Genomic DNA, 230,686 nt, shown 5'->3' on the forward strand with positions numbered 1-230,686 from the left:
TTCGTGTGGCCGATGCGGCCCCAATTTCGACAAACTTGCCTTCAGCAGAGGTCTGGCGGCAATATTTTGCCGGCGGGGAATGCTAGAATCCGCCGGAGTCAAAGCTTAAATGATCAGAGTTGGAGTAATTTAGATGGCCTGGAATGAACCGGGTGGTAACAACGGCAAAGACCCTTGGGGTGGCGGCGGTGGTAACCGCAATAACGATGGCCCACCGGATCTCGACGAGCTGTTCCGCAAAGTCCAGCAGAAACTCGGCGGATTGTTTGGCGGTAGCCCAAGCACCGGAACGGGTAAGTTCCCATGGATGCTGGTGATTGTTATCGCGGTATTAATTTATGCGGGACTCGGTATTTATCAGGTCAACGCCAACGAACAGGCGGTGGTATTGCGCCTTGGTAAATACCACTCGACCGAATCGGCCGGCCTGCACTGGAACCCACCGCTGATAGATAGTGTAACCAAGGTCAATATGACTGAGGTGCGTACCGAGCGCACCACCGGACAGATGCTGACCGAAGATGCCAATATCGTTGAAGTGGTATTGACCGTGCAATGGCAGGTAAGTGATGCGGAGTCTTTTGTACTGCGTGTACGCGAGCCGGTGAAGAGTCTACAGGAGGCCACTGACAGTGCCTTGCGCCACGTAGTGGGCTCTCTCACTCTGAACGGTGTGATTTCGCAAAACCGGACCCAGGTATCCACCGACACCCAACAGCGTCTGCAGGAGTACCTGGATTTGTACCAAACGGGTATCCGTATCGATGTGGTGAACCTGACTGATGCCAAGGCGCCCCGCGAAGTGCAGGATGCCTTTGACGATGTAACCAAGGCTCGCGAGGACGAGGTGCGTCTGCAAAATGAAGCCCAGGCCTACGCCAACCAAGTGATTCCGGTTGCTCGCGGTCAGGCACAGCGAATTATCGAAGAGGCCGAGGGCTACAAGGCCCGTGTAGTCGAGAGTGCCCGCGGTGAGGCGGTGCGCTTCGAGAAACTGCTGTCCGAATACGAGCGCGCGCCGGAAGTGACCCGCGAACGCCTATACCTGGATGCGGTGCAGGATGTGATGTCTAACACCTCCAAGGTGATGGTTGATGTCGAGGGTGGCAACAACATGATGTACCTACCGCTGGATAAGCTGACTCAGGAGAGCACATCCCAGGCTGTCCAACGTAAAGACACCTCCCCGATCGTAATCGAAGAGGTCTACCAGCGTATCGTCGAGCGCCTGCGCCAGGATGCCGCCAGCAGCCGCCGCAGCCAGACTGTTCGCTAGGAGGTGATGGAATGAACAACAAATCTTTGGGAATTATTGTCGCACTGCTGCTCGTCGTCCTGTTGGTTTCCTCCAGCGCCTTCGTGGTGAAGGAAACGGAAAAGGCTGTGTTGCTGCGCTTTGGTGAGCTGGTGCGCACCTACACCGAGCCGGGTCTCTACTTCAAGATTCCGTTTGCGGAGAAGCTGCGCAAGTTTGACGCTCGTATCCAAACTGTGGATTCAAGCCCGGTGCGTATGCTCAATAGCGAAAACAAGTTCATGATGGTGGATTCGTACGCTAAATATCGTATCTCAGATGTGAGTAAGTTCTACATCGCTACCCGTGGCGATGAGCGCAATGCGGTGCGTCTACTGTCTGAGCGGATCAACGATCAGCTGCGTAACCAGTTCGGTGTGCGTGACCTGCATGAGGTAGTCAGTGGTGAGCGCGATGAGCTGATGGCGGAGATTACCAAAAACCTGAATAAGGTTGCTCAGGGCGACTTGGGTGTGGAGGTGATCGATGTACGCGTCAAGCGCATCGACCTGCCACCAGAAGTCTCCGAGTCCGTGTTCCAGCGTATGCGTGCAGGCCGTGAGCTGGAGGCAAGGGATCACCGAGCCAAAGGGCAGGAGGCCAGTGAGCGGATCAAAGCCAATGCCGATCGCCAAAAGGTGGTGATTGAGTCCGAGGCCTACCGCCAGGCCGAAGAACTGCGTGGTGCTGGGGATGCGGAGGCGGCATCGATTTATGCCGCAGCCTATACCAAGAACCCCGAGTTCTACCGCTTCACGCGCAGCCTGCAGGCTTATCGGGAATCTTTCCGCAGCAAATCCGATATGTTGCTGGTGGATCCAGATAGTGAGTTTTTCCGCTATCTGAAGGACCCTAAAGGGCAATAAACCAACTTGCGGGGCAAATGGCAGCGGATTATCCCTACCCCCCAGCTGTTTGCCCGAGGTCGTGGCTGTCCTTGCGACAGCCCTACCTTCCTGCCGGCAGTTGGTGCTAAAATCACGCAAACCGGGCCTCGCCCGGTTTTTTTGTGGAAGCCGACGCGCCTCATTAACTCTGAAAAGTCCGTTTCACCATGACTCAAGCCGATCGTTGGATGCTGCCGGATGGCATCGCGGAGATTTTGCCCGCGGGAGCTGTTCAAGTTGAAACCCTGCGCCGCCGACTGTTGGACCTCTACCATTGCTGGGGGTACGAGTTGGTGATACCGCCAATGTTGGAATTCACCGAGTCCCTGCTGGTTGGTATGGGGCGTGATCTCGACCTGAGCACCTTCAAGGTCACAGACCAGATTTCCGGCCGCACACTCGGTATTCGCGCTGATATTACCCCGCAGACAGCGCGTATCGATGCGCATAGTTTTCCTCGTGCGGGGGCTAACCGCCTGTGCTACGCGGGCCAGGTCCTGCACACCCGGCCACGTACCGCGATGGGCTCGCGTGCGCCGATCCAGATAGGTGCGGAATTGTTTGGCGTGGACAGCCTCAGTGGAGATATCGAAGTGATCTTCCTGATGCTGGAGAGCCTGCAGGTTGCCGGGATAGAAGATATTTATTTGGACCTCGGCCACGTAGCGATTTACCGAAGTCTCGCCGAGGCAGCCGGGCTCGGTGACAGTGAGCGTGAAGAACTTTCCGCGCTGCTGCAGAACAAGGCCAGTGCCGATGTTTACAGCTGGGTGTCTGAGAATATTAGTGATTCACAGGTATCGGGCTGGCTGCAAGCTCTCCCCAGTCTTGCCGGCGGGCTCGACTGCCTGGAACGAGCCGCCACTCAGTTGGCGGGAGCGCCGCAGGCTCTGTTGGATGCTTTGTCTGATCTGCAGCAGGTCGCCGAGGCTCTGGGGCAGCGCTACCCGGCGGTGACCCTGTTCTTCGATTTGAGTGAAGAGCGTGGATACGACTATGAAACCGGCTTGGTATTCGCCGCTTACACACCGGGCCACGGGCAGGCACTCGCCAATGGTGGCCGCTACAACGGTATTGGTGCAGTATTTGGCCGGGACCGCCCGGCAACGGGCTTTAGTAGTGATTTAGTGGCTCTCAACACGCTGGGTACCAGCGCGACACCCGCTGAGGGCGCCATACTCGCGCCGGAGGTAAGTGGTCCCCAGGGCGCCGGGCTGTGGCGCGCAATTGATGAGCTGCGCGAGCGGGGAGAGGTGGTCATTGCCACTCTTTCCGATAGCGCAGAGAGCGATCTTCATTCGCGCTGTGATCGCGAGCTGGTATTCGAGGGCGACTCCTGGGTGGTAAAGCCCCGGGATTGAACAAAGGCGGGCGCAGAGGATGTGCCAATAATGTGCCTATATTGGTGCGGTGAACCCCGCAAGATTCATTGATGTAGGGGCCTCTCGGCCTCCTGCAGAACGAAACCTGAGTTAGAGATTGATACAGATGGGCAAGAATGTAGTAGTGCTGGGTACCCAGTGGGGCGATGAAGGCAAGGGTAAAATTGTCGATTTGCTGACAGAACAGGTCTCCCTGGTGGTGCGCTTTCAGGGCGGACACAACGCCGGCCATACCCTGGTGATCGACGGTGAGAAAACCGTACTGCACCTGATCCCCTCCGGTATCTTGCGCCCCAGCGTGACCTGCCTGATCGGCAACGGTGTGGTGCTGTCACCGGAAGCATTACTCAAGGAAATGTCTGAGTTGGAAGAGCGCGGTGTCCCAGTGCGCAAGCGCCTGCGCCTGTCCCCAGCCTGTCCCCTGATTCTGCCGGTGCATGTGGCACTGGATCAGGCCCGTGAAAAGGCGCGCGGTGCGAAAGCAATCGGTACCACCGGTCGCGGTATCGGTCCCGCCTATGAAGACAAAGTTGCCCGCCGCGGTCTGCGCCTCGGTGACTTGTGTAACTGGGAGAACTTCTGCAATCAGCTCAAGGAGCTGATCGACTACCACAACTTTGCCCTGACCGAATATTACAAAGTCGATCCGGTCAGCTACGAGGACACTCTCGAGCAGGCCAAGATCTGGCGTGAGCAACTGGTGCCGATGATCATCGATGTGGCCGACCAGCTGCATAAGGCCCGCGAACAGGGTGAGCACATCCTATTCGAGGGGGCTCAGGGTTCCCTGCTGGATATTGACCACGGTACCTATCCGTTTGTGACCTCCTCCAACACCACTGCTGGCGGCACCGCCACTGGTTCTGGTTTTGGCCCCCTCTACCTGGATTACGTACTGGGTATCACCAAGGCTTACACCACCCGCGTTGGTAGTGGCCCTTTCCCCACCGAACTCGACTGTGAAGTAGGGCGTCATCTGGGTGAGAAGGGACATGAATTTGGTGCCACCACCGGGCGCCAGCGTCGCACCGGCTGGTTCGATGCCGTTGCCGTACGTCATGCTATTCGTATTAACAGTATCTCCGGCTTGTGTCTGACCAAGCTGGATGTACTCGATGGTCTTGAGGAAGTGAAGATCTGTGTCGGTTACCGCAACAGTGCCGGAGAAGAAGTACCGGTACCTTTCGACGCCGCCGGTTGGGAGGGTGTAGAGCCTGTATACGAAAGTATGCCTGGCTGGACAGAGAATACTTTCGGGGTGCGTCGTGAGGCGGACCTGCCGGCCAATGCCAAGGCTTATATCGCCCGTATCGAAGAGCTGGTGGGTGCGCCGGTAGATATTGTTTCTACAGGTCCCGATCGCAACGAGACGATCGTTCGCGCCTCTTCCGCTCTATGTGAAATGGGAATCCATAACGCGAGCGTATAAGCCTCTAAAGCCTGCTTGTGAATCTACGGTCAAACCCTGGCCTTGCTATTTTTAGTGAGGCCTTTGATCATTAGACCTGATTCAAGTTATCGGTCGAGTGGTTTTGAAGCCACTCGCTACCAGAATTCAATCGGGCCAATTTATGACCTCTTCCGTTTCCGTTGCCAGCCGCTATAGCTTTGCTGAAGAGATTGCCAATAGCGTAACCCACGGTATCGGAGCCGTTCTGGCTATTGCTGGTTTGGGTGTTCTCACTGGTTTCGCCGCACTGCGTGGGGATGCCTGGCATATCGTCAGCTCCAGTGTCTATGCCTCCACCCTGATTCTTTGTTTCCTCGCCTCGACTCTTTATCACGCCGTCAGCCATATAGGCGCCAAGGCGATATTGCGAACTCTGGATCACTCCTCAATTTTTCTGCTGATTGCCGGCACCTATACGCCCTTTACCCTAGTGACCCTACGCGGGCCCTGGGGTTGGTGGTTGTTTGGCATTATCTGGGGCTTGGCACTGTTGGGCCTGATTATCCAGTTCACTCCCTTGAAAAAGATCCGTGCACTGTCGATCACCCTCAGCGCCCTGATGGGCTGGGTGGTTATCGCTGCAATCAAGCCCCTGGCGAATAGTCTTGAGACCGGTGGTCTATGGCTGTTGGTGCTGGGGGGCCTCTGTTATACCGGCGGTATTGCCTTTTATTTGTGGCGTAGCCTGCGTTTTCACCACGCTATCTGGCACCTATTTGTGCTGGCTGGCGGTATTTTGCATTTCTTCGCCGTACTCTTTTACGTCATTCCCTGATTTTGTGGCCCTGGTCACAGGGCCTCGCCATCACCAGAACTTCCTTTCGACTCCACTGTCCCCATTAATGACGGATCAAGCGGATGACACCATTGGAGAAATCCGCCTTCCGGAAGAGAGAGGCTCGTTCTAACCTTGTGCGAGCGAAATGTCGTGTCAAAGGTACTCCCATGCCCAAATTGCAACGCTTCCCCGCACTGCTCTATGTTCTTACCCTCTGTTTGACGTTATTCACTCTACAGGCTCAGGCAGCCGATAAGCCGGACCCGGCTTTTGAAAAGTGGGTAAAGGAGTTCCGCCAAACGGCTGTTAAGAATGGGATTTCCCCTCAGGTTTACGACCAGGCCTTTAAAGGCATTACCTCTCCTGACCAGTGGGTGCTGGATAGAGCCAGTTACCAGCCGGAATTCAAGGCGCCGGTGTGGCAGTACTTCGACAACCGTGTGCAAAAGCGCGCTATCGAGCGGGGCAAGCGGGAAAAAGAGAAGATGCAGCCCTGGCTCGATAAAATCGAGAAGCGCTTTGGTGTGGACCCCAATATCCTACTGGCAATCTGGTCGGTGGAATCGAGCTTCGGAGGCATTCTTGGCAATGAGACGGTAATGCGCAGTGTAATCCGCTCTCTCGCGACCCTGGCCTATGCAGATCCCCAGCGCAAGAAGTTTGGTCGACAGCAGTTGTTGGCGGCACTGAAAATCCTGCAGGCCGGTGATGTTGAAGGTCAACACCTGCTTGGATCTTGGGCAGGAGCTATGGGTCATACGCAGTTTATCCCCACCAGTTACCAGGCTTATGCTGTAGACATCGACGGTGACGGCAAGCGTGATATTTGGAATTCGGTGCCGGATGCACTGGCTACCGCTGCCAATTTGCTTTCTAGTAATGGCTGGCAGAAAGGTAAGCCCTGGGGCTATGAGGTAACCATTCCCGCCAAGAAAATGCCGGGCGGCAAATTGACAGTTGCGGAGTGGGAAAAGCTCGGGGTCAAGCGCGCTAATGGTGAGCCCTTTCCAAGTAAGAAAGCGGTGGCGGAGCTGAAGCTGCCTGATGGGCGCAATGGTCCGGCATTTCTAGTCTTTAAGAATTTTTTTGTACTCAAGCGTTATAACAACTCCGATCGTTATGCTATAGCCATTGGTTTACTTTCGGATCGTATTGGCGGCGGCGCGCCGCTGGTGAAAGACTGGAGCCGCCCTTTTACTCCCCTCGACGGCAGTCAAGTTGAACAGTTGCAAAAACTGCTGAAGCAGAAGGGTTTCTACAGTGGTGAGATCGATGGTAAAGCTGGTCCGGGAACCCGAAAAGCGATTAAGGCTTTTGAGAAGAGCGCCGGTGTGGAGGAGAAGGGCTTTCCCAGCAAAGAGGTATTGGAGTTACTTCAGAAACAGTAGGGCGCCTCTAAAAGTTCTCATCCGGTAGTAGGCTGTCCTGCAATAACTCGAGGTTTTCAACTACCTCCTGGGGTTCATGGAAATAGGCGATGTGATACATCGCCTCGCCCTCCTGCACCAGTGGGATGTTCTGCTTGCCGATTATGATTCCCTCGCCATTACTGCGTACCTGGTCTAGTTCATTGCCATAGGGGTCGGCAACAGTGGCGAGGAGGTCACCTTCGTACACTTGATCACCAAGCGCTTTAAGGTGGGTGGCTATGCCGCTGTCGCCGGCTCTTAGCCAGCCACTGCTACGAGCGATAAAGGGCTCTATTAAGCTGCGTTTGCGCCTTACCGGGAGCATACCCAGATGCCTGAGAACGTTAGTCACTCCTTTCAGCCCAGCGCGAATGCACAACTCATCAAAGCGCAGGGCTTCTCCTGCCTCATAAAGGAGGATTCTCACTCCCCGATCTGCGGCCGCCTGGCGTAGGGAGCCATCGCGAATCGATGCATTTAGCAATACCGGTACACCGAAAGCCTTGGCCATGGCACGGGTCACATCGTCGTCGAGATTGGCGCGTACCTGGGGAAGGTTACTGCGGTGGGCGGCTCCGGTATGTAGATCGATGCCGTAATCGCATTTGGCCACTATCTCACGCAGAAACACATGGGCCATACGCGCAGCCAGGGAGCCTTTGGCAGAACCGGGAAAGCTGCGATTGAGGTCGCGGCGATCGGGTAGGTAGCGGGTGTGCTGGAGCACACCATAGACATTGACCATAGGTACGGCAATCAGGTTACCGCGAAGGGATTTTAGACTGCGGCTCTGAATCAAACGGCTGATGATTTCGATGCCGTTCAGCTCATCGCCGTGCACGGCCGCACAGACAAAAATCGTGGGACCCTCCCGTTTACCGCGCTGTACATAAACGGGTATGGCCATTTCTGTATTGGTGTAGAGGCTGACTACAGGCAGGTCTATATGGCGGGATTCCCCCTTGGCCACTGCGATACCGCCAATTTCAAAGTTCGGGGATTGTTGCATGGTTACGTTCGCAATTGAGAGCTCTAAGTTTAGGGAATAGAGCAGGCCAGGGTGGGCCCCGATGAGGGGCGCCAGTAGGATTTTAGAGCCTGATTAGCGGCATATTGGACGTAGTGTGAGAGAAAATCCTTGAGCCGTTCAGCCACATTTGCAGGGCGGGATTCCAATATCCGGAAGTGGTGTACCACAGGCCAGTCTCAATATCGGCGATCAAGCCGATACCGCGCCAGGGGCCAGGAGTTTGTCCAAAAGCTCGGCCATTTCTGTCCTCGACATCTTTTCCCTGAGACCATTGCACCGTGCCCTGTGCGTCGAAAATAGCCAGCGGTTTTCCCTGTGAGTCAGTGTGATAGTACTCACAACGGCCGGAGCTCCAGTGGCAGAGTACGGATCCGTTTAAGGGGTGTGTTATCCAATGGCCAATGCCGCGGGATTTACCATCGATCTGGTGTGCTTCAGCCCAGATACCCAGGCCACTCCAACTGCTAGTGACCCGGCGCTGGCGTGACGATTTGCGATGGGTGCAGGTTTTACTCAGACGGCGCCCGAACGGGTCATAGCGGAAATGAGTTTTAAAATCGCCGCATTCTGCGGTGCTCATCAGCCCCCAACCGTCGTACTGGTATTGATAATCTCTGCGCCCGGGAATTTGCCGCTCGGCGACCACGTTGCCGCGCTTATCCCTGTCAATTTGTGCCTGGGGAAACCCGGTCTGGCGTATTGGAGTAGTGAGCTGTAGCGGGGGGCACTTATCGAATTGCCAAGCGAGGGCGAGTCCACTTTCCAGACTAAAAGGGCTTCCAAACCGATGTTTGACTGTACTGCGCACTTCTCCCTGAATATGAATAGTGTTTTGCTCTTTGAACTCACTGCGTAGCACCGGCTCGCCATTGGCATCCACACCGTAAAGCGCGCCACAGGGTGTGAGCGTGTAGGCCAAGTCGAGGTTGTCGGAGCTGGCGCTTCTCAACCAGCCGCGTGAATCGTACTGATACCTCAGGCTGAAATCGCGCACGTCACTGCTGTCGTGGTTCTCGGCGATAACCCGGTTGCGTCGGTCGTATTTAAAACGGACAGATGAATGTAAATTGTTAGCTTGAATCAGGCGTTTTTCAGTATCGTAATGGAACTCATTAATTTGGCCATTATTATTGCGTATGCTGGCGAGGGTGCCTCTGTCGTAATAGTGGAAGTACCAACGGCAGTCGTTATCACAGTATTCACTCAGGCTGCCATCAACGCTGTAGTTCCAAGTGAGTTGGCGCTCGTCCGGGGTGCGGTGGCTGATCAGTTGGCCGAGTCCATCATATTGCCAGCAGTAATCTCCGGAGGGGGTTTGCAGCTGGGTCAACTGGCCCTGGGTATTGTGGTGTAAAGCCCATTGGTTGCCATCGGCGAAATGTATCTGGCAAATACGGCCGCAGCTATCGTAGTCCCACTGCAAGCTTTGGCTGTTACTGGCATGGATGGCGTGGGGTTGGCCACGCTCGCAGTAATCGATTCCATATTGGTAGCTGCCTATGTGGGACTCGCGTAATTCGCCGGTGGGGCCATAGCGCCACTCACGCCAAGTTTCCCCATTGACGACCAGCGTGGTCATGCGCTGCCAGTGATCGTATTCGAAACCCCACTGCTTTTCCCCTCGGCGAACCGTTTGTAACTGCCCCTGGCCATCCCAGGTAAACTCAATGCAGCCGCCCTCGGGATCTGTAATTTGCGAGAGCAAACCGCGATCGCTATAGAGCAATTTCCACTCTTGCTGTTCCGGGTCGATAATTGCCTGTGGCCGTCCCTTGTCGCTGTAAGTGAACAGCCATGATTGTTGTTCACTTAACTGTACTGCCTGTGGGTAGCCGTCTTCACTGTATAAATAACGCTTGCTGTTGCTCCCTTCGGTGATGCGCCGCAAGCGGCCAAATTCATCGTAGCGGAAGAAGGTATGCTGTCCATCGGCATTAATCTGCTGGCATAGATTCCCGTAGCAGTCGTAGAGCCAGCTTTTTTGCCGCTGCCCTTGACGCTCTTTGGTGAGCTGGCCGAACTGGTTGAAGTGCAGCTGTTGTGGAGTTCGATCAGTATTTTCTACCTGGCAATTCCCACGGTTGTGTTGCCAGGTTAATAATGTTTCCGATTCCTCTTGTATCAGCCTGTGGCAGTGCCCTTGCAGGTCGTATTCAAATTGACGCTTGCCATTCACACCGCTGTGCGCTTGCACAAGCAATAAATCGTGATAGTGATAGCTCTCCAGATCGTGGTTACTGTGGACTTCGGTTAGTAGACCGCCCTGGAATTCATAGCTGCACAGATTGCGCTGATCGTCGGGAGCGTGGTTATTCATCAGTTTGGTAAGGCGCCCGCCGCGGCTTTCGAAGTCGAGTACCCGCCCCCAGGAGCTGACAATTTTTCTGGGTAACCCTTCGCTGTAATCAATGGTTAGGGAATTGCCGAACTGATCTCGAATCTCGGTAAGCGGGAGTGCACTGTTGACTCCATCTGCGCGAAAAATTTTATCGGGCTCATTAAAGGTGGAGAGTCGATAGCTGTGCAGACTCTGCCGGAATAGCAGCAGTCGTTCGAAGCGGTTATAACAGCCGTGCCCAATCGCGGGTAACTGGAATTGAATCTTGCGGCCTTCGGCATTAAACAGTTCTACTTGGTTATCCTGCACCAGTAACTGTTCGCTCAGCGAATGACGCCAGCCAGCTCCAATTCCACTGTCTTCATCGATACTAGAGCGGTAGTATCGTTTCCAAGAAAATGGCAGTGGCCCCGGTATTGTGAGGTCCACACATTCGAAATTCAGTTCGCCGGTTGCAATGATTACCTGTTCGTGTACCCGACGGCACCGGCTAAGAGCGGGGACATGAGTCCCCAGTGGGTTGGCACCGGGAGTATTAATAAATTGAACTGGGCCCTCATTGACTCCGGGTAACAGCTCGACTTCAGGTGCAGCTGAAATTGTATAGGTGTTGACCTCGACAGTAGGTGGTTCTGGCCACAGAGGTCGGTGGTGGCCGTCAGTAATTTGGGCCTCGGGAAGTTCTTCAATAGCCTCCACCCAGCGATAGGCTGACGCAGGATTTCCCTGGGGGAAGGTGGCTGTGGAGGGGCTTAAGACTTTGAGCAGGTTGGGGACCAGCTGGGTGAGACGTTCCGGTGTCATTCTTCAGCTTCCGGCAAACAGTTTTATCGTTGCGCTTTTCTGATAGTTACATCTGGTGATTTTGGTCTTTGGGTTGCGCTCTGCTCTTGTGCGAGTATCTGCGCTGCGGGTTGGGAGGAGTATTCAAGAATACCCGCACTAATATTGTCGCGCCCTCCCATTCTGTTGGCATCATCAATAAAGCGATAAACACACTCCAGAGCAGGGCGGTGAGTGGCAAGCACTCGCTCAATCGCATGATCGTCCAGATATTCAGTTAAGCCATCAGTGCAGAGTAATAGCAAAGCGTTCTCTGTTAATTTCCAGCTATTAATTTCTGCTTCTACAGAATTGGAAACGCCCAAAGCGCGGGTTATGTGATTTCGTACACTGGACTGCTGTGCCTGCTCCTCGCTTATTTGACCACTGTCTATCATTTCCTGAACAACACTGTGATCGCGTGTAAGGCGCTGTAAGCCGAAGTTATTCCATAGATAAGCGCGAGAATCACCAATATGCGCGACGATCAGGAAATCGTGCCACATAACAGCGACAACAATTGTTGTTCCCATTTTTGCAAAATGCGGGTTGGTATTTTTTGTGTTTAGGAGGGCGTTGTTGGCACTGTTGATAGCGTCGATCAAAGTCGCGCGTAAAATCAATTGTTGTTGCTCGGGTGTGCAGGAGAGAAAGGTATGTTTTAAAAGATCTTCTAAATGGAATTGAACGGTTTCTGCCGCTATTTTGCTAGCTGTGGCACCGCCTGTGTATCCCCCCATACCATCCGCTATCACGATATAGGCGAAAGGTTGGTCGGCGCTGGCATACCAGCGAATACTATCCTCGTTTTCCTCGCGAACTTGACCAATGTCAGTGCGTCCGTTGACCGCCAGACTTATCTGATCCATGTCTGGTGCAACTCCCCTTTATTTAAATAGCAACAAAATGCAGCGTAACATGATTACAACCACTAACCAGAGTTCATGTTAACTTGGCAGTAGACTAAGTTTGAAATTTTTTTCCCTGATTTGCGATAATAAAACCTTTATTCATCACTAGAAAGGCATTGCGCCTTATAAAAAAGGATTTGCTGGCAAAATGCCTCGTTTGCCCAGGCTCAATCTAATAGATATCCCTCAGCATATTGTGCAAGTTGGTCACAATAATTTGCCGTGCTTCTTTGATGAGGAGGATTATCAATATTATTTGATTAGTTTGCGCAATGCTGCTGATCAGTACCATGTGGATGTGCATGCATACGTCCTGCTGCCCAATATGATTCAGATTATTGCCACCCCGAGGGTTCCGGATGGCATACCTTCAATGATGCAATCTCTAGGGCGTCGTTACGTACAGTTTGTCAATCACCGTTACAAGCGTTCCGGCACCATTTGGCGAGGGCGTTATAAATCCAGCTTGATTGACTCCGATGCCTACCTGCTGACCTGCTACCGCTATGTGGAACTGCGCCCTCTTTATTTGGGACTTGCTGACTCACTGGGAAATTATCAGTGGTCAAGTTTCAATCATCATGTAAACACTAAGCATGATAATTTGATTAAAGATCATCGTTTATATACCGACTTGGGTGAAAATGCCGGGCAACGTGCACAGGCTTATCGCCAGCTTTTTCGCTATAGCTTTGATAGCCGGCTACTGGATTACATTGCTGAAACCATTAAGTTGGGGCATGTTCTGGGTGGAGATGCTTTTAAAGATAAGATTGAACAAATCGCCAATCAGAGGGTTCGTCCGCTGAAAAGGGGACGACCAAGAAAGTCGAATAAAATCGAAAAACAAGTAGTGGAAACCAAATAGATAAAAACGCATGATGAGTACAAGAGGTTTCGTTGTGCTGCGTATTTTTTTTACCTGTGGATAATTAACTGTGAGCAAAGCCACTATAGCTGCCGGATTTCAAATCCACGGCGATAAAAATAAAAAGGAAGAAACCATGGACCATGGCAGTGATATTCTAAAAGTCGCAATCTTGGGCGATTTTAGTGGTCGCTCCAGCCGTCGTCAGTGCGAGCCTGAGACTATTGCTCAGCGCAGGGTATATGTGCTGAACCGGGATACTTTTGAAGGAGTATTCAGTGATCTTAGGGTGAGCCTGCAGTTGCCGGTGATGGATGAGCCGCTGCAATTACCTTGTTTCGATGATTTACACCCGGATTACCTCTACAGCCGTCTACCGCTTTTCAAACATTTTATAGCGCTCGGTCAACGCCTGCGTGATCCTGGCCAATTCCAGCAAGCCGCAGAGGAGATTCGTCAGTGGAAACCGGAGCTGACTGAAACCGGGCAAGAGGCTGCGGATTATTCATCTGAGCAGTCAATCCTCGATGAGATTCTCGCGGCGGGTCGCGAGCGCCTGGCTAGGGAAAATGGCAGTGCTTTCCAGGTGGATCAACTGATTAGGGACATTGTTGCCCCCTATGTACAAAAAAGCGTGGATCCCATGCAAGGGGAGTATTTAAACGCCTTGGCCGAGGCGACCTCTGACACTATGCGCAAGGTGATGCATCATAGTGATTTCCGCCAGTTGGAGGCGAGCTGGCTCAGTCTGCATTTCTTAATGAGGCGACTAGACGAACATCCAAATTTGCAGCTGCACCTGATTGATGTCAGCAAGGAAGAGCTGCTTGCCGATTTTGCCAGTGCTGAGAGCGATCTGGAAAAGTCTCAGGTTTTTAAATTACTGGTTGAGCGTGAAACAGTCGCCGGTGACCGTCCCTACAACCTCGTGTTGGGTGACTTCTTTATTACGGACGAGGAGAGGGATCTGCATCTGTTGATCGATCTCTCCACTATTGCGGAAGCGGCTGGAAGTACTCTGCTTCTCGGAGGGGACACCAAACTGGCCGGCTGTCCCAGCTTGGCAGGATCAGTTGATCCAGATGATTGGTATTATCCCTTGAGTGAGCGCTTTGCCGAAAGCTGGCAGGCGGTACGGGATTACTCCGCCAGTGAGTATGTTGCACTGGCCGCCCCACGCTTTATGTTACGGCTGCCATTTGGCCGTGAGACCTCCACCACTGAGCATTTTGATTTTGAAGAACTAACCCCCGATCAGGGCCATCAATACTACCAGTGGGGTAATAGTGCCTATCTGCTCGCCTTGGCTATCTGCCAGGGTTTTTCCACAACCGGCAGATTCCAGACTCCCACCTCTGCAACCTATGAAAGCCTGCCTTTGCATCTGCGTAAACTGCCCCAGGGACAGTGGATCACCCCCTGTGCTGAAGCGTTGCTTACCGATCGTGCAGCAGCAGAGTTTAGTCAGGCGGGGCTGAGTACTATGCGCTCGGTACAGGGCCGCGATCAGATTGTCCTCCCCAGTTTAAGATCTCTCGCCGGTGGAGAATTAAAAGGGCCCTGGAGTTAAAAAGTATTTCCCGGTCACGGCATTCTCTGTAGGCCGGGTTTGAATTTCTTGTGTGGAAGGCCCTTGTGCCCGAATCATTTTCGCTCTCCTTGGTAGTTTGTGTCCCAGCGGATGAGCGAAGTACAACAACTGTGTGAGTCAGGAAGACATGGATCTAATTCTCTCAGTATTGGCCGACCCCGCAGGGGCCAATATGCTCAAGCACACCAAGCTGTTCACTAAAGATGGGGGTAGTCTGGGGCGCTCTGCTGATAATTACTGGGTGCTACCCGATCCCGAACGTGTTGTCTCATCTCAGCACGCGCAAATTTCTTTCAGTGATGGGCAATTTTTCCTGACAGATACCAGCACTAACGGTACCTATCATAACGATGGCGATAACCCGCTGGGTAAAGGCAATAAACTCCCTCTGAGCGAGGGGGATATCATCAATGTGGGTGAATATCGCCTCAAGGTGACGTTGCGACAGCCTCAGGCCGATAGTGACCTGCCAAAGGGATTGGGCAGTGCCGATTTTCTCGATACTTCCGATCGCACCACCTTCAATGCCAGTGCTATGGCCAAGATGCAGAGCCAAGCGGAGGCAAAGCAGCTGGATAACTGGTTGGAACCCGGTGGCAGCAACGATATTTCCCAGTCTGGCGAATGGGGTTACGTCCCACAGAGTAGTCAGAGTGCTCCCGCGCAGGATGATTTACTGGCTGCAGATCCGGGTCCACTGGACCCTATGTCGGCTTTTGAGCAGCCACAGTCTTTCGGCGCGTCAGATGTGCAGGGACTCGGTTCATTTGGTAGCGAACCCCAAGGGCATGCGGCGCCAGGACAGTGGTCCGATGATGAGTGGTGGAAAGATGGCAGTGCCCAGGACCATGTGCCGGCAGATCAACATTCTGTGCAAATTGCTCCACAAACTCCGGTCCCATCATTTGAGGCTCCTCCCTCCACACAGCCTCAAGTACCTCAGCCGCAATCTTTCCAGGCGCCAGCTTCGCAACCCCAGGTAGCTCCTCAGCCTCCGCTTGCGCCCCCATCACAGCCAGTTGCCCAACAGCAGCCCCAGTTCGCCCCAGCGCCAGTGTCACCACCCCCGGTACAAATGCAGCCACAAGCCCCGCAGGCTCCACAGGATAATCCCTTTGCGGATTCTTTTGCGGCAATACAGGGACAACAGGTAGCGGGCGCACCGGGCTTTGATACTGCACAGGCGCCTCCTGCAAGCCCTATGGGTTTTGCCTCTCAGGGGCAGAGCTTTTCCCAATTGCAACAACCGGCTCCTGTTCAGCAGAGCCCGGCGCCTGAAGTACCGGTAGCACCGGTGCAGCCAGCCCCGGTTCCTCCGGTATCCAGTGTGCTGGCGGCAACGCTGGGCCTGAATATGAATCCTGGGCAACAACAAATAGCCGATCAACAGGCCGCGGAGATCGTCCGCGAAACGGTTTCCCGCCTGATCGACCTCCTACGTGCGCGCAGCAGTATCAAGAATGAGCTGCGTGTACAGCGCACTATGATCCAGACAGAGGCGAATAACCCACTGAAATTCAGTGCCACGGAAAGAGATGCGTTGGAGGCGATGTTCGCCGGTAATGGTGCTTTTTTACAGCCCAAGGAGGCGGTGCAGGATAGTTTCGATGATCTCTCCGATCACCAGGTCGCGGTGCTGGCGGGGATGCGCGCTGGTTACAGTGCGATGCTGCAGTATTTCAGCCCGGACAATATTGAACGTCGCCTGGGGAATACCTCTGGTGTATTCGGCAATAAGAATGCAAAGAAATGGGAGGGCTTCAGCGCGATATATCGGGAATTAGTGGGCGATCCGGATGCTTGTTACCGCAAGCTTTTCGGTGATGAGTTTGCTGTGACTTATGAAAACCAGTTGTCTGAGCTGAAGAATGCCAGACAGCTGAAAAATTAATAGATCGGAAGAGGGAATTGGTCGTGTCCATAACAAAGTTACTGAAATTCACCCTACTCGGAATACTGGTAGTTAGCCTGGCAGCGTGCCAAACAACTAGGCGCACCCTTAATCTGGATACTAGTGTCGAGCTCTCGGTCAACATCCGCAGTGACGTCAATCCGGATGATGATGGTCGTGCATCGCCGGTGGTAGTGCGCGTGTTTATGCTGGCAGATGACCGCCAGTTTGCCCGAGAGGATTTCCTCAATCTTTATGAAAATGCGGAATCCCGTCTCGGCAAGGATCTCCTTGATACCGTTATCCTGAAGGAGTTCGCACCTGGTGAGCAGCGTGTGGAAGAGCTGCCTTTGACTCCAGAAGTGAAGTACATCGGTTTATTGGCAGAATTTGTGCAGTATCAAAAAGCCGATGCACTCATGGTGCTGCCGATAACCGACCACAAAAAGAATAGTTATCAGATTGCCCTGGCCGACACGCGTATCGGCACACCCGATAATATCGCCAAGCGACGCCGAGGCATTGTTTCACCGCTATCTCGCAACGATACCAGTGGGAAGAAGGGCGACACGGTGACAATTTCCAGTGAGGACTATGACTTGATGAAGAAGCGTCTTCAGGAAGCGGAAAAATCCAAGTAGAGCTTCGCTCGGCACAGGTTTAATTAAGCCCACTTCAAGTGGAATTGGGTTTTACAAGGAAGACATATGTCGGTTAACAACAAGGTGATCTGGAGTGAGGGCATGTTTTTACGCCCTCAACATTTCCAGCAGCAGGACCGCTATCTCGAACAGTTAGTTGAGGCTCGCACAGCTTCGCTGGGGCCCTATACCTGGGGTGTGCTGGAGCTGGCGATCGATAGTGAACCGCTCTCTATGGGAAAGATATCGCTATCCCGTGTACGTGCGATATTTCCCGATGGTACGCCAATTCTTGCACCGGAAAATGAAATCCTACCGGATGTCCTGGATGTGCCGGTTAACACCCGCGATGAGATCGTCTATCTATGTGTACCGATGAAGCGTCCCGGCAGCCAGGAATCCATCCGTGACCAGGAAGATTTTCCCCAAGCGCGCTACCAGACAGCAAACTTCGATGCGCGCAATAGTGCCGCAGCCTCCGGGGAGTCTGCCCGTATCCAGGTGGGCAAACTGCGAGTGTGTCTCAAGCTTGAGAGCGATGATCTCAGCGGATACGCGTCTATTGGTATCGCTAGAATACGCGAACGCCAGCCGGAGAAACCGGTCGAGTTGGATTCAGGCTATATTCCGCCGCTATTGAATGCAGAGACTTCAGCGGTAATCAAAGCCTATATCGAAGAGGTTAAAGGCCTGTTGGATCACCGCGGCTCCGCGCTGGGACACCGCTTGAGTGATAGTGGCCGCAGTGGCTCAGCAGAGATTGCCGATTACCTGTTACTGCAGGTTATTAATCGTTTTGAACCTCTATTAAAACAGATTACTGCTCAGCCACGCCTGCACCCGCACAGTTTGTTTGTGGAGTTGCTGCAATTGGCTGGTGAGCTGTCGACATTTACTTCATCGACCAAGCGCCCACCGGAAATCCCCAGTTACTCGCACGAAAACCTACAACTCAGCTTTGCTGGGTTGTTTTCAGCCCTGCGCCAGTCGCTCTCTACAGTTCTGGAGCAGACAGCTATTGCCATGGAGTTGGTGCAGAGAAAGTTTGGTATTTATGTGGCCCCGGTTTCCGATCCCTCGCTACTGAAAACGGCCAGCTTCGTGATGGCTGCTAAAGCCGATATGCCCGGCGACCTGTTGCGCAGTCGTTTCCCCACGCAGGCCAAAGTGGCGCCAGTGGAAGCTATCCGTGAGTTGATTTCCGCCCAGCTGCCGGGATTGTCATTGCGCCCCTTGCCTGTGGCGCCGAGACAAATTCCCTATCACGCGGGTTTTACCTATTTCGAAATGGAGCGCAGCGGTGAGCTGTGGCAGGCCATGCAGAGATCTGGAGGCTTTGCGGTGCATCTCGGCGCGGAATTCCCGGGGCTGACCATGGAGCTCTGGGCCATAAGGAATAATTGATATGAGCAACGACAGCTTCAGCACTCCACCGTCGCCCAATGCAGGTGACAGGACCGTAATGATTCCCACTCCAGGTGCCGCAGCTCCGGTGCAGCCCGGTTCATCTGCACAGCCGCAGTTCTTTGCCAATCCCGGCAGTTCAGCGGATATGCAGATTCGCAATAGTTTGAATCCCCTGGTCTCCGCAGCCTCCAAGCTGCTGGGGGTGATTATCAAGCTGCGCACTACCATGAATCACTCCAATGTGCCGGATCTGCACAAGCGGCTGACCAAGGAAATTCAGGCATTTGAGCGGGAATCCAAACAGCTGGGTCTGGCCCCTGAGGCAGTGCTTACCGCGCGCTATCTGCTGTGTACCGTTGTGGATGAAGTGGTGCTGACTACGCCCTGGGGTACGGCGAGTGGTTGGAGTCAGCACTCGTTGCTCAGCCTGTTCCACAAGGAGACTTTTGGTGGTGAGAAATGTTTTTCCATTCTGCAGCGTATGCTGGAAACCCCTGCGTCTCACCTGGAGTTGTTAGAGCTCTTTTATCTTTGCCTCAGTCTCGGTTTTCAAGGCAAGTATCGCTTGGTGCAGCGGGGCCACGAGCAGATTGAGCAGATTCGCGATGAGCTTTATCGGACCATAGAGCAGCACAAATCGGCAATGGACCGCGATCTCTCTCCCCACTGGCAGGGCTGTGTCGAGCGCAAGTCAGGCCTGATTCACTACATGCCTTTGTGGGTGATTATGAGCGTCGCACTGGGGTTGTTGGTTGCCACCTACAGCGGCTATCGCTGGTGGCTTTACGAAACGACTACCCCTGTGGCTGACCGAGTAGTGGAATTAACAGGCAGTGACAGTGAGCCCCCGCAAGGGGAAGGGTGACACTCGGACCGAATTGATCCGGTGCCGATTGAGCCCGGGAGATGGAGCTATTCATGAAACGCTTGCGCGACTTTTTTACCAATAAATGGGTGCTTGGCATTATCGGCCTCGCAGCCCTGTCTGTTCTGATTTGGTTTGGGGCGGACTACATCAAGTTTGGCAGTGATAACGCCACACTGTCCCATACAGTTCGCATTACCATCATTGTTTTTATTTTCGCAATTTGGTTGGTGTGGAACCTGAGCCAGTGGCTGGTTGAACGGCGCCAAAACCAGGCTCTGATTAAGGGCATTGAAGAGTCTCAGGAGGGTACCCAGGATCCGGATGAAGAGCATTCCCTCGAAGAGCTTGAGGCTCTATCGGGGCGTTTCCGCGAGGCCATGGATGTATTGCGCAACGCCCGCTTTAAGTCAGAGAAGGGCAAGGTGTCCCTGTACCAGCTGCCCTGGTACGTCATTATTGGTCCACCTGGCTGCGGCAAAACTACTGCGCTGGTAAATTCAGGGTTGGAATTTCCCCTGGCGCAAAGCCACGGTAAAGAAGCCCTGGGAGGAGTTGGTGGCACGAGAAATTGCGATTGGTGGTTTACCAACGATGCAGTTTTGATCGATACCGCCGGCCGTTATACCACTCAGGACAGCCACCGGGTTTACGACAACAGTGCCTGGCGCGCATTCCTCGGGCTATTGAAACGCTATCGTCGTCGCAGGCCGATTAATGGTGCCCTGGTTGCCATCAGTTTGCAGGACCTGATGGTACAGACCGATGAACAGCGCCAACATCAGGCCAAGACGATTCGTTCGCGAGTGAACGAACTCCAGCAGGAGCTGGGTATACGTTTCCCTATTTACCTCACCTTTACCAAGTGTGACTTGGTAGCGGGCTTTAGTGAATTTTTTGACAACCTTTCACAGGCGGAGCGCGAGCAGGTCTGGGGTATGAGCTTTCCCCGTGAAGCGAATGCCACTGTCGGCGCGCCGTTGGATAACTTCAGGGCCGAGTTTAACCAGCTGATTGAACGCTTAAATCAGAGAGTGCTGTGGCGTGTGCACCAGGAGCGCAATGTTGAGAAGCGCGCGCTGCTGCAGGGATTTCCCGCCCGCATGGAGAGTTTGTCAGATATTTTAGCGGACTTTATCAAGCAGACTTTCGAGCCAAATCGCTATGAAACTGTGCCTATGGTTCGCGGTATATATTTTACCAGTGGTACTCAGGAGGGCAGCCCGGTAGACCGTATGATGGCTTCGGTAACAGCGGATTTTGGCCTGGAGCGCAGTGTTGGGCCCAAATTCCAGGGGGTTGGAAAAAGTTTCTTCCTGAATCGCCTTCTCAAGGATGTGGTATTCCCCGAAGCTGAATTGGTGGGAGTCAATCGCAAGGTAGAGAGCGCTAACCTGTGGTTGCGCAGAGGGGTATATGTCACTTTAGCTGCGGCATTTGTGGGTTCTATCTTTCTCTGGAGTGGCAGTCTCGCATCCAACAAATTGTCCATGGGGGAAGTCAATGACCACCTGGCGGCCTATGAGCAAGCCGAGGAAAAGCTAAATGGTAAGAGGCCTACGCCGGCGAATGTTTTGCAGATGCTTGAACCCTTGCGGCAGGCGACTTCGGTGTATGACCGCGAGGAACACCCCTGGATCTCCAATCTGGGATTGTATGACACCCGTATAGATCAGACGCTGGATAACCTCTACCGGCAAAAGCTTGAAGAGATCTTTTTACCGGCGCTATTGCGGGATATTGAAAGTAACCTCAGCCGCTTGGGGAGTGATGATCCTGCACTGGTCAGTACCCTCAAAACCTATCTGATGTTCTTCAACCCGGACAAATTGGACATCACGACCGTTGAGGGCTACTACAGCGCCCGCTGGGAACGCCAATTACCCGGCGAAGCTCAGGAGCAAGATAATTTACGCTACCACCTCGATCAATTGTTGGCGCGCCCAATACCTGAAAGTGTTCAACAAAATGAGCGTGTAGTGGCTCGCGCCCGCCAACAGCTGCGACGCATCCCAGTGCCGCAAAGGCTGTTTGCGCAATTACAAAATAGCGATCTTGGGCAGACCTCTGTCGACTTGTATCAGGAAATCGGCGGTGATACCCAGCAGGTGTTTGGTGTGAGAGCTGGCGATTCACGCTTTAGTATCCCCTTCCTATATACCAAGGCGGGTTATAAGGACGTGGACTTTGGTGCAGATTCCCAGTTGATGACCACTATGGCGGATGAGCGCTGGATCTACGGTGGGGAACTTAGTGGTGAGGACTTTACCGAAGCTGACCGGACGAAACTTGGCGAGGATGTAAAGCGTATTTATCTGGGGGAGTATCTTCAGCACTGGCAATCCTTCCTTGGCGGTTTCAGCATTCGCAGATTCAACAGCACTTCCCAGGCGCTTGAGGTTCTCTCAACCCTGTCAGACCCCATTTATTCCCCATTACTGGCAATCACGGAAATTACTTCGGATAACACACGCCTGACATTGCGACCGGAGCTGTCGGTGGATGCCAAGGGGGTGCCATTACCGGTATCCAGTACAACTCGCCGACTCGGTGGTGCGGCACTGGATAGCGCGGCAGGGGCGTTGAAGGACCGCTACAAGCCTAATATTGTCGATGTGCGCTTTGAGGAAATACAGCGCATTACACAAAGCGAGAAAGGCAGACCCGCACGGGTTCAGGAGTATCTCCAGACGATCAATAAGATTCAGGAATATCTGACTGAAATTGACAGTGCTCCAGACTCCAATGAAGCGGCGTTCGCTAGTGCCAAAGCCCGTTTTGCTGGGGGCGGCGATGCGATTAAGCAGCTAAGAGTCAAAGCGGCCAATGCGCCGGCGCCTTTTGATAAATGGCTGACCGAAATTGCTGACAGCACTTGGGCTCTGGTTATGTCGAAAGCCAAGGGGCATCTAAACCGGGTATGGCGTGAGCAAGTTTATCAAAGCTACGCCAGCAGCCTGGCAAATCGCTATCCGCTGCGCAGTGACCGGGACCAGGAAGTACCAGTTATTGAATTTAATCAATACTTCAAGCCTGGGGGGATTGAGCAAAAGTTTGTTACTGAATACTTAAAGCCTTTCGTCGATACAAGAAATTGGAAAGTGAAGTATGTGGAAGGGCAGGGTATGAGCCTTTCAACTGAAACGCTGTCCCAGCTGCGTAGAGCGGAGAAGATTCGTAAGACCTTCTTTAAATCGGGAGAAAGCGCAGCTTATTCTTTCCGTATAGAGCCAACCAAGCTGGATTCCAGTGTGCGCCTGTTTGAGCTTGAGCTGGGAGATCAGCGTGTTCCCTATTCGCATGGCCCCAAGACCAGTAAAAAACTCACCTGGCGCGGTGGCGAGAGTAATCGGGTGCGGATTATCTTTGAAGATCTCAATGAAACCGTACACCGTAAACATTTCGAAGGAGATTGGGCTTGGTATCGACTTCTTGCAAGCTCAGATCTTGAGACAGGGCGAAGCAATGCGGAGCGTTTGGTGACCTTCTCTGAAGAAGGGCGAAAAGCACAATTCAAACTAGTGGCTTCGAATATAAATAATCCTTTCGATCGCAGTTTACTGCGTGGTTATCGGTGCCCGGAGACTCTGTAGTAGGGAGTGAGTGACTTGCAAAGCAGCATAGGTATTTTTGGCAAGCTTCCTGGGCATGGGGATTTTATCCAGCGTCAGCTTCCAGCGAGTTTCGTCAGGGTGTGGGATGAATGGCTGCAGCGTGCAGTGCATGGCTCCCGAGAAATAATGGGTGAAAACTGGCTGGACTATTATTTGACCAGTCCGGTCTGGCGCTTTGCTCACAGTAAAGGAATCATTGATGAGACCCCCTGGGTAGGGGTTCTAGTGCCTAGTGTGGATAGTGTGGGGCGCTATTTTCCTTTGACTATCGCCGCACCGTTACCCTCTTCTATGGACATAATTAACTTTATGTCAGATGCAGATAGGTGGTATCGGGAACTTACAGAATTGGCTGTCAGCGCACTGCAAAATATGCTCCATGCAGATCAGTTGTTCGAGGCCTTTAGTGAGGTGCCTGTAGAACTGGGGCAGCTGGCAACAGCTGCAGCACAGAGTGAGTTCTTTGTCGCGAGTAATGATGGCTCGGGTAACGAAAAGCGCTACGCGGGGTTGCTCGGACAGGTATGTCGTAAGCAGTTCGCCAGTTACAGTCTGTGGTCTTGCGAAGGATCACAGCATCTAGCCCCAACCAGCGTGCTTTGCCCCTCTTTACCCAGCCCTGAATTTTACTGCTCTATGTTGGGTGCCAGTCAGCAAAGACAGTGAATAAATAGGTAAAGGATATCTAGTGTGAAGCAAATAATAGTGGCTTTAAATAGTAATAAGCATCGGCGGCATAGTGTGTTAGCCGGTGATATTTCACACAGTGAAACTCGACATATCTGTCAAGTGTACCTACCCGAGTTCACGGCTCTGGCTGGAGAATGTCCGATCATATTTTTAAAGTCTCAAGAAGAGAATGCCCTGGAAAGTTGTGCTTTATTAGGTATAAAACCGGGGCAGAATCTTTTTATTCAGCAGGATAAATGGTTGGGTGGTTATATCCCGGCAACATTGAGAGCTTATCCATTTTACTTGCACTACAAAGATCAACTGGAAACAAATCCAATAATTTGTGTGGATTCATCCTCTCTCTCACTTGGTAGCTTAGATGGAAATAGAAGTAGGCTATTCGATGATGAGGGGCAAGCGACAAATGCATTATTGCAGGCCAGAAACTTACTGAATGGAATTCATCAGCAGAAATCAAATAATAAAGAGTTTATTCGTTGCCTCACTGAGATGGAACTCTTTCAGGAGCAGGTAGTGGTAGTCGATTTACCTGGTAATACCAAACATCGATTAACCGGTGTATTTTGTGTTACTTCAGAGCGTATGAATGCATTGGATGATAATGACTTCTTACGCTTAAAAGAGCGTGGCTATTTAGCTCCAATATACGCTCATATGCTGTCTTTGCATCAGTCAACAAATTTAAGCCGGCTATTCAAAAAGTATCAAGCGAGGCTGCTTCACTAGAGGGTTAATGCTAAACAATAAAAACCCTATTGTTTTTAAATCATTTGAGCTTGGTGAAGCAATGGCAACTTACTCCAGATGCATTAAAGCTCATGGCATAAGTGAAATTAATTGAGTAGCCTGTTTAGGAAAAAGGTACCAGTGTACAGGGCTCTTTGGTTGTCCAAATATCCGCCAACCTATCTATAACTGCAGGAAGCAAGGGTTAAGGTATGTCATATATCGTGGTATTTACTGGGGAGATTAGAGCACTCTTTGAGCGGCGAAAGGCAATATCAGCCCTGGGTAGCGAGTTTGGATTTAGTTTTACACAAATTAAAGCGCTTATGGCTAGCAGCCGCTCACAGCTTAGAAAGACTGCAGATCGTGCAGAAGCCTGTCGTTTTGTTCAGAAATTATGGATGGCCGGTTGGCACTCCAAATTATTTTTGGACTCTGACTTGTTGCACTCTACTAAAGAATCCGTTGAGCGTGGTGCTTCTCATTTACCTGTGGTTATGGGAAAACTCCACTGTGAAGGCTCGCAGCTGCAACTGTGCGCACCGCGTAATTGGGTGGTTTGTAATAATTTGAATCCAAACGCTGAAATTCAGGCTGGTGATACCGAATTAAACCGGTACCTGATTGTATTGGAGCAAAAGCGAACTGAACTTCCCGAAGAGCTAAGCCTCACGGACTATGCCGAGGCTCAGATGCAGCAGTGTTTGAGCAAAGTATCTAATGGCAACCTTCTAAGTGGCCCACAAGTGCTAGAGCGCGATTGGCAAATGGGTTTGTTGTACGAGATGGGTGCTAATGTCGGCAAAGATTCGGTTCAATATATGGTTGTTTTTTTTCGCGGCAAAGAGAGTTTCTATACCCTTTTTCTATGGACCTCTTTGCAAAGCTTTGCACAAGCAAAAACAGAATTTATTCAGATAGTGGCAAGTTTTCAATGCTCTCCGGAAAGTGAGACTACCGCAGAAAGTAAGGCCTCAGCTGTAATTGCTGTGTAATGGGCTTGTCAGCGGTTGTAAAATCTAAAAAAATAACAAAAATTATTTGTTTAATGTTGTGAGCTGTGCACTTTTTTTAAGGTATTGCGATTACATTGTGTCATTTGCCTTGATTAGATCTTTACAACGTGTACTCTTCTCGGAAATCTTCTTGAAGGAATTGATTGGGTAGAAGGGACTTTTTTCATGGCATTCCCAAATACAATAAATATCGAAGAACTCACGGCTCCTGTTTCTTCAGAGAGTCCTGTCGGTGAGGATATTCGGGAGGATCGATCACCGACCTCTGATTACTACTCCATCAAAGATGCACGAAATAGTGCTAGGGCCGCAGAGCGCTCGGCCATGTTTGATGACACAGATTCTGATCTACTGGCCCCTTGGCGTGATGTGGCAAAGGCCGCAGAAAAGATTCTGACAAAGAAAAGTAAAGATCTGGAAGTGGCTAGCTGGTATACAGAGGCCCTAATTCGTCTCCATGGTTTTAGTGGTCTCAGAGATGGCTTTCTATTAATTGAGCAGCTGGTTACCAATTTTTGGGATGGCCTATACCCAGTTCCTGATGAGGATGGTATTGAAACTACGGTTGCACCACTGACGGGCCTTAATGGTGATGGCGGTGACGGTACGCTAATGATGCCGATCCGTAGTGCACCAGTAACCCCGGAGGGGGATTACGGAGATTTCTCTTTTTTCCAGCATCAGCAAGCCCGGGATGCAGATCGTATCGCAGATGAAGATGCTAAAGCGGCCCGCATTGAGACTCTGGGATATAGCCTGGAAGATGTAGATCAATGTGTGAACAGCGCGACTAATGAATGGGCTAAGAATCTGATAGAAACTATAGAAGCTACTATTAGCAGCTATAAAAATATCAATGATACTTTGCGCTCTAGTTGCGGTCACGATGCACCGCCATCAACTAATATTTCCTCTCTACTGGATGAAGTATTACGTACAGCGAGATTCATTTATAAGAGTCAGCTTGATGCGCTAGCACAGAGTGAGGCACCGGAAGTAGCTGAAGACACACAGAGTGAGTCCCCCATAGAGGAAGCTGTTCCCAATGTGGTATCAACAATAGTTGCGAATGCTATTGCTGCACCCACCGGACCGGTTAGCTCCCGAGAGGATGCTCTTAAATTACTAGAACAGGCCGCGAAATATTTCCGTACCTACGAGCCACATACTCCTTTGGCTCCAGGGTTGGAGCGATTAATAGGCTGGGGTCGTATGACAGTCTCTGAATTGATGACTGAGTTACTACCAGATGAGCAGTCCCGAGCCCTATATTCCCAGTTGACAGGTGTTCGCCTCGATGGAACGGATACCCAACGTTATGTAGCTCCGCCGGTAACGAGTAATACCCCATCACCAATTCCAGCTGCATCTGAGCCAGCATCAACAGCCACTGAAGCTGCATCTGCAGCTGAGGATAGCTGGGGTGGGCAAGCACAAGAAGAAGCCAGCTCGGGTTGGTAATTAATTAAGAACAGCAGTCCCTAAATCTAGGAAGGAGACCTGAGATGTCTGAGAGTATCCACAATAAACTTAAGCGTGTGCGCAAACCACGTGTACATATAACTTATGATGTTGAAACCAATGGTGCGGAAGTTAAAAAGGAACTTCCCTTTGTTGCTGGTGTAATGGGCGACTACTCAGGGGATAACACCGAAAATCGCAAAGCATTGAAAGATCGTAAGTTTGTTCAAATTGATCGCGATAATTTTAACGATGTAATGACCAAGGTTAATCCAAAACTGAATCTTCAGGTGGAAAATACCTTATCTGGTGATGGCAGCAAAATTGGTATTGATCTCGATTTCAATCATATGGATGACTTTTCTCCAGAGAAAATCGTCGATCAGGTTGAGCCGCTGAAACAACTCTTGGAAGCACGCAGTAAATTACGTGACCTTCTCAGTAAGGCAGACCGCTCTGAAGAACTAGAAAAAGTTTTAGAAGACATCCTGAAAAGTACGGAAAATGTCGGTGCTATTTCCGAGCAGTTGGGGTTGAACAAGGATAAAGGAGAGGACTCAGAATGAGCACAGAAGTAGAAAATGTTGCGGAAGGTGAAGCTGAGGAACAATCGGTCAACCTATTGGAGCAGGCTATTGCCGCGACCAAACAAACAGAACCGCAAGAAGCTCAGGATCTGATCGCAAACCTGACAGAGCAGGTTTTAAAAGGAACCGTAACCTGGGATCGTAACCTTACCCAGACTATCAAAAAAGCAGTCAGTGCAATTGACCAGGCTATGTCTAAGCAAATGGCCGCTATTCTGCACGATGAAAAATTCCAGAAGCTTGAAGGTTCTTGGCGCGGACTGAATCATCTGGTGATGAATTCTGAAACCGGTGCAACCATGAAGATTCGCATGCTCAATTTGAGCAAACGCGAATTGTTCCGAGACCTGGATAAAGCCGTTGAATTTGATCAGAGCCAGACCTTCAAAAAGATTTATGAAGAAGAATTTGGTATTGCAGGTGGTGAGCCATACGGATGCATGATAGGTGACTTCGAATTCACAAGTCACCCTGAAGATATCGAGCTTCTGAGTAAAATGTCCAATGTTGCGGCAGCGGGTTTCTGTCCGTTTATCGCTGCAGCCGGTTCCGGTATGTTTGGATTTGATAACTTTACCGAACTGTCGAAACCCCGTGACCTCGGTGGAATTTTTGAGTCAGCTGAATATATTAAGTGGCGTAGTTTCCGAGATAGTGAAGACTCTCGTTTCGTTACTCTGGTTATGCCACGGACCCTGGCCAGAACTCCCTATGGCGCAAATACCAAGCCAATCGAAGCTTTTGACTTTGAAGAGTTTGAAGTTGATGAATCTGGAGTATCACGCCCTGCGGACCACGATCAGTACTGCTGGATGAATGCCTCTTATGTAATGGGCACCACCATGACCAAGGCCTTTGCTGAGAATTCCTGGTGTACAGCCATTCGTGGTGCCGAGGGTGGTGGTAAAGTGGAAGGTCTGCCCTCACATATATTCAAGAGTGATGACGGGGATATGGACCAGAAATGTCCAACAGAGATCGGTATTACTGATCGCCGTGAAGCCGAATTGAGCGCTCAAGGATTCTTGCCGTTATGTCACTACAAGAATACCGATTACTCTGTATTTTTTGGTGCTCAAAGTGCGCAAAAACCAAAAGCCTATGACGACCCGGATGCTACCGCGAATGCGGCGATTTCTGCACGTCTTCCCTATCTGATGGCTACTTCTAGAATTGCCCATTACCTGAAAGTAATGGCGCGTGACAAAGTAGGCTCCTTTATGGAGGCTAGTGATTGTGAACGTTGGTTGAATAAGTGGATTACTCAATACACCAACTCAAATCCGGACGCAAGCCCAGAGATGAAGGCAAAGTATCCGCTTTCAGAAGCTCGAGTTGAAGTGAAGGAAATTCCAGGTCAACCTGGGTGCTACAGTGCTGTTGCCTACCTGAAGCCCTGGTTACAAATGGAGGAGTTGACCACCTCCATGCGTATGGTTGCCAATATCCCTTCTGCCGGATAAAAACCTGTGCCCGCCTCGGAATAAGGGGCGGGCAATTTTTTGAAAAGCCTTCATCAAAGCTTTAAATTACTTGAAACTGTAAGAAATGCTAATGGGAGTTTTCCGGTGCCCTGCGCAACAAAAAAAGAATTTACAGAAGATTATTTAGATATTTTGCCGGAAAATTTAGCGAGTGGAGATCAGGGTGAATTAAAGCATTTTTTACGCGAACCAGACGAACTATTCTCTTTTGAATACTGGTTGACAGAAATATGTCCTTGTCCAAAAAAGGAGAATTTTTCTGTTCGCCAATATTTGAGTCGCATTATTGTTGAGCTTGATGAGCTTATATGCGATCAAGTTAATCGGATTCTTCATAACTCTCGTTTTCAGCGTCTAGAGGCAAGTTGGCGTGGTCTATCAATGCTGGTATTTGATACACCACATTCAGACAATATTAAGATAAAACTGCTAGATGCCAGCTGGAAAGACTTGAGCAAAGATATGGAGAGGGCTCCAGATTTCGATCAGTCTGGACTTTTTCATTTAGTTTATAACGAAGAATTTGGTACTCCAGGTGGAGAGCCCTTTGGTTTGTTAATGGGAGATTATTATATCTCGCATCGGCCGATGGCAGATCACCCTTACGATGATATTTTTACTCTGCAGGGCATAGCCCATACGGCCGCCGCCGCTTTCGCGCCATTTATCTGTGCTGCGACACCTCAACTTTTTGGCGTTGATCATTTTGATGATTTGGCCAAGCCAATTCGCTTTTCTGAGGTTTTTCGTCAAAAAGAATATATACGCTGGAATAGCTTGAGAGATTTAGAAGATAGTCGCTTTATAGCCATTACTTTACCTCAAGTGCTTATGCGCGAGCCCTATAGCCTAGAATTTTCAGAATATCGTGGATTGAGATTTGAGGAGCAGGTTAGCGGATCTCACAATCGGCGATATCTTTGGGGGAATTCCTGCTTTGCTATGGGGGCAGTACTGTTACGCGAATTCAGTGAAGTTGGTTGGTTTTCCCATATTCGCGGTGTTGCACGGGATCATCTTGGCGGTGGATTGGTGACTCAGTTGCCCACCCTGGCCTATAAGCCGGACAGCCGCCCTGGTATGGTTAAGATGACCACTTCGATTCTGGTTACAGATTTTGTAGAAAGGGACCTATCAGAACTGGGTTTTGCATGCTTGAGCCACTGTTATGACACGCCATATAGTGCTTTTAATAGTGTGCCCTCTCTTCAGAAAGCTAAGCAGTATACATCGAAAGCGGCTACGGCGAATGCGCGTATTAGTTCCATGCTGCAACAAATTCTTTGCGCCTCACGCTTTGCTCACTATATCAAGGTGATGATTAGGGATAAGGTGGGTGCCTATATGAATGCTGCTGATTGTGAGCGCCAGCTTCAGCATTGGTTGGACCAGTATACTACTGGGCGAGATGATTTATCTTGGGAAATGTTGGCACGTTACCCCCTGCGTGAAGCTCGAGTTCGTGTGGCGGATGAGCCTGGCAAAGTAGGTAGTTATCAAAGCGTAATTCATCTTAAAAGCCACTATACAGTCGATCATTTGGTCTCCGAGCTCAAGCTCACTACGGCTCTGGCAACGATAGGTGTTGGGGCATCATAGAATTATGGCAAGAGAAAAAAGACTGTTAGCCCCAGTGCTAGATCGACTACTTGAATCATCTAGTAAAGTAAATGTTCACCAATCCCATCAGATTTTACGCCAGCTACGTGAGGGGGTTAGGCGTGACCTGGAATATTTATTTAATACACGTTATCGCTGTATTTCACCACCATCTGAACTGCGGCACTTGGACGAGTCAAATATAAATTATGGTCTGCCAGATCTGTCTACTGTCAATTTATCCTCATTAGACAGTCGAAAACAATTCTGCCGGGATATTGAGAAGACAATTTTACATTTTGAACCAAGAATTCGCTCTGTAAAAGTTACCACTCAAGATAAGGTAGATGTGGAAGATCCCAGCATACGTTTTCGTGTAGAAGCAGTATTGCATGTTAATCCTGCATCTGAGGTTATCGTATTTGACTCTGCCTTAAACCCGGTAACACAAATGGTAGACGTGTCTGAGATTATGTAATGAGTGAAAAATTAATAGATCTCTATGAGCGAGAGCTCGCATTTATTCAGCAAACATCCGCTGAGTTTGCACGTATGCACCCTGCAGCTGCATCACGACTGCAGTTAGATGCAGATACAGTAGATGATCCGCTTGTGGGGCGTTTGTTGTCTGGTTTTGCATATATGAATGCCAGGGTTCAACAAAAACTTAGTGATGATTTCCCTGAACTTACAGATGCAATGCTGGAAACATTGTATCCACATTATTTACGACCCATTCCATCATGTGCGATCGTTCAATTTGAACCGGATTCAGACCTTGATGCAATAACGCAGGTTGATGCAAAAACGTTATTGGAAAGTGACAGCTTTCAGGGACAAACTTGCAGGTTTACAACTTGTTATCCGGTGGAAATTAATCCGTTTCAACCGGTCAGTGCAAGCTTAATGCCACGCCCGTTTATTGCTCCTGGTTGTAATGAGATTCAGGGAGCAAACGCCGTTCTTAAGCTCTCCCTTAAAGCTTTGAGTCCTGACCTGAGCTTTGCGGAGATGAATCCCGAAAAAATAAGATTCTTCTTGCGTGGTCAAGCGACACATGTGTATAGCCTCTATGATCTGCTTTTAACCAAATGTGTAAAGCTGGTTGTGGCAAATGGAGAGAGTGATCCAAAACCGACTTTTCTATCCCCAGAGGATATTTGCCAGGTCGGGATGAATGTAGAAGAAGGTTTACTACCATATCCAGATACAGCATTCATCGGTTACAGGTTGCTTACCGAATATTTTGCTTTTCCAGAAAAATTTCTCTTCTTGGATATTGAAAATTTACAGGGGGCTTTGAATGATAGTTATGCAGATACATTGAACCTGTATTTTTATCTTTCAGAGACGCATGAGGAACTGGAAAAACAATTGGTTCCAAGTATGTTTGCACTCGGCTGTACGCCTGTTATTAATTTATTTAAGCAGAGTGCAGATCCTATACCGCTCACCCATACCCAGTATGAATATCATGTTATAGCAGATGCTCGTCGTAGCGATGGACTGGAAATATATTCTATTGATGAAGTGGCTGCCACAGATGGTGATGGTGAAACCACTAAATATAGACCTTTCTACGGGATTAAGCATAGCCAACACCACGCGGAACAGTCAGCATTTTGGTTCAGTCGGCGTCGTGAAGTTATAGAAGGGGAGCATCGCAATGAGCAGGCTTCCGAAGTTGATTTGAGTCTCGTCGATTTAGATTTCAATCCGCACAGGATTAATGATCAAACACTCGATATTAAATTAACTTGTTGTAATCGGAATCTGCCTAAGAAGTTACCCAGTGGCAACTCTCAACCTTATCTTGAAGTAGTTGATGGTGATGTCCCAGCGAAACGAATTAGCTGTGTTGTGGCACCAACAGCGACATTGAGGCCTCCGAGAAGAGAGCGAGGCTACTGGAAGCTGATATCACACCTGAACTTGAATCATCTATCCTTATCTGGAAGTCAGGGATGTGATGCCCTCAAAGAAATTTTCAGACTGTATGATTTTAGGGATTCAGCCAGTACCCGTAATTTGATTGAATCTTTATTAAAGCTGAATACGAAACCCATTACTGCTCCTATCCAGATTGATCAAAGCGTCGTTCTTTGTCGGGGAACTGAGGTAGAAATTGAACTTGACTCGATGATGCTCACTGGCACTAGCCCTTTATTATTTGCCAGCATCATTGAACGTTTTCTTGGCTTATATTGTTCTATTAATTCATTTACTAAATTGATTGCTACCATGAGTGGCAGAGATGGAGAACTTAAAAGATGGCCACCTCGCGCCGGCGAAAAAGCTTTACTGTAATAGAGCGGCTGCGTCGAGAGCCCTATCATTTCGAATTCTATCAGGCGGTGCGTATCCTGGAGCGTGCTGTGTCTTTGGCGGATGGCGGATTTTGCGATGAACCTATTGCCAGTGCGGCTCCACCGGCGAAGGAAATGGTTCGCTTCAGCGCCCAGACCGGTTTATCTTTTATTGGCTCAGACGTTTTACGTCTGGAAAAAAAGACCAGTAATAATGTAGAAATACAAGATAAAGAAGTTAGTCAATGGCATATGGAGGTTGGCTTTACTGGTCTTATAGGGAGTCAGGGTGTAATGCCCTACTACCTGACGGAAATAGTTCAAAAAGAGCTCAGAGAAAATAATACCGCTCTGCGGGATTTTCTCGATATGTTTAATCACCGTCATACTTCTCTACTTTATAAAGCATGGCATAAATACCAATTGCCTGTGAACTATGAACGCCAGCGTTTACGCAATGAAAGGGTTCCAGATATTTTTACACAGGCGATTGCCTCTTTGGCGGGCCTGGGTACTAGCGAGATGCGCTATCGATTGCCAATTCCCGATGAAGCTCTTTTGGGCATGGCAGGCCATTTGGGGCAAGGACGTTGCTCTGCAGCTGCGCTGACCAGCATGATTAAGCATTTCTTTGGTTTGGATGTCGCTATAGAGCAATTTCAGGGGCAGTGGGATGAATTACCGAAAGACATTCTCTGTCGCCTGCCTTGTGATGAAGCTCCCAGTGGAGTAAATAACTGTCTAGGGGTAAACACAATTCTGGGTACGCACTGTTTCCAAGCTCAAAATAAATTTCGAATAGTCATCGAACCAATGGCTTATGAACAATTTATGACTATTGCCCCGGGAACTCAGAAACTGGAATCCCTTAAAGCCTTTATCAAACTAAGTGCTGGGATTGAGTTGGACTTCGAGCTATCAGTATCTTTACCTGCGCAACAAGTTTCGCCTGTTCAGTTAAACAAAAAATCTGATCATGAACCTCTTTTAGGGTGGAATACACATATGGCCAGTGAACAGGAATCAGCAGAACTCATACAGATTACCTTAAGTGCTGAAAATATGTCGCCTGATGAAGCCTTGCCAGCAGCATAATTGTTCATTAACAATAATTTTTAAAAGGATCTTTTTACTGTGATAAATATCGATTTGAAGCGGCTTGTTGATACTATGACACCGCATATGCGTGATTCTCTTGAAGGCGCAGCCGGCCTTTGTTTATCTCAAAATCAATACAATGTTGAACTTGAGCACTGGCTGCTTAAATTATTAGATCAATCAGATACAGACCTTTATCACCTACTGGAAAAACATGACTGTAATCCGGCAAATTTTGCTAAACAGCTTGCCTCCTCTATAGCTGGATTCCGCTCGGGAAGTAGCCGACCTCCTGCACTATCTCCGACAATTGTCGAAGCGGCAAAGAATGCCTGGATGCTGGCGTCTATCGACTATGGGCACCGTGCAATCAGTTCTGGACACTTCCTCGCAGCTCTGCTGTTGGAAGAGACTTCACGTCGACAAATTCAAGAATCTTGTCCAGAGCTTAAAAATATAGCGCCTGAGTCTATTCGTGAAACTGCCCGGGCGATGTTTGGGCAAAGTGGTGAGTCGAGTCATATTGGTACTGTCAGCGCAACTGATGATGGCGCTGCTGCCGTAGCGGCCGCCGCTAGTAAAGCGCCAGCTCTCGATAAGTATACCGTCAACCTGACTGAAAGAGCGAAGAAGGGGGAGATTGACCCAGTTCTAGGCAGAGATGAAGAGATTCGGCAGTGTATTGATATCCTCACTCGTCGTCGACAAAACAACCCGATTCTCACTGGTGAGGCAGGTGTTGGTAAAACAGCCGTAGTTGAAGGCTTTGCTTTACGAATTGCCAGTGGAGATGTACCTGAGCCTCTACGTGGTGTAGCAGTTCGGACGCTGGACCTGGGCTTACTTCAGGCCGGTGCTAGCGTAAAGGGCGAGTTTGAGAATCGTCTTAAATCTGTGATTCAAGAGGTCAAATCCTCCCCAACGCCTATTATTTTGTTTATTGATGAAGCTCACACCATGATTGGTGCAGGAGGTAAGGAAGGGCAGGGGGATGCGGCCAACCTGCTTAAACCCGCTTTAGCGCGAGGTGAGCTGAGAACATTGGCAGCCACGACCTGGGCTGAATATAAGAAATACTTTGAGCGGGACCCTGCTCTGACTCGGCGTTTTCAGGTTGTAAAAGTTGAAGAGCCCAGTGAAGCAAATGCCATTGATATGATGCGTGGAATTGCCACTACTCTTGAAGCACACCATAAAGTACGCATACTTGACGAGGCAGTTATTGCTTCGGTTAAGTTATCCCACCGCTATATTCCTGGGCGTCAACTACCTGATAAATCTGTAAGCTTGCTGGACACCGCCTGTGCCCGCGTGGCCCTGAGCCAATCAGCTACTCCTGGCGCTATTGAAGATGCTCAAATTAATATTGAGCGGACTAACACAACGCTTGCTAAGTTGGAACGTGAAAATGCAGCGATGGGTGAGCACGAAGAACAGCTGACAGAACTGAAAGAATTCAAGCTGACTGAAGAGCAGAGATTATCCTCATTAAAACAACAGCTTGTTCAAGAAAATGAGCTGATTGAACAGATACAAAAAATTCGAGATCAAATTGACTCCGAATTTATGAAAGGAAAGAGTGAAAATCTGGAGCCCAATTCAGCGCTTTTAGCTGACTATCAGCAACAATTGAAAAGCCTGTCTGCAGAGCTTGAGGTAATACAAGGTGATACACCTTTGATGCAGCCATCTGTTGATGAGCAGGCTATCGCTGCGGTGGTTGCCAACTGGACAGGTATTCCTGTTGGGAAAATGGTCAGTGATGAAATCGTAGCTGTGAAAACTCTGGCTGGGCGCCTGAACAAGCGTGTGATTGGTCAACCCCATGCAATCGAGGCTGTTGCTCAGGCAATTCGTACTTCACGGGCAGGATTGACTGATCCACGCAAGCCAGTTGGTGTATTTATGTTTTGCGGCACTAGTGGCGTAGGTAAAACTGAGACTGCATTGGCTTTAGCCGATGAGTTGTTTGGTGGTGAGCAAAACATCACTACGATAAACATGGCCGAATTTAAAGAGGAACACAAAGTATCTATGCTGCTAGGGTCTCCTCCCGGATATGTAGGGTATGGGGAAGGAGGAGTTCTAACCGAAGCTGCTAGGCGTAAACCTTACTCCGTAATCCTACTGGATGAGATGGAGAAGGCCCATCCCGGCGTACAGGATATTTTCTACAACCTGTTCGATAAAGGTACCATCAAAGATGGTGAAGGGCGTGATATCGACTTTAAGAATACCGTTATCATTATGACCTCTAATGCTGGTGAGGATGCCATTAGAGCTATATTCAGCCAGGTAGAGGAAAAGCCAGAACCAGATGTACTACTAGATAATATACGCCCCCAATTACTACAGAAGTTCAAACCAGCATTTCTTGGCCGTGCTAATGTGGTTGCCTACTATCCGTTGGATGATGAGAATCTGGTTGAAATTTGTAAAATCAATATGCGTAAGATTGAGAAGCGTGTTCGTGAACACTATGGCGCTTCTTTCTCATATGATGAGGATGTACTTATCAATATTGTGGCGCGTTGCCATGAAGCAGATACTGGAGCCCGCAACATTGAGGTAATTCTAAATAAAACTTTATTACCAGAATTGGCCAGTGAATGTTTGGATAAAATGGCGAAAGGTGAAGAGGTTAAGGCAATTAAAGTGTCTGCGACTGAAGAGGGTGATTTCGCCTATAAAGTAGAATAATCTGGAAATTAGCCCAGTAGTGCTAAACTCCTGGGCTATTCATGATGTATCCAATACCTTAATTAAAAAACGCTACGTGAATTCATTTAATTTATATTAATTTTTATCTGTTTTGGCGTTGTGTTTGGATATAATTCCTGAAAAATATACAAGTGAAGCTTCATAAACTATATGGATTATTCAAATAATTTTCTTGCTGGAGAATTTGGTAAATTTTTCTATGTTTAAAGGGGTGCCTAAGGTTTTTTACTTTGTGCAATAGCTTAATTCACCTGTCCAATGCTGCCATATTTTCTTCGTCTAGCTATACCATGTTCAACACGAATAGTATTTTCTGAAATTGTCAGTGGGTCATTAGGTAGAACATTGTTGTCATCGCTTAGGCCCCCTACATTAGCTAGCTCTTCAAGTAGAATTCTTTCAGTTGTTACCCAAATCCAGCCTTGGGTTCTCGTAGTAATAACATTATTTGGGTTGTTGACGGTTCTATTGAGATCTGGAATTCTAATGCTTGCCCCGCCAGTATTTACGCGAGCCCTAAAGAATCGTGATGGTTGGGTTACTTGAACATTATGTAGCATGTTTTGACGCTCATCTACTAAGCAAGTAATTTCAGTTGCGCCACTTAAATAAACTCCACGATTTATTCGATCAGCGTGGCCGAGCTCATGTGCCAACGTGATAAAAATAGGGCAAGCACCGCCATCAGTCACAGTGCCATTTTGATTGAGGTTTGTGGTAGTCTGAACTGTGTTATTCCAGTGGACACATGCACTGGCTCCTGTGCTCATTACTTTTCCCATGAAACCTTGATCGTGTTTAACCAGTGGGACGTAATACTTAAAGTTACTCCATACCCTATCTTTTAACCACTTATCTGGAACTGCCGCTAATCCCGCACTTTCAGTTATTCTTGTATCATGTGGGCTGGCAATAATCCGAGAAACAAGGGTTGCACTTTGAGGTAGCTGTAAGAGTGCATTGGTCATACCAACACCCCGTGTAATTCGAGTAACCGTACGAGCACCGAAGTGATATTTTTCTGCAGAATATGCTAGGGCATTGGCTTGCCCAAGAAGAACAGTTAAAGCGTTTCTAACTTGATTAATAAATGCAACATTGGTTGAATCAATACAGAGTCCCATAAAATCCTCCTTTTATGGTTGTTGATTGTCATAAAGCTATGGCTCTTATTTACTTCAATAGGAAAGTTTGTTGGCAGCCAGTAGATTTTCACTTTTGGGTATGAATGTATGTATTTGTAGTTGACTAAGCAGTTCTTCTCGAAGTAAAAGATTATAAATACGAAAAACTAATCGAGATATTTTTGGAGCAACTTAGACATAAAAGACCTTATACTTAATTGAGTTGTATTATATTTTTGGCTTTTATGGTCTTTTCTAATTTTTTTAATTTATACTGCTAATTTGCACGTCATGACAAACAGAGTTTGTCTTATAAGTGTTATTAAATAAATTTATTGTCCCTTAAATTATTTTTTTGCTCTTATTTAAGTTAAGCAAAGGCCACTGTGAGTGGTTAACCACCAATTAATACTGTTGGACACCCAATAACAATCTTCCCTCCATGTCCAGTTGTATCCCCCATACGGGCAGCTGGTTTTTTTTGTAGCATTACGGTAGTGCTACCCATAGCAACAGTATCTGGTGGTCCCACACAAGTACAAGTGCTGCCAACAGTTGCGGATGGCATGCCGCCGATGATTACTGTTGGAGCACCTGGGCTGAGAATAGGGCCGCCTACATGAGGTACGGTACCAGTAACCATGGGGCACACATGCATATCGGTGATACGTGAAGCTGGCTTGCCCATAATTTAATCCTTCACTCTTCCATTGCCGCCACGGGCCAGATCCAGACCCTGTTTCATATAGCGATCAAAGCGTTTGGCGGGGTCTACTGGGTCAGATAAGACTGCTGCTAATGTAATACTGCCAGCCACTGCGTGCGCATAGAGGTGTTCTGGCGGTTCAACCACAGGCTCGCCTTCGGCTGCGAGGCTGCCGTGACACCAGCTGGCAGCGGTTGCTGCCCAGCTTGCGGGCGTCTTGTGTTTGGTTTTATCACCCAGTGTTTTACACTTTAATCGCGACTCCTCATTGGGTTTTTTAGCCCAGGTTTCTGCTGCGATCAGTGCACTAACGTTGTCTTCGTCAGTCTCAGGACTTTGTATATCGCGTGCCGCAAGGCAGGCCCACCATACCGCTTCTCGTTTTGGCAGTCCGTGGGCTAGTAGTTTTATTGCATCCGGATAGAGGCCAGCTTCTATCAGTTGGTTAATGCTAACTTCAGGTGCGGTATCTGGCACCAGATGCTCTTCCGCCTCCTCACTAACCTCAAAGTTCTCAAGGAGCTCAGCTGCAGTTAACGCTTGTACTTTGATCAGGTCAGTCATCTGCTGTTTAATCCCATCAATTGATCATGGTAACGCCACCTTTTAAGGTAAGCATACCACCGCCTTTAACTTCAGCCGTCGCGTCTCCTTTGCAGGAGAGCATTGTTCCTTTGATGGTAATACCTGCCGGCGTTAGCTTGATACTGCTGCCGCCAACCTTTAACTCAATTGAAGCCTTGGAGGATATCTTGATAGCACCCATGGCATCGGTTGTTTGGGTGCCTTTACTCACTTTAAGGGTATGGTTGCCTGAACCGATAGTGACAACCTGGTTGCCCTTATTGACATTGAGTTTTTGGTCACCTTTGGCAATGGTGACAACTTCGCTACCATCCGTGACGGTAATACTACGATCCTGTTTGATTTCTAGTGTTTGCTGGTTTTCAATTTTTCCGGTTTGATCGTTATGGATCACAAAGTTATGATCCTTGCCAGCTTCCATATAAATTTCTTCATTGCCACCCTTGTCATCAAACCTAAGCTCATTGAAAGTGCTGCCCTCGTACTCGGTTTTCCAACCACTTTGAGTCGCTGTGTAGTTGGGCCCAGGGTTATCACCGTTATAAACCGCCCCGGTAATCAATGGCCGATCCGGATCGCCATTGATATAGGTAACAACGACTTCTTGGTTAACTCTTGGAACAAAATTCGCGCCCCAGTTCTTACCGGCAAAGGACTGCATTACCCTTACCCAACAGCTGTTCTGTTGAGAGTTCCAGGGGAATTTAACTTTGAGCTGTGTATAGGGATCCTGTGAGCTGTCTGAAGCTGTAGCCTTGACCTCTAAAACTCGTGCTACCTGTGGTGAATGGATTTTTTTCGCACATACATTGGGCTGCGGGCGTGGCATTACCGTAGAAGGTATACAGCTAAAGGTGTTGTGGAAGTGGGTATCAATACCATTTCCATCTGCTGCAGAAGTATGCACTGAGGTAATAAGATATTTGCCCTTTTCAGAAGATAATGAGTGATCGAAATTGAAACGACCGCCTGCAGTAAAGGAGGGGCAATCACTGCGACCGTGGCTTACATCAAAAAGTGCTTCTTGCGCTTCCATTGCCCGTTCGGCAAGTGCTTTGTGATAGCTGTCTGTAAATTTGTGCTTGTGCTCACCATCAACCTGGAAATGGTTTAAGCCATAGAGGCCGCGCATATAATTTGCAACATCATTAAGCTGGCTGGTCGTTTTTACCTGCTGCTTGTTGTCTTTAGTTGCTGTGTACTCGCTATAATCTTTAAGCTCAAACCCACCACCGTGATAGTTGAAGTTTCTTCTCCAGCTACTTACGGTATTTTTGGTTGGATGGCCGCCTCCACCGTCATACTCAATGTCAGCGCTTTCACAATCATAAAAGTCTTGAGAATCATCGCAAAGAACGAGTTCGTGCTGTCCTGTGGAATGCTTGAAATAGTAGGATATGCCTTCTTCAGCCATCAGGCGATTGATAAAATCAAAGTCGCTCTCGTCAAACTGAACACAATATTCACGGGTAATGTACTCAGCATTTAACTTTAACGTGAGTTTTATTACTCGGCTATATTCTCCCAGAACCTCTTCTAGAATCTGCTTGGCAGATTTGTTTTCAAAGACTCGGTTGCTGCCGGCCAAACTGGTAAACCACAGACCCGGTTGCAAAATGGCGCTATAACTGCGTACACCCTCAGCATTAACATCATGTAGAGAGAACTGGGTAACGTAACCATTGATATGGCGAGGTGTTTCAGAGTGGTGAATGGAAACTGTTACCGGTTTGCCAACAATATCCTTTTGTTCAATAGCATGGTCATCAGAAAGCAATTGCACTTCATAGCGGAAAAGCTTAGATATATGCTCTTCGCCTTGCAGGGTCGTAGCAATTAGCGCATCTGTGCCAACCGGGCTATCGACCGTAATCATTCTTTTATCTTGATTGAGTGTAGCCATGGGCAGCCCCAACTATCCCTACGGTGCCTGAAAGAAATGAGAAACTAGCAGATTTGCAGATCTTTAGCTGAAAACTCAATGAGCATTCAGCTAAAGACCTGTAGACAGCCCGCAGAGATTCTGCAGGCCATCTTATCCCAAAAGGGTATAGACCTATTACAGCGGAGTAGCAGTAGTGAGGTCGTATCCAACACGCATGTTTTTGGGGTTCTTGTTGGATTTGTCTGCGTGATTGAGGTCAGCCTCAATCTTGGCAAAGCTCAGGGAGATGGATTCCTGAGGTGCGCCGCCAGCAGAAGCGCCGATGCTGTAAGAGGAGATCAGTACGTTTTCCAGCTTATACACAGCGTACTTTTCTACAGAGTTAGCGCCAGTTTGTACAACGTGGATCTCAACAGGTACGCCTTCGTCACCAGTTACGGAAGCCTTAAACAGGCCACCAGATGCAGCGTCAATACGCTTGGTGAAGGTAACTTCGCTCAGGCTCGGACGAGAAGCTTCACGGTTGGAGGTAGCGCCGGCTTCCATAGTGATACCGCGACCAACACCAAAGTTGAAGCTGTCAACTTCGATCCAGTCTTCGTAGCCCTTGGCAGTAACGTTACCCTTAGTGGCGAGGCTGTTGAAGTTCATGTAAATAGCCATGGGAAATCCCTCTTTGTTGGCTTGAGATATTGGTGGTTAGTTCCTTGCTACCGAATTAGTGCGGTAACTCAGATGGTGTCGCAATGACAACTGAGGTAATTTAAACAGAGTGAAATACAAAAAAAAACCGAAATTTCAGCTTATAAAATCGACTCTGGCACTAATTATCCAGGGGAGTATATTGATTGCTGGAGGTATGCCGTCTGCGCTTATTCGACTCTGACACTAATTAATTTTCTATTGAACAGAAAAGCTTGATGTCAAAAAAAATGAGTATTTGAGGAAAAAATATTAAGAATTGTTAACGGAATCACGTTAACAAAATATTTTAAGTTATGGATTTTCTTTTGTCAGGTGAGCTTGTAAGAAGGTGTAATTATTTGTCTTCAGTATCAGTTTCTCTTCTGAGTCTGTAATTGTCGAGTAGTTTTTTCAAAACGGTATATAGTCAAATATATTTGCTTACCTGTTCATTGTTGCCTAAAAGGCTGTTCGATATACTTTGCCCCTTATTTAGCTTGACAACCTGCCCGTAGCAATATTTTGTTACGGTCTTTGGATGTGTCGAAAAGCTTTCCCATGGAGGCGGAATTGAACGATAAGACACGTGTTGTTCGGCCGAACGGCAATCTGCCCGGACCGGATCAATCTAAAAAGGGACTGACAGATGATGGCGACGTAACCGTCGTTGTTAATCAGGACTCCACTGGGAAAAATGATCACCCTCCGGTGCGGGGTGCGCAGGCAATACTGCCCTCTGCTGCATCTGGGTTTAATCCAGATGCAACAGTTTTTAGCCCTGCACCTCGAAAGAATACCGGCCAAAAGAAAGAGCTGGGCCAACTTTCTGGTGGAATTTCTGCAAACCCTATTGATACTTCTGACTCTTTTGAGCCATTGCCATCTGGCGCTGTAACCAAAACAGTGATCAAGGGGCGATTTGAGCTAGATAAGCTCCTTGGGGTTGGCGGTATGGGAGCTGTTTATAAGGCACTTGATCGCCGTAAGCTGGAAGCGAATGACAGCGAGCCTTATGTAGCAATCAAGCTGTTAAATGATGATTTCCAGAAACATCCTGATGCCTTTATTTCCTTACAGCGCGAAGCGCGTAAGTCACAAACGCTGGCCCACCCCAACATCGTAACGGTTTACGATTTTGACCGCGATGGTGATCGGGTCTTTATGACCATGGAGTTTCTCGAGGGTGCACCGCTTGACAAACTCCTGCGAGAGCATGCGGATGTTGGGCTGGAACCCGAAAAGGCGCGCTCTGTTTTTTCTGATATTTCCCTGGCCCTCATTTACGCCCATTCCCATAAGATCGTCCATTCCGACTTTAAGCCTGGCAATATCTTTGTTACCAGTAAGAAAGGTGCGAAGGTTTTTGACTTCGGTATTGCTCGAGCCGTATCTGAAGGGGGGATCGCCAATAAAACTGGCGAGACTACGGTTTTTGATGCCGGCAGTCTGGGAGCTTTGACGCCCGCCTATGCCAGTTACGAGATGCTGAAAGGGGGGGAGCCCGCTCCATCTGATGATGTCTATGCCCTGGGCTGTGTGGCCTACGAGCTATTTTGTGGCCGGCATCCTTATGACAAGGTTCCCGCCGACAAGGCCTTAGAAAAGAAGCTACGCCCGAAACGTATCAGGGGGTTAAATCGACGGGAGTGGCGTGCTCTTGAGGCCGCTCTGCAGCTAAAACGAGAAGATCGTACTGACACAGTAGAAAAATTTGTCCAGGCGTTTTTTGTCAGCAATACCTGGAAGTGGGTATTAGGTGGGGCTTTCACCATGGTGCTTGTAGGTGCTGGGGTGGGCTATAGCCACTTGGAACAGCAGAATACAGCTGAGCAAGAAAGAGTAAAGATTGAGCTTGAAAAGAAGCTCCAGGAGGAGCTACTACAGCGGCGAATCAGTGATAAAAAAGAAGCGATTAATCGTTTGGTGTCACTGAGTATCCTTACTCCAGCCTGGGAAAAGGACCTTCGCTTGGAGCTTCATGAGTATTCTGAGCTTAACCCCAGCGATGAAGAATTTCTCGATAATAAACGCCGTGAAATTTCGGAGCTGTTTCTCGCCGCGGCTACCGGTCAGTTAAACCTGGGTAATCTGGATCAAGCGGATTCCATGCTGGAAAGCGCTGCCAGCTGGTATGGCGTATCCAGCCAGGCTGTTGCGATCAAATCCCAGCTGGCTACGGATAGAGAGAACCTGCGAGCTCGCTTGGAGGCTGAGCGCCTAGAGGCAGAGCGTGAGGCTGAGCGCATTCGTCTTGCGGAAGAACGCGCTGAACGCCGACGCTTGGCCTCTATTAAAAACAGGCAAATCGACACTGTTCTGGCCAATATGGAATCCACACTTACCTGTGGCTTTGATATGAATGTCGCCGCTGTGGGAGCGCAGTTATCTCAGCTGGCAGGGCTAGATAGTGTTAAAGCCAGACAGATTCGTCCGGTTGTTGGTGAAGAGCTTAATAACTGTGCCACCAAATTGGGTGCTGAAGACCCACTAAGGACAGAGGCTCTAGTCGATGAGTTCAGGGCGCTCCTGCCTGGTTATCAGCCCCTCAAAGAATTCAAGCTGGATTTTTGTGGACACCTAATCCCAGGTAGCGGTGGCAGGGGAGATCGCTACAGCTGTCGCGATCGTCTTGCAGATGGTACCAAGGGGCCAGCAATGGTAGTGGTTCGAGGTGTGAGTGGTCGGCCCTTGGCAGTTGGAAAGTATGAAGTAAGTAACCGAGACCTCGAGCACTATTGTAGTGCAACCAAGCAATGTGCAGCCATCGATATCGCCGCGGGCGATCTGCCAGCCAATAACTTAACTCTTCAAGATGCAGAAGCGTATATCAGCTGGTTATCCGATGAGACGGGGTACCGTTATCGCCTCCCATCAGAGCAAGAGTGGTTTGCGGCTGCCAGTGCTAATGGCGAGGAAGAGGTTGCAGATCGCAACTGCCATTTAAAGTATGGCGGTATTGAGAAAGGGGTCGAGTTGGTACCAGCCCAGGACGGATCGACAAACAGATTTGGCCTAGTGAATGCTGTGGGCAATGTTCAAGAGTGGGCGAAAGGTACTGACGGGGAGTTACTTGCGCTTGGCGGTAATCGACAAGACCCCATGAGCCGTTGTCTCGCTACATCCAAAAGGTTGCATGCAGGACTCGCAGATGAATTAACAGGCTTTCGCATCGTTAGAGATGTGAATTAATAAAAAATACGCCTTTTCTAGCCATGTGAAGGCTGGATTCGGCCAAATAAATATGAGTAATTTGGGGGATTTATGCTTGGGCCTGGAAAAAGTAAGCTGGCGCTATTTGTGGGCGCAGGCTTCCTGCTATCAAATTTGCCTGTTTATGCTCAAGACGAGGGTTCCAGTTTTCGCAGTCGTGTAAAGCAGGCTTTTGACCAGGATACGCCAACAGTTAATGAGGCGGACGTAACCAAGGACTTCCTGCAGCGCACCTATGAAGCGGAAGATCCAAATTTGAATACTGAGATTCCAGATATCTCTCAACGTAATCAAGGCCCAAGAATTACTGTAAAAGAGTTTAAGTTTCATAGGTTAGAAGAATACCCAGATTTTGGTATTGAACGTGAAATTGTCGAAGAGATGGCAGAAAAACTTCGCGTCAAATTTATGAAAGAGGATAAAATCCTCGCTAGCGGTTATACGGTTGATAACCTAGAGGAGTTAGCAGTTTTATTGGGTAATATGCAAGCCCAATTTAATCCAGGTGGTTTGGGGCCTGCTGAACTCAAAAAACTCGTCAGTGTCATTGAGAAGCAGAATAAAGAGCGTGGTTTGAGTTACGCTGATCTGGAAGAAATTGCTGCGGAACTGACTAATTTTTATCGTCGCCAAGGACTTTTTCTCGCTCAGGTACAAATTCCTGCCCAAGATGTTGAGGATGGCGTTGTAACTCTGACGGTTCAAGAGGGATTGTTGGGGCAGGTCGCTGCTGAGGATAATAAAGAATATGCTCTGGAACAGCTGGCTAAGCCCTTTGAGAAACAAAAAGGTAAGCTAGTTAATCACGATAATATAGAAGAGGGTCTTTACCTTCTAAATGATCTGCCAGGCTTAAATGTTACCGGCTATTTTAGTGCAGGTGAAAATCCTGGTGAAACTAAGCTCAACTTGAAAGTACGCGATGCGTCTAGCTGGAAAACTTCATTTAGGGTGGATAACCACGGATCAGCTTATACTGGTGACCAGAGATTTTATACAACCGTAGACTGGTTGAATCCTCTGGGTATTGGAGATGCACTTACCATTGGCTATTTGAAATCGACTAATGTTTCCGATTTTGATTCGGACTTCGGTTCTGATCTTGGCCAGCTAAGATACAGCCTTCCACTATTTGGACCGCGCACTAGGCTTGAGTTAACAGCAGATTACAATGACTTTGTATTGCGTGATGTTGAGGATCCAGATAACCCTGTAAATGTGCTCGATATTCATGGTGACAATACCAGTTACGCGCTTACAGTGGATCATAAATTTCGTCGTTCACGGGGCTTCAACTTGACGGGCTCTTTTGGACTCACTGATAAAAAGTCCAATCTACGTGCAATTACCAAATTTGATGAGCCTGGTGATCATGTATACGGTGGTGAGCTAGGTTTTTACATGGACCACCTCTCCAGTGGTGCTATTTCCATGCTTAATATATTGAGTACCAATATTCAATATGGTGAGCATCAAAGGGAACTTGAAGGTAAGTTGCAAGCAGCGCGCGGTGACCATTTTACCAAAGTGTCGTTAAATAGTAGCTCACTACTATTTTTGCCGATGCCGTTCACTAATGATCAGTCTCGCCTAATAATTAAAAGCCGTATACAGCAAAGCGATAATCCCCTGCCTGCGTTTGAGCAGATTTCCTTGGGGGGGGCTAATGGAGTTAGAGCCTTTGATGTACGAGACTTTTCTGCTGATAGGGCCGGACTTTTATCTGCCGAATGGTATCCCAGTTTCCCCGAAGTGGTGAACCCTATCTTATTTGGTCAGCGCCTAAACGATATGATGCAAATTGCATTATTTGCCGATGTGGGTTACGGCATTGTGAATAACTATAAATCAGGGAAAGAGGATGACTGGGCCAGGCTTGCCGGAGGTGGTCTGCTGTTCAAGTTTACCTGGAACGAATTTTTCTCCAGCAAAGTATCAGTCGGTTGGCCTATTGAAAAAGCCTCTTCCATCGAAGGTACTGGTGAAGATATAGATCAGCCTATGGTCTATGCCGATTTTTCCATTTTTTATAACTAATAATTCAGAATATCATCGATAGCTGAAGCTGACCTGACCGCTCTATGCAAGGTACCGGTATGAAAGCCAAAAAAAATACTCTTGAACTGAAAAAACTGACTTCTGCAATCAAGGTATCTCGCTTAGCGTATGCTGGCATGTTTGCAGGCTTACTAAGCCCTCTGGCACATGCAGGCCCGGAAGGCGGTGTGGTAAACGGTGGTAGTGGCACAATCGATGTGAATGGTACGACCACCACAATCGATCAAAATACTGATCTGCTCTCGATAGATTGGGATTCTTTTAATCTAAGTGCTGAAGAGTTGGTTAAGTTTCTTCAGCCAAATACCTCCTCAGTCGTACTCAACCGAATTTTGGATCAAAGTGCTAGTACGATTCATGGCTCCATTGAAGCCAATGGCCACGTTATTCTAGTAAATCCGCGCGGAGTGCTCTTTACCGAAAGTGCCACTATTAATGTTGGTGCCATTACCGCCTCTGGGCTCGATATGAGCCCAGAGGATTTTATGAATGGCGACTTTACCTTTAAGGGGGAGGACGGCTCCGCGGGCTTTGTTGTAAATAAAGGTGTTATCAATGCAGCCAGTGCTGTATTGGTAGGTAAACAAGTCACCAACGCCTCGTCAGGTCTGATTAGCGCAGAGCTGGTCAGTTTGGCCGCCGCAGATGAAGCAATACTTACCTTCGATGCCGATGGCATGATCGGTGTACAAGTCACTAAAGAGGTGATGGAAAATGAACTGGGCGTCGATAGCGCCGTTTTAAATGAAGGTAATATCGATGGAGCTCAGGTTCTATTAGAGGCGAGCGTATCCGGTGACTTATTTACTGCTGCAGTAAATAACGAAGGCACAATTAAAGCCCAGGGAATCGACACCAGCGGTGGAAAAATCCGTTTATTTGGTTCCGGCTCCAGTGTAATCAATAGTGGCGAGTTACAAGCCGCTGGTTCCACGGGCGGTCAGGTGGTGCTCGAGGGTGATACTGCAGAGCACAGAGGTGCGATTGATATGCGTGGTAGCGCTGGCCGGGGCGGTCAGGCCATGGTTCTCGGTGATGAAGTTCTGGTCAGCGGCACCATAGATGCCCGTGGCACGGCTGGTGGTGGTGAAGTATTAATCGGTGGAGATTATCAAGGAAAGAATTCCCGGATTCGTAATGCCAAAAAAACAACAGTCACTGAAGATGCTCATATTGACACGAGTGGTTTAGGCGAAAGCGATGGTGGTGAGGTTATTGTTTGGGCCGACCATACTACGAATTTTGCCGGGACTATTTTAGCCGAGTCAGGTAAGCAAGGTGGTGATGGTGGTTTTGTAGAAACTTCAGGTAAGGTTTATCTTAACCTTGGTGAAGATGGCATGTATGTTTCTACCTTAAGCCATGGCAAAGGAATTACAGGAGAGTGGCTATTAGATCCAGGTTGGTTCGATATTCTAGATGATAGTTCAGAGGATGTTCCTGATTGCACAACTAACTGCATGAGTGTGGGTACATTACAGAACGCTTTAACTAATAATAGCGTAACTGTAAAAACAACTTCCAATAATGCTGCAAATGCTACTTGGAATAGTGGTAATGAAAGTTATTCTGGTGATTTCACTTACGGAATACGTATTCGAAATAATTTGAGTTGGAGCAGTAATACTACATTAACTCTAGATTCCCATGCTGGAGTAATGATACACCAAGATGCAACTGTAGATGCTGGTGGAGCTGGTAGCCTCTCTATTCTTGCCAAAACAGATGTAATTAATAACGGAACTATTCAAGGTCTAGTAAACTTTTCTGTGGCAACAGATGGTAGTTTCATTAATGCCGCATCGGCCGTATTGAATGATAGTTATTTTGGTTCCATAACTGCTGAGAATATTCAGATTATAGCTCAAGGGGATATCGAAAATAATCTGGATGGAGATAAGGCAGCAGAAATAGTTGCTAATAAGATCAATTTATCTGCTGGTGGCTCTTTTAATAATTACGGCAAGATAAATTTTTTAGGTATTTTAGATGATCAGGGTGCTTTTGAAGGGGATAGCTTCGAATTAAAGGTTGGTCAAAAAGGTGAGGGCTCAACTAATTATCTTGGTAAGATTTATTTTGATGGTGCATCGCAAGCTACTTTCAACGTTTTAGGTGGCAGTGGTTCTGATATATTTGTTCTTAGTGATTGGCAAGATGAAGTATTTATCACTGGGAATAATGCATTTGATCTGGTATCAACCTCAACAAATCCTGATGAGACCAGTGTAAATCATCTAAAATTGTCCTTTTCTAGCATCGAAACTCTTAATGCCGGTGCGGGTACAGATAGTATTATCGACGGTACTGGGCAAACCGGCAGCCAGTGGATTTTGGGGGCCGGGAATAAAGAGATCACAGGCTACAATATTGCCTTCAGTGATGTAGAAACTATCCAGGCAAATGTTGGCGAGTTGGTTGGCAGGAATGACCAAGATGAAATATTTACGCTTTCTGCTTACACAGATAATGGACAGCAAAAGACCCAGATTGATACTAAAGGCATGGCCTTTACCGGTATTGATATTTTAAGCGCTGGGGACTCAAGCTCTTTTACAGACACGATTAACAGTAGTGTTAACAATAGAAACTGGGCGCTCACAACAAGTGATAACCAGGTAGAGCATGCCGATGTCATCATCAATGATGCTGATATATTCAGTGGCGGTAATGGAATACTGCAGGGTGCGTCCAATAGCAATGATAGCTACCAAATTGTAAAAAATGCTGATAGCACAACGGCGATCCAAGTTGATGGAATGCACTTCAATGGGCTTACCCGAGTGGAAGCCGGAGCACATGCTGGTGTTAACACAACAGATATTTTGATCGGTACCGACGAGGCCGATACGTTTGGTTTCCTTAGTGGCGAATTACATACTTACGGTATCAGCTTCACCGGTATTGAAGAAGTTAATGCTGGAGGCACAAGTAATGATGGCATTTCTGATCAACTGAATACAGAAACTGATGTAAATCTCACCGGAAATCAAGAAGAGCTGCGCAATGCCAATATCCTGTTCAAAGATATTGAACAGGTCGCCTTTATTAACAACTCAAACGGCAAGATTGTCGGATCGGCTATAGACGACAGCTTTATCATTGCCAGTACCGCTGACAAAATCACAGCCAATAGTATTGACTTTACTGGCTTCAATAAAACGATTGATACCGGCGAGGGCACTGACACCGTTAGTACGCTTGTAGCCAACAGTACATGGAGTCTCTCGAATACAGATAAAGAAGCCACAAGCAGCGGAATTACCTTTACCAATATAGAAAAAGTCACCGCTTCAGATAATCAGGGCACACTGGAAAGTAAGAACGATGATAATGAATTTGCCCTGACTAGTGATGGACGTATTGATGCTGATGCTATTCGCTTTACTGGATTTACCACAATTGAGGGTAACGGTACTGCGTCACTAGATGCCAGTGCTATTAATGGCAATCTTCTTTTGCTAGATGACAACAATGTAAAAGCAGATTTTACCGATGGCAATATTATCGATATTACGATATCCGGTATTAATGAAGCGGTAGCGAGTAATCTGCTGGGTGCGGATATCGCTTATACAGTAAAAGATACCAACAAAGTTTTCGCTAAAGCGATCACCTTCTCCGGTGTTGATCGTATTGTTGATGCTGGCTCTAGTGGAGCTGTTACCTCTGAGACCAGCGACCAGTGGGAACTCGTTTCTGCGGATAATGAAGTTAAGCACTCAGGCATTACTTTTGCAGGAATGCGTAGTCTGACGGGTGGTAATAACACCCTCGTTGGTGCCGCTGATAACGGAGATAGCTATCAGCTTTCCCTGACAGGCGATATCACCGTTGACTCCATGATCTTTAAAGGTATTCGCAATGTGAATGCGAATACGGATGATACTAATTATACGGACACGGTAGATGCAACCGGTGCAGTTACTCTTCAAGGTAATAATGCCTTTGGTGTAACCATCGATCCTAATGGTAGCAGCTATGACATCAACTTCAGTGGCATTGATGCGGTTACTAATACAGGAATTTTAACCGGCACCACGGGTGCAGACACCTTCACCGTAGAGGGCGATAAAAAGCTGAGCAGCAAAGGCATCCAGTTCTCGGATGTGAGCTCTGTATTAGCCGGCAACGATACTAATATTGCCGACACCGTGAATGCAAAGGCTGGAGAAACGGTTGCGCTCACCGGAATCGCAAAAGAACTGATTACCAGCAATATCTTATTTAAACAGATTGAGGTAGCGGGTACTGGTGGTGAAAACCTTGTCGGTTCAGACTTAGCCGATACGATCGAGATTACTGGGGACAAGGCCTTCAAGGCCAATGAGATAGCCTTTACCGGTATCTCAAGTCTAAATACCGGTGCGGGTACAGACAGTATTATTGACGGTACTGGGCAAACCGGCAGTCAGTGGGTTTTGGGGGCCGGGAATAAAGAGATCACAGGCTACAATATTGCCTTCAGTGATGTAGAAACTATCCAGGCAAATGTTGGCGAGTTGGTTGGCAGGAATGACCAAGATGAAATATTTACGCTTTCTGCTTACACAGATAATGGACAGCAAAAGACCCAGATTGATACTAAAGGCATGGCCTTTACCGGTATTGATATTTTAAGCGCTGTGGACTCAAGCTCTTTTACAGACACGATTAACAGTAGTGTTAACAATAGAAACTGGGCGCTCACAACAAGTGATAACCAGATAGAGCATGCCGATGTCATCATCAATGATGCTGATATATTCAGTGGCGGTAATGGAATACTGCAGGGTGCGTCCAATAGCAATGATAGCTACCAAATTGTAAAAAATGCTGATAGCACAACGGCGATCCAAGTTGATGGAATGCACTTCAATGGGCTTACCCGAGTGGAAGCCGGAGCACATGCTGGTGTTAACACAACAGATATTTTGATCGGTACCGACGAGGCCGATACGTTTGGTTTCCTTAGTGGCGAATTACATACTTACGGTATCAGCTTCACCGGTATTGAAGAAGTTAATGCTGGAGGCACAAGTAATGATGGCATTTCTGATCAACTGAATACAGAAACTGATGTAAATCTCACCGGAAATCAAGAAGAGCTGCGCAATGCCAATATCCTGTTCAAAGATATTGAACAGGTCGCCTTTATTAACAACTCAAACGGCAAGATTGTCGGATCGGCTATAGACGACAGCTTTATCATTGCCAGTACCGCTGACAAAATCACAGCCAATAGTATTGACTTTACTGGCTTCAATAAAACGATTGATACCGGCGAGGGCACTGACACCGTTAGTACGCTTGTAGCCAACAGTACATGGAGTCTCTCGAATACAGATAAAGAAGCCACAAGCAGCGGAATTACCTTTACCAATATAGAAAAAGTCACCGCTTCAGATAATCAGGGCACACTGGAAAGTAAGAACGATGATAATGAATTTGCCCTGACTAGTGATGGACGTATTGATGCTGATGCTATTCGCTTTACTGGATTTACCACAATTGAGGGTAACGGTACTGCGTCACTAGATGCCAGTGCTATTAATGGCAATCTTCTTTTGCTAGATGACAACAATGTAAAAGCAGATTTTACCGATGGCAATATTATCGATATTACGATATCCGGTATTAATGAAGCGGTAGCGAGTAATCTGCTGGGTGCGGATATCGCTTATACAGTAAAAGATACCAACAAAGTTTTCGCTAAAGCGATCACCTTCTCCGGTGTTGATCGTATTGTTGATGCTGGCTCTAGTGGAGCTGTTACCTCTGAGACCAGCGACCAGTGGGAACTCGTTTCTGCGGATAATGAAGTTAAGCACTCAGGCATTACTTTTGCAGGAATGCGTAGTCTGACGGGTGGTAATAACACCCTCGTTGGTGCCGCTGATAACGGAGATAGCTATCAGCTTTCCCTGACAGGCGATATCACCGTTGACTCCATGATCTTTAAAGGTATTCGCAATGTGAATGCGAATACGGATGATACTAATTATACGGACACGGTAGATGCAACCGGTGCAGTTACTCTTCAAGGTAATAATGCCTTTGGTGTAACCATCGATCCTAATGGTAGCAGCTATGACATCAACTTCAGTGGCATTGATGCGGTTACTAATACAGGAATTTTAACCGGCACCACGGGTGCAGACACCTTCACCGTAGAGGGCGATAAAAAGCTGAGCAGCAAAGGCATCCAGTTCTCGGATGTGAGCTCTGTATTAGCCGGCAACGATACTAATATTGCCGACACCGTGAATGCAAAGGCTGGAGAAACGGTTGCGCTCACCGGAATCGCAAAAGAACTGATTACCAGCAATATCTTATTTAAACAGATTGAGGTAGCGGGTACTGGTGGTGAAAACCTTGTCGGTTCAGACTTAGCCGATACGATCGAGATTACTGGGGACAAGGCCTTCAAGGCCAATGAGATAGCCTTTACCGGTATCTCAAGTCTAAATACCGGTGCGGGTACAGACAGTATTATTGACGGTACTGGGCAAACCGGCAGTCAGTGGGTTTTGGGGGCCGGGAATAAAGAGATCACAGGCTACAATATTGCCTTCAGTGATGTAGAAACTATCCAGGCAAATGTTGGCGAGTTGGTTGGCAGGAATGACCAAGATGAAATATTTACGCTTTCTGCTTACACAGATAATGGACAGCAAAAGACCCAGATTGATACTAAAGGCATGGCCTTTACCGGTATTGATATTTTAAGCGCTGGGGACTCAAGCTCTTTTACAGACACGATTAACAGTAGTGTTAACAATAGAAACTGGGCGCTCACAACAAGTGATAACCAGATAGAGCATGCCGATGTCATCATCAATGATGCTGATATATTCAGTGGCGGTAATGGAATACTGCAGGGTGCGTCCAATAGCAATGATAGCTACCAAATTGTAAAAAATGCTGATAGCACAACGGCGATCCAAGTTGATGGAATGCACTTCAATGGGCTTACCCGAGTGGAAGCCGGAGCACATGCTGGTGTTAACACAACAGATATTTTGATCGGTACCGACGAGGCCGATACGTTTGGTTTCCTTAGTGGCGAATTACATACTTACGGTATCAGCTTCACCGGTATTGAAGAAGTTAATGCTGGAGGCACAAGTAATGATGGCATTTCTGATCAACTGAATACAGAAACTGATGTAAATCTCACCGGAAATCAAGAAGAGCTGCGCAATGCCAATATCCTGTTCAAAGATATTGAACAGGTCGCCTTTATTAACAACTCAAACGGCAAGATTGTCGGATCGGCTATAGACGACAGCTTTATCATTGCCAGTACCGCTGACAAAATCACAGCCAATAGTATTGACTTTACTGGCTTCAATAAAACGATTGATACCGGCGAGGGCACTGACACCGTTAGTACGCTTGTAGCCAACAGTACATGGAGTCTCTCGAATACAGATAAAGAAGCCACAAGCAGCGGAATTACCTTTACCAATATAGAAAAAGTCACCGCTTCAGATAATCAGGGCACACTGGAAAGTAAGAACGATGATAATGAATTTGCCCTGACTAGTGATGGACGTATTGATGCTGATGCTATTCGCTTTACTGGATTTACCACAATTGAGGGTAACGGTACTGCGTCACTAGATGCCAGTGCTATTAATGGCAATCTTCTTTTGCTAGATGACAACAATGTAAAAGCAGATTTTACCGATGGCAATATTATCGATATTACGATATCCGGTATTAATGAAGCGGTAGCGAGTAATCTGCTGGGTGCGGATATCGCTTATACAGTAAAAGATACCAACAAAGTTTTCGCTAAAGCGATCACCTTCTCCGGTGTTGATCGTATTGTTGATACTGGCTCTAGTGGAGCTGTTACCTCTGAGACCAGCGACCAGTGGGAACTCGTTTCTGCGGATAATGAAGTTAAGCACTCAGGCATTACTTTTGCAGGAATGCGTAGTCTGACGGGTGGTAATAACACCCTCGTTGGTGCCGCTGATAACGGAGATAGCTATCAGCTTTCCCTGACAGGCGATATCACCGTTGACTCCATGATCTTTAAAGGTATTCGCAATGTGAATGCGAATGATACTAATTATACGGACACGGTAGATGCAACCGGTGCAGTTACTCTTCAAGGTAATAATGCCTTTGGTGTAACCATCGATCCTAATGGTAGCAGCTATGACATCAACTTCAGTGGCATTGATGCGGTTACTAATACAGGAATTTTAACCGGCACCGCGGGTGCAGACACCTTCACCGTAGAGGGCGATAAAAAGCTGAGCAGCAAAGGCATCCAGTTCTCGGATGTGAGCTCTGTATTAGCCGGCAACGATACTAATATTGCCGACACCGTGAATGCAAAGGCTGGAGAAACGGTTGCGCTCACCGGAATCGCAAAAGAACTGATTACCAGCAATATCTTATTTAAACAGATTGAGGTAGCGGGTACTGGTGGTGAAAACCTTGTCGGTTCAGACTTAGCCGATACGATCGAGATTACTGGGGACAAGGCCTTCAAGGCCAATGAGATAGCCTTTACCGGTATCTCAAGTCTAAATACCGGTGCGGGTACAGACAGTATTATTGACGGTACTGGGCAAACCGGCAGTCAGTGGGTTTTGGGGGCCGGGAATAAAGAAATAACAGGCTACAATATTGCCTTCAGTGATGTAGAAACTATCCAGGCAAATGTTGGCGAGTTGGTTGGCAGGAATGACCAAGATGAAATATTTACGCTTTCTGCTTACACAGATAATGGACAGCAAAAGACCCAGATTGATACTAAAGGCATGGCCTTTACCGGTATTGATATTTTAAGCGCTGTGGACTCAAGCTCTTTTACAGACACGATTAACAGTAGTGTTAACAATAGAAACTGGGCGCTCACAACAAGTGATAACCAGATAGAGCATGCCGATGTCATCATCAATGATGCTGATATATTCAGTGGCGGTAATGGAATACTGCAGGGTGCGTCCAATAGCAATGATAGCTACCAAATTGTAAAAAATGCTGATAGCACAACGGCGATCCAAGTTGATGGAATGCACTTCAATGGGCTTACCCGAGTGGAAGCCGGAGCACATGCTGGTGTTAACACAACAGATATTTTGATCGGTACCGACGAGGCCGATACGTTTGGTTTCCTTAGTGGCGAATTACATACTTACGGTATCAGCTTCACCGGTATTGAAGAAGTTAATGCTGGAGGCACAAGTAATGATGGCATTTCTGATCAACTGAATACAGAAACTGATGTAAATCTCACCGGAAATCAAGAAGAGCTGCGCAATGCCAATATCCTGTTCAAAGATATTGAACAGGTCGCCTTTATTAACAACTCAAACGGCAAGATTGTCGGATCGGCTATAGACGACAGCTTTATCATTGCCAGTACCGCTGACAAAATCACAGCCAATAGTATTGACTTTACTGGCTTCAATAAAACGATTGATACCGGCGAGGGCACTGACACCGTTAGTACGCTTGTAGCCAACAGTACATGGAGTCTCTCGAATACAGATAAAGAAGCCACAAGCAGCGGAATTACCTTTACCAATATAGAAAAAGTCACCGCTTCAGATAATCAGGGCACACTGGAAAGTAAGAACGATGATAATGAATTTGCCCTGACTAGTGATGGACGTATTGATGCTGATGCTATTCGCTTTACTGGATTTACCACAATTGAGGGTAACGGTACTGCGTCACTAGATGCCAGTGCTATTAATGGCAATCTTCTTTTGCTAGATGACAACAATGTAAAAGCAGATTTTACCGATGGCAATATTATCGATATTACGATATCCGGTATTAATGAAGCGGTAGCGAGTAATCTGCTGGGTGCGGATATCGCTTATACAGTAAAAGATACCAACAAAGTTTTCGCTAAAGCGATCACCTTCTCCGGTGTTGATCGTATTGTTGATGCTGGCTCTAGTGGAGCTGTTACCTCTGAGACCAGCGACCAGTGGGAACTCGTTTCTGCGGATAATGAAGTTAAGCACTCAGGCATTACTTTTGCAGGAATGCGTAGTCTGACGGGTGGTAATAACACCCTCGTTGGTGCCGCTGATAACGGAGATAGCTATCAGCTTTCCCTGACAGGCGATATCACCGTTGACTCCATGATCTTTAAAGGTATTCGCAATGTGAATGCGAATACGGATGATACTAATTATACGGACACGGTAGATGCAACCGGTGCAGTTACTCTTCAAGGTAATAATGCCTTTGGTGTAACCATCGATCCTAATGGTAGCAGCTATGACATCAACTTCAGTGGCATTGATGCGGTTACTAATACAGGAATTTTAACCGGCACCACGGGTGCAGACACCTTCACCGTAGAGGGCGATAAAAAGCTGAGCAGCAAAGGCATCCAGTTCTCGGATGTGAGCTCTGTATTAGCCGGCAACGATACTAATATTGCCGACACCGTGAATGCAAAGGCTGGAGAAACGGTTGCGCTCACCGGAATCGCAAAAGAACTGATTACCAGCAATATCTTATTTAAACAGATTGAGGTAGCGGGTACTGGTGGTGAAAACCTTGTCGGTTCAGACTTAGCCGATACGATCGAGATTACTGGGGACAAGGCCTTCAAGGCCAATGAGATAGCCTTTACCGGTATCTCAAGTCTAAATACTGGTGCGGGTACAGACAGTATTATTGACGGTACTGGGCAAACCGGCAGTCAGTGGATTTTGGGGGCCGGGAATAAAGAGATCACAGGCTACAATATTGCCTTCAGTGATGTAGAAACTATCCAGGCAAATGTTGGCGAGTTGGTTGGCAGGAATGACCAAGATGAAATATTTACGCTTTCTGCTTACACAGATAATGGACAGCAAAAGACCCAGATTGATACTAAAGGCATGGCCTTTACCGGTATTGATATTTTAAGCGCTGGGGACTCAAGCTCTTTTACAGACACGATTAACAGTAGTGTTAACAATAGAAACTGGGCGCTCACAACAAGTGATAACCAGGTAGAGCATGCCGATGTCATCATCAATGATGCTGATATATTCAGTGGCGGTAATGGAATACTGCAGGGTGCGTCCAATAGCAATGATAGCTACCAAATTGTAAAAAATGCTGATAGCACAACGGCGATCCAAGTTGATGGGATGAGCTTCAATGGGCTTACCCGAGTGGAAGCCGGAGCACATGCTGGTGTTAATACATCGGATATTTTACTAGGCACCAATGATAAAGAAATATTTACTTTTAATGACAGTGCTGAGCTACAGGTTAATGGCTTAACGTTTACTGGTCTTGAGTCTGTCAATGCTTTGGGCGGCGATGATTATGTAGATGCCGAAAATTACTCTAATGGTCTGGAGCTAACAGGTATTGCTGGAGAGTTACGTCTTTACTCTCAGGGGTTACTTTTCCAGGATATTGAAGACGCTTACACGACAACTCTCTATGGCACCGATAATGTTGATGCTTTCAGCATAATTGAAAACGGAAATGACAACCTTGTTGTTGCCTCAGCGATTGATTTTACTGGGGTGACAATTGTCGATGCATTGGGAGGCCAGGACACCTTATCCGTCGATGAGGCAAATCTAGAAAATGGAAAAATCAACGGGATCCAATTCGTTAATCTCAGTGACATTATCTCCAGTAGCATTGTTATTGGGGCGTCCCAAGAAGGAGATTTTTATGTATTAGGGGATGGGTTGGTTTCATCTGATACTGATTCGCAAAATCCTGGATATGAATTTAATTTCACTGGTGTAACAAGTGTTAAAACAAATGGCTATGCAAGAACTGTAACTGGTTTACTTGGCCACAACTGGATAATTAATAACGCTAACACTGCGACGAATAATGGCATTACATTTTTTGATGTCTCTTACTTAATTGCAAAGAATGCAGGTTTAGAAGGGTACTCAAATTTAGGCTGGGCTTTGACTGCTAATGATAATGAAGTAAGTCATGCAGGAATTATTATAAAAAATGCGAATTTAATTAGTGGAGGCGGTAGCACGCTGACGGGCAAAGAAGGCTTCGCTGACACCTACACCTTCCTAGACGGCGGCAGCCAAGGGCAGTTAGTGAAGGTGGACGATATGCAGTTCGCCGGTCTCAGTACAGTCGCCGCCGGTGATGGAGGTGACACCGTGATTGGCCAGGCGGGCCAAGGTTGGGCCCTGACCGGCAATGCGAATGAAGTAGAGCACGGCGCGATCACCATCCAGAACGCCGAGTTTATCAGCGGCGGCATCAGCACCCTGATGGGGGGAGACTTCGCTGACACCTACACCTTCCTCGACGGCGGCAGCCAGGGTCAGTTGGTGAAGGTGGACAATATGCAGTTCGCCGGCCTCAGCACGGTCGCCGCCGCCGGTGGTGATGACACCGTGATCGGTCAAGCGGGCCAAGGTTGGGCCCTGACCGACAATGAGAATGAAGTAGAGCACGGCGCGATCACCATCCAGAACGCCGAGTTTATCAGCGGCGGTATCAGCACCCTGATGGGGGGAGACTTCGCTGACACCTACACCTTCCTCGACGGCGGCAGCCAGGGTCAGTTGGTGAAGGTGGACAATATGCAGTTCGCCGGCCTCAGCACGGTCGCCGCCGCCGGTGGGGATGACACCGTGATCGGTCAAGCGGGCCAAGGTTGGGCCCTGACCGACAATGAGAATGAAGTAGAGCACGGCGCGATCACCATCCAGAACGCCGAGTTTATCAGCGGCGGCATCAGCACCCTGATGGGGGGAGACTTCGCTGACACCTACACCTTCCTAGACGGCGGCAGCCAAGGGCAGTTAGTGAAGGTGGACGATATGCAGTTCGCCGGTCTCAGTACAGTCGCCGCCGGTGATGGAGGTGACACCGTGATTGGCCAGGCGGGCCAAGGTTGGGCCCTGACCGGCAATGCGAATGAAGTAGAGCACGGCGCGATCACCATCCAGAACGCCGAGTTTATCAGCGGCGGCATCAGCACCCTGATGGGGGGAGACTTCGCTGACACCTACACCTTCCTCGACGGCGGCAGCCAGGGTCAGTTGGTGAAGGTGGACAATATGCAGTTCGCCGGCCTCAGCACGGTCGCCGCCGCCGGTGGTGATGACACCGTGATCGGCCAGGCGGGCCAAGGTTGGGCCCTGACCGACAATGAGAATGAAGTAGAGCACGGCACGATCACCATCCAGAACGCCGAGTTTATCAGCGGCGGCATCAGCACCCTGATGGGGGGAGACTTCGCTGACACCTACACCTTCCTCGACGGCGGCAGCCAGGGTCAGTTGGTGAAGGTGGACAATATGCAGTTCGCCGGCCTCAGCACGGTCGCCGCCGCCGGTGGTGATGACACCGTGATCGGCCAGGCGGGCCAAGGTTGGGCCCTGACCGACAATGAGAATGAAGTAGAGCACGGCGCGATCACCATCCAGAACGCCGAGTTTATCAGCGGCGGCATCAGCACCCTGATGGGGGGAGACTTCGCTGACACCTACACCTTCCTCGACGGCGGCAGCCAGGGTCAGTTGGTGAAGGTGGACAATATGCAGTTCGCCGGCCTCAGCACGGTCGCCGCCGCCGGTGGTGATGACACCGTGATCGGCCAGGCGGGCCAAGGTTGGGCCCTGACCGACAATGAGAATGAAGTAGAGCACGGCGCGATCACCATCCAGAACGCCGAGTTTATCAGCGGCGGCATCAGCACCCTGATGGGGGGAGACTTCGCTGACACCTACACCTTCCTCGACGGCGGCAGCCAGGGTCAGTTGGTGAAGGTGGACAATATGCAGTTTGCCGGCCTCAGCACGGTCGCCGCCGCCGGTGGTGATGACACCGTGATCGGTCAGGCGGGCCAAGGTTGGGCCCTGACCGACAATGAGAATGAAGTAGAGCACGGCACGATCACCATCCAGAACGCCGAGTTTATCAGCGGCGGCATCAGCACCCTGATGGGGGGAGACTTCGCTGACACCTACACCTTCCTCGACGGCGGCAGCCAGGGTCAGTTGGTGAAGGTGGACAATATGCAGTTCGCCGGCCTCAGCACGGTCGCCGCCGCCGGTGGTGATGACACCGTGATTGGCCAGGCGGGCCAAGGTTGGGCCCTGACCGACAATGAGAATGAAGTAGAGCACGGCGCGATCACCATCCAGAACGCCGAGTTTATCAGCGGCGGCATCAGCACCCTGATGGGGGGAGACTTCGCTGACACCTACACCTTCCTCGACGGCGACAGCCAGGGTCAGTTGGTGAAGGTGGACAATATGCAGTTTGCCGGCCTCAGCACGGTCGCCGCCGCCGGTGGTGATGACACCGTGATCGGTCAGGCGGGCCAAGGTTGGGCCCTGACCGACAATGAGAATGAAGTAGAGCACGGCGCGATCACCATCCAGAACGCCGAGTTTATCAGCGGCGGCATCAGCACCCTGATGGGGGGAGACTTCGCTGACACCTACACCTTCCTCGACGGCGGCAGCCAGGGTCAGTTGGTGAAGGTGGACAATATGCAGTTCGCCGGCCTCAGCACGGTCGCCGCCGCCGGTGGTGATGACACCGTGATCGGTCAGGCGGGCCAAGGTTGGGCCCTGACCGACAATGAGAATGAAGTAGAGCACGGCACAATCACCATCCAGAACGCCGAGTTTATCAGCGGCGGCATCAGCACCCTGATGGGGGGAGACTTCGCTGACACCTACACCTTCCTCGACGGCGGCAGCCAGGGTCAGTTGGTGAAGGTGGACAATATGCAGTTCGCCGGCCTCAGCACGGTCGCCGCCGCCGGTGGTGATGACACCGTGATCGGTCAAGCGGGCCAAGGTTGGGCCCTGACCGACAATGAGAATGAAGTAGAGCACGGCGCGATCACCATCCAGAACGCCGAGTTTATCAGCGGCGGCATCAGCACCCTGATGGGGGGAGACTTCGCTGACACCTACACCTTCCTCGATGGCGGCAGCCAAGGGCAGTTAGTGAAGGTGGACGATATGCAGTTCGCCGGCCTCAGCACAGTCGCCGCCGCCGGAGGGGATGACACCGTGATCGGTCAAGCGGGCCAGGGCTGGGCCCTGACCGGCAATGAGAATGAAGTAGAGCACGGCGCGATCACCATCCAGAACGCCGAGTTTATCAGCGGCGGCACCAGCACGCTGGCGGGTGGAGACTTCGCAGACACCTACACCTTCCTCGACGGCGGCAGCCAGGGTCAGTTGGTGAAGGTGGACAATATGCAGTTTGCCGGCCTCAGCACGGTCGCCGCCGCCGGTGGTGATGACACCGTGATCGGTCAGGCGGGCCAAGGTTGGGCCCTGACCGACAATGAGAATGAAGTAGAGCACGGCACGATCACCATCCAGAACGCCGAGTTTATCAGCGGCGGCATCAGCACCCTGATGGGGGGAGACTTCGCTGACACCTACACCTTCCTCGACGGCGGCAGCCAGGGTCAGTTGGTGAAGGTGGACAATATGCAGTTCGCCGGCCTCAGCACGGTCGCCGCCGCCGGTGGTGATGACACCGTGATCGGTCAGGCGGGCCAAGGTTGGGCCCTGACCGACAATGAGAATGAAGTAGAGCACGGCGCGATCACCATCCAGAACGCCGAGTTTATCAGCGGCGGCATCAGCACCCTGATGGGGGGGACTTCGCTGACACCTACACCTTCCTCGACGGCGGCAGCCAGGGTCAGTTGGTGAAGGTGGACAATATGCAGTTTGCCGGCCTCAGCACGGTCGCCGCCGCCGGTGGTGATGACACCGTGATCGGTCAGGCGGGCCAAGGTTGGGCCCTGACCGACAATGAGAATGAAGTAGAGCACGGCGCGATCACCATCCAGAACGCCGAGTTTATCAGCGGCGGCATCAGCACCCTGATGGGGGGAGACTTCGCTGACACCTACACCTTCCTCGACGGCGGCAGCCAGGGTCAGTTGGTGAAGGTGGACACTATGCAGTTCGCCGGCCTCAGCACGGTCGCCGCCGCCGGTGGTGATGACACCGTGATCGGTCAGGCGGGCCAAGGTTGGGCCCTGACCGACAATGAGAATGAAGTAGAGCACGGCGCGATCACCATCCAGAACGCCGAGTTTATCAGCGGCGGCATCAGCACCCTGATGGGGGGAGACTTCGCTGACACCTACACCTTCCTCGACGGCGGCAGCCAGGGTCAGTTGGTGAAGGTGGACAATATGCAGTTCGCCGGCCTCAGCACGGTCGCCGCCGCCGGTGGTGATGACACCGTGATCGGTCAGGCGGGCCAAGGTTGGGCCCTGACCGACAATGAGAATGAAGTAGAGCACGGCGCGATCACCATCCAGAACGCCGAGTTTATCAGCGGCGGCATCAGCACCCTGATGGGGGGAGACTTCGCTGACACCTACACCTTCCTCGACGGCGGCAGCCAGGGTCAGTTGGTGAAGGTGGACAATATGCAGTTCGCCGGCCTCAGCACGGTCGCCGCCGCCGGTGGTGATGACACCGTGATCGGCCAGGCGGGCCAAGGTTGGGCCCTGACCGACAATGAGAATGAAGTAGAGCACGGCACGATCACCATCCAGAACGCCGAGTTTATCAGCGGCGGCATCAGCACCCTGATGGGGGGAGACTTCGCTGACACCTACACCTTCCTCGACGGCGGCAGCCAGGGTCAGTTGGTGAAGGTGGACAATATGCAGTTCGCCGGCCTCAGCACGGTCGCCGCCGCCGGTGGTGATGACACCGTGATCGGCCAGGCGGGCCAAGGTTGGGCCCTGACCGACAATGAGAATGAAGTAGAGCACGGCGCGATCACCATCCAGAACGCCGAGTTTATCAGCGGCGGCATCAGCACCCTGATGGGGGGAGACTTCGCTGACACCTACACCTTCCTCGACGGCGGCAGCCAGGGTCAGTTGGTGAAGGTGGACAATATGCAGTTCGCCGGCCTCAGCACGGTCGCCGCCGCCGGTGGTGATGACACCGTGATCGGCCAGGCGGGCCAAGGTTGGGCCCTGACCGACAATGAGAATGAAGTAGAGCACGGCGCGATCACCATCCAGAACGCCGAGTTTATCAGCGGCGGCATCAGCACCCTGATGGGGGGAGACTTCGCTGACACCTACACCTTCCTCGACGGCGGCAGCCAGGGTCAGTTGGTGAAGGTGGACAATATGCAGTTCGCCGGCCTCAGCACGGTCGCCGCCGCCGGTGGTGATGACACCGTGATCGGCCAGGCGGGCCAAGGTTGGGCCCTGACCGACAATGAGAATGAAGTAGAGCACGGCGCGATCACCATCCAGAACGCCGAGTTTATCAGCGGCGGCATCAGCACCCTGATGGGGGGAGACTTCGCTGACACCTACACCTTCCTCGACGGCGGCAGCCAGGGTCAGTTGGTGAAGGTGGACAATATGCAGTTCGCCGGCCTCAGCACGGTCGCCGCCGCCGGTGGTGATGACACCGTGATCGGTCAAGCGGGCCAAGGTTGGGCCCTGACCGACAATGAGAATGAAGTAGAGCACGGCGCGATCACCATCCAGAACGCCGAGTTTATCAGCGGCGGCATCAGCACGCTGGTGGGTGGAGAACATACGGACACTTTCTCCTTAAGTAAGTCCGGAGCGGATGCCATAGTGCGAGTCGACAACATGACATTTATGGAACTTGATTCTGTGGATGCAGGCGAAGGCTCAGACACTATTGTGGCTACAAGTGATATAGCTGGAGAAACCTGGGTATTGGGATTAGGCCGCGGTGCTCTTGCTGTTGCAGGTGTGAGCTTTGAGGGCATTGAGCAGGTTGATGCAGACAACGTGTCGCTGGACGCATCAACAAATAATCAGGCAGACACTTTCGAACTTGCCAAAACTGGGAAATCGCTCAAAGCGCGGGGTATTGAGTTCTCGTCTGTTGCCAGCGTTTCTGCGGGAAGTGGTAACGATGATAGCGATACGATTCAGAGCGATGCGGGAAGTTGGCAGTTAGCTGGTACTGCAAATGCCCTTGAGGTGAATGGTGTTCAATTTAGCGGTATTGATCATGTAGAAACTAATAATGCACAGTTATACGGTACTGACGCTGATGATATCTTAGCCCTAACTGAGTCTGGAATCGCCACGGCCGGAATAGCATTTACAGGCATTACTAAAGTCAGCAGTGAGGGAGGTACTGACCATCTTATAGGTACCTCTGGCAAGGATACCTTTGTCCTGGCTTCCAATGGTGATATTACTGCTGCGGGCATTCTCTTTACCGGGCTTGAAAGTGTGGATACTGGTGAGGGTGAGGACACTGTTAATGCAGCCGGTAGTGGCGCTAGCTGGACATCTTCCAGTAATGGCAGCTCCCTAGAAAACGGAACGGCTCAAGCCAGGGTGAATGGCCTGACTGTTCTGTTTGATAATCTTGAGATGGTCCAGGGCGTGGGTACATATATTGGCCAGGACATCGGCAGTAACTATGTCTTCGATAGCCTCAACAGCATGACAGTTGCCGGGGTCACTTTTGCGGATCTGGAGAGCCTGAGTGCGGGTAGTGGAAACGATACTATCCAGGGGGCCAATATCGATGCGGTTTGGGATATTAACGATGCGCAGAGTACCGTAAGCGGCAATAACAAAAAGCTTGTGTTTAGCGGTATTGAAGCGATAAATGCGGGTAGTGGCCAGGATACTTTTAATTTAAATGGCGGTGAGCTTGCTTCAATAGATACCGGTGCAGGTAATGACACGGTCATACTCTCTGCAACCACCATCGATAGTATTTCCCTGGGAGAGGGGGATGACTACGTGGAAGTCAATGAGAATAGCTCTGACACAGTAGCACTCTCTGGTGGCAGCGGAAGTGATTCCTTCCAGTACAACCTTGCTGGTGATACCTGGCAGGTGAAATCCTCTGGCAACAAAGTAGGCAACTTTAGCTTCTCTGATTTTGAGTTCCTTGATAACACTTCCAGTAATCTCACTTTGGAAACAGACTTTGCTTTTGATTTTGAAAATGGCGGTGTTAATTCCGGCAGCTTTAACAAAAGCGGCGTAGGTTTGCGATTTGCTGGCAGTGGTATGCGTCTCGGTTACGATGGATCAGGGGATATTAATGTACTTAGCAGTGCCACGGGTACTATTGGCGGTAGCCTCAAAGCTAAGCGTGCAGATTTGGTGGTCAGCGGAGATGTCAACATTGAGTCCGATGTCGATGTCCTTGCTATCTCTACTTCCGGGCCGGATGTCGATATTACGGTGCTGGCGAAAGACAACCTACTGATTGATGAAATCAATGCCGGTCGCGGTAACGTTCAGTTGGCGAGTGAGGGCTTTGGTATGCTCACCGCTGAAACCTACGGCGATACCCATATCACAGCGGGCAATATCACTCTGGGTACCGATACTCAGCTCTGGAGTATTATCGGTAGCGAGTTGGTGCCGCTGCGTATGGATGCGCTTACCAATGTGGCCATTGTTTCTGTCTCCTATTACGAGCCTGAATTTATTGGGCAGGTGCCTAACTTCACTAGTAAGGGTGACGAGCTGCAGTCTATCGCTGGTGCTCAGGCATCCCAGGGATTGCGCTCCGCAATCCAAAATGGTGTTGAGGACTTCACCCAGGTTGACCCGGCGATTTTCAGTGCGGTGAAACCTTACAGTAGTGGAGTGGATGCGGTGAATTCCCCGGAAATGCGTTTGAGATCCGGTGAGTTGTTACCTGCAGCAGGACTTTCCGGAACCGATGAGGAAGATCCGGAATTCGACGCCAGGCTGGAAGAGAGCCAGGATGTTACTGTCGACTACCGTGAGCAGGAGACCTTGGCCTCCATTAATTCAGGGGGCTGATGACCCCTAGAAGACTTTAAAATACCGAACCGGCCCCAGTGGCCGGTTTTTTTATGGGCGTTTGTATTGGAAATATCTGGGGACTTTTCGTGGGTAAGATTTACATAAGCCGCAACGAAAAAAGGCCGACTCTTTCGAGTCAGCCTTTTTGGAATTGGTGCCCAGGAGAGGACTTGAACCTCCACGACCGTTAGGTCACTAGCACCTGAAGCTAGCGCGTCTACCAATTCCGCCACCTGGGCAAATCAACGTGTGCTCCGTTGAGGACGCGAACTATAGAGATCTGCAGGGGGAGTGTCAACGGTTTCTTAGCGCTTATTTCAACATTTTACCCAAAGGTCTGGAAATGTGCTGAAATCGCTTATAATGCGTTCAACAGCGGCGAAACATTGAACAAAAACTCTCTACCTCCGCCGCCTGCCTTTGACCGGATAACCTCCGGAAGCCGCCTCAATGGGCGGTTATCTCAACAACGGATGCTGTTTTGACACACAAAAATACTTCAGGCCCCCTCAACGCTGACCCTCATGCCCAGCGAGAGGCGGAAAAATATGAAAAGCCTATCCCCAGCCGAGAATATTTGCTGCAACTTTTGGAGCAGCAGGCGGAACCGGTGCCCTGGGAATTTGTTGCCGACCTTCTTGAATTAGAAGATGAGGACCGGCGTGAAGGGGTGCGCCGGCGTCTAATCGCCATGTCCCGAGATGGCCAGATTGCCAGCAATCGCTCCGGTGATTTTGGTGTGCTGGACAAAATGAGCCTGGTTCGTGGCCGCGTTATTGGCCACCGCGACGGTTTTGGTTTCGTTGTGCCCACGGATGGTGACGGCGATTTATTTTTGTCCCATCGACAAATGCGCAAAGTCTTTGACGGCGATGAGGTGCTGGTGCGGGAGACTCCCGGCGGCTTTCGCGGCAAGCGTGAAGGTGCCGTGGTTCGGGTAATCAAGCACAATACCGAACAGCTGGCTGGGCGCCTTTACCGGGAAAATGGTATCTGTTTTGTGCGGCCCGATAACCCCCGCGTGAACCTCGATGTGATGGTAGCGGCAGAAGATGCCGCCGGTGCCGAACACGGCCAATATGTCGTGGTAAAAATTGTCACACAACCTGGGCGTGACCGCGTACCCCAGGGGGAAGTGCTGGAAGTGCTCGGCGACCATTTGGCACCGGGCATGGAGATCGATGTCGCGATCCGCAACTATGGCATCCCCCATATCTGGCCCGCGGCCTTACAGGCGGAAGTGGATGCCATTGCCGATGAAGTGCTGGAAGAGGATAAAAAAGCGCGGGTTGACTTGCGCCAATTACCCCTGGTCACTATTGATGGTGAGGATGCCCGCGATTTTGATGATGCAGTTTACTGTGAGCTTTTGCCTGACAACAGTTGGAAGCTGCTGGTAGCCATTGCCGATGTGTCTCACTACGTGCGCCCCGGCTCGGTGCTCGATGAGGAGGCCCATAGCCGCGGCAACTCGGTTTATTTTCCCGACTTTGTCGTGCCTATGCTGCCGGAGAAATTGTCTAATGGGCTCTGCTCATTAAATCCGGAGGTAGATCGCTTGTGTATGGTGTGCGAGATGCACATTGATCGCAGCGGTGAAATTACCGATTACCGTTTCTTTGAAGGTTTGATGCGCAGTCATGCGCGACTGACTTATACCCAGGTAGGGCAGGTATTAGAAGAACGGGACAATCGCGATAGTGGTCTGCGTAAGCAGTTTGCCGCACTGGTTCCACATCTGGATAATTTGCACGATTTGTACTTGGCGTTGCGCAGTGCCCGCGATCGGCGTGGGGCGATAGATTTTGAAACCACCGAAACCCGTATTCTGTTTGACAGCGAACGCAAGATTGAGCGCATAGTGCCGGTTACCCGCAACGATGCGCACAAACTGATCGAAGAGTGCATGTTGGCGGCCAATGTCTGTGCGGCGGATTTAATGGAGCTGTCGGAATTACCGGCTCTCTATCGTGTGCACGATGCCCCGAAAGAAGAAAAACTCAGCAACTTGCGCGAGTACCTCGGTGAGCTGGGATTGCGACTGCCCGGTGGCTCCGAGCCACAGCCCGCGGATTTTCAGGCGTTACTGGAGCAGGTCGAGGGCCGTGCGGATGCCCATATAATTCAAGTGATGTTACTGCGTTCCATGAATCAGGCGGTCTATCAACCGGAAAATCGCGGCCACTTTGGTTTGGATTATCGCGCCTATGCCCATTTCACCTCACCCATTCGCCGCTATCCCGATTTGCTGTTGCACCGTGCCCTGCGCTGGCTAATTCGCAATGGTAGTGCCAATGAAGCGGCAGTGGTGCAGAAGGTATACAGCGTGCCGGGTGCCAGGCCCATCGATCGACAGCAGATACTGCCCTACGATATGCCGGCGATGTTACAGCTCGGCGAGCAGTGTTCCATGACTGAACGCCGTGCAGACGATGCTACCCGCGATGTGGTTAGCTGGCTCAAGTGCGAATATTTGCAGGATCATGTGGGTGAAGTTTATTCCGGCGTAATTAGTGCGGTAACGGGGTTCGGCTTATTTGTCGAGCTCAATGATCTTTTTGTTGAGGGGTTGATCCACGTGACCGCGCTGCCAAAAGATTATTACCGCTTTGAGCAGGCGCACCAGCGTTTAATCGGCGAACGCAGTGGCAAACGCTACCATCTAGGTGACTCAGTTAGCGTTCAGGTGGCGCGGGTCGATCTTGAAGAGCGCAAAGTAGACTTTATTCTCGAGGAATTGGTGCCGCGTCAAAAGGCCTCCCGTGCTAAGAAAGAAACGACTAAGGTCAGTGCCCGCGCGATGGAAATGGCTGTAGAGCATCAATTGGAGCGGGAGCGGCGCAGCAAGCAGAAAAAAGACAGCAGCCGTAAATCACATGCCAGCCCCTGGGGAAAGCGCGCAGAAACCTCAGCGGAAGTAGCGCCTATTCGCAAACGTAAGGTCGGCTCCAAAGAAGCGGTACCTGTGGGAGAGCTGACGGAGGATAAGCCCAGTACGAGCAAGAAAAAATCAAGCGAGGATGCCGACAAGCAAAAAACTGAGGCGCCGGCAAAGCGTCGCGGAAGCAAGCGCACTCCCACGCGCAAAGGCGGTAAACGCCCAGCGGTAGCTGCGCGCAAGGCTGCACAAAAAGCGGAAAAGGCCAAAACGCGTAGCGGCAAAGTTAAAAAGAAGAAGAAAGCTTCTTCTACCAGTAAAAAGAAAAAGTGATCGAGGCATAAGTTGAGCCAAGAATTGGTATATGGCCTGCACGCGGTGCAGGCTTTGTTAAAGGGTTCCCCACAAAATGTGCAGGAGTTGATGCTATTGCGTGGGCGCAAAGACCAGCGCTTGCAAAAAATTATTCAGCAGGCGGAAAAAAATGATATCGCACTGCGTTTTGTCGACCGTCGCACTCTGGATGATAAGGTGGAAGAGGGCGCTAATCACCAGGGGGTAATCGCTCTTTGTGCGAGTAAAACCCAGGTTCTGGATGAGAAATTTCTGTTTGGCATGCTCGAAAAGCTGGACCAGAAAGGTGAGGCGCCATTTCTCTTGGTCCTGGATGGCGTGACCGATCCCCATAATTTGGGTGCCTGCTTGCGCTCAGCGGAGGCTGCCGGTGTACATGCTGTGATTGCGCCCAAGGATAAATCCGCAGGTTTGACCCCGACAGCCCGCAAGGTGGCCTGTGGTGCGGCTGAGGTTTTACCCTTTGTTACGGTGACCAACCTCGCGCGTACCCTACAGCAGTTACAGCAGGCTGGAGTGTGGATTTTTGGTGCGGCAGGAGAGGCTACTCAGGATGTCTACCAGTCTCAGTTGACGGGTCCTATGGCTTTAGTGATGGGTGCCGAAGGCAGTGGCCTGCGCCGATTAACCCGGGAGCACTGTGATCATTTAATTAAAATTCCGATGGCCGGTGAAGTCAGCAGCCTGAATGTGTCTGTTGCCACTGGCGTTTGTCTATTTGAAGCGGTGCGCCAGCGCAGCGCCTGATTTATTCTTTTTTTTCTGATCTGTAAGTCCTGCTGATTACTCATACCGGGACTTACAGCATCTCGGCGTAGCGCTTCACACGCAAACCTCTTTTTCCCCTCTATTTCCACTATTCACTGCTAGATTTTTTCCACTGTCACACAGCAATTTTACTGTGCAGCTTTCTATTTCATGCCGCGGGTGAAAAATTTGCGGGTAACTTTCCTTTGCTATCCGGGAGTAGTGGTTTGTACGCCTGGCCCCAAAAATTACTGCGACGACGATCGCGTAATGCTCGTTTTGCTGAGTTGATACATCCACATATTCGCCAACTTTATCATATGGCCTTTCGCTGGACAGGGAATCGCGAGGAGGCTGAGGACCTGGTACAGGATGTTTTGGCAAGCCTGCTGACGCGATCTGTAGCACTGGAAAAAATTCAGCGCTTAGGTCCCTGGTTAATCAAGGTGCTCTATCACCGCTATGTGGATCTTTACCGCCGACGCCGAAGCTCCCCCATTGATGAAGAGGTTGATTGGGAGACGGTGGCAAGCGGCACGCCAGAGAGGGGACTTTCTTCTCAGGTGGAAATGCAGCGCATTTTACTGCAGGCGCTATCGAAACTAGAGGTCGACTGGCGCGATACGGTATTGCTGCACGATGTAGAGGGGTACTCCCTACTAGAGGTGGCAGATATTTTAGGCATAAGTGTGGGCACGGTGAAATCACGCCTACATCGCGCCCATAAAAAATTAAAAAAATTACTCAGTGAGGGAACTATTAGCGAGGGTCATCCGTGTTAGTAATTAGAGGAAAAGCCAATGCTGAAATATGACGCTGAAGATTTTTCCAGTGAGATGTTGTTACGTCACCAGCTCCGCGCCCTGCCGGTTGAGAACCCTGGCGATGACTTGGAAGAGCGTATCTTAAAGTCTGTCTTCACTGGGCAGGAAAGCAGTCAATCGTCGTCTTTATCAAAATTATTTTTTGACGAATATCGGCGAGTGGGACAGTTGGCTGTAGCTGCGGGTTTCTTCGTGGTCGTGACATTGGGAGTGATACTGACATTCTTAAAAGATACCCCGATGGATGTTGGGGCTGGTTATACGCAGCAAGATGTCGAAGGCACTATCAAGCGGCCAGTGCACCTTTTACTGCACAGCAGTCGCCGGATGCAGGGGGCACTAATCAGGGTCGTCTTACCGGAAAATATGCAACTTGATGGTTATGCGAGCAGTCAGGTGTTGCAATGGCAAACGGATATTGCTGCAGGAAGTAATCGCTTGTCGTTGCCGGTGAAAATCCTCGGTGAAAATAGCACGGGGGAGATATTGATCGAAGTGGAATACGGTGGGGTGAGCAAGCGACTGCGTCAACGATTAACGCACTTGTGAAGCCGGCCGCAATGTAGGGTTCGATAGCAATTTTTGTCACAACCTAGAGGTAACCAAGCGATGTGGAAACAGGGATTATTGGCGGCGGGTGTCGCTGCAGCAGTTATGTATAGCGGCCCTTTATTGGCGCAGGAGGCAGCAGAAGACCTGGATGTCACTCTCACTGTGGTTGAGGAGGGGCAGGATGCGCAAGATGTGGTGAACAACATAGAGCTTCCGCCGGATATGCAGGAGGTGGCTGAGGAAACCATCGCGGCGGTAATGGAAGCAGTAGCGGCTACTGGGCAGGGCGCTGAACATAGTGAGGAAATTGAAGCAAGGATGCGTGAGGCCCTCACACGCCACCAGGAGTTGATTGCCAATGCGCGTCTCTCAGCAGAAGCGGCCAGGGAGGAAGCTCTGCGCACCGCTGAAGTAGCCAGGGAAAGTATTGAAGAGGCCGTTAAGAGTGCGATGAACGGTGCAGATATACAAGGCGTTATCGAGCAAGTGATGCAGGATATTCTTTCTAGTCTACCTGCGGATATTCGCGACCAGATTTCTATGGAGCTTGATGGAATGTTTGAGCAGGCTCAGGACAATTTACCCGACGGGCCAGATGCCTAATTAATTGGCATTGCAAAATTTATGACAGGGAATGTTTAGAGGTAATCCACAGTGCGAAATGGGCGAATCGGAATAGTGCTAATTACGCTGTTGGTGTTGATATCACCAGTATCAATAGCTGCAGAGTTCTTCAGTGAGGCTACGGAGGCTTTCAAGCAGGGAAAATACCGTAGGGCGCTTAAGTACTTTGAAATTGAGCGTGAGTCTGGCAATAACTCTGCAAAGCTCAGGTATAACATTGGCGTTACCTTGATGAAACTAGAGCGTTATTCGGAGGCCACGATATATTTTCACGGCCTCCTGAATCATACCCGCTGGAAGGACTTGGCCCGTTATAACTTGGCCATTGCCGCAGAGCGAAGTGATCGAGAATTGGTCGCACTTAAACATTACCGTATTGTGCGAGCAGGGGCGGCTACAGAAAAGCTGCGAGACATGGCTGCGCGCCGTCTGCGCTTGTTGGCAGAGGATCATCGCGGCGAGCGTGAGAAACCCTGGCTGGCCACTGTCAGCCTGACGGTGGGCAATGATGACAACGCCTATGCGTTGCAAAATGAACTACTGGAAGAGGCCTCGATTGGGGATGACAATTACGCCGAGTTGTTTGCCTGGGGTCAATACCGCCTCAAGGGAACTGCTGGGAGTGGCTGGCGGGTGCAAGGTTACGGATTTGGGCGCAAATACAAGGAATATGACAATCTCGATCTAGCCAGCGCCAGGGCGGGATTATTCCATGATCGCCGCCTATTTGGTTGGACTGCAGAGATGGGATTTGCCGTCGAAATGGTGACCTTGGGGGGGGAGCCTGTCACACAGCAAGCACGGCTGTTGGGTAAAGTTTCAGGAAATTGGGGGCGCTCCAGAATTGTTTTTTCCTATAGCCCGGGTTACTACTTTGGTGGCGATGATTATGCTTATTTGGATGGCTGGCGTCAGTACTTTGACTTGAGTTGGCAGCGTTCATTATTTTCGACCGAGGCGAAGTTGTTTTATCGATTCGATTACAACGATCGTGAAGGGCAGGAGAAAGCAGAGGGGGATTATTACAGCTACTCACCGGCTCGTCATACTCTTGGAGGCACCCTGGTTTGGATACCTTCACCAAGATGGAATATATCCACAGGGGTGGAGTATCGCAGTAGCCTCTATAACGAAAGCAATCGTATTACCGATAGCCAAGGCGATGTGGACCTCTATTTTAGGGAGTCCGATCGAATGAGATCCTGGTTAGGGGCAAAGCTTCGTATTACCCCTAATCTCCATGTCAATGGGAAGTACCAATATATTGAAAATGAGGAGAATCGGGAATTCTATACTTACGACAAAAGTGAATATAGTTTAGGAGTCGGTTATAGTTTTTGATAGCTGAATTATTAAATCGCTTGGGGGCAAGGATGGCTCCCCCAAGCGCATCTGTAAATTTATAGTGAGTATTGAGAAGTTTAAGTTATTCCTTTTCGAGATTATTGATCTTTTTTGTTGGATGTTGGCACCCAGGTTATTTAGATAGTTATAGTCCAGACTGTGTTCAAAGATTTGTTTTGGATATTTTCCTTGGAATAACTTATTGGCCATGTTGCTATAAAGCGCATAACTCGATTGAAATAAAGCAGGTCCCCAGCTTAGCCTACGAATTCCGGCTCTCCAGAAATGGGCGGGCTCTTCCATACCGGCTAGCAGCATTAAATTGAGTGGCATACTGATTTCTTGTGTTAGCTTTTGTGCGTCCGCCAGGGAGGTTAAACCAGGAATAAATCCTCCGCTGGCACCGGCATCCTGATAATCGGACAACCTTTGCATCACCTGTTTCAGTGAATCCTGGCTGTTCTCCGTACTGTTTAGGTAAATATCGGTTCGCGCATTAATAAAAAAGGGTTGCGCCTTTAACGTGGAGCGAATAGCCAGGATTTTTTCACACAGTAGTTGTGGGCTTTCCCTGCCATCTTCGATATTGATACCGACTATGCCGAGATCACATAAATTTTTAACTAGCTCGGCGACCTGCCTGGGATCAGAGCTGTAGCCATCCTCAATATCAATGGATATCGGGACGCGGGAAACCCGCAAAATGCGCTTAACTGCGCTCAGGTGTTCCGATATTGGCATGCTGCTGCCATCGGCATAACCCAGTGACCAAGCCACAGCGGCGCTACTGGTAGCTAAGGCGAGAGCGCCGGCTGCTTGGCAGAGCTGTGCGCTAGCGGCATCCCAGATATTCGGAAGGACTAAGAGTTGGCTGCCTTCATGCAAAGCGTTGAATTGTTCGAAGTAATTAATGGCCATTAAATTTCTCCATGCGACGATTTATTGATCGAGTAATTGGGGTAGAAAATTACTTCGAGCCTTTTCTAACTTCTGGCCAAAAACGGAAGTGAACAGAGTAGGCGTTACTGTGTATGAGGGTATTACTGCGGCAGAAATTAAAAGGATTAGTAGAAAACTAGTGGTTGAGCACTTGAAGATTTCTGCTGCCTTGGCGCCATACTTTGGATGGCGCCAAGACCTGTATCCACTTAGTAAGAGCTGGCCGGGTGTTGAGTCAGCCAGTTGTCCACCTCGGCGATAATCGGACGTGGATTTTTGATCCAGCTTAGGTGGGGGTTGCCTTTCGGATAGGTGGCGGCCATCTCACGGGTCTCGCCATCTACGATAGCAGCCAGTTTGCGCGCAGCCCTTACTGGTGCAAAGGGATCGCCGGCCAGGGCGATATGTAGGGTGGGTTGGCTGTTGGGCTTGTGTTTTCCAAAGCGTTTTTCTGGAGCGAAGCGCCCACTGAAAATAGAACGGGCCCAGTCTTTCATCAGTTTGCGCGCTTCATGCCAGCCAAAACCCATGCGTGCGCCAGGGAAATAGCCGAGCAGACTCGAGGTGACACTCACTATTGAGGCAAAAAGTAAAATGGCGTACCTGTGCAGTCCGCTCCAGCTGCGGTGGTCTACATGGCCGGAGGCGATGGTGACAACCCTGGCATTGCCGGTCAGGCCGGCACGGGCCGCGAGAGTGCTAGTTTGGCCGCCGATACTGTGGCCGAGAATCAGGGCCGGGCCTGCGGGGAAGGACTCTTCCAGCAGTGCCAGTAGTTGCGGGATAAAGGCAAATACCAGGTCATCGTAGCCATAGTCGGCATTACGGTTGGGTCTCGGCAGGCTTTCGCCGGTTCCCGGCAGTTCGGTGATGGCGGTGCTATAGCCGAGTCGCTGTAATTCCTGCAACAAAAGATGGTAGCGATTGGCGGGAACGCCCATGGCGGGAATCACCAGGACTAGTGGGCCTTCGCCGTTGCGAACGGTGGTGACGGGCACCTGGAAGGCGCCAAAGCTAAGGTTGTGCGTTTCTTGGGGCATGGTACTTCTCCCTACAGAGGGAGGCACTATATGCCAGCTCGCCGCCACAAACCCATGACCAGAACGCGCAGTTCAGTGGCTGAATCTACACAAAGGCAGGGTTTCGCTGGGCTAAGGCCCAGGGTGGAACGGGTGGCCTCTGAGGGAGCAGTTGGAATAATTAGTTCACTTGTCCCCGAGCTGGAGAAGACACTGCCCTCAAATAATTGATCAACTTGCAACCAATCCCACAACTGCCTAGAATACGCCGCCCGCAATGGGCTCGGTCTATCCGCGCCCGTTGTACTCCTTGCCTTACCGGACTGTCCGGAAGGCTGATTAACCCGTAAGGAGCTAAAATGCGTCATTACGAAATTGTATTCCTGGTTCACCCGGACCAGAGCGAGCAGGTACCCGGCATGGTGGAGCGTTATACCGCTGCCATCAAGGACACTGGCGGTGAAGTACACCGTCTGGAAGACTGGGGCCGTCGCCGTCTGGCTTACCCGATCAACAAGATCCACAAAGCCCACTACATTCTGATGAATGTTGAGTGCACCGAAGAAGCTCTGGAAGAGCTGACCACCAACTTCCGTTACAACGATGCGGTTATCCGTAATCTGGTAATCCGTGAAGACGAGGCGATCACCGACGAGAGCCCGATCATGAAAGCGGAAAAAGAAAGCCGTGAGCGCAAAGCTGCCCGTGCAGAGCGCACCGAGCGTCGCGAGCGCGCTGAAGAAGAGCAGTCCTCTTCTGACGCCGCAGAAGCTTCTTCCGATAACGCTGAAAGCGAAGAGTAAGGGGATTATCAGATGGCACGTTTTTTCCGTCGTCGCAAGTTCTGCCGTTTCACCGCCGAAGGTGTTAAGCGTATCGACTACAAAGATCTCGATACCCTGAAAGCCTACATCTCTGAGACTGGCAAGATTGTTCCAAGCCGTATCACCGGTACCAAAGCCAAGTATCAGCGTCAGCTGGCCTCTGCGGTCAAGCGCGCGCGTTACCTGGCCCTGCTGCCGTACACGGACAGCCACGAAGCCTAAGCCGCAGTTTGCTTAGACTCATTAATAGAGAAGCTATCTAACTATGCGCGCCGTAGCTGAGTTTATTATGCGCGGGCGCGTGCGGGCGGTGATCCTCACCATGGTGGGGATACCGCTGATAAGCCCGGCAATCCTCGCTCTAGTGAGTTTGCGCCGCGGCAGCAGTGAAGGCCTGATGGTTTTGGCCTGGGCGCTGTTGCCAATCGTTGTTATGGGCATGAGCGGTCATGTACCACCACTGGTGACCGGTATTTCCGCTGGCCACTTTGCCGCAGTATTCTGCGGCGCCGTGGCACTGCGCAGTAGCCGTTCATGGGTCGCCGCATTGTTCACTGTAACAGCGGCCTCGGCGGTGGGTATTTTGCTCACCTCTGCCTTCAGCGGCGGTTTGCTCCAGGGCTTTATGCAAGCGCTCGAAAGAGCGGCAGAGCAGCCCAATACGGTTCCGATGGAAGAACTGAAGCAGGTGTTCTCAGGCGAATTGCAGATCACTGGATATCTGAGCCTGATATCGGCGATGAGCGCCACACTGGCTTTGGTTCTGGGGCGCTACTGGCAGGCGCTGCTGTACAACCCCGGCGGTTTCCGCCAGGAGTTTCACCAGTTGCGTATGCCGGTATGGCTGGCGGCACTGAGTATGCTGCTGTGGGTGGTGAGCCTGGTGACCCCGGGTTACGCCTTTTGGGGCGCAGTGATCGCCTTCCCCATGGTGGTTGCAGGTATCGCCCTTATTCACTGGCTGGTCGCCAGTCGCGGTTGGGGGATTGGTCCCCTGGTGGCGATGTACGTGATGCTGGTGATTGGTGGCTTGCCCCTGGCTGGATTCCTGTGTGGTTTGGCTCTGGTAGATAGCTGGATAGATATTCGCGGGCGCTCCGCAAAGTAGGCGCGCTCTGCACAATACAGAAATTGAGGAAACCGAGATGGAAGTTATTCTGCTCGATAAAGTAGGCAAACTGGGCAACGTGGGTGATCGCGTTGAGGTTAAAGCCGGTTTCGGCCGCAACTTCCTGCTGCCTACTGGTAAGGCAATTCCGGCTACCGCAGCCAATGTTGCTGAGTTCGAAGCCAAGCGCGCTGAACTGGAAGCCGCTGCAGCTGCCAAAATGGCAGAAGCTGAGAGCCGCGCTACCAAGCTGGCCGACCTGGTTGTAACCATCGCTGCCAACGCTGGCGACGAAGGCAAACTGTTCGGCTCTATCGGCACTCGCGATATCGCAGACGCAATTACTGCAGGCGGTGTTGAAGTAGCCAAGGCTGAAGTGAAGCTGCCGGAAGGCGCTCTGCGCGAAGTGGGCGAGTACGAAGTAGACGTACAGCTGCACTCCGACGTGACTGCTGTAGTTAAAGTCGTTATCGAAGCCGAGTAAGGTTTTGCCGACAAGCAGTTGGTGCCACAGGCGCCAGCCGCGCTACAATCGGGCGCTGCACCCTACCGGGTCAGCGCCTGTTTTGTTTCTGGTATCCAGTAAAGCCCCATGATCGACGAATACGCTACCCCCGAAGAAGAAATCCACAGTGAAGAGAGTTCACCGCTGCCGCATTCGGTAGAGGCGGAACAATCGGTGCTGGGGGGCCTGATGCTGGATCCGGGCCGCATCGATGCGGTTGCCGAGCAGCTGAGTGAAGAGGACTTCTTTACCGCCAGCCACCGCAAGATCTTCGCGGTAATGGGCGAGCTGAGCAATGGTGAGCAGCCGCTGGATATCGTTACTCTCGCCGAAGGCCTCGCCAGTCGCGACCTCCTCGGCGAGGTGGGCGGTCCGGCCTATCTGGCGGAACTGGCCGAGAACACTCCCTCCGCCGCGAATATCGTCGCCTATGCCAAGATAGTGCGCGAGCGCTCCATGTTGCGCCAGCTGATTGCCGCCGCCGGTGAAATCAGCCGTACCAGTTTCAATCCCGGTGGCCTGGCCTCCGCCGATCTGCTGCAGATGGCTGAGCGCCGTGTGGCGGAAATTGCCGAGGGACGCGCCAAAGAGGGCGGTTTCGTCGGTGTGGATAGCCTGCTAAAGAAAACCGTCGAGCGCATCGATGAGCTGTTTAAAACTGAAGGCGATATCACCGGCCTCAGTACCGGCCTGACCGAATTGGATCAGCGCACCTCCGGCTGGCAGCCTGGGGAACTGGTGATCCTTGCAGCACGTCCTTCTATGGGCAAGACCGCGCTGGCACTGAATTTTATCGAGAGTGCCATGCTCAGCCAGGAGCGCCCGACCCTGGTCTTCAGTATGGAAATGCCGTCTGACAGCCTGGTAATGCGGATGTTGTCTTCAATCGGTCGTATCGACCAGGGTCGTATCCGAAATGGCAAGCTGCAGGAAGAGGATTGGCCCAAACTTTCCAGCGCCGTACAAAAAATGAAGGGCAAAGCCCTGTATATCGACGATACGCCTGCGCTCAGCCCCAGTGAGGTGCGCGCGCGCACCAAGCGCACCGTGCGCGATCACACCAATAAGTTGATGCGCGAAAATCCGCGTATGAGTCGCGAGGATGCCGAGGCCAAGAGCCTGCCGGCGATGATTATGGTGGACTACCTGCAGCTGATGCAGGTGAAGGGCTCTACTGAGGGCCGCACCCAGGAAATTTCCGAAATCTCGCGCTCTCTCAAGGCATTGGCGAAAGAATACGACTGCCCGGTAGTCGCCCTGTCGCAGCTCAACCGCGGTGTGGAGCAGCGCCCCAATAAGCGGCCGATGAACTCGGACCTGCGGGAATCCGGGGCGATCGAGCAGGATGCCGACGTGATTTTGTTTATCTATCGCGATGAGTACTACAACGAGGACAGCCCGGATAAGGGGCTGGCAGAGCTGATTATCGGTAAACAGCGTAACGGTGAGATAGGCACCTGTCGCGCGGCATTTATCGGTAAATATACGCGCTTCGATAACCTGGCACCGGAATATTATCAGGGCGAGTAGATCGCTAGGTGCCAGTCTCTGAAACCTGACTGGTAACTGCTGCTCAGCAAATACAAGGAGGGTGATACCATGTTGTCAGAGCAACAGGTCCGCGCACTGGTGCTGGAGCGTCAGTTTATCCACAGCCCCTGGAACGAGGGGCTCCCCGCCTTAGTAGCGCATCTCGGCGCGCTGCAACTGGATGCCATTCAGCGCATTACCCGTGCACACCACCACCAGCTGTACAACCGTTTGCCCCGTTACCGTGAGCCAGACTTAGCCGAAGCGGAACAGCGCCGCGAAATTTTCGAATACTGGTCCCACGCCGCCGCCTATATGTCGATGGAGCACTACCCCTATGCTCGGGTGCGTATGGATCGTATCCGCTCTGGGCAGCGCCACTGGTATGAGAAGAATGCCAAACTGTGCCGCTATGTGCTGGATCGGGTAGGCGCTGAGGGACCATTGCGGGCCAGTGATTTTGTACGCACCAAAAGTGGTTGGTGGGAGTGGTCCGATGAAAAGAAAGCGCTGGAGCAGTTGTTTCACGAGGGTGAGCTGATGGTCAGCCACCGAGTGGGTTTTCAAAAGGTCTTTGATCTCCCAGGGCGGGTATTGCCGGCAAATACGCCGATCAGCGCCGCTACCGAACTGGAATACGGCTGCCACTTGGTACGCACTTTTCTTGGCTGCCAGGGCATTGGCCGCCCTGAGGAAGTCGCCTATCTACGTCGCGAAGACAAGCCCCTGATTCAGCGGGCCATCGAAAATATGCTTGCCACTGGTGAGCTGACTTCTCATGGCAAAGAGTTGATGCTGACAGAGCAGCTGGAGCAGAGTCCGGCGCGGCCAGCGCGCAAGGTGCGACTGTTATCGCCTTTCGATCCACTGATACTACAGCGCAAGCGCCTGAGCCGGCTATTTGAATTTGATTACCAGTTGGAGTGCTATGTCCCTGCAGCCAAGCGCCGCTATGGCTACTTCTGTCTGCCGATTTTATACGGCGATCGTTTTGTAGGATTGGTGGACTTGAAGGCCGATCGGGATGCGGGAGCACTGCGTATCGAGACTCTGCATTGGTTGGAAAAGCCCGGTGTCTCGCTGGAGGCGAGCTTTCACCGGGCCTTGGGTCAGTTCGCCCGCTTTCACGGGCTGGAAAGTGCGGCGGCGCTTACAGCTTGACCACCACATAGACTTCCTGGCCATCGCGCTGGGTCGGCATAAAGTAGTTGCCGCCATAGCGGTAGTACTGAATGCCATTGATCACTTCAGCCGCGTAGCCTTTGGGCAGCGTCTCCACCACCTGACCAGGCTGGAAGCCTTCTGGGCCTGGGTCCGGTGTTGCGGGGACTGTTGCCGGTGCCACAGTTGGAGCTTGTGCAGGCGCCGGAGTTGCAGCGACTGGTGCTGGAACCGTAACCACTGGTACCGGAGCTGGAACAACCGCCACCGGTGCGGGAGGCGCCACAACCACATAAGTACGGGAAGCTGGCATCCACTGGTAATAGGCATCGGCGTATTGGTAGTAGGTTACGCCGCCCACTTGCACCGGCACGGCTCTGCTTGGCAGTGTTACCACTGAAGCGCCCAGCGGTGCACTAACGACGACATAGCCCCTTGGGCCATGGCGATAGAAGTGTCCGCCTTGGTAATAATAGGGGCGCCCGCCTACGGCAACACGAACATGGCCTCTGGGCAATACGGGTGCGATAAACCCAACAGAAACACGGGGGCCGCGATAGTAGCCACCACCTCGGTGATGGTGGTGGTCGCCCCAGCGATCGTAGCCACGGGCGTCTGCAGATGGACTAAAGGCAAAAGCCGCCAGTGCAAAGAAGGCACTGGCGCCAAGAAATAGATTCAGCTTATTCACGGTCTCTCCAGCGAAGTGATTACTCACATCGACATACTAACCCTTAATCTGACAGCAATGACAGGTTAATTGGTTAAGAATTGTCAAAGTGCTGGAAAGCGAGGCTGCCTCAGCGGTTGCGCTGAATAATCCCCATCAGTTTGTACATCAGCTGGGCAGCGGCGAAATCATAGGCGTGGAAGCCGTCAATTGGCGCGAATTCCAGTACGTCAAAACCGATAATCTGGCGTTGGCGCGCCACGGATTCGAACAGGTTGAGGGTCTGGTACCAGCCCAGACCGCCGGGTACTGGAGTGCCGGTAGAGGGAAACACCGAAGGGTCCATGCCATCTACATCCAGAGTAAAGAAGACTTTCTTGGGGAAGTTTTCTGGCAGCTGGAATTCCTGCACGTTGTTGGGCACTAGCTGATGGGCGTCCAGATAGCCGACGTTGTAATCCTTGCGCGCCTGCATCTCTTCTTCGCAGTAGGCGCGAATCCCCAACTGGAACAAGGGCACGCCGGCCTCTACCACCAGGCGCATCACGCTGGCGTGGCTGTGCTTGTGGCCCTCATAGCGGTCGCGCAGATCGGCGTGGGCGTCGATCTGTACCACGCCGAAGTCGGTTTCACCGGCATCCAGCAGGCCTTTGATAATGCCCCAGGTCACCGAGTGTTCGCCGCCGATGCCCACTGGCATCTTGCCCAACGCTAATACCTCCTGAGTCGCTGCGGCGATATTGTGCATGACCTGCTCTGCATCACTGCGCACTTCGACTGGCGGGCGGGTGTAGATACCCAGCTCACAGGGTGAGGAGAAATTGTCGAAAGTTTCCAACTGCCAGGAGGCCTCAAGGATAGAGGCCGGGCCCTTGCCGGTGCCGCCACCGTAGGAAACAGTCTCCTCATAGGGGATGGGGATGATATGAAAGAAGGCGTCCTCGGGCTTGGGTTGCTCGATTTCGGAGCCCAGGAAAATTGGGTAATCGTTTTCTGGCTGCATCTGCATGTCCTCTGGCGGCGGGGTTTGTACTGCCCGCCGCATCACTATCTTGTTGGGGCTATCAGGAGAGGCGCTCTTTGAAGTCCTCGTAACCGAAGCTTTTGATTATCTTCAGGTCATCGGTCTCCGAGTTCCACAGGGCGATGGACGGCAGAGGGATACCATTGAAAGTATTGGTCTTCACCATGGTGTAGTAGGCCATTTCCTCGAATACCAAGCGCTCCCCCACCCTGAGGGGGTTGTGGAAGCTGTACTCGCCGATACTGTCCCCGGCCAGACAGCTCTGCCCGCCCAGGCGGTAGGTGTGGGGCAGCTCGCCGGGGCGCGCGGCACCGGTGATTTCCGGCCGGTAGGGCATCTCCAGAACATCCGGCATATGGCAGGTGGCGGAGGCGTCGAGAATGGCCTGGTTCTGGCCATTCCAGGCGGTATCCACCACTTCTGTCACCAGGATGCCGGAGAACAGGGAAATGGCCTCGCCTGGCTCCAGGTAGACCTGCACGTCATATTTTTCAGAGAAGCTGCGCACAGCGCTAACCAGCTCGTCGACCTGGTAATCACGGCGGGTGATATGGTGGCCACCGCCGAAATTGATCCACTCCATCTGCGGGATCAGGTCGCCAAATTTCTCTTCCACGGCAGCGATGGTGCGCTCCAGCGGTTTAAAGTCCTGCTCGCACAAGGTGTGGAAGTGCAGGCCACTAATGCCCTCCAGCGACTCACCCTCAAACAGTGAACGCACGATACCGAGCCGTGAGCAGGGTGCGCAGGGGTCGTAGAGATCGGTGTGGCCTTCGGAATGTTCGGGGTTGATACGCAGACCAAAGCGCAGCTCCGGGCGCTGCCTTTGCATATCCAGGCACAGTTCCCGGTAACGCTTCCATTGGGAAAAGGAGTTGAAGATCACGTGGTGGGCGAACTGCAGAATTTCGCGCAGTTCATCTTCCTTATAGCCGGCGCTGAATACATGGACTTCCTTGCCCTGGTCGCGCCCGCCGTACTCTTCAAAGCCGAGTTTCGCCTCAAACAGGCCACTGGCACAGGTGCCCGACAGATATTCAGCAACAATTGGACCGGTGCTGAACATGGAGAACGCTTTCAATGCGGCCAATACTTTGGCGCCACTGCGTTTCTGCACATCGGCCAGTAGTGCCAGGTTGTCGCGCAAGGCGATTTCATCGACCACGAAACAAGGAGAGGGTACGCGGTAGGGGTCAAAGTGTCCGAAGTAGTCTAGGCGGGGAGTGAGATCCATAGGGAGCTTCTTTATCCTGCTGCGCGGGATGGGCGCCAGGGCCCATCCCGAGGGGTATGGAAAAGTGCGGAATTACTGGAAGGGCTTATCCAGCCAGGTTTCCTGCCAGGGCAGGCCGTACTTGTTCAGGTCGTCCATAAAGGGGTCCGGGTCCATCTGCTCCATGTTCCACACGCCGGGCTTCATCCACTTGCCTTCCAGCATCATCTTGGCGCCGATCATTGCCGGTACTCCAGTGGTGTAGGAGATGGCCTGGGACTGTACCTCTTTGTAGCAATCCTGGTGATCGCAGGTGTTGTAGACGTAGTAGATCTTCTCTTCGCCGTCTTTGCTGCCGCGGATAATGTTGCCGATGCAGGTCTTGCCTTTGGTCAGCGGGCCCAGGCTGGCGGGGTCTGGCAGCATCGCCTTGAGGAACTGAATGGGCACAATTTCCTGGCCTTGGAACTGCACCGGTTCGATGCCGGTCATACCGACGTTTTGCAGTACTTCGAGATGCTTCAGGTAGCTTTCACCAAAAGTCATCCAGAAGCGCGCGCGCTCGATTTCAGGGAAGTGCTTGGACAGGGACTCCAGCTCTTCGTGGTACAGCAGGTAGATGTCTTTGTCGCCGATGCCTTCGGGGAAGTTGAAGACACGCTTCTCTTCCATCGGCTTGGTGGTTACCCACTGGCCATTTTCCCAATAGCGGCCGTTGGCGGTAATCTCGCGGATATTGATTTCCGGGTTGAAGTTGGTGGCGAAAGGCAGGCCGTGGTCGCCGGCGTTGCAGTCGAGAATATCCAGGGTGTGGATACGATCGAAGTGGTGCTTCTTGGCGTAGGCGGTAAATACGCTGGTCACACCGGGGTCAAAACCGCTGCCGAGCAGGGCCATCAGGCCGGCTTTCTCGAACTTCTCCTGGTAGGCCCACTGCCACTTGTACTCGAACTTGGCCTCTTCCGGCGGCTCGTAGTTGGCGGTGTCCAGGTAGTGCACGCCGGTTTCCAGGCAGGCATCCATGATGTGCAGGTCCTGGTAGGGCAGGGCCACATTGATGATCATGTCCGGCTTCACTTTTTCGATCAGCTTGACCAGTTCGGGTACGTTATCCGCATCGACTTCGGCGGTATCAATTTTCCGCGGCAACATCTTCGCGATCTTGTCGCACTTGCTCTTGGTGCGGCTGGCGAGAGTGATGTTTTCAAATACTTCAGGAACTTGTGCGCACTTGTGCGCAACTACCTGGCCGACGCCGCCGGCGCCGATGATCAGTACGTTGGCCATAAAGATCTCCTTAGTCTGCGGCGTTGGCCGCCGCTATCTTCTTAAAGGCTTGCCGCCTTATTTTTTAAACTTACTTTTCGAAGTAGGTGTAACCGCTCATGCTGGCGGTATAGGTATGCAGAATCTGCTTGCGCTGGGCAGCGGTGATCAACCCCTGTTTCACAGCGCGCTCCGCCAGGCGGCGGAAACGCTCGAAAAGTTCTTTGGGTTGATATTCTACGTAACTCAGCACGTCGGAAATACTGTCGCCGTGAATCTCATGGCTGAAGTCGATACTGCCGTCCTCCTGGATACGTACACTCACCACGTTGGTATCGCCAAACAGGTTGTGCAAATCGCCCAGAGTTTCCTGGTAGGCCCCCACCAGGAAGGTTCCGAGGATATAGTCCTCGCCGTCTTTCAGTTCGTGCAGGGGCAGGGTTTTCTGCTCCTTCTCGCGACCGATAAAGCGGTCGATCTTCCCGTCGCAGTCGCAAGTGATGTCGGCGATGATACCCGAGCGGGTCGGCGCCTCGTCCAGGCGATGGATCGGCAGTAGCGGGAATACCTGGTCGATGGCCCACATATCCGGGATCGACTGGAAGACGCTCACATTGGCGTAGTAGATATCCGACAGCACCTCTGGCAGGGCCTGCAGGTCAGCGGGTATTACTTCGGCTTCGTCGAGGAGTGCGCGAATTTCCTGGGCACCCTGCAGGAACAGGTTCTCCGCATTGGCGCGCTCGCGCAGGCTCACCTGGCCGTGCAGGTACAAAGAACGCACTTCGTCGCGATAATAAAGGGCGTCGTTGTAGCTCTCCTGAAGGTTTTTGGGGGTGATGCTACTCACCGCATCCTGCAGATTGAGCAACATCTGGTGATCGCCGTCGCTGATCTTGGTGTGCTCCAGTTCCACCGGTTCGAAGCGGGTGGTGTCGAGCACATCGAACAAAAGCACTGAGGAGTAGGCCACGGTAGCGCGGCCGGACTCGGTGATAATCACCGGGTGGGCAACCCCTTCACTGTCGAGAGTCCCCATAATGGCCTCCACGACATCCACGCAATACTCGTCGAGGGAATAGTTCTTGGAGTGGGTGTAGTTGGTCTTGGTGCCGTCGTAGTCCACCGCCAAGCCACCGCCCAAGTCCAGATAGCCCATGGGAGCGCCTTCTTCCACCAGATCGGCGTAGTAGCGGCAAGCTTCCAACACTCCAGTGCGAATATCGCGAATATTCGGTACCTGCGAGCCCAGGTGGTAGTGCAGCAGCTTGAGGCAGTCGAGCATATTGTGGCTGCGCAGCTGGTCGACCATGGCAATCAGGTCGTTACTGCCCAGGCCGAAAATGCTGCGGTCGCCACTGGTGGCGTTCCAGTAGCCGCCCACCTTGGAGGCGAGTTTCACCCGCGCGCCGATATTGGGGCGCACCTGCTCGCGCTCTGCGCAGCGGATGATGGTTTCCACTTCCGAGGGCGTTTCTACCACGAAGAAAATCTGTACACCCAGGCGCTGCGCCTGCAGGCCGAGGTTGATAAATTCCTCGTCCTTGTAGCCGTTACAGATGATCAGAGATTCGGTGTTGTCCAGAATGGACAGTGCAGCGATCAGCTCCGCCTTGCTGCCAGCCTCCAGGCCGTGGTTAAAACGGCGGCCGGCGCTGGCGATCTCCTCGATCACCTGGCATTGCTGGTTGACTTTGATCGGGAAGACCCCGCGAAAAACATTACCGTAGCCGCAATCTTCGATGGCGCGGGCAAAGGATTCATTAATGCGGGCGATCTGTGCATCGAGCAGATTTTCAATGCGCAGTAGTAAGGGCATGCCCAGGCCGCGCTCGGTGGCGCCGCGGGCGATCTCCATCAGAGAGACACTTTGGGATTCCCCTTTGGGACCCTCGACCAGGACCGAAACTTCACCGTCTTGATTTAAATCGAAATAGCCGGCGCCCCAGTTGCGGATGCCGTAAAGTTCGGCAGAATCGTCGCAGGTCCAGTTTTTTACTTGTTGCTGTTTCATGGCGCCTTTCCGTTGATCTGTGGCGGGCGCGAATCTTGGGCCCAGCAGTGCTGGAAAGCAATAACTATAGATAAAAAAACGTTGATTTTTTTCCCTGTAAAAAACTAAATATTTATTCGGTTTTTTTCTGGCTTCAGCGCGCTTTACGATGAGGAATTCTTGTGGAAATTTAGCCGCGAAATAAAAAAGCGGTCCGAAGACCGCTGAAGCTTGGGAGGATGGAATAGGGTGGTTAAAACAGTCCGGGATTGGGCACAACGCGGTAGCCGCGTCGCCGGTCATCCCAGCGGTAATAGGTGTCGTAGGCTACGTAGTAGTTGTAGCCACCGACAACCACTGTCAGGGCCGAGGCCGGTAAGCTATGCACGATGGCGCCGTGGGGCGGACGGGTTACCACATAGCCGTGAGAAGCCGGGCGGTAGAAAATACCTTCGCTATAGTAGAAGCCGGTGGCGCCGATGCTGACACTGACAAAATTTTGCGGTAGGTGGCGCCAGCTGTAGCCGTAGCCGTAATGTGCCGGGCGCCAGCGAGGACGATGCCCATGGTGTCCACGGCGATAATGGGGTCTGTGCACCGCGCGGTGCTCGTGCCGGTGGCCTGTGCGGTGGCCGCGGCTATAGCCATCGGAGTAACCATCTTTGTAAGCGTGGCGGACTTCTCGGCGATGTCTGCGCTCCTCTCTACGCTCTCTGCGTGCTTCCTTGCGCTGTCTGCGCTCTTCTCTACGATGTTCTCTCTCGTGCTTGCGATTATGATGTCTGTCGCGTTCCATGTGACGCTGCTCGCGATGGGCTCTTCCCTGTCCGTGGTGATCGTGGTCCATTGCCCGCTGGTGTCCCCTATGTACTTCGGATATGGCAGGGGTTGCCAGGAGCAATAGGCCCGCGGCGGCGATGGCAGTAGTGAGGTGTCTCATGGCAGCGCTCCCGAGCACGGATGGCTCTTTGATGTCGTTTAAAGTCGTTTGTGGATCTTGGCGGGCAGTTTGCCCTGGCGGGTATGAACACTTCCTGAACTCTGTGCGATAACCTGAGGTGGGGGAGAGGTGTGGTGGGATAATTTGTAAGTGACTTGGAATCCGGCTGATATGACCTAGACGTGGTCTGTGAGCTATCAGAGATGTCGTGGAAAAAACCTGGGGATAGCGGCACTTTTGCTAAGTTGAGACGCCTCGTCTCAGCGAGTATGATGCCGCGCTGATACATAGTGAGCGGTAGAGAGATGCAAGTCTTCCACCACGTAGCCAGCCTGCGCGAGGCGCTGGCCAAAGCCCGAGCAGACGGCAAGACCGTGGGCTTCGTGCCCACCATGGGCAATCTGCACGACGCCCATATCGAGCTGGTCAAGTTGGCCCAGCAGCACTGCGACCTAGTAGTGGTATCGATCTTCGTCAACCGCCTGCAGTTTGGCCTGAATGAGGATTGGGACAAATATCCGCGCACTATGGAGCGGGATATGGCCCGGTTGCGCGAAGCCGAGTGCGATTTCCTGTTCCACCCGGATGAGAACGAGATTTATCCCAACGGTATGGACCAGCAGACCCGCGTAGTTTGCCCGGCCATGACCGATGTGCTTTGTGGCGCGAGTCGCCCCGGTCACTTCGAAGGGGTGACGACGGTAGTCTCCAAGCTGTTTAATATTGTGCAGCCGGACAAGGCCGTATTTGGCATCAAGGACTTCCAGCAATTGGCGGTGATTCGCCGTATGGTCGAGGACCTGTGTATTCCGGTGGAAATCATTGCTGCGCCGGTACACCGCGAGAGCGACGGTCTGGCTCTGAGCTCGCGCAATGGCTATATCACTGCCGATGAGCGTCCCAAGGTGGCGGTGCTCAACCAGTCACTGAATTGGGTTAAAGATGAAATCGTGGGTGGGCGCCGGGATTTTGCCGACCTGGAAAAAGAGGCGCGCCAGCGTATCGAAGACACTGGCTTCCGCGTCGACTATTTCTCCATCTGCTACAGCAAGGACTTACAGCCGGCGGCTGATGACGATAAACAAATTACGATTCTGGGGGCGATGTACACCAGTGCCGCGCGCCTGATCGACAACGTATCCCTGGAACTCTGAGGGGCATCCAACCATGCAAATTGAAATGTTGAAGTGCAAACTGCATATGGCCGCGGTGACCCAGGCCGAACTCTGGTATGACGGCTCCTGCGCAATTGATGAAGATCTGGTAGAGCTGGCCGGTCTGCGCGAATTCGAAAAAATCGATATTTACAACGTGAGCAACGGTGAGCGCTTTCACACCTATGTGATTCTGGCCGAGCGCGGCTCCGGTATTATCTCCATGAATGGTGCCGCTGCCCGCCGTGTACAAGTTGGCGATCGTATTATTATCGCTTCCTATGCCCAGATGACAGAGGCAGAGGCCGATAGCCACAAGCCCAAGCTGGTCTACCTGGATGAAAGCAACAAGGTAGAGCGCAGCACTAATACCATTCCGGTTCAGCTCGCTGAAGCCTGATTCTCTCCGTTACAGGGCTTTGTGCCCTGTAGTATCCCTGACATTTAGTGATCAGACATCAATAACACTTCCTGATTGAACCTCTTTTCCAGGTAGGACTCATCCAGGGTGTAATGCCAGAGATTTTTCTTTTGCCCTTTAGCAAGGGCGATTTCGCCGATTCTGCCAGGATTGTATTTAATCGGTTGGTCGAGTTGGTATTTGGCGATGGGATCTTGATAGGCCTCCTGCAAAGAAATTATTTCCCAGCCTTCCCGCTGCAGGCGACGAGCTAAATCGCCAATAAACAACGCCGTAATGTCCATTTCATGTAACAGTAGGACGTGCTTGGGTGAGCGCCCGAGATATTTGCTCGCCATATCGTCGTAGTAATTAATACTCGCCATAAGAACGTCGACATAAAACTTTGAGAGTCTCTCCATATCAACCGGTTTCCCGACTTTCACCGCCGCTTGGAAAAGCTCTTCGATATACCAGTCGTAATTATTTAAGGTGATATAGGCATTTTGGTAATTATTTTTCTGTAATAGATTTCGCATGCCATCCCGTTTTTCGATAGTTTCTCCCTCGCGCAGATAGGGAAAGCGGAAATAGGGTTTAAAATTGTCAAATTGTTGTAGTAGATGATGGGCTTGTAAAAAATCCGACTGATAGACGGATAGCTCTGTCTCAAGAAAGTTGGGATGGCTATGGGTGTGATTGCCAATAATATGCCCGGCCTTGTTGTATGTGCCTATTCTCTCTAGGCCTTCCTGATTCAGTGATTGCGTGGTGGCAAAGAAGGTTACTTGTCCAATTTTGTGCTTTTCCAGGTTCTCAATTAGTGTTTTTGCTCGAGTTGGTCCGTCAAAGTAGCCATCGGCTTTGCGGGGGGCATCGTCAAGCGTAATCGCCAATTGTTTGGCATTAGCTACAGGGATTGTTAACAGGCTGATAATCAAAATCAGTATAGAGCGCAGCATGATTTATTTCTCTAATGGATTTGTTTAGGGGGCCTTCGCTTAACCTGGATTTATTTGTCTTACTTTTCCGGCTTTCTATCTTAATTTACTTGCTGGGCAACCTTTATGCTCATGTAATCTAAGTGATCTTTAAGCATTATTTTCTATTGTGTACATTTTGACCGCAGGTGTATATGAACAAAATACTAGTGAGTGCTTGTCTCCTGGGGTGTGCCGTGCGTTATAACGGTAGTGATGTTGAGGTCCATAACAACGATTTTGATTGGTTTATAGAAACCCAGGATATCGTTCCTCTGTGTCCGGAAGTTGCAGCCGGATTGCCTATACCCAGAGATCCGGCAGAGATTTTCGGCGGTAGTGGTGCTGAGGTTTTAGCGGGCACGGCCAGAGTTATAGGAATTGATCATAAGGATCTGACAGATTAATTTATATGGGGCGCGGACGTAGCCCTGAGCTTGTGTCGAGATCAGGATATCAAGTTTGCGGTGCTTACAGAAAACAGCCCATCCTGTGGTTCGAACTTTATTTACGATGGCAGTTTTTCAGGAGTGAAGAAAAAAGGAATTGGAATAGTGGCTGCCCGTCTAAGTGAATCGGGGATGTTGGTTTTTAGTCAGCATACTGTTGGAAGCCTCAGAGACTTAGTTGAGATCTCACGTTTGATATAGTTTTAATTAATAAGTGCTTTCTTGCTTAGGAGGAAAGGATTAGAAATGCGCTATAAAGTCATTAATTTTAGAGAAAAGCTAGCAAAGTTCTCGGACCATTGGTCTCCTAAGGTCATCGCGGAGATGAATGATTACCAGTTCAAGCTGGTAAAGATACAAGGAGAGTTTACCTGGCATGATCATCCCGATACGGATGAGGTTTTTATCGTTGTCTCAGGACAAATGGAAATTGAGTTTCGCGATAATACTATCTGTTTGGGTCCTGGGGAGATGGCTGTGGTGCCCAAAGGCGTGGAGCACAAGCCAAGGGCTGAACAGGAGTGCGAGATTTTACTGGTTGAGCCCAGAGGTGTTGTGAATACTGGTGATGCCGGAGGTGAACTGACCGCGGATAATAATATCTGGATTTAATATCCGGTAAATTGCCCAGGGCTTAATCGATAATTTTCTGTTGTTAGTCAACCTTCTGGCCCCTTGTTGTTTTAGCCGTCCCCAGTGGGTGAGGAATGGACGAATTATCTTGTACCGTGTGAATGTTTCCTACTTTTCAGCTCTGCCAGCGGTGGGGGGATTGTTTCACCCAGGCAATGCTATAAAGTGAGTCGAATAAGACCCCATAAATTCAGAATTCTCTAGGCCAAGGTGCCACGCTAATAATAAGGGAGAAGATGATGTCAGATGTGCATACCCGCCCCATACCTGCCAAGTTTGCTGCCAATGCTCTGATTGGCGCTGAAGACTACGAAAAAATGTATCGACAATCGGTGCAAGATCCAGAGGCATTCTGGGCTCAGCAGGCCAAGGATTTTCTGCAGTGGGAAAAATCTTTTACCCAGGTGCTGGAGGAGGATATGCACCGAGGGCATACGGCTTGGTTTGCCGATGGTCAACTCAATGTCACGGTGAATTGCATCGACAGACACTTAGCTAGCCGCAGTGAGCAAACCGTCATTTTGTGGGAGGGAGACGACCCTGCGGATAGTGTGGCGATTACCTATCGCACTCTGTATGACAATGTGTGCCGCTTGGCGAACCTGTTGAAGTCTCGTGGAGTGAAGAAAGGGGATCGGGTTTGCATTTATATGCCCATGATTCCCGAGGCGGCCTATGCCATGCTCGCCTGTGCCCGTATTGGTGCGGTGCACTCGGTTGTGTTTGGCGGTTTCTCGCCGGTTTCGCTAAGGGATCGCATACTCGACTCTGATTGTCGCTTGGTGATTACCGCCGATGAAGCGATTCGAGGGGGTAAGCATATTCCCCTCAAGGCTAATGTAGATCAGGCCCTGTCTGAGTGCCCCAGCGTTCATACGGCCATTGTGGTAAAGCATATCGGCGCCCCAGTGGACTGGGATAGTAAACGGGATATCTGGTATGCGGATGCCATCGCAGAAATGGATGGCGACTGTGCACCAGAAGTCGTCAGCGCTGAAGATCCGCTGTTCATCCTCTATACCTCCGGTTCCACCGGCAAACCAAAAGGGGTGCTACATACCACCGCTGGTTATTTGCTGATGGCCACTATGACTTTCAAATATGTATTTGATTACCGGGAGGGTGAGGTTTTCTGGTGCACCGCGGATGTCGGTTGGATTACCGGACACAGCTATATCGTTTACGGTCCCCTGGCTGCAGGAGCCACCACGTTAATGTTTGAAGGCGTGCCCACCTATCCGGATGCCTCACGTTTTTGGCAGGTTGTGGATAAACATCAGGTCAACAGCTTTTACACTGCGCCCACGGCGATCCGTGCATTAATGGGAGCGGGGGATGCGTTTGTCACCAGTACAGAACGCAGCTCCCTGCGACTATTGGGGACCGTGGGTGAGCCAATTAATCCAGAGGCCTGGGAGTGGTATTACAAGGTAGTCGGTGATGAGCGCTGCCCTATTGTGGATACCTGGTGGCAGACGGAAACCGGCGCTCATATGATCACACCGCTACCCGGTGCTATGGCGCTTAAACCGGGTTCCGCCACAAAGCCTTTCTTTGGTGTGCAGCCGGTGTTGTTGGATGGGGACGGCAAAGAAATCGAAGGTGCGGGAGAAGGTGCTCTGGCGATTAAAAAAAGCTGGCCCTCGATGATTCGCGGAGTATATGGCGATCGCCAACGTATGATTGATACCTACTTTTCTACTTATCCCGGTTATTACTTTACTGGCGATGGTGCGCGCAGGGATGCGGATGGTTACTACTGGATCACCGGGCGTATCGACGATGTGTTGAATGTTTCTGGCCACCGCCTAGGCACCGCTGAGATCGAGAGTGCCCTGGTGTTGCACCCGGACACCGCAGAGGCCGCAGTGGTGGGTTATCCGCATGATATTAAGGGTCAGGGTATTTATGCGTTTGTTACCCTGAAATCAGGGCGGGAACCCAGTGAAGCCTTGCGGCAGGCGTTAATTGAACTCTGCTCCAAAGAGATAGGGCCTATTGCCAAGCCGGATGTCATTCAATGGGCGCCGGGCCTGCCTAAAACCCGCTCGGGAAAAATTATGCGGCGTATTCTGCGCAAGATAGCCTGTAATGAGTTGGATAACCTTGGAGATACCTCCACCCTGGCGGACCCTGCAGTAGTTGACGATCTACTGGCACATCGCGAAAATCGCTGACCTGAATTTAGCGCAAGTACTATTCCCTGACGGCGTGGCTGTTGGGGACTGTAGAAAAGCCGGGCATCGCCCGGCTTTTTTGCTCTTATCGGTGCCATCGCGCGGTGGTTCAAGGCCAGTAAATTGACTCAAGGAGAAAGAGTTTGGAGCAGGTAAAGTACCTTTGTGAGCACTATCGCTTTGCAGCTGACCAGCGCCTCAAGGTTTTTAATTTTTTTGTTGTACTGACCATGTTTGTGGAGGGTGGGATTTTTACTGCGGTGGAGAAAAATTTTCACCCGCTTATATTGGCCCTGCTCGGTGGTTTTGTGATGATCCTGGTAACGGTATTTTGGTTGATGGATGTACGCAGCCGCGAGCTACTTAGGTTAGCGGTACCCGCCCTGCAAAATCTCGAGCAGCAGTATCCCGAAGAGGCTAGAATTTTTTCCAATGACGCTATCCGCCGTGGGGAAATTGCGCGTTACACCTTTGCCTATCGGGTACTTTTGGTCGGCCAGCTTATCTTTGGATTTGGTGTGGCAGCATATGGGTTGTATCACTGGTATATCACTCCTTAACCCGACCCCTCAAATTTTGGCATGGCAACTTGGCGACAGAATTTGCTGGGTTGTCATCAGCCTCGACGCTGTAATGGTTCTTTTCACGCAGTAAAGCCCGTCACGATTCCATTCCAAGCAAGGTCTAACTCCCTTCCCTGGACTATCTTGCAGATTGGCGGTGAAGCCAGCCTATGAAAGGGAAAGTAAATCCATGTTGGATCACATCAGAATACCGGTTGAAGATTTTACCCGTTCCCGTGAGTTTTATCGCCAAGCCCTGGCGTGTTTGGGGTATGAACTGGTGATGGAGTTTGATAATTCAGCTGGTTTTGGCTGGGCGGATAAGCCGGAATTTTGGATTCGCAGCGAGGAAGTCAGCAGCTCTCAGCTACATATTGCCTTTCGGGCCGAGGAACGTGAGGTAGTGCGTGATTTCTATCGAGCTGCATTGGCAGCGGGTGGTACCGATAATGGTGTGCCGGATATCTATGAAGAGTATCACCCGGATTACTACGCAGCCTATGTATTAGACCCGGATGGCAACAATCTCGAGGTGGTTTGTCATTTGCCCGGCGATTTGCAGGAATAATTCAGGTAGTTGCTTAGCTAATAAAATAGAGACTTTGTTATGGATGATGCTGTCCGCGCCAAGTACCTACCTATTGCACTGGTAGTCGTAGGCCTGATCTTTATATTTGCTATTTATCCGATGATGATGTGGGTTTGGCCATCTGGGTGGGGGTGGACCCCACGACAGCCGGAATATGAGCAGATGATTATGGGGATCTATGCAACTTTGGGTGTTTTTCTTATTCGCGCGGCAAAAGATCCCGCAGCCAATGCCAGCTTAATTTGGTTTACCGTTTGGTCCAGCTTGGTGCATGCCACCATTATGCTGTTTCAAGCATTGTACGATCGCACTGAGCGAGCGAATTTGTTGGGAGATATTCCTGCGCTTTTTTTGGTGGCAATTGTGCTTTGGTATCTGATGCCAAAGCGTCACTTTAAAAAAAGTGATAAAACTTGAGGGGGAATTTTATAGTCAGTGCAGCTTATTAATCCCAACTATAAGAACGATAATAAGGTCTAATTTCCCACTAAATATACTCGCTTATAAGCTCTGTCCCTGTAATAGAAACAATTTTAGGGACGGACTTGCCGATGAAATATCTTCCTTTATTTGCATTAACTATCGGCCTGATAGGCGGTGCCAATGCTGAGACATTAACTCGCGATAATGGCGCACCGATAGGTGACAATCAGAACTCACAAACTGCGGGAGAAAATGGTGGAAATTTACTGCAGGATGTGAACCTGATCCAGAAATTACAACGCTTTGCCCGCGAGCGTATTCCAGAGCGGGTTGTACATGCGCGCGGCACAGGAGTACACGGTGAATTTGTCGCTACAAAGGATATTGGTGACCTGACCCGAGCGGTGGTATTTGAGCCCGGTAGTAAGACACCAGTCTTCGTGCGCTTCTCAACCGTAATTCATTCCAAAGGCTCGCCGGAGACTCTGCGCGATCCCCGTGGCTTCGCCACCAAGTTTTATACCGATGAGGGCAACTGGGATCTCGTAGGCAATAATCTGCCGGTATTTTTTATTCGCGATGCGATTAAATTTCCGGATATGGTGCATTCCCTGAAACCCTCTCCGGTAACTAATCAGCAGGATCCAAATCGCTTTTTCGATTTCTTTAGCCATGTACCAGAAGCCACCCATATGCTCAGCTGGGTTTATTCTGACTACGGCACCCCGGCAAACTTGCGTCAAATGGATGGTTGGGGTGTGCACGCCTATAAACTTATCAATGATAAGGGCGAAGTACATTATGTGAAATTCCACTGGAAAACCCGCCAGGGTATTAAAAACCTAAGTGCGGAGGAAGCGGCGGAAATCCAGTCGAAAGATTTCAGTCATGCGACGCGAGATATGTACGCGGCCATTGAGAAAGGAGACTACCCCCAGTGGGATTTGTATATCAAGGTACTGAAACCTTCTCAGCTTGATGGCTTTAATTACAACCCACTCGACGCGACTAAAATGTGGCTGGATGTGGAGGAAACCAAAGTCGGCACCATGACGCTCAACCGTGTGCCCACTAATTTTTTCCAGGAAACTGAGCAAGCCGCATTTGCGCCAGCCAATATTGTGCCCGGCATTGAACCGTCTGAAGACCGTCTGCTGCAGGGCCGTGTTTTCTCCTACTCCGATACTCAAATGTATCGCTTGGGAGCGAATCATCAGCAGCTGCCGATCAATCGTCCCCGCGCAGTAGTGAATAACTGGAACCAAGATGGAGCCGCAAATTACGGGCAGCAGACTTCCGATGTGAACTATCAGCCGAGCCGTATTGATGCCCGCAGCGAAGATCCCAAAGGCCTGTACAGCAATAAGCTGCTCACTGGCAGTACCCAGCAAAAGGCGATTGAGAAGAAACTGCCATTTGCCCAGGCCGGTGTTTTCTATCGCAGCTTGAGTTTGAAAGAGCGTCAGAACCTGATCGAAAACCTAGCTGGTGATCTGGGTAAGGTGCGCGATGACAACACCAAACACATTATGCTGGGCTATTTCTACCACGCCGATAAAGACTATGGCCAGCGCCTGACCAAAGCGGTTGGTGGCAACCTGAGCCGAGTGAAAAAACTGGCCCAGTAATATTGACCCATTGGTAGGCGGCAGTTGCCGCCCACCAAAATGTTTAGGTGAACTCATGAGATCAACTCTATTTGCAATCGTCTTTCTCGCCCAGGGGCTAACTCTAATGGCTCAGGCAGTGGAGCCGGAAAAAAATGACTCTGACTTTACCGAACTCTCCCAGTATTTTTTTGCCGCTGCCAGGATTGGTGATACCGAGGTGCTGCGTGAATTCTCGCAAGCCGGATTTCCCCTAAATACCCGCAATTCAAAAGGCTATACGGCACTGATGATTGCCACCTATAACGGCCGCAGGGAAGCTGTGGATTATTTGTTGCAAAGGGGTGCGGACGCCTGTGCACAGGATCGTCGCGGCAATACCGCGTTGATGGCGGCAATTTTTCGTGGTGAGTTTGCCTTGGCAAGAACCTTGTTAAAGCAGGACTGTGATTCGCAACAGGTCAATAGGGCCGGCCATTCGGCAGAGGATTTTGCCGAGGTCTTTGGTCGTGACCAAATGGTTCAGCTATTGCAGCAACAGCGGTCAAGTGGCGGTTAGTAACTGCAATTCAGAGAGTGGTTCTGGTTAGTGCTATTGCACGCCACTTCCCCTTCTGCAGCCTCTTTGGGTGTCGCTAAAGCTGCGGGGCTATTCTGTGTTTGTCCCCGCCCCCGCGAGCGCGTTAGCATAGCCAACCGATATTCAGTTGGTACCCGCTATGACCCAGAGCCACCATCCCTATGAAGCCCTTACGCCGGACGTGGTGATTGACTGTGTCGAGAGCACCGGGCTGATTTCCGATGCGCGCATTTTTCCCTTAAACAGTTATGAAAACCGGGTCTACCAAGTGGGCATTGAGGGCGCGGAGCCATTGATCGCCAAATTTTACCGCCCCGGCCGCTGGAGTGATGAGCAGATTCAGGAAGAGCATCGTTTCACCCTGGAATTGGCCGAAGCGGAGATTCCGGTGGTGGCGCCGATGCAGTTTGATGGGCATACCCTGCTGGAGTCGGCAGGCTTTCGCTTTGCCTTGTTTCCCCGCCGCGGGGGGCGCCAGCTGGAGCTGGATAATTTCGATCATCTGGAGCAGGTGGGCACTATGCTCGGGCGTATCCACGCAGTGGGTGGCGCTAAGCCCTTTATTCATCGCCCGACTCTGACTCTAAAGCACTTTGCCATTGATAGCCGAGAATTTATCCTGGATGGTGATTTTTTACCGCGGGAAAACCGTGAGGCCTACGCCTCGGTAACCGGGCATATTATTGAACAGGTCGCCCCGTTGTTTGAGCGTGACTGGGACTTACTGCGTCTGCACGGTGACTGTCACAGTGGTAACTTCCTGTGGCGCGATGAGACGCCCTGGTTTGTGGATCTGGATGACTGCCTGATGGGCCCGGCCATCCAGGATATCTGGATGCTGATCTCTGGCAATCGCGCCGAGCAAACCGCCTACCTTGATGCGGTACTCGAAGGTTATGAAACCTTCTATAGTTTTGATCCCCAGCAGTTGCAGCTGGTGGAACCATTGCGCTGTTTGCGCCAGATGCACCACGCTGCCTGGCTGGCGCGCCGCTGGCAGGATCCGGCTTTTCCCCAGGCATTTCCCTGGTTTAACACGCCTCGTTATTGGGCGGAACATATACTGGCACTGCGCGAGCAGCAATCGGCACTACTGGAGCCACCTCTGACACTGGGAGCGGTTTGATATGGAAGAGTCCACTGTGAATGCCTCATGCACCGAGACAAACTCGGATTTACTATGGGAGCGAATTCGCATCGAAGTGGCACAGCAGGTCGAACGCGAACCGATCCTGGCCAGTTTTCTGCACGCCACTATTCTCAATCACAGCTCCTTGGAGGCGGCCCTCAGCTTTCACCTGGCTAACAAGTTGGACAATGCCGTGGCGCCGGCACTGCTGATCCGCGAGGTGATCGATGAAGCCCTGGCGGCCGACCCGGAAATAGGTCGTGCGGCGCGCGCGGATCTGAATGCCACTTACCTACGGGACTCCGCATGCAATTCCATGCACGAGCCCTTCCTCTACTTCAAAGGGTTTCACGCCCTGCAGGTGCACCGGGTGGCGCACTGGTTGTGGAGGCAGCAGCGGCGTTCGCTGGCCATGTTTTTACAACACCGGGTCTCGGTGGTGTTCAGTGTGGATATTCACCCTGCGGCAAAAGTGGGGGAGGGTATCCTGTTGGACCACGCTACCGGTATTGTGATTGGTGAGACTGCGATAGTGGAGGACAATGTTTCTATCATGCAGTCAGTAACCCTGGGGGGGACCGGCAAGGAGAGTGGCGACCGCCATCCCAAGATTCGCTGTGGGGTTCTGATTGGCGCCGGCAGCAAGGTACTGGGCAATATCGAAGTGGGCGAATGCGCCCAGGTGGCCTCTGGCAGTGTGGTCTTAAAGCCGGTACCGGCAAAAACCCTGGTGGCCGGTGTGCCGGCCAAAGTGGTGGGGCCGGCGACTTGTGCCCAGCCGGCAATGTCTATGGATCAGTGCGCGCTTTCGCAAGTGGAAAAGTAGTGATCGCGACCCCACCTTGTGTGGGGTTTTTCGTTCTTTAGGGAGTTGGATAAACGGAACTATCCTTGTACCCATGAAATACAGTCTCAGCGCCAAAAACCTTGTCTGCCGCAATCTAGAGGCTCACGCCAGTTATTGTGCGGCTCTGCTCAATCCCAATCACACCAAAGAGATCACCGGTATTGTGCGCAGTGATACTGGTCTTTTATCGGGCCGTCTTAACCAGGCGGTTTCCAATACAGTGATGCAGCCACGCATACTGCAGCGCTTCGCGCTGGACTATTTTGCCGAGCGCCACAGCGCATTTACCTTGTGGCACAGCGCCTCCAAGCCGCTCGATGACGAGGCTCTGGCGCAGCTGGGATTACAGCGCAAGCAATCGCAGGTGGCGATGGCCGCAGAGATTGAACGCCTGGCAGTGCAGGGGGCCGCACAGAAAGTGGATGGGTTGGTGTTGTCCCCGGTAAAAAAAGAGGCTCTGCCCGAATATGCAGAAGTACAGGCGGCGGGGTGCGGCAGTGCCCTGGAAGCCGCGGAGCTAAAAAAATTTTACACGGCACTGGCGGAGATTCCCGAACAGCGCCGAGCGCGGCTCAGGTTCTTTTTGGCACGGTTGCAGGATACTCCGGTGGCGGCGGGCTGCCTGTTTGCCTCCGCCGATGCTCTGGGACTCTACGATCTGGTGACTCTGCAAGACTACCGAGGGCAGGGGATTGGTCGGGCTCTGTTTCACTATCTGCTGGAGCAGGCTCAGAGCAGTCATCACCGCAGTCTAGTGGCGCTGGTACCTGCGGAACGCCAGCAGTTGCCATTGGATTGCGGCTTTTTTGCTGTGGGCGAGGTGGCGCGCTATGTTTACACACCTTGAGGGGGCTGATCAGTTTGTTGTTCTGTAGAGTCTAACGAGGGTCAAGCGCGTTCAATAGGAAAGGCGATCACCTCTTCGATGGTTTTGTAACCACCGGCCAACATCAATAAACGATCCACACCAAGTGCCACACCGGCACACTCCGGCATCCCCGCCCGCAATGCCTCCACTAATCGCTCCTCATAGGGATAGAGATTGAGGCCGTGCTTTTGGCGATAGGCATGGTCCGCTTGGAAACGGCGCAGCTGTTCCGCACTATCGGTCAATTCCCAATAACCGTTGGCTAGCTCCAATCCGCCCACATAGGCTTCGAAGCGCCTTGCCACTGGGGTGCCACTTTCGTCGGGAAGCACCTTGGCAAGCGCCGCTTGGTCTGCGGGGAAGTCGTACAGCAGCGTAATACCCTCACCCATGGTGGGCTCCAGGCGATGGCTCATCAGCAAGTCCAGACATTCGCTGCGATCAGCGGGGCTGAAGGCCAGGTCCATCTCCTGCTCGACACAGCGGTGTAAGTCACTATCGCTGGCGTTATGGGGGTCCAGCTGTAATTCGCGCTGGAATAACTCCCGATAGCTGAGTAACTGCACTTGTTGGATTTCTAGTACTTCGCTCAGTAGATCGGCCACTTCGTCCATCAGGCGTCGATCATCCCAGCCGCAGCGATACCATTCCAACATGGTGAATTCCGGGTTGTGGCGGCTGCCTGCTTCACCTTGGCGAAACGCCTTGCCCAGGTAGTAGCAGTCGCCGAAACCAGCGGCCAGCAAGCGCTTCAGCCCAAACTCTGGACTGCTGGCCAGGTAGGCGTTGTCACCACCGCATTGGGTGGGAATGGAATCGATATGCGGGTCGCTGGTAGCGCGGCGTGAAAGCACTGGCACTTCGGTTTCCAGCACCTTGCGCACAGTAAAAAATTGACGAATTTCAGCCAGTAACGCGGCGCGATGGCGCAGAGCTTCAATGGTGGCGCTAGGACGCCAGAGGTTAGAGGTCATGGGATTGGCTCAGGTGGCGGACGGCCGGTGGCCGCCCGCGAGAGGTGGGAAATTAATCTTCTTTGGCGCGGCCCAGGTATTCACCGGTGCGGGTATCTACTTTGATGGTCTCGCCGATTTCCAGGAACAACGGCACTTTAACCACAGCGCCGGTAGCCAGGGTAGCCGGCTTGGTGCCGCCCTGGGCGGTATCGCCGCGCAGGCCGGGATCGGTGTCAGTGATTTCCAGAATGACGTGGTTGGGCGGAGTGACTGCCAGCGGAGAACCGTTGTAGAGGGTTACAGTGCAGATATCCTGCTCTTTCAGCCATTTGGATGCGTCGCCCACTGCGTCAGTGCTGGCCTGATGCTGTTCGAAGGTTTCGGGCTCCATAAAGTGGAAGAACTCTCCATCGTTGTAGAGGTATTCCATCTCGCGGTCCATAACATCTGCGCCTTCCAAGCTTTCGCCGGAGCGGAAGGTGCGCTCCCAAACTCGGCCGGTTTTCAGGTTGCGCAGTTTAACGCGGTTGAATGCCTGGCCCTTGCCAGGTTTGACGAACTCGTTTTCTACAATCGAGCAGGGATCGCCGTCGAGCATTACCTTGAGGCCGCCCTTGAATTCGTTGGTAGAGTAATTAGCCATAGCAATTAGAGCCCTTATAAGTCATGTATCTCTATGATTTTTAACGAGTTTTTCCCTCGCAAAAGCCCGGCCGCGGCCCGCTCCAGCCCTGGGAATCCCGTGCGCTCCCGCCATAAATGGTAGCTGCAGGCGACTCGTTAGGCCGCGGCGCAGAGACTTTACCTGCGGCCCTAAAATGTTGGGGCGAGATTATACAGGAGGGCGGCGGCTTGAACGACTCCGTGCGGCGATTTGAAGAGTTGTTATGGCCGCTTGTACAGATCTTGGCTGGAGCTGCTTGCGAGCCCGCAGGTTTGGGCCCGCGGACTGAAAAAAGTAGCGGTGGCTGTGTATTAGCCAAGCGGATTATCGTTGCTTTTGTCGATATCCCGCAGCAGGCGTCTGGCATAGTAAGCGAAGGTAGCCTGACTGCGTTTTTCCTGCAGGATCCAGTCGTGGGCTTCGCGGCCGAGTTCCGGTTTTATATCCTGAATGGTGCCAGAGGACTCCGCCAGCATTTGCAACTGGGCGGCGCGCTCGCACTGGAGGGCCATGGAGCAGGCTTCCTCGACGGAGCGGCAGGCAATGATCAGGCCGTGGTGAGCGAGCAGAATAGCGCGTTTGTCACCGATCGCTTCAGCAATCAACTCGCCCTCGCTGTTGCCCACCGGCACGCCTGGCCACTCCTTGAGGAAGGCGATGTCGTCGTACAGCATGCAGGCGTCCATGTGGGAAATTTTCAGTGGGCGCTCCAGCATGGACAGTGCAGAGATATGAATTGGATGGCTGTGCACTATGCACTTAACATCCGGGCGTGCACGGTAAATCCAAGTATGGAAGCGGTTGGCAGGGTTGGCCATGCCGTCGCCGGAAAGGACTTCGAGATCTTCGTCCACTTCCAGCAAATTGGACGCGGTAATTTCATCAAAACCCAGGCCCAGGCGCTGGGTGTAATAATTTCCTGTTGTTTCTGCTCGGGCGGTGATCTGTCCGGCCAGACCGGAGTCGTGTCCGTGGGCAAAAAGAATACGGCAGGTGAGCGCAAGTTTCTCACGCAGAGTCCAATCGGGCACGCCCAGATGCTGCTTCATGGATTCGCTGGCGCGTTCAATCAGCTCGCTTTTATTCATTGATAGTGTTTCAGCCATTTTTAACTCCAATATTTACGGCACAGAATGTTCACCGGTTGCCGTGCGCGGTGGAACTCTGGGAAAGTGCCGTTCAATCTTTTTAATTTTTTGCAGCAAGCACAGTGATTTCACTGTGGTAAATACATCCCTGTATTGTGCCCAGCCACAATAAATGGCCGGGCAAACACGGCTTAGGCGGGGATCGCTTGGGGCTGACTCTGTTTCGAGGTGCGGTAGGCAGTTTCGATAGAATCGAAGAACTGTTGGCGGGCCTGCACCAGACGGCGTCCCGCATCGAGCATGACATCAAGCTGGGAGGCATCTTTACTGCCGATATCGACCATAATATCGCGGATGGTCTCAGCATGGCCGTCGTCGCATTCGATATGCAGCAGAAAGAAAGTTAACTGTTCGTCTGCCACGCCGCGGGCGCGGAAGCCGGCTACGATATCGCTATAAAGGTCCGGTACCAGTGCCTCTGCGCCCAGGCATAGTGCGCCCAGTCCCGAGCTGGCACGCAGGTCGCGGCAGTGTTGGAACATAGTGTCGATCAGGTGCTGGGTGCCCGGCAGAATTTCTGCATTTTCCAAGCTCAGACCAAAATGCTCGAGAGTCTCGCGGTAAATCTCAGCGTGGGGCTTGGGGCTGTCGGGTTCCAAACCCAGTTCTTCCATCAGGTTTTCAGCCAGCTCATGTACTTCTTGATTACTGGGGAGGTTGGCCATCATCGCACACAGGTAACGCACGAAGTAGCTGCTGTAAATTCCCTGTTGGACCAGGAAAATTTTCAGCTCTTCCATGGTTATAGAGCCATCGCGGCAGCGCTTGAGGAATGGGTGAGCACGAGTTTGCTCAATCAGTAAATCTTTATTTGCCTCAAGTAATTCAAGCTGCATTTCCATCGAATTATTCCTTTATGTAATTCCATTTTTATTGGACGAGGAAGATGTCCGGTTTATTTTTTTATTGAAATTCGAGTGCACTGAATTCAAGAAAGACAAGGTTGTTATCGCTTTGTCTTTGGTTAAATTAACACCGTATTAACCCTGTTGTGAATGGGGGAATTGTGAAGATTTTCCTAAGGAAATTTGTATGAGTAGTAATATTTTTATACTGGTAGTTATTTTTTTGTTAGTAACAACTTTTATTGATTCGGAGTGATTTTTTACTTTGGTGGTAGTGAAGTCGTTACTTCGCTTGCAGCGCAGGCTGTGCGCCTATGTTGAAAGGGCGATATTGAGATTTTCTAATCTCAAGGTCAGTGTGGCGTTTATTTTTTTGTCGATTTTTTTTCGTTGTTTATGTGACAAAGTTGAATAATTGTGAGAAAAAAAATATTTGGCACAGGCTTGGTTTACACTCCTTGTTACTGAAAGTCAGGGTGTGGGCCTGACTGAACCCGATATTAATTGGCTTTAAAACCATTGTGACTGTGTGGTTTTATTGGTTTTGGCTCGGTAACTTTGATCGACAGTTTTCCGCCTTTTGGGTACCGCTATCAGGCTTGGTAGGCCGAATACCTGGAGCGTCTGTGCTGGGGGCAGCTTCTGGTACAATGGCTTCTTTAGTGTTGCTCCCTTCCGTGCGTATTCCTATGGTGAAATCCCCAGCCGTCGACAGCGAAATGATCGACATCTCCGAAGCCCGCCGCTGGCAGGATGAACTTTCAGACCTGATCACTGATCCCGAAGAGTTGATCCGGTTGCTGCAGCTTGACCCGGCGCAGATGCCTTGGGCGCAACGGGCCAATGACAAGTTTGCTTTACGGGTACCGCGCCCGTTTCTCCGCCGTATACGCCCTGCCGACCCAAATGATCCGCTGTTGTTGCAGGTTTTGCCTGGCGCTGCAGAGTTGGAAGTAGTAGCGGGTTATAGTGCAGACCCGCTAAAAGAAGCTGAGGCGAATCCACTGCCGGGGGTGGTACATAAATATCACGGTCGCCTGCTGTTTATTACAGCGGGACAGTGCGCGGTAAATTGTCGTTACTGCTTTCGCCGGGAATTTCCCTATGGCGATAATCATTTGAATCGCAAACAGTGGTCTGCAGCGCTTGATTATGTGCGCGCACACACAGAGTTGCGCGAGGTGATTTTGAGCGGTGGTGATCCACTGGTATTGAATGATCGCCAACTCGGTTGGCTCGCCGGTGAGCTGGTACAGATCCCCCATCTAAATAAATTGCGCGTGCACAGTCGTGTACCCATTGTGGCGCCTAGCCGCATTACTGATGAAATGCTGTCCTGGTTCAGCCAGTCGCGCCTGAAGCCAGTGCTGGTTTTGCACTGTAATCACGCTAACGAAATTGATGCTGAGGTGCGTGGGGCCCTGCTCAGGTTACGCGAAGCGGGAGTGACTCTGCTAAATCAAGCGGTGTTGCTGCGCGGCGTCAATGATAGCTGCGAAGCCCTGGAGGCCCTCAGTGAAACCCTGTTTGATGCGGGTGTGTTGCCCTATTACCTGCATCAGTTGGACAGGGTCAACGGTGCGGCCCACTTCGAAGTGAGTGATAGCGTGGCAGTGGAAATCGTTGAGCAATTGCGCCGGCGCCTACCGGGTTATTTGGTGCCGAAGCTGGTGCGAGAAGTGCCGGGTGTCGCTTCCAAGTCGCCAATAGAGGCTTGCGTCAAACCTTCTAAAGTCGATTAATAAAAATCCTGAGGGGCAGAGGATAGAAAAATGGCGTCAAATTGATCTGTGCTAAATACACGGCAGGGCCTATCTATATAGTGGCTGCCGATTAATTGCGCCGCACAGCCCGCGGGCCAGAAAAGCAGCTGCCGGCCTGCTCAGTGATTACTTATTCGCAAAAAAAATACTCTCGGGCGTGTTTTTGGCAGGAAGAATAGTGTGACTTGAATCACGCGTGCCACCCATATGTGCTCTTGTATGCCACCACAGGGGCCCCCTAAACTACCGCATGGGGTTGCGGTGCGCTGCCCTGAATAAATAGAGCAAATAATGAATAGCAACGACACTATCCGACTCCTTCTGATTCACGATATGCCTTCAGAGGCACAGCGCCTGGTGAGCATGTTGCACAATGCAGGCAGGCCCAATCGTGCCCAGCATGTCGCTAATGAAGCGGTTTTTACCCGCTTGCTGCAAGATAAAACCTGGGACCTAGTGATCGCCTCAGAAGGTAGCACTCAGATTCCTCCAGCAGTAACTCTACGCACTATCAGTAAACTGCAAAAAGATATTCCGGTGATTCTGCTTAGTGAGCGCAGTGGCTCTCAGCCGGTGGTTGAAGGGCTGAAACTGGGCGCGAGGGACGTGGTGACGGTGGATGAAGATCAACACCTATTGTTGGTGATCCAGCGCGAGATGTCGGCTCTCGAAAACCGCCGCCAGGCGCGGCTACACGACCGTCGATATCACGCCACACTCAAGCGGGCTAAAGAATTACTCGACAGCTCCAAAGATGCCATAGCCTATGTCTCCGACGGCCTACTGGTATATGCTAACGATTCCTTTGCCGAGCGTTTCGGCTATGAAACTGGTGAGGATATCGAATACCAACCGCTGATCGATATGTTGGCGGAAAATGAGCAGGAGGGCGCACGGGAATTTCTCAAGCGCTGCGCTATCGACAACAATGAAGTTGAAGCCAAGGAGTGGCAGTTTACTGCCAGAACTGTTAGCGGCGATCCACTGCCCACCCGTGCAGAGGTACTCAGTACGACTTACGAGGATGAGCGCTGTTTGCAAGTGCGCATTGCCAGTCGTCGCGGCGATACTGAACAGCTGGAAGCTCAGCTCAGCGATATTAAAAATCGAGACCCTCTCACTGGCCTATATAACCGCCAGCATTTTTTGCAGCTACTGGACTCCACCATCAAGGCTTCGGCGGATTCACATCGCACCGGTGGCTTAATGTTTATTCAGGTGGATCGCTTTGCTGAGGAGGTGCAAAAAGTTGTGGGTGTGGCTGGTGCCGACGCACTGCAGAAAGCCATGGCCGAATTATTACAGGGCTGCCAGCGCAGCGGTGACACCCTGGCACGTTACAGTGATGACAGTTTCTGCCTGCTGAGCTCCGATACCACGCCGGATAGTATCGAGCTGCGTGCTAAAGACATACTCAAGCGAATTGCTGACACCATTTTCGATGCCGCCGGCAAGACCCAGCAGGTGACCGCCTCGATTGGGATTTCATTACTGAGCGAGGCTTCCAGTGGCTCCCAGCAGGTGCTGGAGCAGGCACAAACGGCTCATAAACAGGCCCTCGGCGAAGACGCTCAGGGCGGTGCTTTTGCCCTTTATGAGCCGGATACCGAAAACAGCGCCGATGCCGGTACCTATCACCGCGCCCGTGTGGTGCAGGCGCTGGAAGCGGGCAACCTCAAGCTACTATACCAGCCGATCCTGAGTCTGCAGGGCACCGGCGAGCAGATGTACGAGGTTTTAGTACGTATGCTTGATGAAAAAGAGGAACTGGCGCCGCTGGCTTTTCTGCAGGAGCTGGGTGATGCGGGGCTGTCGGCAAAGATGGATCGCTGGGTGATCCTTACCGCGATCAAGGCCGCAGCCGCCGCTAGGGCCGAGGGCAAGGAGGTGTCGCTGTTGTTGCACCTCACTACCGCTTCACTACTCGATAACAGCCTGCCGGCCTGGCTGGGGGTGGCCTTCAAGGCCGCCAAGTTGATACCCGCTTCGGTGGTTTTTCAGTTGCGCCAGGAGGATATCACCAGCAATTTACACGCTGCGCGGGACTTCACTACCCAGGTACAGCAGATCGGCTGTCGTGTTTCAGTCTGTCACTTCGGTACCGGCCTGAACCCGTTTAAGGCGCTGGAGCATGTGAAGGTGGATATCGCCAAGATCGACCCGTCATTTGTGCGCGAAGTGCAGGACGAGGGCGAGAGTAGCGACACCCTTGCAGGGTTGGTACAGCGCCTGGGTGAGGCGAATACCAAGGTGATCGTGCCCCATATCGAGCAGGCCAGCATGTTGCCCACTCTTTGGCAAACCGGCACTGACTATATCCAGGGTTACTATGTGCAGGCTCCGGCAGATGAGATGAATTTCGACTTTAGCCTGGATTGATCCGGCTCTTAATTGGCGAGAGAAAACCGCGCGACTCGGTGGGCCGCGCGTTTTTTTTATGCCGCTTAAACCTGATAGCGGCTGCGCAGGGCGGCAATGGCGTTGCGCGCCAGAGTGGCATAGCCTGGAGCCGGTGCAGGCACTTCAGCGGGAGCACTACTCTCACTCCAGGCTCTTTGTATGTGGTTGACGCCGGCCTTTTGCTTATAGATTCGCGCCAGGTTGGTGTTGTAACTCTTACTGGTGACAGTATCCACATGGTACCAGTGGGCTTTGGTGCGAGAGTGGGATACATCCATCAGCAGGTAGCCGCGCTGGGTTACGTCAACCCACTTCAGATGAGGAATCAGTCCATCCATGGCGATGGCGGCTACATCAGTTAAATGGGACTTGTCCAGGAAGCTGGAGGTTACTCCCGGGGTGACAAACTCGCCGCCCAGGGCACCGCGGCCGGTTAGGCGGCCGTACTCGAGAATATTGAATGGATTGCTGGCCAGGTCCCAGGCCCAGGAGCTGTGGATATCTCCGGTGAGCACGACAAAATTGTCGATATTGTGGTTGCTGATGTGATCGAAGAGGCGCTCGCGGGAGGCGGTGTAACCATCCCATTGGTCCATATTGATCGACAGATCTTTGGCCAGAGTCAGTTGCGCCATCATCACTTGCTGCCCCAGTACCCGCCAGCGCACACCGTCCGCTTGGGATTGCGTCAGGCCGCTGTGCAGCCATTGCTCCTGTTGTGCGCCGAGGATACTGCGATCGGGATTATCGGCGGTCTTCTGGTCGAACCAATTGGCCTGCTCGTCACGCGCGGCAATTCGCGTATCCAGCATCATCAAATCCATCAGGTTGCCAAAGCGGAAGCTGCGGTAAATGGCCTTGTCACCAAATAAATCGAGGATGCCGTTATCGCGGATTGGCATCCATTCAAAGTAGGCCTGGTTTGCCACAGAGCGGCGCACCGCCCATTCGCCTTCGCCGTCTTGGGGGTTGTGGTTCTCCGCACCACCGGCCCAGGCATTGTTGGTGGTTTCGTGGTCGTCCCATACGCAAATAAACGGGTGCTGGCGGTGGACTTCCTGTAGATCGGGGTCTGAGCGATATTGTGCGTAGCGCTGGCGATAGTCCTGAATATCCACCATTTCCTTGGCGGGAATTGGCTCGCGTCCGAGGCCACTACCGGTGCCAAAACCACCGGGACCATATTCATAGATGTAGTCTCCCAGGTGCAGTACTACATCCAGATCGGCGCGCAGGGCGATCTCGCGATACACATTGAAGTAGCCCATCGGGTAATTGGAGCAGCTGGTAACGGCGAAGCGCAGGCGCTCCACATGGCCGGTGGGCAGGGTGCGGGTGCGGCCGATCGGTGAATCGATATCGTTGGAGTAGAAACGGTAGTAGTAACTAGTGCCTGCCTGTAGTCCTGATGCGTCCACCTTGATGGTGTAATCCACTTCTGGGCCGGTGAGACCACTGCCGCTGTTAACCACCATGGCCATTTCCGGGTCCAGTGCGATCTGCCAGCTATAGGGCACCATGGACTGGAAGGCGGGATCATCGGAGGGGGTGATCCTGGTCCAGAGAATAACGCGATCCGCTAGGGGATCTCCGCTGGCTACGCCGTGTTGGAATGGCTGCAGGCCAGCACCATAGGCTTTCAGTAGTGGCAGCGATGCCAGGCCGGCGCCGGAAAATTGTAAAAACCGCCTCCGGGATAGTGACATGGGACTCTCCTTTATGTGCTTGTTTTAGAGGGCCCGCAGTCTGAATAGGGAAAGTGAAGGCTTTGTTAATTGATGGGGGGATTTTTGTGTTGTAGGTGCGGATTAGTCGGCAAATTCGTCCGCCAACCGATAAGTTGAGACATATGTCTATTTTTATTGCTCCTGAGAGCACGATCGCCGCTGGCGAGACTCTGTACACCTTCATTGTGACCGGTATCCAGCAATGGTCTTTCCCGCTGTCGTTCCGCAAGCGCTTACTCTCGGGTATCCTGTGGCGCAAATTGAAAAGCTGAACCCAGGGAGTAGACCCATGTTGCCCCGTTTACTATGCACCAGCCTGATCGTCGGCGGCCTCGCCGTAGCCTCAGGTTGTTCCAAGAATGAACCGACCAAGGTCGAAGCTGACAGCGCCGATACGTCGGTAAAAGTGGCTGCGGTGATCGAGAAGAAAAGCGTTGCAGAAAAGGCGCCGCAATCCGGTGTGGATTATCACTCCTTCGCCAATAGCAATGACTACCAGGTGCAGCACCTGGATCTGGACCTGACTGTCGACTTCTCTCGGAAGGTACTTGAGGGCGAAGCCAAGCTGGACTTCAAACGCCTCAACGATAAGAACCTGCCGATGGTGCTCGATACCCGCGAGCTGGAAGTGGTTTCTGTATCGGCTAATGGCGCGCCGGTGAAGTTCTCCATGGGTGAGAAAGACAGCCACCTGGGCACTCCGCTGAATATCGAGCTGCCGGAAGATGCCGACAGCATTACTATCCGCTACCGCACAGTGCCGGGCGCCTCTGGCGTTCAGTGGCTGGAACCGCAGCAGACCGCGGGTAAAAAGCATCCGTTCCTGTTTACCCAGGCCCAGGCGATTCACGCGCGCAGCTTTATCCCGCTGCAGGATTCCCCGAAAGTTCGTCTCACCTACAACGCTACCGTTCGCACCCCGAAAGAACTGCGTGCGGTAATGAGTGCGAACAACGATCCGCAGGCGGCCAAAGATGGCGTTTACGATTTTGAAATGCCCCAGCGCATTCCCTCTTACCTGATTGCCCTGGCAGTAGGCGACCTGCAGTTTAAGCCCTTGGGTGAGCGCACCGGTGTTTACGCCGAGCCTTCCATGCTGGAATCTGCAGCGGCGGAGTTTGCCGATACCGAATCCATGCTGGAAGTGACCGAAAAGGCGTATGGCCCCTACCACTGGGACCGCTACGATCTGCTGATTCTGCCGCCCAGCTTCCCCTTCGGCGGTATGGAAAACCCGCGCCTGAGCTTTATCACTCCGACGGTGATTGCCGGCGATAAGAGCCTGGTAGCCCTGATTGCCCACGAATTGGCCCACTCCTGGTCCGGCAACCTGGTGACCAATGCCAGCTGGCGCGACCTGTGGCTGAATGAAGGCTTCACCACCTACCTGACCAACCGCATCATGCAGTTCGTCTACGGCGATGAGCGCTATCAGATGGAAATGGCCCTGGGTTATGACGACCTGCAGGCGGATCTGGCCGATAAAGAGCCCCGCGATGAGATTATGGCGATCGACCTGCGCGGCCGTGATCCCGATGAAGTCTTCTCCAATATCCCCTATGAAAAAGGCTCTCTGTTCCTGTACGAATTGGAACAGAACGTGGGCCGCGAAGCTTTCGACCGCTTCCTGATGGAGTACTTCAACCACTTCTCCTTCCAGAGCATTACCACCGAGGATTTCGTTAAGTACCTCGACAAGACCTTGTTGGTTGAGCACGCCGATAAGTTGGATCGCGAGCGCATTCACCAGTGGATTTTCGAGCCGGGTATTCCTGAAGGTGCGCCGCACCCGCAGTCCGATGCCTTCAGCAAGTTGGACCCAGTGCGTCAGCAGTGGTTGGACGGCAAATTGGTAGCGAAGGATATCGACACCAAGGGCTGGACCTTCCACCAGTGGAAGTACTTCCTCGACGGTATGCCGGAAAAGTTGACTGAAACGCAATTGAAGGAACTGGACAGCGCCTTTGGCCTGACCCAATCCCGCAATAACGAAGTGGCCTTTAGCTGGCTGATGATTGCCGTGCGCAACGACTACGAGCCGGCATTCAATCGCCTGGAAAACTTCCTCACCAGCATCGGCCGCAACAAGTTCCTGCGCCCGCTATACCGCAATATGGTTGAAACCGGCAAACAGGATGTGGCAGCGCGTATTTTTGAACGCGCCAAGGAGGGGTATCACCCGCTGACGGTAAAAGTGAACAGCCTGGTAATCTACGGTAAAAAAGAAGGTTAGCTCTGTCTTCAACACTTGTGCGATTTTGGTGCTGTGCACCAGAATCGCCACTCTCCATACTGGTTGTTGCCAGCGCAACACTGGCCACCTACGAGCTTTCCCTAGCTTTATCTGCCCGTTTTTCCTCTTGCCAAGATTAACTCAATGAATCTGCTAAAGCTGGTTTCGGGTTGGATTTGGCTGGCGCGCAATGCTAAAAAAGGCCTGTGTAATCGGTTGTGTAGCAAAGCTGAACAAACTGGTACAAAAGAAAGAATTTTACGTCAATTTTCTGGCATAAAAATCATTAAACTGCTGTTCAAAACGGAACCCATTGCGTACCCTGCTGCTCGAATAAAAATCCATTTAGGCAAAGGGAGGTACCTATGTACAGGCGGATTTTAATATTGGCTTTTCTCAGCCTTTTGGCAGCAGGCTGCGAGTATGAACCCAGTGCCTGCTCGGATAACACTAAGCCGCGCTCATTCCCCTTCCCACACGCGGTGATATAAACCTTTTTGGGACACCTTTAAGAAGGCTGTCCCAATTCGGCAATTTGCTGGTCGTTGAGACCGAACAGGTAAAGCGCCGCATCTAGTCCAAATAGAGTGATAGCTTGCGGTGCCTCCCTGCGGACTTTGGGTTTCGGATGTATGGCGATACCCAGGGCACCCAGGTTCAACATGGGGATATCGTTTGCCCCATCCCCAACGGCAACCACTTTTTCCAGCGGCACTCCCATCTCCTTTGCAGTTTCCCCCAGCAATAACCGCTTGCGCATTCCGTCCACGATAGGCTCTATCACTTCACCGGTGAGCGCGCCCTCGGCGAACTCGAGTTCATTGGCGTATATCAGGTCAACAGCCAGGCGTTCCCTTTGTAGGAAATTGGCGAAGTAGGTAAAACCGCCGGACAAAATGACAGTTTTGCAGCCGAGTTTGCGCAGGCAGTGCAACAGGTTTTGCGCCCCATCTTTTAGTGGCAGTTGCTTGGCAATTTCTGCCAGGCGCTGTTCGGAAAAACCTTTTAGCAACGCCATACGTTTTTTGAAACTATCGCGAAAATCCAATTCGCCGCGCATGGCGGCCGCAGTGATGGCCGCCACCTGGTCGCCGATTCCGGTAATCTTGGCTAGCTCGTCGATCACCTCTGCATCGATCAGAGTGGAATCCATATCGAAGCCAGCCAGTGCCGGTACTCTCTGACTGGTGCCCTCCTGCAAGACCAGATCGGCTCCAATTACTTCGGCCAGTTGTAGGCAGGCAAAACGTGCCGGGGAAAACTCCAGTTCAGCGCTGAACTGAAAGCGGATGACCGTGCACTCGTGCCGGTGGGCTAGGGTGTCGATGACATCGATATGCCAGTGTTGTTCAGCACAAAAATTCAGCAGGCGCTGCAGTTGTGACAGGGTGGCTGCTGGGCTTAGGAAGGTCAGGCACCAGGGCGATTGCACGTCTGATGGTATCACGCTGGGTAAATTCAATTGGCAACTGACGGCGTCCAAAAAGGGGGCTGTATTGTCGTATTCCAACCCCAGCAGTGCATGGCCGCCGCTATAGGTGAGGTAGCGCACAGAACAGTCGAAGCGTGACTGGGTAATTTGCGCCAGGGGCAGATGAAATTCTTGTGCTTTAGTCTCGACGCCCATAGCGAAGGTCCCCAATTTATTCAATAAGCGACGCATTATAGCTCTAGCGGGAATCTTCGTTAAAATCAGCGCCGCAGGTTGGGCCCGCTTATTTATTACAAATTAAAAAATCCCGTGTGGAACTATTTTGTTGCGGGATCGACCAACGGCACAGGAAATTACACTGCGTATTATTCGCGCTTTGTGAGGATAAAATTGCGCCAGGGCCCTTGGCTGTGGAGAGTTCCAAAAACGCAAGGTAATAAAAAACAAGGCAAGGTATTAAAGCCGTATTTATGTCTGTATCGATGATTTCCCTTCTGCGCAGGTTGCCAGAGCAGTTTGCGCGTTTATCTAAACGTACCCGCCAGCGTCTGCTGGCTGCGATGATCTGGCTGATACTGGCGCTGTTCTGCAGTGTGGCTCTCGGTCATTACTATGCGCAGCGCCATGCTGATGCGGTGGAGAGAGACCGGGTCTCTGCGCAGGTTGCGGCCAGTTTTCTCGCCGGGCAGAGCCTGGAGCGTATTGTTGCCGATGATCGTATCAGTATGCAGCTGTTGGCCAGGCAGCTGCTGGAATTGCCCGCTATCAGCGGTGTTGCTGTTGAGGATGTGGAATCCAATAGCCTGGCGGAAGTTGGTGATCTGAAGAGTGGCGAGACCATCAGTGTGCCGGTAGTGCTGCATGACAGTATCGCCGGCAATGTTACCGTAGCCCTGATTCCTGGTGCGGACGTCAGCTTTCCCTGGGCCAGCTTATTGCTGACGCTGGTATTTGCCCTGCCATTTAGTGCAGTGGCGGCACTGATGACAGGGGGTTTTTCCGCGCAGCGCAGTTTGCCAGCGGAAGAGCCTCTTTCCTCTGCGGATCTTCCCGAGCAAAAGCAAGACTCTATAGGCCTGTACCTGCGGCCATTGAATTGGGCTCAATTGACCAACCAATTGAGTCGCAGTGCGCTCGAAGGAATTCAGCGGGAATTGGATGGACGTATGCAGTTGCTGCGTCGGATCTACGGTGCCCATCCATTGAGTTGTGCAGGGCCGCAAGTTGGTTTGGGGTTTTCCGGCGCCGATTCGGCGTTTCGTGCGGTCTGCTGTGGCCTGTTGCTGCGGGAGATGCAGAGTGTCAGCCGCGCTACCGGTTTGAAGTTGGCCCTGGCGGTGGCGCCTTGTGAGCCAAGCACGCCAGATTTTTCTGCTGAACAGCTACTAAACCAATCGCGTGGTTTGTTTTTACATCCTGAGTTGCTGGAGGATAGCTCTCTGGCTGGGCGTATTGAGCACCACGGTGCTGGCTGGGCTCTGGAAATCACAGGCCTTACACCCTCCTATCAAAAGTTGCTCGACAATCAGTTGCAACAGCTGTTGGGCGTCTGATCTCTCCCTTCCGATTACTGCGATGGGTTAATGACTGAATAGCCCCTCGCAGTTATTTTTGGCGTTTGCTTTACGTTTACGTCAACGTAAACTCTTGTTAGGCTCTGTTGCGTCTCGAGGAAGTACTTATGAAAGCCAAAGCCAGCATCGTAGAGCCCCAGAGTTACAGCATTTCGGAGCTGGCGCGGGAGTTTGAGATAACCACCCGCGCCATCCGTTTCTATGAGGACAAGGGCCTGCTCAAACCGGAGCGGCATGGTCAGACCCGTGTCTACAGCCCTGAAGAACGTATACGGCTGAAGCTGATTTTGCGGGGCAAGCGCCTGGGTTTTTCCCTCGATGAGAGCCGCGAGATTATCGATATGTACGACCCCGCTCATGGCAATGTAGAGCAGTTACAGCGCCTGCTGGAGCGTATAGCGCAGAAGCGGGCACAGTTGCAGCAGCAGCTGCGGGATATTGAGAGCCTGATGGGGGAACTCGGTGAAGCCGAAGCCCGTGCACAAGCGGCTTTGGTAAAGAGCCGCAACGAGGAAAGCCCCTAGTTCACCGGTTAAAAATTTCGACAGGCGCCTGCGAAAGCCTGTGACCCGCAGAGGTTTAGCGTGTCACCCGATGTATCGAGTGGTTGCAGGTGCCGCCAGTTTAAAAGACTTTTCTAATAATTATTGGAGCCATTATGAATACCTCCTATCCAACCCTGAATTTCGGCCTCGGTGAAGACATCGATATGCTCCGCGACATGGTCTACAAGTTCTGCCAGGCGGAGCTGGCCCCGCGCGCGGCGCAGATCGATGAAGACAACCTGTTCCCCGCCGATATGTGGAAAAAATTCGGTGAGCTGGGCCTTCTGGGTATGACCGTGGAAGAGGAGTTCGGCGGTTCCAATATGGGTTACCTGGCACACGCTGTGGCCATGGAAGAAATTTCTCGCGCCTCCGCTTCTGTGGGCTTGTCCTACGGTGCCCACTCGAATCTGTGTGTAAACCAGATTCGCAAAAATGGTACCCGCGAGCAGAAGCTCAAGTACCTGCCCAAGCTGTGTTCCGGTGAACATGTAGGCGCTTTGGCTATGAGCGAACCGAATTCTGGTTCCGACGTAGTGAGTCTGCAATTGCGCGCGGAAAAGCGCGGCGATCGCTTTGTTTTGAACGGCAATAAAATGTGGATCACTAATGGACCCGATGCCGACACCTATGTGATTTACGCGCGCACCGAGCCGGGTATCAGCTCCGGCGGTATTACCGCATTTATCGTTGAGCGCAGTTTTGCCGGCTTCTCACAGGCGCAGAAACTCGACAAGCTGGGTATGCGCGGTTCCAACACCTGTGAGCTGGTGTTCGAAGACTGTGAAGTGCCGGAAGAAAATATTCTCGGTGAATTGAACGGCGGCGTACGCGTTTTGATGAGCGGTCTCGACTACGAGCGCACCATTCTCTCCGGTGGCCCTGTCGGTATTATGCAGGCCTGCCTGGATGTGGTGGTTCCCTATATCCACGAGCGCAAGCAGTTCGGCAAGGCCATCGGCGAATTCCAGCTGATGCAGGGCAAGATCGCCGATATGTATGCCGACCTGAATGCCAGCCGTGCTTACCTCTACGCCGTGGCGCGTGCCTGTGATCGCGGTGAGGACTCGCGCAAGGATGCCGCCGCAGTAATCCTGTTTACTGCAGAGCGCGCAACCCAGATGGCCCTGCAGGCTATCCAGACTCTGGGCGGCAATGGCTACATCAACGAGTACGCCACCGGTCGCCTGCTGCGCGATGCCAAGCTCTACGAAATCGGCGCGGGCACTTCTGAAGTGCGTCGTATGCTGATTGGTCGCGAGCTGTTTAACGAGACCCGCTAAGGCTGGGCATTTCTTCTCGCTGCCGGCGCCTGTCGGCGGCAGCTGTCTCCACGGACATTGCGGCGATAAGCCGCGCTCCGTGGAGGTCTTTTCTCCGGGAAAGTGAATCGGACTTTATGAATCAGTTGCAGAGCAAAATAAATACGCGCGATGTCGCCTTTGGCGAAAACCGCGAGCAGATGCAGGCGCTGGTGGCAGACCTGCGTGAGAAAGTGGAAGCCATCGCCCAGGGCGGCGGCGAACGCGCAAGGGAAAAACACCTGGCGCGAGGAAAATTATTGCCACGGGACCGTATCGATGCGCTGCTCGATCCGGGTAGCCCTTTTATGGAATTTTCCCAGCTGGCCGCTTACGAGGTTTATGGTGAAGATGTCCCGGCCGCGGGCATTATTACCGGCATCGGCACCGTCTCCGGTCAGCCTTGTGTCATCGTCGCCAACGATGCCACGGTAAAAGGCGGTACCTATTACCCGCTCACGGTAAAGAAACATCTGCGCGCGCAGACCATTGCCGAACAGAACAATCTGCCGTGCATTTACCTGGTGGATTCCGGTGGTGCCAATCTGCCGCGCCAGGACGACGTTTTCCCAGACCGCGAGCATTTCGGTCGCATCTTCTTTAACCAAGCCAATCTCTCTGCACAGAATATTCCGCAGATCGCGGTGGTGATGGGGAGCTGCACCGCCGGTGGAGCCTATGTGCCGGCCATGGCAGACGAATCCATTATGGTGAAAGAGCAGGCCACCATCTTCCTGGCAGGCCCGCCCCTGGTGAAAGCGGCCACCGGTGAAGAAGTTTCCGCGGAGGAACTCGGCGGTGCCGAGGTGCACTGTCGCACTTCCGGGGTTTCCGATCACTACGCCAATAACGACGTACATGCTTTGCAGTTAGCGCGTCGCTCTGTAGCGCGCCTGAACCGTATCAAAAGCCCCGGCCTGGATATCCAAAAGCCGGTGGAGCCGATTTATCCACCGGAAGATATTTACGGTGTGGTGCCTAAAGATTCGCGCCAGCCGTTTGACGTGCGCGAGATTATCGCGCGAGTTGTGGACGGCTCCGAGTTCGATGAATTTAAAGCGTTGTACGGCACCACTCTGGTAACCGGTTTTGCCCGTATCCAGGGCTACCCGGTGGGAATTGTTGCCAATAACGGCATCCTGTTTGCGGAGAGTGCGCAGAAGGGCGCGCACTTTATAGAGCTGTGTGCGCAGCGCAAGATTCCATTGGTTTTCCTGCAAAATATCACCGGCTTTATGGTGGGCAAACAGTACGAGGCGGGCGGCATCGCCAAACACGGCGCCAAGATGGTGACCGCTGTCGCTACCGCCAAGGTGCCCAAAATTACCATCCTCATCGGCGGCTCTTTCGGCGCCGGTAACTATGGGATGTGTGGCCGCGCCTACGATCCCAACTTCCTGTTTATGTGGCCCAATGCGCGCATCTCGGTTATGGGGGGAGAACAAGCCGCTGGCGTATTGGCCCAGGTGAAGCGCGACCAGATGGCGGCGCGAGGTGAATCCTGGAGCGAAGAGGAAGAGCAGCAGTTTAAGCAGCCGATTGTGGATAACTACGAACATCAGGGGCACCCCTACTACGCTTCTGCACGTTTGTGGGATGACGGCGTTATCGACCCGGCGGATACCCGCCGCGTGCTAGGCCTGTGCCTGGCGGCGGCCAGCCACAAAGAGCCGGAAGAGACCAAGTTCGGCGTGTTCCGTATGTAAGGAACTGTGGTTGCGGTGCCGCGGGCTACCCCGGTGCCGCTAGAGAGAAACGCCCCAATCGAGGAATTACAATGAGCGATAAATTGCTGTGCGAAGTGGATAGCGAGGGCGTGGCCACGGTCACCCTGAATCGGCCGGAAATCCACAACGCTTTTGACGATGAACTGATTCACGAGCTGGCCACCACCTTTGACACTCTGGCGCAAAATCCTGCTGTTCGTGTGTTGGTACTGGCTTCCAATGGCAAGAGCTTTTCTGCCGGAGCTGACCTCAACTGGATGAAGCGCATGGCGACTTATTCAGAAGAGGAAAACCGCCGCGACGCGGCCGCGCTTGCTGCCATGCTGTACAAGCTCGACACTTTCCCAGCTCCCACCATTGCGCGAGTACAGGGCGCCGCTTTTGGCGGGGCCGTGGGTCTGGTGAGCTGCTGTGATATGGCCGTGGCCTCTGAGCGCGCCAGCTTCTGTTTGTCGGAAGTCAAAATCGGGTTACTGCCCGCTACCATCAGCCCCTATGTCATCAATGCGATCGGCACTCGCCGCGCGCGCCGTTACTTTGTCACTGCGGAGCGCTTCTCCGCCGAGCGCGCAGAACAGATGGGCTTGATATCTGAAGTCTGCGCCGAGGGCGAGCTGGACCTGCATGTGCAGAAATTAGTGAATGCCATTGCCGATAATGGCCCCAAGGCGGTCGCCATGGCCAAGCAACTGGCCATGTCCATGTCCAACCGGGTTATCAACGATGAATTGCAGGGCCAGACCAGCGCGTTGATCGCTGCCGTGCGTGTATCGCCGGAAGGGCAGGAAGGGCTAAGTGCGTTTTTAGAGAAGCGCGCACCCAAATGGATGAATGGCGGCGAAGGATAATTTTATGATTCGCAAACTGTTAATAGCTAATCGCGGCGAAATTGCCTGCCGTATTATCAAGACCGCCCGCCGCCTGGGGGTGGCCACTGTCGCCGTCTATTCCGATGCGGATGCCGACGCCCTGCATGTGCAGATGGCGGACGAAGCGGTACACCTGGGCCCGGCCCCGGCCAGGGATTCCTACCTGGATATCGACAAGGTATTGGGTGCTGCTAAGCAGACTGGTGCTGATGCCATACATCCAGGTTACGGCTTCCTGTCGGAAAATGCCGAGTTTTGCCGCGCTTGCGATAGCGCCGGCATTATTTTTGTTGGCCCGCCCACCGGCGCGATTGAGGCGATGGGCTCCAAGTCCGCCGCCAAACGTATTATGGAAGAGGCCAATGTGCCCCTGGTGCCTGGTTACCACGGCACAAACCAAAATGAAGAGCTGCTGGAAGGCCATGCCAATCGCATCGGTTACCCGGTATTGCTGAAAGCCGCTGCCGGTGGTGGTGGTAAGGGCATGCGCCGTGTCGACAGCGCCGATGAATTCCACGAAGCATTAGCTGCAGCCAAGCGTGAGGCCATGAATGCCTTTGGCGACGACATCATGCTGCTGGAGCGCTATGTGGTGAGTCCCCGCCATGTGGAAATCCAGGTGTTCTGCGATCAGCAGGGCAACGGTGTCTACCTGTTTGAACGGGATTGCTCGGTGCAGCGCCGCCATCAAAAAGTAGTGGAAGAAGCTCCCGCACCGGGCATGACTCCGGAGCTGCGCGCCCGCATGGGTGAAGCGGCCCTGCGCGCGGCCCACGCGATTGGTTACGTGGGTGCCGGCACGGTGGAGTTCCTGCTGGATGCCAGCGGTGCCTTCTACTTTATGGAAATGAATACCCGTTTGCAGGTAGAGCACCCGGTGACGGAAATGATCACCGACCAGGACCTGGTGGCCTGGCAGCTGTCAGTTGCCGCTGGCGATACCCTGCCCATGAGCCAGGATGAGCTGCAGATCAACGGCCACGCCATGGAAGTGCGTATCTACGCCGAGGACCCGGACAATGATTTCCTGCCGGCAACCGGCGTATTGGTGCGTCACCAGCCCCCGGCGGAAGGCGAGGGCGTGCGGGTGGACACCGGTGTGCAGACCGGCGATGAAATCAGTGTGCATTACGACCCGATGATTGCCAAATTGATCTGCCACGGCCGCACCCGCAAAGAAGCCTTGGCCAAACTGGATCGCGCACTGCGTGATTACCAGATTGCCGGTGTGCGCCACAATATCGAATTCCTGCGCCGAGTGATCAATCACCAGGCATTTGCCAGCGGTTGTATTTCGACGCACTTTATCGAGGACTACGAGGCGGAAGTGCTGCATCAGGAGCAGACACTGACGCCGCTGAAGTGCGCCGCTATTGCCGGTTATTTGCAGCAGTGTGAAGAGCGCGATCTGCGCAACAGCGCACCGCAGCGAGATCCTTTCTCCCCTTGGCATAATGGTGATAACTGGCGCAATGCTCTGGCTGGCAGTCGCACCCAGACGGTGGACTACCGCGGCCAGCACGCTCAAATTCGCTTTGTTGCGGAGGGCGATAGCCTGCGCTGGACTTGCGATGCCTTGCCTGAGGAACAAAAAGGCGGTGAGATTCGCCTGCTGCCGGGACGCGACTTAATGTTGGTGGACGGCCGTCGCATGAGTTTCTCCGCCGTGGATACCCGCGATGGCGGTGCTGTATTTATTGATGGTACCCAGGTGGAATTCAAGTTGCTGCCACCGGATATCGGCGAGAGTAATGACCAGGCCCACGGCCTTGATGCCCCCATGAACGGCACCATAATTTCGCTGCTGGTTGAGCCCGGCTCTACGGTGGAAAAAGACCAGCCACTACTGGTAATGGAAGCCATGAAAATGGAACACACCCTGCGGGCTCCAGCATCCGGCACCGTGCAGCAGTTCTTCTGCGCCGAAGGTGAGCTGGTGGATGGCGGCAGCCTGCTGGTGGATTTTGCCGGGGAGGAGCAATAATGACTTTGCCCAAGCAAGTCAAAATCGTCGAAGTGGGGCCCCGCGATGGTCTGCAAAATGAAAAGCAGCCTATCTCTGTGGAGACCCGTATCGCTTTGGTAGACAAACTCAGTGCTAGCGGGTTGTCGGTTATTGAAGCCGGCAGTTTTGTCAGCCCCAAGTGGGTACCGCAGATGGCCGCCAGTGAGGAAGTGTTGGCGGGTATCCAGCGCAATGAGGGTGTTATCTACAGCGCGCTCACGCCAAACTTAAAAGGCTATGAGCGCGCCGTGGAAGCCAAAGCGGATGAGGTCGCCGTTTTCGGTGCGGCCTCAGAAGCCTTCACCCAGAAAAACATTAATTGCAGTATTGCTGAGAGCCTGGAACGCTTCCGTCCACTGGTGGAAAAAGCCAAGCAAGACGGTATACCTGTGCGCGGATACGTATCCTGCGTACTTGGTTGTCCCTATGAAGGCGATATTGATCCGGCCAAAGTGGCAGAAGTTAGTGCCGCTCTATTGGAAATGGGTTGCTACGAAATTTCCCTCGGCGACACCATCGGTGTCGGCACCCCGGAATCCGCCAAGCGTATGCTGGAGCAGGTGATGGCCCGTGTACCTGTGGAAAAACTTGCGGTACATTTCCACGATACCTACGGCCAGGCACTGGCCAATATCTACGCGGCCTTACAAATGGGTGTCGCAGTAGTAGATTCCGCCGTAGCCGGCCTGGGCGGCTGCCCCTATGCCCGCGGCGCTTCCGGTAATGTTGCCAGTGAGGATGTGCTTTATATGCTCAATGGCATGGGTATTGAAACCGGCGTGGATATACAGTTGCTGGCAGAGGCTGGGAACTTTATTTCTGAACAGCTGGGGCGGGAAACCAACTCCCGTGTGGCTAAGGCTTTGGCGCCCTGCTGAATGAGTAGTGGGTTCTCTCCAGAGAGTGTTTTTTCTGGAGAGGACCTTTTAGAGAATTTTAGAATCATTTTTGTCAGTGCTAAATCTACATAGGATTGCCCATCGTGAGATTTGTTACATCAAATCCACCTCTGTTGCCTTTCACTGATACCATAAATATTACATCTCCCTTGGTAAACTTACAGAGGATTTGATATTTATATATATGAGTAACTCCTTTTTCAGAAAAAGAAACATGCTTTCTTATATCTAGCGTCTTAATCTCTTCAATTTTTATAAGCGCACCCTGCTTTTCACCCCAAGATATAATTTCTTCTCTGATGTGTTGGTCTCTAGGTACTGGGTAATTAGATTTAGACCAATAGGCTTCAAAATTATCTCGGTCTAATTTTTGGAATGAAAGGATTAATCCTTCAGCTTTCTTCTTAGCCATTTTAGGAAGGTCAAAAATTATCATATACATCGAAAAGCTGATAAAAAATAAAGTCGAGAGGATAAAAGCTCCTCGAGTTATCATTTTTTTAAACTTCACTTCCAAAATTTACCCTATAAATTAAGTGCGCCCAGCAATTTTCCATATTATGGGTGGCCAATGTCATCTATAGATAATTTAGGGGCGCAGTTTAAACGTATTTTAGATACTATATCCTATTTCGTCATGGTAGGCGAAGTTGATATGTCAAGCAGTTGATAAATAAAAAAGTATGATTTTTTCTTGCTTGCGATATATTCTCGATAATTAATTGTTGGCTATAAGCTACTTTGGTGAGTTCTACTAATTTACTATTTATATAAGTTTATATTTGCTTCAAGGCTCAATAATTTTAGAGGGCTGACAGCCCTTGTTCTTTATGATGTCCTATTTATAGTTAGGTTTTCGACTAGTCTTTTGAAGTTAATTTTTTTGAGTTTAAAAATTAAAGCTAATTAGATTGGCGCTTATTTACTAAGCTGGGAGCCAACACCCTAAATGGTCTCATCATATCGTAATCCTCATGGGAGAGCAGATGACAGTGCCATACATAGAGTCCCTCGCGGTCGAAGCGGGCTATTACCCGTGTTACTTGGCCGGGAAGGGCGATGACCGTATCTTTGGGGCCGCTTTCTTCTGGTTGTGGTGGAAGGGGTTTCCCCTGTAGAGATTCTATTTCCAGTCGTGCACCCTGAAATATCTTATCTGTATGCATAAATTTCTGCGGCTTGGCAATAAGTTTTCCTTTAAAAGGCTGGCGATCCAGTATCTGGAATTCCACTAGATGAATATGGATTGGGTGGGCTGATACTGTAGGGTTGTATATCTCCCAGATCTCAACGGCGTTGTGTTGGATTATTTCTGTAGTAGGGTCTTCAAAAAATAGGGAGCCCTCCTTTACTGGACCTAACATGAGTAGATTGCGGCCGTAGGGATCGTCCAACCGGTAGGTGGCAAGTTGTCGTGTGCGACTGGCATGGTTAAGCCTATTAAGAGGGGTGCGCAAGGGAGTATTTAGGCTGAGTTTTAAATCTCCAATGGTACTTTTGATCTTTGATTTCTGTTTATTAGAAGTGGCGTCTGTAGATTTCGGAGCAATATGGAATTGCAGGATCTGGCCTGTAGTATTTGGATCGGTAGCTGGTGTGATGCCGCCGCGCCCATCACTTAATACGCGTTTACCATCCGGGTTATAGACAAGTGGAATTGAACTCTTTGGATCATTGGCCTCTACAAAGCCTTTAAAAGGGACATCCGGTCCAAAGTTTCGCAGTGTCAGCTTACGCCCTTCATAACCACTGAAATCTACTAAAACATCTGCTCGCTCTGCGGGTGCCAATATCAGCTCAGCCAATTTTACAGGATGATCGAGAAATCCGCCGTCACCGCCGACTTGTACAAAGGGGGTATTTTCGTCGATCCTGAGTATCAGTGTGCGGGTATCGGATGCGTTGAGTAACCGCAATCGATAGACGTGTGGAGTGACACTGACTTTGGGCCAGCTCATGCCGTTGACCAGTATAAAATTGCCAAAAAACTCGTCGAGATGAGAGGGATTGGGCCAATTGACTTTAACTGCTTCATGGGAAACTGGTGATGGAGGCTGGTCCCTCCAGCCAGGAAAATACAGCTGTCCATCGGAGCTAAACAAGCTGTCTGTAATAGCGGCTACAAAAGTGCGCTCTTCTGCGGGGAGCAGCTTCTCCTGTATCAGGCGGTCTTCATTGTCATCGCCGACCAGGTAAAAACCGAATAGACCTGCGTAAACATTAAGGCGCGTCATGCCCAGGGTGTGGTCGTGATACCAGATAGTGGCGGCATCTTGAGTGTTGTCGTATTCGTAAATCCTTTTCTCAAATAATGGTCCCGTCTCACGATAATTGCGGGTGTACCAAGCGAGGGGGTTGCCGTCACTTTTCCACTCTGTATGCCCGCCGTGAAGGTGGATAACCATAGGTACAGCTTTTGGATCTTTTACGTCGGCGAGGTGAATGGATCGATCCACAGGAAATAGATGCGGACCCGGTAGCTCATTCGCCCAGTGTACAAATACCGGTTGGCCTTCTCGGGCGCGAATAGTAGGGCCAGGAGAGTGGATGCGACCTGCATATTCAAAACCCCAGGCCTTAGTCATTATGCGTTTGCCATCCTTATCCCGTAGCCCCATCCAAACTTCAGTGGGGCGGGCGGGTAGTTTAATCGGGGCTGATCCCTGAGGGCGGATTTCTACGGGTATTGGCAGTTCATTGACGAAGTTATCCACAGTTGCTGGATCCAGCAGCCGCAGGGGAGTTGCTTTAGCCACATTTTCAGCAGCAGTCAGGGCAAGGGGGATTAACAACAGCAGGGAAAAGATTACCCGAAACATTGGCTGTTTTTAGCAGTAAGTATTTAACAGCCAAGTATAGGTAAACAAGCGGTTTCGGTGGTGTTAACTTGGGGGGCAGGTAAGGGCGCACAGGGCCCTTACCTGATGCGACCCTTCATTAGATAAAGCGATTGATCGCTGTTTTGGCATTGTCCTGATAGGTAGGATTGTCCAGGTCCGGGAAAAGCTTCCACTGTTCACCAAGAGGTCCAGTCAATCCGCGTTCACTGCCGTAAAAAATACCTGTGCGGAAGGATGTTGTATCCAGTAGGGCGTCGATATAGCGCTTGGCGCCTATTTCTACTTTGTGGACTTTGCCAAGTAGCAGCATAATCCGCATCATGCCCTTCATCATATATTGCTTGAATAACGACAGTGTATTGAAGCCCTCTGTGCCTACAGTAGCCCCTGGACTCATGGTTACGAAGCGGATATGGGGGACTTCTCGCGCCATGGAAGACATCCATAGGGCGCCCATATACTTTATCGGACCATAGGGTACCGTAGCGTCTTTGGTACTGGCATAGAGCTTTCCTTCACAGATCTGCATAAATTCCTCCACAGAGGCGCTTTTCAGCTCTGGTCGCTTCATACCCATCTCTTTTACACCGCGAGCAGCCTCGGAGCCTGCGTAGATAGCAGTCTGGGTTAATTTATTGGCTTTCAGCAACTCGTTAGTCAGTAGTGCATGCCCGAGCAGGTTGACGGCGAAAATTTGTGTGACTCCCTCAGGGGTCTTGTTGTAAAACTCTTTCCCCCCGGTACCGCCAGCATTCATAACCAGAGCATCAACTGGGGAGTCCAGGTTCTTAACTGCCTCTTTAACAGCTTGTTGATCCGCGACATCAATCAGCAATACTTCGAAGATATTCCTGCCTGTTTCCGACACCAGCTTGGCCTGGGTTTCTTTGGCTTTGTGCAGATTGCGGCAGCCGAGATAGATCTTGTTAATCTGCTGGTACTCCGCCAGTTGCTTGGCGCACTCCCTACCTAAGCCTGCATTCGCTCCGGTAATCAAAACACTCTTAATCATCTTTCTGTCTCTGTGGATATTGGGAACTGGTGCCCGGATATCGATATACCCGGCTGTTGGAGGGAAAGATAAGCGGTTAAGCGCCTCGGCTTTTGACATTTCTTGCTGTCTTAGTGGGATACTAAGACCGCAAGAAATATCAAAAATAGGGCCTTACCGGCCAATATGATTAGGTCACCTCTTCAAATACGGCAAACTAAGGTGACACTATGAATCAGGCGAGTTCTATAGAAAGAAAAATTTTCCAATTGTTAGTGGTAGCGCTGGCGGTGATCTGTTTTGTGCCTGGGGGTATCAGCGCATTTGGAGGTCTGAATGGCAGTGCTGCCCTGAGTGGTGGTGCTATGATTTTTGGCCCGGATAGCCCCTTAAGAGGATTTTGGGATAATCAATATCGATTTGCCTTTGGTGTTTTCTTTGCCCAGGGGTTGGTTCTGCTGTATTTCCTGAGCAATATCGAAAAACATAAAGCATTGTTGTACTTCGTGGCTTTATCCCTCTTCATTGGCGGTCTGGGCCGCTTAAGCAATATTCTGGAATTTGGATTGGTGGATGATCAGGTCTTACCGCCTACGATTATTGAGCTTGCGATAGTTCCACTTCTGGTTTTTTGGCATAGGCGAGTGGCGTCTCAACGTTAGTCATTAGAAGCTCTTAGTTAAGCAACTAAAAATCATTTATGCTTAAGAGGTTATTACTTTGTTACCAGTATTTTTACATATAGAGTCTTCACCAAACCTACAGGAATCGCAGGCTCTTCAGCAGTATATAGGTCTGACACCGCAATTAATGCAACAGTATGGGGGGGTGCCTATTGCCTCTTATGATGTGGAAGAGGCCCTGGACGGGGGTCGGTCACCAAGGGCATTTGTTGTGGTATCTTTTCCGGATCGGGAGGCGATCTATGCATTCTTTAATGATCCAGCCTACCAGACGATTATTCCTTTGAGGGACAAGGCATTTGCCCATTTACGCTTTTTTATCACTAGTGAACGAATCTGATTTAAAGGCAAGCTAATTCAGGACGGTGTTGCTCGAAAATCTCACCGTCCCAGCGTAAACAGGTAGGAAAGGAGCCTCATATGCAGCGATTTTTTAAAAGTATCAACTTCGTAGAGCAGCATCTATATGACAAAATTTCTGTTCACGAAATTGCTGCTGCCTCTCATTACTCCACCTACCACTTCAGCCGTATTTTTAAGGCATTAGTGGGGGACTCACCGAAAGAGTATTTGCGTAAGCGCCGATTGACCGTCGCCGCAAAGAGGTTGTTGAGTGAAGATATTGGTATTCTTGAGCTTGCCATGGAGTGCCAATTTGATTCCCAAGAAGCCTTTACTCGCGCGTTTAAAGCTTTATTTAATGTAACCCCGGCGCAGTATCGAAAGCAGCAGGATCCTTTCCGGTTGCTATATAAAGATCAATTTAGCCCTCATATGCTGCACTTCTTGCAAAATGAGTTGTCCATGGAGCCACAAGTTATTTCGCGGCCAGCGATGCAATTGGTGGGGGTAGCGCAGGAATACGACCATGAAAATCTCAGCTTGCCAAAGCTCTGGTCTGCATTTCGGCCCTACAGGGATAAAATCCCCAATCGTATCAGCGATGAATCTTTTGGTATCTATGAATGTTATGAGGAAGCGGGTAATGAAATTCAGTTTAAGTATGTCTGCTGTGCGCCGGTTGCCGACCTGACTCAGGTACCCGAGGGTATGGTGGCGCGGGAACTACCGGAGCAGTTATATGCAAAATTTGTTCACCGCGGATCTATTACCACCCTGGAACAGACATTGAAGTATATTTGGGGAAGCTGGTTGCCAAAGTCCAATTACGACTATATTGAGAGGCCAGACTTTGAGCTGTACCCACCAAGATATCAGGTTACCAGCCCGACAGCGGAAATGTTTCTCCATATCCCGGTCAAAGAAAGGCCGTAATCGCTTGGCAATAGCGTAGTTTTTTCGCTACTCAATCTTTTCGGTTGCCTGGCCGGCGTTGTATCGGTAATGCCCGGTAATTTTAAAGGAAAACAACATATCTTCCAGCACGGGTCCAGCCCCGATATTGTGTGCGACCAAGTACCGGTTGGTTTTTTGAGAGCGTTTCGCAGTCACAATACCGATATGCGGTAAATTACCGGGCAGCATCCAGGTAACGATGTCCCCCGGTAGATAATTCTCTGCCTTGTCACTTATTGAGAGTGATAGCCCTTTGCGAGTAAAAAAAGCCTGTAGATTGGGTACTCGCCGGTGATCAATATTTTTATCTGGCCTGGAAAGTCCCCATATGCGTTTAGACGGGTAGGCTTGAAAATGACCCGATATATCCTCGTGAACTTCTTTTTGCAAATCGATCCCCAGCTTCCTATATGATCGAATCACTACGTCGGTACAAACACCGGTATCAGCCGGCACATCTCCATTTGGATAGGGAATAGACACATAAGCAGGATCGTAGCGTACCTTATGATAGGTTCGCTCCAGAGCAGCTTCGGCCAAAGTCATATTTTGTGCATAGCTACTGGATGAAATAATACCAATAAATAAGATCAACCTTTTCACCTTATTATCCTTCTATTTTTTGCTTGTTTTGTGGATTCACTTTGCTAAAAAGAATATAGATAAAAATCTCTTCCATACTATCTATTGTGCATTGGTCAGAGGATGTGCATTCAATGATGTATAGGTTGAGTTCTTTATTGGTCTAAATCGACCAGTTCGTTTAGTTGCTCCCAGATATACCAATAAGTTGGTACTTTACTTCCATCGGGAGCATGCCAAATACTTTCCTGTACTTGTCTCCCGCCCAGTTTTTGGTAGAAGGATTGCGCTTTAATATTATCCTGATTGACTAAAAGGCACATGCCTCTATGTGGAGCCTGTTGATAAGCCCTGCGCGCGCCCTCTATAAAGAGCGCTTTGCCAACTCCCATTGAGTGGTAGCCTTTGCGTACATGTAAGTTGTCCAGGTGTGTACCCCAGTCAGGGTGATTATCCATGTATAGACAGATAAAGCCGGCGATATTGCCCTCTACTTCAGCTAAAAACACCTGCTGATTGGATTTAGGGTGCTCAAAGCGATCTTTCCAGAGTCGCATCCTTTCCATTGGAACCCTATCTTCAAGGTACTGTTTGCTAAGCACGCTACGATAATTTTCCTGCCAGCTGACACTATGTATGTTAGCGATGGTGGGTACATCATGCTTTGAGGCTTTACGTATTTTCATAGTGTTTATCTACTTCCTGATAAGTAAGGATAGTAATGGCGATTAATTGATGATATTTTTCAGTTAGTTTGGAATGGTTTTCTCATGGGTTTTTAAGTAATAAATTCCACGTTTGTATCAAATTCTTTCTGCAGATGTGCACGAAAAGAGGTGAATTTGCTGGAGGGAAAGATAAACTCTGGAATTTCTCCCGGAGATATCTGATTGTAAGGGAGAGAAAAGTAGCCGCGATCCTTAACCGAGTCGATAGCAACTTTCCTTATCTCTGATCTCTTGATTGAGTGATCACCAATGAAGATAAACTCTCCATCAAACCTTACATGGGAAACTGGATCTTCTATTATTGGTTGCTGAAACTTTTTGCGGTTTGTGGCTAGATAGATCAGAGCTGTGGTGATAAGAATGGTTTTCCAGAAAGGTTCTGATTCAGGAAGGTATAAAGTGACCACGTAGGTTAAAAGTAGGATGATCCAGAAAACCAACGTCTTTAAAGAAGGTTGCCTAGTACTCATTCCCTGTGCTCTATATTTTTCTTTATTTACTCATTTCTTGGCTATGATGCCAAAAGAACTTATCTCAAGCTAACGCTGTATTTATCCCAGTACCATTTAAAGAATGGTAATTCAATTAGTAAAAAGCTGATTAGAGAAAATCCAAACCAGTTAGCAGTAAATAGCAGCATATTGAACTTGTGTCCAGAATCCCAAAAGAGAGCGCCGGCGATCAGTAGTGCGATACCGGTTGCTAAGAGGTCATTAATTATGATCTTGTTAAGGTCAGCGCCTGCATGCCTTGGGTAGATATAGAGATAGGCGGCGCAGATGATTATAGCGTTAACGGTTAGTAACGTTACCTCGGGTTTCAAAATTAGATCTCTCTGATTGGTACAACTTTGAATACCATTATACGGCAGGACTGCGCCAAAGTACTCTAGATATTGGGGTTATAGAGGATTATTTGGCTACTGGAATCTGTGGGAATTATTGCACTTATAAAAGGGGAGAATATTTTTAGCTTTTAATTTTTTATAGCGAACACTCGTGCCGTATTATCATTAATCCTAAGATTCAGTAACCCTAAGATTTAGGGGGTATTTTATATCAAGCCTGGCAATTCGTTATGTCTGGTTGTTTAGCGTGGCCCCTGCTAAAGGGAATCGCCCATAGGGGCTATGGAATAGGCAAAGAGGTTCAGCCCTGTTACTGCTGTCGCACTAATAACTCCATAATCTGCTACCATCAGCGCAAATCCTGCTGTTAGATCGACTCTTATGAAACTCTTGCGTTGGCTTCTGTTAATCCTACTGGCTCTACTGGTAATTTCAGCCCTGGCGGCGCCAGGTTTCATTGGTCCCAAGGTGGAGGAGGTCTGGAAGCAGCAGCTGAGCAGGATGCAGGGGGGAAGCACTACCGGCTATCAACGCGGTTGGTTTGGAGCTGAAACCAATACTGAGGTGGCGCTACAGAATGGCACCACTGAGCTGCACACTGAAATTCATCATGGCCCATTGCTGTTAACTTCTGGTGGGCCCCGTCTGGGGGTTATCTATAGCGAGACCCGCCTAGATCTAGAGCAATTAAACCCGCAGCTACGCGCTCAGCTTGAGGGAATCTATGGCCGCTTGCAGAACAGCCCCCTGGTTTTGGAAACCCTGGTTTTAGCGGATAACCGGGTACTCAATACCCTGCGCCTGGAACCCTTTAAAAGTTCAGGTGATTTTGGCCAGCTGGCATTTACAGGTGGTGAGATTGCAGTGTCGACAGATTACAGCGGCGCGGTGTTGGATGGGGTAATCGATCTGGGTAGCCTGACCCAGATGCGCGATGGCGTGGAAGTATTATTTACCGAACCGCTTAAAGGAGAGTTTCAGTTAGAGCCCCGCCGTGGCGGTAAGGCACAGCTATATCTGTCACTGTTGCGCACCGAGCGTGATTCGGGGCCGGCGGAACTGCGGGATATTAGCCTGGAACTGGATATAGAAATGCTCGCTGCGCAGACCCTCAAAGTGGTGAGTGATCTGCAGCTACCCAGTGTGCAGTCTGCCACTCCTATTACTTCTGTGCGCCAACAGATGACCCTGCCTAAGATCAAGGCTGCCGATCTGGGCCACTATTTACGTGTACTACTGCCGGTGGCGGAGCGCAATTGGGCGAGTGATATGCGTCCACCCCTGCGCCTGCAACAACAGCTGGTAGTGGAATCTCGCAATGGTCCGGTTCTGGTGGATGCGGATATTGACTGGAAAGGAATGAAGCGCCCTCCGCGCCATCGCAACGGCAGCGCTTTAAATCAATGGCTGAATCCTCTGGTGGGCAGCATGACCCTGAGCGCGGCTGAATCGGCGTTGCTGCAGTCGCCGCTGGTAGGCCAGGCAATGATGTTGCGACAATACGGTTTGCTGATTGAGCAAAACGATGAACTGCAGATGCACCTGGAGGTGAATCGCGGGCGCCTGGAAGTGAATGGCCAGCAGTTGCCACCAGATTTGTTCCTAATGGCACTGACCGGACAATTTTAAAATCTGATTGGCTTAACGGTTAGATTGGAGAAAGGAGTAATGTGATCGTTCCTTTCTCTTTCCGGTAAATCCATTTTTTAACAAGTCGGTATCTTGGGTACTCATTGCGTCCTAATTTATATCGACCGGACAATGCAAGAATCCTCTTGCTGTTAGATTAAAGGGGCACTGAGCCAGCTAATATCATAGTGAGGTGGCAGTACATCGTCCGGCAGGTTTTTTCTTTCCTGTGGGGGCAACCTTAGAAACTCTCCTTGTATTCCTAAAGCTTCACACCCCACCTCCCAGTTAGCGCACCAGATACCAGTAGCCACTGCGGCATAGTATCTAGAAGATGTTGTCGCATAAAAATCAAGGCGCACTTGAGAGCCTTTCTTGTGGGCAATACAGCGTGTGGTTTGACCGTTATAGGAAGACGGTGCCCACCGGCAACTTTCAAAACATCGATTAAACGCCTCCCAGGGCGATTTATCTATTTTTAATGCTTCTTTCATGGCGTTATCTACGAAAAACAGGTCGGACAGCGGCAGACGCTTATGCAACTGAGTGTTAAAAAAACGGATAAACAATGGTGCGTACCAGCTTTCGTAACCCACAGCGCAGAGACAAATAATAGAATCCTTTTTCTTATCAAAGCGCTCGCGGAGGTGGGTTTTGACACTGCGGTGATCTGCTCCGGGACCAATCCAGCAAGTCCCTAAACCCATTCGCGTAGCGTCTAAAACAATCTTTTGCAGGGTTCTGCCGATATCAAGAATGGCCGTTCGATTGTATTCCGCTGGGGCTATTGCAACGAGGAAATATCTGGCATTGACCACCGGCCAAACAGTGATGGGTGCTTTGACCCACTCCAGACGTATCGGTGCATTGCCGAGACGTGGTTGCTGTAGGTGAATTGCAATACGAGCTTTTAGTGCTTGCTCATGGATGGGGATTAAGGGACGGGTTTGATAGGCACGGCACGATCTACGGTCACGGATCAGCTCGAAAATATCTTCTCGGCTGCGGGTTTTGGGTAGCGGTTCCGGCAAACGGATACAAAAGCGGCAAGTCACAATATCAAAAAGAATAATGGCCGCTAGTATCACGGGTAGCCAGATCAACACATTGGCCAGCCCAGTTAAACCTACTAGATATATGAGTCCCACCAACAGGAAGAGGCCCAGAGTGATTGGGACAGGCATTAGGTACTGCAGCCAACCAGTAAATTGAAGTTGCAACTTTATACCCAAAAGACGAATAAACAGGCGGCGAAGCCAAAGGGGATGCACTTTGTCGACCATGGCCCGCTCGTTGGGTCCAAAGCTGGCGTAAATGACTTTTGACTTGCGGGTTCTAGCCGTGGTTTCAGGGTCGCTCATTGGCATCTCCTGTAATGCAAATGACCACTTGCATTATGCGCCAGTTTATATCTAAAAGGAGATTCTATGCGGTGCACCATTGATGAAGCCAAGCTGCTTAAAGTAGTTATCAGCGAATGGATGGCTCATGATTATGGGTGCTGTACGACTAGGGACATGGCCAGTATCGCAGGTGTTAATAAGGCGATGCTGTTCCGGCGACTTTGGCGGTAAAATTGGTTTATTCACACGGACGATAGATCATCAGCTGGCTGATACCCCGTTGGAGTTATTCTGTATTTCGGGAGATCTGAATACCGATCTAAGGGTTCTAGCAGAAGAGTAAATGGACACTTATCGATTGTATGGGGGCGTGATGTTTCGTGCTGTGCAGGAGTTGCCCCGGTATCCGTTGATTTGATTGGCCATATATCAGGCTTTTTATAGGGGCGAGGGTGTAGGCGAGCAGAGTGGGGGACTCTGCCCGCAAACGGTTATCCGGTATTGCGCATGCCTGCGGCGATACCGGCGATCGTTACCATTAGGGCACTCTCCAACACAGCGTCATTCTCCCGCTCGCGCAGACGCGCCATTAATTCGGCCTGAAGCAAATGCAGTGGATCGGTATAGGGATCGCGCACGCGGATGGACCAACGCATCACTGGGTTATTGTCCAACAGGCTTTCGCGACCGGTGAGTTGCTGCAAAGCACTCACTGTATGAGCCAGGCGTTCGCGCAGGCTTTCCCCCAGCTCTATCAGCTCCTCGTTGTCGGTGAGGCGTTCCTCATACCAGGAAGCGACACGGGTATCGGATTTCGCCAAAACCATCTCCAGCATATCCACCACGCCCTGGAAGAAGGGCCACTCACGACTCATTTCTCCCAGGGTGTCGGCTTCGTCTGCCTGTTTTAGGGCTTGTTCGAGTGCGGTGCCGGTGCCGAGCCAAGCGGGTAGCATCAGGCGCATCTGGGTCCAGGCGAACACCCAGGGAATGGCGCGTAGTGTTTCTACGCCGCCACCGGGCTTGCGCTTCGCGGGTCGACTACCGAGAGCCAGACGGCGGAGTTCCGTCTCCGGGGTGACGGTGCGGAGGTAGGCCACCAGAGCCGGGTCGTCACGCACCACTTCGCGGTAACTTTGCACCGAGACTTCCGTGAGGCGTTCCATCTGATTGCGCCACTCGGGACGAGGCTGGGCCGGTGGCATCAGGGTAGCCTCCAGTGTGGCGGCCACATACTGCTCCAGATTGTAGGCGGCAACGGAGGGGCGGCCGTATTTGAAGCGGATCATCTCTCCCTGCTCGGTAACGCGGATACGCCCAGCCACCGAGCCCGGTGGTTGAGATAACAGTGCCATGCGCGTTGGAGAGCCGCCGCGGGAAATAGAGCCGCCACGGCCGTGGAACAGGGTTAGGGGAATGCCGTGATTGCGGAAGATTTGGGTGAGCGCCTCCTGAGTACTGAACTGTGCCCAGGCCGCGCCGAGGAAGCCGGCATCCTTGGCCGAGTCTGAGTAGCCGATCATTACTTCCTGGCCCTCCAGCACGCGCTGTTTGTACTGGGGAATATTGAGCAGGGTACTCATGGTGTCGGCAGCATTATTAAGGTCGTCCAAGGTTTCAAACAATGGCACCACGCGCATAGGTTGGGTTACCCCGGCAATTTTCTGCAGCAACATGACCGCCAACACATCGGAGGGCTTTTTCGCCATGGAAATCACATAGGCACCAAACCCCTCGTGGCCCTGCTCAGCAACCACCTTGCAGGTTTCTAATACCTCGCGCACATCCCCATCGCAGAAATCCGTATGGTAGAAATCCTCATCGATTAATGGCCGGCGGTTATCCAGCTCCGCCAGGAGGAAGTCCAGTTTGCTCTGCTCATCCCAGGTGGCGTAATTCCCCAGCCCCAGATAGCGTGTGATAGCGTCGATGGCATCCATATGGCGGGTGGATTCCTGACGAATATCCAGGCGCAACAGGGTGATACCGAAGCAATTGAGCCGGCGCAGGGTGTCTTTGAGCTGGCCATCGGCGATGGCCGAGAGCCCCACCGCGCGCAGAGAGCGGTCGATCAGGTTCAGCTCAGTGAGCAGTTGTTGACCGCTGTGAAATACTGCACCCGCTGGTTCCTGCTGCTCGTTAATGCGGGCCTCCAGTTGCGCGCGAGTATTGCGCAAGCGGTAACGCACCCGGCGGAGTATGAGCCGGTAGGGCTCATGGCTTGGGCCTGTTTGTGCCAGTAATTCCTCGCTGGCCTTGTGCATGGATAGATCGGCCAGGAGGTTTTCCACATCGCGCAAGAGAAGGTCGGCGGCCATCCAGCGTGCCAGCAGTAATACCTTGCGGGTTACCGCTGCGGTAACATTGGGGTTGCCGTCGCGGTCGCCACCCATCCAGGAGGCGAAGCGTATGGGTACCCAGTTATCCGGCAGTGGCGGTAATCCCGCTAGGGCTAGTTCCTCCTCAATGGCGCGCATAGTCTGGGGTACTGCCTGCCATAGGGACTGTTCAATGGTGGCGAAGCCCCACTTGGCTTCGTCTACCGGCGTGGGCCTCTCACGGCGAATTTCATCGGTGCTCCAGGCAGAGAGTATTTGCTCGTGCAGATGACGTCGCAGCTCGCGGCTCTCTTCCTGGGTAAGGTCTGGTCGGTCCAATGCGGCGAGGAGATCGGCGACGTGGTCGTACTTGCGGATCAGGGTGCGACGTGTGACCTCGGTGGGATGGGCGGTAAGGACCAGCTCCACGGAGAGATCCCTGAGTGCGGTGTGTATATCGTCGGTTGAGCGATTGGTATTCTTTAGTTCCGCCAATACCTGGCGCAGGCCGCGGTCTGTATCAGGGTCGCCAGAAAAACGCTGGTGCTGCCGGTGCAGGCGTTCGCGATGGCGCTGCTCGGCAATATTGGCGAGATTCAAAAACTGGCTAAAGGCGCGCGCCACTTCCAACAATGTATCGTTGTCGAGAGGGTCCAGCAGCTGGTGTAAGCGATCCACCTGCATCTCTCCGCTACTGCGGCTCTCCACTGCGGCCTGGCGGATGGTTTCCACAGTATTAAATAGCGAATCACCGGCTTGCTCGCGCAAAACCGAACCGAGCTCCTCGCCGAGTAGGCGGACGTCCTCCCGCAACGGGGTGTTTTGATCCTGACTCACAAGCCTTTATCTCCCTAACGATATCCGGTGAAAGTACCGGGCTTTATCTTCGCATAATTTTTCGTAAGGAGGCTGTGCTGCCAAAATAAAAGATTTTTTCAGTAATAAATTTACTTAAATAATGATAAATAAAGGAAAGGTCTTACGATAAAGGTTGGTTTTTAGAAAATTTATAATCCAGTAGGTATAAATATCATGCCAGGTATTTTATCGGCTATTAGAGAGAGCTCTCGACCAGATTTTTTTAGGCGGGAGGTCATCAGGAGGGGAATTAAATTGGAAAAAGCGAAGAGTAAATTGGTAAGGAAGGCGTGAAATTTATAGGGGATTTTTAAATATCCCCTTTTTGCGTAGGGCAGAAGCGCCCGCGCGAGATATTCACGCGGGCTGGGTTTTTAGTAATAGTCATAGGCGGGGCGGCGATCGACTAGGCGCAGCCAGCCGCGAATAACCCGGTAGATAACCCAGATCCAGTTTACGGCGAGAATCACATAGCCGAGACCGAAAACCCAAAAGGTCAAAGAACCAACCACAGTCCACAGCAGCCAGAACCAGAAAGTGCGGATCTGCCAGCGGAAATGGGACTCCGCCAGGGTGCCGCGTACATCGCTGCGCTTGAAATAGTTAATCAGTACGCCAACAAAAAACGGAACCGCGGTAAATAGGCTGATGGCCTGGATCAGGTAGACCATGATGGCCAGATCTCGACCACTCTGTTCGCGGGCCTCCTGGGAGCGTGTGGGGTACTGCTCTGACATAACTTTATTCTCTTGTGGACTCTGAAAAATATAGTGTGGTCCCCAATGCGCAATTCAACTTGACTGCGTTGGAATGGTATTTTTACACGACAGTCGGTGAAGAGCCCAGGGTGTCGTGACGTCCCATGTTATTTTAGTGCCCACTCGGTGTGCACATTGCGCTCGCGCCATGCCTTCAGCTGTCGCACCGATTCCCGCATCAGTTGCAGTAATTCTGTACGCTGCTGACGGCAGTGTTCGCGTTCGCTGTCGATGGAGAGGTTGGCGGCGAGACTGCGCAGACGACTGGCTACGCTATCGAGCCCCACCTCTGCCGCTGCCCGGGCGACATCCTGCGCCTGTTTTTCTGCATCCAACCAGTGGCGGCCGGTGAGGGCGCTGGTGAGCGCAGTGATTCGTTTGGGTAGGGTGGCGCTGCGGTCACTGAGTAGCTCGGCGAAGGTCAGGTGATCGAGAGTATCCTGCTGGCGTAAAAGAGCACTGGTGTTGAGCAGCTGGGTGGGGCGGTTTTTTTGTTGTGGTGACGTCCCCTGCGTGCGCCGTGAAGCCCATTGCATCAGTTGCATTAGCTGGCGATCGGCAATTGGGTGGGTAAGTACGCCGGTAAAACCTCGGGCCTGATAGCGCTCTTTATCGCCGGTTTTGGCAGATTGCAGCAGGGCGAAAATGGGTAAATCGTTGCCCCGCTCGCGGCGAATTTCTCGTACTGCCTCCACGCCATCCATCAGTGGTAGATGGGTGTCGGTCAGGATTAAGTCAAAGTTTTTTTGGAGGGCGGCGCTGCTGCCGTCGATACCGTTACACTCCCTTTGTACATGGTGGCCCATGGCTTCCAGCGGCGCTTGCAGGGATTCGTGTTTATTATTTTCCACCAACAGGGTGGCGAGGCCGCTGCCGGTATTGCCGAGCACTTCCTTGGGAAGTTTCAGCTCCACGGTTTCCACCTTGCCGATCTGACGTAAATCGTCCAGAGATTTGAGAGCGGCGTTTAACTGGCGCTTGCCGATTTCAACCAGCGCTTTGATATTGTTGTCCTCGCTACGTCCAATCAGGTTGAGGGTGCCCATCAATGTATCCAGGGGGTGGTGCAACTGGTGACGTACTATTGTGAGCAGATCGGATTTTTCCAGGCGCAGTAATTCGAGGCTTTCACGAGTTTCTTCGAGTTGCTTCTCTAGGGCGAGAAATTCACTGTTGCGGCTATGCACCTGCTGAAACAAATTACTGTTTTCAGCGCTGATATTATCGACACGCTCTGCACTCTCTTTACGTAATTTGCGCAGGCTCAATTGTCTATTGAGTGTAAAAGCACAAATTAGCACAGTTAAAATCAGCGCCGCGATCAACCAGTAAATAGGAATTTGTTGCTGCAGAGCATTTAATTCAATGGCTTGTGCGGTGGTGGAGATTAATACTGAGCCGCACAGTAGTGCTCCGGCTAGCAGAGCGTGAAAAAAAACACGACGAGAGGGCAATCCCCCAGAAGAAATGGCTTTTATCATCCTTATAACCACTTGTGTTAGGGCGGACTAAATCCTGCAGTCCGCAGTGTGATTTTCGCGGTAGGTTTTGATCGATACTCCCGAAAAGATCAGAGCGTTTGATACTGCAATATGGCACGGCGTACAAGAGATATTTTTATAGGACTGGCAGGCTAACGGGTGGATAATCCGGTCAGAGGCATGAACGCTATCGCCATTAGCCAAGAGTTATTGCGCCAAAAACAGAGTATGGTTTTTTTTGGGGGGGCTTGATGCTGAAGAATTGCACGCTATTACATAGGCTTATATAGCGAGAGGTTTTGCACGAGGTTGGCGTATTTTACCGAGATCGGTGGCACAGCGTTCCTCGATAAAATACGCAAAAAAATAAAAATATCAGGGTTGATTCAAGCGGCCTGAGGTAGGCGTTCCTGCAATAACTGCAACATGCGCTCAGAAGGTAGAAACAGGCGAATTCCATCACAATGGGCGAGCAATTCCTGATAAAAATAATCGAAATGTGTGCAGCCCAGAATCAGTATCTGTACGCCGCTTTTCACCAGAGCCGCGACCAGATCATCCAAAGCGTGCTGACGCACGATCATCTCGGCGGCGAGGCCATCCTCAATATCTTCGACGATCTGCAGATTGCCGATACCGATCACCTTGGCGGTTGTGTTGCGCTCGAGAATTTCACGCTCAATATTGGCGCAACTTTGGCAGTTGGCGGCGAGCAGGCCAAAGTTGCGGTAGCGCTGGGTGAGTTCGGCGTATACCTCAAGGGGAGAAACCACCTCAATTGGCGAGGTGGATTTGACCGCTTCCATATCCACCGCACCGGAAAGGGAATTGCAGTAGATCATGGCGGCTTCGGCGCCGGCCTGATGCAGCTGTTCAATCGCTTCGATCAGCTGCTGGGTGAGAGCGCCGCGTTCTAGCGCTTGCAGTTGCGTCTGTGCCTGGGGCGATGTTGACAGAGACATACCGACGCCACGCAGCTGACGCGCGGCGAGGAAATCCAGGCCAAAGCGGGTGTCTGTGGGGGTGCCGGCGACCACGCCAATGGTCATAGAACTTTTTTCAATGGCGTTATCGGTCAACACAGTCATGCTCCTCTCTCGTAATGCTCAATCGAGTATTGGTGCCCCTTAGATGGCGCGTCTGCCCAGCAGGGGAACCAGCGTATTAATCCACACTCGGCGCACCCAGTCGAGATAAATTCCATAAGGCCGCCCCAAGGCGCCTGCGATCAGCATAAAAGTGATACTGGCTGTGGCAATTTCGTCCCAGCTGGCACCGCCTAGGCGCATATTGGCCATATATAGGGGAAACTGGAAGCTGAGGAAGACAAAGGTGTCTACCAGGTAAGCATTTACAAAACCGCCGCCACCAAAGCGGTTCACAATCCAGCTGCGGTACATGCTGAAAGGGCGAGCGATCAGTGTATTGAAGACCAGCGCCATCAAACGCACTTTCAGGTGCTCACTCCAGCTCATACCTGCCAACACCAGCTCGATGGGGATCGCCACGGCCCAGGAAAAACTGTTCATGGCGAAGATATCGAGCAGGAAATCCCAGCGTCGCGAGTTGGGTGCGGCTGGTTCGGCGTCGGGGCCGGATGGTGTTAATGCGGGCGCGGACATGGAGCAGACAACCTCTTGAACCTCGAGCCGCCATATCAAGATGGCGGCAGGCCGGCGATTATATCTCCAAATTGCGTAAATGCTAGCCTTGCATCTCGACTGGTGAGGTCTGCCGAGATAAACGTCCTACTAATTATTAGAAAATTAATCTAATTATCTTATTGGCTTAACGCGCCTCCTGGTCACGATGGCGTCGCAGAGGTTAATATGCAACTCTTTGCATAAGACGAATCGGAGCCGCCATGTCCCTGCGCTATGCCGTACTCACCCTGCTGGATATAGAGCCCGGCAGTGGCTACGACCTAAAGCGCCGCTTCGAGCGCAGTGTTTCCCATTTCTGGAGCGCCAGCCACCAGCAGATGTATCGGGAGCTGCACAAGTTGCACGACGAAGGATTGCTGGATTGCGAGGAGCAACCGCAGGAGGGCAAACCGGACAAAAAGGTCTACAGCCTCACCGACAAGGGGCGTGCGGAGCTGCGCGATTGGGTAATTCAGCCAGCGGCACCACAGAAGATTCGCGAACCCTTTTTAGTGCGTATGTTTGCCGGCCACCATTTGAGCCAAGAGGAGTTGCGTTCGGCTCTCAATGATCAGCTGCACAGGCACCGGGGGCTGTTGGAGATTTATCAGGAACAAAATGAGCGGGTGCTTAAGAGTGACCCCGCCCTGCAGGAGCGCTATTGGCTGGCCCACCAGACACTGCTGTTAGGCATAGAGGCGGAGAAGACCTGGGTCAATTGGGCGGAAAATATGCTGCAGCAACTGGAACAAAAATGTGAAGAGAGCAGTTAAAAAAACCGGGCGATGCCCGGTTTTTTGTGTCTATGGTGCGGAAATGAGTCGAGCGTTAGTTTATAAAGCGACTTTCTCCACTACCAGGCTGCCGATAGAGTAGCCTGCGCCAAAGGAACAGATAATTCCGCGCTCACCTACTTGCAGGTCATCGCTGTGCAGATTGAAGGCGATGACAGAACCGGCGCTAGCGGTATTCGCGTAGCGGTCCAGCACCACCGGGGCGCGTTCTGCGCTGGCTTCATCACCCATCAGTTTCTTGGCGATCAGATTATTCATGTTGATGTTGGCCTGGTGTAGCCAGTAACGGCTCACTTCGCGGGGGTCGGTGCCGCTCTCCCCTAGGTGCTCCTCAATATGGGCGGCGGCCATGGGGCAGACTTCCTTGAAAACCTTGCGGCCGTTCTGGCGGAACAACTTTCCGGGGCCGAAAGGGTCCACATCGGCAGCGCGTGCGGCATAGCCGAAGTTGGAGCGGATATTGTTGGAGTAGACGGTTTTGGCCTTGGTGCCGAGGATTTCCCAGGCGGTGTCTACGCTGCAGGTTTCGCGGCGCTCGATCACACTGGCGACCGCCACATCTCCGAAGATAAAATGACTGTCGCGATCGGTAAAGTCCACTTGCGGTGAGGCCAATTCAGAATTGATCACCAGTACGGTGCGTGCGGCGCCGGAACAGATGGCATCTACCGCGCGCTGTAGAGAAAATGTTGCCGAGGAGCAGGCGACTTCCATATCGAAAGCGAATCCATCGATGCCGAGGGCGCCCTGAATTTCGATGGCAATGGCGGGATAGGCGCGTTGCATATAGGAGGCGCCAACAATCACCATGTCGACATCGGAGGCCTGTTTATTGGCTTTCTCAAGCGCCAGTTTGGCGGCTTTTAGCCCCATCTCCGCCTGAACACACAGGTCGTCGTCGTTGCGCTCGGGAATAAAGGGGCGCATGCGCGCGGGATCGAGAATTCCTTCACGGGTCACCACATAGCGGCTCTTTATACCGGAGGCCTTTTCGATAAATTCCGCAGAGGACTGTGGTTTGGGCTGCAGTTCGCCGGATTCAATTGCTTGAGCGTGCTCCAGGTTGTACTGCTTGGCGTAGCTATTGTAGGCGTCTACCAGCTCTTCGTTGCTGATCGCTTCCGGTGGGGTCCACAGGCCGGTGCCGCTGATGACAATGCCCCGTGGCAACTTGTATTCACTCATCGCTGAATCCCTGGCTCGCAGCAAAACACCTGCGAGCAATTAGTCACTGATTAAAACCTTAGCCTTTAGCGGTGCCGGCTTGTTTGGGATTTATCTGCCAGAACGGCAAGGCAAGTTATTGTGACGTCTCTGTGACTGTCGGTCTATCTGCGGTCGCGCCGAAGAGTCATGGCGTTCTGGCCAAAACGAACGCACTGACCTTGTGTGCACCAGCTTTCAGGAGTATCTGTGCCACCGCCTCCAGGGTGGCTCCGGTAGTCAGGACATCGTCCACCAGCCCGATATGTATTCCCTCAACGGATTCACGCAGGGCAAAACTTTGCAGTAGGTTGCGTAGGCGTTGTTGCCGGCGCAGCTGCGACTGGGTGCGGGTGGCGCCAGTTTTGCGCAACAGTCGCGCTTGCACCGGCAAATGCCATTGCTTTCCCAACTCGCTCGCGATCAGTTGTGCCTGGTTGTAGCCGCGTTGCCAGTAGCGCTGCCAGTGGAGAGGAATGGGGGCGAGCAGGTCGGGGGGCTCGTTGTGTGGGGCTATTGAAGTGGCGGCAAGTTGCGCCAGGCTATGGCCGGCGGCCAGGTCGCGTTGGTACTTGAAGCGCTGGATTAGCTGGTTCACCGGAAAGGCATACTGCCAGGCGGCCTGAACCCTCTGGCAGTGCGGCGGCTGGCGCAAACAACTGGGGCACAGGCGTGCGCTGGAGGTCAGCGGCAGCGCACAGCTTTCACAAGCCTGGCCCAGATAGGGCAGGTCCCGGATACAGCTGGCACAGATACCAAAGTCACCGGCTCTATCGCCGCACAGCAAGCACTGCGTCAGGTAGCGAGAGAGTCGAGCTGAAATCAGGCTGTAAACCATAAGAGAGCTTCTGAGTTGACAGCAGGTAGGGCCTGGCTAAACTGGCCAGTCTGTTTGGTCGAGTTTGCCACTGCTGTCTTCTGCAGTCACCCCGCCCGAATACATAAAAACAGCACCCCAACTCCAGTAACAGAGAGAGTAAGCTTGTGACTGCAGCCCGGACTATGCCCGCCGCCGATATCCGCCACGACTGGACCCGTCAGCAGGTTCTGGATCTCTTCGCTATGCCATTTAGCGATCTGATGTTTACCGCGCAGCAGGTTCACCGGACACACTTCGATCCCAATCGGGTCCAGGTCAGCACCCTCTGTTCCATTAAGACCGGCGCCTGCCCGGAAGATTGCGCCTACTGTCCGCAGAGCGCCCGTTACGATACTGGGCTGGAGCGGGAAAAATTGATGAAAGTGGAGAAGGTGTTGGAAGAAGCTCGCGCGGCCAAGGCCGGCGGCGCCACTCGCTTCTGTATGGGAGCTGCCTGGCGCTCACCCAAGAAAAAAGATATGCCTTACGTTACCCAGATGGTGCGCGAAGTGAAGGCTCTGGGTATGGAAACCTGTATGACCTTGGGGATGTTGAATGATGACCAGGCGAAGGAATTAGCTGATGCCGGGCTCGATTACTACAACCACAATCTGGATACCTCACCGGAGTATTACGGCGAGATTATTACCACCCGCACCTACCAGGATAGGTTGCAGACATTGGGGCGCGTGCGTGCCGCCGGTATGAAAGTCTGCGCCGGCGGTATTGTCGGCATGGGCGAGGGCGACAAAGATCGCGCCGGCCTGCTGATGCAACTGGCCAACCTGCCTGAACACCCCGAGTCGGTGCCCATTAATATGTTGGTAAAAGTAGCTGGTACGCCGCTGGAGCAGGAGAAGGACCTAGACCCCTTCGAATTTATCCGCTGCATCGCCGTAGCGCGCATTATGATGCCCAAGTCCCATGTGCGCCTGTCCGCCGGGCGCGAACAGATGAGTGATGAGATGCAGTCTATGGCTTTCCTCGCCGGTGCCAACTCCATCTTCTATGGCGAGAAGCTGCTGACCACCGCCAATCCCGAGGCCAACAAGGATATGCAATTGTTCTCCCGCCTGGGTATCCAGCCGGAGGAGTATCAACAATATGCCGATGAGAGCGCAGTGGAAGCGGAGTTGAATGCACAGATTACCGAGCAGCAAAACGACGCTTTCTTTTACGATGCGGCCAAATGACCCTGGATAAAACCCTGCGCCAGCGTCTCGATGAGCGGCATCGGGACAATCTTTATCGCCAGATTAAAACTCTGGAAGCGGCGCCCAGTCCCATCGCTGTAGTGGATGGGCGAAAGCTGCTGACCTTTAGTAGTAACGATTACCTGGGACTGGCAAGCCACTCAGAAGTTATCCGTGCCCAGCAGGCCGGTGCTGAGCTGGGCGCCGGTGCCACCGCTTCCCATTTGGTAAACGGCCACCTTCAAGTCCATCAACAATTGCAACAGAGCCTTGCCGAAGTCACCGGACGCGAGGCCGCACTGGTTTTTTCCAGTGGTTATATGGCCAATGTGGGGACACTCTGCGCGTTGCTGGGCCGCGCGGACAATGTTATTTCCGACAAGCTCAACCACGCCTCCCTGATAGACGGCGCACGCTTGTGTGGCGCCAACAGTTTGCGTTTTGCCCACAACGATCCAGTAGCCCTGCGCCGTCAGCTGCAAAGGGCGGCCGCACGCGGTGGCAATACTCTGGTGGCGGTAGATGGGGTCTACAGTATGGACGGCGACAGGGCTCAATTGGCGGAGATTGCTGCCCTGTGTTGGGAATTTGATGCCTGGCTGATGGTGGATGAAGCCCACGGCTTTGGAGTGATGGGGAGTGAACAGCTGCCCCTTGCCGGCAGCTGCGCGGCCGCCGGTCTCGGCCAGGATGAAGTGCCGGTACTGATGGGTACGCTGGGAAAGGCCGCCGGCAATGCAGGTGCCTTTGTGGCCGGCTCGCGTATGTTGATCGATTTTTTGGTGCAGTTTGCACGGCCTTATATTTATACCACTGGTATGCCGCCGGCAGTGGCGGCAGGTTGCATTGCCGCAATTGAACTGATGCGCAATGCCCCCGAGTTGAACCAGCGCCTGCAGGCGAATATCACTTACTTCCGCCGGCGTGCGGCGCAAGCGAATTTACCTCTGACGGATTCATCCAGTGCGATTCAACCACTCCTGTTGGGCTGTGAAGAAACTGTGATGACTGTGTCCAAAAAGTTGGAGCAACGTGGCTTTCTAGTGGGCGCTATTCGCCCACCTACCGTGCCCAGAGGTACCGCTCGCCTGAGAATCACCCTGAGTGCCTCCCATAACCACAGCCAAATTGATGCTTTGGTAGATGCCCTCGTAGCTGTGCTTCAGGAAAAAATAGCGGTGCCTTTGTGATTGAGATAGAGAACCTGGTATTCCTGCACGGTTGGGGGGGAGATAAAGGGCCCTGGCTACCCCTACTCGAAGCGGTGCGTGAACAACTGGCACAACCTTTGACTTGTATCGAATTACCGGGGTGTGGGGAGCGTAGTGGCGAGCCCTGGCCACAATTAGAGTCACTTTTACAGCGGCTGTATAACGAACTGCCTAATAACTGTGTTTTGGTTGGGCACTCTCTCGGAGGCATGTTGGCCCTGCAGTTGGCGGCCAGACCGGGACAGAAAAAAATCCTCGGTGTTGTCACCATCTCTGCCAATGCCTGTTTTGTGGAGCGGGACAACTGGCCGGGTATGCAGCGGCGTGTTTTTGAGAGATTTCGCAGGGCCTTTGTGCAGGACCCCTACGCAATCTGGGAGCGCTTTTGTGCCCTGCAGTCCCATGGTGACAGTGCCATGCGCGACCTGCTCAAACAGCTGAAAGAGCGCCGGCCCAATATCAATGCCGAAGCCTGGAAGCGGGCCCTGGACTGCCTGGCGGGTTTGGACAATCGCCATTTACTGCAGACACTCAAAGTCCCCTCTCTGCACCTGTTTGGCAAGCGGGATGCCCTGGTGCCCCAAGCTGCCGTAGAGGAGATCCAGGGCTATGGTGCAGCGGTAGAGGTGATTGAGGGGTGTGGTCATAAACCGCATTTATCTCAGCCGCGTCAAGTGGCAGAGCGATTGCGGCATTTTGTCGAGAGCCTGTCTCCCTCTGATAGCGGTACTTCCGAGCCCTTCGATAAATCTGCGGTGGCGCGTTCTTTTGGTCGCGCCGCCGCCAGTTATGACGACTGCGCCCATATACAGAGAGCGGTGTGCCTGCAGTTGATGAAAATGGCGGATCGCCAATGGAGGCCACGCACGATAGTCGACCTTGGTAGCGGAACTGGCTTTGGTAGTGAGTTACTGCGCCAACATTTTCCCGAGGCGAGAATTATCGCCTTGGATCTGGCGGAAGATATGTTGCGCTACGCCCGCATAGAGCGCCCCCAGGCTGATGATTATATTGTTGCGGATGCGGAACAGTTGCCCCTAGCAGATGACAGTGTGGATCTGGTGTTTTCCAGTATGGCGCTGCAGTGGTGCTATCGCTTGCCACAGCTGTTTACCGAGTTACGTCGGGTACTCTCTCCAGAGGGGTTCTGCCTGGTGGCGACACTGGGGCCGGGCACGCTGGCAGAGTTGCGTAATAGCTGGGCCCAGGTGGATGGCGATATACACGTCAATCGTTTCCTTCCCCTGGCAAAGTGGCGTGAAGCGGCGGTGCAATCGCAATTAAATGGCGAGGTGCTCGATGAGCAGCGCCTGTTGTATTTCGATAGCCTGCGCCAGCTGATGAAGGAATTAAAAGGTGTGGGGGCACACAATATTAATCGCGCCGCCAAGCGGGGGATGACCGGACGTGCCAGGTTACAGCAATTGGCAGAGGCCTATGAAAACCTAAGACAGCCCGAAGGGCTGCCTGTGAGTTATGAAGTCATCTATATGAAGCTGGCCTGTGGACCAGATCAGGGGTAGATATCGATAGGGATTGGGGTTTTCACCAGCGCCCAGATCTCGTCCATCTCCCGGTTGGAGGCCACCGCGATACAGCCATCGGTCCAGTTGTTGCGGCGCAGGTGTCTCTCCATATAGGACCACTCGGGTTTGATGCCGTGGATCATGATATCGCCGCCGGGGCTGACCCCCATTTTGGCTGCCCGCGCACGGTCCTGTTTATTTGGATAGGACACATGAATAGAGCGGTAGAAACGGCTGTTGGGGTTTTTCCAGTCGAGGGTGTAGCGCCCTTCGGGGGTGCGTTCATCCCCTTCGCGGACCTTGTGTCCTCTAGGGTTGTCGCCGAAGGAGACGGTGTAGCTTTTCACCACCCGGCCGTCGCGAATCAGCTGCATCAGCTTCTTCGACTTGTACACAACTACATGATCGACAGGAGTTACTTTTGCTGAGGCGAACAGAGGCATCGCCAGCAACAGGGCAAGAGTCAGGTATCGCATGGTCTCTAAGCTGCTTGAATGTTTTCAGTTATTTCGAGATTTCCCGCGTCCCTGCAGAGCAGTTTCCCCTTTTGAGGGAATTATTTTGTAAGCGCGGCCCCGTGCCTTTGTTATCAGTGCTTGGCTTGATTTGTTCAAAATCTACGCTACTCGACTAAATTATCATCAAGTGGCTGGCGTGAAAAGTCACCACAAGAAAAAATTTGAACTTTTTGAATAGGGGAGGCCTTGGTCTTGGGCAGAAGTTATTTTGTAGCCGGTACCGATACCGAAGTGGGCAAGACCTTTGTCAGTACGGCCCTACTCACAGCGGCCGCGAATGTGGGAATGCAAACCGCAGCGGTAAAACCGGTGGCCTCCGGTTGTGAGCAAACTGAATATGGACTGCGCAATAAGGATGCCTTGCTGTTACAGGAGGCCATGACTTTGCATCTGCCTTACCAGCAGGTGAACCCTTTTGCATTGGAACCGGCAATTGCCCCCCATATCGCCGCCATAGAGGCGGGTAAGCAGCTCAACGTATCGCGCATGGCTGGAGTCTGCCGCGGTGTGATGTGTGCCGGCGCTGATCTGGTGTTAATCGAGGGGGCCGGCGGCTGGCGCACACCCCTGGGTCCCAGAGCCTTTCTTTCGCAACTGCCGCGGGAGTTGAATACCCCGGTGATTTTGGTGGTGGGTATGCAGCTCGGCTGTATCAACCACGCACTGCTGACCGCCGAGGCGATCCGCCACGATGGGCTGCCTCTGGCGGGTTGGGTGGCCAACTTCGTCCGTCCGGGCATGGCGCGGGCCGAGGAAAACCTGGCCACCCTTGAGGCCCTGCTGCCGGCCCCGTTGCTCGGTGTGCTGCCCCATAGCGAGACGCGGGATTACCGCGAAGCGGCTCAACACCTGGATATCCGCCCGCTGATACCCAGCTAAAGCACCTCATCAAAGCATTCTCAGTCGGGCCCGAGAGGGCCCAAATTGGTTGACTTTGTACGCCTTCGGCCCTAGATTCAAACAAGCGTTTGAAACACCTGAATGAGGACCGGGAGCATGGCCGACTACAAGGCGCCACTGCGGGAGATGAACTTCCTGCTGCACGAAGTATTTGCTGCGGAAAAACTCTGGGCGGAACTGCCCGGGTTGGCCGGAGCTGTGGATCGCGAGACCGCTGATGCGATTCTCGAAGAGATGGCCAAGTTGGCTTCCAACACCCTGGATCCGATCAACCGCAGCGGTGACGAAGAGGGCTGTGATTGGAACGATGGTGTTGTGACCACCCCTGCGGGCTTCAAAGAAGCCTACGCCACTTTCTGTGAGGGTGGCTGGGGCGCGCTGTTGGGCAACCCAGAGTACGGCGGCATGGGTATGCCGAAGATGCTGGGCGCTCAGGTCGAGGAAATGATCAACGCTTCCAATATCTCCTTCGCTCTCTACCCGGTACTGACCAACGGTGCCTGTCTGGCGATCGATGCTCATGCCAGTGAAGTGCTGAAACAGAAATTCCTGCCCAAGATGTACGAGGGCACCTGGGCCGGTGCCATGGACCTGACCGAGCCCCACGCCGGCACCGACCTGGGTATTATCCGCACCAAGGCCGAGCCCCGCGAAGACGGCAGTTACAGTATTAGCGGCAGCAAGATCTTTATCACCGGCGGTGACCAGGACTTGTCCGAAAATATAATTCACCTGGTACTGGCCAAGTTGCCGGACGCACCCAAAGGCCCTAAAGGCATTTCCCTGTTCCTGGTGCCGAAGTACAAGGTGAACGAAGACGGCAGCGTCGGCGAGAGCAATAACGTTAATTGTGGTTCCATTGAACACAAGATGGGCATTAAAGCCTCCGCTACTTGTGCGATGAATTTCGACGGTGCTCAGGGTTGGCTGGTGGGTGAGGAGAACAAGGGCCTCGCCGCTATGTTTACCATGATGAACTACGAGCGTCTGGGTGTGGGTATCCAGGGCCTTGGCGCCTCTGATCGCTCCTACCAAAACGCCCTGGAATACGCTCGCGATCGTATCCAGAGCCGCTCTCCTGCCGGTGCCCAGCAGCCGGAAAAAGCTGCCGACCCGATTATCGTGCACCCTGATGTGCGCCGTATGCTACTCACCCAGAAAGCACTGGTGGGCGGTGGCCGTGCCCTGTCCACTTACGTGGCTCAATGGCTGGACATCTCCAAGTTCGGCGAGGGTGAAGAGAAAAAGAACGCCGAGGCTATGGTGGCCTTGCTGACCCCTGTGGCCAAGGCCTTCACCACCGATATGGGCCTCGATTGCACCGTAATCGGCCAGCAGGTTTTCGGCGGTCATGGTTATATTCGTGAATGGGGCCAGGAGCAGCTGGTGCGCGATGTGCGTATTACCCAGATTTACGAGGGCACCAACGGTATTCAGGCATTGGACTTGGTGGGTCGCAAGACCGTCGCCAGCGGTGGCGCCCTGTTCGAGCTATTTGCTGCGGATGTACAGCGTTTTATCGATAGCCAGGTTGATCGCGAGGCGATGGCTGAGTTTGTACAGCCGCTGGCAACTGAGTTGCAGCGCCTGCGCGAAGCCACAGAGAAAATGATCGCCGCAACCAAGGAAGACCCCTACGCGCCGGGTGCAGCTTCGGTGGAATACCTGCATCTGTTTGGCTATGTGGCTTACGCCTTTATGTGGGCCAAGGTAGTTGCAGTTGCGCTGGACAAGCAGGAGGCGGACAGCTTCTACAAGGGCCAAGTGAAAACTGCACGCTTCTACTTTGCGCGCTTACTGCCGCGCACCCAGGCACTCGCCAGCAGCGTCAATGCCGGTAGCGCCACCCTGATGGATCTGGAAGAGGAACTGTTCTAACAGCCCTCTCGGCAGATTCTAAAAAAGCCTCGCCTTGCGGGGCTTTTTTTATGGAGTCGCTTTTCGCTTTCTCCTACACTCGGGAGAAAACAATAAAGAGCGAAACAGCCAATGACCAATATCTCCCAGAAGAGACTCTCCGAGGAAGACCAGGCCCGGGTCGATCAGTATCTGCAAAGCGCGGTCAACCAAGTGGAGCGCAAGCCCTTCCGCCCCTGGCTGTTGTTTGTCATGCTCCTGGTGGTGCTGACCCTGCTGTCGTTGATCAGCGTGTTGATCGCGCAGACCAAAGGCGTGGTGTGAGGGGCTTGCTATGGAGCCCGATAAAAACTTTCAGCCACTGAATTTTACCTGCCTTGACGATGACGAGATGTGCCGTCGCGCAGGGGACTTTTTCCGTTTGATGCGCCGGCGCCGCTCGGTGCGGGATTTCTCAGTTAAACCTGTGCCCCGCGAGGTTATCGAAGACGCCGTGCGCGCTGCCGGTAGTGCTCCCAGCGGGGCCAATATGCAGCCGTGGCATTTTGTCGTCGTTGAAAATGCCGAGGTAAAACGCCGTATTCGCCTGGCGGCGGAAGAGGAGGAGCGCGAGTTTTACCAGCGCCGTGCCTCAGAGGAATGGCTCAACGCATTGGAACCCCTGGGCACAGATGCGCATAAGCCTTTTCTTGAAACGGCGCCCTACCTGATTGCAATTTTTCTGAAGAAGTTTTCCAGTGCGGAAAATGGTGAGCGATTAAAAAACTATTACACCGCGGAATCGGTAGGTATCGCCACAGGCATATTGATTGCCGCCCTGCATAATGCCGGTGTGGCGACCCTGACCCACACCCCCAGTCCGATGAAATTTCTCAATGAAATTCTTGGCCGCCCTATGCAGGAAAAACCCTATATGATTCTGGTGGCTGGGCTGCCCGCTGAAGGTGCTCAGGTGCCAGCTATCGGCAGAAAACCCTTGGATGAAATTGCTGATTTTATTTGAGTTACCGCTTTCCGCGCGGCAAAAATAGATACACTGGTGGAATTTGAGCTTAGGGTTCCATGCCAAGAATATTGATCGTCGAGGACGAAGGCGCAATAGCCGATACCCTGATTTACGCGCTGCAGGCCGAGGGTTTTACCACTCACTGGCTGGCGCTTGCCGGCGAGGCTTTAGCACTGCTGAAGAGTGAGTCTTTCGACTTGGTGATTCTGGATGTGGGGCTGCCGGATATCAGTGGCTTCGAAGCCTGTAAACAACTGCGACGCTTCTCCGAAGTGCCGGTGATTTTTCTCACTGCGCGCAACGGGGAAATAGACCGGGTTGTAGGGCTTGAAATTGGCGCAGACGATTATGTAGTGAAACCTTTCAGCCCGCGCGAGGTGGCAGCGAGGGTCAAGGCCATCCTCAAAAGGGTAGCGCCACGCTCAAAGAGAGTAGAGCTATCTGAGGCTAAAGGCCCTTTCCGTATCGATTCGGTGAGTTACCAAATCCTCTTCCACGAACAGTTATTGCCTCTGACCCGCCACGAGTACCGCCTATTGGAAACCCTGCTGGCCCAGCCCGGAAGGGTGTTTTCCCGTGCACAATTGCTCGATGCTTTGGGGGTGGCTTTGGAAGTGGGGTATGAGCGCAATGTCGACAGCCACATCAAAGGGCTGCGGGCAAAAATTCGCGAGATAGCACCAGACTCCAAGCCAATCCAAACCCATCGCGGCCTCGGATATAGTTGTTGCCCGGAGCAATAATATGCCGCTCGGGATACGCATTTTTGCCGTCTATTTCCTGTTTGTAGGGCTGGCCGGTTGGTTTGTATTGGGCACGGTGATGGATGAGATTCGCCCCGGCGTGCGCCAGTCCACTGAGGAAACCCTGGTGGATACCGCTAATCTATTGGCGGAAATCCTGCGCGACCCGGTGATCGCCGGTAACTTGGCTCAAAGTCATTTACCCGAAGTGCTTAAAGCCTATGGTCGTCGCCGCCCGGAGGCGAGTATCTGGGGGTATACCAAGAGCCAGGTCAATCACCGCATCTATGTCACCGATGCCAGCGGTACAGTATTACTTGACTCCAGTGGCCTCGCGGTTGGGCGGGACTACTCCCGTTGGAACGATGTTTATCTGACCTTGCGTGGCGATTACGGTGCCCGATCCACCCGCGAAGACCCCAATAATCCAGATTCTTCCGTCATGTATGTGGCGGCGCCAATCCGCAATGGCGAACAGATTATCGGCGTGGTTTCGGTAGCCAAGCCCAATCAAACCTTGCAGCCCTATATCGAGCGTTCGCAGCATCGTTTGATCTGGCAGGGTGCGGGGCTGGTTGTGCTCGGCTTGTTGGTAGGCGCCCTTCTGTCCTGGTGGCTCAGTCGTGCTCTGGGGAAACTCACCGATTATGCCCAGGCTGCCAGTGCGGGCCACAGGGTAAAACCGCCGCAGTTACCCAGTGGAGAGTTGGGGCAGCTGGCTGTGGCGGTAGAGCAGATGCGCAGTGAACTAGAGGGCAGGGACTATGTGGAGCGCTATGTACACACCCTGACTCATGAACTGAAGAGCCCATTGGCGGCCATTCGCGGTGCCGCCGAGCTGCTCGATAGTGATATGCCGACCGAACAGCACCAGCGTTTTGTGGGCAATATCCAGCGGGAGGCCGAGCGATTGCAGCAGTTAAGCGAACGGCTGCTGCATCTGGCCCAGGTGGAGCAGCGTCAGGGGCTGGAGGAGCGAGTGGCGATACCGCTGGCGCCGCTCGTTGAGGAGCTAATTGAGGCTCAGCGAGTTCGTATCAGTGCCGCCCAGCTGCATGTGGAGCAAGAGCTGGCACCGGCACTGCAGCTGTACGGTGAGCGCTTTCTGCTGCGGCAGGCCCTGGCCAACCTACTGGACAACGCGCTGGATTTTACCCCGGATGGCGGCCTGATTCGCGTCAAAGCCGAATGCTGTGGAGAATGGGTCAAGGTGTGCTTGTTCAATCGGGGCGAGGCAATCCCGGAATATGCCCTAGGGCGCCTTACTGAGCGCTTCTATTCACTGCCGCGTCCTGGGGGCGGGCGTAAGAGTACTGGACTGGGACTCAATTTTGTTGAGGAGGTGGCGGAGTTACACGGCGGTACTCTGTCGATCCGCAATGTGTCTGGTGGTGTCGAGGTCAGTCTAAATTTGCCCGCAGCCTGATGGGTAAAGTTACTTTCCACTGGCCCCCACACAATCTCCCCAGACTCTCCATATTGCCTCCATCGGCAATCCATACTCGCAGCTCAGACTGAGGTTATCGAAATTGGATACCGAGGTCTGAACCATGAACCGAGCCCTGGCTTTTAAATTGGGCGCTATTGCTGTTTTGATTTTGTTGCTTCTTATTCCACTGACCATGATCGATGGCCTGATCAGTGAGCGAAAGCGTTACCAGAGTGATGTGCTAAAGGATATTGCCCGCAGTTCCAGCTTTAACCAGCAAATTACCGGCCCTATTTTAGTGGTGCCCTACGTCAAGAAATACTGGAAGTGGATAACCAATGAAAAAACCGGTGAGAGGCACAAGGAGCAGCGGGAGGAGCGCGGCCACCTGTATTTTCTGCCCGAGCGCTTTGTCTTCGATGCCGACCTGACAACCGAGCGGCGTGCTCGGGGTATCTATGAGGCGCTTCTGTACCACAGCGATAGCAAGGTCAGTGGCTTGTTCCGAGTGCCGGAGAAACTGGGCTTGGGAGCGAATTTGGATCAGTACCGCTTTAGCACGCCTTACTTATCGGTAGGTATCAACGATATTCGCGGTATCCGCAACGATCTGAAATTGCGCTTGAACAACCAGACATTGGAATTTGCACCGGGCAGTCGCGCACCGATACTCGGTGATGGTGTGCACGCTATGCTGCCAATGGTGGATTCGGAAGGCGGCCAAACCCTGGCGTTTTCATTCGATCTCAAACTGCAGGGTACCGAGCACTTCAGCCTGGTACCGGTGGGTCGTGACAGTCGTGTAATGATGAGGGCCGATTGGCCGCATCCGAGCTTCTTTGGCAACTTCCTGCCCAGTAGTAGAGATTTAAACGATCAAGGATTTACTGCGGAATGGCAGACCAGCTTTTTCGCCACCAACTTGGAGGAGATACTGCGGCGCTGTCATGGGGAGGATCAATGTAACAACCTGACTAATCGCCGCTTTGGTGTGAGCTTCCTCGATCCGGTGGATCAGTACCTGAAAACTGATCGCGCGATTAAATATGCATTGCTGTTTATCACCCTGACCTTCGCCACCTTCTTTCTGTTTGAAATACTCAAGCGCTTGGCGGTGCACCCGGTACAGTATGCCCTGGTAGGTTTGGCGCTGGCGTTGTTCTACCTGCTGCTGTTGTCACTGTCAGAGCATATCGCCTTCGTCAAAGCCTACATAATTTCCGCCGCGGCTTGCGTTGGGTTGATCGGTTTTTATACCAGTGCGGTGTTGCGCAGCTGGCAGCGGGGGCTGGGATTCGCGGGACTGTTGGCTGCCCTATATGCACTCTTGTATGGTCTGCTCAGAGCTGAGGACTACGCCCTGTTGATGGGCTCGCTGTTAGTGTTCGGGGTGCTTGGCTGCACTATGGTACTGACTCGTCAACTGGACTGGTACAACGTCGGGCACAGCCCTACCCAGAGGGGCGGCGAGCCCGGTAAAGATGAACAACCGTAAGCTGGGATAAATCACTTCGGGGTGGTATGTAACCGCCCCGTTCTAGTTTTCGCTTCCGGTTTTATTGCCCGCCCAATTTCACGATGTAATTCCACTCTTCCTGGCGCACCGGCTGTATCGACAACCGCCCCTGCCTGACGAGTACCATTTCCGCCAGCTGTGGATCCTTCTTGATTTCTGCCAGGGGTATCGGGCGTTTGAATTCGCTGCGCCATGCCAGGTCCACACAGAACCAGCGCGGACTATCGGCGCTGGCCTTGGGGTCGAAGTACTTGCTCTCGGGGTCGAATTGCGCCGGGTCCGCATAGGCGGCGCGCACTACCTCGGCGGTGCCCACCACCGCCGGCAGCTTACAGGCGCTGTGATAGAACAGCACCCCATCGCCCACGGCGACCTGATCGCGCAAGAAGTTGCGCGCCTGGTAATTTCGAATACCATCCCAGCGGCCGCTGCCATTGGCTTCGGCGGCGAGGTCTTGCAGGCTGTACTCATCGGGTTCGGATTTGAATAACCAGTGTGTCATGCGGCAGTTTGTCCCTGTGCTGCGCCGGTTGGTGTTTCGCCGGCGATCGGTGCCATTTAGTATGAAGCCATACAAAAGTGTCAAATCGGCGTTATCTTTTTACGCCTCTAGCGGGAGATTATGGGAAACAAAGCATTTCAGTGGCTTTCAGAGCGCCTGTCGAGCCACAGGTCCCAGTACTGGGCCCTGCAACTCAGTGGTTGGGCCGGCTACACGCTGCTGACTTTTATCGGCAGCTTTTTCTGGGTGAAGGACCATTGGATCCACTCGGGTTATATTGCGGTGGCCACCGTCGCCGGGATATTTCTTAGTGAAGTCATGCGTTTCGGCTTTCAGCGCCTATGGAACAAGCCTCCGGTGACTCGATTCTTTGGTTCACAGCTACTGGTGATTGGCGCAGCCGCTGTGTGGGCGGCAATCAAGTTTGGTGGCTCCCTGTGGCTGTACGGTAAGGCGAGCGATGAGCACCCGGTATGGCAGGCTACGTATTGGTTCTCCTATTCGTTTATGATCCTTACCACCTGGGCGGCGCTGTATTACGGCATCAAGTATTATCGGTCTTCACAGACTCAGCGGGCCAAGGCTCTGCGTGCGGAATCCATGGCGCATCAGGCCCAGTTAAAGATGCTGCGCTACCAGCTGAATCCCCACTTTCTCTTCAATACGCTAAACGCTATCTCCACTCTGATCTTGGATAACGATGGGCGCACCGCCAACAATATGGTCACACGCTTGTCTCAGTTTTTGCGTCATTCTCTCGATAATGACCCCATGCAAAAGGTTACCCTGGCCAAGGAAGTGGAGGCCCTGATGTTGTATTTGGATATAGAGAAAGTACGCTTTGCCGATCGCCTTGGGGTACGGCTGGATCTGCAGGGCGATTCGCCCCAGGCATTGGTGCCCAGCCTACTACTGCAACCTCTGGTGGAAAATGCAATTAAATACGGTATCTCTCAACTGGAGAGCGGTGGCGAGATCAATATCAAGGCGCGAGTGTTCGCAGGGGAGTTACTGCTCGAAGTGAGCGACAATGGTCCGGGTATGCCGGAAGAGGAGTTGCGCCTGATAGGCAAAGGTTACGGTGTTGGTATTCGCAATACCTGTGAGCGCTTGCGTGCTCTGTATGGCGATGATCAGAGAGTGCGTTTCCACAACCGTCCACAGGGTGGGCTGTCGGTGAATATCCGCATTCCCTATGAACAGGAATAACGAGATGAGTGCAGTTGAAAACCTGACCGCAGTAATTGTCGATGATGAACCCCTGGCACGTCGCGGCCTGCGCCTGCGCCTGGAGCATATGTCCGGTGTCGATGTAGTCGCTGAGTGCGGCAACGGCCGCGAGGCTCTGGAAATTATTCTGCAGCTAAACCCGGATGTGGCGTTTGTGGATATTCAGATGCCTGGCGTCAATGGTCTGCAGCTGGTGCAGCAAATACCCCTGGAAAAACTGCCCCAGGTGGTGTTCGTAACGGCTTATGATCAGTATGCGGTGGAGGCCTTCGAGGTCAACGCGGTAGATTACGTATTGAAACCCATCGAAGAGGAGCGACTGCAACTGGCTCTGACTCGCGCACGGGAAAAAATGGCCACGGCAGATATCGCCATACAGCGCGAGCAGCTGTTGGAGGCGGTTGCGGATTTGACCAAGGAATCTCCGGAGGCACTGGAGCAGAAACTGGTCAGCGGCCAGTTTGCCGGCAGCGCCTACCCGGATAAAATCGCTGTGAAGGACTCTGGCAAGATCACCCTAGTGCCGGCACGGGAAATCGATTGGATTGACGCTGCCGGGGACTATATGTGCGTACACGCCCAGGGCGAAACCCATGTGATGCGCATTACCATGAAGGAATTGGAACAACAGCTGGATCCAAAATTATTCCAGCGCATTCACCGCTCCACTATCGTAAATTTAAGCCGTGTACGGGAAATTCGCGCGCATATTAATGGTGAATATCACCTGGTGTTGGACAGTGGCGAGTGCCTGAAAATGAGCCGCAGCTATAAGAGTAAAGTGCAGCATTTTCTTTGAGGTGTTTTTGCGCCTAGTGGAAATAAAAATTCACTCAGTAACCTGATCGAATATTCCCGACATTTTGTCGCAACGGCCTTGTTTGCAATTCCTAATGTATTAGCCTTCCTCTCCCTAGCCCGTCGGCCTCCAGCGATGGGCATATCGCGCAGCACAGGAAGTGCGGTTATTGGCCCAGAGCTAGAGTGTCTGGAATAATGCCTATCACCCCCAGAAAAATGGTATTTTTTCCAAGAAAATAAACCGGGTGCGAACCGACATACTAACTGCAGATTTACGATCTCTGCATCAGTGTTTTGTCAGAGACAGTGAAATAGATCAGGACTTGTCTGGGTCACTGCCACACTAACCGTAAATATATAATTAAGGGCCTATGGAATGGCACTGACAAAAGCCGCTCTGAAAAATCCTGCTGCCGCCGGTGTGGTAGTGGTGTTCGCCGTCTTGCTGGGGGCCTTTCTTGCCAGCCGCTTACCAGTACAGCTTTTCCCCGATATCGAAAGCCCGCGTATTGTTATCCAGGCTGGCTGGCGTGCTGCCGCACCGAAAGAGGTGGAGGCAGAAATTGTTGAGCCGATTGAATCGGTTCTGCAGGGCCTCACCGGCCTGGAAACCATGGAGGTGAATGCTGGCCGTGGCGGTGCTTGGGTAAATCTCGAATTCAGTATGGGCACCGACATGGACAAGGTGCTGATCGATGTGATCAGCCGTATGAGCAGCTTGCCGCCTCTGCCGCGAGATGCGGAACCGCCGCGGGTAATGCTAGGTGGTTGGGGCGGTGGTACCAATGCACTTACTTATTTCTTTTTGCAGAAGCTGCCTGAAAATCCCAACCACCTCGATGACTTTACCGGCCTGATTGAGGATGTGTTGCGGCCGGAGCTGGAGTCTGTGCCGGGTGTGGCAAGTGTGGAGGCCCAATCCGGTCGTGCCGCGCAAGAGGAACTGCAGGTTATTTTCGACCCTTGGAAAGCGGCCGATTTAGGTATTCAGTTGCCGGCGATCAGCCGTCAGTTAGCCTCGGCAAGAGATGTTTCTGGTGGTTTTACCGATGTCGGGCGTCGCCGCTACACACTGCGTTTTGTCGGTGAGTACAAGCCGGCGGATTTATCCGAACTGGTGCTGGAGTGGCGCGATGGCCAGCCGGTGCGCCTCGGTGATATTGCCGAGGTGCGTGTAGGGCCCTCTGAGCCCCGCGGAGTGGCCACACAAAATGGCAATCCGGCTGTCTCTATGCGCATCAACCGCGCAAACGATGCCAATATGCTTGCCACTCTGGAGCTGGTAAAACAGAAGGTTGAGGAACTGAATGAGACCAAGCTGAAAAACGAACAGCTGGTACTGGTGCAGTCTTTCGATGCCTCGGTATTCGTTTACCGCGCCCTCAATTTACTTGGCGGTAATATGATTTTGGGCATATTGCTGGCGGTGGGGGTGCTCTGGTGGTTTATGCGGCGTATGCGCGCTACTTTGATTGTGGCAGCCGCTATTCCCATTTCCCTTTTATCCACCTTCGTTGTCATGTCCGCCGCTGGGCGCAGTGTCAATGTGATTTCCCTTGCTGGCCTTGCTTTCGCTACCGGTATGGTGCTCGATGCGGCAATTGTGGTGTTGGAGAATATTGTGCGTCTGCGGGAAAAAGGCAGCAATCCAGAGGAGGCTTCGGAACAGGGCGCCGGTCAGGTTTGGGGCGCATTGCTGGCGAGTACTGCCACTACCGTAGCGATCTTCCTGCCGGTATTTTTCCTCAACAGTGTCGAGGGACAGGTCTTTGGCGATCTGGCTCTGACGATTGCAGTGGCAGTGGTATTTTCCCTGTTGGCGGCCATTGCCATAGTGCCACTGGCGGCAAAACTGTGGCTGCCCTCGATTTCCAGTGAGGATCGTCTGGCTCATGTGTGGGAGAAAATCGCCACTCGGGTTATGGCACTGACCGGTACCCGTGCACGTCGCTGGCAGGTGATCGGTGGTTTTCTGCTGGTGCCTATTGCCGCAACTTATTTCCTATTACCCAATCTAGATTATTTACCGCCGGTAAAAAGGGATGCGGTGGATGTATGGATGAATTTCCCCGCGGCTACAAATACCAAAACTATCGAAAAGGATATCGTCAACGAACTTGACCGGCGCATGGCACCCTTTATGAGTGGTGAGCGGGAGCCGGCTCTCAAAAACTACTACATCATTACCTGGCCCAGCGGCGGCAATATGGGCGTGCGTGTCAAGGATATGGATCAGGCTAAGGAGATGGAGACGCTGTTGCGTGAGGAGATCCTGGTAGATATTCCCGACTTTCAAGGCTTCGCCGCAAGGGGCAACCTGTTTAGCCGCTTTGGTGGAGATCGCAATATCGCCCTACACCTGCAATCCCGTGATGCTGATGGATTAATGCGCGCGGCTGCCCGCGGTGTTGAAGTGGTGGAAGAGGTGATGCCGGGCACCCCAGTGCAGACTAACCCGGGTCTGTCTCTGTCTGAACCAGAGCTGACGGTGCGCCCTAACGACCGCGCCATGCTGGAGCAAGGCTGGAACCGCCAGGATATGGGGGGGCTGATTCGCACCCTCGGCAATGGCCTCTATGTGGGTGAATACTTTGACGGGGAAAAACGCCTGGATATGATTTTCAAGGCCAAGCCTTGGAGTACACCGGAACAGTTGCAGAATACGCCGTTGGTCACTCCCCGTGGAGAGGTGGTATCGCTGAGCCAGTTGGCGAGTGTGGAGCGCACCGTGGGCCCGGGCAATCTGCGTAGAGTAGATGGTCGTCGCACTATTACCCTGAATATTGTGCCACCGGATGACATCTCTCTGGAGGAAGTACGTGCCCAGCTTGAGGAAGAGGTGCTGCCGAAAATTCGCGAGGCTCTGCCCGAGGATGGCAGTATTCTGGTGGGGGGGAACGCTAGTGATTTGGATAAAGCTCTGGTATCCCTTTCACAGAACTTCCTGTTGGCGCTGTTGATTCTGTTCCTGCTGATGAGCGCTTTGTTTCGTTCACTGCGCGATGCTGGGCTGGTGCTGTTAACCGTACCGCTGGCTACTGTCGGCGGGGTCTTGGCACTGCAGTTGCTGAATTTGATCAGCTTCCAGCCCCTCGATCTTCTCACCATGATTGGTTTCGTTATTCTGCTGGGGTTGGTAGTGAATAACGCCATCTTGTTAGTACACCAGACCCGCTCAGCGGAAGGCGCGGGCGCTAGTCGGATAGAGGCGGTGGAACAGGCGTTGCGCCTGCGCCTGCGGCCGATCTTTATGAGTACCTTGACCAGCGTATTCGGCATGTTGCCCCTGTTGGTAGCTCCGGGCGAAGGAAGTGTGATCTACCGCGGTCTGGCCGCCGTGATTGTCGGTGGAATGGCGGTCAGTACTCTGTTTACCTTGATTTTATTACCGGCGCTGTTACAGACCGGTCGCCTGCCTGTGCCGCAATTTACCCGCTTGCGTCAAAGACTGGCCCTGAGGAGTTCCCAATGAAAAAGTTACTTGCCGGAGTAGTCCTGTCCCTCACCTCTGTGGGACCGGTTTTGGCCCAGAGTGGCGCCGTGGCGGTCACTGTGGATCGGGCTGAGACCCGCCAGATGGCAGCTAGCCAGTGGTCCGCGGGGGAGGTGGTGAGCCGTCGCGATATTCGTATTTCCTCTGAACTGGATGGCGTGTTGGAGTTTGTTGCTGAGCCCGGTAGCTTGGTAAAAAAAGGTGAGCGCCTGGCGCAGTTGGATGGGACCCACTGGCGCTTGCAGCTACGTAATAGCGAGAGTCGTATTGCCCAGCTGAAGGCGCGTCTCACCTACCTGGACGCGCAGCTGCATCGACTGAGTAAATTGGCGGAAACCAACAGCACCTCCCGTGCGGCGCTGGAGGAACAGCAGGCCGAGCGCGAGGCGATGGCCCAGGATCTGTTGGCCGCACAGATTGAGCGGGATAGGCGCGCCTATGAACTTGGTAAGACCAATATTGACGCCCCCTTCGATACCCTGGTGGTGAGTCGCGAGTTGCAGGCGGGGGAATATGTCCGCACCGGCTCCGAGCTGTTGCGCGCGCTGGATATGTCCCAGCTGGAGGTAGAGGCAGATATTCCATTGGCTGCTCTGCCCCTGATTGGTGCCGGCGACAGTATTTCGGTGCGCAGCGATGCCTTGTCCCTCTCCGAGAGTGAGCGCGCCAAAGCACGGATTATCAGCGGTCATGTGCGCCAGTATGTACCTGTGGCTAGCGAAAACTCTCGCAGAGTTAAGCTGATGGTGCAGCTGCCCGGCAAGGCTTCACAGCAGAGGGACTGGGTAGTGGGCATGCCGGTACAGGTGGCGGTACCCCTGTCTGAGGCCCGCGACACCATGGCAGTTCCGCGTGACGCCTTGGTGTTGCGCAATGGCGAAACCTTTGTTTACCGTGTGGATAAAGAGGATAAAGCAGAGCGTTTGTCGGTTCGTGTTGGCAGCGGTGATGGAGAGTGGATAGCCGTTTACGGTGAACTCGCAGATGGCGACCGGGTTATCGTGCGCGGTGCCGAGCGCCTGCAACCGGGGCAGGAGGTGAAGATATTATCAGAGGTGGTGCGCGATAAAGATGACAGCAGTGTTCTGGCGGTGGCTGACTGAATTATTGATACCAGTCTCCTTTAATTAAATTGGGGAACAGAGTTCCATGACAATACACTTCTGCGACATTTACTTGCTCGTCGAGGTGTCTTATGCGTTTCCTGCTTGCGCTGCTGTTACTGACGATTGCCTCAGCACCTCTCGCGGAGACGCAGGTGGTGCCCCTTCTGGACGGGGCGCGCCTTATCGAAGCCAACAATGAAATTTATTTCTATGCAGATGGATATTTCTACCGACAGGGACCAGATGGTTACACCCGTGTGGAGCCACCACTCGGGGCTAGAGTGCCGGAAGTACCAACAGGCACATCCTTTTACCTCGGTGGCAAGGATTACCGGCGAGCAGGGAATGGCACTTTTTTCGAGTTTGACCCTAAAGACAACCAATTTGTGGTGGTTACCCCTCCGGCCAATTGGCGTAATTACAATCGCAATCCCCTAGCACCCGAAGTAAGAATTTACCCGCGTGCCTATCCGCCCAATTACGAATCTACCCGAGCCTATCCTCCTAAATACGAATCCTCCCGCAATGCCAGCCAGCTACGCCATTCGAGAAATGTCCGCCGCCCTGACAGAAATCTCGGTCGTAGGGAAGTGTTTTGCAAGGCCAGAGCAGCCAATCTGGTGAGAAGTGTGCATAGACCCGGAAGGGTATCTGTGATTAGTACTCGCGCCTATCGCAGACAATACCTCAATTGTATGCGCAGCTATGGGCGCAGACGCTACTGAGCCCCTTTAAGTTGAAGAGCCGAGAGCCTGGCCGCTCTCGGCTACACTCAAGAAATAAGCCCCTAGGGGCAAGGTCTTCCCCTTGCTGATACTGCTTCATGGACAGATGTGTATTTTATGCTGGGTGTTGGTGGTTACTTCTTTACTGATAAGCCTAAGACTCGCACCGGGCAACGACTTTCCCACTTTTTTCCGATCGCCCTCTGCCTGATTTTTTTCGCCCTTTGCTCTCTGGCCGCTAGTGCCCAGTTACCCGGTTCCAAGCCCAAGGAATTCAAGGCGGTGGTGCCTGAGTTTGCCGATCCTTCTGCAGATTGGTGGACCGGCTGGGCCAATGCATCGCCGGAGCAGCGACGAGAGTGGCTACAGGCCATTAAAAAGGGTTGGCAAGAGTGGCAGCAAGAATTACCTGAAGAGGATGAGGCGCTGCAAAAAGGGGCGAAAAAAATTACCCAGAGCCTGGAGGGGGTGGAGGTCACCTGGAAGAAGCGGCAGGAGTATTTAAAAGTTGAGTTGATGCCGGAGGTGAAGTTTCCGGAAAACCCTAGTGTACTCGACTGGGCCCGCGCCGATGCGGCCATTAGCCGCGGTCAACGCCGCCTGAGTGGTGTGCAGCTAGAGGCGCGGCAGCTGCGCGCTAGCCGATCGCAATCCTTGGCGCAGTTGCGCAAGCAGGTAATTGTGCTGCGTGATGCCAAAGGTGAGGAAGAAGATCAGGCGGCACAAGCGCTGTTATTGGCGCAGATTAATCACCTGAATATTATTGAGCAGCTGGATACGGTGAATGAGTTTCTCGGTACCTGGCAGGAAAAAATCGAACTGTCGGAAGCCAAGCTGCGCGGTATGCTCGACGACCTGCAGTTCAGTGAGAAGGATGCCGAAAAGCTGGAGAAATCCATCACTGACAGCGATAAGAAAATTGAGCGTATCGCCGCTACCCGCACCAGTATCCAGAGCACTACCGAGCCCTCCACTGACCCCGACGTCAATATGAAAAAGGACCTCACCCTGATGCAGCTGGAGGTGGACCTTTTAGAGGAACACCTGGGTAAGCGCAAGAGTGAGTTACTGCAATCCATCAACCGCGTATTGAATCCAGAAACTGGCGAGGAGACATTGGTTGTCAGTCGCGAGCTGCTGGAGAATGCCAATGCGGTGATCGATAGCACTTCGCGGGAGCTGGCGATCCGACAGCGGCAGGTGGTGGCTTGGCGCGATGAGGAGGAAAGTGCCGATCTGAGCCGTTGGTGGGCTTACTTTGAACGGATCGGCAGTGGTCTGGCGCGGGCCAACGACTTGGAGCAGGATATCCAGCGTTATGAGAAGGCCCAACTTGAAGTTTACCGCGAGCGCCAGGGTTGGTGGGCCACGGTTCGCGAACGTTTGGCGCTGACCGGCCGCCAGGTATACAAACGCTGGCGCACTCTGGCGGATTACCAGTTGTTTACTATCGCGCAAAACCCAATCACGTTGCGCCTGATTGCCAGGATGGCATTTGTGTTGGTCTGCGCCTGGTTGCTGTCGGTACTGACTCGCGCCTTCCTGCGCCGGCTGGTACGCAGGGAACACGCCAGCGAATCCTCCATGTATAACCTGAGCCGCGTGTTGCACTACACCTATATCGGCGTCGCCCTGATTGTGGTGTTGAGTATGCTCGGCCTGGATACCTCCAAGCTGGCACTGGTGGCTGGAGCCCTATCTGTAGGTATTGGTTTTGGCTTGCAGGCTATTTTTTCCAATTTCATTTCCGGGCTTATTTTACTGTTCGAAAGGCCCTTGAAGGTTGGGGACTTGGTAGAGCTGGAGTCCGGTGTTTTTGGCCGAATCCGCGATATCAATGTGCGTTCAACCCGTATCACCACCCGCGATAATGTGGATATCCTGGTACCGAATACCGAGTTTGTCGCTGGACGGGTGATTAACCATACCCTCGATGACCCGGTGCGTCGTATTCATGTGTCCTTTGGTGTTTCCTATGCCTCCGATCCAGACTTGGTGCGGGAAGCTGCACTGGAGGCCGCCTCGCGGGTCAATATCACACATACCGACTGGAAGCGTAAAACTGAAGTCTGGCTGATGGAATTTGGCGATAGCGCGCTGAATTTTAAGCTGGTGGTATGGGTGAACAGTAACATGGTCACTTCGTTGGGTGACTCCTATGCGCTTTACAATTTAGAACTGTTGCGGGAATTTCGTGAAAAGGGTATCGAGGTGCCTTTCCCACAGCGGGATCTGCACCTGCGCAGTTGGGATGCACCGGCAATGATTACTCGCACAGGGAGAAAGTAGTAGCCCAGGGAGAGTATCGGGCTTGAGTTGCGGTGAACAGGCGTAGTATTTTCCAAGCGGCCGACGGTGATGTCGGCCCCATCCCTGTTATTTTTATTGCAGCGTTTTGCTATTGGGCGTTCGTGCAATATCTACAAGGAACTGCCCGTGCTGATAATCCCGATCCAGAATAAACCAGACTGGCGCCGACCTCCTCTGATGTGTTTTGTGCTAATCCTCGCCAACTTGCTGGTATTTATGTTCTACCAGGGCAGTGACGATGCCCGCTGGCAGCAGGCTGAGGAGTATTACTTCGACAGTGACCTACCGGATCTGGAGGAGCAGCGCTTCCTGATTTATGTCAATGAGGAGCATCCCGAGTGGCGCCTGCAGATGGATGTAGAGGGCGAGGAATTTGTCTATCGGGAACTACTGTGGAATACGGAATTTCACCAGTGGTTACTACCCAGGCTAGAACAGGAGGAGCAACCCCAGTGGTTACAGCAGCGCCAGCATTTTGCCGGGCTGCGCGACAAGATTAGCAGCATGGCCTTGGGTCTGACGCCGGCGGAGCCCAGCGCGGCTGGACTTTTTGGTCATATGTTTTTACACGGCAGCTGGGATCACCTGATTGGCAATATGGTGTTTTTGCTGCTGTTTGGCTTATCGGTTGAGCTGGCACTGGGGGGGCTTTGGTTTATCACCCTCTATCTTCTCGGTGGCTTGGCTGCAGCTAGCCTGCACATGTTGGTTGAATCGGGCAGTTATGTACCTATGGTCGGTGCTTCTGGCGCAGTATCGGCGATTATGGGGATGTTCGTTGCTATATACGGAGTGCGGCGCTTGCGTTTTTTTTACACCGTCGGATTTATGTTTGGCGAGTTCAGTGCACCGGCTCTGATGGTGTTGCCCCTGTGGCTGGGTAAGGAAGTGTTTGGCTACCTATATGGTGATGCCGGGATCGCCTATTGGGCCCATACCGGCGGCTTGCTGGCTGGATTTGTTCTGGCCTTACTGTTGATTTACTGGCGACCACCGTTAAAGGCGATGCCGCAGGAAGAAGAGGAACTGCCATCCCCGCAAAAGGGCGCGCTGGCGCGCATCGATCGATTCCAGGAAGAGGGTAAGCTGCTCGAAGCCGCAGAGGCTGCAGCCTCCGCAGTACGTCAGTATCCCGACCACCTACCGCTGATACAGCGCTTTATCGAGTTGACCGCGATTAATCCCGATAGTGAGGCGTATCACCGAGCCAATTTGGCGCTATTTGCCCAGGCGGCCAACCCAACAGTTGATGCTCGTATTATTTCTTCCGGTTATTACAGTTACCTGCAAACTACGCAGAAGCCTCGAGCCCTAACAGCCAAAACTTGCCTGCTGATGGCGCGTCGCGCTGCTGAAGCCAAAAACTGGCCCTGGCTCGATGAACTCTTGAACAAGCTTATTGCGCAAAGAGTACAGCACCCGTTGATACCCAAATTAGGTATGACTCTGGTGAATTATTACCGACGTCTGGGCGAGGAGGGGCGTGCGCGGGAAATGAAGGCGTTAACCCAGGGGATAGAAATATCTGGACAGCCCTAGAGGATAATAATCTGTTTATAAAAATACATTGGCAGTTAGACAGATCCCAGTGAGTATCCATAAGATCAAATTGGCAGGGGAGCCTTATGAATAAATATATTCTTAAAAAAGAACAAATCCTGGATATGGAGGGGGAGCACAAGGTGCACTTCCTCAACCCGAATGCAGTGCGCCGCAATAAATCCTTGGGAGACATGACCGGGATAAGTGGCTTTGGCTTTCACATTATTGAAATAGAGCCTGGGTACGAATCCACAGAGTATCACTGCCACAAATTTGAAGATGAATGTGTCTATATCCTGCAGGGGCAGGCTTCAGTATTCATCGGCGAAGAAAACTATATAGTGGGTGAAGGGGACTTTATCGGATATCCGGCTAATGGCCTTCCCCATGTGATGAAAAATACCGGAAACGATATTCTGCGCTGTATCGTAGTGGGCCAGCGCCTGGATCATGATGTGGCAGACTTCCCCAATAAGAATAAGAGAATTTACCGTAATAAGGGGTTGCCGTGGGAGCTAGTGGATCATAAAGATATCGAGCACCCTCGTTAACTCCACAGACAGAGATTCTGTATGGCCACAAAAGTACGTGTTTTCTACAATTCTGCCTGTCCGGTATGCGATGCGGGTATCCGTGCTCAGAAGAAGAAAAACACCACTTGCGGTGTAGAGTGGGAAGATGTTCACCTTGATAATGCCAAAGCACAGCAGCTCGATGTGGACCTGGAATTTGTGCGAGAGCGCTTGCACGTGATTGATACACAGGGGCACCTGCGAGTGGGTTACGAAGCATTTATAGCGATTTGGGAGAACTCTCCCAGTGAACAGTGGAAAGCAAGGTTGTCAAAAACACCGGGTCTGCGATGGTGTCTTAACAAAACCTATAATGGCTTTGCCCGCTGCCTCTATCTATGGAATAGGGCTTTAAAGCACTGGTGAGATTGCTTCTGATTTTCTACCGGGTGGAATAAACGGATAGAGAAAGCACGCAACCCTCTCCTGGAAACGTGCTATCGGTAAGGGCTGCTGACTCGTTGACCCTATGAATTTATTGGCGTGTGTTCTCTGAACTATTTAGTACTTTCCACAGAGTATCGATTTGATTGCGTAGAGTGCTGTTGGGGAATTTCTGTCTAATGAATTGCAGCAATTTCCTGGCCAGGTCTTCACGGTTCAGCCCATCCATATATACCTGTGCCAGCAGCAGGTAAGCCGCATCTAGCTGTGGATAACTTTCCTTGTGTAGATTGTTCAGTAATTGCGCCGCCAGCTGGTATTTGTGCTGTTGGTAGAGCACCTTGGCTAGGGTGTGGCGAAGCTCGGGTTTTACAATAGGGGGGCCGGCTCGGTGGCCAGGTAAAGTTCCGCCGCTTTGTGTGGCCGGTTGAGTTGTATGAACTTATCCAGTAAGTGGGGGCCGAGTTCCCGCAGGGCTTTTTGGTCCTGGGTTGCCAGCAGCAAGCGGTAGTAGCGTTCGTTGAGGGCTTCATCATTGGGGTAGCGGCGCAAGCCATCTACCAGCGCCTGCCGTGCGGCTGGTAGATTCGATTCGCGCATTAAAATCTGTGCATCGGCCAAAGCGCGTGCGCGGTTGAATTCGTCCTCTTCCAGAAAAGTACTTTCGTCATCCAGTTCGGCCTGAATACCCAGCTTTTGCTGCCGCGACAGGCAGATATAACCCATCATGGCGCTAGTCACGATATAGAAATAGGTAGTTGTGGCTGCAATCACCGGGCCCAGGGACCAGGGGGGTAGCTTTTCAATGGCAATGGCCATCAGCAGATTGGGTGCAGCGGAAACCGCAGTGGTGGTAATCCACAACAGCCAGTAGGGCCAGCCGATAATCAAAGTGAATTGTAGTAACTTAAGTGGATTGATCGCCGCACGCAGGCTGTGTTCAAGGGCCAGTACAATCATCGCTGCCGGCGCAAATAGGAAGAGGGCAAAAGCATAAAGCTGCACGGCACCCATACCGAAAGAGAAGAGTTTGTAACCAACAAAACCGGCAATCAAGGTCATAGCGATGACTTTCAAGAACAGCGGTGCACTATTACCGTCCAGGGCATCGCCGATTCCGGGAGCTTCCAACTGGCCACTGGCAAGCCGCTCGATAACCAGCAAGTTGTAGCGGCTCACCAGGGCAACGATGCCCACCAGGGCCACGATTGCTAAAAGACCCAGGCCTGAGATTAGCAAACTTGCTGCAGCTGCCAGTGCTATGATCGCCAGGGGACCTGGTTTTAAGGCGTAGAGAAAATAAAAAATTCCCATCTGCCAAAAGGGCTTAGCACTGTTGCTGGCACCGATATACTCAACTGGATCGCGACACAACGGACACTCGGGTCCAAGGCCCTGATAGTTGGCACTGGAGCCTGGGATACATTCGCTACAGTATTTGCGCTGACAGGGTTGGCACTGCCAGGATGCATCGGCACTGGAATGGTAGCGGCAGGATTCAGCCATGAATTTTCCCTAAAAACTTTTCTTCCTAAAGGTTTATTGTGTTTCTTTCTAACAGTTTATCCGCCGTCATCGTGGCGGCGCAATCGTCGAGTATTTTTGATGTACTGTTAGAATGCAGCGTGAATCCCAATAAAATTGGCACACAAGTTTCAAAAAAGGTGTTGTATGACAAAAGCTATGCGCGTTCATTTGGTGGAAGGCACTGCAGGAGAACCCTGGGGCGAGGCGGCGTTACTCAGTTTTAATGGCAGCGAAGCCCATATCCATATTGGTGCGGCCAAAGGTGCTGCACTGGTGGCGGCGCAACGCGCGGCTCGGCGCCTCGATGGCATGGGAATCAATGAGGTGATACTCAGCGGTGAGGGTTGGGATATCGAAAGTCGCTGGGCTTTCTGGGGCGGTTATTTTAATCCACGTATCAATAATAAAATCCACTGGGGCAGCGAGGATGCTGGCGAGCTAAAAGAACTGGCAGCACGTGAAAATGCTGCGTGTTGGGTCCGCGAGATTACCAATGGCACGCCGGATGATGTTTCTCCCAGGGTGCTGGCGGAGAGCGCGGCGGAAATGCTACAGAAGCTTGCCCCGAGCGTAGTTAACTATCGCATAGTGGCCGGGGATGACTTGCTGCGCGATGGCTTTGTTGGTATCCACAATGTGGGCCGTGGTAGCGTGCGCGAGCCGGTCATGTTACAGCTCGACTACAACCCTACAGGCAATGCGGATGCTGAGGTGGATATCTGTCTGGTGGGCAAAGGGATTACCTTCGATTCCGGTGGCTACAGCATTAAGCCCTCAAGCAACATGGCCACCATGAAATCTGATATGGGCGGTGCCGCTATGGTGACTGGAGGTCTCGCGCTGGCCATTGCGCGTGGTCTGGAAAAAAGAGTGAAGCTGTACCTTTGCTGTGCGGAGAACCTGGTTTCCGGCCACGCATTTAAGTTGGGCGATATTATTGAATACAAGAATGGTGTCACCGTTGAGGTGCTGAATACCGATGCGGAAGGGCGTCTGGTATTAGCGGATGGCCTACTCGCCGCAGGGGAAGATAAGCCTCGCTTTGTTTTGGATGCCGCTACCCTGACGGGTGCTGCCAAAATGGCTGTAGGCCGCGACTTTAATTCAGTCTTCAGTTTTGAAGATGAAATGGCACAGAAGGTACTGAATGCCGCAGCACAGGAGAATGAGAAGGCCTGGCGCTTGCCACTGGAGCCCTTCCATCTGGAGCAGACCCCTTCTAACTTTGCCGATATTTCTAATATAGGCGCTGACGGTAGCCCTGGGGCTTCAACTGCGGCGGCCTTCCTTGCTCGTTTTGTATCGGAGGGGGGCCGCAACTGGGTGCATATAGATCTCTCTGGCTCTTACCAGCCAAGTGCCAATGACCTTTGGGCCGCTGGTGCCAAGGGACATGGCTTGAGAACTATTGCTCGTTTCCTACTGGATAATTAATACCCAGCAATTACTGCCAAAAGCCTTGCAAAACGCGCCTAAAATTGGCGCGTTTCTATTTTTTCCTGACCTGCGCCTGTAAATTTTCACGAAATTATATTCCTTTTGAAAACTTTAATCAGTGAACTTTCACTAGTTGAGGTTTTTTTAATTTAGCTCGTTAATTGGGACTTGGGCTCATAAATACGTTTTGTGTAATTCGGAAATTTATTTTAAATGTCGAGGGGTAATAGGTAATGAGTACTACGGCATCCGCAAATCATTCTGCTCAAAAATCAAATCGTTGTGCTAACTGCGAAACTGAACTTTTGGGACCTCACTGTTACAAGTGTGGTCAGCCGGTCAAGGGGATGGTGCGTCATTTCTCTTCCATAATTGGAGACTTTTTTGACACTCTACTGGCATTTGACTCGCGTACATGGAAAACAGTGCCGTCCTTATTCTTTCGACCTGGATTTTTAACTACTGAATATTTTTCAGGTCGTAGAGTCCGCTATGTGAGTCCTGTAAGGTTGTTTATTTTTCTTTGTATCACCAGTTTTTTTGTTACTCAGATTAATAGTGACTGGGCTATTAACTTTGGTGGCAATAAATCTGTAGTTGTAGATACGGAGTCTGCCGAAAGAGGTCTTGATCAGGCTGTTGAGAATTTAAAAGCCCTCCAAAAAAAACATGCTGAAGACAATTTGGTGGTCATCAATTTAGAGGAGGTAGAATCTGAGCTTGTTGAAGAACGCATTGAAATTAAGACGGGTTTAGACGAACTGAATACGGATCTAGATAAAGTTAATGTCAATCTAAACGGAGTTACAGGGGCATCAAAGCAATCCGAATATTTCACTAAGGATGCTATTGCTTCGGGACTAAATGAAACCATTACCGAAATAGATGAAGAGTTTTTTCAAGTTGGCTGGCTTCCTGATTCTTTGGAAGATTGGGTTAATAAAAAAGTAGACAGTGCCCATAAAAATGTAGAACGAGTCACTGAAGATCCAAATCGACTTAAGAAAGCATTTCTGGGAGCCTTGCCTTCTACTTTAATAATCATGTTGCCAATTTTCGCCATGATGTTGTGGGTAGCTTATATCTTCAAACGTCGACTTTATATGGAGCATTTGATTGTTGCACTGCACAGTCATGCTTTTATTTGTTTAAGTATTTTAACTGCCAATCTGTTTTACAGCGCAAGCGAAAAGTTTTCTGATTACAATGTAATCTCTTCACTTTTTGATAATCTGTTTTTTCTGCTAATTATTTGGGTCCCCATTTATCTATTTTGGATGCAAAAGCGTATATATCAGCAGGGGTGGCTTATTACCTTATGTAAATACTCTTTTCTGGGAGGGGCTTATTTGATTTTGCTGGCCTTGGGTGCGGCTTTGACTGTTCTCTGGAGCTTGGCAGAGCTTTAGTGCTAGTTTTTAGCTGTTCTTGAAATAAAAGAAATTGATCAGTGGTTAGTATTTTTTGAACGTTCTTCACATAATAAGATGCAAAGAAATAGAACGTTTTTATGGTTGATACCTAGAAGTAGAAAAAAGGAAAGAGGTAATGAGTTGTTCAGAAACAGTGGAACATATAAAAGGAAGTGTTGCTGAATGTGCAAACTGCAAGACCGAACTTTTGGGGCCACACTGTTATTCTTGTGGTCAGCCTGTAAAAGGAATGGTGCGCCAATTTTCTAACATAATCGGGGATTTTTTTGACACATTACTAGCGCTTGATTCGCGTATAGTACGCACTCTGGCGCCTTTGCTGTTTCGTCCTGGTTTTCTAACAGTCGAGTATTTTGCTGGACGGCGGGTACGTTATGTCAGCCCAGTACGTTTGTTTATTTTCTTATGTATAACAACCTTTTTTACAATTCAGCTTAGCACTGATTGGAAGGATTATTCATCTGAGAATGATGAGACTGTGGTTGAGGAAGTATCTGATATAAAGCAGCCCCTTGATGAAGGGAGAAATACTATATCAGACACATCAAATCAGGATGTCGAGACTGAATTTTTGCCGAATAAGGCTCCAAAAAAAGTTGGTGAAATAATCGATGATTTTCAGAGGGCTGAGCCCAAATTGGTAGTTGATATTTTTGATAGTGAAGAGGATGAACATTGCAATGTAAAGATTGGTGGAGCTTGTTGGGATAACAAAGTTGAACGCCCCAGATTTTCAGGTGTACCACAATCCCTGGTGGATAGCGTGGCTGAATTCTTGCTAAAGATCGAAAAAAATAGTGATCTAGTTGAAGCTGATCCCAATCGTTTCAAGAAGATTTTTCTTGGTTCTTTACCTTCCACACTATTTATTATGCTGCCTATTTTTGCATTCATGTTATGGGTGCTTTATCTGTTCAAGCGAAGGTTATATATGGAACACTTAATTGTTGCATTACATAGCCATGCATTTATTAGTTTGGCACTATTACTGATGACTCTTCTACTTAATGTTCAGGGTTGGTTTGGCGGTTATCCATGGGTTGAGCAGATCACGTGGAGTTTAATATCTATCCTTGTCTTTTGGATACCTGTATATCTTTTAATCATGCAAAAGCGTTTATATAGGCAAGGTTGGATTATGACTTTGATTAAGTATTCTTTCTTAGCTGTTGTGTATCCGCTAATGCTTTCAATTGGAGCTACATTGGCAGTTTTATACAGCGTCGCAGAATTTTAGTATTTTCTGTTTATTTTCGGATGTTCTCACTCAGTAGTAATTAGGGTGCTAGGGTATTAAAAATACACGTTTAATACTCTTGATTATAAGAGGATAAGTTAATGTGGATGGATGAGGATATATGCTTTGCATCTTGGTTATATTTGAAATTTCTCTAGCGCTGAGGTGTCTTAATTGTAAAACTGAATTTAAAATTAAAAAATCATGATAAATAGGAGAGCTACAACTGTTTAAGATTAAATCCCGCCAATATTTTCCGGCTACATACAGATATTCCGTAAGGTCGCTTTACAATCTCTCCAGCCAATAGAATGTAGTTTTTATTTGATATATGGCTGAAGGGTAAAATAGTTAGAAGCTGTTTCATAACTTCTTTAGCGTAATTAACATGCAGGCAATATAGAAAAAAGCTCTGTATGAAGATAAGTAGCGATCCCACCTGACAACTAAACGACGGTAGTTCCCTAGCCATGCAAAAGTTCGCTCAACTTTCCAACGTCGCATATATCTCCTAAGCTTTCTGCCATCTTGTTTCGAAGGTTTTCTTCTATTCCTACGGTGAGGGCAAATCAGGTCAATTTCACGGCGGGCCAAACTATGGCGTAGTGGATCAGAATCTGCAGCCTTGTCGTACACTAGTCGTCGAATTTTTGTATTTTCATAGGTAACATCGAGTAGTGGGTGTAATAAATTTACTTCTGCTGGTGAGGCCGAAGTAACGGTGCCTCCCAATGGAATACCTTCGCCATCGACCACCACCATCCACTTTGTACCCTTGCCTCGCTTAGTTTTTCCGACTTCTGCTCCCCTTTTTTTGCTGAAGCAAAGCTACCATCCGAAAAGACTTCTTTCCAATTAAGCAGGGATCTTTGATCGAGCTGTCCGAAAAATTTTCTCCAAGCCTCCAACCAAGCGCCTTGCTCTTCCCAAAACTGGAGCCTTCTCCAGCAAGTACTCGGCGAAGGGTAAGATGGGGGGAGATCCTTCCATCGTGCTCCTGAGCGCAAAATCCACAAGATACCTTCAAAACATGCACGGTTATCAATGGGTTTGGGACCTCCTTTTCCACGTTTTAGCTGGGGAAGGCAAGGCTCAATCAATTTCCACTGAGCGTCGGTTAATTCTGACTTAAATCTACTCACACTTACTGGTCTTATCATTCCATGAGGTCGCAAGAATAACTGATTTCAAGTTATGAAACAGCTTCTAGTAAAAGAATACTTTATGGAGGGTAACATGTTGAGAATAATAATCAGTTTTTTAGCTAGTTTGCTGACTTTGATTTTGGCGATAATCAGTTATGCAGATCCGATTCAGGATATAAGTATGCAGAACTATAATGCTGGTTGGTACCCTAACTTCTATCAAGGTCAGGGTCCATTGACCTGCCGTAGAACTTGTGCAACTTGGGTCGGTGCTATACCAGAATCTGAACTGACAAAGGAGATGACAGAGGAGTTTGAACGAACCAATGTTTGTAAAATCACTCGCAATCCAGTGATTATTGAAAAGCCATATGATGATCCATTGGCCCATTGGTTATATGGTAATCAATTTGACGACAAAGCTAATTGTTATGCGGGTACACCCTTTGGAGTAATTGAAGATGATCACTACATGTGCTTATGTGTATGTGACAAACCAGACCTGATCGTGAGCAAAATTCATGATCCAATCTGGGACTCTGGTTCAGGGCAATCCCTGATTGCTGTAGATATCACCAATATCGGGCAAATGGCAGCTGCCGCAAGTTTTGCTCACCTGATCGATCCCGATACTTTGGCCAATGATGTTCAAGCAATCCCAGCCTTAGCCGTTGGTGTGACGATAACCCTCATCTTTACCCTGAATTATTGGGTATTTGATCCTGATGCGGTGCTGGAAGTGACCGCAGACTATAAAAACATCGTGGAGGAATGCGATGAAACTAACAATATGCTGGTTTATAAAAAGCAGGGTTAAAAATACATCTTATTAGTGTTCGATAATAAATTAACGAGCTAGGTGAACATTAATTACCTCACAGTTCTCCTTGCTTACTGTAGCCGTTGGCATACCACCGCCCTTGATATTAGTATCGGGCTTTTTGGGCACAATGATGTACATACGATGGTAGTTACGTAATACGTAGTCTTTCTTGTTTGCGCTTAACCAAGGGTATTCGTTTGCAATGGCGGCTACCCCCCTTGCCAGGGCAATACCATCGGTACAATTATTTGGTGTGGTGGTGGCCATAACCATGGCTAGTAGGGCAGATGAAAAGAGCATAAATCTTGTTCTTTGGCCGAAGTCGGGGTAATCGAGGCACTAAGCTGTCACTCGGGAAGTATAACTAAGTCGGCTACAGAGCTGTAGTGATCTATACCAGAGTTTTGTCCATCTATACTCTCTCACAGCAGAGTGGCAGGTCTATACCGGTCACTCTGCTAAACCTATTTTCCCTCATGAATTCTCAATTATCCCCATACTGATTTCTTTGCTTTGCAATATCTTCATTTGATTATCCGCTTCGACGGTTCTCAGTTGAAACTATAAAAGGAGAAATTTGAAGGAATGAGTACTTATGAATAGCGAAAATCTGTGGCTTGCGACACGAGTACATAAGATGGCATGGAAAATGAAGCTGTTAACCACAGCGTATTTTGCGTTGCAATCGGCATGTCTGTTTTTGTCGTAATTGCGTCTTTTGTGACATTTCTAGAGGAGTAGAATAGGTACAAGGAGGAATTACTATGAGCAGAAAGATTGGTTTTTTCATTGCCGATGGTTTTCAGGCCCTGGACTTATTTGGCCCCTTGGATGCATTTATGGAGACTAACAGTTTTATCAGTGAGGCCTATTCTTGCTATTTATTAGGTTTGTCTTCAGGGGTTGTTGAAACAGCATATGGACAATCCCTTTCTGTAGACTGCGATATCTTTGAATTACCACAAGTCGATTACTTGGTCATTTGTGGCGGTGTTGGAATGCGGCAATTGGAACTGAACTCGAAGCAACTCAATGCTTTGAGACTGATAGCTGAAAATGCCCATAGGGTAATGAGTATCTGTACCGGTGCTTTTATACTGGCAAAGATTTTTCCTGAACAGAGTCATAGAGTTACTACACATTGGCGACACTGCCGACAATTGGCACAACAGGCGGTTAATTATCAAGTAGAAGAAGACCCGCTGTTTATTGAAAGTGAAGGAATTTGGTCTTCCGCCGGTGTTTTATCTGGCGTCGACCTAGCCTTAGAGATCATCCGCAGAGACCACGGCAATACTATTGCTGCGAGTGTTGCCAAAGAGCTGGTGGTCTATCTACAGCGCCGTGGTGGCCAGACGCAGTACTCAGACTTATTACAAGTACAATCTGGCGATAGCATGCGCCTCAACCCATTGCTGGAGTGGTTAGCTCAAGATTACCAAAAACCTATCAATGTCTCCGATATGGCCGAGAGAATATCTATCAGTGAGCGCCAGTTAACACGCTTGTTCAAGCGTCATTTACACAGCACGCCTAGCCAGTATTTAAATCAAATTCGCCTCAACCGGGCGCGGGACCTGATTACCTGCGAGTCCTTGAGCTTGGAGCAAGTGGCTCTAAGAGTGGGCTTTTCCAGTTACGATAGTTTTCGCCGGGCCTTTCACCTTCAGTTTGGAGTCTCCCCCTCATATTTCAGTCGGAATCAAGCATGAAACAAAGATTATTTTTAATTATCTACTTGTTATTTTTTTCATATAAAGCCTACACGCTTGAAACTGAGGAGGTTAGTTTGTGGAAGGAAGATATACAGCAATTACAGAAATTAATTGAGATACATCATATAGATCCGTTTGTTAATATTGATAAATATGAATTCTATGAGCAAATCCATAATCTACTTAAATCTCTGCCAGATATGAATGAAGCAGAAGTAGAGGTGGGAATAATGCGTTTAATGCGTAGTATTGGAGATGGTCACACCTTCTACAATATGATGTCTGGGCCCCATAGGCATTACCCATTTCGATTTAAATACTTCGTTGATAAACTTAAGGTTGTAGATTCAATAGCAAAATACAGTTTCTTGCAGGGAGCGGAGCTTACAGCTGTTAATGGTTATAGCATACCTAAATTAGAGCAGCAGCTTGCTCCTTTTGTAAATTATGTAGATAACCCCTATAGCTTTAGGTTTTCCTTCAGTCTTCATATCACTTTGGCAAAGTTTCTTTATGGAACTGGCATTAGTGATGGACAAGATGAGGTGACTTACCAGTTTTTAAAAGATGGTAGATCTATCTCAATGAAAGTGCACTCTGTGCCTATGGAAAAATTTGGTGGGCTGAATACACAGTATCCGGTTTTGGTTCCTGATATTAATTATTTTAATATCGACCTGTCAGGTATCCGCCTGGCTTTACTAGGAAAGTACGACGCAGTTTACGTGGACTTTGATAGTTATCCGGATTTCAGTGATCTTCAAGAGCAGTGTGAGAATATTGTTGATATCATACGTGGTAGTAGAGTTCAGAATCTTGTTATCGATTTTCGAGATAATCATGGCGGGGATTTTTACGTAGGCTTGGCTCTCTCCTCCTGTATTCAAAATTTGGATCAATTCGATTGGCGCAATGGTATATATGTAATGATTGATGAAGGTACTCAATCAGCAGCGATGAGTAATGCGGCCCAGTATCAGCAAATTCTCAATGCCAACTTGGTGGGTACTCCGACAGGCGCCGATCCTAATATAGCCTCTGAAACTAACCGTTTTAAGCTTAAAAACTCGAAGAGAGAGATAAGTATTGCCAAGCGCTATTATCGCTTTATTCAATCTCCTACCGATGCGCTCTACCCTGATTTTCCGATGACGACAAGCTGGCGTGACTATAAGCAGGGTAGGGACGGAGCACTATTACAGTTACTAAATCATATTCAAGAAAAGGATCGTGAAAATCAGGTAAAGTCATAGTAAATATTGACTTTCATTGTACTGAAAAAATAATACACTGCACTCGAAATCTTATTAGGTTTCAATACTCATTGAGCGCATTCATGAGTTTATTCATAATAAATGCTGATAGCAGTGTATTAATCGTTTTCTAGAGAATAGCTCTTTAAAATAAACGATTACCATTCCACACAAATCTTACCGAAATGTGAACCGCTGGTTTGGTACTCAAAAGCCTCCTCAAGATTGGCAAATGGAAATGTCTTATCGATAACTGGATGTACTGTATTACTTTCCAATGCCGCAACATAATTCTGCTGTTCACGGCGATTTCCCACAACCAGCCCTTGTAGGCGTGCCTGTTTTCCCATCAGTAATGCTGTTGGGACTTCTCCCTCTCTGCCAGTTAGCACCCCAATGAGGGAAATGTGCCCCCCCACCCTAACCGACTGAATGGATTGTTCCAAAGTGGCGGGCCCACCCACCTCGATAATATGATCGGCCCCTTTGCCATGGGTTAACTCCAGTACTTTTTCTGACCACTGTGTATGGGTCTTATAATTAATCCCGTGAGTTGCCCCCAGCTTCTTGGCGCGTTCTAGTTTCTCATCGGAGGATGAGGTCACAATTACTTGGGCGCCCAACATATTGGCAATTTGAATTACGGCAATAGATACGCCGCCAGTACCAAGGGTTATAATTATATCTCCTGGTTTAACCTTGCCATCGCTGACCAAGGCCCTCCAGGCCGTGAGGCCCGCTGTGGTAATAGTGGCAGATTCAGTATGACTCCAGCCCTTGGGTGCCAGGGTAAATGCAGTGGCATCACGTACTACATGCTGGGCTGCCATTCCATCAATGCCATCTCCGGGTGTATTGGCGAAGCCCCAAACATTGTGACATGCCGGCCCTGCCTGCCATTGGGGGAAAAAGCAGGAAACCACGGAATCACCGATCTTAAATTCGGTGACACCCTCACCAACGGCCTCAACTGTTCCTGCACCATCAGACATTAAAATACGGCCATCTTCGGTAGATATACTGCCGTCGGCAACCAGCAAATCATGGAAGTTGAGCGAGGATGCGCCAATGGCAACACGGATCTGCCCAGGCCCGGGCTTGCCGGGGTCATTAATTTCGCTCAGAGAGATATTTTCAAGACCGCCAGGTGCTTTTAGCGTCAGTGCTTTCATTATGTTTTTCCTTTAATCTTAAGAGCCTTTGTTCTCAGGCCTTCTAGCCAATCTTGATGGCCACTAATCATAGGATTAGGTTGGGTTATCACCAATTCAATGGCTGGCAACCGATTCTGTGCTTCTTATCTGAGGATATTATTAACCAGGCGTGCTGAACATCCATATCAAGCTGCAGGTGTTGACTATTGTTTAACTGGTGCAGTATATCCTACATAGCGCACTTCAACTGGAAATCGAGAATTTAAAATATACTTTGTGTACCTTTACTTAATTCAGGTTCCTGCCCATTCTGGAATTGGACATTTACAGAGTTAACAGGCATGGAGCAGTGGCCACCCATCAGTTATAGCTGGCTTTGAGATAAAATTAACCTAGAGCAATGGTTATTGGGTAATCCTGAGAGAAGCTCTGAACCAGATTATTTTACTCATTGTGGTCTTGGTAATGTAGATGACGGTCAATCACTTTTCTCTGCAGAGTTGCCAATATATTCTTTAAGCTCACGACTCTTCTGTATGGCGTTGAAGGGGTCATAGGGCTATGTACTTCAAATTTTTATTCATTATTCTCTATGAGAAAATCTTATATCTAATGGAAGGTTTAAGTGCTTGCAATATATTTAATTGGATGCTTGAAAGTCTAGAAATTAAAAATTATTTGAATGGAAAGTAACTGGCGTCATTTTCTGCTGCTATAAGTATTTAGTTGGTATACGTCTCTGGGAAACTGGTATAGCTCATGACAAAGATTTTTAATGGGAATAAGTTATTGATAGCTCTGGTTGTATCTTTATCTGTAGAAAACTTTGCGTATTCTGAGAGCTACGATACGGGCGATGAGCGTGATTGGTTGTTGAATGCAGAAAATGATAAAGATCGCTTAATTTTACTGCAAAACTATCTTGGTGGTTTTTCTGTTTCCATGTGGGAGGTAGGGGATCGTTACAAAACCATATATTCGGCACTTCAGAATGAGAACTTTGACCTAGCTATATATCATTGGAAAAAAATTAAAGCTGTCATTGAGAATGGTTATCTAAAACGTCCTGCCCGGAGGGCAAACTCGGATGCAATTTTTATAAACTCAACATATGAAGCTGTGCTTAGTGCATTTGAGACCAGGGATATAAAAAAAGCTTGGCAAGGGTTTTCCAATGCCCGCTCTGCATGTATGACATGTCATGTCGCCGAAAAAATACCTTGGATGAATGATCAAAATTTATTTAGAGATACTGCTGTTTCAAATAACTGAACACTATTTTTAATGATTTACTGATAGGATTGAGTGCCCTATTTGAAATTACAACACTTCGACTAGTTGTTAAGAGTAGTCTTGATATAGATCTATTCATAATAGTTCAGGCTTCTAATCGCTCTCTACCAGTGGAGAGTATCATCCGCTGTAAAAGTTTTTATGGCCTTCTATGTTTCTTGGAGATTCTGGTAGTGATGGCGGATTAATAGTTTGATGTTTGAATTTAGTGGGCTCTAGAAAAGGTGTGATATATCGTTAGTTACTTCAACGTTGGTAGTGCGTAAGTGGGTGCTTTTCCTAGACGCCTAGAAACCCAGTGAGTCAAACGAGAAGGGATTAATTGGGGATTAAAATGGTGGGCCCTCCGGGACTCGAACCCAGGACCTGCCGATTATGAGTCGGATGCTCTAACCAACTGAGCTAAGGGCCCACACTTTGCTTGCGGGTATCGTTGCAAGCGGTTGGGCAAAGTACAAGATTTTTCCTTTCAAATCAATGCCTTTGTGGCAGAAATTTCTTCTTGTCGTGTTTGCACAACAACGTCAATCTCAGTAGCTATTATTTGAGCGGTCTTTAAATTTTAACTTCCCAGCCTAGAAAGTAAGGGATGGATATCCCATTTTGAGCTTGTTGGTACGCCTGTTCAGTTTGTTGGTGTTAATTAGTACCATTGTTCAGGTTGTAGAAGGGGAGGCGTAGCCTCCCTTTTTTATAATTAACGATTTTCAAGTAGTGCGGTTAAATCGGCAACTTGGGAATCACAATACAACCCCAGACGATAAACCACATTAACAGGGCCACCGCTACTGCGGCAGAGCCGGTGTCTTTGGCAATCTTGGCCAGTGGGTGCTTCTCAGCTCCTATGCGGTCCACAGTGGCTTCAATAGCGCTATTGATAAGCTCCAAAGGCAATACCACCAGGCTAACTGCTATCAATACGGCGCGTTCAGCCGGGGTGTCTCCTACCCATAGGGCAAAAGGGACAAAGAAGATAGCGAGGATAACTTCAATACGAAAGGCTTCCTCATTACGCCAGGCGGCGCTGAGACCTTCGCTTGAATATTTGGCGGCGGCAATCAGGCGGGCAATGCCTTTTTTGCCTGGCTTGTTGGCGACTTCTTCAGACTCTTCCGGTTTATTGGCGACTTCTTTTTGCATGCTGCTTTCCTGCCATCCGTAGACCCTTGCGGGCGGTCATGATTGTGTCACATAAAAAAGCCCGGTCGAACCGGGCTTTTTCGTGGGGGCTTACTCGTCGAGGAAGCTCCGCAGGTGCTCTGATCGGGACGGGTGTCTCAGCTTACGCAGGGCCTTAGCCTCGATCTGGCGGATACGTTCACGGGTTACATCGAACTGCTTACCCACCTCTTCCAAGGTGTGGTCGGTGTTCATGTCGATACCGAAGCGCATACGCAGTACCTTGGCTTCACGCGCGGTCAGGCCGGAGAGCACGGAGCGGGTGGCGTCGTGCAGGCCAGTCTGGGTGGCGGTGTCCACCGGGGAGGACTGGTTCTGGTCTTCAATAAAGTCACCCAGGTGCGAGTCTTCATCGTCACCAATAGGGGTCTCCATGGAAATGGGCTCTTTGGCGATCTTGAGGACCTTGCGTACCTTATCTTCTGGCATATCCATGCGTTCACCCAGCTCTTCCGGAGTGGGTTCGCGGCCCATTTCCTGCAGCATCTGGCGGCTGATACGGTTGAGCTTGTTGATGGTCTCAATCATATGCACCGGGATACGAATGGTGCGCGCCTGGTCTGCGATAGAGCGGGTAATAGCCTGGCGAATCCACCAGGTAGCGTAGGTGGAGAACTTGTAGCCGCGGCGGTATTCGAATTTATCTACTGCCTTCATCAGGCCGATATTGCCCTCCTGGATCAGGTCCAGGAACTGCAGGCCGCGATTGGTGTACTTCTTGGCGATAGAGATAACCAGGCGTAGGTTGGCTTCAACCATTTCCTTTTTAGCGCGGCGGGAGCGGGCCTCGCCAATGGACATACGGCGGTTGATCTCTTTGATCTGGCCTACGTCTAGACCGGAGCGCTCTTGGCACTGGGCCAGCTTGCGTTGCGCGCGAACGATATCGTCTACGACATGACGCAGGGCGTCAGAGTAGTCGCGCTTCTTTTTGATGATCGCGGGGATCCACTCTTCGTTGGTTTCGTTACCGGGAAATTCCTTGATAAAGGTCTTGCGCGGCATACGTGCACGCTTGATGCACAAATTCATAGTGATGCGCTCTTGCCTGCGCACACTATCGAGAATATCGCGAACTTCGCCGTAGAGAGGATCGAACTGGCGTGGTGCCAGTTTGAAGTAGCGGAATACCTCGGCGACGGCTTCCAAAGCAGTACCGACTTCCTTGGAGTCGCGACCGTGGGCGGCGATGGCCTCATCGGCGGCTTTCTGCGCAGCGATCAGCGCATTCATGCGCTCGGCCAGCTCCTCTGGGTCGAGACCGCCGGCGTTTTCCTCTTCTTCCTCGCTGGAGGAATCGTCGGCGTCGTCTGAGTCATCGTCCTCTTCGCCTTCACTCTCAGAGGACTCACTGCTGTTGTCGCTTACTACAGCGGCTTGGCCAGCCTGGGCTCCGGGGGGCACATCTTCTGCTGGGTCGAGCCAGCCGGCGATGACATCGGGGATACGGCGCTCCTCTTTCTCGATTAGCGCGTATTCATCGATGATTTGCTGTACTGCGCCAGGCCAATAGGCGAGGGCGGCCATCAGCTCGCGTAGGCCCTCTTCGATACGCTTGGCAATGGCGATTTCGCCCTCGCGCGTGAGCAGCTCTACAGTGCCCATTTCGCGCATATACATGCGTACCGGATCGGTGGTGCGGCCTACATCAGACTCAACTGCGGCCAGTGCGGCGGCGGCTTCGGCTGCGGCGATTTCGTCGGCGGAGCTGTCACCCTCGGCCATCAACAACTCTTCGGCATCTGGTGCGCTTTCGAACACCTTGATACCCATGTCGTTGATCATGCCAATAATGTCTTCCACCTGATCGGGATCGGAAATATCTTCCGGGAGGTGGTCATTTACCTCGGCATAGGTGAGATAGCCCTGCTCTTTACCGCGGGCGATCAACTCCTTGATACGGGAGGTTTGTTGCTGGGTTTTGTCGGTCATGCACAACCCTGAATTCTGGGGATGAAAATACGGGACAAAGACGCGGGATTATAGCGTATATGCACTAGCAATAACCACTCTAGCTGTCAAGCAACGGCTCTGGGGTGAATTTTAGGGTGCTGAGGTTCCCGTTCCCGCCCGGCGGGGTGAGTGAATATAGTGTTGAGGCCGCAGTTTTCAAGGGGTTATTGCAGATTAATTGTCTTTTCTGCGCCAGTTGGCCAATAAAGCCAGTTGTTCTTCCTGACTGAGCTGGGCACCGGCTTTTAACTGGGCCAAGAGATCGCGATTGCGCTGCTTGGTATCGGATTTTTCTAGGTGACGCAGACAGTCGTTAAATTCAGCCTGGGGATCGTATTCCAGGTTGCTATCGCCTTGGGCTAGGTGACGAACCCCGGAAACTAGGGGAGATATCGCCAGCTTAGCCAGAATATCGCTGGATTCGGCGCCGTGATGGGCGCGCCAGTGGCCGATCAATTGGCGAAAGTTAAGTTGTGGGCGGCTCTTGAAAAGCTCCACCAGCTGGGCAAATAGCAGCAGGTCTGGGTTGTCGGCGCCGAGGAACTGTTGCAAGTCCTCAATCTGCGCGGCCAGCTCGGGGTGGTGGAGGATCAGCGCTACCAGCATACGTTCAGGAGGTAGGCGATACTGGCCGGTACAGCGTGGGCTGTCCCCAAGTGTGGGGGAATATTCAGATTCGTCTTCGCGGGGCCAGGGTTCCGGCGGGGTGCGGTGTTGGAGTTCCTCATCCTGCTCGGTAGAGAGGGGTGCGCCGGTGACAGTTGGCTGTGCCTGTGCTTGCTGTAACTGGGTGTTCCGAGCCTTCTCCGCGTGAATCACCTCCTGCAGAGTGTCTTTGTCTAGTCCGGTACGCGAGGCCAGCTGCTGGAACATCAGTTGGCGATATACGCCTCCTGGCAGTAAATCCAGCAGTGGGGCGGCCAGCTTGGACAGGCGCGCGCGGCCGTCCATGGTCTGGAGGTTGATGTCTTCGCTGAGCAGGTCGAAGAGAAAGTCCTCCAGGGGGCGGGCCTGCTCTTCTATCAGTTGCTGGAAACGTTCTCCACCCAGTTGCCGCACCAGAGTGTCGGGGTCTTCGCCTTCCGGCAGCAACAAAAAGCGTAGGCTGCGGCCGTCCTGCATATGGGGCAGGGCAGATTCCAGTGCGCGGCGGGCGGCGGCGCGGCCGGCGCGGTCACCATCAAAACAGAATAGCAATTCACTAGTATGGCGAAAGGCCAGCTGAATGTGCTCTTCGCCGCAGGCGGTGCCAAGGGTGGCGACGGCGTAGCGGATATCGAACTGCGCCAGGGCCACTACATCCATATAGCCCTCCACCACGATCAAGCGCTCTAAGTTGCGATTGGCCTGGCGCGCCTCCCACAGGCCGTAGAGTTCACGGCTCTTGTGGAAAATCGGGGTTTCCGGGGAGTTGAGGTACTTGGGCTTTTCATCCCCCAGTACCCGGCCGCCAAAGGCGATGGTGCGGCCGCGCTGGTCGCGAATGGGGAAGATGATACGGTTACGGAAGCGGTCGTAGTGGTGACGTCCGCCCGGTTTGCTGTTGCCGTCACTGTCCTGGCGACGAATGGCGAGTCCTGCTAGTTCAAGCTGGTCGGCTTTTTCGGGAGTGTCGGCCAGGGCGTTGAGCAGGTTGTCCCAGCCCGGTGGTGCCAAGCCGATGTCGAAATCTCGGGCGATTTCCCCGGATAATCCGCGATTGCGCAAGTAGGCCACTGCGTTACCTGCCGCAGGGTGGTTGCGTAGTTGTTCTCGGTAGAATTCTGCAGCTTTATCCGTCAGTTGATAGAGGGATTGGCTTTCCCTCTGGCGCTTTTCCTGCCCGGGAGCCAATGCCTCTCTGGGTACTTCCAAGCCGCGGGTGGCTGCCAGTTTTTCCACGGCTTCGGGAAATGGCAGGCGATCGTATTCCATCAGGAAGCCGATTGCATTGCCGTTGGCGCCGCAGCCGAAGCAGTAGTAGAACTGCTTGTCTGGGCTCACGGTAAAAGAGGGGGTTTTTTCGTCGTGGAAGGGGCAGCAGGCGGAGTAGTTTTTTCCGGTCTTACGCAGTTTTACCCTACTGTCCACCAGCTCGACGATATCTGCGCGGGCGAGCAGGTCGTCGATAAAGTGCTGGGGGATCTTGCTGGGCATACTTTTCTGCAATCCGGCTGGGCGTTAGGCCAGTCGGGCCTTAACCAATTTGCTGACTGCGCCCATATCTGCACGGCCTTGAACCTGAGGCTTCACCTGGGCAATCACTTTACCCATGTCGGCCATGCCGCTGGCCCCGGTGCTCTGCACGGCGGAAGCGACAATTTCGCTAATCTCCTCTTCGGTCAACTGCTTGGGCAGGAACTCTTGGATGACTTCGATCTCCGCCTGTTCCACTGCAGCCAGCTCGGCGCGGCCGGCCTTTTCATACTGGGTGATGGAGTCGCGGCGCTGTTTGGTCATCTTGTCCAGCAGAGCGAGGATACGCGCGTCATCCAGATCGATGCGCTCATCCACTTCAACTCGTTTGATCTCAGCATTGATTAAACGCAGGGTGGCAAGACGCTCTTTGTCGCGTGCTTTCATTGCGTCTTTGGTCGCTTGAGTCAGGGTGTCCTTGAGAGTGCTCATAGTGAGTGTTCCGGGATTGGCATTGATTGTGGTTTATTGGGTTGAGCGCTAAGGATAGCGCGTCCGCCGAGCATGGAGAATGCGGTTGGCAGAACGAAAAACGGCGCGCGAGTAGGGCTCGCACGCCGTTCTTTATAGCTCCGCTACGGGCTAAGCCCGTCCGGCCGCCTCGCTGCGACAGGCTTATTCAGCCTGCGGCTCTTAGTAGAGACGCTGAAACTTGCGGTTTTCGCGCTGAAGCTTTTTAGCGTGACGCTTAACAGCGGCAGCAGCTTTGCGCTTACGAACAGCAGTGGGCTTCTCGTAGAACTCGCGACGACGTACTTCAGACAGTACGCCTGCTTTTTCACAGGAGCGCTTGAAGCGGCGCAGAGCGATATCGAAAGGTTCGTTGTCTTTGATTCGTACAGAGGGCATTAGGATACCTGTTAAAATTCGTTTCTCTCGGCCATTCCGGCAATGCTCTCGCAGTTGCATCCGGTGGCCGGTTCACAGCGAGGGCGCAAATTCTAAACACTCCTATACGGGATCGCAACCCCATTTTCCAGTATGATAACCGCCCCTCGAAGTAGTCACGAGAATGAAATCAAGTGCGCGTCCTCGGTATAGAAACTTCCTGCGATGAAACTGGCGTCGCTATCTACGATTCTGAGTCCGGTCTGCTCGGCCATGCTCTATTTAGTCAGGTTGACCTGCACGCCGATTACGGCGGTGTAGTCCCTGAACTGGCAAGCCGCGACCATGTGCGCAAGCTGTTGCCGTTGGTACGGCAGGTAATGGCGAAGACCAATACCAAGCCTTCCGATTTGGCGGGTGTAGCTTATACCGCCGGTCCAGGCTTGGTTGGCGCCCTGATGGTGGGCGCCTGTGCCGGCCGCGCCCTGGCATATGGCTGGGGGGTGCCCGCTGTGGCGGTGCATCATATGGAGGGGCATTTATTAGCTCCGATGCTGGAGGACAATCCACCGGCTTTTCCTTTTGTGGCCTTGCTGGTCTCTGGTGGTCATACCCAATTAGTAGAAGTGCGCGGTCTTGGCGACTACGAACTGATGGGGGAATCCTTGGACGATGCCGCTGGCGAAGCTTTTGACAAGGCGGCCAAGATGCTCGATCTGGACTACCCCGGTGGTCCGCGATTGGCAGCCTTGGCTGAGAAAGGTGATCCCAAACGCTTTACATTCCCTCGCCCTATGACTGATCGACCGGGGCTGGATTTCAGCTTTTCGGGCTTAAAAACCTTCACCCTGACCACTGTGCGTCAGCACGCCCTCGAAGATGGTCTGCCGGATGAACAGACCTGTGCGGATATTGCGGCAGCCTTCCAAGAGGCGGTCGTGGATACTCTAGTGATTAAATGTCGTCGTGCAATTAAAGCCTCTGGTTATAAAACTCTGGTCATTGCCGGTGGGGTTTCCGCGAATAAATTGTTGCGTGAACGTTTGGAAATGAGCCTGCGCAAGGATAGTGCCAGCGTCTACTACCCCCGTCATGAGTTTTGCACCGATAACGGCGCTATGATCGCCTATGCCGGTAGTTTGCGTTTGCAAGCCGGAGAACAGACGAGCCTTGCAGTTGATGTGCGTCCACGTTGGCCAATGACAGAATTGCCCAAGACCGAACTTTAAGAAATCCCAGGGGCATCCTGGCAGTAAAAAGAAAAGAGCCGATAAATGGATATTGTTTATATACGGGATTTAAAGGTGAATACCATTATCGGTATTTACGAGTGGGAGCGTGAAGTACGCCAGACTGTCAGCCTTGATATAGAAATGGCTTTCGATATCAGCGAGGCGGCGCTTACAGACAATATCGAGCACACACTGAATTATAAGGCGGTGGCCAAGCGCTTGATCGCTTTTATTGAAAGCAGCGAGTTCCTGCTGGTGGAAACTATGGCGGAACAGGCTGCGGCAATTGTCAGGGAAGAGTTTTCCGTAAGCTGGCTGCGACTGCGTTTGTCTAAGCCGGGTGCGGTCCGAGGGTCCAGGGATGTGGGTGTCATTATTGAGCGTGGCGAAAGGCCAGCAAAAGGTGCAGCAGCGATGTCTGCGGGAGTGTAAACGTGGCTCAGGTGTATCTCAGCCTCGGCAGTAATATCAATCGCGCGCAATATATCCGCGCAGCGCTGAATGCCCTTGCAGGACAGTTTGGCGACTTGGAGGTGTCCCAGGTTTTCGAGAGCGAAGCGGTGGGATTTCCTGGGGATAATTTTTACAACCTGGTGGTGGGACTACAAACTGACCTGCCGGTAGGGCAGCTGGCCCTGTGTCTGCGTGGTATCGAAGATGCCAACGGCCGCCTGCGCTCCGGACCTAAATTCAGTGCGCGCACCCTAGATATTGATATTCTTACCTATGATCAGCTGACTGGGACTGTCGACGGGGTAAAATTGCCTCGAGGTGAGATTGTAAAAAATGCCTTTGTTTTACAGCCTCTGGCAGAGATTGCTCCGGAAGTACTGCACCCAATTGAGCAGAAAACTTACCGTCAGCTGTGGAATGAGTACGATCAGGCTTCACAAAAATTGTGGCCGGTAGAATTTATTTGGCCGTGATTCCAATAATTATTAAAAAATATAGATAGAAAAGCAGCCCTTTAAGGCTGCTTTTTTGTCAGTAAAAATTAACTCAGGCTCATTAGCGCCTCTTTGGTAAACGGCGTGATTTCCTCCGCGCGATCTTCACGTACCTTGGCGAACCAGTGTGAGTCTTGTAATAGTGCGCGGCCAACGGCAATCAGGTCGAACTCCTGGTTGTCCATACGGCGAGTTAGTTCGCCTAAATCGGTAGGATTGGCAGTGCCGCCCATGCCCTGGTTATTGCCGCCGATAAAATCATCGTCAAGGCCGACGCTGCCGACAGAAATTACTGGTTTTCCAGTCAACTCCTTGGTCCAGCCTGCCAGGTTGAGATCAGAACCCTCAAATTCTGGCACCCAGAAGCGTCTTGTAGAGGAGTGGAAAATATCAACGCCGGCTTCAACTAGCGGAGTCAGGAAGCGTTTCAGTTCTTCCGGGTTTTGCGCCAACTTGGCTTCGTAATCCTGCTGCTTCCATTGGGAGTAGCGCAGCACTATGGCGAAATCTTCGCCTACGGCCTCACGTACCGCTTTGATAATTTCCACTGCAAAGCGGGTGCGATTTTCGATGGAGCCACCGTACTCGTCATCGCGTTGGTTGGTACCTTCCCAGAAAAACTGGTCGATCAGGTAGCCGTGGGCGCCGTGAATCTCTACGCCGTCAAACCCAATTTCCTTGGCTGCTTTCGCCGCGTCTGCAAAAGCTTGTACAACTTCCCGAATGTCCTCTTTGCTCATCGCCTGGCCATTGGGCTTGCCGGGTTTGAACAGGCCTGAGGGGGAGTAGCCGGGCACTGATTTATCCGGGCCTATGCCCTCTTTGCGCACGGAGCCTACGTGCCACAACTGCGGGATAATCTGGCCACCGGCAGCGTGTACTTCGTCTACCACTTTTTTCCAGCCGGCGAGAGCGGCTTCACCGTAGATTGCCGGTACATTCTCGTAGCCGTTGGCGGCCTTATGATTAACAAAGGTGCCTTCGGTAATAATCAGCCCTACTTCACCTTCAGCTCGGCGGCGGTAATAGCCGGCCACCTGGTCGTTGGCGGCATAGCCCGGTGACATAGTGCGGGTCATGGGGGCCATAGCGACCCGGTTGCGCAGCTTTAGGGACTTATGCTCGAAAGGACGCAGTAGGTTGTCCAGGGAACCACTCATATTTCTCTCCTGAATGTCTCGATTCAACACTGGGACTCACTGGTCCCACTAGGTCACAATTAAAACGGTTGCGTTATAAGACCTTATTTCGAGGCTGAGTTCAATATCTGGTTTCGTATTGCAACTCTTTTACCGGTATACTAGGGGTATGTCACGTAAACGCTTTGATGATCTCGACTGTTCTCTGGCCTGTGCCCTGAATGAAGTGGGGGACTGGTGGTCCCTGCTGATAATTAAGCAGGCGATGCTGGGTACCCGCCGTTTTGTAGATTTCCAGCGCAATCTGGGAATCGCCAAGAATATCCTGGTGGACCGCCTGTCTCGCCTGGTGGAAAACGAGGTGCTGGTGCGCTTTGATGCGGGTGAGCACGGTACTCGCTACGAGTACCGCTTAACGGAAAAAGGCCGGGATCTGTTTACGGTGGTAATCGCCCTGCGCCAATGGAATCTGCGCTGGAACGGCAATAAAGATGGGATGCACCTGGTCGATAAAAACAGTGGTGAGCCTATCTCCGAAGTGGCTGTACAGAATGCCCAGGGGCAAAAACTCAGTATTCGCGATGTATTATTTGTGGATGAAAATGGCCAGCCCCTAGAGCAGGCTGGCTAGCTGGCTTTTGAGGGACTCTATCAATCCTGGCTCTTGGATAGCAGTCTGATTATGTCCAGAGCCCTGCCCGGCTCCCAACGCATTACAGAGACAACGCCGTGCATGGCCAGTAGGCGCTGGTCTATTTCCCCTTTCTCCTGCAGCTTGTGTAATTTCTCTGTGGCCTCGGTAAAGCCGCGCTGCTCATAAGTGAGTAGTAATTTGACGGTCTGCTCCGCCGGAGTGATTTGGCGTGGAACAGGGGTATACCCCATCGCGCTTACCATACTCTCAGCCGCCAGCCAGGTGGACCAGGGGTTTTGCCCGGTAATAAGCTGGCCATCCACGCTGACTTGTTCCAGGTAAGTGGGCCCAGCCTGAAAAAACGCGCCTTGCTCACGTAAGCGATCCTCAAGCAGGAATGGAAATCGTTGCTCGGCGTCAGGGATAAGAAAAAGCTCCTCTTCGTTAGTAAAAGCACTGATCTGCCGATCGGCGATTAAGGGCTTGCCATTATCCAGGGTGACATTAGCAAGGGCTGCTGGCCCGTGGCATACCGCTCCGATAATTTTGCCGCTGTTATAGATTTCCCGCACCAGGGACCGGATATGGGGATTGTCGGGGAAATCGAACATGGTGCCTTTACCGCCGACAAAAAATACGGCCTGGTAATCCTCTGCTGATACCTGATCGATAGGAATACTGTGATTGACCTTTTGTTGTGCCTCCGGGTCATTGAGAAAGGCATAGTCGAAAGGCCCCAGATCATCTTTATCGATCACCGCAGGCGGTTTGCCGCCTTTGGGACTGGCAATATCGACAATAAATCCGTTGGCTGAGAAGATGTAATAGGGGCGTGCCAGTTCAGTTAATTCATAACCAGTTGCCTTGCCACTACCTCCCATCGTTTCAGTACTGGTGACAACAGCTAAGATTTTTCCTCGGCTTTCCCTGGGTAATTGTTGTAAATACGGCAAGTCACTTACTGTCGTAGTGGAAAAGTCTTGCTCTTGGGTTGGAATTAGGCCCTTAATCCAAATAATAAAACCAAAAAATACGGACAAAGTCAGTGCCAGGGAAATAACAATTTTCTTCAACATATTAATCTCCAAAATTGCAGTAGTAGACGGAAAATCTTCAAGTGAGTTCGTAGGAGAATAAGGGATGGAAGGTGAAATTCAGGTGAGATTGTAATTGCTATTTGGGAAGAAAGAAAAAGCTGCACTCGAGATTGTATAAGGTATGGATGCCGATTCACTATGCATCTCGAGCACATACGGTAAAAATTTGAATCTTAGAACGCTACTGTGTAAAAGATAGAGCGCACTGATAAATATTGTTCCGACATTGGATAGAGATGGTCCAATTTAAGGCTTCACAGATTCTCTTGGCCAGGAAAAGGCCTTGACCAATACCGTCACTGCCTTCCCTTTTTTGGCCGGGTAAGAGGGAGGTTTCTAGATCTAATTGGTTGTCTGTGGCGTTCTCAAAAAAGAGTGTGTCCCCCTTATAGGTAATAACCAATTCAGGGCTGGTAGCGTGCTGTAATGCATTGCTGATCAAGTTGTCGAAGAGCAGACTTACCAGGTGTCGATTGGCCAGGACTCTGACTTTGTGCCCTAACTTTAAATCAACATTAAAATGCTTTTGTACAATTAACTGGTGTTGAGCTAAAAGACGTTCCTCTAGTAAAGCGCACAATGGGATATCTTCCGACTGTAGAGACTCAGAGCGGGCGAGGGCTAATAGTGTCTTAACGGTTTTTTCCATACCGGTAACAGTTTCTAATAGCTCATTTTTCTCAGCTAAAGTCATTTCCCGATTTTGACTGAGAGCCAGTGTGCTTTTCAGAATGGTTAGTCCGGTGCGCAACTCATGGCTTGTATCCCGGGTAAACTCAGTTTCCCTGTGCAATGTTAGCTTGAGCTGGTTAAGAGTGTCTTGCAACGTACTTGCGAGATAACCGATTTCATCTTGTTCATTGTTATAGGGCAGGGAAATTTGAGAATCGCAGTTTCTCTGCCGCTGAACTGCTTTAGCGAGGGTTACTACAGGCGCGATGGTTTTACGGGAAATACGAAAAGCACAATAGAGGGCTAAGAGTAGGGTCAAGATACAGGCGCTGGCAAAAAGCCAGAGAAGCTTTGAAGATTGTCGGGTAACAGTGAGCAATTCACTGACTTCAGCTACGAGAACGGGGGAATGGTTGTCCGGAAAATGTACTCTGCGTAAATGGAAGTGATGTTCAGTATCACTAAACCACTCAGCCTTTTCTGCATAGCTTGGTAAGGCAGTGCGCAGTTCGGCCGGAATTATTTTGCTTTCAGTGTATAGCGTTAAATAGGGTAGGCGTGGCTCTGGGGTCGCATTAGTCAGTCTTGCCTGCTGTTCGAGGTAGCGGACTTCTCCGGCCAATAAGTTATCGAGTAAATGGTCTTCAACTACATAGGCCACCATCATACAAATGGCAAAAAACACCAAGCATAGCAGCAGGGTAAAACTGCCAAAAATAGCGAAGACCTTCCTCTGTAAATTACTGGTTTCGCGCATTGGGAGTTTCCAACTGATAACCGAGATTGGTGATGGTTTTCAACATAGGGGCCTGGAAAGGCTTATCCAGTGCTTGGCGAAGACTATAAATGTGGGATTTTAAGGCGTCTGTTTCTGGGGGTTCATCACCCCAAATATGGTGGATTATTGCCGAGCGGCTTACTGGTGCTGGCGACGCCTGGGCGAGCATAGTGAGAATGCGAAAACCGATAGTTGTCAGGGGCAGAGGTTGTTTATCCCGGTAGGCCGTTTGCTGGCGCTGGTTTATCTGTAAATCACCGACCTTAATTTCTTCACTGGTATGCAGCTGGTGTCTACGTGCCAGGGCACGGCATCTCAGTATCAGTTCCCTTGGTTCGAAGGGCTTACATAAGTAGTCATCGGCACCGATACCAAATCCGCGTTCTTTATCTGCGAGAGCATCTCGGGCAGTTAACATCAGAATTGGCATGTTAACTGGCGCTTGTGCCTTGATCTTTTCGCAGACCTCCAAGCCGTCGATATCCGGCAGGCCCAGGTCGAGAATAATCAGGTCGAAGATTTGTTCCAGGGCCAGCTGTAAGCCCTGGTGACCCCGGTGGGCATAATCTATCTGCCAGCCCTCAGCATGTAGGAATTCGGCAAGCTGGCGGGCGATAGTGGGGTTATCTTCAATCAACAATATCTTCAGTGAGCGCACCGGCAAATCTCTTTTGGCAGAGGAAGTTACAAAACATTCTGACAGAGTGCCGGTGAAATTGAAGTGAAGCCCCGTTGTTGGACTGTTTTAGATATTGGTTGGACTGCTCTAGATATTGAGGTTACGGCCGCCGTCAACGGCAATAACCTGACCGTTGATATAGGGGGCGTCACAGACCAGGAAGCGCACGGTTTTGGCGATATCACTGGGGTCACCGGTTCGGGCCAAAGGAATGCGCTGGGTGATCTGTGCTTTCTTGGCTTCGTTAGTTGCCTCTTGCTCCGGCCAAAGAATGGCACCGGGGGCGACTGCATTGACCTGGACCTGGGGAGACAGCTCCAGAGCGAGGCTTTTTGTCAGCATTACCAGCCCAGCCTTGGCGGCGCAGTAAATAGTGTGCTCGGGCATCGGGCGCTCGGCGTGAATATCCGCCATATTAACAACGCAACCCTGTTGTTGGCTGAGTGTTTCTTTCAGGGCCTGAGTGAGAAAGAAAGGGGCTTTGAGGTTGCTGCCCACCAGCCGATCCCAGTCCTCCTCGGTCGCATTTCCCACAGGTGTGGGGTGAAATGCTGAGGCATTGTTGACCAGAACATCAATACCGCCCCAGGCCTCTTGTGCGCGCTGGGCCAGATTGGAACAGGCTTCGGCGCTATTCAACTCACTGTGCAACGCTATGGCAGAGTTGGGGCGACGTTGGTTCAGCTCGTTTGCCAGGGCCTTGGCAGTATCAGCCGAGTTGCGATAGTGAATAACAACTCTGTGATCTCTATGTAGCTCCTCAGCAATAGCACGACCCAGGCGTGCAGCGGCACCGGTAATCAACACATTACGCAATGTAGTCATCCTTTACTTTGGTGATTGCCTTGATGCGCTCCCGGTCCAGTGCTTGCCCGAGTTTCGCACCCTGGTAGCCCTGTTTAATCAACCCCTCGGCAGTTACTGCTGCTGCCCCATCTCGAGCGGCGCGTAAAAAGTCTACCTGTGGATAATCTCGATTCTCCAGCCCCTCACGACCTCGGGCATCTGCCTCACAGGCGCGAAGAAAGTTTTCAAATCGCTCGGGACGTCGCAAGGCATCCAGACTGCGGATCATTTTCATAATGGTCTGTGGGCGCAATTCGAAGGCTCTGTGGCAATGCAGGTGGTATTCGCAGACCCCGACAGCTAGTGCAGTCAGGTCTTTTGGGGTACGCCAGCGCTCGCAGACGGCCTTTACAAGAGGTACGCCTGCGGCCTCGTGTCCGTGGTGGCTGGGGAGAATCTCCTCGGGAGTCAGTCCTTTGCCCAGGTCGTGTAGCAGTACTGCAAAACGCAAGGGGAGCTCTGCCGGTGCGGCGCGCAGGGCTAGCAGTACGTGTTCTCCAGTGTCCACTTCGGGGTGGTGTTTGGGCGGCTGGGGAACACCAAACAAATTCTCTAACTCTGGTAAAAGTACTGATAGGGCGCCGCAGTCTCGCAGTACCCGAATAAAAATATCGGGGTCTGGCTCGGTAAGCGCCCGGCTTACCTCTTTCCAGACCCTCTCGGCCACCAGATATTCCACTTCACCCGCTTCTACCATCTGGCGCATGAGTATCATGGTCTCAGGGGCAACGCTAAAGCCAAGGTGATGGTAGCGGGCGGCAAAGCGGGCTACTCGCAGTATTCTTAGGGGGTCTTCGGCAAATGCAGGAGAAACATGGCGCAAAAGCCGTGCCTCCAGATCTTTCTGCCCGCCGTAGGGGTCTATTAGCTTGCCGTCGGTGTCTTCTGCAATGGCATTAATAGTGAGATCTCGCCGCAGGAGATCCTCTTCCAGGGTGATATTGGCATCGGCGTTAACTGTAAAACCGCCATAGCCGTGTCCGCTCTTTCTTTCGGTGCGAGCGAGCGCGTATTCTTCACCGGTCTCAGGGTGTAGGAATACTGGAAAATCTTTGCCGACTGGGCTGTATCCGAGGTCCTGCATTCTATCTGCATCTGCCCCAACCACTACCCAGTCGCGCTCGGTAACTGGACGATTCAAAAGTCTGTCGCGCACTGCGCCGCCAACAAGGTAGATCTTCAAAAATTGTTCTCCAGAGCTGGAGATATCATTAATTCGGTAGGTGATTGTACTGCCATAAGTCCATTAGTTCCGGCAATGTCCGCAGGGGTGCTGCTGGATAAGTAAGAAAGCAGGGAAGGAGAGTCAGAGGTTTTGGCAAGATAAAAAAAAGGCCCCGAAAAAACAAGGGGGCCCAGGGTCTTAGGGTATTCGCTTAGCAAACATCTAATTGCCAATAGCGGGATCGCTGACTTACCGGCCATACCCGCTGGAGAGGATCTGGCGACACACTGGTACCGCTAAATCTGAAGTCATTCTATGTGACCTGTCATACCTGTCAACTATATCTTTTAGTATTTTTTGAGGGGGTTGTATCTCTGTTCGTTAACTAAATACATGGACCGAATTTCGGGCTGGTTTTGCAGCATTGAACAGCATAATTTATAGGGGCGATCCTGTTGGGCAGGATAATTTCGCGCCTGGCTTCGGGGGATGGAGTTGGGGCTTTTGAAATTGACCTGGTCGTCAAGGATTGCAGTTGTTGGGGAGAATAAATATGAGCGAACTACATGTGCTAACCACCGGGGAAGCGGCTCGGTATTGTGGGGTCAACTTCCGAACGGTGATTCGCTGGATTGAGCGGGGGCAGCTCAAGGCTTACAAGCTTCCTGGGCGTGGCGACCATCGGATTTGTGTAGAGGACTTCGTGGGTTTCCTGCGGGATAACTCTATGCCAGTGCCGAATGACCTGGCGATACCCAGTCGCAAAGTTCTGTTGCTGACAACAGATCCGGAACTGACTTCTTCAGGCCTCCAGGCCTTGAAAAATATCGGCTGTGAAATTGAAGTGGCTGGTGACAGTTTCTCTGCTGGTGTTTTATTAGCTAATGCTAAGCCGGCGCTGTTGGTTGTCGATGCCGCATTGGTTGGTGACGGGGGCTTTCAGGTACTGGATTACTTGAGGTCGCGCAGCGAGTATAGCAGCCTACGTATCCTGGTTGTGGCTGCTGAGGAAGATCTGGATAAAGCCCGCTGGCTGGATGCGGGGGCCGATGCCCTTCTGGCACATCGTGAAGAACGCGGTGAACTGGCTGCTAAAGCCAGGTTGCTGCTAGAGGCTGATCACTAAGCCAAGTTTTCTGCCTGGATTTATTCCTGGCCATTCGCCCCGTTTGCACGGGAGTTTTAATAAAAAGCTCCCGTGCAAAGATTCAGATAGGTTTCGGAATCAGCATTGACTCCTCTTCTCCTTCCTGCCGATCACGGCCCTGTTCAGGGCAGTGGAAGCTAGCCGTAATTTCATCGCCGTTGAGGCTGTTTAGATGTATATCAAAACCCCAGAGTCTGTGTAGATGCCTTAAAACTTCCGGAGTATCTTTGCCAAGTGGCCGGCGGCGATGCTGGGTGTGATTTAAGGTGAGTGAACGATCTCCCCGTGTATCTACAGAGTAAACCTGTATGTTGGGTTCTCGATTACCCAAGTTGTACTGGCCGGCGAGATTCTCCCGAAGTTGTCGATAACCACTTTCGTCATGGATTGCACTGACAACAATTTCATTTTCCTGATCGTTGTCGCTGACACAAAAGAGTTTCATATCGCGCATCACTTTTGGTGAGAGAAACTGTAGGATAAAACTCTCATCCTTGAAGTCACGCATGGCAAATTGGAGTGTTTCTCGCCAATTGCTCCCAGCGATATCTGGGAACCAGCGGCGATCTTCATCAGTCGGTTCTTCACAGATACGCCTGAGATCACTGAATATACTGAAGCCCAAGGTGTATGGATTGATGCCATTGTAATAAGGACTGTCAAAACTGGGCTGATAGATCACGTTCGTATGACTTTGTAAGAACTCCATCATAAAGCCTTCAGTCACTCGTCCTCGCCGGTAGAGTTCTGTTAGCAGTGTGTAGTGCCAAAAAGTGGCCCACCCCTCGTTCATGACTTGAGTTTGGCGCTGTGGATAAAAATACTGTGCGAGCTTGCGCACGATACGTACTAATTCTCTTTGCCAACCTTCAAGTAAGGGGGCATTTTTTTCGATAAAGTAAAGGAGGTTCTCCTGAGGTTCCTCCGGAAAACGTTTCTCATTGGTTTCCTCGGTGCCTTCTCCAAGTTTTGGGATTGTTCGCCATAGATCGTTGAGTTGACGTTGCCGATATTCTTCACGCTCCTGTTGTTGGCGCTCTTCTTCAATAGCTGAGATGGGGTAAGGGCGTTTATAGCGATCCACGCCGTAGTTCATTAAGGCATGGCAGGAGTCGAGAATGGCCTCGACTTCATCAAGCCCGTGGCGTTCTTCACAGCGGGAAATATAATTTTTGGCAAAGATTAGGTAGTCGATAATACTACTGGCATCCGTCCAGGAGCGGAAAAGGTAATTGCCCTTGAAAAAAGAATTGTGTCCATAGGATGCATGAGCGATCACCAAGGCCTGCATTGTCATGGTGTTTTCCTCCATGAGGTAAGCGATGCAGGGGTTGGAGTTGATAACAATTTCGTAGGCGAGCCCCATTAAACCGCGCTGATAATTATTCTCAACACTTATAAATTGCTTGCCAAACGACCAATGGTTGTAGCCCACTGGCATACCCACCGAAGAGTAGGCATCCATCATTTGTTCTGAACTGATAACCTCAATTTGATTGGGGTAGGTATCCAGGCCAAATTCGTCCGCCAACGCGCCAATGGCGAGGTCATATTCCTGGATCAGCTCAAATGTCCACTCTGAGGTGGTAGAAATAGGGTTTGCTGATTCTGGTTTTTGCGAATCGCTGCCGCTGGCAAATGTATCTAGCATCGAGCGGTCACCTTCTGGCTGAACAGTTGACGGAATACAGGGTAAATATCCTGCACATCCACAATTTGCTCCATGGCGAAGTGATTTGGGAATAGGGTACGTACACTTTCGTATTCTTCCCACAAGGCTTGGTGGTCTCTGGGAGTTATTTCCACGTAGGAGTAGTACTGTACATGGGGCATGATGTCGTCAATTAGGATACGATGGCAGGTGCTGGAGTCATCATTCCAGTTGTCGCCATCTGAAGCTTGGGCGCCGTAAATATTCCATTCACTCTCCGGGTATCGATCGTGCATAATCCGTCTCATTAACTTCAGAGCGCTGGAGACGATGGTTCCCCCTGTCTCACGAGAGTAGAAAAATTCCTCTTCATCCACTTCCTTGGCGCTAGTGTGGTGGCGGATAAAAACGACTTCTGTGTATTCATAACTGCGTTGCAGGAATAGATAAAGCAGGAGGAAAAAGCGCTTAGCCATGTCTTTAGTGGCTTGATTCATAGAGCCGGATACGTCCATAAGGCAGAACATAACCGCACGCGAACGAGGTTTTGGTTGTTTGATTAATAGATTGTATTTCAGATCAAAATCATCCAAAAATGGCACCCGCCCAACACGGCGGCGCAACTCAGCGATTTCGCCTTTCAGAGCCTCTATCTTGCGCTGATCGCGCAAAGCAGTATCTTTTTGTTCCTCTAACTCTAGGGATGTCTCTAGTTCACGGATATTTCGTCTTTTACTACTAGTGAGTGCGATACGACGAGCATGAGCTGCTCTTAAGGAGCGAATGACATTTAACCGACCAGGGGTGCCTTCGTTACTGATTCCAGCGCGGACAACTTGAAAGGACTCATTACCGGCGAGCCTTTGTTTAACCATGTTGGGCAGTTGTAGCCCCTCAAACATAAAGTCGAGAAATTCTTCCTGTGAAATTTGAAAGACAAAGTCATCCACTCCCTCGCCACTATCACTGGCTCCTCCGCCATTGCCATCACCACCTTTAGGTTGCTGGCGTGGAATACGATCCCCTGTGGTAAATTCTTTGTTGCCGGGTAAAACACGCTCGACATGACCCCCTGAGCCATGTGAAAAAAGGGGCTCACTGATATCCCGGGTAGGAATGCTGATGCGTTCGCCCTTGTCCATGTCCATTATGGATCGGCTGTTCATAGCGTCACCCACGGCTTTTTTGATATGGGCTTTATAGCGTCTTAAAAAGCGTTGCCGATTTACAGTACTTTTCTTTTTTCCATTTAGGCGGCGGTCGATGATATAGCTCATAGTTCTGCCTTTAGTCTGAATAAAACCATCTGGCAAGGCCACCATGTAATCTATTCAGAAATGCTTCTGTCGTCTATTAGGGCCCCTATAGGGATCCTAATAGACGAAATTTTTCAGCTCTAGAAAAATAGGAATAGATACTTGAAAGTGTCTATCCGTCATTGCAATTAATTCATCTACTGAGATTTACGTACTCGGAGATACCACTCTGATAACAGGCGAACCTGTTTTTCTGTATAGCCGCGTTCTACCATGCGGGCAACAAAGTCTGCATGCTTGCGCTTGTCATCCGCAGAAGCTTTGGTATTAAAGGAAATAACTGGCAGGAGGTCCTCGGTGTTCGAGAACATCTTTTTCTCAATAACGGCGCGCAATTTCTCATAGGATCGCCAATCTGGATTTTTCCCCTGATTGTTGGCGCGAGCACGTAAAACAAAGTTTACAATTTCATTGCGGAAGTCTTTTGGATTAGAGATACCTGCAGGTTTTTCTGTTTTCTCTAATTCTTCATTTAGTGCGCCACGGTCTAGGATTTCCCCAGTCTCTGGATCTCGATATTCCTGATCCTGAATCCAGAAGTCCGCATAAGTGACGTATCTATCAAATAAATTTTGTCCATACTCGGCATACGACTCGAGATATGCGGTTTGGATTTCCTTGCCAATAAATTCTACATATCTTGGAGCGAGATATTCCTTGATGAATCCAAGATAGTTCTCTTGTATTTCTGGAGGGAATTGTTCTTGTTCTATTTGTTGTTCCAGGACATAGAGTAAATGCACAGGATTGGCTGCTACTTCTGTAGCATCAAAATTAAAAACTTTGGAGAGTATTTTGAAGGCAAAACGAGTGGACAGCCCATTCATTCCTTCATCGACGCCGGCATTATCTCGATACTCTTGTATAGTTTTGGCTTTGGGGTCTGTATCTTTCAGATTTTCTCCATCATAAATGCGCATTTTCGAGTAGAGGCTTGAATTTTCCGGGTTTTTAATCCGTGAGAGCACCGAAAATTGAGCCAACATACGTAAGGTGTCAGGCGCACATGGAGCTTTTGAAAGGGAGCTATTTTCCAGTAACTTCTGATAGATTCTGATTTCTTCCTGAACTCGAACACAGTAGGGGACTTTGACAATATAAATTCTGTCAAGGAAGGCCTCGTTGTTGCGATTATTTCGGAAAGACTGCCATTCAGACTCATTAGAATGTGCCAGAATGGTCCCATTAAATGGTATAGACCCGAGTCCTTCGGTGCTATTGTAGTTGCCCTCTTGGGTTGCGGTAAGTAGGGGGTGAAGCACCTTGATCGGGGCCTTAAACATCTCAACAAATTCCATCAGCCCTTGGTTGGCACGACAGAGACTGCCTGAAAAGCTGTAGGCATCTGGATCATTCTGAGGAAAATCCTCTAGTTTTCTGATATCAATTTTGCCAACCAGGGAGGAGATGTCCTGATTGTTTTCGTCGCCAGGTTCAGTTTTGGAGATGGCAACTTGATCAAGAATCGATGGGCGGATCTTAACTACCCGAAACTTACTGATATCACCTTTGAATTCATGAAGGCGCTTAACAGCCCAAGGGGACATGATAGTATTTACATAGCGTCTAGCAATACCGTAGTCTTCTTCAAGGATACGCCCATCCTCATTGGGGGAGAACAAACTCAAAGGAGATTCAAAAACCGGAGACCCTTTGATTGCGTAGATCGGCACCTGCTCCATAAGTGCTTTAAGACGTTCTGCCAGTGAGGATTTACCGCCCCCAACAGGCCCTAATAAATAGAGTATTTGTTTTTTCTCTTCCAGCCCTTGAGCGGCATGTCGGAAGAAGGAGACGATTTGCTCAATTGCCTCTTCCATACCATAGAACTCGCCGAAAGCCTTATAGCGTTTGATGACTTTATTACAGAAAATACGTGACAAGCGAGGATCTCGAGAGGTATCTATCAGCTCTGCCTCTCCAATGGCCATCAGCATTCTCTCAGCGGGTGACGCATAGGCGCTGCGGTCTGTCTTACAGAGTTCCAGGTATTCTTGAATACTGAGCTCTTCATCCTGGATTGACTCGTATCGTTCCAGGTAGTGATTAAAAATTGTCATGGAATTTACCTCCCTGTAGCCTGGTGGGCAGAGTCCAGCGTCCTGCTTATCATTTTGAATCAGAGCACTGACTAGTTGTTTCGAAGACTGTATTTACTGTGGCTCCCGCAAAGTGTTTGATTGGCGGTTATCCAGTCATTACCTTGTTTGAGTGTTGCCCGGCATAAAGCGCTATTCATTATCGCCGTTGCTAACCTTGTCCTTCCCCGGATTCGATGAAACGGTTCCGGCTTTTCCAGCATAGCTTTTTGGTTCACTACGGCACTGGATTGTCATTCAGAGAGGTTGAATTTAATGGCAGTTTTGGTCTTTACTTACGACTCAGAAGAAGTAAGTGGGTTAATAAGGAACTGAAATGGCGATTTTAGTGACTGGCGGTGCTGGTTATATTGGTAGTCACACCTGTGTTGAGATGCTTTTGGCTGGATTACAGCCAGTAGTGGTGGATAACCTCTCCAATAGCAGTCGTGAGGCCTTAAACAGGGTAAATCTGATCACAGGTGAGGATATACCTTTTTTTGATCTGGATATTGCTGATAAGCCTAGGCTTCGCCAAGTATTTACTGATCACAAGATAAAGGCAGTAATTCATTTTGCAGGCCTTAAAGCAGTGGGTGAATCTGTAGCTCAACCTTTGCGCTATTACCAAAATAATGTGGCTGGTACCTTGGCACTTATGGAGGTGATGGAGGAGTTTGACACTAAACAAATTATTTTCAGTTCCTCAGCCACGGTCTATGGAGATCCAGAAACGGTACCTATACATGAAAGCTTTCCCACTGGTGCTACAAACCCATATGGTGCTAGTAAGCTGATGGTAGAGAATATAATGAGGGATATTTGCTCAGCGCCAGGTAACGGTTGGAAGGTAAGTCTTTTGAGGTACTTTAATCCAATTGGTGCACATAAGAGTGGTTTAATTGGTGAAGATCCTCGCGGTATACCTAATAATTTACTGCCTTATGTTGCCCAGGTTGCTGTTGGTCGGCGGCCATTCCTACAGGTTTTTGGGGATGACTACGCTACGGTAGATGGTACTGGTGTCAGAGATTATATCCACGTGGTGGACTTGGCTCGAGGTCATCTTGCAGCTTTAAATATGTTGTGTAAATCCTCAACCCCCGTAGGTTGCTATACCCATAATCTTGGTACAGGCAAGGGAAATTCAGTATTAGAGGTAGTAAGGGCTTTTGAGGCGGCTAGCGGGAAGTCTATACCCTATAAAATAGTACCCCGTCGAGTGGGAGATATTGCTGAATGTTATGCAGATCCAACTCTGGCGGAGAGTGAGCTTGGCTGGAAGGCTGAGCATAGCCTGGAACGGATGGTAGAGGATACTTGGCGTTGGCAGTCTCAAAACCCAAATGGTTACGAAGCTTAAGTAACTATCTTCTCTGATTGTAATGTTGTGTAGTGGGAGGGATTCCACTACTTACTGCCAATTCTCTAAGAACTCTGGAACTATTAACTCCACAAGGAGTCACTACTCTTTGTTATTTAGGATAGCTTATTCTTTATGGAGTGAAGAAGTTTTGAATCAATTGGTTGTTGATGCTCTATATGTTCATAGAGGAATAAACAGTGTTATTGAAAATCTGTCCTTCTCTGCCTCTGCCAGAATAATAAAATATTGGGAAAGAATGGCTCGGGGAAGACAAGTCTTTTGCTCGGGATATCAGGTCTAATTTCTATCTCCTCAGGTACTATTAATTTACTTGGGGAAATAAAAAGGTCAAGCCGAAGAGAATGGTGTGGAGTGTTTTCTGATGCGGTCACCCTTCCAAGTTATTTATCTGTTGAGGAAGTCCTATCTGTTTGCCATATACAAAAATCTGACCGTTTAAATGAATTTAAAGAAGAGTTTTTGTGCGATATTCATTCTTGTGCAAAAGTTTCCGACTTATCGGAAGGGCAGCGAAGAAAAGTAGCTATAGTTTGTGCCTTATTTAAAGAAAATGGAGTTCTTTTATTGGATGAGCCCTTCAATGCTTTGGATGATAACTCTAGCAGAGCTTTGGTCGAGCATTTATCAGATTATTCTGGAATGCTTATTTACGCGAGTCATAATTCCGTTTCTTTTTCAGAAAAAGAAACGGAGGTAATGTTGTGAGCCTGTCTTTGAATAACTTGTTGTTTGCAGGGGGTTGCCTTTAGGCTGAGAATTTGGGTTGAGGCAAATCAATGGATTTTAATTGGGCTGGCCTCAATAATAACCCCTGTATTGATGATGATTCATCTTCCTGTAAGCTTGCTCTTGACAGGAGAGGGTGGAGATATAAGGACTTCTCTCTCTATTCTTCTAGTGGCGCATATTGCTTTTGCGGTTTGTGGAATTCTGTTGTCTCCTGAACCTGCGGAGTTAAAGTGGTATCTGAGCTGCTTCCACCCTCTAGACTTGATTAAATCTCTATGTATAGTTCAGCTTAAATACAATCCACTTTTTTGGGCGTTATGGTTGCTTCCGCTCTTAGTGTTGGTGTACTTGGGAGAGCCGTTTAGTATCTTAGGGTACCTGACTTGGTTTTTCTTATTCTGTACCATCCAATTGCTTTCTTTTTTGTCTTTAATGAGGCTCAAATATAGACAAATTTTGTTTTCACAATCAAGGACAGTTTTATTAAAAAAATCGCGTATAGTCATCAGATTGCTAATCGCGTTTGCAATTACTATTTGTTGTTATGTGTTTGCGGCTAATGAGGTTTTGATTGCCTTGCGTATTTTATTGGTAGTTGGCTCTTCAATAATTTTTACCTACGCAATAAATTCCATTTTGGAGGATGAGGCTGAAGTCAATTTTTGGATGATGATGAAATCTTGTGGAAAGGGTGAAATTGTTATTCAGGAGTACTTCAAAGGTATCCTAATATCCATGCCTGGGATTATGGTAGTTCTCTTTATAAATGGGCTGGAGTCAGCGGCCCATTTTTTGATTTACATGCTTGCTATAACGGGGTTCTCTTTACTTTCACTTTATAAGTGGGGGCGAGTTATTTCAGCTCCTTTATTAGCTGTCTCCGGGGTGATATTGTTGAGCGTATAAACCCTCAAGTCAGGTATACAGCTCTAAGGACAAAACTAAATTTCTAGTAGCCTCCATTGACCCCTGAGATTTTTTATAGTTTTGTGGAGGCTCAGAGGCTGCAGTCTGTACAAAAAAACTCTTCGTCTCCCAGGCGCATAGCTGTTAGATATCCCCCCCATACACAGCCGGTATCCAAAGCATAGATATTTTCGGTATCGGCTCTTCCTTCAAGGGCGGCCCAGTGGCCAAAAATTATTTTGTCATTTTTAGTCTTTCTATTAGAAAAACTAAACCAGGGCTTGTAATCACCATGGGATGCCTGAGGCCCACGTTTGGTAACAAGGTCGAGGGTGCCATCCTCCTTGCAGAGGCGCATACGCGTGAAATAATTGGTAATTGAACGAAGCCGCTCAATTCCGATTAGGTGATCATCCCAGCAGTGGGGTTCATTACCATACATGCCGTAAAAAAAGGCCTTTGCCATGGCTTCATTCGAGAGAGCATGCTCTACCTCACGAGATAGCTTTTGGGCTTTGGTAATATTCCAGATAGGGGGGATACCGGCGTGGACCATAGTGTATCCCTTTTTATGTACCATTAAGGGAAGGGTCTGTAGCCAGCTTAACAGACGATCTGAATCTTTTGCCCTTAGAATCTTTGCGAGATCTTGCTCTTTCTCTGCAAGATGCTTGGCCCCATGTGCCAAGGCCAAGAGATGCAGATCGTGATTGCCGAGAACAGCGGTAACTTGATAACGGTGTTCATAGAGAAAGCGTAAAGTCCCCAGACTGTCTTCGCCACGGTGCACTAAATCTCCGGCGATCCATAGTTTGTCACTGTCAAAACTAAAATGGATTTTCTTTAATAGGCGCTTTAAAGATTCGAAACAACCCTGAATGTCGCCAATAGCATAGGTAGCCAAACTCTTATCTCCCGAAGCTTAGCTTGCTCAGTGTTGTCCAAGTTTTGTGCAGTAATTTGATAGCTGTACAAACTCTTGCACACTCAGAGTTTCTGGGCGACGGCTGGCATCCACTGGCAGTTGATCTGGATCGAGGTCTGGGAACAGGGGCTTTAGTGCATTGCGCAGTGTTTTACGGCGTTGCTGAAAAGCGACATTGACGATTCTTTCCAATAGTTTTTCATCTTCAGCAATATAGGGGATCTTACTATGGGGTATTAGACGGACAATAGCAGACTCCACTTTAGGGGCTGGCCTGAAGGACTGAGGTGGTACTGGAAATAGCCCTTGAACACGGCAGTAATACTGTACCATTACTGTGAGACGGCCATAGGACTTGGTACCAGGGCTGGCTCCGAGGCGATCGACTACCTCCTTTTGCAGCATAAAGTGCATGTCCTGCACTTTGCTTTTGAAACTGAGCAAATGAAATAAAAGAGGCGTGGAAATATTGTAGGGGAGATTGCCAACAATACGCAGAGGGCTCTCACCGGCAAATTCTCCAAAATCGAATTTCAATGCGTCTCGCTCAATAATCTTGAAATCAGGGTAGTCCCTGAATTTAAATTCCAACAGAGGAATCAGGTCCCGGTCCAGTTCCACGGCTGTGAGTGAGGGACAACGTTGTATTAGCAATTCGGTAATAGCCCCTTGTCCAGGGCCTATTTCGACCAATTTATCGGTTTCTTTAGGGGCTATTGAACGAACTATACGCTCGATGATATTCCCATCGACCAAAAAGTTCTGGCCAAAACGCTTGCGTGCCTTATGTTGGAAAAAATTGTCCATTAATTAATCTGCAATTCAAATAGTGGTATTAGGCAAACAGGATGTTATATCACCTGCTGTTTCCGTAGTTGTGCCAGTTCTATTGCCTGAGTGAGGGCAGCTTCGAGACTGCCACAACTGGCTTTGCCAGTGCCCGCTAAGTCCAGGGCGGTGCCATGATCGACCGAGGTGCGAATATAAGGTAAACCCAGGGTGATATTAACCGCCTTGCCGAAGCCATGAAATTTTAACACTGGCAGGCCCTGATCGTGATACATGGCAAGTACTGCATCGAAATGCTCTAACTGGGGTGGGGTAAACAGTGTGTCTGCCGGTAGTGGCCCGGTCAGATGAAGGCCACGTTGACGCAGCCTTTCCAGTGCTGGCTGAATCACTTCGATTTCTTCCCGGCCCAAGTGGCCCCCCTCTCCAGCATGAGGGTTCAATCCACAAACCCCAATGTGAGGTGAATGGATACGGAACTGATCGCGCAGACCGCCGTGTAGAATCTCGGTGATGAGCTCCAGACGTTTGCCAGTTATTGCTGTGCTCACATCTTTAAGTGGAAGATGTGTAGTGACAAGGGCTACTCGAAGCTCCTGCGCAGCCAGCATCATGACTACTTGTGCTACGCCTGCTCGCTCCGCAAAAAACTCGGTATGGCCACTGAAGGGAAATCCAGCTTCATTGATTACCCCCTTATGTACAGGGCCCGTCACTAACGCATCAAATTGACCATTTTGACATCCATCTGCGGCTATCTCCAATGTCCTCAATACATAGAAGGCGTTGGCGGTGTTTAGCTTTCCAGGTAGGGATGGCTGCTTTAAAGGACTTTCTAAAATATAGAGGCTACCTGGTGCTGTTTCCGATAGCGGGGTATCTTCAGAGAAAGATATAAGCTGAAGGGGGAGTCCTAGCTTTTTAGCAGCCCGCTCCAGCAGGCTTGGGTCCGCAATGGTAATCAGTTGTGCAGGGCTGCCATGCTGAGACAATTTTACACATATCTCTGGGCCAATACCGGCGGGTTCTCCGGGGGTCAGCGCGATTCTGGGTATCATAGAGGAGCCACACTTTATACGAATAAAAAACCGGGCGCTTTGGCCCGGTCTTCGAGGTCTTAAAAAGCGCTTTTATTGCGCTTCCTGTTCAGGGCCTTCTTGCTTTTCATCTTTTAATTTAATTTCTACATAAGCCTGGTCGCGGATTTCCCTGCGCCAATTTTGCAGTTCTTCTTCATAGCGGCGGTTGCGTAAGAGGTTGGCAGCCTGGTTGCGAATATATTGATCGGTCATATCTTGTTTGCGTCGCCCCTCGACCATCAGGATATGCCAGCCGAATTGGCTGCGAAATGGCAGGCTGATTTCGCCGATGCCGGTGGTGTTCATGGCCTGGGTAAATTCAGGCACAAATTGTCCTGGCATAGACCAGCCGAGATCACCGCCGGACAGCATGGAGCCAATATCTTCGGAATTCTCGCGAGCGAGCTCGGTAAAGTTATCGCTAGCCATCGCCTCTTCTCGCATGGCTACCAGCTTGTTGTAGGCTTCATCATCCGTGAGGATGGCTGAGGGTTTGAGCAGGATATGGCGAACTTTAGTCTGCTCCACTAATTGCTCGCTGGCACCTTTTTGTGCATGAATCTTGAGCAGGTGGAAGCCGGCATCACTGCGGAATGGTTCGGTGATATCACCTACCTTGAGGCCGCTTAGCGCATCAGCAAATAGGGTGGGGAGTTCCACTGTTTTGCGCCAACCCAGGTCGCCACCGGCGAGGGCATTCTGCCCAGCAGAGTTGGCGATCGCCAGGCGACGAAAGTCAGTGCCGCCGCGCACCTGCTGAACCAGCTCCTCGGCTTTCTCGCGAGCCTGGGTAACTTCGCTGGCTGGAGCACTGGAGCTGATGGGGATCAAGATATGTCCCAGCTCATACTGAGGGGACTTCCAGAACTCGCCCTCTTTAGAGCGAAGGAAATTGTCGATGTCTTGGTCGGTGATCTGGATTCGGCGGTTGACGCTGCCTTGTTCTACCCGGCGGATCATCAGTTCCTGACGGATCTGCTGGCGAAAGCTTTTCATGGTCATACCATCGGAACGCAGGCGCTGACGAAATTCTTCCGGACTGACACTCGCATTTTGTTGAACGCGAGCGATGGCTTGATCGAGCTCGGATTCAGATATTGTAACGCCCGCCCGGGAGGCCATCTGTAGCTGTAATCGTTCGATAATCAGTTGTTCCAGTACCTGACGACGCAAAACATCCACAGGCGGTGCTTGGACCTGTTGGGCTTGAATTTGGCTGGCGATGGTATTCATGCGCTGGGCAAGTTCACTGGCCATAACCACATCTTCATCTACAACGGCGACTACCCGGTCCAGGGTTTGTACTTGCGCTGTGACCGTGCCGGCGATCAGGACGCAAGCAGCCAGAACGGATGACAAGCCTAATTTCGGCATCAATTTCTGCATTATTTTCATCACGGTTTCAGCTTTTCTCTCTGATCAAAATTGGCAATTCCTTGGCTTAGCATTTGAGTGACCGTTGCGCCAAATCCTGCTAGACCCTTCAGTTGTATTTCGAGGTATATACCTTCATCGTATTGGAGGTCTTCAGCTCTAACAACACCGGCTAGGTCATTGTCCAGGGTTCGGCGCCATAAAAGGCGCGCACGATAGCAGCAGTCGTCATATTCGATACCTGCCAGGTATTCCAGTTCCCGGTTCAATGACAAATCGTAAGCTGCGCCAGCCATTATAGAAGTGTGCGTGTTGATAGGCAGTACAGTGGAGCTGTTCAGCTGGCGTGTAGGGCCGACCTGCTCCACACCGTCCTTATTGATAAATGTGACATTGTCACGCTTATAGTAGTAACTGAGGTTAAAAATACGCGCTTCATCATCAAAGTAGCGCAAGCTGAAGTTGCCGCGGTTGACATTGTGCTCTGTGTCATCGTAGACCAGCTCACTGCCAATTCGTAGGGATTGAATTGGGCGGCTTTCCAGTCTGGCGGCAAGCTCAGAGCGAGGGGTTTCTTCGATAAGCTCGCGCAGACCAATCTGGGTATCGCTGGAGTAGAAAACCTGGCCGACACTTGCAGACAGCAAGTCACGGCCACTAATAGGCTCAATAAAGCGGGTGGTTAGCCCTAGAGCAACCCTACTTGCATCGTCAATACGATCATTGCCGGTAAAACGGCTATGGCGAAATAGCTGATCGTAGCTGAAGGTGAATAGCGAGGTGTCATAGAGTAAGTTATTACTTTGGGGGTCGATGGGGCCTATATCGTTTATGTCATCCCCAGTAATATCGAAGAAACCTTCCTGGTTGGCGCTACTACTGAGTAGTCCGTATAGGCGTGGCTCCAGAGTCTGGATATATTCGCGATTAAAGGCAAAGCCATCACGTTCGAAGTAGAGGCCGGTGTCCAGGGTAAGCTGGGCGGCGGAAGCGCTTGGCGTGTCGTTGGCACCTTCTGGCAAGAAGGTGTCGCTGACCTGATAACCCAGATAGCGACCTGCCAAACCCGGCTTAAAGTAGCCCCACAGCCATTCTTTATCCCAAAAAAGCTCATAGTCCAGACGCAGGCGGTCTGCGGTGATAAAGTCTCTTGTTAGCTCAGTGACACTGTCGGGGTCATCAATATCTCTAATAAACCTGATCGTCTGAGTGTCCTGGTGCCGCCATACAGTGGCTTCATTTTGCAAGGCTAGTTGCCAGTCACCCCAGCGGTAATTGCCATCCACATCTAGCCGAGGCAGCTGGGCGAAAGTATCGAAACGATCATTTTCCAGCACTTGGTAATCCTGGGCACGAAGGCTGATTGCCCAGTTTTCAAAAGTGAGTCTACCCTGGGCTTTTTGGCTAACCTGGGTTTCCGCGTTGATATCAAGGTTGGCGGTACTTAAATCGCGAAAATAGTCGGGATCGCTCACCTTGGTGTAGTCGATGTCGGTACGCCAGATACTGCCGCTATAACCACCCTGTTGTTCCAGGTTCACTAACCAGCGATCGTCCCCTTTGTAAGGTAGAACCAGATCCTCAGGGAAGCCCCGGTCAATCAATTCCTGGGCGAGATCACTATTGCCGCCCTTATCATTGGGGAGGTCGGCTAGGCGTATTTCGGTGTTGAACACAGGGCTTAGGTGGCGGAATTCTACTTCCAGACCAGTGCCGCGATACTGGATGTAGCGTGGAGTGATGGTCGCATCCATCTCTGGGGCGATGTTCCAGTAATACGGAACAGATAGGTCCCAGCCATTCTTATCGCTGTTGCTTAGAGAAGGAAAAAGGAAGCCCGACATGCGCGCATCGCCCACCGGGAAGCGAAAATAAGGGAAGTAGAGTACGGGAACATCCAGTATCTCCAGGCGTACATCCCTTGCGGTTCCCTGGCTCTCCACTTGATCGATATTGATTTCTCCGCCACTCAAGCGCCAGAAAGCCCGGCCCGGCTCACAGCGGGTATAGGTGCCATCGGTAAGGGTCAATTCACCACTGGTCTGACGTGCGACTTGGGCGGCGTCACCATGAATAAATTCGTCGTGGACAACATATGTTGCGTCCTCAATGGAGGCCGCTTCGGTATCGGTGTGAACCTCTGCCGAGTCCCCTCGAACGAGTAAATTGGGTTCGCGCAGTTCGATAGCGCCACTTAGGAAAGCGGTGTTGGTCTGGCGGTTGAGGGTCACTTCATCGGCAAATAATTGGCGATAGCCTTGGGTGATATGGACGTTGCCAATTAATTCGGCAGATCCGTCATCGAGGATGCGAGACTGCTCGGCTGTGGCACGTAGTGGCGCGTCTTCAGGGGGCAAGTTGGCATCGGGGTAATCCCTAGGCGGTTCGATAAAGGCTCCGGAGCAAATCGCCGGTACTCTGGCGCTTTCCTCAGGGGTCAATTCAGAACGTGGTAACCAGTCTAAGTACAGATAGGGGTTGTATTCGGGATCTACGGCGGTTTGGTCCGCATGAGTCCATATAGGGTGCGCGGCCAACAAACCGAGGGCTAGAGAGTGGGCTCGTGGATTCTGAGCTATTGCTAGAGCGAGGCGACGCCACCGGGAGACTTCAAGCATCAATCGATAGGTTCCGGCTATTCTTTGGTGTTTCTTGTATCGGCAGATGCGTGCGACAGCTATCCAGCCGGGGCGCGCAAAAAATTATCGCCCGATTCTACTTGAATGTAGAAGTGGTTAATAGCCGCACAGATGGTACGGATGTAAGAGGCGAGAATGTTATAGTCGCTTCAAGCTCCCTGGGGCAGGGTTTCAATACGAGCTGCTTAATGGGAAACTGCCGCGATAGAAAGAATCATTGATGGGCCGAACAATAAATGAAGGGTGTACTGTGAGTGATGACCTGCGACAAGAGGCTTTGGCTCTTTGGGTGGGTAAGGCTCTGGATATTGAATTTCCAGCAGACTTGGCCAACCTTGCTGGGGATGCGGGCTTTCGGCGCTATTTCCGCACTTCTACTGAGCCCAGGTTAATCGCTGTTGATTCTCCACCTGAGTGTACTAACCCAGCCCAATTTGTGGCAGTTGCCGATTATCTGCGGCGCAATGGTGTGCACACCCCCATGGTAATAGCAGCTGATACAGCCAATGGGTACCTGCTATTGGAAGACTTGGGTGATACCCAATTATTCGATGTGCTGAGTAATGACAGTGTTGAGGGGCTCTATGCGGAGGTAATGAGTGAGCTGCTGAGTCTCCAGCAGATACCCCGTACAGAGGATCTGTTTCCAGATTACAACCGGGAACTATTGCTGACAGAGATGCGTATTATGCCCGAGTGGCTGGTAGGCAAGTTACTCGGCTACTCTCTGAGTGAAGTAGAAAACCGCCTGCTGCAAGAGACCTTTCAACGGTTGCTGGAGAGTGCTGCAGGCCAACCGCAAGCTCTAGTGCACAGAGACTACCATAGCCGTAATTTAATGATCCGTGGAGGTGAGCGCCCTGGAATCGTGGACTTCCAGGATGCCGTGTGGGGACCGATTACCTACGATTTGGTCTCTCTGTTGCGAGACTGCTATATCCGCTGGCCACGCCAGCGGGTCGAGCGCTGGGCTTTAGCCTATGCCGCTACTGCAGAAGCTGCTGGGGTACTGGAACCTGTCGAGCCTAAAGAGTTCTTAACTTGGTTCGACTGGATGGGGCTCCAGCGTCATATTAAAGTGCTGGGCCTTTTTCCACGTCTATCATTGCGCGATGGCAAGCAGAACTACCTGGGGGATTTGCCGCTGGTGATACGCTATGTACTGGAAACTGCTGGGCGCTATGAGGAGCTTCAGCCGTTTGCGCAGTGGTTTGAGCAACAGCTACTTCCGCTTATAGAGCAGCAGCCTTGGTACAGTGATTATCGCTATGCCGGTGAATAGCACTAATAAGCTGTATAAAAACTGATAGATGAATTGAATGACTCAGCTCACTGAGATAGCCCCAACAACCGCTATGGTCTTGGCTGCGGGCTTTGGGCGTAGAATGCGCCCCCTTACTGACCAAACCCCCAAGCCTTTGTTGTCTGTGGCGGGCAAGCCGCTCATTGAGCATGTGCTTGAGCGACTACAGGCTGTGGGAGTTCAACGGGTAGTGATCAACCTGGGCCATTTGGGCCATATGATTCGTGATTACCTGGGGAGTGGTGATCGCTGGGGACTCGATATCCAGTATTCTGTGGAGCAAGAAGACCGACCCCTTGAGACCGCAGGGGGGATTCTCAACGCGATGCCGCTGCTGGGAGAGGGCCCATTCTTTGTGGTTAATGGGGATGTCTGGTGTGACTTTGACCTTTCGCAGTGGGTGAATCGTCCCCTGCCTGAGGGCTGCCCTGGCCGACTTCTTATGGTGCCAAATCCTCCACATAACCCTGAGGGGGACTTCGGAATTGATAATGGCCTGTTGTCTGGGACTGCTAAGCCCCGCTATACCTTTGCCGGTATTAGTTGGCTACGCTCCGAGGTGTTAACCCGCTATCCCAACGTGCGTGAATGCTTCGGCCTTGGCGAGGTCTTTACTTTCAATGAGGACAAACTACAGGCGGACTTATACCCTGGGGACTGGTGTGATGTGGGCACCCCCGAGCGCCTGGAAAACCTGCATTGCCGCCTGAGCGCGGAAAATTGAGTTACTAAAGGAAATAATGATGTCAGATTACAAGATTGCTCCCTCGATTCTTTCCGCCGACTTTGCCCGCCTTGGTGAAGAGGTGGACAATGTGTTAGCCGCTGGTGCTGACTGGGTGCACTTCGATGTGATGGACAACCACTATGTGCCCAATCTAACCATTGGCCCAATGGTGTGCCAGGCGTTGCGCAAGCATGGTGTCGAAGCGCCCATTGATGTGCACCTGATGGTGGAGCCGGTAGACGATATGATTCGCATGTTTGCCGATGCGGGCGCAAGTTATATTACTTTCCACCCCGAGGCTTCGCGTCACCCGGACCGCTCCCTACAGTTGATCCGCAGTCTTGGTTGTAAGGCCGGTTTGGTCTTTAACCCAGCCACAGGACTGGATGCGGCCAAGTATGTGATGGACAAGCTGGATATGATTTTGTTGATGTCAGTCAACCCTGGCTTTGGTGGGCAAAAGTTTATTCCGGGCACTCTGGAAAAACTGCGCGAGGCGCGCCAGCTTATCGACGCTTCTGGTTACGATATTCGCCTTGAGATTGATGGCGGGGTCAACCGTGACAATATTGCGGAGATTGCCGCAGCCGGCGCGGATACTTTTGTTGCAGGCTCTGCAATCTTCAATGCCCCCGACTACGCTGAAGTGATCGGTGCTATGCGCGAAAGCCTGTCCTGAGAAAAACTTGGCGGGCAGCCCCTTGCCCGCCGCATACGGGATTTGTAAACTTGTGCGCCTGCACAGAGGGAATTTCCGTGAATCACACTATCCCCACATCCAGCAGTTGGCGATGGCGCCACTGATCCGCTGAGGCCAACTGGTCAACAATACCGTTCGGCCACCTCTCCCGTGGGCGCCGCCTATACTTTGGCGCCAACAAGAAAAATACCCAATAGATCGGAGTCTCTATGACCCCTAGTGAATACGCCCAACTTGTGTCTTCGGGCTATAACCGTATACCGCTAGTGCGCCGTGTGCTGGCGGATATTGAAACCCCCCTGTCCACTTATCTGAAGCTTGCCGAAGGTCGCTACAGCTACCTGCTGGAGTCGGTACAGGGCGGGGAGAAATGGGGGCGCTACTCCATTATTGGATTGCCCGCCAGAACCCTGCTTCGGGTGCGTGGCAATGAGGTTACGGTGGAGTGTGACGGGGCGGTGATAGAAAGCTATACCGAGCGCGATCCGCTGACATTTGTCGAGCAGTTTCAGCAGCGCTACCGGGTACCGGAACTTGCCAATTTGCCGCGTTTTAACGGTGGCTTGGTTGGGTATTTTGGCTATGACTGTGTGCGCTATATTGAACCGCGTTTAGCGCACAGTATGCCGCAGGATAGCCTGGGTAATCCGGATATCCTGCTGATGGTCAGTGATGAGCTGGTGGTGTTCGACAACCTCGCCGGTGCGGTTATCTTTATTGTGCATGCGGACCCTTCCCAGGCCGATGCCTATGAGAGGGCCCAGCAGTGTCTGGATCAACTGGTGGAAAGGTTGGCTCGGCCTTTACCGGATACAGTGCCTCTGGACCTGGATGGCAAGGGAATCGAAGAGGGTGCTTTTCACTCCCACTTTGGTGAGAAAAATTTCAAGAAGGCCGTAGATAGGGTAAAGGAATATGTCCTCGCCGGTGATGTTATGCAGGTGGTGCCATCTCAGCGCTTGTCGGCTCCTTTCGATGCCCCGCCACTGAATTTTTATCGCGCCCTGCGCAGCCTGAACCCCTCGCCCTATATGTATTTCCTCGACCTAGGGGATCACCAGGTTGTGGGCTCCAGTCCAGAGATTCTGGTACGCCTGGAAGAGGGTGAGATGACTGTGCGTCCGCTGGCAGGCACCCGCCGTCGCGGTACTTCCGAGGAGGAGGATAAAGCCCTGGAGCAGGAGCTATTGGCGGACCCCAAAGAGTGTGCTGAGCACCTGATGTTGATCGATCTGGGGCGCAATGATGTGGGCCGTGTAGCGGCGACTGGCAGCGTGCAGGTCACTGAGCAGATGGTGGTGGAACGCTACTCCCATGTGATGCATATCACCTCCAATGTCACCGGTCAGTTGCGGGAGGGGCTCACCGGTATGGATGCCCTGCGCGCGGCGCTTCCGGCCGGCACTTTATCCGGGGCGCCAAAGATCCGCGCTATGGAAATTATTGATGAATTGGAACCAGAGAAGCGTGGTATCTATGGTGGTGCGGTGGGTTACCTGGCCTGGAATGGCAATATGGATACAGCCATCGCAATTCGCACCGCAGTCATTAAGGACGGACAGTTATTTATCCAGGCCGGTGCCGGCCTGGTGGCCGATTCAGATCCCCAATCCGAGTGGGATGAGACCATGAATAAGGCTAGGGCGTTGTTCCGTGCAGCGGGCATGGCTCTGGCGAGTAGTTGTAAAGAAGTAGAAGTAAAGATCGAACAAAATGAGCGAAGCTAGTATTTCTCAAAAAGTATCTCTTGCTGCCCGTTGTCAACAGATAGTCGAAGCTCCCCTGTTTAATCAGGTGATCATTGGCATGATCCTGGTTAATGCACTGGCGGTGGGGCTAGAGACTTCAATATGGGTGATGGAGCGTTTTGGTACTGCATTGGGGGTTGTTAACCAATTGGTACTGACTGCTTTTATTTTAGAGGCAGCGATAAAAATAACTTCGCACGGATCGCGCCCCTGGCGTTATTTTGCCAGCGGCTGGAACTGCTTCGATTTCACCATCATCGCCTTAAGCTTGATTCCTGCCACAGGGCCCCTGGCAACACTCGCGCGCCTGGTACGGATCCTGCGGGTGTTGCGACTGGTTTCTGCCTTCCCTGAACTGCGTACTCTGGTGGATACACTGTTGCGCAGCTTGCCGAGCATGATGCACATCGCAATCTTGATGGGAATTATCTTTTATATCTATGGCGTGGCGGGCTACTTTCTCTTTCATGAGATAGACCCAACCCATTGGCGCAACCTGCCGATAGCTCTGTTGAGTCTGTTCCGTATAGTGACCTTCGAGGATTGGACCGACATTATGTATACCGCTATGGATGCAATGCCTTGGGCCTGGCTCTACTTTGTCAGTTTCGTGGTTATGGGCGCCTTTGTCATGATTAACCTGTTTATTGGCGTGGTGCTCAATAATCTGGAGGAAGCCAAGTTGCGTCGAATGGATGAAATGTGTCTGCCACCCAGTCAAACTGAAATTCTGCGCGAATTGCGCTCAACCCAAGCGGCGCTCGCACGACTGCAAAAGCGCATGGAAGCAACTACCGATACTGCACAAGCTATGGGGGCCAAGTAATGATTTTGATGATCGATAACTACGATTCCTTTACCTGGAATGTGGTGCAGTACCTTGAGGAGCTGGGCGCTGAGGTTGTGGTCAAGCGCAATGACGAAATAACCCTTGAGGACATAGAGCAGTTGGCCCCGGCGAAAATTGTGATTTCACCAGGGCCCTGCACACCCAATGAGGCAGGCATTTCCCTGGAGACGATTCGCCATTTCGCCGGGCGTATCCCTATTTTGGGTATTTGCCTTGGTCACCAGAGTATCGGCCAGGTTTTTGGTGGTCGCGTCGTACGTGCCGGCCAGGTTATGCACGGTAAAACATCGCCTATAGTGCACAACAACCTGGGAGTGTTTCACGGCCTATCCAATCCTTTCGAGGCCACCCGTTATCACTCCCTGGTGGTGGAAAAGGGCAGCTTGCCTGAATGCCTGGAAATTACCGCCTGGACGGAGACGCCTAACGGCGAGATTGATGAAATTATGGGGCTGCGCCACCGGGAATTACCGATAGAGGGCGTGCAGTTTCATCCAGAGTCCATTCTCACCATGCATGGCCACGATATGTTGAAGAATTTTCTCGAGTCCTGATGCGAAGGGCAAAACGCGGGGCAGTTAATTACGCTTCGCACCAATCAATATTGAGCGGGACAAGGGGGGCACAATGAATATACAAAATGCTATCGCCAAGTTGGTGGATGGAGAGCATTTGAGCCGTGAGGAGATGCGCGAGACTGTGGGCCAAATCATGCGTGGTGAAGCCCTGGAAGCGCAGATAGGAGCCCTACTGATCGCGTTGCGCATTCGCGGTGAAACTGTCGACGAGATCGTCGGTGCGGTGGAAACCATGCGGGCACTGGCCACTAAGGTTGAACTCGACCTTGAGAATACCGTAGACATCGTCGGCACCGGCGGAGATGGCGCAAATCTATTTAATGTATCCAGTGCCAGTAGCTTTGTTGCAGCTGCAGCTGGGGCCAGGGTGGCCAAACATGGCAACCGCTCGGTGTCTTCTAGTAGTGGCTCCGCCGATTTGCTCGAACGCGCCGGGGTTTATCTGGATTTAAGCGCGGAGCAAATGGCCCGCTGTGTGGAAACAATCGGTATCGGCTTTATGTTTGCGCCCAGTTTTCATAGCGCCGTTCGTCATGTAGGCCCAGCGCGCAAAGCACTGGGGCTGCGCACTATTTTTAATCTGCTCGGCCCCATGACCAACCCCGCCGGAGTTAAGCGCAAGGTTATTGGTGTTTATGAGAAACGCTACTGTCGTTTGTTGGCTGAAGTCCTGCAACGACTTGGTTCTGAGCACGTGCTGGTCCTGCACAGCGATGACGGCCTCGACGAAGCCAGTATCGCCGCAGATACTTTTGCGGTGGAATTGAAAGATGGTGTTATTAGTGAGTTTACTCTCTGCCCCGAAGCCTTTGGTCTGCCCCGCCAAAGCCTGGATGGCTTGATTGTTGCGGGTGCCGCAGAGTCTCTATCCTTGATTCGCGACGCATTGGGTAAACGTGAAACTGGGGCAGGGAAAAAAGCTGCAGATATTATCGCCCTGAATGCCGGCCTGGCCATTTATGTCAGCGGCACTGCGAGCACGGCAGAGCAGGGTGTCGCCATGGCGCAGGACGCCATCGATAGCGGTTTGGCCGCAGAAAAAATCAATGACCTGGCTGCCTTTACCAGCGCCTTTCGCCCCGAGGAAGTGAAATCGTGAGCACACCGACCATTTTAAAAACTATTATCGAGCGCAAGTGGCAGGAAGTGGCGGAGCGCAAATCTCAATGCAGTCTGGAAGAAATACGTCTGAGCGCGGAGGACCAACCACCGGCGAGGGGATTTGTCGCGGCATTGGAATACAAAATCGCCGAGGGTGAGGCCGCAGTGATTGCGGAAATCAAAAAGGCTTCCCCCAGCAAGGGGGTGATTCGCGAGGACTTTCTTCCCGCAGAAATTGCGACCAGTTATGAGAGAGGTGGCGCGGCATGCTTGTCGGTACTCACCGATAGGGATTTTTTCCAGGGCGATGACAGTTATTTGCAGCAGGCGCGCAACGCGGTTCGTTTACCGGTTTTGCGTAAGGACTTTACCGTGGACCCTTACCAGGTGTTTGAGGCGCGCGCTATTGGAGCTGATTGCATCCTGCTCATTGCCGCCTGCCTGGAAGATCAGCAAATGCAGGAACTCAATGGTTTGGCCCTGGAATTGGGATTGGATGTGCTGGTGGAAGTGCACAATCGCGCAGAGCTGGAGAGGGCGTTGGCTCTCCCCAACCGTCTAATTGGAATTAACAATCGTAATCTGCACACCTTTGAGGTACAGCTGGAGAACACTTTTAAACTGCTCAATCTGATTCCCAAGGACCGCATTGTTGTAACAGAAAGCGGTATCCACACGACGGATGATGTCGCGGCCATGCGCGGGCACAGTGTCGATGCATTTTTGGTTGGCGAGGCTTTTATGCGCGAGGAAGAGCCGGGACGAAAATTGATGGAGATGTTTAACTGATGCTAGTGGGGTTTTTAGAAAGTTAGCTAGATAAAATCACAGACACAAAAAAGGGCGATTGATTACATCGCCCTTTTTTGTGTCTGTGGTATTTGACTCTGGGACAGGTATTTAACGGGTGCCGTAAACCACCATAGTTTTACCTTTGACCGATACCAAGCCCTGCTCTTCCAGGGTTTTCAGCACGCGCCCAACCATCTCACGGGAACATCCGACAATACGGCCAATTTCCTGGCGAGTGATCTTGATTTGCATGCCTTCTGGATGGGTCATCGCATCGGGCTCATTACACAGGTCCAAAAGGGTGCGAGCCACACGACCGGTAACATCAAGGAAGGCTAGATCGCCAACTTTTCGAGTGGTATTGCGTAGGCGCCCGGCCATTTGTGTGGCTAGAGCGAACAGGAATTCTGGGTGCTGACGAGTCAGTTCCTGGAATTTGGTGTAGGAGATTTCCGCAACCTCACACTCGGTTTTGGTGCGCACCCAGGCGCTGCGGGTGTCCTGATCAAATAGCCCCATTTCACCGAAAAAGTCCCCGTCGTTTAGATAGGCTACGATCATTTCGCGGCCCTCGTCATCTTCGATTAAGACGGTGACTGAACCGCGCATAATGAAATAGAGGGACTCACAGCGGTCGCCGGCATAGATAATCGTGCTCTTGGCCGGATAGCGTCGCCGGTGGCAGTGGGCCAGAAAGTCTTCAATATTGCCGATAGTCATGGGGTCTTCGATAGCAACCGTCACGGATTTATTCCTCATTTTTTGTCTCGTGCTCTATCCCGGCTTTAGCAGCTGAGCACTATTGAATTATCGCGCGAAAAAACAGTCCCCAACAGAGGTTGGTCGCGGCAAAGTTCCGCAGTGTGACCTGTGACACTCTGGCGCGGGTGCGATTGGACTGCAAGCGGGCTATTGCGTTCACTGGCGAAGGGGAGAAACTTCAGTAGTGAACATTTCGCGCGGAGGTGTTACGGACACTATACCGGAAATACTCTGCCTGTCAGGATAATCTTGTACTCTGTGCTAAGCTTCGCGGCTTGAATTTCAGCGGGAGAATGGCAATGCAGGGCAAGGTAACCTGGGTTAATGATTTGACCTTCGTCGGCGAAGCCGGCAGTGGTAATTCGGTAGTGATGGAAGGGGGGCGCACTAATAACGGTGTGCGCCCGATGGAGATGATTCTCCTCGGAGTTGGTGGCTGTGCAGCCTATGATGTGGTTTCCATTTTACAGAAGGCGCGCCAGGATATTATTTCCTGTCATTGCGAATTGAATGGCGTTCGCCCGGATACCACCCCATCACCTTTTGAGCGAATTGAAATGGAATTTGTTGTGCGAGGCCGGGGAATAAAAGAATCCCATGTAGCCCGCGCTGTGGAGCTATCTGCAGAGAAATATTGCTCTGCTTCAATTATGTTGCGCAATGCGGGAGTGGAGATTGTGCATCGCTATCGAGTAGAAGAAGTCTAAGCAATACTCAGATAAAGAAAAGGCCTGCTCAAAAGCGGTTGCTTTTAGCGGGCCAGCCAATTTTTACGAACCGGTTATTAATATTTTAAATTTTGTAACTGGCTGAGGTCATCACCTTGGCTACCAGAGACATAGCGCCTTTCACCGGTGCTGGGAAACGTTTGCCTCCGGCGGCTAGCGCGGCATGAGCGTGTTCACTCTCATCGACCAACATTTGCTCCACTACGGCGCGACTGCGCTTGTCCTGGGCTGGAAGCTTCTGCAGATGACTCTCCAGGTGTTCGCAGACCCTTTCTTCTGTCGCTGCGACAAATCCCAGGCTGATGCGATCGCTGATTTTGCCGGCGGCGGCGCCCAGTCCAAATGACAATCCATACCAGAGTGGATTGAGCAGGCTTGGGCGGCTGTCCAGTTCTTTGAGGCGCTGCTCACACCAAGCCAGGTGGTCGATCTCCTCATCCGCAGCGCGCTCCATTTCACCGCGTACCTCGGGCAGTTTTGCTGTGAGTGCCTGGCCTTGGTAGAGGGCCTGAGCACAGACTTCGCCGCTGTGGTTGACCCGCATCAGACCGGCAGCGTGCTTGCGTTCGGCATCGCTGAGCTCGGCCTCCGCTTCGCCTTTGGCCGGAGATGGGCGCCCGTGACAGGGCTCGCCGGGACTCAGAGTACGCAGGGCGCGGTCAGCCTGAATCAGCAGGTGATCGAGGCCACTCAAATTGCGTTCACTCATGTTTATGACTTCCTCTGTATGGCGGTAGTCAGCCCTACCGCCATGCTAGGTAAAACTACTTATCGCTACTAATCTGTTCTCTTTCGACCGCGCGATAACCGATATCTTTCCGGTAAAATACACCTTCCCAATAGATGGCGCGGGCAGCTTCATAGGAATTGGCCTGAGCTTCGGCGACGGTGTCGCCCAATGCGGTGGCGCAGAGTACGCGGCCGCCATTGGTGACCACACGCTCGCCGTCCAGGGCAGTACCAGCGTGAAAGACTTTGGCGTTATCGCCGTCAGCTTTCTCAAGCCCACTAATAGCATCGCCCTTGCGGTAACTGCCGGGATAGCCGTGTGCGGCCAGTACCACTCCAAGTGATGGGCGCGGGTCCCATTCAGCCGTCACGCTATCGAGCTTTTTGTCCAGTGCGGCCAGGCACAGGTCTACCAGGTCGGATTTCAGACGCATCATAATAGGCTGGGTTTCGGGGTCGCCGAAGCGGCAGTTATATTCGATCACTCTGGGAACACCCTGCGGATCGATCATCAGGCCAGCGTAGAGAAACCCGGTATATGGCGTACCCTCAGCGGCGAGGCCTTTTACTGTGGGTTCAATTACTTCTTGCATGATGCGCTGATAAACACTGTCGGTCACTACCGGTGCTGGGGAGTAGGCACCCATGCCGCCGGTATTGGGGCCAGTATCGCCGTCACCGACGCGCTTGTGGTCCTGGCTGGTGGCCATGGGCAGGATATTCTCCCCATCTACCATTACGATAAAACTCGCCTCCTCACCCTGCAGGAATTCCTCGATCACTACTCGGCAGCCAGCGTCGCCAAAGGCATTCCCGGAGAGCATATCGCGCACAGCCAGCTCGGCCTGTTGCTCGGTCTCGGCGACGATGACGCCTTTACCAGCGGCGAGGCCATCGGCTTTGACTACGATGGGGGCTCCGCGCTCACGAATATATTCGATGGCTGGTTCAACTTCGGTGAAATTGCGATAAGCGGCGGTGGGGATCTTGTGGCGCTCAAGAAAGCCCTTGGTGAAGGCCTTGGAGCCTTCCAGCTGTGCAGCGCCTTTGCTGGGGCCAAAGATGGCGAGGCCATGCCCGTTAAAGAAATCTACAATACCGTCAACCAATGGTACTTCGGGGCCGACAATCGTTAGTTCTACGCCGTTTTCCTCAGCGAAATCTGCCAGGGCGGCGAAGTTATCCACACCGATCGCGATATTTTCCAGCTTGGGTTCGCGGGCAGTGCCGGCGTTGCCTGGGGCAACATAGACGGTGCCGACATTTGGGTTTTGCGCTGCTTTCCACGCCAGGGCGTGCTCGCGGCCACCTGATCCGATAACCAATACGTTCATTCTTAAATCCCCCTAAGTCTACCGATCCGGTCCATTGCACAGGCTATAGGTGTGCTAGTTTAACGTGGAATTGATTCTGAGGCCTGAGTCTCGCCCCTGGATTCAAATGATTTATGCGGGCTGGGAAGTGTCGATACTTCCCAGCCCGTTGATCATAGCCCGCAACAGTAAGCATTTGCGGGCGTACAATCTTAGTGGCGGAAGTGGCGCATACCGGTAAATACCATGGCCATATTGTGCTCGTCCGCTGCGGCGATCACTTCCTCATCGCGCATGGAGCCACCAGGCTGGATAACCGCCTGGATACCGACAGCGGCGGCGTTATCAATACCATCTCGGAAGGGGAAGAAAGCGTCGGAGGCCATCACGGACCCTGCAACGGCGAGGCCTGCATGCTCGGCCTTGATCGCGGCGATACGCGCGGAGTTTACGCGGCTCATCTGGCCTGCGCCTACACCGACAGTGCGACCGTCTTTGCCGTATACGATGGCATTGGATTTTACAAACTTGGCCACTTTCCAGGTAAACAACAGATCGCGGATTTCTTCTTCAGTGGGCTGGCGCTTGGAGACTACTTTCAGGTCGGCAGCGGTGATCAGGCCGTCGTCGCGGTCCTGAACCAGCAGGCCACCATTAACGCGCTTGTAGTCCAGTGCCGGGGTGCGCTCGTTGCTCCACTGGCCGCATACCAGCAAGCGCAGATTCTTCTTCTCGGCAACGATCTGTTTTGCCTCTTCGGAGACTGACGGTGCGATGATGACTTCAACAAACTGGCGCTCGACGATCGCGCGGGCAGTGGCGCCATCCAGTTCCTGGTTGAAGGCGATGATACCGCCAAAGGCAGATTCACTGTCGGTAGCGAAAGCCAGGTCGTAGGCCTTGTGAATATCTTCAGCAATTGCCACACCACAGGGATTGGCGTGTTTAACGATCACGCAAGCGGGTTGCTCGAAGGACTTAATACACTCCAACGCGGCATCGGTATCGGCGATATTGTTGTAGGACAGCTCTTTACCCTGCAGCTGGGTGGCAGTGGAAATGCTGGCCTCAGCCGGGTTGGCTTCGGTGTAGAAAGCGGATTTCTGGTGTGGGTTCTCACCGTAGCGCAGATCCAGTTTCTTAATAAATTGGCTGTTGTAGGTGCGCGGGAGCAGCTGCTTTTCCTCGCCTTTAATGGCACCCAGGTAGTTGGCGATAGCGCCGTCATAGCCCGCCGTGTGCTCGAAGGCTTTTACCGCCAGGTCAAAGCGGCTGGCGTGGCTCAGGGCACCGTCGTTAGCTTTCATTTCCTCGATGATGCTGCCGTAATCGCTGGCATTGACCACGATAGTGACATCTTTGTGGTTCTTCGCCGCTGCGCGAACCATGGTGGGGCCGCCGATATCGATATTCTCGATAGCGTCCTCAAGGGAACAGTCAGGCTTGGCTACGGTTTGAGCGAAAGGGTAGAGGTTGACCACAACCATATCGATGGGGGTGATACCGTGCTCGCCCATGATGGCGTCATCGGTGCCTCGGCGCCCCAAAATACCGCCGTGTACCTTCGGATGCAGCGTCTTGACGCGACCGTCCATCATCTCGGGAAAGCCGGTATAGTCGGAAACTTCTACGACTGGAATTCCGGCTTCTTTGAGCTGGCGGTGGGTGCCGCCGGTGGAGAGGATTTCTACGCCCATTGCGGAGAGCTGTTGGGCGAACTCTACGATGCCACTCTTGTCAGAGACACTAATTAAAGCGCGGCGGATGGAAACCTTGTCTGTCATTGCACTAGATCCAACTGGTTTTCGGAAAAGATGTTTAAAGGGGTTATGCGGGTTGTCCTCTGCGGCAACGAATCAAATCGCTGCCGGGAAAATAGCGAAGGGGGATGAGTTACCTCATCCCCCTTCAGAATTTCTCTCGGTGGGAAGCTTACAGCAGGCCGTAGCGCTTCAGCTTCTTGCGCAGAGTGCCACGGTTGAGACCCAATAATTGCGCGGCGCGGGTCTGGTTGTGGCGAGTATATTTCATCACTACTTCGAGCATGGGTGCTTCGATCTCCGACAGCACCATGTCATAGACATCGGTAACCATCTGGCCATCCAGGTGGCGGAAATAGTTCTCCATCGCGTGCTCAACGGCATCGCGTAGGGACTGTTGTTGCGGCTGTGCCAGCTGCGTCTGCCCCCTGGAGGATACTTCTTCGCTGCCAGTATCCGGAATCAATACTTCATTATTCATGCCGCTTGTGCCCCTCTCGTTATTCGGCGTTCAAACCACTCGTGAACGCTGGCATGTTGTACTTCTGCGCTCTCTATTTGGAAAAAGGTCTTGCGGAAGGACTCGCTGTCCGCGAGTGTCTTCAAGTACCAGCCCACGTGTTTGCGGGCGATACGGACCCCCATCACCTCACCGTAGAATCGGTGCAGTTCACCCAAGTGGGTGAGCAGTATTTTTCTTACTTCGTCCAATGTTGGTTCGGGCAGCCGCTCGCCGGTGGCGAGGTAGTGGGCTATCTCCCGAAAAATCCAAGGTCGTCCCTGTGCGGCACGGCCAATCATGACCGCCGCAGCACCAGTGTAATTGAGCACCTCGCGGGCTCTATCGGCACTGGTTATATCACCGTTGGCAAAAACTGGGATTGCTACCCTGGATACAATATCGGCAATGGTATCGAATTCAGCCTGTCCGTGGTAGCCGCAGGCTCGAGTGCGGCCGTGAACCGCCAAAGCAGCGATACCAGCATCCTCGGCCATTTGAGCAACGGTGACGCCATTACGGGAATCCGTACACCAGCCGGTGCGAATCTTAAGCGTCACCGGGACGGAGACAGACTGGACCACGGCTTGCAATATATCCGCAACCAGCTTTTCATCCCGCAGCAGGGCGGAGCCCGCCGCTTTCTTACACACTTTTTTTGCCGGGCAGCCCATATTTATATCAATGATTTGCGCGCCGCGACGCACGTTCTCCCGAGCGGCCTGAGCCATCATCTCGGGATCACCACCGGCAATTTGTACCGATATGGGAGCTGCCTCACCACCGTGGTCCAGGCGCAGTCGTGACTTGCGGCTATTCCACAGACGCGTGTCTGAGGTCACCATCTCCGATACCACCAGCCCGGCGCCGAGTTGGCGACACAGTTGACGGAAGGGGCGATCAGTAACTCCGGCCATTGGCGCCAAGATTACCGGGTTGTCGATAATGTAGGGGCCTATAGCAATAGACACGGTAGCTCCGTTTGGGCTTTGGAAGGGCGTTCTGGGCCCAGGCAAAAAGGCCGCCTATGATAACGACTGCCCCGGCGTTGGCAAAGCGAAAAAGCGGGCAAATTGATCGATCCCTGTGCGTTTAGCTTGCAGAGTGGTCAATTTTAGTGGCTTTGCACGCCAGGGTGACCAATGTCTTGACGCTCAAACCTTCCTCAAGGAGCGATTTTCATCTCGTAGTTCACCGCCTCGGCCCCTGGATCGACCACCTCAATGGCAATGTGAATAGGGCTGCCCTGGGGCATTAGCTTGCGCCCAGCCAACTCCCCTTGTAAATACTCTTGGGGACTAAAGCGGCGACTCGCTACCGCTTTATTTTTCAGGTCGCTGAAATTTAACAGCAAATTGGGAAATGCCTGGGGGTAGGACGCTGTATTTAGCAGCACAGCGTCCACAATCAGAGCGCCCTCCAACTGGGGATGACTGCGTACCATCAGATTGGAGGCCTGGATCGCTTTGGCATCGCGTAATGGGGGGAGAGTACAACCGAATAGTGGGCAGGCCACAGCGTAAATATTGCGCCATGGTTGCTGCTTGCTGAGACGGTCGAACTGAAAGTAGCCCACTTGAAGCAGCAATAAAATTACCAAAGCTGGCAGGAGAAGTCGCCACAGCCAGGGGCTCACCGCTTTCTTCGATGGTGTCGCACCCCAGCTCATTTCCAGCGGGGCAGGTTGAATGGCGGAGATCAGCTGTTCGCGAGCGGGCTCGGCCTGCGGCTCAGGAGTGTCCTCAGCTTCTGTGGCAAAGTAAGGCTCCTTGCGTTGACCACTTGCCTCAGGCTGGGATATAGGGAATATCTCTTCGGAGCTAGGGGGCGTCTCGGATGTTGATTTTAGATCGCTGGGCTCTGTGGCAGTTGTTTGCGCCTCCAGGGGCTGTTCCCAGGGATCTAGGTCATTGAGGCTATCGTTTTTATGGGTGGTGTCCCGATTGTCATAATCGGTGTCAACCCTATTGCCTGTAGTACTGTTATCGAAGTCGGGTACATCGTCCCAATCCGGTTTGAGTACCGACTCTAGGTCTTCCTCCTGGGTTTCCTCGTGGTGGTTTTCTTCTTGTAGCTCCTGCCACTCGTTATCGCCAAATGCGTCACCAATGAGGCTCTCGGAATTCGCTGGTGGTGCTTCAGGCTGGGTGTCTTCTGCGGGTTTCCCGGCTTCAAAATCGATGGGAGTCTGCTTTGCATTGGCGCTGTTGGGGGCTACCTTATCCGCATCCTCCGGATCGTCGTCTTCCAGCTCGATATCGTCATGAATCAGGAAGTCATCGTCTTCCAGAAGAGTTTCCAGATCACTGCGTGTGTCGGGGCCATTGTCATTAAAGACAATGTTCTCATCTGCACGGAAAACTTGCAGGCAGGAACCACAGCGCACAGCGCCACGGGCAGCGCGCAGCTGCTGGTCATTAACGTGAAATGAGGTGCTGCAATGGGGGCAGCGGGTTACCAGTTGAGACATTCGACTATGGCGCAGTTTATTTTGCGCTCAAGTTTATCAGTCTGCCCGGTCCTCGCGTAGTACTGGCTAGCGTATTTAGCGAATACGGGTACCACTCAGGCGTACCCAACCCTCGTGCTCCGCATCCTCATCGAAATCGATCTGGTCTGAGTAGGCAGTTTTTACTTGTTCGGCCTGGGAGGCGAGGATACCGGACAGGCAGATACGCCCGCCGATTTTGGTCAGCGCAATCAGCTGCTTGGAGAGCTCTACCAATGGGCCGGCAAGGATATTGGCTAGCATGAGATCGGCGGCTTCCTGAGGCATCTGTTTTGGCAAATAGACTGGGAAGCGCTGCGGGTCTATGCCGTTGCGCACCGCGTTGTCGCGACTGGCAATCAGAGCCTGTGGATCGATATCGGTCCCCATGGCGCATTTGGCTCCGAGTAGCAAGGCGCCGATGCCAAGGATGCCGGAACCACAGCCAAAGTCGATGGCGCTCTTATCCTGCAAGGGCTCTTGTGCCAGCCAACGCAAGCACAGGTAGGTCGTGGGGTGGGTGCCGGTGCCGAAGGCGAGTCCAGGGTCCAGTAGCAGGTTGACCGCCTCCGGTTGAGGCGGCTCGCACCAGCTGGGGCAGATCCACAAGTTGTCGCCGCACTGAATGGGTTTATAGTGAGACATCCACTCGCGTTCCCAGTCTTTATCCTCAAGTTGGTCCCAGCGGGCATTGGGTAGGAGTTCGCAAAGGTAGGAAGCTGCTTTGGCCTCAGTGACAGCAGTGTCGACCTCGGCATCGAATAGACCGGTAACCCGTGTTTGATCCCATAGGGGTACTTCGCCGAGTCCGGGTTCGAGAATGGGTTGGTCTGCGTTGTCTTGCAGGGTAACGGATACGGCACCGGCAAAAAGCAGTGCATTTTCAATTTTGTCCGCTTGGGCACGATCGGTGTCGACGCGGAGTTGTAGCCAGGGCATAGGGATTCCGTGGTGAGTAACTGCTATTGGGTGGAGTGGCCACCCTACTTTTGCGATGTCCGCCGCCATCCCTGGCGTTCGGCATCATCGTATTGTGGCCGCAATTCTCTCCAACTTTGCTCTGGCTGGCGAGGGTTAGAGTCCCAACTTCTTCTCAAGGTAGTGAATATTGACGCCACCCTTGGCAAAGGCCTCATCGCGTACCAGATCCTCCTGCAGGGGGATATTGGTCTTGATGCCATCAATAACCAGCTCAGATAGGGCTACGCGCATGCGTGCCAGTGCGGTTTCGCGGTCCTCGGCGTAGGTGATCAACTTGGCGATCATCGAGTCGTAGTTGGGGGGAACCGTATAACCCGAGTAGAGGTGCGAATCGACCCGCACACCCAGGCCGCCGGGCATATGAAAGTTGTTGACCTTGCCGGGACTGGGGAAGAAAGTCTGGGGATCTTCCGCATTGATACGGCACTCAAAGGCGTGCCCGCGAACGACAATATCCTCTTGCTTGAGAGAGAGCTTCTCTCCAGCACAGACACGAATCTGTTCCTTGATCAGGTCTACGCCAGTCACCATTTCAGTAACAGGGTGCTCAACCTGAATACGTGTGTTCATCTCGATAAAGTAGAAGCGTTCATTCTCGTAGAGGAACTCGAAAGTGCCGGCGCCGCGGTAGCCGATATCGATACAAGCTTGCACGCAGGATTGGTGTACCTGTTCACGCACGGCATCGGGGATTCCGGGAGCTGGAGCTTCTTCTAGTACCTTTTGGTGACGGCGCTGGAGGGAGCAGTCGCGATCCCCTAGGTGAATGGCATTACCCTGTCCGTCGGACATTACCTGGACTTCGACGTGGCGTGGGTTCTGCAGAAATTTCTCGAGGTATACGGTGCCATCACCGAAGGCAGCTTGAGCCTCAGACTTGGTAACAGCGATAGCGTTGATCAGGTCTTCGGCGCGCTCCACGACACGCATACCGCGACCACCGCCACCGGCGGCGGCCTTGATAATGACT

185 protein-coding genes, 2 tRNA genes and 2 pseudogenes (1 of these 189 cut by a window edge) are annotated in these 230,686 nt (G+C 51.4%); 114 read left to right on the plus strand and 75 right to left on the minus strand.

The features are described 5' to 3' along the window. Positions 1 to 133: 133 nt before the first annotated feature. The 6 genes from hflK to MJO52_RS01350 all read left to right on the plus strand — a co-directional run bounded on the left by hflK (position 134) and on the right by MJO52_RS01350 (position 7,179). Positions 134 to 1,276 (plus strand): FtsH protease activity modulator HflK, encoded by a 1,143-nt coding sequence (gene hflK / locus MJO52_RS01325; RefSeq protein ID WP_252084207.1) that lies wholly within the window; start codon positions 134 to 136, stop codon positions 1,274 to 1,276. An 11-nt stretch (positions 1,277 to 1,287) separates the two neighbouring features. Beyond that, complete coding sequence (hflC, locus tag MJO52_RS01330; RefSeq protein ID WP_252084208.1) at positions 1,288 to 2,160, plus strand: protease modulator HflC; 873 nt, start codon at positions 1,288 to 1,290, stop codon at positions 2,158 to 2,160. Between the two features lie 188 nt (positions 2,161 to 2,348). After that, the gene (locus MJO52_RS01335; RefSeq protein ID WP_252084209.1) at positions 2,349 to 3,542 is read left to right on the plus strand and encodes an ATP phosphoribosyltransferase regulatory subunit; all 1,194 of its coding nucleotides are present in this window, start codon (positions 2,349 to 2,351) and stop codon (positions 3,540 to 3,542) included. A gap of 127 nt (positions 3,543 to 3,669) precedes the next feature. Then, entirely contained in the window at positions 3,670 to 4,992 is a 1,323-nt protein-coding gene (locus tag MJO52_RS01340; RefSeq protein ID WP_252084210.1) for an adenylosuccinate synthase, read from the plus strand. Positions 4,993 to 5,134: 142 nt separating this feature from the next. Then, positions 5,135 to 5,788 (plus strand): PAQR family membrane homeostasis protein TrhA, encoded by a 654-nt coding sequence (gene trhA / locus MJO52_RS01345; RefSeq protein ID WP_252084211.1) that lies wholly within the window; start codon positions 5,135 to 5,137, stop codon positions 5,786 to 5,788. Positions 5,789 to 5,958: 170 nt separating this feature from the next. Further along, a complete protein-coding gene (locus MJO52_RS01350; RefSeq protein ID WP_252084212.1) occupies positions 5,959 to 7,179 on the plus strand; it encodes a lytic murein transglycosylase in 1,221 nt (406 codons plus the stop codon). 7 nt (positions 7,180 to 7,186) lie between these two features. Here MJO52_RS01350 and MJO52_RS01355 read toward each other — a convergent pair whose 3' ends face one another. From MJO52_RS01355 to MJO52_RS01365, 3 genes are all read right to left on the minus strand, one after another. Further along, positions 7,187 to 8,209: a succinylglutamate desuccinylase/aspartoacylase family protein gene (locus MJO52_RS01355; protein ID WP_252084213.1), complete on the minus strand. Its 1,023-nt coding sequence runs from the start codon at positions 8,207 to 8,209 to the stop codon at positions 7,187 to 7,189. Between the two features lie 82 nt (positions 8,210 to 8,291). Continuing rightward, on the minus strand, positions 8,292 to 11,372 hold the full coding sequence (locus tag MJO52_RS01360; protein ID WP_252084214.1) for a DUF6531 domain-containing protein: 3,081 nt from the start codon (positions 11,370 to 11,372) through the stop codon (positions 8,292 to 8,294). Positions 11,373 to 11,395: 23 nt separating this feature from the next. Continuing rightward, on the minus strand, positions 11,396 to 12,259 hold the full coding sequence (locus MJO52_RS01365; protein WP_252084215.1) for a Stp1/IreP family PP2C-type Ser/Thr phosphatase: 864 nt from the start codon (positions 12,257 to 12,259) through the stop codon (positions 11,396 to 11,398). Between the two features lie 190 nt (positions 12,260 to 12,449). Between MJO52_RS01365 and MJO52_RS01370 the strand changes: the two genes are divergently transcribed. From MJO52_RS01370 to tssH, 18 genes are all read left to right on the plus strand, one after another. Continuing rightward, positions 12,450 to 13,169, plus strand: coding sequence for a transposase (locus tag MJO52_RS01370; protein ID WP_252084216.1), 720 nt, complete (start codon positions 12,450 to 12,452; stop codon positions 13,167 to 13,169). A 70-nt stretch (positions 13,170 to 13,239) separates the two neighbouring features. Continuing rightward, positions 13,240 to 14,739 carry a type VI secretion system contractile sheath domain-containing protein gene (locus MJO52_RS01375; protein ID WP_252084217.1) on the plus strand — a complete coding sequence of 500 codons (1,500 nt, stop codon included), beginning with the start codon at positions 13,240 to 13,242 and terminating at the stop codon, positions 14,737 to 14,739. Positions 14,740 to 14,872: 133 nt separating this feature from the next. Beyond that, complete coding sequence (tagH, locus tag MJO52_RS01380) at positions 14,873 to 16,651, plus strand: type VI secretion system-associated FHA domain protein TagH (RefSeq protein ID WP_252084218.1); 1,779 nt, start codon at positions 14,873 to 14,875, stop codon at positions 16,649 to 16,651. 23 nt (positions 16,652 to 16,674) lie between these two features. Beyond that, positions 16,675 to 17,292: a type VI secretion system lipoprotein TssJ gene (gene tssJ, locus MJO52_RS01385; RefSeq protein ID WP_252084219.1), complete on the plus strand. Its 618-nt coding sequence runs from the start codon at positions 16,675 to 16,677 to the stop codon at positions 17,290 to 17,292. Positions 17,293 to 17,358: 66 nt separating this feature from the next. Further along, the gene (gene tssK / locus MJO52_RS01390) at positions 17,359 to 18,696 is read left to right on the plus strand and encodes a type VI secretion system baseplate subunit TssK (protein WP_252084220.1); all 1,338 of its coding nucleotides are present in this window, start codon (positions 17,359 to 17,361) and stop codon (positions 18,694 to 18,696) included. Position 18,697: 1 nt separating this feature from the next. Next, positions 18,698 to 19,564: a type IVB secretion system protein IcmH/DotU gene (icmH, locus tag MJO52_RS01395; RefSeq protein WP_252084221.1), complete on the plus strand. Its 867-nt coding sequence runs from the start codon at positions 18,698 to 18,700 to the stop codon at positions 19,562 to 19,564. A 53-nt stretch (positions 19,565 to 19,617) separates the two neighbouring features. After that, positions 19,618 to 23,157: a type VI secretion system membrane subunit TssM gene (gene tssM, locus MJO52_RS01400; RefSeq protein ID WP_252084222.1), complete on the plus strand. Its 3,540-nt coding sequence runs from the start codon at positions 19,618 to 19,620 to the stop codon at positions 23,155 to 23,157. Between the two features lie 6 nt (positions 23,158 to 23,163). Continuing rightward, a complete protein-coding gene (gene tagF, locus MJO52_RS01405; RefSeq protein WP_252084223.1) occupies positions 23,164 to 23,844 on the plus strand; it encodes a type VI secretion system-associated protein TagF in 681 nt (226 codons plus the stop codon). Positions 23,845 to 23,868: 24 nt separating this feature from the next. Then, on the plus strand, positions 23,869 to 24,597 hold the full coding sequence (locus MJO52_RS01410; RefSeq protein ID WP_252084224.1) for a SapC family protein: 729 nt from the start codon (positions 23,869 to 23,871) through the stop codon (positions 24,595 to 24,597). A gap of 212 nt (positions 24,598 to 24,809) precedes the next feature. Next, on the plus strand, positions 24,810 to 25,592 hold the full coding sequence (locus MJO52_RS01415) for a hypothetical protein (RefSeq protein WP_252084225.1): 783 nt from the start codon (positions 24,810 to 24,812) through the stop codon (positions 25,590 to 25,592). Positions 25,593 to 25,778: 186 nt separating this feature from the next. Continuing rightward, a complete protein-coding gene (gene tssA, locus MJO52_RS01420) occupies positions 25,779 to 27,074 on the plus strand; it encodes a type VI secretion system protein TssA (RefSeq protein WP_252084226.1) in 1,296 nt (431 codons plus the stop codon). Positions 27,075 to 27,118: 44 nt separating this feature from the next. Continuing rightward, positions 27,119 to 27,640: a type VI secretion system contractile sheath small subunit gene (gene tssB, locus MJO52_RS01425; RefSeq protein WP_252084227.1), complete on the plus strand. Its 522-nt coding sequence runs from the start codon at positions 27,119 to 27,121 to the stop codon at positions 27,638 to 27,640. Next, complete coding sequence (gene tssC, locus MJO52_RS01430) at positions 27,637 to 29,124, plus strand: type VI secretion system contractile sheath large subunit (protein WP_252084228.1); 1,488 nt, start codon at positions 27,637 to 27,639, stop codon at positions 29,122 to 29,124. The genes tssB and tssC (MJO52_RS01430) overlap by 4 nt, the downstream gene beginning before the upstream one ends. A gap of 39 nt (positions 29,125 to 29,163) precedes the next feature. Then, a complete protein-coding gene (tssC, locus tag MJO52_RS01435; protein WP_252084229.1) occupies positions 29,164 to 30,744 on the plus strand; it encodes a type VI secretion system contractile sheath large subunit in 1,581 nt (526 codons plus the stop codon). Positions 30,745 to 30,748: 4 nt separating this feature from the next. Beyond that, a complete protein-coding gene (gene tssE / locus MJO52_RS01440) occupies positions 30,749 to 31,222 on the plus strand; it encodes a type VI secretion system baseplate subunit TssE (RefSeq protein ID WP_252084230.1) in 474 nt (157 codons plus the stop codon). Beyond that, positions 31,222 to 33,051 carry a type VI secretion system baseplate subunit TssF gene (tssF, locus tag MJO52_RS01445; RefSeq protein ID WP_252084231.1) on the plus strand — a complete coding sequence of 610 codons (1,830 nt, stop codon included), beginning with the start codon at positions 31,222 to 31,224 and terminating at the stop codon, positions 33,049 to 33,051. The genes tssE and tssF overlap by 1 nt, the downstream gene beginning before the upstream one ends. Further along, the gene (tssG, locus tag MJO52_RS01450; RefSeq protein ID WP_252084232.1) at positions 33,015 to 34,145 is read left to right on the plus strand and encodes a type VI secretion system baseplate subunit TssG; all 1,131 of its coding nucleotides are present in this window, start codon (positions 33,015 to 33,017) and stop codon (positions 34,143 to 34,145) included. Before tssF ends, tssG begins: the two co-directional genes overlap by 37 nt. Before the next feature lie 87 nt (positions 34,146 to 34,232). Then, entirely contained in the window at positions 34,233 to 36,848 is a 2,616-nt protein-coding gene (tssH, locus tag MJO52_RS01455) for a type VI secretion system ATPase TssH (RefSeq protein ID WP_252084233.1), read from the plus strand. Between the two features lie 263 nt (positions 36,849 to 37,111). Here the strand turns inward: tssH and MJO52_RS01460 are convergent, their stop codons facing one another. From MJO52_RS01460 to MJO52_RS01480, 5 genes are all read right to left on the minus strand, one after another. Next, the gene (locus MJO52_RS01460) at positions 37,112 to 37,993 is read right to left on the minus strand and encodes a M91 family zinc metallopeptidase (protein WP_252084234.1); all 882 of its coding nucleotides are present in this window, start codon (positions 37,991 to 37,993) and stop codon (positions 37,112 to 37,114) included. Positions 37,994 to 38,387: 394 nt separating this feature from the next. Continuing rightward, positions 38,388 to 38,681 carry a PAAR domain-containing protein gene (locus MJO52_RS01465; protein WP_152450772.1) on the minus strand — a complete coding sequence of 98 codons (294 nt, stop codon included), beginning with the start codon at positions 38,679 to 38,681 and terminating at the stop codon, positions 38,388 to 38,390. A gap of 3 nt (positions 38,682 to 38,684) precedes the next feature. Next, on the minus strand, positions 38,685 to 39,263 hold the full coding sequence (locus MJO52_RS01470) for a DUF6931 family protein (protein ID WP_252084235.1): 579 nt from the start codon (positions 39,261 to 39,263) through the stop codon (positions 38,685 to 38,687). Between the two features lie 16 nt (positions 39,264 to 39,279). Further along, positions 39,280 to 41,187, minus strand: a complete 1,908-nt coding sequence (locus MJO52_RS01475) for a type VI secretion system Vgr family protein (RefSeq protein WP_252084236.1) — start codon at positions 41,185 to 41,187, stop codon at positions 39,280 to 39,282. Positions 41,188 to 41,343: 156 nt separating this feature from the next. Next, positions 41,344 to 41,832, minus strand: a complete 489-nt coding sequence (locus MJO52_RS01480) for an Hcp family type VI secretion system effector (RefSeq protein ID WP_252084237.1) — start codon at positions 41,830 to 41,832, stop codon at positions 41,344 to 41,346. Between the two features lie 591 nt (positions 41,833 to 42,423). Between MJO52_RS01480 and MJO52_RS01485 the strand changes: the two genes are divergently transcribed. The 4 genes from MJO52_RS01485 (at position 42,424) to MJO52_RS01500 (ending at position 66,874) form a co-directional block, all read left to right on the plus strand. Then, positions 42,424 to 45,042: a bifunctional serine/threonine-protein kinase/formylglycine-generating enzyme family protein gene (locus tag MJO52_RS01485; RefSeq protein WP_252084238.1), complete on the plus strand. Its 2,619-nt coding sequence runs from the start codon at positions 42,424 to 42,426 to the stop codon at positions 45,040 to 45,042. 276 nt (positions 45,043 to 45,318) lie between these two features. Then, positions 45,319 to 47,100 (plus strand): ShlB/FhaC/HecB family hemolysin secretion/activation protein, encoded by a 1,782-nt coding sequence (locus MJO52_RS01490; protein ID WP_252084239.1) that lies wholly within the window; start codon positions 45,319 to 45,321, stop codon positions 47,098 to 47,100. A 59-nt stretch (positions 47,101 to 47,159) separates the two neighbouring features. After that, positions 47,160 to 62,765, plus strand: a complete 15,606-nt coding sequence (locus tag MJO52_RS01495; RefSeq protein WP_252084240.1) for a filamentous hemagglutinin N-terminal domain-containing protein — start codon at positions 47,160 to 47,162, stop codon at positions 62,763 to 62,765. After that, positions 62,762 to 66,874: a beta strand repeat-containing protein gene (locus tag MJO52_RS01500; protein WP_252084241.1), complete on the plus strand. Its 4,113-nt coding sequence runs from the start codon at positions 62,762 to 62,764 to the stop codon at positions 66,872 to 66,874. Before MJO52_RS01495 ends, MJO52_RS01500 begins: the two co-directional genes overlap by 4 nt. Positions 66,875 to 67,029: 155 nt before the next feature. Here MJO52_RS01500 and MJO52_RS01505 read toward each other — a convergent pair. After that, a tRNA-Leu gene (locus tag MJO52_RS01505) sits at positions 67,030 to 67,116 on the minus strand. A 242-nt stretch (positions 67,117 to 67,358) separates the two neighbouring features. Between MJO52_RS01505 and rnr the strand changes: the two genes are divergently transcribed. From rnr to MJO52_RS01535, 6 genes are all read left to right on the plus strand, one after another. After that, positions 67,359 to 70,088: a ribonuclease R gene (gene rnr / locus MJO52_RS01510; protein ID WP_252084242.1), complete on the plus strand. Its 2,730-nt coding sequence runs from the start codon at positions 67,359 to 67,361 to the stop codon at positions 70,086 to 70,088. A 12-nt stretch (positions 70,089 to 70,100) separates the two neighbouring features. Continuing rightward, the gene (rlmB, locus tag MJO52_RS01515) at positions 70,101 to 70,856 is read left to right on the plus strand and encodes a 23S rRNA (guanosine(2251)-2'-O)-methyltransferase RlmB (protein WP_252084243.1); all 756 of its coding nucleotides are present in this window, start codon (positions 70,101 to 70,103) and stop codon (positions 70,854 to 70,856) included. Positions 70,857 to 71,083: 227 nt separating this feature from the next. Beyond that, complete coding sequence (locus MJO52_RS01520) at positions 71,084 to 71,638, plus strand: RNA polymerase sigma factor (protein WP_252084244.1); 555 nt, start codon at positions 71,084 to 71,086, stop codon at positions 71,636 to 71,638. Positions 71,639 to 71,656: 18 nt separating this feature from the next. After that, positions 71,657 to 72,229, plus strand: coding sequence for a hypothetical protein (locus MJO52_RS01525; protein ID WP_252084245.1), 573 nt, complete (start codon positions 71,657 to 71,659; stop codon positions 72,227 to 72,229). A 60-nt stretch (positions 72,230 to 72,289) separates the two neighbouring features. Next, positions 72,290 to 72,835 (plus strand): hypothetical protein, encoded by a 546-nt coding sequence (locus MJO52_RS01530; RefSeq protein WP_252084246.1) that lies wholly within the window; start codon positions 72,290 to 72,292, stop codon positions 72,833 to 72,835. A 51-nt stretch (positions 72,836 to 72,886) separates the two neighbouring features. Further along, positions 72,887 to 74,197: a tetratricopeptide repeat protein gene (locus MJO52_RS01535; protein ID WP_252084247.1), complete on the plus strand. Its 1,311-nt coding sequence runs from the start codon at positions 72,887 to 72,889 to the stop codon at positions 74,195 to 74,197. On the opposite strand, the gene MJO52_RS01540 is transcribed toward MJO52_RS01535, so the two are convergent. Both MJO52_RS01540 and MJO52_RS01545 read right to left on the minus strand, forming a co-directional pair. Then, positions 74,174 to 75,118 carry an isocitrate lyase/PEP mutase family protein gene (locus tag MJO52_RS01540; RefSeq protein ID WP_252084248.1) on the minus strand — a complete coding sequence of 315 codons (945 nt, stop codon included), beginning with the start codon at positions 75,116 to 75,118 and terminating at the stop codon, positions 74,174 to 74,176. The two genes, MJO52_RS01535 and MJO52_RS01540, sit on opposite strands and share 24 nt — an antisense overlap. Before the next feature lie 230 nt (positions 75,119 to 75,348). Then, positions 75,349 to 76,179 (minus strand): alpha/beta fold hydrolase, encoded by an 831-nt coding sequence (locus MJO52_RS01545; RefSeq protein WP_252084249.1) that lies wholly within the window; start codon positions 76,177 to 76,179, stop codon positions 75,349 to 75,351. 338 nt (positions 76,180 to 76,517) lie between these two features. Between MJO52_RS01545 and rpsF the strand changes: the two genes are divergently transcribed. From rpsF to MJO52_RS01575, 6 genes are all read left to right on the plus strand, one after another. Next, a complete protein-coding gene (gene rpsF, locus MJO52_RS01550) occupies positions 76,518 to 76,961 on the plus strand; it encodes a 30S ribosomal protein S6 (protein ID WP_252084250.1) in 444 nt (147 codons plus the stop codon). 12 nt (positions 76,962 to 76,973) lie between these two features. After that, positions 76,974 to 77,204: a 30S ribosomal protein S18 gene (gene rpsR / locus MJO52_RS01555; RefSeq protein ID WP_108731487.1), complete on the plus strand. Its 231-nt coding sequence runs from the start codon at positions 76,974 to 76,976 to the stop codon at positions 77,202 to 77,204. 43 nt (positions 77,205 to 77,247) lie between these two features. Further along, positions 77,248 to 78,090 carry a hypothetical protein gene (locus tag MJO52_RS01560; protein ID WP_252084251.1) on the plus strand — a complete coding sequence of 281 codons (843 nt, stop codon included), beginning with the start codon at positions 77,248 to 77,250 and terminating at the stop codon, positions 78,088 to 78,090. Positions 78,091 to 78,127: 37 nt separating this feature from the next. Beyond that, entirely contained in the window at positions 78,128 to 78,574 is a 447-nt protein-coding gene (rplI, locus tag MJO52_RS01565) for a 50S ribosomal protein L9 (RefSeq protein WP_152450807.1), read from the plus strand. Positions 78,575 to 78,682: 108 nt separating this feature from the next. Further along, positions 78,683 to 80,125 (plus strand): replicative DNA helicase, encoded by a 1,443-nt coding sequence (dnaB, locus tag MJO52_RS01570; protein ID WP_252084252.1) that lies wholly within the window; start codon positions 78,683 to 78,685, stop codon positions 80,123 to 80,125. A 69-nt stretch (positions 80,126 to 80,194) separates the two neighbouring features. Beyond that, positions 80,195 to 81,286, plus strand: a complete 1,092-nt coding sequence (locus MJO52_RS01575; protein WP_252084253.1) for a winged helix-turn-helix domain-containing protein — start codon at positions 80,195 to 80,197, stop codon at positions 81,284 to 81,286. Here the strand turns inward: MJO52_RS01575 and MJO52_RS01580 are convergent. The 6 genes from MJO52_RS01580 to MJO52_RS01605 all read right to left on the minus strand — a co-directional run bounded on the left by MJO52_RS01580 (position 81,276) and on the right by MJO52_RS01605 (position 88,392). Then, a complete protein-coding gene (locus tag MJO52_RS01580) occupies positions 81,276 to 81,977 on the minus strand; it encodes a DUF6515 family protein (RefSeq protein ID WP_252084254.1) in 702 nt (233 codons plus the stop codon). The genes MJO52_RS01575 and MJO52_RS01580 overlap by 11 nt on opposite strands. Positions 81,978 to 82,086: 109 nt before the next feature. Beyond that, positions 82,087 to 82,959 carry an agmatinase gene (speB, locus tag MJO52_RS01585; protein WP_252084255.1) on the minus strand — a complete coding sequence of 291 codons (873 nt, stop codon included), beginning with the start codon at positions 82,957 to 82,959 and terminating at the stop codon, positions 82,087 to 82,089. A gap of 61 nt (positions 82,960 to 83,020) precedes the next feature. Next, positions 83,021 to 84,214, minus strand: a complete 1,194-nt coding sequence (gene nspC, locus MJO52_RS01590) for a carboxynorspermidine decarboxylase (protein ID WP_252084256.1) — start codon at positions 84,212 to 84,214, stop codon at positions 83,021 to 83,023. A gap of 72 nt (positions 84,215 to 84,286) precedes the next feature. Further along, the gene (locus MJO52_RS01595; protein ID WP_252084257.1) at positions 84,287 to 85,480 is read right to left on the minus strand and encodes a saccharopine dehydrogenase family protein; all 1,194 of its coding nucleotides are present in this window, start codon (positions 85,478 to 85,480) and stop codon (positions 84,287 to 84,289) included. Positions 85,481 to 85,550: 70 nt separating this feature from the next. Further along, a complete protein-coding gene (gene speA, locus MJO52_RS01600) occupies positions 85,551 to 87,473 on the minus strand; it encodes a biosynthetic arginine decarboxylase (protein WP_252085946.1) in 1,923 nt (640 codons plus the stop codon). Between the two features lie 232 nt (positions 87,474 to 87,705). Further along, positions 87,706 to 88,392, minus strand: coding sequence for a DUF6515 family protein (locus MJO52_RS01605; RefSeq protein WP_252084258.1), 687 nt, complete (start codon positions 88,390 to 88,392; stop codon positions 87,706 to 87,708). A gap of 305 nt (positions 88,393 to 88,697) precedes the next feature. On the opposite strand from MJO52_RS01605, the gene panC reads away from it, so the two are divergent. After that, positions 88,698 to 89,546 (plus strand): pantoate--beta-alanine ligase, encoded by an 849-nt coding sequence (gene panC / locus MJO52_RS01610; RefSeq protein ID WP_252085947.1) that lies wholly within the window; start codon positions 88,698 to 88,700, stop codon positions 89,544 to 89,546. Between the two features lie 13 nt (positions 89,547 to 89,559). Then, complete coding sequence (gene panD, locus MJO52_RS01615) at positions 89,560 to 89,946, plus strand: aspartate 1-decarboxylase (protein ID WP_252084259.1); 387 nt, start codon at positions 89,560 to 89,562, stop codon at positions 89,944 to 89,946. A gap of 44 nt (positions 89,947 to 89,990) precedes the next feature. Here panD and MJO52_RS01620 read toward each other — a convergent pair whose 3' ends face one another. Beyond that, the gene (locus MJO52_RS01620; protein ID WP_252084260.1) at positions 89,991 to 90,908 is read right to left on the minus strand and encodes a polysaccharide deacetylase family protein; all 918 of its coding nucleotides are present in this window, start codon (positions 90,906 to 90,908) and stop codon (positions 89,991 to 89,993) included. Positions 90,909 to 91,081: 173 nt separating this feature from the next. On the opposite strand from MJO52_RS01620, the pseudogene MJO52_RS01625 reads away from it, so the two are divergent. The 11 genes and pseudogenes from MJO52_RS01625 to MJO52_RS01675 all read left to right on the plus strand — a co-directional run bounded on the left by MJO52_RS01625 (position 91,082) and on the right by MJO52_RS01675 (position 100,770). Beyond that, positions 91,082 to 91,576: pseudogene (locus MJO52_RS01625) on the plus strand (DUF523 domain-containing protein). Positions 91,577 to 91,621: 45 nt separating this feature from the next. Continuing rightward, entirely contained in the window at positions 91,622 to 91,987 is a 366-nt protein-coding gene (locus MJO52_RS01630) for a cupin domain-containing protein (protein ID WP_252084261.1), read from the plus strand. A 260-nt stretch (positions 91,988 to 92,247) separates the two neighbouring features. Beyond that, entirely contained in the window at positions 92,248 to 94,185 is a 1,938-nt protein-coding gene (gene acs / locus MJO52_RS01635) for an acetate--CoA ligase (protein ID WP_252084262.1), read from the plus strand. A gap of 143 nt (positions 94,186 to 94,328) precedes the next feature. After that, the gene (locus MJO52_RS01640; protein WP_252084263.1) at positions 94,329 to 94,745 is read left to right on the plus strand and encodes a RipA family octameric membrane protein; all 417 of its coding nucleotides are present in this window, start codon (positions 94,329 to 94,331) and stop codon (positions 94,743 to 94,745) included. 193 nt (positions 94,746 to 94,938) lie between these two features. Beyond that, on the plus strand, positions 94,939 to 95,316 hold the full coding sequence (locus MJO52_RS01645; protein ID WP_252084264.1) for a VOC family protein: 378 nt from the start codon (positions 94,939 to 94,941) through the stop codon (positions 95,314 to 95,316). A 39-nt stretch (positions 95,317 to 95,355) separates the two neighbouring features. Beyond that, positions 95,356 to 95,754: a DUF6632 domain-containing protein gene (locus tag MJO52_RS01650; protein WP_252084265.1), complete on the plus strand. Its 399-nt coding sequence runs from the start codon at positions 95,356 to 95,358 to the stop codon at positions 95,752 to 95,754. 134 nt (positions 95,755 to 95,888) lie between these two features. Continuing rightward, the gene (locus MJO52_RS01655; protein WP_252084266.1) at positions 95,889 to 97,388 is read left to right on the plus strand and encodes a catalase; all 1,500 of its coding nucleotides are present in this window, start codon (positions 95,889 to 95,891) and stop codon (positions 97,386 to 97,388) included. Between the two features lie 55 nt (positions 97,389 to 97,443). Next, positions 97,444 to 97,926, plus strand: coding sequence for an ankyrin repeat domain-containing protein (locus tag MJO52_RS01660; RefSeq protein ID WP_252084267.1), 483 nt, complete (start codon positions 97,444 to 97,446; stop codon positions 97,924 to 97,926). Between the two features lie 160 nt (positions 97,927 to 98,086). Beyond that, positions 98,087 to 99,073 carry a serine/threonine protein kinase gene (locus MJO52_RS01665; protein ID WP_252084268.1) on the plus strand — a complete coding sequence of 329 codons (987 nt, stop codon included), beginning with the start codon at positions 98,087 to 98,089 and terminating at the stop codon, positions 99,071 to 99,073. Between the two features lies 1 nt (position 99,074). Continuing rightward, positions 99,075 to 99,902 carry a serine O-acetyltransferase gene (cysE, locus tag MJO52_RS01670; RefSeq protein ID WP_252084269.1) on the plus strand — a complete coding sequence of 276 codons (828 nt, stop codon included), beginning with the start codon at positions 99,075 to 99,077 and terminating at the stop codon, positions 99,900 to 99,902. 73 nt (positions 99,903 to 99,975) lie between these two features. Beyond that, complete coding sequence (locus MJO52_RS01675) at positions 99,976 to 100,770, plus strand: GNAT family N-acetyltransferase (protein ID WP_252084270.1); 795 nt, start codon at positions 99,976 to 99,978, stop codon at positions 100,768 to 100,770. Between the two features lie 41 nt (positions 100,771 to 100,811). Here the strand turns inward: MJO52_RS01675 and epmA are convergent, their stop codons facing one another. The 4 genes from epmA to MJO52_RS01695 form a co-directional block, all read right to left on the minus strand. Next, positions 100,812 to 101,765 carry an EF-P lysine aminoacylase EpmA gene (gene epmA / locus MJO52_RS01680; protein WP_252084271.1) on the minus strand — a complete coding sequence of 318 codons (954 nt, stop codon included), beginning with the start codon at positions 101,763 to 101,765 and terminating at the stop codon, positions 100,812 to 100,814. 52 nt (positions 101,766 to 101,817) lie between these two features. Continuing rightward, the gene (gene efp, locus MJO52_RS01685) at positions 101,818 to 102,390 is read right to left on the minus strand and encodes an elongation factor P (RefSeq protein WP_252084272.1); all 573 of its coding nucleotides are present in this window, start codon (positions 102,388 to 102,390) and stop codon (positions 101,818 to 101,820) included. Between the two features lie 332 nt (positions 102,391 to 102,722). Further along, a complete protein-coding gene (locus tag MJO52_RS01690) occupies positions 102,723 to 103,517 on the minus strand; it encodes an aldolase (RefSeq protein ID WP_252084273.1) in 795 nt (264 codons plus the stop codon). 173 nt (positions 103,518 to 103,690) lie between these two features. After that, entirely contained in the window at positions 103,691 to 104,401 is a 711-nt protein-coding gene (locus tag MJO52_RS01695; RefSeq protein ID WP_252084274.1) for a TenA family transcriptional regulator, read from the minus strand. Between the two features lie 722 nt (positions 104,402 to 105,123). On the opposite strand from MJO52_RS01695, the gene epmB reads away from it, so the two are divergent. Further along, complete coding sequence (gene epmB, locus MJO52_RS01700; RefSeq protein ID WP_435583639.1) at positions 105,124 to 106,146, plus strand: EF-P beta-lysylation protein EpmB; 1,023 nt, start codon at positions 105,124 to 105,126, stop codon at positions 106,144 to 106,146. 312 nt (positions 106,147 to 106,458) lie between these two features. Further along, positions 106,459 to 108,546, plus strand: a complete 2,088-nt coding sequence (locus MJO52_RS01705; RefSeq protein ID WP_252084275.1) for an EAL domain-containing response regulator — start codon at positions 106,459 to 106,461, stop codon at positions 108,544 to 108,546. Positions 108,547 to 108,611: 65 nt separating this feature from the next. Here the strand turns inward: MJO52_RS01705 and MJO52_RS01710 are convergent, their stop codons facing one another. Further along, the gene (locus MJO52_RS01710; protein ID WP_252084276.1) at positions 108,612 to 110,273 is read right to left on the minus strand and encodes an alkaline phosphatase D family protein; all 1,662 of its coding nucleotides are present in this window, start codon (positions 110,271 to 110,273) and stop codon (positions 108,612 to 108,614) included. 95 nt (positions 110,274 to 110,368) lie between these two features. Between MJO52_RS01710 and MJO52_RS01715 the strand changes: the two genes are divergently transcribed. From MJO52_RS01715 to MJO52_RS01725, 3 genes are all read left to right on the plus strand, one after another. Then, positions 110,369 to 110,566 (plus strand): hypothetical protein, encoded by a 198-nt coding sequence (locus MJO52_RS01715; RefSeq protein ID WP_252084277.1) that lies wholly within the window; start codon positions 110,369 to 110,371, stop codon positions 110,564 to 110,566. Positions 110,567 to 110,583: 17 nt separating this feature from the next. Continuing rightward, entirely contained in the window at positions 110,584 to 112,527 is a 1,944-nt protein-coding gene (locus MJO52_RS01720) for a M1 family metallopeptidase (protein WP_252084278.1), read from the plus strand. Positions 112,528 to 112,671: 144 nt separating this feature from the next. After that, a complete protein-coding gene (locus MJO52_RS01725) occupies positions 112,672 to 112,911 on the plus strand; it encodes a hypothetical protein (RefSeq protein ID WP_252084279.1) in 240 nt (79 codons plus the stop codon). A 124-nt stretch (positions 112,912 to 113,035) separates the two neighbouring features. On the opposite strand, the gene serB is transcribed toward MJO52_RS01725, so the two are convergent. Further along, positions 113,036 to 114,190, minus strand: a complete 1,155-nt coding sequence (gene serB / locus MJO52_RS01730) for a phosphoserine phosphatase SerB (RefSeq protein WP_252084280.1) — start codon at positions 114,188 to 114,190, stop codon at positions 113,036 to 113,038. Positions 114,191 to 114,429: 239 nt separating this feature from the next. On the opposite strand from serB, the gene MJO52_RS01735 reads away from it, so the two are divergent. The 7 genes from MJO52_RS01735 (at position 114,430) to MJO52_RS01765 (ending at position 122,858) form a co-directional block, all read left to right on the plus strand. After that, on the plus strand, positions 114,430 to 115,512 hold the full coding sequence (locus MJO52_RS01735; protein ID WP_252084281.1) for a hypothetical protein: 1,083 nt from the start codon (positions 114,430 to 114,432) through the stop codon (positions 115,510 to 115,512). Between the two features lie 128 nt (positions 115,513 to 115,640). Continuing rightward, positions 115,641 to 116,057, plus strand: coding sequence for a MerR family transcriptional regulator (locus MJO52_RS01740; RefSeq protein ID WP_252084282.1), 417 nt, complete (start codon positions 115,641 to 115,643; stop codon positions 116,055 to 116,057). A gap of 134 nt (positions 116,058 to 116,191) precedes the next feature. Beyond that, a complete protein-coding gene (locus MJO52_RS01745) occupies positions 116,192 to 117,361 on the plus strand; it encodes an isovaleryl-CoA dehydrogenase (RefSeq protein WP_252084283.1) in 1,170 nt (389 codons plus the stop codon). Positions 117,362 to 117,477: 116 nt separating this feature from the next. Further along, positions 117,478 to 119,085 carry a carboxyl transferase domain-containing protein gene (locus MJO52_RS01750; RefSeq protein ID WP_252084284.1) on the plus strand — a complete coding sequence of 536 codons (1,608 nt, stop codon included), beginning with the start codon at positions 117,478 to 117,480 and terminating at the stop codon, positions 119,083 to 119,085. Between the two features lie 71 nt (positions 119,086 to 119,156). Next, positions 119,157 to 119,954: an enoyl-CoA hydratase/isomerase family protein gene (locus MJO52_RS01755; protein WP_252084285.1), complete on the plus strand. Its 798-nt coding sequence runs from the start codon at positions 119,157 to 119,159 to the stop codon at positions 119,952 to 119,954. A 4-nt stretch (positions 119,955 to 119,958) separates the two neighbouring features. Beyond that, positions 119,959 to 121,959 carry an acetyl-CoA carboxylase biotin carboxylase subunit gene (locus MJO52_RS01760; protein ID WP_252084286.1) on the plus strand — a complete coding sequence of 667 codons (2,001 nt, stop codon included), beginning with the start codon at positions 119,959 to 119,961 and terminating at the stop codon, positions 121,957 to 121,959. Next, entirely contained in the window at positions 121,959 to 122,858 is a 900-nt protein-coding gene (locus MJO52_RS01765) for a hydroxymethylglutaryl-CoA lyase (RefSeq protein ID WP_252084287.1), read from the plus strand. Before MJO52_RS01760 ends, MJO52_RS01765 begins: the two co-directional genes overlap by 1 nt. A gap of 85 nt (positions 122,859 to 122,943) precedes the next feature. On the opposite strand, the gene MJO52_RS01770 is transcribed toward MJO52_RS01765, so the two are convergent. The 3 genes from MJO52_RS01770 to MJO52_RS01780 form a co-directional block, all read right to left on the minus strand. Continuing rightward, complete coding sequence (locus MJO52_RS01770; RefSeq protein WP_252084288.1) at positions 122,944 to 123,396, minus strand: hypothetical protein; 453 nt, start codon at positions 123,394 to 123,396, stop codon at positions 122,944 to 122,946. 385 nt (positions 123,397 to 123,781) lie between these two features. Further along, positions 123,782 to 125,698: a multicopper oxidase family protein gene (locus MJO52_RS01775; protein ID WP_252084289.1), complete on the minus strand. Its 1,917-nt coding sequence runs from the start codon at positions 125,696 to 125,698 to the stop codon at positions 123,782 to 123,784. A gap of 118 nt (positions 125,699 to 125,816) precedes the next feature. After that, positions 125,817 to 126,830 (minus strand): SDR family NAD(P)-dependent oxidoreductase, encoded by a 1,014-nt coding sequence (locus tag MJO52_RS01780; RefSeq protein WP_252084290.1) that lies wholly within the window; start codon positions 126,828 to 126,830, stop codon positions 125,817 to 125,819. A 110-nt stretch (positions 126,831 to 126,940) separates the two neighbouring features. On the opposite strand from MJO52_RS01780, the gene MJO52_RS01785 reads away from it, so the two are divergent. The 3 genes from MJO52_RS01785 to MJO52_RS01795 all read left to right on the plus strand — a co-directional run bounded on the left by MJO52_RS01785 (position 126,941) and on the right by MJO52_RS01795 (position 128,668). Continuing rightward, the gene (locus tag MJO52_RS01785) at positions 126,941 to 127,372 is read left to right on the plus strand and encodes a DUF4345 domain-containing protein (protein ID WP_252084291.1); all 432 of its coding nucleotides are present in this window, start codon (positions 126,941 to 126,943) and stop codon (positions 127,370 to 127,372) included. Positions 127,373 to 127,430: 58 nt separating this feature from the next. Beyond that, entirely contained in the window at positions 127,431 to 127,733 is a 303-nt protein-coding gene (locus MJO52_RS01790; protein ID WP_252084292.1) for a DUF1330 domain-containing protein, read from the plus strand. 80 nt (positions 127,734 to 127,813) lie between these two features. Then, positions 127,814 to 128,668: an AraC family transcriptional regulator gene (locus MJO52_RS01795; protein WP_252084293.1), complete on the plus strand. Its 855-nt coding sequence runs from the start codon at positions 127,814 to 127,816 to the stop codon at positions 128,666 to 128,668. A 27-nt stretch (positions 128,669 to 128,695) separates the two neighbouring features. On the opposite strand, the gene MJO52_RS01800 is transcribed toward MJO52_RS01795, so the two are convergent. From MJO52_RS01800 to MJO52_RS01810, 3 genes are all read right to left on the minus strand, one after another. Next, positions 128,696 to 129,292: a DUF1287 domain-containing protein gene (locus MJO52_RS01800; protein WP_252084294.1), complete on the minus strand. Its 597-nt coding sequence runs from the start codon at positions 129,290 to 129,292 to the stop codon at positions 128,696 to 128,698. Between the two features lie 134 nt (positions 129,293 to 129,426). After that, a complete protein-coding gene (locus MJO52_RS01805; protein ID WP_252084295.1) occupies positions 129,427 to 129,957 on the minus strand; it encodes a GNAT family N-acetyltransferase in 531 nt (176 codons plus the stop codon). A 92-nt stretch (positions 129,958 to 130,049) separates the two neighbouring features. After that, positions 130,050 to 130,469, minus strand: a complete 420-nt coding sequence (locus MJO52_RS01810) for a hypothetical protein (protein ID WP_252084296.1) — start codon at positions 130,467 to 130,469, stop codon at positions 130,050 to 130,052. A 758-nt stretch (positions 130,470 to 131,227) separates the two neighbouring features. Between MJO52_RS01810 and MJO52_RS01815 the strand changes: the two genes are divergently transcribed. Beyond that, entirely contained in the window at positions 131,228 to 132,475 is a 1,248-nt protein-coding gene (locus MJO52_RS01815; protein WP_252084297.1) for a DUF945 family protein, read from the plus strand. A gap of 152 nt (positions 132,476 to 132,627) precedes the next feature. Here MJO52_RS01815 and MJO52_RS01820 read toward each other — a convergent pair whose 3' ends face one another. Continuing rightward, the gene (locus tag MJO52_RS01820) at positions 132,628 to 133,836 is read right to left on the minus strand and encodes a nitroreductase family protein (RefSeq protein WP_252084298.1); all 1,209 of its coding nucleotides are present in this window, start codon (positions 133,834 to 133,836) and stop codon (positions 132,628 to 132,630) included. A gap of 66 nt (positions 133,837 to 133,902) precedes the next feature. On the opposite strand from MJO52_RS01820, the gene MJO52_RS01825 reads away from it, so the two are divergent. After that, entirely contained in the window at positions 133,903 to 134,049 is a 147-nt protein-coding gene (locus MJO52_RS01825) for a hypothetical protein (RefSeq protein WP_252084299.1), read from the plus strand. Positions 134,050 to 134,309: 260 nt separating this feature from the next. Here MJO52_RS01825 and ppc read toward each other — a convergent pair whose 3' ends face one another. The 5 genes from ppc to alaE form a co-directional block, all read right to left on the minus strand. Further along, entirely contained in the window at positions 134,310 to 136,973 is a 2,664-nt protein-coding gene (gene ppc / locus MJO52_RS01830; protein ID WP_252084300.1) for a phosphoenolpyruvate carboxylase, read from the minus strand. Positions 136,974 to 137,368: 395 nt separating this feature from the next. Continuing rightward, on the minus strand, positions 137,369 to 137,731 hold the full coding sequence (locus tag MJO52_RS01835) for a DUF4870 family protein (RefSeq protein WP_252084301.1): 363 nt from the start codon (positions 137,729 to 137,731) through the stop codon (positions 137,369 to 137,371). 128 nt (positions 137,732 to 137,859) lie between these two features. Further along, positions 137,860 to 139,233 carry an ATP-binding response regulator gene (locus MJO52_RS01840; RefSeq protein WP_252084302.1) on the minus strand — a complete coding sequence of 458 codons (1,374 nt, stop codon included), beginning with the start codon at positions 139,231 to 139,233 and terminating at the stop codon, positions 137,860 to 137,862. Positions 139,234 to 139,619: 386 nt separating this feature from the next. Next, on the minus strand, positions 139,620 to 140,321 hold the full coding sequence (locus MJO52_RS01845) for an aspartate/glutamate racemase family protein (RefSeq protein ID WP_252084303.1): 702 nt from the start codon (positions 140,319 to 140,321) through the stop codon (positions 139,620 to 139,622). 39 nt (positions 140,322 to 140,360) lie between these two features. Beyond that, positions 140,361 to 140,855: an L-alanine exporter AlaE gene (gene alaE, locus MJO52_RS01850; protein ID WP_252084304.1), complete on the minus strand. Its 495-nt coding sequence runs from the start codon at positions 140,853 to 140,855 to the stop codon at positions 140,361 to 140,363. Positions 140,856 to 141,097: 242 nt separating this feature from the next. Here alaE and MJO52_RS01855 point away from each other — a divergent pair, with 242 nt between their 5' ends. Beyond that, a complete protein-coding gene (locus MJO52_RS01855; RefSeq protein ID WP_252084305.1) occupies positions 141,098 to 141,649 on the plus strand; it encodes a PadR family transcriptional regulator in 552 nt (183 codons plus the stop codon). Positions 141,650 to 141,709: 60 nt separating this feature from the next. On the opposite strand, the gene MJO52_RS01860 is transcribed toward MJO52_RS01855, so the two are convergent. Both MJO52_RS01860 and MJO52_RS01865 read right to left on the minus strand, forming a co-directional pair. Beyond that, positions 141,710 to 142,855, minus strand: coding sequence for a beta-ketoacyl-ACP synthase III (locus MJO52_RS01860; RefSeq protein WP_252084306.1), 1,146 nt, complete (start codon positions 142,853 to 142,855; stop codon positions 141,710 to 141,712). A gap of 166 nt (positions 142,856 to 143,021) precedes the next feature. Beyond that, positions 143,022 to 143,711: a ComF family protein gene (locus MJO52_RS01865; protein WP_252084307.1), complete on the minus strand. Its 690-nt coding sequence runs from the start codon at positions 143,709 to 143,711 to the stop codon at positions 143,022 to 143,024. A 164-nt stretch (positions 143,712 to 143,875) separates the two neighbouring features. Here MJO52_RS01865 and bioB point away from each other — a divergent pair, with 164 nt between their 5' ends. From bioB to bioC, 3 genes are read left to right on the plus strand one after another with little or no spacing between them, the layout of a single operon-like run. Further along, the gene (bioB, locus tag MJO52_RS01870) at positions 143,876 to 144,925 is read left to right on the plus strand and encodes a biotin synthase BioB (protein WP_252085949.1); all 1,050 of its coding nucleotides are present in this window, start codon (positions 143,876 to 143,878) and stop codon (positions 144,923 to 144,925) included. Continuing rightward, entirely contained in the window at positions 144,922 to 146,115 is a 1,194-nt protein-coding gene (gene bioF, locus MJO52_RS01875) for an 8-amino-7-oxononanoate synthase (RefSeq protein WP_252084308.1), read from the plus strand. The genes bioB and bioF overlap by 4 nt, the downstream gene beginning before the upstream one ends. Further along, complete coding sequence (gene bioC / locus MJO52_RS01880; RefSeq protein ID WP_252084309.1) at positions 146,112 to 147,659, plus strand: malonyl-ACP O-methyltransferase BioC; 1,548 nt, start codon at positions 146,112 to 146,114, stop codon at positions 147,657 to 147,659. Before bioF ends, bioC begins: the two co-directional genes overlap by 4 nt. On the opposite strand, the gene MJO52_RS01885 is transcribed toward bioC, so the two are convergent. Continuing rightward, a complete protein-coding gene (locus MJO52_RS01885; protein ID WP_152450920.1) occupies positions 147,650 to 148,138 on the minus strand; it encodes a L,D-transpeptidase family protein in 489 nt (162 codons plus the stop codon). The genes bioC and MJO52_RS01885 overlap by 10 nt on opposite strands. A gap of 228 nt (positions 148,139 to 148,366) precedes the next feature. On the opposite strand from MJO52_RS01885, the gene bioD reads away from it, so the two are divergent. The 7 genes from bioD to creD all read left to right on the plus strand — a co-directional run bounded on the left by bioD (position 148,367) and on the right by creD (position 155,610). Continuing rightward, the gene (bioD, locus tag MJO52_RS01890; protein WP_435583628.1) at positions 148,367 to 149,059 is read left to right on the plus strand and encodes a dethiobiotin synthase; all 693 of its coding nucleotides are present in this window, start codon (positions 148,367 to 148,369) and stop codon (positions 149,057 to 149,059) included. 117 nt (positions 149,060 to 149,176) lie between these two features. Beyond that, on the plus strand, positions 149,177 to 150,958 hold the full coding sequence (locus MJO52_RS01895; protein ID WP_252084311.1) for an acyl-CoA dehydrogenase C-terminal domain-containing protein: 1,782 nt from the start codon (positions 149,177 to 149,179) through the stop codon (positions 150,956 to 150,958). A 111-nt stretch (positions 150,959 to 151,069) separates the two neighbouring features. Continuing rightward, positions 151,070 to 151,261, plus strand: coding sequence for a DUF3094 family protein (locus MJO52_RS01900; RefSeq protein WP_252084312.1), 192 nt, complete (start codon positions 151,070 to 151,072; stop codon positions 151,259 to 151,261). A gap of 10 nt (positions 151,262 to 151,271) precedes the next feature. Further along, positions 151,272 to 151,940 (plus strand): nitroreductase family protein, encoded by a 669-nt coding sequence (locus MJO52_RS01905; protein ID WP_252084313.1) that lies wholly within the window; start codon positions 151,272 to 151,274, stop codon positions 151,938 to 151,940. A gap of 59 nt (positions 151,941 to 151,999) precedes the next feature. Beyond that, the gene (gene creB, locus MJO52_RS01910; protein WP_252084314.1) at positions 152,000 to 152,686 is read left to right on the plus strand and encodes a two-component system response regulator CreB; all 687 of its coding nucleotides are present in this window, start codon (positions 152,000 to 152,002) and stop codon (positions 152,684 to 152,686) included. 1 nt (position 152,687) lies between these two features. Further along, positions 152,688 to 154,112, plus strand: coding sequence for a two-component system sensor histidine kinase CreC (gene creC / locus MJO52_RS01915; RefSeq protein ID WP_252084315.1), 1,425 nt, complete (start codon positions 152,688 to 152,690; stop codon positions 154,110 to 154,112). A 124-nt stretch (positions 154,113 to 154,236) separates the two neighbouring features. Continuing rightward, complete coding sequence (creD, locus tag MJO52_RS01920; protein WP_252084316.1) at positions 154,237 to 155,610, plus strand: cell envelope integrity protein CreD; 1,374 nt, start codon at positions 154,237 to 154,239, stop codon at positions 155,608 to 155,610. A 61-nt stretch (positions 155,611 to 155,671) separates the two neighbouring features. Here creD and MJO52_RS01925 read toward each other — a convergent pair whose 3' ends face one another. Beyond that, positions 155,672 to 156,133, minus strand: coding sequence for an EVE domain-containing protein (locus MJO52_RS01925; RefSeq protein ID WP_252084317.1), 462 nt, complete (start codon positions 156,131 to 156,133; stop codon positions 155,672 to 155,674). Positions 156,134 to 156,253: 120 nt separating this feature from the next. Here MJO52_RS01925 and MJO52_RS01930 point away from each other — a divergent pair, with 120 nt between their 5' ends. The 9 genes from MJO52_RS01930 to MJO52_RS01970 all read left to right on the plus strand — a co-directional run bounded on the left by MJO52_RS01930 (position 156,254) and on the right by MJO52_RS01970 (position 168,278). Further along, the gene (locus tag MJO52_RS01930; protein ID WP_252084318.1) at positions 156,254 to 157,342 is read left to right on the plus strand and encodes a sensor histidine kinase; all 1,089 of its coding nucleotides are present in this window, start codon (positions 156,254 to 156,256) and stop codon (positions 157,340 to 157,342) included. Positions 157,343 to 157,346: 4 nt separating this feature from the next. Then, entirely contained in the window at positions 157,347 to 158,162 is an 816-nt protein-coding gene (locus MJO52_RS01935; protein WP_252084319.1) for a LytR/AlgR family response regulator transcription factor, read from the plus strand. Positions 158,163 to 158,540: 378 nt separating this feature from the next. Continuing rightward, positions 158,541 to 161,636, plus strand: coding sequence for an efflux RND transporter permease subunit (locus MJO52_RS01940; RefSeq protein ID WP_252084320.1), 3,096 nt, complete (start codon positions 158,541 to 158,543; stop codon positions 161,634 to 161,636). Further along, complete coding sequence (locus MJO52_RS01945; protein WP_252084321.1) at positions 161,633 to 162,760, plus strand: efflux RND transporter periplasmic adaptor subunit; 1,128 nt, start codon at positions 161,633 to 161,635, stop codon at positions 162,758 to 162,760. The genes MJO52_RS01940 and MJO52_RS01945 overlap by 4 nt, the downstream gene beginning before the upstream one ends. Positions 162,761 to 162,852: 92 nt before the next feature. Further along, positions 162,853 to 163,488, plus strand: coding sequence for a DUF6515 family protein (locus MJO52_RS01950; RefSeq protein WP_252084322.1), 636 nt, complete (start codon positions 162,853 to 162,855; stop codon positions 163,486 to 163,488). Between the two features lie 117 nt (positions 163,489 to 163,605). Next, a complete protein-coding gene (locus tag MJO52_RS01955) occupies positions 163,606 to 165,777 on the plus strand; it encodes a mechanosensitive ion channel domain-containing protein (RefSeq protein WP_252085950.1) in 2,172 nt (723 codons plus the stop codon). Positions 165,778 to 165,846: 69 nt separating this feature from the next. Next, positions 165,847 to 167,337 carry a rhomboid family intramembrane serine protease gene (locus MJO52_RS01960; protein ID WP_252084323.1) on the plus strand — a complete coding sequence of 497 codons (1,491 nt, stop codon included), beginning with the start codon at positions 165,847 to 165,849 and terminating at the stop codon, positions 167,335 to 167,337. An 86-nt stretch (positions 167,338 to 167,423) separates the two neighbouring features. Then, positions 167,424 to 167,891: a cupin domain-containing protein gene (locus tag MJO52_RS01965; protein WP_252084324.1), complete on the plus strand. Its 468-nt coding sequence runs from the start codon at positions 167,424 to 167,426 to the stop codon at positions 167,889 to 167,891. A gap of 21 nt (positions 167,892 to 167,912) precedes the next feature. Next, positions 167,913 to 168,278, plus strand: a complete 366-nt coding sequence (locus MJO52_RS01970) for a thiol-disulfide oxidoreductase DCC family protein (RefSeq protein ID WP_252084325.1) — start codon at positions 167,913 to 167,915, stop codon at positions 168,276 to 168,278. Between the two features lie 109 nt (positions 168,279 to 168,387). Here MJO52_RS01970 and MJO52_RS01975 read toward each other — a convergent pair whose 3' ends face one another. After that, positions 168,388 to 168,636, minus strand: a complete 249-nt coding sequence (locus MJO52_RS01975; RefSeq protein WP_252084326.1) for a tetratricopeptide repeat protein — start codon at positions 168,634 to 168,636, stop codon at positions 168,388 to 168,390. Between the two features lie 29 nt (positions 168,637 to 168,665). Continuing rightward, positions 168,666 to 169,802: an RING finger protein gene (locus MJO52_RS01980; protein ID WP_252084327.1), complete on the minus strand. Its 1,137-nt coding sequence runs from the start codon at positions 169,800 to 169,802 to the stop codon at positions 168,666 to 168,668. Positions 169,803 to 169,967: 165 nt separating this feature from the next. Here MJO52_RS01980 and pepB point away from each other — a divergent pair, with 165 nt between their 5' ends. The 3 genes from pepB to MJO52_RS01995 all read left to right on the plus strand — a co-directional run bounded on the left by pepB (position 169,968) and on the right by MJO52_RS01995 (position 173,930). Then, positions 169,968 to 171,257 (plus strand): aminopeptidase PepB, encoded by a 1,290-nt coding sequence (pepB, locus tag MJO52_RS01985; protein WP_252084328.1) that lies wholly within the window; start codon positions 169,968 to 169,970, stop codon positions 171,255 to 171,257. A gap of 236 nt (positions 171,258 to 171,493) precedes the next feature. Beyond that, a complete protein-coding gene (locus tag MJO52_RS01990) occupies positions 171,494 to 172,669 on the plus strand; it encodes a DUF3667 domain-containing protein (protein ID WP_252084329.1) in 1,176 nt (391 codons plus the stop codon). Between the two features lie 139 nt (positions 172,670 to 172,808). After that, the gene (locus tag MJO52_RS01995; protein ID WP_252084330.1) at positions 172,809 to 173,930 is read left to right on the plus strand and encodes a DUF3667 domain-containing protein; all 1,122 of its coding nucleotides are present in this window, start codon (positions 172,809 to 172,811) and stop codon (positions 173,928 to 173,930) included. Positions 173,931 to 174,293: 363 nt separating this feature from the next. On the opposite strand, the pseudogene MJO52_RS02000 reads toward MJO52_RS01995, so the two are convergent. Both MJO52_RS02000 and MJO52_RS21360 read right to left on the minus strand, forming a co-directional pair. Further along, positions 174,294 to 174,725 (minus strand): annotated as a pseudogene (locus tag MJO52_RS02000) (IS5 family transposase); the annotation flags it as partial. Beyond that, on the minus strand, positions 174,623 to 175,090 hold the full coding sequence (locus MJO52_RS21360; protein ID WP_353505433.1) for a transposase: 468 nt from the start codon (positions 175,088 to 175,090) through the stop codon (positions 174,623 to 174,625). The pseudogene MJO52_RS02000 and the gene MJO52_RS21360, both read right to left, overlap by 103 nt. Positions 175,091 to 175,166: 76 nt before the next feature. Between MJO52_RS21360 and MJO52_RS02005 the strand changes: the two genes are divergently transcribed. Next, a complete protein-coding gene (locus MJO52_RS02005) occupies positions 175,167 to 175,892 on the plus strand; it encodes a CARDB domain-containing protein (RefSeq protein WP_252084331.1) in 726 nt (241 codons plus the stop codon). A 30-nt stretch (positions 175,893 to 175,922) separates the two neighbouring features. On the opposite strand, the gene MJO52_RS02010 is transcribed toward MJO52_RS02005, so the two are convergent. Then, complete coding sequence (locus MJO52_RS02010) at positions 175,923 to 176,198, minus strand: hypothetical protein (RefSeq protein ID WP_252084332.1); 276 nt, start codon at positions 176,196 to 176,198, stop codon at positions 175,923 to 175,925. Between the two features lie 464 nt (positions 176,199 to 176,662). Between MJO52_RS02010 and MJO52_RS02015 the strand changes: the two genes are divergently transcribed. Together MJO52_RS02015 and MJO52_RS02020 are read left to right on the plus strand one after the other, a co-directional pair. Next, complete coding sequence (locus MJO52_RS02015; protein ID WP_252084333.1) at positions 176,663 to 177,610, plus strand: GlxA family transcriptional regulator; 948 nt, start codon at positions 176,663 to 176,665, stop codon at positions 177,608 to 177,610. After that, the gene (locus MJO52_RS02020) at positions 177,607 to 178,866 is read left to right on the plus strand and encodes a S41 family peptidase (RefSeq protein ID WP_252084334.1); all 1,260 of its coding nucleotides are present in this window, start codon (positions 177,607 to 177,609) and stop codon (positions 178,864 to 178,866) included. The genes MJO52_RS02015 and MJO52_RS02020 overlap by 4 nt, the downstream gene beginning before the upstream one ends. 158 nt (positions 178,867 to 179,024) lie before the next feature. Here MJO52_RS02020 and MJO52_RS02025 read toward each other — a convergent pair whose 3' ends face one another. Then, positions 179,025 to 180,038 carry a zinc-dependent alcohol dehydrogenase family protein gene (locus MJO52_RS02025; protein ID WP_252084335.1) on the minus strand — a complete coding sequence of 338 codons (1,014 nt, stop codon included), beginning with the start codon at positions 180,036 to 180,038 and terminating at the stop codon, positions 179,025 to 179,027. 741 nt (positions 180,039 to 180,779) lie between these two features. Here MJO52_RS02025 and MJO52_RS02030 point away from each other — a divergent pair. Then, positions 180,780 to 181,292: a hypothetical protein gene (locus MJO52_RS02030; protein WP_252084336.1), complete on the plus strand. Its 513-nt coding sequence runs from the start codon at positions 180,780 to 180,782 to the stop codon at positions 181,290 to 181,292. A gap of 356 nt (positions 181,293 to 181,648) precedes the next feature. On the opposite strand, the gene MJO52_RS02035 is transcribed toward MJO52_RS02030, so the two are convergent. The 6 genes from MJO52_RS02035 to rpsU all read right to left on the minus strand — a co-directional run bounded on the left by MJO52_RS02035 (position 181,649) and on the right by rpsU (position 187,469). Next, positions 181,649 to 181,725, minus strand: a tRNA-Ile gene (locus MJO52_RS02035). Between the two features lie 308 nt (positions 181,726 to 182,033). Continuing rightward, positions 182,034 to 182,453, minus strand: coding sequence for a diacylglycerol kinase (locus MJO52_RS02040; RefSeq protein WP_252084337.1), 420 nt, complete (start codon positions 182,451 to 182,453; stop codon positions 182,034 to 182,036). Positions 182,454 to 182,543: 90 nt separating this feature from the next. Beyond that, positions 182,544 to 184,424, minus strand: coding sequence for an RNA polymerase sigma factor RpoD (gene rpoD / locus MJO52_RS02045; RefSeq protein ID WP_252084338.1), 1,881 nt, complete (start codon positions 184,422 to 184,424; stop codon positions 182,544 to 182,546). Between the two features lie 195 nt (positions 184,425 to 184,619). Further along, complete coding sequence (dnaG, locus tag MJO52_RS02050; protein ID WP_252084339.1) at positions 184,620 to 186,581, minus strand: DNA primase; 1,962 nt, start codon at positions 186,579 to 186,581, stop codon at positions 184,620 to 184,622. Positions 186,582 to 186,605: 24 nt separating this feature from the next. Continuing rightward, positions 186,606 to 187,052: a GatB/YqeY domain-containing protein gene (locus tag MJO52_RS02055; protein ID WP_252084340.1), complete on the minus strand. Its 447-nt coding sequence runs from the start codon at positions 187,050 to 187,052 to the stop codon at positions 186,606 to 186,608. 201 nt (positions 187,053 to 187,253) lie between these two features. Next, positions 187,254 to 187,469, minus strand: a complete 216-nt coding sequence (rpsU, locus tag MJO52_RS02060) for a 30S ribosomal protein S21 (RefSeq protein ID WP_020411530.1) — start codon at positions 187,467 to 187,469, stop codon at positions 187,254 to 187,256. A 173-nt stretch (positions 187,470 to 187,642) separates the two neighbouring features. Between rpsU and tsaD the strand changes: the two genes are divergently transcribed. The 3 genes from tsaD to folK are packed head-to-tail and all read left to right on the plus strand — an operon-like array spanning position 187,643 to position 189,606. Beyond that, positions 187,643 to 188,677, plus strand: a complete 1,035-nt coding sequence (gene tsaD / locus MJO52_RS02065) for a tRNA (adenosine(37)-N6)-threonylcarbamoyltransferase complex transferase subunit TsaD (protein WP_252084341.1) — start codon at positions 187,643 to 187,645, stop codon at positions 188,675 to 188,677. Positions 188,678 to 188,722: 45 nt separating this feature from the next. Beyond that, on the plus strand, positions 188,723 to 189,112 hold the full coding sequence (gene folB, locus MJO52_RS02070; RefSeq protein WP_252084342.1) for a dihydroneopterin aldolase: 390 nt from the start codon (positions 188,723 to 188,725) through the stop codon (positions 189,110 to 189,112). A gap of 2 nt (positions 189,113 to 189,114) precedes the next feature. Next, complete coding sequence (gene folK, locus MJO52_RS02075) at positions 189,115 to 189,606, plus strand: 2-amino-4-hydroxy-6-hydroxymethyldihydropteridine diphosphokinase (protein WP_252084343.1); 492 nt, start codon at positions 189,115 to 189,117, stop codon at positions 189,604 to 189,606. Positions 189,607 to 189,674: 68 nt separating this feature from the next. On the opposite strand, the gene MJO52_RS02080 is transcribed toward folK, so the two are convergent. Continuing rightward, positions 189,675 to 190,787 (minus strand): NADH:flavin oxidoreductase, encoded by a 1,113-nt coding sequence (locus tag MJO52_RS02080; RefSeq protein WP_252084344.1) that lies wholly within the window; start codon positions 190,785 to 190,787, stop codon positions 189,675 to 189,677. 148 nt (positions 190,788 to 190,935) lie between these two features. Between MJO52_RS02080 and MJO52_RS02085 the strand changes: the two genes are divergently transcribed. Next, positions 190,936 to 191,397, plus strand: coding sequence for a winged helix-turn-helix transcriptional regulator (locus MJO52_RS02085; RefSeq protein WP_108731589.1), 462 nt, complete (start codon positions 190,936 to 190,938; stop codon positions 191,395 to 191,397). A 20-nt stretch (positions 191,398 to 191,417) separates the two neighbouring features. On the opposite strand, the gene MJO52_RS02090 is transcribed toward MJO52_RS02085, so the two are convergent. From MJO52_RS02090 to MJO52_RS02110, 5 genes are all read right to left on the minus strand, one after another. Next, positions 191,418 to 192,476 carry a type 1 glutamine amidotransferase domain-containing protein gene (locus MJO52_RS02090; RefSeq protein ID WP_252084345.1) on the minus strand — a complete coding sequence of 353 codons (1,059 nt, stop codon included), beginning with the start codon at positions 192,474 to 192,476 and terminating at the stop codon, positions 191,418 to 191,420. A gap of 202 nt (positions 192,477 to 192,678) precedes the next feature. Continuing rightward, entirely contained in the window at positions 192,679 to 193,926 is a 1,248-nt protein-coding gene (locus tag MJO52_RS02095) for a sensor histidine kinase (protein WP_252084346.1), read from the minus strand. After that, complete coding sequence (locus MJO52_RS02100) at positions 193,910 to 194,605, minus strand: response regulator transcription factor (protein ID WP_252084347.1); 696 nt, start codon at positions 194,603 to 194,605, stop codon at positions 193,910 to 193,912. Before MJO52_RS02100 ends, MJO52_RS02095 begins: the two co-directional genes overlap by 17 nt. Positions 194,606 to 194,713: 108 nt before the next feature. After that, positions 194,714 to 195,451: a pteridine reductase gene (locus tag MJO52_RS02105; RefSeq protein ID WP_353505462.1), complete on the minus strand. Its 738-nt coding sequence runs from the start codon at positions 195,449 to 195,451 to the stop codon at positions 194,714 to 194,716. Next, positions 195,435 to 196,655 (minus strand): multifunctional CCA addition/repair protein, encoded by a 1,221-nt coding sequence (locus MJO52_RS02110; protein ID WP_252084348.1) that lies wholly within the window; start codon positions 196,653 to 196,655, stop codon positions 195,435 to 195,437. The genes MJO52_RS02105 and MJO52_RS02110 overlap by 17 nt, the downstream gene beginning before the upstream one ends. A gap of 535 nt (positions 196,656 to 197,190) precedes the next feature. Here MJO52_RS02110 and MJO52_RS02115 point away from each other — a divergent pair. Further along, entirely contained in the window at positions 197,191 to 197,763 is a 573-nt protein-coding gene (locus MJO52_RS02115; RefSeq protein WP_252084349.1) for a helix-turn-helix domain-containing protein, read from the plus strand. 82 nt (positions 197,764 to 197,845) lie between these two features. Here MJO52_RS02115 and MJO52_RS02120 read toward each other — a convergent pair whose 3' ends face one another. The 3 genes from MJO52_RS02120 to MJO52_RS02130 form a co-directional block, all read right to left on the minus strand. Next, positions 197,846 to 199,435 carry a SpoVR family protein gene (locus MJO52_RS02120; RefSeq protein ID WP_252084350.1) on the minus strand — a complete coding sequence of 530 codons (1,590 nt, stop codon included), beginning with the start codon at positions 199,433 to 199,435 and terminating at the stop codon, positions 197,846 to 197,848. Further along, a complete protein-coding gene (locus MJO52_RS02125) occupies positions 199,429 to 200,712 on the minus strand; it encodes a YeaH/YhbH family protein (RefSeq protein ID WP_252084351.1) in 1,284 nt (427 codons plus the stop codon). Before MJO52_RS02125 ends, MJO52_RS02120 begins: the two co-directional genes overlap by 7 nt. A 176-nt stretch (positions 200,713 to 200,888) precedes the next feature. Beyond that, on the minus strand, positions 200,889 to 202,811 hold the full coding sequence (locus MJO52_RS02130) for a PrkA family serine protein kinase (protein WP_252084352.1): 1,923 nt from the start codon (positions 202,809 to 202,811) through the stop codon (positions 200,889 to 200,891). A 355-nt stretch (positions 202,812 to 203,166) separates the two neighbouring features. Here MJO52_RS02130 and galE point away from each other — a divergent pair, with 355 nt between their 5' ends. The 3 genes from galE to MJO52_RS02145 all read left to right on the plus strand — a co-directional run bounded on the left by galE (position 203,167) and on the right by MJO52_RS02145 (position 205,851). Then, positions 203,167 to 204,192 (plus strand): UDP-glucose 4-epimerase GalE, encoded by a 1,026-nt coding sequence (gene galE / locus MJO52_RS02135; protein ID WP_252084353.1) that lies wholly within the window; start codon positions 203,167 to 203,169, stop codon positions 204,190 to 204,192. Positions 204,193 to 204,441: 249 nt separating this feature from the next. Next, a complete protein-coding gene (locus tag MJO52_RS02140) occupies positions 204,442 to 204,921 on the plus strand; it encodes an ATP-binding cassette domain-containing protein (protein WP_286036997.1) in 480 nt (159 codons plus the stop codon). A 24-nt stretch (positions 204,922 to 204,945) separates the two neighbouring features. After that, complete coding sequence (locus MJO52_RS02145) at positions 204,946 to 205,851, plus strand: hypothetical protein (protein ID WP_252084355.1); 906 nt, start codon at positions 204,946 to 204,948, stop codon at positions 205,849 to 205,851. 91 nt (positions 205,852 to 205,942) lie between these two features. Here MJO52_RS02145 and MJO52_RS02150 read toward each other — a convergent pair whose 3' ends face one another. The 5 genes from MJO52_RS02150 to MJO52_RS02170 form a co-directional block, all read right to left on the minus strand. Beyond that, entirely contained in the window at positions 205,943 to 206,755 is an 813-nt protein-coding gene (locus MJO52_RS02150) for a symmetrical bis(5'-nucleosyl)-tetraphosphatase (protein ID WP_252084356.1), read from the minus strand. A gap of 27 nt (positions 206,756 to 206,782) precedes the next feature. Next, positions 206,783 to 207,583, minus strand: a complete 801-nt coding sequence (gene rsmA, locus MJO52_RS02155) for a 16S rRNA (adenine(1518)-N(6)/adenine(1519)-N(6))-dimethyltransferase RsmA (protein ID WP_252084357.1) — start codon at positions 207,581 to 207,583, stop codon at positions 206,783 to 206,785. Between the two features lie 44 nt (positions 207,584 to 207,627). Further along, positions 207,628 to 208,623, minus strand: a complete 996-nt coding sequence (gene pdxA, locus MJO52_RS02160) for a 4-hydroxythreonine-4-phosphate dehydrogenase PdxA (RefSeq protein ID WP_252084358.1) — start codon at positions 208,621 to 208,623, stop codon at positions 207,628 to 207,630. A gap of 72 nt (positions 208,624 to 208,695) precedes the next feature. Next, entirely contained in the window at positions 208,696 to 210,018 is a 1,323-nt protein-coding gene (locus tag MJO52_RS02165; protein ID WP_252084359.1) for a peptidylprolyl isomerase, read from the minus strand. A 20-nt stretch (positions 210,019 to 210,038) separates the two neighbouring features. Beyond that, positions 210,039 to 212,636 (minus strand): LPS-assembly protein LptD, encoded by a 2,598-nt coding sequence (locus tag MJO52_RS02170; RefSeq protein ID WP_252084360.1) that lies wholly within the window; start codon positions 212,634 to 212,636, stop codon positions 210,039 to 210,041. A gap of 241 nt (positions 212,637 to 212,877) precedes the next feature. Here MJO52_RS02170 and MJO52_RS02175 point away from each other — a divergent pair, with 241 nt between their 5' ends. The 8 genes from MJO52_RS02175 to trpC all read left to right on the plus strand — a co-directional run bounded on the left by MJO52_RS02175 (position 212,878) and on the right by trpC (position 220,453). Next, positions 212,878 to 213,939, plus strand: a complete 1,062-nt coding sequence (locus MJO52_RS02175; protein ID WP_252084361.1) for an aminoglycoside phosphotransferase family protein — start codon at positions 212,878 to 212,880, stop codon at positions 213,937 to 213,939. 37 nt (positions 213,940 to 213,976) lie between these two features. Then, positions 213,977 to 214,684, plus strand: a complete 708-nt coding sequence (locus MJO52_RS02180; RefSeq protein ID WP_252084362.1) for a nucleotidyltransferase family protein — start codon at positions 213,977 to 213,979, stop codon at positions 214,682 to 214,684. Positions 214,685 to 214,703: 19 nt separating this feature from the next. Continuing rightward, a complete protein-coding gene (gene rpe, locus MJO52_RS02185) occupies positions 214,704 to 215,366 on the plus strand; it encodes a ribulose-phosphate 3-epimerase (protein WP_252084363.1) in 663 nt (220 codons plus the stop codon). 230 nt (positions 215,367 to 215,596) lie between these two features. Next, positions 215,597 to 217,114 carry an anthranilate synthase component I gene (trpE, locus tag MJO52_RS02190; protein ID WP_252084364.1) on the plus strand — a complete coding sequence of 506 codons (1,518 nt, stop codon included), beginning with the start codon at positions 215,597 to 215,599 and terminating at the stop codon, positions 217,112 to 217,114. After that, positions 217,101 to 217,961, plus strand: coding sequence for an ion transporter (locus MJO52_RS02195; RefSeq protein ID WP_252084365.1), 861 nt, complete (start codon positions 217,101 to 217,103; stop codon positions 217,959 to 217,961). Before trpE ends, MJO52_RS02195 begins: the two co-directional genes overlap by 14 nt. Further along, on the plus strand, positions 217,961 to 218,539 hold the full coding sequence (locus MJO52_RS02200) for an anthranilate synthase component II (protein ID WP_252084366.1): 579 nt from the start codon (positions 217,961 to 217,963) through the stop codon (positions 218,537 to 218,539). The genes MJO52_RS02195 and MJO52_RS02200 overlap by 1 nt, the downstream gene beginning before the upstream one ends. A gap of 73 nt (positions 218,540 to 218,612) precedes the next feature. Then, positions 218,613 to 219,662, plus strand: coding sequence for an anthranilate phosphoribosyltransferase (gene trpD, locus MJO52_RS02205; protein WP_252084367.1), 1,050 nt, complete (start codon positions 218,613 to 218,615; stop codon positions 219,660 to 219,662). Continuing rightward, positions 219,656 to 220,453, plus strand: coding sequence for an indole-3-glycerol phosphate synthase TrpC (gene trpC / locus MJO52_RS02210; RefSeq protein WP_252085952.1), 798 nt, complete (start codon positions 219,656 to 219,658; stop codon positions 220,451 to 220,453). Before trpD ends, trpC begins: the two co-directional genes overlap by 7 nt. A 111-nt stretch (positions 220,454 to 220,564) precedes the next feature. Here trpC and crp read toward each other — a convergent pair whose 3' ends face one another. Beyond that, a complete protein-coding gene (crp, locus tag MJO52_RS02215; RefSeq protein ID WP_051089460.1) occupies positions 220,565 to 221,215 on the minus strand; it encodes a cAMP-activated global transcriptional regulator CRP in 651 nt (216 codons plus the stop codon). Between the two features lie 302 nt (positions 221,216 to 221,517). On the opposite strand from crp, the gene MJO52_RS02220 reads away from it, so the two are divergent. After that, complete coding sequence (locus MJO52_RS02220) at positions 221,518 to 221,925, plus strand: OsmC family protein (RefSeq protein WP_252084368.1); 408 nt, start codon at positions 221,518 to 221,520, stop codon at positions 221,923 to 221,925. Between the two features lie 85 nt (positions 221,926 to 222,010). Here the strand turns inward: MJO52_RS02220 and coq7 are convergent, their stop codons facing one another. The 8 genes from coq7 to accC form a co-directional block, all read right to left on the minus strand. Next, the gene (gene coq7, locus MJO52_RS02225) at positions 222,011 to 222,655 is read right to left on the minus strand and encodes a 2-polyprenyl-3-methyl-6-methoxy-1,4-benzoquinone monooxygenase (protein WP_252084369.1); all 645 of its coding nucleotides are present in this window, start codon (positions 222,653 to 222,655) and stop codon (positions 222,011 to 222,013) included. 55 nt (positions 222,656 to 222,710) lie between these two features. Next, positions 222,711 to 224,009: a phosphoribosylamine--glycine ligase gene (gene purD, locus MJO52_RS02230; RefSeq protein WP_252084370.1), complete on the minus strand. Its 1,299-nt coding sequence runs from the start codon at positions 224,007 to 224,009 to the stop codon at positions 222,711 to 222,713. 191 nt (positions 224,010 to 224,200) lie between these two features. After that, positions 224,201 to 225,772, minus strand: coding sequence for a bifunctional phosphoribosylaminoimidazolecarboxamide formyltransferase/IMP cyclohydrolase (gene purH / locus MJO52_RS02235; protein ID WP_252084371.1), 1,572 nt, complete (start codon positions 225,770 to 225,772; stop codon positions 224,201 to 224,203). A gap of 148 nt (positions 225,773 to 225,920) precedes the next feature. Next, a complete protein-coding gene (gene fis / locus MJO52_RS02240) occupies positions 225,921 to 226,229 on the minus strand; it encodes a DNA-binding transcriptional regulator Fis (RefSeq protein ID WP_152451046.1) in 309 nt (102 codons plus the stop codon). Further along, complete coding sequence (gene dusB, locus MJO52_RS02245) at positions 226,226 to 227,164, minus strand: tRNA dihydrouridine synthase DusB (protein ID WP_252085953.1); 939 nt, start codon at positions 227,162 to 227,164, stop codon at positions 226,226 to 226,228. Before dusB ends, fis begins: the two co-directional genes overlap by 4 nt. A 248-nt stretch (positions 227,165 to 227,412) precedes the next feature. After that, positions 227,413 to 228,717 (minus strand): DUF3426 domain-containing protein, encoded by a 1,305-nt coding sequence (locus MJO52_RS02250; RefSeq protein ID WP_252084372.1) that lies wholly within the window; start codon positions 228,715 to 228,717, stop codon positions 227,413 to 227,415. A gap of 75 nt (positions 228,718 to 228,792) precedes the next feature. Then, a complete protein-coding gene (prmA, locus tag MJO52_RS02255) occupies positions 228,793 to 229,674 on the minus strand; it encodes a 50S ribosomal protein L11 methyltransferase (RefSeq protein WP_252084373.1) in 882 nt (293 codons plus the stop codon). A gap of 135 nt (positions 229,675 to 229,809) precedes the next feature. Further along, positions 229,810 to 230,686, minus strand: partial view of an acetyl-CoA carboxylase biotin carboxylase subunit gene (accC, locus tag MJO52_RS02260; RefSeq protein WP_252084374.1) — the 3' portion only. It continues 464 nt past the right edge of the window; only the last 877 of its 1,341 coding nucleotides appear in the window; its start codon lies beyond the right edge, outside the window — the gene reads right to left on this strand; the stop codon is at positions 229,810 to 229,812.

The organism is Microbulbifer variabilis (assembly GCF_023716485.1).
In the GTDB taxonomy this organism is placed as follows: Bacteria; Pseudomonadota; Gammaproteobacteria; order Pseudomonadales; family Cellvibrionaceae; genus Microbulbifer; species Microbulbifer variabilis_B.

Coding starts and splice junctions, on each gene's coding strand:
- hflK (WP_252084207.1), top strand. CDS start 134: ATGGCCTGGAATGAACCGGGTGGTAACAACGGCAAAGACCCTTGGGGT.
- hflC (WP_252084208.1), top strand. CDS start 1,288: ATGAACAACAAATCTTTGGGAATTATTGTCGCACTGCTGCTCGTCGTC.
- MJO52_RS01335 (WP_252084209.1), top strand. CDS start 2,349: ATGACTCAAGCCGATCGTTGGATGCTGCCGGATGGCATCGCGGAGATT.
- MJO52_RS01340 (WP_252084210.1), top strand. CDS start 3,670: ATGGGCAAGAATGTAGTAGTGCTGGGTACCCAGTGGGGCGATGAAGGC.
- trhA (WP_252084211.1), top strand. CDS start 5,135: ATGACCTCTTCCGTTTCCGTTGCCAGCCGCTATAGCTTTGCTGAAGAG.
- MJO52_RS01350 (WP_252084212.1), top strand. CDS start 5,959: ATGCCCAAATTGCAACGCTTCCCCGCACTGCTCTATGTTCTTACCCTC.
- MJO52_RS01355 (WP_252084213.1), bottom strand. CDS start 8,209: ATGCAACAATCCCCGAACTTTGAAATTGGCGGTATCGCAGTGGCCAAG.
- MJO52_RS01360 (WP_252084214.1), bottom strand. CDS start 11,372: ATGACACCGGAACGTCTCACCCAGCTGGTCCCCAACCTGCTCAAAGTC.
- MJO52_RS01365 (WP_252084215.1), bottom strand. CDS start 12,259: ATGGATCAGATAAGTCTGGCGGTCAACGGACGCACTGACATTGGTCAA.
- MJO52_RS01370 (WP_252084216.1), top strand. CDS start 12,450: ATGCCTCGTTTGCCCAGGCTCAATCTAATAGATATCCCTCAGCATATT.
- tssK (WP_252084220.1), top strand. CDS start 17,359: ATGTCGGTTAACAACAAGGTGATCTGGAGTGAGGGCATGTTTTTACGC.
- icmH (WP_252084221.1), top strand. CDS start 18,698: ATGAGCAACGACAGCTTCAGCACTCCACCGTCGCCCAATGCAGGTGAC.
- tssM (WP_252084222.1), top strand. CDS start 19,618: ATGAAACGCTTGCGCGACTTTTTTACCAATAAATGGGTGCTTGGCATT.
- MJO52_RS01415 (WP_252084225.1), top strand. CDS start 24,810: ATGTCATATATCGTGGTATTTACTGGGGAGATTAGAGCACTCTTTGAG.
- tssA (WP_252084226.1), top strand. CDS start 25,779: ATGGCATTCCCAAATACAATAAATATCGAAGAACTCACGGCTCCTGTT.
- tssB (WP_252084227.1), top strand. CDS start 27,119: ATGTCTGAGAGTATCCACAATAAACTTAAGCGTGTGCGCAAACCACGT.
- tssC (WP_252084228.1), top strand. CDS start 27,637: ATGAGCACAGAAGTAGAAAATGTTGCGGAAGGTGAAGCTGAGGAACAA.
- tssE (WP_252084230.1), top strand. CDS start 30,749: ATGGCAAGAGAAAAAAGACTGTTAGCCCCAGTGCTAGATCGACTACTT.
- tssF (WP_252084231.1), top strand. CDS start 31,222: ATGAGTGAAAAATTAATAGATCTCTATGAGCGAGAGCTCGCATTTATT.
- tssG (WP_252084232.1), top strand. CDS start 33,015: ATGGCCACCTCGCGCCGGCGAAAAAGCTTTACTGTAATAGAGCGGCTG.
- tssH (WP_252084233.1), top strand. CDS start 34,233: ATGCGTGATTCTCTTGAAGGCGCAGCCGGCCTTTGTTTATCTCAAAAT.
- MJO52_RS01460 (WP_252084234.1), bottom strand. CDS start 37,993: ATGGGACTCTGTATTGATTCAACCAATGTTGCATTTATTAATCAAGTT.
- MJO52_RS01465 (WP_152450772.1), bottom strand. CDS start 38,681: ATGGGCAAGCCAGCTTCACGTATCACCGATATGCATGTGTGCCCCATG.
- MJO52_RS01470 (WP_252084235.1), bottom strand. CDS start 39,263: ATGACTGACCTGATCAAAGTACAAGCGTTAACTGCAGCTGAGCTCCTT.
- MJO52_RS01475 (WP_252084236.1), bottom strand. CDS start 41,187: ATGGCTACACTCAATCAAGATAAAAGAATGATTACGGTCGATAGCCCG.
- MJO52_RS01480 (WP_252084237.1), bottom strand. CDS start 41,832: ATGGCTATTTACATGAACTTCAACAGCCTCGCCACTAAGGGTAACGTT.
- MJO52_RS01495 (WP_252084240.1), top strand. CDS start 47,160: ATGAAAGCCAAAAAAAATACTCTTGAACTGAAAAAACTGACTTCTGCA.
- MJO52_RS01525 (WP_252084245.1), top strand. CDS start 71,657: ATGCTGAAATATGACGCTGAAGATTTTTCCAGTGAGATGTTGTTACGT.
- MJO52_RS01530 (WP_252084246.1), top strand. CDS start 72,290: ATGTGGAAACAGGGATTATTGGCGGCGGGTGTCGCTGCAGCAGTTATG.
- MJO52_RS01540 (WP_252084248.1), bottom strand. CDS start 75,118: ATGGCCATTAATTACTTCGAACAATTCAACGCTTTGCATGAAGGCAGC.
- MJO52_RS01545 (WP_252084249.1), bottom strand. CDS start 76,179: ATGCCCCAAGAAACGCACAACCTTAGCTTTGGCGCCTTCCAGGTGCCC.
- rpsF (WP_252084250.1), top strand. CDS start 76,518: ATGCGTCATTACGAAATTGTATTCCTGGTTCACCCGGACCAGAGCGAG.
- rpsR (WP_108731487.1), top strand. CDS start 76,974: ATGGCACGTTTTTTCCGTCGTCGCAAGTTCTGCCGTTTCACCGCCGAA.
- MJO52_RS01560 (WP_252084251.1), top strand. CDS start 77,248: ATGCGCGCCGTAGCTGAGTTTATTATGCGCGGGCGCGTGCGGGCGGTG.
- rplI (WP_152450807.1), top strand. CDS start 78,128: ATGGAAGTTATTCTGCTCGATAAAGTAGGCAAACTGGGCAACGTGGGT.
- dnaB (WP_252084252.1), top strand. CDS start 78,683: ATGATCGACGAATACGCTACCCCCGAAGAAGAAATCCACAGTGAAGAG.
- MJO52_RS01575 (WP_252084253.1), top strand. CDS start 80,195: ATGTTGTCAGAGCAACAGGTCCGCGCACTGGTGCTGGAGCGTCAGTTT.
- speB (WP_252084255.1), bottom strand. CDS start 82,959: ATGCAGCCAGAAAACGATTACCCAATTTTCCTGGGCTCCGAAATCGAG.
- nspC (WP_252084256.1), bottom strand. CDS start 84,214: ATGGATCTCACTCCCCGCCTAGACTACTTCGGACACTTTGACCCCTAC.
- MJO52_RS01595 (WP_252084257.1), bottom strand. CDS start 85,480: ATGGCCAACGTACTGATCATCGGCGCCGGCGGCGTCGGCCAGGTAGTT.
- speA (WP_252085946.1), bottom strand. CDS start 87,473: ATGAAACAGCAACAAGTAAAAAACTGGACCTGCGACGATTCTGCCGAA.
- MJO52_RS01605 (WP_252084258.1), bottom strand. CDS start 88,392: ATGAGACACCTCACTACTGCCATCGCCGCCGCGGGCCTATTGCTCCTG.
- panC (WP_252085947.1), top strand. CDS start 88,698: ATGCAAGTCTTCCACCACGTAGCCAGCCTGCGCGAGGCGCTGGCCAAA.
- panD (WP_252084259.1), top strand. CDS start 89,560: ATGCAAATTGAAATGTTGAAGTGCAAACTGCATATGGCCGCGGTGACC.
- MJO52_RS01620 (WP_252084260.1), bottom strand. CDS start 90,908: ATGCTGCGCTCTATACTGATTTTGATTATCAGCCTGTTAACAATCCCT.
- MJO52_RS01630 (WP_252084261.1), top strand. CDS start 91,622: ATGCGCTATAAAGTCATTAATTTTAGAGAAAAGCTAGCAAAGTTCTCG.
- acs (WP_252084262.1), top strand. CDS start 92,248: ATGTCAGATGTGCATACCCGCCCCATACCTGCCAAGTTTGCTGCCAAT.
- MJO52_RS01645 (WP_252084264.1), top strand. CDS start 94,939: ATGTTGGATCACATCAGAATACCGGTTGAAGATTTTACCCGTTCCCGT.
- MJO52_RS01650 (WP_252084265.1), top strand. CDS start 95,356: ATGGATGATGCTGTCCGCGCCAAGTACCTACCTATTGCACTGGTAGTC.
- MJO52_RS01655 (WP_252084266.1), top strand. CDS start 95,889: ATGAAATATCTTCCTTTATTTGCATTAACTATCGGCCTGATAGGCGGT.
- MJO52_RS01660 (WP_252084267.1), top strand. CDS start 97,444: ATGAGATCAACTCTATTTGCAATCGTCTTTCTCGCCCAGGGGCTAACT.
- MJO52_RS01665 (WP_252084268.1), top strand. CDS start 98,087: ATGACCCAGAGCCACCATCCCTATGAAGCCCTTACGCCGGACGTGGTG.
- cysE (WP_252084269.1), top strand. CDS start 99,075: ATGGAAGAGTCCACTGTGAATGCCTCATGCACCGAGACAAACTCGGAT.
- MJO52_RS01675 (WP_252084270.1), top strand. CDS start 99,976: ATGAAATACAGTCTCAGCGCCAAAAACCTTGTCTGCCGCAATCTAGAG.
- epmA (WP_252084271.1), bottom strand. CDS start 101,765: ATGACCTCTAACCTCTGGCGTCCTAGCGCCACCATTGAAGCTCTGCGC.
- efp (WP_252084272.1), bottom strand. CDS start 102,390: ATGGCTAATTACTCTACCAACGAATTCAAGGGCGGCCTCAAGGTAATG.
- MJO52_RS01690 (WP_252084273.1), bottom strand. CDS start 103,517: ATGGCTGAAACACTATCAATGAATAAAAGCGAGCTGATTGAACGCGCC.
- MJO52_RS01695 (WP_252084274.1), bottom strand. CDS start 104,401: ATGGAAATGCAGCTTGAATTACTTGAGGCAAATAAAGATTTACTGATT.
- epmB (WP_435583639.1), top strand. CDS start 105,124: ATGATCGACATCTCCGAAGCCCGCCGCTGGCAGGATGAACTTTCAGAC.
- MJO52_RS01705 (WP_252084275.1), top strand. CDS start 106,459: ATGAATAGCAACGACACTATCCGACTCCTTCTGATTCACGATATGCCT.
- MJO52_RS01710 (WP_252084276.1), bottom strand. CDS start 110,273: ATGTCACTATCCCGGAGGCGGTTTTTACAATTTTCCGGCGCCGGCCTG.
- MJO52_RS01720 (WP_252084278.1), top strand. CDS start 110,584: ATGTTGCCCCGTTTACTATGCACCAGCCTGATCGTCGGCGGCCTCGCC.
- MJO52_RS01725 (WP_252084279.1), top strand. CDS start 112,672: ATGAATCTGCTAAAGCTGGTTTCGGGTTGGATTTGGCTGGCGCGCAAT.
- serB (WP_252084280.1), bottom strand. CDS start 114,190: ATGCGTCGCTTATTGAATAAATTGGGGACCTTCGCTATGGGCGTCGAG.
- MJO52_RS01735 (WP_252084281.1), top strand. CDS start 114,430: ATGTCTGTATCGATGATTTCCCTTCTGCGCAGGTTGCCAGAGCAGTTT.
- MJO52_RS01740 (WP_252084282.1), top strand. CDS start 115,641: ATGAAAGCCAAAGCCAGCATCGTAGAGCCCCAGAGTTACAGCATTTCG.
- MJO52_RS01745 (WP_252084283.1), top strand. CDS start 116,192: ATGAATACCTCCTATCCAACCCTGAATTTCGGCCTCGGTGAAGACATC.
- MJO52_RS01750 (WP_252084284.1), top strand. CDS start 117,478: ATGAATCAGTTGCAGAGCAAAATAAATACGCGCGATGTCGCCTTTGGC.
- MJO52_RS01755 (WP_252084285.1), top strand. CDS start 119,157: ATGAGCGATAAATTGCTGTGCGAAGTGGATAGCGAGGGCGTGGCCACG.
- MJO52_RS01760 (WP_252084286.1), top strand. CDS start 119,959: ATGATTCGCAAACTGTTAATAGCTAATCGCGGCGAAATTGCCTGCCGT.
- MJO52_RS01765 (WP_252084287.1), top strand. CDS start 121,959: ATGACTTTGCCCAAGCAAGTCAAAATCGTCGAAGTGGGGCCCCGCGAT.
- MJO52_RS01775 (WP_252084289.1), bottom strand. CDS start 125,698: ATGTTTCGGGTAATCTTTTCCCTGCTGTTGTTAATCCCCCTTGCCCTG.
- MJO52_RS01780 (WP_252084290.1), bottom strand. CDS start 126,830: ATGTCAAAAGCCGAGGCGCTTAACCGCTTATCTTTCCCTCCAACAGCC.
- MJO52_RS01785 (WP_252084291.1), top strand. CDS start 126,941: ATGAATCAGGCGAGTTCTATAGAAAGAAAAATTTTCCAATTGTTAGTG.
- MJO52_RS01795 (WP_252084293.1), top strand. CDS start 127,814: ATGCAGCGATTTTTTAAAAGTATCAACTTCGTAGAGCAGCATCTATAT.
- MJO52_RS01805 (WP_252084295.1), bottom strand. CDS start 129,957: ATGAAAATACGTAAAGCCTCAAAGCATGATGTACCCACCATCGCTAAC.
- MJO52_RS01810 (WP_252084296.1), bottom strand. CDS start 130,469: ATGAGTACTAGGCAACCTTCTTTAAAGACGTTGGTTTTCTGGATCATC.
- MJO52_RS01815 (WP_252084297.1), top strand. CDS start 131,228: ATGAAACTCTTGCGTTGGCTTCTGTTAATCCTACTGGCTCTACTGGTA.
- MJO52_RS01820 (WP_252084298.1), bottom strand. CDS start 133,836: ATGAGCGACCCTGAAACCACGGCTAGAACCCGCAAGTCAAAAGTCATT.
- MJO52_RS01825 (WP_252084299.1), top strand. CDS start 133,903: ATGCGGTGCACCATTGATGAAGCCAAGCTGCTTAAAGTAGTTATCAGC.
- MJO52_RS01835 (WP_252084301.1), bottom strand. CDS start 137,731: ATGTCAGAGCAGTACCCCACACGCTCCCAGGAGGCCCGCGAACAGAGT.
- MJO52_RS01840 (WP_252084302.1), bottom strand. CDS start 139,233: ATGATAAAAGCCATTTCTTCTGGGGGATTGCCCTCTCGTCGTGTTTTT.
- MJO52_RS01845 (WP_252084303.1), bottom strand. CDS start 140,321: ATGACTGTGTTGACCGATAACGCCATTGAAAAAAGTTCTATGACCATT.
- alaE (WP_252084304.1), bottom strand. CDS start 140,855: ATGTCCGCGCCCGCATTAACACCATCCGGCCCCGACGCCGAACCAGCC.
- MJO52_RS01855 (WP_252084305.1), top strand. CDS start 141,098: ATGTCCCTGCGCTATGCCGTACTCACCCTGCTGGATATAGAGCCCGGC.
- MJO52_RS01860 (WP_252084306.1), bottom strand. CDS start 142,855: ATGAGTGAATACAAGTTGCCACGGGGCATTGTCATCAGCGGCACCGGC.
- MJO52_RS01865 (WP_252084307.1), bottom strand. CDS start 143,711: ATGGTTTACAGCCTGATTTCAGCTCGACTCTCTCGCTACCTGACGCAG.
- bioB (WP_252085949.1), top strand. CDS start 143,876: ATGCCCGCCGCCGATATCCGCCACGACTGGACCCGTCAGCAGGTTCTG.
- bioF (WP_252084308.1), top strand. CDS start 144,922: ATGACCCTGGATAAAACCCTGCGCCAGCGTCTCGATGAGCGGCATCGG.
- MJO52_RS01885 (WP_152450920.1), bottom strand. CDS start 148,138: ATGCGATACCTGACTCTTGCCCTGTTGCTGGCGATGCCTCTGTTCGCC.
- MJO52_RS01895 (WP_252084311.1), top strand. CDS start 149,177: ATGGCCGACTACAAGGCGCCACTGCGGGAGATGAACTTCCTGCTGCAC.
- MJO52_RS01900 (WP_252084312.1), top strand. CDS start 151,070: ATGACCAATATCTCCCAGAAGAGACTCTCCGAGGAAGACCAGGCCCGG.
- MJO52_RS01905 (WP_252084313.1), top strand. CDS start 151,272: ATGGAGCCCGATAAAAACTTTCAGCCACTGAATTTTACCTGCCTTGAC.
- creB (WP_252084314.1), top strand. CDS start 152,000: ATGCCAAGAATATTGATCGTCGAGGACGAAGGCGCAATAGCCGATACC.
- creC (WP_252084315.1), top strand. CDS start 152,688: ATGCCGCTCGGGATACGCATTTTTGCCGTCTATTTCCTGTTTGTAGGG.
- creD (WP_252084316.1), top strand. CDS start 154,237: ATGAACCGAGCCCTGGCTTTTAAATTGGGCGCTATTGCTGTTTTGATT.
- MJO52_RS01925 (WP_252084317.1), bottom strand. CDS start 156,133: ATGACACACTGGTTATTCAAATCCGAACCCGATGAGTACAGCCTGCAA.
- MJO52_RS01930 (WP_252084318.1), top strand. CDS start 156,254: ATGGGAAACAAAGCATTTCAGTGGCTTTCAGAGCGCCTGTCGAGCCAC.
- MJO52_RS01935 (WP_252084319.1), top strand. CDS start 157,347: ATGAGTGCAGTTGAAAACCTGACCGCAGTAATTGTCGATGATGAACCC.
- MJO52_RS01940 (WP_252084320.1), top strand. CDS start 158,541: ATGGCACTGACAAAAGCCGCTCTGAAAAATCCTGCTGCCGCCGGTGTG.
- MJO52_RS01945 (WP_252084321.1), top strand. CDS start 161,633: ATGAAAAAGTTACTTGCCGGAGTAGTCCTGTCCCTCACCTCTGTGGGA.
- MJO52_RS01950 (WP_252084322.1), top strand. CDS start 162,853: ATGCGTTTCCTGCTTGCGCTGCTGTTACTGACGATTGCCTCAGCACCT.
- MJO52_RS01955 (WP_252085950.1), top strand. CDS start 163,606: ATGCTGGGTGTTGGTGGTTACTTCTTTACTGATAAGCCTAAGACTCGC.
- MJO52_RS01960 (WP_252084323.1), top strand. CDS start 165,847: ATGTCGGCCCCATCCCTGTTATTTTTATTGCAGCGTTTTGCTATTGGG.
- MJO52_RS01965 (WP_252084324.1), top strand. CDS start 167,424: ATGAATAAATATATTCTTAAAAAAGAACAAATCCTGGATATGGAGGGG.
- MJO52_RS01970 (WP_252084325.1), top strand. CDS start 167,913: ATGGCCACAAAAGTACGTGTTTTCTACAATTCTGCCTGTCCGGTATGC.
- MJO52_RS01980 (WP_252084327.1), bottom strand. CDS start 169,802: ATGGCTGAATCCTGCCGCTACCATTCCAGTGCCGATGCATCCTGGCAG.
- pepB (WP_252084328.1), top strand. CDS start 169,968: ATGACAAAAGCTATGCGCGTTCATTTGGTGGAAGGCACTGCAGGAGAA.
- MJO52_RS01990 (WP_252084329.1), top strand. CDS start 171,494: ATGAGTACTACGGCATCCGCAAATCATTCTGCTCAAAAATCAAATCGT.
- MJO52_RS01995 (WP_252084330.1), top strand. CDS start 172,809: ATGAGTTGTTCAGAAACAGTGGAACATATAAAAGGAAGTGTTGCTGAA.
- MJO52_RS21360 (WP_353505433.1), bottom strand. CDS start 175,090: ATGATAAGACCAGTAAGTGTGAGTAGATTTAAGTCAGAATTAACCGAC.
- MJO52_RS02005 (WP_252084331.1), top strand. CDS start 175,167: ATGTTGAGAATAATAATCAGTTTTTTAGCTAGTTTGCTGACTTTGATT.
- MJO52_RS02010 (WP_252084332.1), bottom strand. CDS start 176,198: ATGCTCTTTTCATCTGCCCTACTAGCCATGGTTATGGCCACCACCACA.
- MJO52_RS02015 (WP_252084333.1), top strand. CDS start 176,663: ATGAGCAGAAAGATTGGTTTTTTCATTGCCGATGGTTTTCAGGCCCTG.
- MJO52_RS02020 (WP_252084334.1), top strand. CDS start 177,607: ATGAAACAAAGATTATTTTTAATTATCTACTTGTTATTTTTTTCATAT.
- MJO52_RS02025 (WP_252084335.1), bottom strand. CDS start 180,038: ATGAAAGCACTGACGCTAAAAGCACCTGGCGGTCTTGAAAATATCTCT.
- MJO52_RS02030 (WP_252084336.1), top strand. CDS start 180,780: ATGACAAAGATTTTTAATGGGAATAAGTTATTGATAGCTCTGGTTGTA.
- MJO52_RS02040 (WP_252084337.1), bottom strand. CDS start 182,453: ATGCAAAAAGAAGTCGCCAATAAACCGGAAGAGTCTGAAGAAGTCGCC.
- rpoD (WP_252084338.1), bottom strand. CDS start 184,424: ATGACCGACAAAACCCAGCAACAAACCTCCCGTATCAAGGAGTTGATC.
- dnaG (WP_252084339.1), bottom strand. CDS start 186,581: ATGCCCAGCAAGATCCCCCAGCACTTTATCGACGACCTGCTCGCCCGC.
- MJO52_RS02055 (WP_252084340.1), bottom strand. CDS start 187,052: ATGAGCACTCTCAAGGACACCCTGACTCAAGCGACCAAAGACGCAATG.
- rpsU (WP_020411530.1), bottom strand. CDS start 187,469: ATGCCCTCTGTACGAATCAAAGACAACGAACCTTTCGATATCGCTCTG.
- folB (WP_252084342.1), top strand. CDS start 188,723: ATGGATATTGTTTATATACGGGATTTAAAGGTGAATACCATTATCGGT.
- MJO52_RS02080 (WP_252084344.1), bottom strand. CDS start 190,787: ATGAGTGGTTCCCTGGACAACCTACTGCGTCCTTTCGAGCATAAGTCC.
- MJO52_RS02085 (WP_108731589.1), top strand. CDS start 190,936: ATGTCACGTAAACGCTTTGATGATCTCGACTGTTCTCTGGCCTGTGCC.
- MJO52_RS02090 (WP_252084345.1), bottom strand. CDS start 192,476: ATGTTGAAGAAAATTGTTATTTCCCTGGCACTGACTTTGTCCGTATTT.
- MJO52_RS02095 (WP_252084346.1), bottom strand. CDS start 193,926: ATGCGCGAAACCAGTAATTTACAGAGGAAGGTCTTCGCTATTTTTGGC.
- MJO52_RS02105 (WP_353505462.1), bottom strand. CDS start 195,451: ATGACTACATTGCGTAATGTGTTGATTACCGGTGCCGCTGCACGCCTG.
- MJO52_RS02115 (WP_252084349.1), top strand. CDS start 197,191: ATGAGCGAACTACATGTGCTAACCACCGGGGAAGCGGCTCGGTATTGT.
- MJO52_RS02120 (WP_252084350.1), bottom strand. CDS start 199,435: ATGCTAGATACATTTGCCAGCGGCAGCGATTCGCAAAAACCAGAATCA.
- MJO52_RS02125 (WP_252084351.1), bottom strand. CDS start 200,712: ATGAGCTATATCATCGACCGCCGCCTAAATGGAAAAAAGAAAAGTACT.
- MJO52_RS02130 (WP_252084352.1), bottom strand. CDS start 202,811: ATGACAATTTTTAATCACTACCTGGAACGATACGAGTCAATCCAGGAT.
- galE (WP_252084353.1), top strand. CDS start 203,167: ATGGCGATTTTAGTGACTGGCGGTGCTGGTTATATTGGTAGTCACACC.
- rsmA (WP_252084357.1), bottom strand. CDS start 207,583: ATGGACAATTTTTTCCAACATAAGGCACGCAAGCGTTTTGGCCAGAAC.
- pdxA (WP_252084358.1), bottom strand. CDS start 208,623: ATGATACCCAGAATCGCGCTGACCCCCGGAGAACCCGCCGGTATTGGC.
- MJO52_RS02165 (WP_252084359.1), bottom strand. CDS start 210,018: ATGCCGAAATTAGGCTTGTCATCCGTTCTGGCTGCTTGCGTCCTGATC.
- MJO52_RS02170 (WP_252084360.1), bottom strand. CDS start 212,636: ATGCTTGAAGTCTCCCGGTGGCGTCGCCTCGCTCTAGCAATAGCTCAG.
- MJO52_RS02175 (WP_252084361.1), top strand. CDS start 212,878: ATGGGCCGAACAATAAATGAAGGGTGTACTGTGAGTGATGACCTGCGA.
- MJO52_RS02180 (WP_252084362.1), top strand. CDS start 213,977: ATGACTCAGCTCACTGAGATAGCCCCAACAACCGCTATGGTCTTGGCT.
- rpe (WP_252084363.1), top strand. CDS start 214,704: ATGTCAGATTACAAGATTGCTCCCTCGATTCTTTCCGCCGACTTTGCC.
- trpE (WP_252084364.1), top strand. CDS start 215,597: ATGACCCCTAGTGAATACGCCCAACTTGTGTCTTCGGGCTATAACCGT.
- MJO52_RS02195 (WP_252084365.1), top strand. CDS start 217,101: ATGAGCGAAGCTAGTATTTCTCAAAAAGTATCTCTTGCTGCCCGTTGT.
- MJO52_RS02200 (WP_252084366.1), top strand. CDS start 217,961: ATGATTTTGATGATCGATAACTACGATTCCTTTACCTGGAATGTGGTG.
- trpD (WP_252084367.1), top strand. CDS start 218,613: ATGAATATACAAAATGCTATCGCCAAGTTGGTGGATGGAGAGCATTTG.
- crp (WP_051089460.1), bottom strand. CDS start 221,215: ATGAGGAATAAATCCGTGACGGTTGCTATCGAAGACCCCATGACTATC.
- MJO52_RS02220 (WP_252084368.1), top strand. CDS start 221,518: ATGCAGGGCAAGGTAACCTGGGTTAATGATTTGACCTTCGTCGGCGAA.
- coq7 (WP_252084369.1), bottom strand. CDS start 222,655: ATGAGTGAACGCAATTTGAGTGGCCTCGATCACCTGCTGATTCAGGCT.
- purD (WP_252084370.1), bottom strand. CDS start 224,009: ATGAACGTATTGGTTATCGGATCAGGTGGCCGCGAGCACGCCCTGGCG.
- purH (WP_252084371.1), bottom strand. CDS start 225,772: ATGACAGACAAGGTTTCCATCCGCCGCGCTTTAATTAGTGTCTCTGAC.
- fis (WP_152451046.1), bottom strand. CDS start 226,229: ATGAATAATGAAGTATTGATTCCGGATACTGGCAGCGAAGAAGTATCC.
- dusB (WP_252085953.1), bottom strand. CDS start 227,164: ATGGCCGGAGTTACTGATCGCCCCTTCCGTCAACTGTGTCGCCAACTC.
- MJO52_RS02250 (WP_252084372.1), bottom strand. CDS start 228,717: ATGTCTCAACTGGTAACCCGCTGCCCCCATTGCAGCACCTCATTTCAC.
- prmA (WP_252084373.1), bottom strand. CDS start 229,674: ATGCCCTGGCTACAACTCCGCGTCGACACCGATCGTGCCCAAGCGGAC.